Annotated in this window: 186 protein-coding genes, 7 tRNA genes and 4 pseudogenes (2 of these 197 running past the window's edge); 81 read left to right on the top strand and 116 right to left on the bottom strand. The window is 40.6% G+C overall.

The annotated features are described in order from the left end of the window. Window positions 1–1345, bottom strand: partial view of a phosphoenolpyruvate carboxylase gene (locus L0B70_RS09690; protein ID WP_235141598.1) — the 5' portion only. 1199 nt of this gene lie to the left of the window's left edge; the window shows 1345 of its 2544 coding nt (coding positions 1–1345); its start codon is at window positions 1343–1345; its stop codon lies off the left edge, out of view. 155 nt (window positions 1346–1500) lie between these two features. On the opposite strand from L0B70_RS09690, the gene L0B70_RS09685 reads away from it, so the two are divergent. Then, window positions 1501–2769 carry an aspartyl protease family protein gene (locus tag L0B70_RS09685; protein ID WP_235141597.1) on the top strand — a complete coding sequence of 423 codons (1269 nt, stop codon included), beginning with the start codon at window positions 1501–1503 and terminating at the stop codon, window positions 2767–2769. Next, window positions 2759–3325 carry a hypothetical protein gene (locus tag L0B70_RS09680; protein ID WP_235141596.1) on the top strand — a complete coding sequence of 189 codons (567 nt, stop codon included), beginning with the start codon at window positions 2759–2761 and terminating at the stop codon, window positions 3323–3325. The genes L0B70_RS09685 and L0B70_RS09680 overlap by 11 nt, the downstream gene beginning before the upstream one ends. Here L0B70_RS09680 and L0B70_RS09675 read toward each other — a convergent pair. Beyond that, window positions 3283–4260, bottom strand: coding sequence for a L,D-transpeptidase (locus tag L0B70_RS09675; RefSeq protein ID WP_235141595.1), 978 nt, complete (start codon window positions 4258–4260; stop codon window positions 3283–3285). The genes L0B70_RS09680 and L0B70_RS09675 overlap by 43 nt on opposite strands. Window positions 4261–4461: 201 nt before the next feature. On the opposite strand from L0B70_RS09675, the gene L0B70_RS09670 reads away from it, so the two are divergent. Further along, the gene (locus tag L0B70_RS09670; RefSeq protein ID WP_235141594.1) at window positions 4462–5547 is read left to right on the top strand and encodes an endonuclease/exonuclease/phosphatase family protein; all 1086 of its coding nucleotides are present in this window, start codon (window positions 4462–4464) and stop codon (window positions 5545–5547) included. Between the two features lie 28 nt (window positions 5548–5575). Here L0B70_RS09670 and L0B70_RS09665 read toward each other — a convergent pair whose 3' ends face one another. The 4 genes from L0B70_RS09665 to glgB all read right to left on the bottom strand — a co-directional run bounded on the left by L0B70_RS09665 (window position 5576) and on the right by glgB (window position 10746). Next, window positions 5576–6568 carry a DMT family transporter gene (locus L0B70_RS09665; RefSeq protein ID WP_235141593.1) on the bottom strand — a complete coding sequence of 331 codons (993 nt, stop codon included), beginning with the start codon at window positions 6566–6568 and terminating at the stop codon, window positions 5576–5578. Between the two features lie 183 nt (window positions 6569–6751). Continuing rightward, a complete protein-coding gene (locus tag L0B70_RS09660) occupies window positions 6752–7123 on the bottom strand; it encodes a potassium channel family protein (RefSeq protein ID WP_235141592.1) in 372 nt (123 codons plus the stop codon). A gap of 127 nt (window positions 7124–7250) precedes the next feature. Beyond that, window positions 7251–8657, bottom strand: coding sequence for a glycogen synthase (locus L0B70_RS09655; protein ID WP_235141591.1), 1407 nt, complete (start codon window positions 8655–8657; stop codon window positions 7251–7253). A 43-nt stretch (window positions 8658–8700) separates the two neighbouring features. Further along, complete coding sequence (gene glgB, locus L0B70_RS09650; RefSeq protein ID WP_235141590.1) at window positions 8701–10746, bottom strand: 1,4-alpha-glucan branching protein GlgB; 2046 nt, start codon at window positions 10744–10746, stop codon at window positions 8701–8703. Between the two features lie 233 nt (window positions 10747–10979). On the opposite strand from glgB, the gene L0B70_RS09645 reads away from it, so the two are divergent. Beyond that, complete coding sequence (locus L0B70_RS09645; RefSeq protein WP_235141589.1) at window positions 10980–12116, top strand: alpha/beta hydrolase-fold protein; 1137 nt, start codon at window positions 10980–10982, stop codon at window positions 12114–12116. Window positions 12117–12216: 100 nt separating this feature from the next. Here the strand turns inward: L0B70_RS09645 and L0B70_RS09640 are convergent, their stop codons facing one another. After that, window positions 12217–12687 carry a hypothetical protein gene (locus L0B70_RS09640; RefSeq protein WP_235141588.1) on the bottom strand — a complete coding sequence of 157 codons (471 nt, stop codon included), beginning with the start codon at window positions 12685–12687 and terminating at the stop codon, window positions 12217–12219. 4 nt (window positions 12688–12691) lie between these two features. Beyond that, the gene (locus tag L0B70_RS09635) at window positions 12692–13105 is read right to left on the bottom strand and encodes a hypothetical protein (RefSeq protein ID WP_235141587.1); all 414 of its coding nucleotides are present in this window, start codon (window positions 13103–13105) and stop codon (window positions 12692–12694) included. A gap of 205 nt (window positions 13106–13310) precedes the next feature. Between L0B70_RS09635 and L0B70_RS09630 the strand changes: the two genes are divergently transcribed. Next, window positions 13311–15452: a S46 family peptidase gene (locus L0B70_RS09630; RefSeq protein ID WP_235141586.1), complete on the top strand. Its 2142-nt coding sequence runs from the start codon at window positions 13311–13313 to the stop codon at window positions 15450–15452. A gap of 266 nt (window positions 15453–15718) precedes the next feature. Here the strand turns inward: L0B70_RS09630 and L0B70_RS09625 are convergent, their stop codons facing one another. The 4 genes and pseudogenes from L0B70_RS09625 to L0B70_RS09610 form a co-directional block, all read right to left on the bottom strand. After that, window positions 15719–17161 carry a hypothetical protein gene (locus L0B70_RS09625; protein ID WP_235141585.1) on the bottom strand — a complete coding sequence of 481 codons (1443 nt, stop codon included), beginning with the start codon at window positions 17159–17161 and terminating at the stop codon, window positions 15719–15721. Between the two features lie 99 nt (window positions 17162–17260). Beyond that, window positions 17261–20130, bottom strand: a pseudogene (locus L0B70_RS09620) (M16 family metallopeptidase). A 54-nt stretch (window positions 20131–20184) separates the two neighbouring features. Further along, window positions 20185–21579, bottom strand: coding sequence for an aspartate ammonia-lyase (aspA, locus tag L0B70_RS09615; protein ID WP_235141584.1), 1395 nt, complete (start codon window positions 21577–21579; stop codon window positions 20185–20187). Between the two features lie 146 nt (window positions 21580–21725). Continuing rightward, complete coding sequence (locus L0B70_RS09610; protein ID WP_235141583.1) at window positions 21726–22754, bottom strand: N-acetylmuramoyl-L-alanine amidase; 1029 nt, start codon at window positions 22752–22754, stop codon at window positions 21726–21728. 135 nt (window positions 22755–22889) lie between these two features. Between L0B70_RS09610 and L0B70_RS09605 the strand changes: the two genes are divergently transcribed. The 4 genes from L0B70_RS09605 to L0B70_RS09590 all read left to right on the top strand — a co-directional run bounded on the left by L0B70_RS09605 (window position 22890) and on the right by L0B70_RS09590 (window position 24054). Beyond that, a tRNA-Ser gene (locus L0B70_RS09605) sits at window positions 22890–22974 on the top strand. Window positions 22975–22996: 22 nt separating this feature from the next. Then, a tRNA-Pro gene (locus tag L0B70_RS09600) sits at window positions 22997–23071 on the top strand. 75 nt (window positions 23072–23146) lie between these two features. Further along, window positions 23147–23220: transfer RNA gene (locus tag L0B70_RS09595), tRNA-Arg, on the top strand. 138 nt (window positions 23221–23358) lie between these two features. Then, window positions 23359–24054, top strand: coding sequence for an ABC transporter ATP-binding protein (locus L0B70_RS09590; RefSeq protein WP_235141582.1), 696 nt, complete (start codon window positions 23359–23361; stop codon window positions 24052–24054). 55 nt (window positions 24055–24109) lie between these two features. On the opposite strand, the gene L0B70_RS09585 is transcribed toward L0B70_RS09590, so the two are convergent. After that, entirely contained in the window at window positions 24110–24496 is a 387-nt protein-coding gene (locus tag L0B70_RS09585) for an SRPBCC domain-containing protein (RefSeq protein ID WP_235141581.1), read from the bottom strand. Window positions 24497–24529: 33 nt separating this feature from the next. On the opposite strand from L0B70_RS09585, the gene L0B70_RS09580 reads away from it, so the two are divergent. Continuing rightward, on the top strand, window positions 24530–25135 hold the full coding sequence (locus L0B70_RS09580) for an NUDIX hydrolase (RefSeq protein WP_235141580.1): 606 nt from the start codon (window positions 24530–24532) through the stop codon (window positions 25133–25135). Here L0B70_RS09580 and murF read toward each other — a convergent pair. Together murF and gldJ are read right to left on the bottom strand one after the other, a co-directional pair. Next, complete coding sequence (gene murF, locus L0B70_RS09575) at window positions 25132–26406, bottom strand: UDP-N-acetylmuramoyl-tripeptide--D-alanyl-D-alanine ligase (RefSeq protein ID WP_235141579.1); 1275 nt, start codon at window positions 26404–26406, stop codon at window positions 25132–25134. The two genes, L0B70_RS09580 and murF, sit on opposite strands and share 4 nt — an antisense overlap. A gap of 64 nt (window positions 26407–26470) precedes the next feature. Further along, window positions 26471–28078, bottom strand: coding sequence for a gliding motility lipoprotein GldJ (gldJ, locus tag L0B70_RS09570; RefSeq protein ID WP_235141578.1), 1608 nt, complete (start codon window positions 28076–28078; stop codon window positions 26471–26473). A 162-nt stretch (window positions 28079–28240) separates the two neighbouring features. Between gldJ and porU the strand changes: the two genes are divergently transcribed. From porU to L0B70_RS09555, 3 genes are all read left to right on the top strand, one after another. Further along, window positions 28241–32182, top strand: a complete 3942-nt coding sequence (porU, locus tag L0B70_RS09565; RefSeq protein WP_235141577.1) for a type IX secretion system sortase PorU — start codon at window positions 28241–28243, stop codon at window positions 32180–32182. 25 nt (window positions 32183–32207) lie between these two features. Next, the gene (porV, locus tag L0B70_RS09560; RefSeq protein WP_235141576.1) at window positions 32208–33332 is read left to right on the top strand and encodes a type IX secretion system outer membrane channel protein PorV; all 1125 of its coding nucleotides are present in this window, start codon (window positions 32208–32210) and stop codon (window positions 33330–33332) included. 78 nt (window positions 33333–33410) lie between these two features. Then, complete coding sequence (locus L0B70_RS09555; protein WP_235141575.1) at window positions 33411–35672, top strand: FUSC family membrane protein; 2262 nt, start codon at window positions 33411–33413, stop codon at window positions 35670–35672. Here L0B70_RS09555 and L0B70_RS09550 read toward each other — a convergent pair. Beyond that, window positions 35648–36259, bottom strand: coding sequence for a 4'-phosphopantetheinyl transferase superfamily protein (locus L0B70_RS09550; protein WP_235141574.1), 612 nt, complete (start codon window positions 36257–36259; stop codon window positions 35648–35650). The two genes, L0B70_RS09555 and L0B70_RS09550, sit on opposite strands and share 25 nt — an antisense overlap. A 184-nt stretch (window positions 36260–36443) precedes the next feature. Between L0B70_RS09550 and ahcY the strand changes: the two genes are divergently transcribed. From ahcY to L0B70_RS09520, 6 genes are all read left to right on the top strand, one after another. Then, a complete protein-coding gene (ahcY, locus tag L0B70_RS09545) occupies window positions 36444–37757 on the top strand; it encodes an adenosylhomocysteinase (RefSeq protein WP_235141573.1) in 1314 nt (437 codons plus the stop codon). A 457-nt stretch (window positions 37758–38214) separates the two neighbouring features. Next, window positions 38215–39045: a hypothetical protein gene (locus L0B70_RS09540; protein WP_235141572.1), complete on the top strand. Its 831-nt coding sequence runs from the start codon at window positions 38215–38217 to the stop codon at window positions 39043–39045. Window positions 39046–39057: 12 nt separating this feature from the next. Beyond that, window positions 39058–39894, top strand: coding sequence for a hypothetical protein (locus tag L0B70_RS09535; protein ID WP_235141571.1), 837 nt, complete (start codon window positions 39058–39060; stop codon window positions 39892–39894). A gap of 1 nt (window position 39895) precedes the next feature. Next, entirely contained in the window at window positions 39896–40702 is an 807-nt protein-coding gene (locus L0B70_RS09530) for a hypothetical protein (protein ID WP_235141570.1), read from the top strand. A 199-nt stretch (window positions 40703–40901) separates the two neighbouring features. Continuing rightward, window positions 40902–41558 (top strand): GDSL-type esterase/lipase family protein, encoded by a 657-nt coding sequence (locus L0B70_RS09525; protein ID WP_235141569.1) that lies wholly within the window; start codon window positions 40902–40904, stop codon window positions 41556–41558. 4 nt (window positions 41559–41562) lie between these two features. Continuing rightward, a complete protein-coding gene (locus L0B70_RS09520; RefSeq protein ID WP_235141568.1) occupies window positions 41563–42009 on the top strand; it encodes a hemerythrin domain-containing protein in 447 nt (148 codons plus the stop codon). Between the two features lie 27 nt (window positions 42010–42036). Here L0B70_RS09520 and L0B70_RS09515 read toward each other — a convergent pair whose 3' ends face one another. Next, the gene (locus L0B70_RS09515) at window positions 42037–43389 is read right to left on the bottom strand and encodes a DEAD/DEAH box helicase (RefSeq protein WP_235141567.1); all 1353 of its coding nucleotides are present in this window, start codon (window positions 43387–43389) and stop codon (window positions 42037–42039) included. Window positions 43390–43441: 52 nt separating this feature from the next. Between L0B70_RS09515 and L0B70_RS09510 the strand changes: the two genes are divergently transcribed. Beyond that, window positions 43442–44074: a hypothetical protein gene (locus L0B70_RS09510; protein ID WP_235141566.1), complete on the top strand. Its 633-nt coding sequence runs from the start codon at window positions 43442–43444 to the stop codon at window positions 44072–44074. Window positions 44075–44111: 37 nt separating this feature from the next. Here the strand turns inward: L0B70_RS09510 and guaA are convergent, their stop codons facing one another. From guaA to purM, 6 genes are all read right to left on the bottom strand, one after another. After that, window positions 44112–45641, bottom strand: coding sequence for a glutamine-hydrolyzing GMP synthase (gene guaA / locus L0B70_RS09505; RefSeq protein WP_235141565.1), 1530 nt, complete (start codon window positions 45639–45641; stop codon window positions 44112–44114). Between the two features lie 179 nt (window positions 45642–45820). Next, window positions 45821–47059 (bottom strand): phosphoribosylamine--glycine ligase, encoded by a 1239-nt coding sequence (gene purD / locus L0B70_RS09500; RefSeq protein ID WP_235141564.1) that lies wholly within the window; start codon window positions 47057–47059, stop codon window positions 45821–45823. A 123-nt stretch (window positions 47060–47182) separates the two neighbouring features. After that, a complete protein-coding gene (gene purH / locus L0B70_RS09495) occupies window positions 47183–48700 on the bottom strand; it encodes a bifunctional phosphoribosylaminoimidazolecarboxamide formyltransferase/IMP cyclohydrolase (RefSeq protein ID WP_235141563.1) in 1518 nt (505 codons plus the stop codon). Between the two features lie 88 nt (window positions 48701–48788). Then, a complete protein-coding gene (locus tag L0B70_RS09490) occupies window positions 48789–49205 on the bottom strand; it encodes an endonuclease domain-containing protein (RefSeq protein ID WP_235141562.1) in 417 nt (138 codons plus the stop codon). 41 nt (window positions 49206–49246) lie between these two features. Continuing rightward, window positions 49247–49816: a phosphoribosylglycinamide formyltransferase gene (gene purN, locus L0B70_RS09485; protein WP_235141561.1), complete on the bottom strand. Its 570-nt coding sequence runs from the start codon at window positions 49814–49816 to the stop codon at window positions 49247–49249. A 64-nt stretch (window positions 49817–49880) separates the two neighbouring features. Further along, entirely contained in the window at window positions 49881–50870 is a 990-nt protein-coding gene (gene purM / locus L0B70_RS09480; protein WP_235141560.1) for a phosphoribosylformylglycinamidine cyclo-ligase, read from the bottom strand. 318 nt (window positions 50871–51188) lie between these two features. Here purM and L0B70_RS09475 point away from each other — a divergent pair, with 318 nt between their 5' ends. Then, entirely contained in the window at window positions 51189–52106 is a 918-nt protein-coding gene (locus tag L0B70_RS09475) for a DUF808 domain-containing protein (RefSeq protein WP_235143588.1), read from the top strand. Between the two features lie 10 nt (window positions 52107–52116). Here the strand turns inward: L0B70_RS09475 and L0B70_RS09470 are convergent, their stop codons facing one another. From L0B70_RS09470 to L0B70_RS13470, 10 genes are all read right to left on the bottom strand, one after another. Beyond that, window positions 52117–52836: a pirin family protein gene (locus tag L0B70_RS09470; protein WP_235141559.1), complete on the bottom strand. Its 720-nt coding sequence runs from the start codon at window positions 52834–52836 to the stop codon at window positions 52117–52119. A gap of 155 nt (window positions 52837–52991) precedes the next feature. After that, window positions 52992–54386 (bottom strand): MFS transporter, encoded by a 1395-nt coding sequence (locus L0B70_RS09465; protein WP_235141558.1) that lies wholly within the window; start codon window positions 54384–54386, stop codon window positions 52992–52994. A gap of 30 nt (window positions 54387–54416) precedes the next feature. Next, complete coding sequence (locus L0B70_RS09460) at window positions 54417–54941, bottom strand: nuclear transport factor 2 family protein (protein ID WP_235141557.1); 525 nt, start codon at window positions 54939–54941, stop codon at window positions 54417–54419. 70 nt (window positions 54942–55011) lie between these two features. After that, window positions 55012–56868, bottom strand: a complete 1857-nt coding sequence (locus L0B70_RS09455) for a glycoside hydrolase family 13 protein (RefSeq protein ID WP_235141556.1) — start codon at window positions 56866–56868, stop codon at window positions 55012–55014. 799 nt (window positions 56869–57667) lie between these two features. Continuing rightward, on the bottom strand, window positions 57668–59824 hold the full coding sequence (locus L0B70_RS09450; protein ID WP_235141555.1) for a glycoside hydrolase family 97 protein: 2157 nt from the start codon (window positions 59822–59824) through the stop codon (window positions 57668–57670). 134 nt (window positions 59825–59958) lie between these two features. Beyond that, complete coding sequence (locus L0B70_RS09445) at window positions 59959–61389, bottom strand: SusE domain-containing protein (RefSeq protein ID WP_235141554.1); 1431 nt, start codon at window positions 61387–61389, stop codon at window positions 59959–59961. A 34-nt stretch (window positions 61390–61423) separates the two neighbouring features. Then, on the bottom strand, window positions 61424–62533 hold the full coding sequence (locus L0B70_RS09440) for a SusE domain-containing protein (protein ID WP_235141553.1): 1110 nt from the start codon (window positions 62531–62533) through the stop codon (window positions 61424–61426). Between the two features lie 10 nt (window positions 62534–62543). Then, on the bottom strand, window positions 62544–64118 hold the full coding sequence (locus tag L0B70_RS09435; RefSeq protein WP_235141552.1) for a RagB/SusD family nutrient uptake outer membrane protein: 1575 nt from the start codon (window positions 64116–64118) through the stop codon (window positions 62544–62546). Window positions 64119–64130: 12 nt separating this feature from the next. Continuing rightward, window positions 64131–65585 carry a TonB-dependent receptor gene (locus tag L0B70_RS13475; protein ID WP_311195381.1) on the bottom strand — a complete coding sequence of 485 codons (1455 nt, stop codon included), beginning with the start codon at window positions 65583–65585 and terminating at the stop codon, window positions 64131–64133. Then, on the bottom strand, window positions 65543–66859 hold the full coding sequence (locus L0B70_RS13470) for a TonB-dependent receptor plug domain-containing protein (protein WP_311195380.1): 1317 nt from the start codon (window positions 66857–66859) through the stop codon (window positions 65543–65545). Before L0B70_RS13470 ends, L0B70_RS13475 begins: the two co-directional genes overlap by 43 nt. 598 nt (window positions 66860–67457) lie before the next feature. On the opposite strand from L0B70_RS13470, the gene L0B70_RS09425 reads away from it, so the two are divergent. Beyond that, window positions 67458–67823, top strand: a complete 366-nt coding sequence (locus L0B70_RS09425) for a DUF6799 domain-containing protein (protein WP_235141551.1) — start codon at window positions 67458–67460, stop codon at window positions 67821–67823. A 191-nt stretch (window positions 67824–68014) separates the two neighbouring features. Here the strand turns inward: L0B70_RS09425 and L0B70_RS09420 are convergent, their stop codons facing one another. From L0B70_RS09420 to L0B70_RS09405, 4 genes are all read right to left on the bottom strand, one after another. Then, the gene (locus L0B70_RS09420; protein WP_235141550.1) at window positions 68015–69466 is read right to left on the bottom strand and encodes a YitT family protein; all 1452 of its coding nucleotides are present in this window, start codon (window positions 69464–69466) and stop codon (window positions 68015–68017) included. 18 nt (window positions 69467–69484) lie between these two features. Continuing rightward, window positions 69485–70516: an adenylate/guanylate cyclase domain-containing protein gene (locus L0B70_RS09415; RefSeq protein ID WP_235141549.1), complete on the bottom strand. Its 1032-nt coding sequence runs from the start codon at window positions 70514–70516 to the stop codon at window positions 69485–69487. Then, window positions 70513–70704: a response regulator gene (locus tag L0B70_RS09410; protein WP_235141548.1), complete on the bottom strand. Its 192-nt coding sequence runs from the start codon at window positions 70702–70704 to the stop codon at window positions 70513–70515. Before L0B70_RS09410 ends, L0B70_RS09415 begins: the two co-directional genes overlap by 4 nt. Before the next feature lie 191 nt (window positions 70705–70895). Further along, entirely contained in the window at window positions 70896–73625 is a 2730-nt protein-coding gene (locus tag L0B70_RS09405; protein ID WP_235141547.1) for an ATP-binding protein, read from the bottom strand. A 289-nt stretch (window positions 73626–73914) separates the two neighbouring features. Here L0B70_RS09405 and metG point away from each other — a divergent pair, with 289 nt between their 5' ends. Beyond that, window positions 73915–75948 carry a methionine--tRNA ligase gene (gene metG / locus L0B70_RS09400; RefSeq protein WP_235141546.1) on the top strand — a complete coding sequence of 678 codons (2034 nt, stop codon included), beginning with the start codon at window positions 73915–73917 and terminating at the stop codon, window positions 75946–75948. Between the two features lie 133 nt (window positions 75949–76081). Here the strand turns inward: metG and L0B70_RS09395 are convergent, their stop codons facing one another. Next, window positions 76082–76786 carry a bifunctional 2-polyprenyl-6-hydroxyphenol methylase/3-demethylubiquinol 3-O-methyltransferase UbiG gene (locus tag L0B70_RS09395; RefSeq protein WP_235141545.1) on the bottom strand — a complete coding sequence of 235 codons (705 nt, stop codon included), beginning with the start codon at window positions 76784–76786 and terminating at the stop codon, window positions 76082–76084. A 139-nt stretch (window positions 76787–76925) separates the two neighbouring features. Between L0B70_RS09395 and L0B70_RS09390 the strand changes: the two genes are divergently transcribed. Beyond that, the gene (locus L0B70_RS09390) at window positions 76926–77399 is read left to right on the top strand and encodes a DUF962 domain-containing protein (RefSeq protein ID WP_235141544.1); all 474 of its coding nucleotides are present in this window, start codon (window positions 76926–76928) and stop codon (window positions 77397–77399) included. A gap of 54 nt (window positions 77400–77453) precedes the next feature. On the opposite strand, the gene L0B70_RS09385 is transcribed toward L0B70_RS09390, so the two are convergent. The 4 genes from L0B70_RS09385 to dnaA all read right to left on the bottom strand — a co-directional run bounded on the left by L0B70_RS09385 (window position 77454) and on the right by dnaA (window position 80690). After that, entirely contained in the window at window positions 77454–77831 is a 378-nt protein-coding gene (locus L0B70_RS09385; protein ID WP_235141543.1) for a hypothetical protein, read from the bottom strand. 65 nt (window positions 77832–77896) lie between these two features. Beyond that, window positions 77897–78595: an SAM-dependent methyltransferase gene (locus tag L0B70_RS09380; RefSeq protein WP_235141542.1), complete on the bottom strand. Its 699-nt coding sequence runs from the start codon at window positions 78593–78595 to the stop codon at window positions 77897–77899. Window positions 78596–78708: 113 nt separating this feature from the next. Further along, a complete protein-coding gene (locus tag L0B70_RS09375) occupies window positions 78709–79146 on the bottom strand; it encodes a low molecular weight protein-tyrosine-phosphatase (protein WP_235141541.1) in 438 nt (145 codons plus the stop codon). Between the two features lie 89 nt (window positions 79147–79235). After that, complete coding sequence (dnaA, locus tag L0B70_RS09370) at window positions 79236–80690, bottom strand: chromosomal replication initiator protein DnaA (protein ID WP_235141540.1); 1455 nt, start codon at window positions 80688–80690, stop codon at window positions 79236–79238. Between the two features lie 133 nt (window positions 80691–80823). On the opposite strand from dnaA, the gene L0B70_RS09365 reads away from it, so the two are divergent. Then, window positions 80824–81234: a thioesterase family protein gene (locus L0B70_RS09365; RefSeq protein ID WP_235141539.1), complete on the top strand. Its 411-nt coding sequence runs from the start codon at window positions 80824–80826 to the stop codon at window positions 81232–81234. Between the two features lies 1 nt (window position 81235). Here L0B70_RS09365 and pepE read toward each other — a convergent pair whose 3' ends face one another. After that, window positions 81236–81928 (bottom strand): dipeptidase PepE, encoded by a 693-nt coding sequence (pepE, locus tag L0B70_RS09360; protein WP_235141538.1) that lies wholly within the window; start codon window positions 81926–81928, stop codon window positions 81236–81238. Between the two features lie 193 nt (window positions 81929–82121). Between pepE and L0B70_RS09355 the strand changes: the two genes are divergently transcribed. Beyond that, a complete protein-coding gene (locus tag L0B70_RS09355; RefSeq protein WP_235141537.1) occupies window positions 82122–83882 on the top strand; it encodes a discoidin domain-containing protein in 1761 nt (586 codons plus the stop codon). A 45-nt stretch (window positions 83883–83927) separates the two neighbouring features. Then, window positions 83928–84464: a hypothetical protein gene (locus tag L0B70_RS09350; protein ID WP_235141536.1), complete on the top strand. Its 537-nt coding sequence runs from the start codon at window positions 83928–83930 to the stop codon at window positions 84462–84464. A 34-nt stretch (window positions 84465–84498) separates the two neighbouring features. Here L0B70_RS09350 and L0B70_RS09345 read toward each other — a convergent pair whose 3' ends face one another. Together L0B70_RS09345 and L0B70_RS09340 are read right to left on the bottom strand one after the other, a co-directional pair. Continuing rightward, entirely contained in the window at window positions 84499–86427 is a 1929-nt protein-coding gene (locus L0B70_RS09345) for a M1 family aminopeptidase (protein WP_235141535.1), read from the bottom strand. 78 nt (window positions 86428–86505) lie between these two features. Further along, a complete protein-coding gene (locus L0B70_RS09340) occupies window positions 86506–87753 on the bottom strand; it encodes a replication-associated recombination protein A (protein WP_235143587.1) in 1248 nt (415 codons plus the stop codon). Window positions 87754–87906: 153 nt separating this feature from the next. Between L0B70_RS09340 and yidD the strand changes: the two genes are divergently transcribed. After that, window positions 87907–88140: a membrane protein insertion efficiency factor YidD gene (yidD, locus tag L0B70_RS09335; protein ID WP_235141534.1), complete on the top strand. Its 234-nt coding sequence runs from the start codon at window positions 87907–87909 to the stop codon at window positions 88138–88140. 39 nt (window positions 88141–88179) lie between these two features. Next, window positions 88180–89049, top strand: a complete 870-nt coding sequence (gene lgt, locus L0B70_RS09330) for a prolipoprotein diacylglyceryl transferase (protein WP_235141533.1) — start codon at window positions 88180–88182, stop codon at window positions 89047–89049. A gap of 53 nt (window positions 89050–89102) precedes the next feature. On the opposite strand, the gene L0B70_RS09325 is transcribed toward lgt, so the two are convergent. After that, window positions 89103–90599: an NAD(P)H-hydrate dehydratase gene (locus L0B70_RS09325; RefSeq protein WP_235141532.1), complete on the bottom strand. Its 1497-nt coding sequence runs from the start codon at window positions 90597–90599 to the stop codon at window positions 89103–89105. Window positions 90600–90735: 136 nt separating this feature from the next. Between L0B70_RS09325 and mscL the strand changes: the two genes are divergently transcribed. Further along, window positions 90736–91107 (top strand): large conductance mechanosensitive channel protein MscL, encoded by a 372-nt coding sequence (gene mscL, locus L0B70_RS09320; protein WP_235141531.1) that lies wholly within the window; start codon window positions 90736–90738, stop codon window positions 91105–91107. A gap of 126 nt (window positions 91108–91233) precedes the next feature. Here the strand turns inward: mscL and L0B70_RS09315 are convergent, their stop codons facing one another. Both L0B70_RS09315 and L0B70_RS09310 read right to left on the bottom strand, forming a co-directional pair. Continuing rightward, window positions 91234–92193: a D-2-hydroxyacid dehydrogenase gene (locus L0B70_RS09315; RefSeq protein ID WP_235143586.1), complete on the bottom strand. Its 960-nt coding sequence runs from the start codon at window positions 92191–92193 to the stop codon at window positions 91234–91236. A 3-nt stretch (window positions 92194–92196) separates the two neighbouring features. Next, a complete protein-coding gene (locus L0B70_RS09310; RefSeq protein ID WP_235143585.1) occupies window positions 92197–92598 on the bottom strand; it encodes a phosphoheptose isomerase in 402 nt (133 codons plus the stop codon). Between the two features lie 269 nt (window positions 92599–92867). Here L0B70_RS09310 and idi point away from each other — a divergent pair, with 269 nt between their 5' ends. From idi to L0B70_RS09295, 3 genes are all read left to right on the top strand, one after another. Next, window positions 92868–93377 (top strand): isopentenyl-diphosphate Delta-isomerase, encoded by a 510-nt coding sequence (gene idi, locus L0B70_RS09305; protein WP_235141530.1) that lies wholly within the window; start codon window positions 92868–92870, stop codon window positions 93375–93377. Window positions 93378–93583: 206 nt separating this feature from the next. Then, window positions 93584–94663, top strand: a complete 1080-nt coding sequence (gcvT, locus tag L0B70_RS09300; protein WP_235141529.1) for a glycine cleavage system aminomethyltransferase GcvT — start codon at window positions 93584–93586, stop codon at window positions 94661–94663. Between the two features lie 105 nt (window positions 94664–94768). After that, window positions 94769–95218, top strand: coding sequence for a hypothetical protein (locus L0B70_RS09295; RefSeq protein ID WP_235141528.1), 450 nt, complete (start codon window positions 94769–94771; stop codon window positions 95216–95218). Between the two features lie 53 nt (window positions 95219–95271). Here L0B70_RS09295 and L0B70_RS09290 read toward each other — a convergent pair whose 3' ends face one another. Both L0B70_RS09290 and L0B70_RS09285 read right to left on the bottom strand, forming a co-directional pair. Continuing rightward, window positions 95272–95700 carry an Hsp20/alpha crystallin family protein gene (locus tag L0B70_RS09290; RefSeq protein ID WP_235141527.1) on the bottom strand — a complete coding sequence of 143 codons (429 nt, stop codon included), beginning with the start codon at window positions 95698–95700 and terminating at the stop codon, window positions 95272–95274. A gap of 498 nt (window positions 95701–96198) precedes the next feature. Then, window positions 96199–96549 carry an arsenate reductase family protein gene (locus L0B70_RS09285; protein ID WP_235141526.1) on the bottom strand — a complete coding sequence of 117 codons (351 nt, stop codon included), beginning with the start codon at window positions 96547–96549 and terminating at the stop codon, window positions 96199–96201. Window positions 96550–96807: 258 nt separating this feature from the next. On the opposite strand from L0B70_RS09285, the gene L0B70_RS09280 reads away from it, so the two are divergent. From L0B70_RS09280 to L0B70_RS09270, 3 genes are all read left to right on the top strand, one after another. After that, window positions 96808–97221, top strand: coding sequence for an acyl-CoA thioesterase (locus tag L0B70_RS09280; RefSeq protein WP_235141525.1), 414 nt, complete (start codon window positions 96808–96810; stop codon window positions 97219–97221). Between the two features lie 88 nt (window positions 97222–97309). Then, the gene (locus L0B70_RS09275; protein ID WP_235141524.1) at window positions 97310–98851 is read left to right on the top strand and encodes a T9SS-dependent choice-of-anchor J family protein; all 1542 of its coding nucleotides are present in this window, start codon (window positions 97310–97312) and stop codon (window positions 98849–98851) included. 200 nt (window positions 98852–99051) lie between these two features. Next, window positions 99052–106260 carry a T9SS type B sorting domain-containing protein gene (locus L0B70_RS09270; RefSeq protein WP_235141523.1) on the top strand — a complete coding sequence of 2403 codons (7209 nt, stop codon included), beginning with the start codon at window positions 99052–99054 and terminating at the stop codon, window positions 106258–106260. A gap of 259 nt (window positions 106261–106519) precedes the next feature. Here the strand turns inward: L0B70_RS09270 and rny are convergent, their stop codons facing one another. The 6 genes from rny to L0B70_RS09240 form a co-directional block, all read right to left on the bottom strand. Then, a complete protein-coding gene (gene rny / locus L0B70_RS09265) occupies window positions 106520–108091 on the bottom strand; it encodes a ribonuclease Y (RefSeq protein ID WP_235141522.1) in 1572 nt (523 codons plus the stop codon). 325 nt (window positions 108092–108416) lie between these two features. After that, window positions 108417–108704 carry a cell division protein ZapA gene (locus L0B70_RS09260; RefSeq protein ID WP_235141521.1) on the bottom strand — a complete coding sequence of 96 codons (288 nt, stop codon included), beginning with the start codon at window positions 108702–108704 and terminating at the stop codon, window positions 108417–108419. Then, entirely contained in the window at window positions 108704–109006 is a 303-nt protein-coding gene (locus tag L0B70_RS09255; RefSeq protein WP_235141520.1) for a hypothetical protein, read from the bottom strand. The genes L0B70_RS09260 and L0B70_RS09255 overlap by 1 nt, the downstream gene beginning before the upstream one ends. 151 nt (window positions 109007–109157) lie before the next feature. Further along, a complete protein-coding gene (locus tag L0B70_RS09250; protein WP_235141519.1) occupies window positions 109158–109943 on the bottom strand; it encodes a porin family protein in 786 nt (261 codons plus the stop codon). Between the two features lies 1 nt (window position 109944). Continuing rightward, window positions 109945–110607: a bifunctional demethylmenaquinone methyltransferase/2-methoxy-6-polyprenyl-1,4-benzoquinol methylase UbiE gene (gene ubiE / locus L0B70_RS09245; RefSeq protein ID WP_235143584.1), complete on the bottom strand. Its 663-nt coding sequence runs from the start codon at window positions 110605–110607 to the stop codon at window positions 109945–109947. Between the two features lie 67 nt (window positions 110608–110674). Continuing rightward, window positions 110675–111244, bottom strand: a complete 570-nt coding sequence (locus L0B70_RS09240; protein WP_235141518.1) for a hypothetical protein — start codon at window positions 111242–111244, stop codon at window positions 110675–110677. Window positions 111245–111344: 100 nt separating this feature from the next. Here L0B70_RS09240 and L0B70_RS09235 point away from each other — a divergent pair, with 100 nt between their 5' ends. The 4 genes from L0B70_RS09235 to L0B70_RS09220 all read left to right on the top strand — a co-directional run bounded on the left by L0B70_RS09235 (window position 111345) and on the right by L0B70_RS09220 (window position 114523). Then, window positions 111345–112412, top strand: a complete 1068-nt coding sequence (locus L0B70_RS09235; protein ID WP_235141517.1) for a 3-oxoacyl-ACP synthase III family protein — start codon at window positions 111345–111347, stop codon at window positions 112410–112412. 66 nt (window positions 112413–112478) lie between these two features. Beyond that, window positions 112479–113684, top strand: coding sequence for a metallophosphoesterase (locus L0B70_RS09230; RefSeq protein ID WP_235141516.1), 1206 nt, complete (start codon window positions 112479–112481; stop codon window positions 113682–113684). A 9-nt stretch (window positions 113685–113693) separates the two neighbouring features. Continuing rightward, window positions 113694–114188, top strand: a complete 495-nt coding sequence (locus L0B70_RS09225) for a GNAT family N-acetyltransferase (RefSeq protein WP_311195379.1) — start codon at window positions 113694–113696, stop codon at window positions 114186–114188. An 89-nt stretch (window positions 114189–114277) separates the two neighbouring features. Then, window positions 114278–114523, top strand: coding sequence for a hypothetical protein (locus tag L0B70_RS09220; protein ID WP_235141515.1), 246 nt, complete (start codon window positions 114278–114280; stop codon window positions 114521–114523). Window positions 114524–114603: 80 nt separating this feature from the next. Here the strand turns inward: L0B70_RS09220 and alaS are convergent, their stop codons facing one another. Continuing rightward, complete coding sequence (gene alaS / locus L0B70_RS09215) at window positions 114604–117261, bottom strand: alanine--tRNA ligase (protein WP_235141514.1); 2658 nt, start codon at window positions 117259–117261, stop codon at window positions 114604–114606. A 298-nt stretch (window positions 117262–117559) separates the two neighbouring features. Here alaS and msrA point away from each other — a divergent pair, with 298 nt between their 5' ends. Then, window positions 117560–118219 carry a peptide-methionine (S)-S-oxide reductase MsrA gene (gene msrA / locus L0B70_RS09210; RefSeq protein WP_407929690.1) on the top strand — a complete coding sequence of 220 codons (660 nt, stop codon included), beginning with the start codon at window positions 117560–117562 and terminating at the stop codon, window positions 118217–118219. Window positions 118220–118349: 130 nt separating this feature from the next. Here msrA and L0B70_RS09205 read toward each other — a convergent pair whose 3' ends face one another. Then, window positions 118350–119009, bottom strand: a complete 660-nt coding sequence (locus L0B70_RS09205) for a YceI family protein (protein ID WP_235141513.1) — start codon at window positions 119007–119009, stop codon at window positions 118350–118352. Between the two features lie 76 nt (window positions 119010–119085). Here L0B70_RS09205 and L0B70_RS09200 point away from each other — a divergent pair. After that, a pseudogene (locus tag L0B70_RS09200) lies at window positions 119086–120017 on the top strand (ABC transporter ATP-binding protein). Between the two features lie 100 nt (window positions 120018–120117). Here L0B70_RS09200 and L0B70_RS09195 read toward each other — a convergent pair. Then, window positions 120118–120450 (bottom strand): zinc ribbon domain-containing protein YjdM, encoded by a 333-nt coding sequence (locus L0B70_RS09195; protein WP_235141512.1) that lies wholly within the window; start codon window positions 120448–120450, stop codon window positions 120118–120120. Between the two features lie 270 nt (window positions 120451–120720). Between L0B70_RS09195 and L0B70_RS09190 the strand changes: the two genes are divergently transcribed. The 13 genes from L0B70_RS09190 (at window position 120721) to L0B70_RS09130 (ending at window position 137834) form a co-directional block, all read left to right on the top strand. Next, window positions 120721–121926 (top strand): RsmB/NOP family class I SAM-dependent RNA methyltransferase, encoded by a 1206-nt coding sequence (locus tag L0B70_RS09190; protein ID WP_235141511.1) that lies wholly within the window; start codon window positions 120721–120723, stop codon window positions 121924–121926. Window positions 121927–122222: 296 nt separating this feature from the next. Next, a complete protein-coding gene (locus tag L0B70_RS09185) occupies window positions 122223–123815 on the top strand; it encodes a GMC family oxidoreductase N-terminal domain-containing protein (RefSeq protein WP_235141510.1) in 1593 nt (530 codons plus the stop codon). 250 nt (window positions 123816–124065) lie between these two features. After that, window positions 124066–125736: an asparagine synthase B gene (asnB, locus tag L0B70_RS09180; RefSeq protein WP_235141509.1), complete on the top strand. Its 1671-nt coding sequence runs from the start codon at window positions 124066–124068 to the stop codon at window positions 125734–125736. Window positions 125737–126036: 300 nt separating this feature from the next. Then, window positions 126037–127431 (top strand): MFS transporter, encoded by a 1395-nt coding sequence (locus L0B70_RS09175; protein WP_235141508.1) that lies wholly within the window; start codon window positions 126037–126039, stop codon window positions 127429–127431. A 270-nt stretch (window positions 127432–127701) separates the two neighbouring features. Next, window positions 127702–129210, top strand: coding sequence for a catalase (locus L0B70_RS09170; RefSeq protein WP_235141507.1), 1509 nt, complete (start codon window positions 127702–127704; stop codon window positions 129208–129210). 187 nt (window positions 129211–129397) lie between these two features. Continuing rightward, window positions 129398–130582 carry an MFS transporter gene (locus tag L0B70_RS09165; RefSeq protein ID WP_235141506.1) on the top strand — a complete coding sequence of 395 codons (1185 nt, stop codon included), beginning with the start codon at window positions 129398–129400 and terminating at the stop codon, window positions 130580–130582. Window positions 130583–130625: 43 nt separating this feature from the next. After that, window positions 130626–131198 (top strand): TMEM175 family protein, encoded by a 573-nt coding sequence (locus L0B70_RS09160; RefSeq protein WP_235141505.1) that lies wholly within the window; start codon window positions 130626–130628, stop codon window positions 131196–131198. Window positions 131199–131302: 104 nt separating this feature from the next. Further along, the gene (locus L0B70_RS09155) at window positions 131303–131590 is read left to right on the top strand and encodes a GNAT family N-acetyltransferase (RefSeq protein ID WP_235141504.1); all 288 of its coding nucleotides are present in this window, start codon (window positions 131303–131305) and stop codon (window positions 131588–131590) included. 206 nt (window positions 131591–131796) lie between these two features. Then, window positions 131797–133368: a sodium:solute symporter gene (locus tag L0B70_RS09150; protein WP_235141503.1), complete on the top strand. Its 1572-nt coding sequence runs from the start codon at window positions 131797–131799 to the stop codon at window positions 133366–133368. Between the two features lie 357 nt (window positions 133369–133725). Continuing rightward, window positions 133726–134577, top strand: a complete 852-nt coding sequence (locus L0B70_RS09145) for a transketolase (RefSeq protein WP_235141502.1) — start codon at window positions 133726–133728, stop codon at window positions 134575–134577. A gap of 374 nt (window positions 134578–134951) precedes the next feature. Next, a complete protein-coding gene (locus tag L0B70_RS09140; protein ID WP_235141501.1) occupies window positions 134952–135899 on the top strand; it encodes a transketolase family protein in 948 nt (315 codons plus the stop codon). A 305-nt stretch (window positions 135900–136204) separates the two neighbouring features. Then, a complete protein-coding gene (locus L0B70_RS09135; protein ID WP_235141500.1) occupies window positions 136205–136969 on the top strand; it encodes a TRADD-N-associated membrane domain-containing protein in 765 nt (254 codons plus the stop codon). 196 nt (window positions 136970–137165) lie between these two features. Further along, a complete protein-coding gene (locus tag L0B70_RS09130; RefSeq protein WP_235141499.1) occupies window positions 137166–137834 on the top strand; it encodes a hypothetical protein in 669 nt (222 codons plus the stop codon). 51 nt (window positions 137835–137885) lie between these two features. Here the strand turns inward: L0B70_RS09130 and L0B70_RS09125 are convergent, their stop codons facing one another. Continuing rightward, a complete protein-coding gene (locus L0B70_RS09125) occupies window positions 137886–138518 on the bottom strand; it encodes an IS110 family transposase (RefSeq protein WP_235141498.1) in 633 nt (210 codons plus the stop codon). Between the two features lie 376 nt (window positions 138519–138894). Next, window positions 138895–139554, bottom strand: a complete 660-nt coding sequence (locus L0B70_RS09120) for a hypothetical protein (protein WP_235141497.1) — start codon at window positions 139552–139554, stop codon at window positions 138895–138897. 287 nt (window positions 139555–139841) lie between these two features. Here L0B70_RS09120 and L0B70_RS09115 point away from each other — a divergent pair, with 287 nt between their 5' ends. From L0B70_RS09115 to L0B70_RS09085, 7 genes are all read left to right on the top strand, one after another. Continuing rightward, window positions 139842–140405: a CIA30 family protein gene (locus L0B70_RS09115; RefSeq protein ID WP_235141496.1), complete on the top strand. Its 564-nt coding sequence runs from the start codon at window positions 139842–139844 to the stop codon at window positions 140403–140405. 360 nt (window positions 140406–140765) lie between these two features. After that, on the top strand, window positions 140766–141299 hold the full coding sequence (locus tag L0B70_RS09110) for a DUF488 family protein (protein ID WP_235141495.1): 534 nt from the start codon (window positions 140766–140768) through the stop codon (window positions 141297–141299). Between the two features lie 34 nt (window positions 141300–141333). After that, complete coding sequence (locus L0B70_RS09105) at window positions 141334–141525, top strand: DUF2945 domain-containing protein (RefSeq protein ID WP_235141494.1); 192 nt, start codon at window positions 141334–141336, stop codon at window positions 141523–141525. A gap of 204 nt (window positions 141526–141729) precedes the next feature. Beyond that, a complete protein-coding gene (locus tag L0B70_RS09100; protein WP_235141493.1) occupies window positions 141730–141939 on the top strand; it encodes a DUF2945 domain-containing protein in 210 nt (69 codons plus the stop codon). Window positions 141940–141961: 22 nt separating this feature from the next. Then, window positions 141962–142843 (top strand): LysR family transcriptional regulator, encoded by an 882-nt coding sequence (locus L0B70_RS09095; protein ID WP_235141492.1) that lies wholly within the window; start codon window positions 141962–141964, stop codon window positions 142841–142843. Between the two features lie 37 nt (window positions 142844–142880). Continuing rightward, window positions 142881–143858 (top strand): putative sulfate exporter family transporter, encoded by a 978-nt coding sequence (locus L0B70_RS09090; protein WP_311195378.1) that lies wholly within the window; start codon window positions 142881–142883, stop codon window positions 143856–143858. 233 nt (window positions 143859–144091) lie between these two features. Further along, complete coding sequence (locus L0B70_RS09085; RefSeq protein ID WP_235141491.1) at window positions 144092–145369, top strand: chloride channel protein; 1278 nt, start codon at window positions 144092–144094, stop codon at window positions 145367–145369. A 171-nt stretch (window positions 145370–145540) separates the two neighbouring features. On the opposite strand, the gene ric is transcribed toward L0B70_RS09085, so the two are convergent. The 5 genes from ric to L0B70_RS09060 form a co-directional block, all read right to left on the bottom strand. Then, window positions 145541–146254, bottom strand: a complete 714-nt coding sequence (gene ric, locus L0B70_RS09080) for an iron-sulfur cluster repair di-iron protein (protein ID WP_235141490.1) — start codon at window positions 146252–146254, stop codon at window positions 145541–145543. Between the two features lie 126 nt (window positions 146255–146380). Next, window positions 146381–146812, bottom strand: coding sequence for an Rrf2 family transcriptional regulator (locus tag L0B70_RS09075; RefSeq protein ID WP_235141489.1), 432 nt, complete (start codon window positions 146810–146812; stop codon window positions 146381–146383). 1 nt (window position 146813) lies between these two features. Further along, complete coding sequence (locus L0B70_RS09070; protein WP_235141488.1) at window positions 146814–147194, bottom strand: hypothetical protein; 381 nt, start codon at window positions 147192–147194, stop codon at window positions 146814–146816. A gap of 70 nt (window positions 147195–147264) precedes the next feature. Further along, a complete protein-coding gene (locus L0B70_RS09065; RefSeq protein WP_235141487.1) occupies window positions 147265–147735 on the bottom strand; it encodes an Lrp/AsnC family transcriptional regulator in 471 nt (156 codons plus the stop codon). 129 nt (window positions 147736–147864) lie between these two features. Then, the gene (locus L0B70_RS09060) at window positions 147865–152649 is read right to left on the bottom strand and encodes a translocation/assembly module TamB (RefSeq protein WP_235141486.1); all 4785 of its coding nucleotides are present in this window, start codon (window positions 152647–152649) and stop codon (window positions 147865–147867) included. 4 nt (window positions 152650–152653) lie between these two features. Between L0B70_RS09060 and tsaD the strand changes: the two genes are divergently transcribed. From tsaD to L0B70_RS09045, 3 genes are read left to right on the top strand one after another with little or no spacing between them, the layout of a single operon-like run. After that, complete coding sequence (tsaD, locus tag L0B70_RS09055) at window positions 152654–153706, top strand: tRNA (adenosine(37)-N6)-threonylcarbamoyltransferase complex transferase subunit TsaD (RefSeq protein WP_235141485.1); 1053 nt, start codon at window positions 152654–152656, stop codon at window positions 153704–153706. Window positions 153707–153723: 17 nt separating this feature from the next. Beyond that, entirely contained in the window at window positions 153724–154131 is a 408-nt protein-coding gene (locus tag L0B70_RS09050) for a hypothetical protein (protein WP_235141484.1), read from the top strand. A gap of 31 nt (window positions 154132–154162) precedes the next feature. Next, window positions 154163–154873 (top strand): 16S rRNA (uracil(1498)-N(3))-methyltransferase, encoded by a 711-nt coding sequence (locus tag L0B70_RS09045; protein WP_235141483.1) that lies wholly within the window; start codon window positions 154163–154165, stop codon window positions 154871–154873. 401 nt (window positions 154874–155274) lie between these two features. Here the strand turns inward: L0B70_RS09045 and L0B70_RS09040 are convergent, their stop codons facing one another. Continuing rightward, complete coding sequence (locus L0B70_RS09040) at window positions 155275–155934, bottom strand: TrmH family RNA methyltransferase (protein ID WP_235141482.1); 660 nt, start codon at window positions 155932–155934, stop codon at window positions 155275–155277. A 471-nt stretch (window positions 155935–156405) separates the two neighbouring features. On the opposite strand from L0B70_RS09040, the gene L0B70_RS09035 reads away from it, so the two are divergent. Then, window positions 156406–157425, top strand: coding sequence for an asparaginase (locus tag L0B70_RS09035; protein WP_235141481.1), 1020 nt, complete (start codon window positions 156406–156408; stop codon window positions 157423–157425). 69 nt (window positions 157426–157494) lie between these two features. Continuing rightward, window positions 157495–157581: transfer RNA gene (locus L0B70_RS09030), tRNA-Ser, on the top strand. Between the two features lie 64 nt (window positions 157582–157645). Here L0B70_RS09030 and L0B70_RS09025 read toward each other — a convergent pair. Genes L0B70_RS09025 through L0B70_RS09000 form a run of 6 tightly spaced genes read right to left on the bottom strand, consistent with a single transcriptional unit; the run spans window position 157646 to window position 164006 of the window. After that, window positions 157646–159133, bottom strand: a complete 1488-nt coding sequence (locus L0B70_RS09025; RefSeq protein WP_235141480.1) for a glycoside hydrolase family 28 protein — start codon at window positions 159131–159133, stop codon at window positions 157646–157648. 24 nt (window positions 159134–159157) lie between these two features. After that, on the bottom strand, window positions 159158–159919 hold the full coding sequence (locus tag L0B70_RS09020; protein ID WP_235141479.1) for a rhamnogalacturonan acetylesterase: 762 nt from the start codon (window positions 159917–159919) through the stop codon (window positions 159158–159160). Window positions 159920–159933: 14 nt separating this feature from the next. Next, window positions 159934–160905, bottom strand: coding sequence for a pectinesterase family protein (locus L0B70_RS09015; protein WP_235141478.1), 972 nt, complete (start codon window positions 160903–160905; stop codon window positions 159934–159936). Then, on the bottom strand, window positions 160906–162126 hold the full coding sequence (locus tag L0B70_RS09010) for a glycoside hydrolase family 105 protein (RefSeq protein WP_235141477.1): 1221 nt from the start codon (window positions 162124–162126) through the stop codon (window positions 160906–160908). Window positions 162127–162145: 19 nt separating this feature from the next. Beyond that, a complete protein-coding gene (locus L0B70_RS09005; protein ID WP_235141476.1) occupies window positions 162146–163114 on the bottom strand; it encodes a DUF4861 family protein in 969 nt (322 codons plus the stop codon). A gap of 49 nt (window positions 163115–163163) precedes the next feature. Beyond that, window positions 163164–164006 carry an alpha/beta hydrolase gene (locus L0B70_RS09000; RefSeq protein ID WP_235141475.1) on the bottom strand — a complete coding sequence of 281 codons (843 nt, stop codon included), beginning with the start codon at window positions 164004–164006 and terminating at the stop codon, window positions 163164–163166. Window positions 164007–164365: 359 nt separating this feature from the next. On the opposite strand from L0B70_RS09000, the gene L0B70_RS08995 reads away from it, so the two are divergent. Then, on the top strand, window positions 164366–166831 hold the full coding sequence (locus tag L0B70_RS08995) for a T9SS type A sorting domain-containing protein (protein ID WP_235141474.1): 2466 nt from the start codon (window positions 164366–164368) through the stop codon (window positions 166829–166831). A gap of 691 nt (window positions 166832–167522) precedes the next feature. On the opposite strand, the gene L0B70_RS08990 is transcribed toward L0B70_RS08995, so the two are convergent. The 5 genes from L0B70_RS08990 to L0B70_RS08970 form a co-directional block, all read right to left on the bottom strand. Beyond that, the gene (locus L0B70_RS08990; RefSeq protein ID WP_235141473.1) at window positions 167523–168296 is read right to left on the bottom strand and encodes a T9SS type A sorting domain-containing protein; all 774 of its coding nucleotides are present in this window, start codon (window positions 168294–168296) and stop codon (window positions 167523–167525) included. A gap of 123 nt (window positions 168297–168419) precedes the next feature. Beyond that, the gene (locus L0B70_RS08985) at window positions 168420–169742 is read right to left on the bottom strand and encodes a T9SS type A sorting domain-containing protein (protein ID WP_235141472.1); all 1323 of its coding nucleotides are present in this window, start codon (window positions 169740–169742) and stop codon (window positions 168420–168422) included. Window positions 169743–169905: 163 nt separating this feature from the next. Then, on the bottom strand, window positions 169906–171714 hold the full coding sequence (locus L0B70_RS08980) for a RagB/SusD family nutrient uptake outer membrane protein (RefSeq protein WP_235141471.1): 1809 nt from the start codon (window positions 171712–171714) through the stop codon (window positions 169906–169908). 19 nt (window positions 171715–171733) lie between these two features. Continuing rightward, complete coding sequence (locus L0B70_RS08975; RefSeq protein ID WP_235141470.1) at window positions 171734–174745, bottom strand: TonB-dependent receptor; 3012 nt, start codon at window positions 174743–174745, stop codon at window positions 171734–171736. Window positions 174746–174762: 17 nt separating this feature from the next. Next, window positions 174763–176091, bottom strand: coding sequence for a glycoside hydrolase family 28 protein (locus L0B70_RS08970; protein WP_311195377.1), 1329 nt, complete (start codon window positions 176089–176091; stop codon window positions 174763–174765). A gap of 338 nt (window positions 176092–176429) precedes the next feature. Between L0B70_RS08970 and L0B70_RS08965 the strand changes: the two genes are divergently transcribed. Continuing rightward, window positions 176430–177443: a LacI family DNA-binding transcriptional regulator gene (locus tag L0B70_RS08965; RefSeq protein WP_235141468.1), complete on the top strand. Its 1014-nt coding sequence runs from the start codon at window positions 176430–176432 to the stop codon at window positions 177441–177443. A gap of 39 nt (window positions 177444–177482) precedes the next feature. On the opposite strand, the gene L0B70_RS08960 is transcribed toward L0B70_RS08965, so the two are convergent. The 10 genes and pseudogenes from L0B70_RS08960 to kduI form a co-directional block, all read right to left on the bottom strand. Continuing rightward, window positions 177483–179093 carry a UxaA family hydrolase gene (locus L0B70_RS08960; protein WP_235141467.1) on the bottom strand — a complete coding sequence of 537 codons (1611 nt, stop codon included), beginning with the start codon at window positions 179091–179093 and terminating at the stop codon, window positions 177483–177485. Between the two features lie 12 nt (window positions 179094–179105). Continuing rightward, window positions 179106–180569, bottom strand: a complete 1464-nt coding sequence (locus tag L0B70_RS08955) for a tagaturonate reductase (RefSeq protein WP_235141466.1) — start codon at window positions 180567–180569, stop codon at window positions 179106–179108. A gap of 5 nt (window positions 180570–180574) precedes the next feature. Next, window positions 180575–182110: an MFS transporter gene (locus L0B70_RS08950; RefSeq protein ID WP_235141465.1), complete on the bottom strand. Its 1536-nt coding sequence runs from the start codon at window positions 182108–182110 to the stop codon at window positions 180575–180577. A gap of 27 nt (window positions 182111–182137) precedes the next feature. Then, complete coding sequence (locus L0B70_RS08945) at window positions 182138–182800, bottom strand: bifunctional 4-hydroxy-2-oxoglutarate aldolase/2-dehydro-3-deoxy-phosphogluconate aldolase (RefSeq protein WP_235141464.1); 663 nt, start codon at window positions 182798–182800, stop codon at window positions 182138–182140. A gap of 11 nt (window positions 182801–182811) precedes the next feature. Beyond that, complete coding sequence (locus L0B70_RS08940) at window positions 182812–183267, bottom strand: YhcH/YjgK/YiaL family protein (protein WP_235141463.1); 456 nt, start codon at window positions 183265–183267, stop codon at window positions 182812–182814. Window positions 183268–183384: 117 nt separating this feature from the next. Beyond that, entirely contained in the window at window positions 183385–184428 is a 1044-nt protein-coding gene (locus L0B70_RS08935; protein WP_235141462.1) for a sugar kinase, read from the bottom strand. Window positions 184429–184509: 81 nt separating this feature from the next. Beyond that, entirely contained in the window at window positions 184510–184833 is a 324-nt protein-coding gene (locus L0B70_RS08930; protein WP_235141461.1) for a cupin domain-containing protein, read from the bottom strand. A gap of 11 nt (window positions 184834–184844) precedes the next feature. Beyond that, window positions 184845–186245 carry a glucuronate isomerase gene (gene uxaC, locus L0B70_RS08925; protein WP_235141460.1) on the bottom strand — a complete coding sequence of 467 codons (1401 nt, stop codon included), beginning with the start codon at window positions 186243–186245 and terminating at the stop codon, window positions 184845–184847. Between the two features lie 177 nt (window positions 186246–186422). After that, window positions 186423–187207 (bottom strand): annotated as a pseudogene (locus L0B70_RS08920) (gluconate 5-dehydrogenase). A gap of 4 nt (window positions 187208–187211) precedes the next feature. Beyond that, window positions 187212–188048 carry a 5-dehydro-4-deoxy-D-glucuronate isomerase gene (kduI, locus tag L0B70_RS08915; protein ID WP_235141459.1) on the bottom strand — a complete coding sequence of 279 codons (837 nt, stop codon included), beginning with the start codon at window positions 188046–188048 and terminating at the stop codon, window positions 187212–187214. 626 nt (window positions 188049–188674) lie between these two features. Between kduI and L0B70_RS08910 the strand changes: the two genes are divergently transcribed. Continuing rightward, window positions 188675–189505: an aspartate dehydrogenase domain-containing protein gene (locus L0B70_RS08910; RefSeq protein WP_235141458.1), complete on the top strand. Its 831-nt coding sequence runs from the start codon at window positions 188675–188677 to the stop codon at window positions 189503–189505. Here L0B70_RS08910 and L0B70_RS08905 read toward each other — a convergent pair. From L0B70_RS08905 to L0B70_RS08865, 9 genes and pseudogenes are all read right to left on the bottom strand, one after another. Next, entirely contained in the window at window positions 189483–190406 is a 924-nt protein-coding gene (locus tag L0B70_RS08905; RefSeq protein WP_235141457.1) for an NAD(P)-dependent oxidoreductase, read from the bottom strand. The two genes, L0B70_RS08910 and L0B70_RS08905, sit on opposite strands and share 23 nt — an antisense overlap. 117 nt (window positions 190407–190523) lie before the next feature. Further along, a complete protein-coding gene (locus tag L0B70_RS08900) occupies window positions 190524–191555 on the bottom strand; it encodes an FAD-binding oxidoreductase (protein ID WP_235143581.1) in 1032 nt (343 codons plus the stop codon). A 74-nt stretch (window positions 191556–191629) separates the two neighbouring features. After that, a complete protein-coding gene (gene gldN / locus L0B70_RS08895) occupies window positions 191630–192508 on the bottom strand; it encodes a gliding motility protein GldN (protein ID WP_235143580.1) in 879 nt (292 codons plus the stop codon). Between the two features lie 255 nt (window positions 192509–192763). Continuing rightward, the gene (gene gldM / locus L0B70_RS08890) at window positions 192764–194329 is read right to left on the bottom strand and encodes a gliding motility protein GldM (protein WP_235141456.1); all 1566 of its coding nucleotides are present in this window, start codon (window positions 194327–194329) and stop codon (window positions 192764–192766) included. Window positions 194330–194381: 52 nt separating this feature from the next. Continuing rightward, the gene (gldL, locus tag L0B70_RS08885) at window positions 194382–195068 is read right to left on the bottom strand and encodes a gliding motility protein GldL (protein ID WP_235141455.1); all 687 of its coding nucleotides are present in this window, start codon (window positions 195066–195068) and stop codon (window positions 194382–194384) included. A gap of 53 nt (window positions 195069–195121) precedes the next feature. Next, window positions 195122–196537: a gliding motility lipoprotein GldK gene (gldK, locus tag L0B70_RS08880; RefSeq protein ID WP_235141454.1), complete on the bottom strand. Its 1416-nt coding sequence runs from the start codon at window positions 196535–196537 to the stop codon at window positions 195122–195124. A gap of 111 nt (window positions 196538–196648) precedes the next feature. Then, window positions 196649–198500 (bottom strand): annotated as a pseudogene (gene glmS / locus L0B70_RS08875) (glutamine--fructose-6-phosphate transaminase (isomerizing)). Between the two features lie 25 nt (window positions 198501–198525). Beyond that, window positions 198526–200100: a DUF4270 family protein gene (locus L0B70_RS08870; protein WP_235141453.1), complete on the bottom strand. Its 1575-nt coding sequence runs from the start codon at window positions 200098–200100 to the stop codon at window positions 198526–198528. A gap of 16 nt (window positions 200101–200116) precedes the next feature. Then, window positions 200117–200887 (bottom strand): glycogen/starch synthase, encoded by a 771-nt coding sequence (locus L0B70_RS08865; protein WP_235141452.1) that lies wholly within the window; start codon window positions 200885–200887, stop codon window positions 200117–200119. 195 nt (window positions 200888–201082) lie between these two features. Between L0B70_RS08865 and panC the strand changes: the two genes are divergently transcribed. Continuing rightward, window positions 201083–201931 (top strand): pantoate--beta-alanine ligase, encoded by an 849-nt coding sequence (panC, locus tag L0B70_RS08860; protein ID WP_235141451.1) that lies wholly within the window; start codon window positions 201083–201085, stop codon window positions 201929–201931. A 108-nt stretch (window positions 201932–202039) separates the two neighbouring features. Here panC and L0B70_RS08855 read toward each other — a convergent pair. The 3 genes from L0B70_RS08855 to L0B70_RS08845 all read right to left on the bottom strand — a co-directional run bounded on the left by L0B70_RS08855 (window position 202040) and on the right by L0B70_RS08845 (window position 202398). Next, window positions 202040–202112, bottom strand: a tRNA-Lys gene (locus tag L0B70_RS08855). 92 nt (window positions 202113–202204) lie between these two features. After that, window positions 202205–202287, bottom strand: a tRNA-Leu gene (locus L0B70_RS08850). Window positions 202288–202325: 38 nt separating this feature from the next. After that, window positions 202326–202398 (bottom strand) — tRNA-Lys (locus tag L0B70_RS08845). A 103-nt stretch (window positions 202399–202501) separates the two neighbouring features. Here L0B70_RS08845 and L0B70_RS08840 point away from each other — a divergent pair. Continuing rightward, window positions 202502–203011 (top strand): shikimate kinase, encoded by a 510-nt coding sequence (locus L0B70_RS08840; RefSeq protein WP_235141450.1) that lies wholly within the window; start codon window positions 202502–202504, stop codon window positions 203009–203011. Here L0B70_RS08840 and L0B70_RS08835 read toward each other — a convergent pair. After that, a complete protein-coding gene (locus L0B70_RS08835) occupies window positions 203008–203445 on the bottom strand; it encodes an RNA-binding S4 domain-containing protein (RefSeq protein ID WP_235141449.1) in 438 nt (145 codons plus the stop codon). The two genes, L0B70_RS08840 and L0B70_RS08835, sit on opposite strands and share 4 nt — an antisense overlap. Before the next feature lie 58 nt (window positions 203446–203503). On the opposite strand from L0B70_RS08835, the gene L0B70_RS08830 reads away from it, so the two are divergent. Together L0B70_RS08830 and L0B70_RS08825 are read left to right on the top strand one after the other, a co-directional pair. Beyond that, a complete protein-coding gene (locus L0B70_RS08830; RefSeq protein WP_235141448.1) occupies window positions 203504–204226 on the top strand; it encodes a hypothetical protein in 723 nt (240 codons plus the stop codon). A gap of 3 nt (window positions 204227–204229) precedes the next feature. Further along, window positions 204230–205243 carry an acyltransferase gene (locus L0B70_RS08825; protein WP_235141447.1) on the top strand — a complete coding sequence of 338 codons (1014 nt, stop codon included), beginning with the start codon at window positions 204230–204232 and terminating at the stop codon, window positions 205241–205243. On the opposite strand, the gene L0B70_RS08820 is transcribed toward L0B70_RS08825, so the two are convergent. The 5 genes from L0B70_RS08820 to L0B70_RS08800 are packed head-to-tail and all read right to left on the bottom strand — an operon-like array spanning window position 205221 to window position 209849. Beyond that, a complete protein-coding gene (locus L0B70_RS08820) occupies window positions 205221–205460 on the bottom strand; it encodes a hypothetical protein (protein ID WP_235141446.1) in 240 nt (79 codons plus the stop codon). The two genes, L0B70_RS08825 and L0B70_RS08820, sit on opposite strands and share 23 nt — an antisense overlap. Beyond that, window positions 205448–205909 carry a DNA repair protein RecO gene (locus L0B70_RS08815; protein WP_235141445.1) on the bottom strand — a complete coding sequence of 154 codons (462 nt, stop codon included), beginning with the start codon at window positions 205907–205909 and terminating at the stop codon, window positions 205448–205450. Before L0B70_RS08815 ends, L0B70_RS08820 begins: the two co-directional genes overlap by 13 nt. Next, entirely contained in the window at window positions 205909–208131 is a 2223-nt protein-coding gene (locus L0B70_RS08810) for a T9SS type A sorting domain-containing protein (RefSeq protein ID WP_235141444.1), read from the bottom strand. The genes L0B70_RS08815 and L0B70_RS08810 overlap by 1 nt, the downstream gene beginning before the upstream one ends. Window positions 208132–208135: 4 nt before the next feature. After that, window positions 208136–209086 carry a bifunctional UDP-sugar hydrolase/5'-nucleotidase gene (locus tag L0B70_RS08805; RefSeq protein ID WP_235141443.1) on the bottom strand — a complete coding sequence of 317 codons (951 nt, stop codon included), beginning with the start codon at window positions 209084–209086 and terminating at the stop codon, window positions 208136–208138. Continuing rightward, the gene (locus L0B70_RS08800) at window positions 209079–209849 is read right to left on the bottom strand and encodes a 5'-nucleotidase C-terminal domain-containing protein (protein WP_235141442.1); all 771 of its coding nucleotides are present in this window, start codon (window positions 209847–209849) and stop codon (window positions 209079–209081) included. The genes L0B70_RS08805 and L0B70_RS08800 overlap by 8 nt, the downstream gene beginning before the upstream one ends. A 110-nt stretch (window positions 209850–209959) precedes the next feature. Between L0B70_RS08800 and dapA the strand changes: the two genes are divergently transcribed. Further along, on the top strand, window positions 209960–210832 hold the full coding sequence (gene dapA / locus L0B70_RS08795; RefSeq protein ID WP_235141441.1) for a 4-hydroxy-tetrahydrodipicolinate synthase: 873 nt from the start codon (window positions 209960–209962) through the stop codon (window positions 210830–210832). A gap of 50 nt (window positions 210833–210882) precedes the next feature. Here the strand turns inward: dapA and L0B70_RS08790 are convergent, their stop codons facing one another. The 3 genes from L0B70_RS08790 to L0B70_RS08780 all read right to left on the bottom strand — a co-directional run bounded on the left by L0B70_RS08790 (window position 210883) and on the right by L0B70_RS08780 (window position 213634). Then, window positions 210883–211611 carry an ABC transporter substrate-binding protein gene (locus tag L0B70_RS08790; protein ID WP_235141440.1) on the bottom strand — a complete coding sequence of 243 codons (729 nt, stop codon included), beginning with the start codon at window positions 211609–211611 and terminating at the stop codon, window positions 210883–210885. Window positions 211612–211660: 49 nt separating this feature from the next. Then, window positions 211661–212980, bottom strand: a complete 1320-nt coding sequence (gene mgtE / locus L0B70_RS08785; protein ID WP_235141439.1) for a magnesium transporter — start codon at window positions 212978–212980, stop codon at window positions 211661–211663. 96 nt (window positions 212981–213076) lie between these two features. Then, window positions 213077–213634: a pyruvate decarboxylase gene (locus L0B70_RS08780; RefSeq protein WP_235141438.1), complete on the bottom strand. Its 558-nt coding sequence runs from the start codon at window positions 213632–213634 to the stop codon at window positions 213077–213079. Window positions 213635–213802: 168 nt separating this feature from the next. On the opposite strand from L0B70_RS08780, the gene rpsO reads away from it, so the two are divergent. Beyond that, the gene (gene rpsO, locus L0B70_RS08775) at window positions 213803–214072 is read left to right on the top strand and encodes a 30S ribosomal protein S15 (RefSeq protein ID WP_235141437.1); all 270 of its coding nucleotides are present in this window, start codon (window positions 213803–213805) and stop codon (window positions 214070–214072) included. Between the two features lie 134 nt (window positions 214073–214206). Here rpsO and L0B70_RS08770 read toward each other — a convergent pair whose 3' ends face one another. Beyond that, window positions 214207–214449, bottom strand: coding sequence for a GlsB/YeaQ/YmgE family stress response membrane protein (locus L0B70_RS08770; RefSeq protein WP_235141436.1), 243 nt, complete (start codon window positions 214447–214449; stop codon window positions 214207–214209). Between the two features lie 334 nt (window positions 214450–214783). Here L0B70_RS08770 and L0B70_RS08765 point away from each other — a divergent pair, with 334 nt between their 5' ends. Together L0B70_RS08765 and L0B70_RS08760 are read left to right on the top strand one after the other, a co-directional pair. Continuing rightward, the gene (locus tag L0B70_RS08765; protein WP_235141435.1) at window positions 214784–217129 is read left to right on the top strand and encodes a polyribonucleotide nucleotidyltransferase; all 2346 of its coding nucleotides are present in this window, start codon (window positions 214784–214786) and stop codon (window positions 217127–217129) included. Between the two features lie 127 nt (window positions 217130–217256). Continuing rightward, a complete protein-coding gene (locus tag L0B70_RS08760; RefSeq protein WP_235141434.1) occupies window positions 217257–218615 on the top strand; it encodes an acyl-CoA dehydrogenase family protein in 1359 nt (452 codons plus the stop codon). A 41-nt stretch (window positions 218616–218656) separates the two neighbouring features. Here the strand turns inward: L0B70_RS08760 and L0B70_RS08755 are convergent, their stop codons facing one another. After that, entirely contained in the window at window positions 218657–221959 is a 3303-nt protein-coding gene (locus tag L0B70_RS08755) for a reverse transcriptase domain-containing protein (protein ID WP_235141433.1), read from the bottom strand. Window positions 221960–222075: 116 nt separating this feature from the next. Here L0B70_RS08755 and L0B70_RS08750 point away from each other — a divergent pair, with 116 nt between their 5' ends. The 3 genes from L0B70_RS08750 (at window position 222076) to L0B70_RS08740 (ending at window position 224305) form a co-directional block, all read left to right on the top strand. After that, window positions 222076–223410, top strand: coding sequence for a cytochrome P450 (locus L0B70_RS08750; protein WP_235141432.1), 1335 nt, complete (start codon window positions 222076–222078; stop codon window positions 223408–223410). 11 nt (window positions 223411–223421) lie between these two features. Next, window positions 223422–223754, top strand: a complete 333-nt coding sequence (locus tag L0B70_RS08745; protein WP_235141431.1) for a HopJ type III effector protein — start codon at window positions 223422–223424, stop codon at window positions 223752–223754. 92 nt (window positions 223755–223846) lie between these two features. After that, window positions 223847–224305: a hypothetical protein gene (locus L0B70_RS08740; protein WP_235141430.1), complete on the top strand. Its 459-nt coding sequence runs from the start codon at window positions 223847–223849 to the stop codon at window positions 224303–224305. A 277-nt stretch (window positions 224306–224582) separates the two neighbouring features. Here L0B70_RS08740 and L0B70_RS08735 read toward each other — a convergent pair whose 3' ends face one another. The 5 genes from L0B70_RS08735 to L0B70_RS08715 all read right to left on the bottom strand — a co-directional run. Then, window positions 224583–225770, bottom strand: coding sequence for a DUF1501 domain-containing protein (locus L0B70_RS08735; RefSeq protein WP_235141429.1), 1188 nt, complete (start codon window positions 225768–225770; stop codon window positions 224583–224585). Between the two features lie 54 nt (window positions 225771–225824). Continuing rightward, a complete protein-coding gene (locus tag L0B70_RS08730) occupies window positions 225825–227201 on the bottom strand; it encodes a DUF1800 family protein (protein WP_235141428.1) in 1377 nt (458 codons plus the stop codon). Between the two features lie 1007 nt (window positions 227202–228208). Next, on the bottom strand, window positions 228209–229162 hold the full coding sequence (locus L0B70_RS08725) for a nitronate monooxygenase family protein (protein WP_235143579.1): 954 nt from the start codon (window positions 229160–229162) through the stop codon (window positions 228209–228211). Window positions 229163–229290: 128 nt separating this feature from the next. After that, on the bottom strand, window positions 229291–229632 hold the full coding sequence (locus L0B70_RS08720; RefSeq protein WP_235141427.1) for a hypothetical protein: 342 nt from the start codon (window positions 229630–229632) through the stop codon (window positions 229291–229293). 339 nt (window positions 229633–229971) lie between these two features. After that, window positions 229972–230686: the 3' portion of a peptidylprolyl isomerase gene (locus L0B70_RS08715; RefSeq protein WP_407929689.1), read on the bottom strand. It continues 653 nt past the right edge of the window; 715 of the gene's 1368 nt are visible here — the last part of the coding sequence; its start codon lies beyond the right edge, outside the window; it ends in the stop codon at window positions 229972–229974.

The raw sequence follows: 230686 nt of genomic DNA, 5'->3' as shown, positions 1-230686 counted from the left end.
AAACGTTCAGCACATCTTTAATATGGTCGGAGTTGGAAATAATATAGCGGCTCATCCCGCGTTCGCCATTTCTTTTCTGAATCTCTTTAATGTTGTGAATGTTCTCTAAGGTATCTTTTGTAATGCCGTCGAATTCTTCCGGCTTTAAAATAACATCCGTTTCTAACAGCCATTTCAATTTTTCTTCGGTTGAAAGATTTTCATTGGATAAACCAGATTTTTGCGAGATAATCTCATCGATGATTTCCTGATGAACGCGGCTGTCCTGGCGAACATCTAAGGTGGCAAAGTGCGTCCCGAAAATTTTTACACGGTCTTTGAAATCTTCCAGAAGATTCAGAAATAATCCGTTGTGATCCCGGGTGATGATGTTTTCCGCTTTGCTTAAATGTTCTAAAATTTGGTCGGAAGTAATCGTGTAATCTTCTTTAAATATGGAGTCGTAAAGCTGATGGCTTAAAGCTTCTAAAATTTCCGAAACACCGCGGAAACTCAATCTTCTTCTTAAATTTTTTAAATGCTCATAATACGATTTCAAAATAGAAAAATGCAGTTCGGCAGCCACTTTCTTCGTGATGTCGGCGGTAACGAAAGGATTTCCATCGCGGTCGCCGCCCGGCCAAAAACCCAGCTGAATCATATCCTGATTTGGCGTAAAAGATTTGTTTTCAAAAGAGGTCTTGAGTTTTTTATAGAGTTCGCCAATCGTATCGTAATAAACATAGCGCAAATAGAAAATAATGCTCATGGCTTCGTCCAGCGGCGTGGGTTTTTCTTTGTTGACGAACGGTGTTTTACCCAGCTGCTGCAAAAGCATATCAATTTCACTTACCGAATCTTTCATAATCGCCGACCGTAAATCGTGCAGAATCCGCTGCACCGCGTTCGGGTAAAACTGCGTGGGATGCGCGGTGAAGACGACTTTTATGGCAAAATCCTTCATTTTTTCTCTCGTCTTGTCTAAAAGATGTTCCTGCGAAGCTCTTTCGTGCAGCTGCAGTAAAGTGCCCGCATCGCTTTCGGAATGAAGTTCGGCAAACGCCGCATCTTCAATGCTGTCAAACAAAACCACCTGCCTTTCGATATACTGAATGATCTTAAAAAGAAGTTCCGTTTTCTGCTCCTCCGTTCTCAGTTCGGTGTGTTTTTGGAAAAAAGCTTCCATTATTTCTTCCGGGTTTTGACCTTTCTCATATCCCGTTTTGCTTTCTTCATATAAAAAAGGCAGGAGCATCCCAATATTACTCATTTTATCGTAGGGCAAACTCATAAAAAGGGAGTTGTAGATCTGGAATTTATTCTGCACCAGCTGGCGGAATTTTTCTGTTTTTTCTTCGTATCGCATGCAACAAATTTAGGCTTTTTAAAATTTCATCCCTCGCAATTTTGGTTAAAATTACGGGAGATTTCGCAGCAAAATTGTACCTTCATTGCATGAAATTGGTAAAAATCATATTCCTGCTCTTTTTTTCATTTTATTGGGGGCAAAATGGTTTTGAGATGACCCATCAAAAGAAAACCGTCATTCCTTTTCAGCTTATTAATAATTTAATTTTTATACCGCTGAATATTAATGGTGTGGATGTGACTTTTCTCCTGGATTCCGGCGTACGCGAAACAATTCTTTTCAGTTTAGATGATAAAGAAATTAACTTTAACGACGTGGCGAAAATTAAATTTTCGGGCCTGGGCGAAAATAAGAATATTGAAGGTTTGAGCTCCGACAACAACATCGTTAAAATTGGTAAAGATTTTACAGATCTGCAACATACGGTTTTTATAATTTTAGATGAAAGCATTAATTTTTCTTCCCATGTGGGCATTCCTGTAAATGGAATTATTGGCTATCAGTTTTTTAAAAATCACGCGGTACAAATTGATTATATATCAAAAAAAATAACGGTTTATAATGACGACGCGAGTGTTCAGAAACGGAAAAAAAGGTTTGAAGAATTCAGCATTTCCATTGAGAGCAGCAAACCTTACATCATGGCCGACGTTGAAATGACCAACCAGAAAGTTTCCTCAAAAATGCTGTTGGATCTCGGTAACAGCGACGCCGTTTGGCTCTTTCCTAAATTAATTAAAGATTTTGTTTATAACCGTCCGAATATCGAAGATTATTTGGGCCAGGGATTTAACGGTGATATTTTCGGCAAAAGAAGCCGGATTCACGGTCTTTATCTGGGAGACTATTCTTTTATAAAACCTTTAGCGGCGATGCCCGACGAATATTCTATTCAAAGTTTACGAATTGTGCCGGATCGGAAAGGTTCCATCGGAAGTGATATTTTGCGGCGGTTTACCATTATTTTCGATTATCCCGAAAATAAAATTTACCTAAAAAAAAACAAGCATTTCGACGATCCTTTTTTATTCAACAAAAGCGGTTTGGATATTCAGCACGATGGCATGACCTGGGAAAAGGATATCGTAAAAGTAGAAACGATTCGCAATGATAAAAACAGCGATACAAACGTCAATTTGGAATTAGCCAGCACTTTTAAATATAACTTTGTACTGAAACCCCAATATTCCGTCGCAGGTTGCCGAAAAGCATCACCTTGCGCAGCCTCCGGCATGATGAAGGGCGATCAGATAATCAGTATTAATAAACGAAAAGCGGGCGATCTTACACTGCAAAAAATTAACGACATGTTGCGCCAGGAGGACGGCACCCATCTTAATTTTGAAATCGAAAGAAATAAAGAAAAAATGACCTTACAGATCATATTAGTTGACCCTATTCCCTACCAAGATGCAAATTGAAGAAACCGTTTTAGACAGCATTCGGTCGCGACCGCGATTCAAAATTTTTACGGACATCAGTCGTGAAAAGTACAGCGATCTGCTTGTTAACTTTCTGAAAGCAAAATCTGCAGATTATTGCGGAAATGTAAACAACGAAGCTGCAACCATCACGGTGAAAACCGAGCATAATAATTTTTGGAAACCCTGCCTGGCGCTCATCACCAACATCGACGAAGAGGAGAAAAAGACGGTGATTCGCGGTGTCTTTGGTCCTACTTCTGCCGTGTGGACCTTCTTTATGTTCCTCTATTTTATTTTCGGAATCTTATGGATGGTTTTTATCACCATCTGGTTCGTCGAAAAACAGATTAAAAGCAACGATTTTCCCTGGGCGCTTTCAGCTTCATTTGTTACGCTTTTTTGCCTCGGCGCAACTTATGCCGCAGCACGGCTCGGGCAAATTAAGGCAAGAAAGGAAATGCAGCAACTCCGCGAATTTGCGGAGGAATCCATCAAAAGTTTTGAAAATGATTACGCGGCAGGTCGTCCCGCTTCGGATGCGGTGGCTAACTGAGTTTTCACTTCATCGGTTTTCTTTTGTTCTTCCAGAATTTTGGAAAGATCGGGTTTAATGATGCCGTTTAAATCATCAATCGAAATATCGTTAGCTTTCGGATCCTGAACAAGGTTTTTCCAGGGTTTTTTGCCGCCCCAATTATAATCGCCATAAACAATCACCGGTGTTCCGTTGGCTTTCACAGAGGCGCCGCCTTTATTTAACGTCCATTGATCTGCCCATTTGTAGAGAAATTTAGCATCATCTTCCAAAAGTCGTAAACACGAATGCGAGGCGGGAAAACCCGGTAAATCATACTGGTGCCACCCAATGCCCAAGGTATTGTGAATGTTGAAATTGTATGGCAGCTTCCAGTCGCTGTCTACGGTAGAAATGGCAAGTTCTTTCTTCCAGTTCGCAAACATTAATCCACGTTTTGTTTGTGCGTTTTTCTTTCCTAAACTCGTTGGGCCCCATTTTACAAGCTTTCCCTTTTCGTAAAGCGCGTAGGCCTGAATGGGATATGAAAACAAAACGATTTTATGAACCTCATCTAAAATATCAAGATGCGTGGGAAACGGCGAATACATCATTAATGTCGTATCTATTTTATCCGGAACCGCCAGGGTGTCTGCACGCCATTTATTTTTGGAATCCAGGCGGTTCAAGGCCAAAATGGTGTAGCGTTCTTCAGCGGAAAATTTATCGTTGAAAACCGCCATGGCCGAATCTTTCTTTTTCGCGGGAAATATAAATTCAGAATAGTTGATCTTTGGCTTCTGTGCTTCCGCTTGGGCAGAGTCTTTTTTCGCGGCCAATACAGAATCTTTTTTCGATGTACCGACATTTTCTCGTCTTGCGCCGGCATCTTTTTTACAGTGAATAATAATCGATAAAGAAAAGAAAGCAATTGATAAACTTAAAAAAGGAATTCTTTGATTCTGATGGCGCATGTTTGTTATATTTTGTCTTGCGTTTGCAAGAACGGTACCATTAACAAAGATAATCACTCTGTTCTGCATAAGACTCACCCAGGAAAAAAAGGATGAACTGCACATTTTCATTTATCCTCCGCCGATGAAAATACATTTTTGGAGGAGAATTTTGCAGTTTGGTAGAAAAAAGTATATTTTTAAATATTATTATCAAAAATTATGTGGGAAGCTTATCTGTCGGTGGTTTTGTTATTATTAATTCTTACCCTTTTGCCCAAGGTCCCAAGTACACACTGGGTTTTTCGGGTCGCCGATTTCGGTAAAATTCAATTTAATTATATAACGGTCGTCACATTTGCAGCAGGTTTTTTCCTTTATGACGCTGATTTCTGGTGGTACACGCAGGGACTTCTTCTGGCGATGATTATTTTTCATACTGCCACACTCATCAGATACACGCGCTATTATCCCGTTAAGAAGATTGTTCGGTCCGGCGAAAAAGCTTCGCAAATCATTAAAATCATCTCGGCGAACATTTATCAGTTCAACAAAAATTACGATCAATTTATTGAGCTGATCAGAAAACACGAACCGGATATTTTTTTAACGATGGAAAGCGATCATCGCTGGGAAAACGCGCTGCGTGTTTTAGAAAAAGAATATCCATATCAACACAAGGTTACGCTCGACAATACGTATGGGATGCATTTCTACTCAAAAACAAAAGTTACCAACGCAAAAACCCACTTTTTTGTCGCAGATGACATTCCGAGCATCGAAGTGGAACTGTTGACGAAGGACGGCTATAAATTCGTATTTTTTGGAATCCATCCGCCGCCGCCAAGCCCAACCGAAGAAGAAACCTCGAAAGAGCGAGACGGCGACCTGCTGAGCGTGGCAAAAAGAGTACAGGACCTCGCTCATCCTGTAATTGTAGTGGGGGATTTCAACAATGTGGCGTGGTCTAAATCATCGGTGCTGTTCCGAAAAACCAGTCATTTAATCGATCCACGCGTGGGCAATGCTTTTGTTTCTACTTTTCATGCGAAGTATCGCCTGTTGCGATTTCCAATTGATCTGATGTTTCACAGCGAAAATATTTTCATTGAAGAATTAAAAACGCTGGAGAATTTCGGGTCGGATCATCTTCCCGTTTACTGCGAATTTTTTATCGATCACCAAAATTCAGCGCAGGTAGAACGAACAGAGGAAGCCGATGCCGAAGAAAAAGCTGAAGCAGAAGAAATGATTACAGACGGACAAAAAGAAGTTTCCGACCGGGAAACGGTGGCAACGGAAGATTAATAAAGGGAAAATTTCATCAAAGTCCGGCCTATTTTTCCACCTCAACAAAACCGGGCGAGATCGCCTTTTTTTTCGCCGGCAAATTCATCAAAACAATGGCTAAGAGAATGAAGAGGATTCCCAACCACTGAATTAAAACCACTTTTTCGCCCAGTAAAATAAAGGCCATGGTAACCGAAACGGGCAGCTCCAGGGACGAAATAATGCTTCCCAAACCCAAACCTGTTCTCGGAAATCCGAGGTTAAACAACGTAGGCGGAATGATGGTTCCGAAGAGAGCCAGAATAAAACCGTACGTGTAAAGTATAGAAAAATCGAACGGTCTTATATGTTGCGTATTTTCCGTGAAATTCAGGTAAAAACTTTTTAAAGCCTCAAAATGCAAAGGCCCGATCTGCGCAAAAAATAAGAAGATAAACACGATTACGGCCCCGCCCGAAAGCATTACGAAACTTTTTCGCAACACGGGAATATGCGTTACCAAAGTGTTCGATGTAAACATGGTGGCGGTAAAAGATGCAGCGGCCATCAATCCCCAAAACAGTCCGCGCCAGTCCAGCTTCACCTCAAGATTGATGAGATTGGTAGCCAACAATGTTCCTACTAAAACGATGATTGTCGCAACTACTTTTCTGGCGTTCGGAAATTTCTTTGAGATCAAACTTTCGACCACCACACTGAACCAAACCGACTGCATTAATAAAACAATGGCGATGGAAACATTGATATACTGAACGCAGAGATAATAGAAAAGACTTGTACATCCCAAAGATGTTCCCGCGAGCATTAATATTTTGATCTCCTTTCCAGTGGGCGTTGCGAGTTCTTTTTTTGAAGTTTTGGTTTGGATCACATTTAATATGAGCAAACCCAGAAGTCCTAAAATAAATTGTGCCGTAGTGACCTCCGACGTGGTGTAGCCGTCTTTATAAGACAATTTTACAAACGTTGCCAACATTCCAAAAATACTTGCCCCGAGCGCAACGAAAATGACCCCTTTTATTATACTTTTCTTCTCCATTTTATTTTTCAGCCTGCAAACTTACGTTTTTATAAATTTCTACAGTAAAAACTGAATAAATTAATACGTACGATAATCGCTTTTTCGAGGGAGAGAATTTCTCCGGAACGAAAAACCGCAGTCTTTAGAAATCACAAAATAGAAAGGAACAATTTAGAAAAAACAGGAATTTTCAGTAAATTTTTATTCGTCGGTGCTGGTCTGGTCATCCATCTTCTTGTCGATGATTTTGCGGTGACGTTTGCGTCTTAAGATCCCAGATTGTCTGCTTTCGTGAAAATGCTGCTGCAACGTGTTCACGAAAAACAAAATAAGCAGAACACTTAAAATCATGTAAAAAACGTTGAATACTTTTCCCCACTCAGAATGTGGATATACTTCGGCATTGCCCGTGGTAACCATTATTGATACTGCGTAGTTGATACAATCGAGCCAACTCCAACCCTCGAGCAGACGATAGCCCAGAATACCGATAATTAAAACGGCCAAAGTGGTGATACTGAGATAGCGGTATCTTTTTTCTCTTAGAAAAGCGCGAAGTTCTGGTACAAGCATGGTATTTTATTAAGGCGGTAAAAGTACCATTTTTTAGGCTGAATTTTTCCTTTCAACCACAATGGGTTTAAGTTTTTAAAATCAACTTCTACAACTTTTATTGAATAAGGTTCATGTTCACATCAACTCACCTTTTATACAATTCCAGATATTTTTGCGCGGAATTTTCCCAGGAAAAATTGAAATTCATATTGGATTGCACGAGTTTCTCCATCAAACCAGGTTCATGATAAATATGCAGGGCGCGGTGCATTGCAGCTACGGTATCGTTTGCGGTGGCACTTCCGAAATTAATACCACTTCCGCCGGTAGAGATATCTTCTACCGTATCGCGCAAACCTCCGATGTAGCGCACGATAGGAACAGTTCCGTACCGCATGGCATACATTTGATTCAGTCCACACGGCTCCACTCGCGAAGGCATGAGGAGAAAATCTGAAGATGCATAAATTTTGTGGGACAAATGCTCTTTATACCCCAGATCCAAAGCGAAATTTGAAAAAGTGGAACTGAGTTCAGCCAAGTGGTTTTCGATGTATTTTTCGCCCGAGCCCAAAATTATAATATTTAGGGAACCGTTGGTTTCCTGAATGCTTTTGCGAACAATTTCGGGAAGTAAATCTGCCCCTTTCTCCCCGGCAAATCTGCCGATAAAACTGAATAAGGGCAGTTCGGGATTTAAGCCATACTCTTCACAGAGGGACTTTTTATTCTTCCGCTTTCCTTCGAAGGCATTTTCTTTCGTAAAATTAAAATCGAGAAAAGCATCGGTTTTGGGATCCCAAACTTCAGTATCGATGCCGTTAATAATTCCATAGGCTTTGGCGCCTTCCTGTTGCACAAGACTTTCCAAACCGCGGAAACTCTGAAAAAGCTCGTGCATATAACCATCTGAAACTGCGTTAAAGGCGTGACAGCATTTGATCATGGTTGCTAAAGGGTTGATGTAACCCGCCCAATCTAAAAGACCCCACTGCTCGCCATAAAACCACGGCATATAATTCGCCATATCCCAACGCATTTGTCCCTGATATTCGCCGTTGTGAATGGTACCAATCGTTTTTACGCCTTTTAAAAAATTAAATTCGGGACAGTTTTCGATCATAAAAGGAACCAAGCCCGTGTGATAATCGTGACAGTGCAAAATATCCGGACGAATTTGCATGGCGGAAAGCCAATGCAGAACGCCATGTTGAAAAGCCAGAAACTGCTGACTTTCGTCCCAGTATCCATAAGGGTTATCACGGTCCAGAAGCCCCGGAATTTTAACCAGATACAAATCAAATCCCAAAGACTGACTTTTTTCCTTCATCACCTGCACCTGGAACATATGCACACTTTGGTGAATCCGACCATCGAAAACAACCTCAAATTCGTGGTTGTGCACGAAGGGTTTATTATACCAAGGCATTATTACACTGGCTTCCACGCCTTCGATTTTATTCAGATATTTGGGTAATGCTCCCACTACATCGGCAAGTCCACCTACTTTTGCAACGGGGTAGCACTCCATGGAAAGGTTAAAGATCTTCATATAAAATTTTTCAGGGGTTCACATTCAAACAAAAACGGCAGCATTAGTATCGGGTGTTTAATTTATTACTTTTTTTCGGCGAATTTTTCTTCGGCAACTCTTTACCTTTCGATGCGGTCTTCGGTTTACTTTTCTCCAAAGGTTCTTGCACCAAATGTGATTTTTTATCTTTCGCTGTTGTGGCGTTTTTTTTCTGTCTTAAAACAACGCCCGCAAGTGGCGGCAATGTTAAAATTATGGCGTTGGCGCGGTACATCCACTCGTCATCTTCTTCATCCACAATATTTGCTTTTACGCCGCTTCCGCCGTATTTTTCGTCGTCCGAATTTAAAATTACTTCCCAGTTCGTGCCTTCATTTACACCAATTTTATAATCGAAAACTCGTGGAGTAAGATTCAGGACCGTCATTGTAACATCGTTTTCCTTTGTTCCTTTCCGCAAATAAATAAAGATCGAATTGTTATCGTCGTTGGCCTCTACCCATTCGAACCCGGCTGGTTTGAACTGGTTTTCGTAGAGGGAAGTTTCGGTGGTGTACAACTTGTTCAGATCTTTCACAAACTTCTGTAAACCTTTATGGATTGAATGCTCCAGCAAATGCCAATCGAGGCTTTGTGTAAAATTCCATTCGGCGGTTTGCCCAAATTCATCACCCATAAAAAGAAGTTTCGCGCCCGGATGCGTAAACATGTACGTGTACAACGCCCGCAGATTGGCAAACTTTTGCCATTCGTCGCCAAACATTTTATAAATTAAACTTGCTTTTCCGTGTACCACCTCATCGTGGGAAAGCGGCATCATGTAATTTTCATTAAACACGTACATAGAGGAGAACGTGATCTTGTTGTGCAGATATTTTCGGCTGATCGGATCCTCCTTGAAATACTTTAAAGTATCGTGCATCCAACCCATCATCCACTTCATGCCAAAGCCGATCCCACCGTCGTGCACCGGTTTGGTAAGCATAGGAAAGTCGGAACTTTCTTCCGCGATCGTGATGATATCGGGAAACTCTTTGTAAACAGCGGTGTTAAATTCCTGCAGAAAAAGTTTTGCTTCCAAATTCACATTTCCACCTTCGATATTGGGTTCCCACTCGCCCTCGTTTCTGGAATAATCCAGATGCAGCATGGACGTCACGGCATCTACGCGTAAACCGTCGGCATGATACCGGTCGAGCCAAAACATAGCGTTCGAAATTAGAAAAGATTTCACTTCGGGCCTGCCATAATTAAAAATATAGGATTTCCAGTCGGGATGAAAACCTTTTCGCGGATCTTCATGTTCATAAAGAAAAGTACCGTCGAAAAAGTGCAGACCATTGGCATCACCGGGAAAATGAGAGGGCACCCAATCGAGAATCACACCGATATTATTCCGGTGAAGCTCATCAATCAAAAACATTAAATCTTGTGGCGACCCAAAGCGGGAGGTTGCAGCAAAAAATCCGGTGACCTGGTAACCCCAACTCGGATCGTAAGGATATTCCATCACGGGCATCAATTCGACATGCGTGAAATTCATTTCCTTTAGATAAGGCACAAGTCTTTCGGCAATTTCGCGGTAACTGAAAAATTTTTCGGGATGATCGACGCCACGCATCCAGGAAGCTAAATGCATTTCGTATACCGAAATTGGTGCGGCGAGATTGTTTTTTTTCCAGCGGTTTGCCATCCAGTTTTCGTCGTCCCATTCGTACCAGGTTGTTGAAATTACGGAGCTTGCCTGCACGTTTTGTTCCCAACTCAGCGCAAAGGGATCTCCTTTTTCCAGCAAGATATTTTTGTTCGTACGGATTGCGTATTTGTAAATTGTTCCCCAGTCCAGGTTCGGAATAAAACCTTCCCAAATGCCGGAGCTGTCCCAGCGCGGAAAGAGTGAATGCGTTTCAGAGTGCCAATTGTTAAAATCGCCAATTACCGAGACGTTTTTTGCGAAAGGTGCCCAAACGGCGAAATAGGTACCTTTCTGTCCGTTGAGTTCAGTGGTGTGCGCGCCAAATTTATCGTAAAGTTTATAATGTTTTCCTTCTTTGAAAAGATAAATGTCGTGGTCGGTAAACAGCGAGTGCGGAAGAACATTTTCCATATTGAGAGGATTTTCAGGAGCTAAATTGTGGAATGTTTTCTACATTACCATTATGTACTTCAAATATATTTAAAATAAAAAGAAAAAACTGCCGATTTCTTATGAATGATGAAATTCTTCGCGCCAAAAAATTTAAAATTTGTGTTTTTATTTCGGTTTTCTCTCCCGTCTTACGCTAAATGCGTATGAATTAATTTGCTTAATTTTACCCCTGAAAAAACGACGATAAAGCGATGAAATTTACGATGCTATCCCATGAAGAGGACGAGAGACCGGTTTTCATCACCGGAAATTTTAATAAATGGAATCCCAAAGATTCGATTTACGAATTGAAACCCGCAGAAGAAAACCTGTACAGCATTGAAATCGACGCTAAAAAATTGCCCGAAAAGATTGAATACAAATATACGCGTGGCGGTTGGGGAAACGTGGAAATCGACCGTTTCGGAAACATCACTCCAAACCGAAAAGCGCTGAAAAGCGAGACCGAAAAAGAGGATGAAGTAGAAAGATGGCGGGTGAACTGGGGGCCTTTTAAAGAAGAATTTTTTCCGATTGTAGAAATAATTTCGGAGAAGTTTTTTATCCCGCAGCTCAACAGGACGCGAAAAATTTGGGCACTGCTACCCTACAATTATCACCAGACTACAAAAGATTATCCGGTACTTTACCTTCAGGACGCGCAAAACCTTTTCAACGAAGGATCAGCCTTTGGAAACTGGGAAATCGATAAGAAAATGTCGATCCTGGCAGAATACGGAAGAGGCGATGTGATTATCATCGCAATCGAAAACGGCAGCGAAGACCGCATTAAAGAATACGTTTTGGATTACAATTCCATCACCGAAAACGCAGAGGGAAAAAAATACATCCGTTTTTTGGCAGACACTTTAAAACCTTATGTTGATTCGGTGTACCGCACGAAACCCGAAAGAGAGTTTACCGGAATTGGCGGAAGTTCTTTAGGCGCACTCATCAGCATTTACAGTGGTTTTCTGTATCCGGAGGTTTATTCGAAACTCATGATCTTTTCGCCGTCTTTATGGGTAAATCCGGAGAATAATTATCCACAGATGAATTTTAAAAATCCTTACGACATCAAAGTTTACCTTTACGGGGGCGAACTGGAAGGCTCGCAAATGACGGAACGAATGGAACTTTTTGAAAAAACGATGGAAGGTTGGGAAAGTTCGCATTCGCTTCAATTTGAATTTAAAATCAGCACGAACGACGAAGGAAAACATCAGGAATTTTACTGGTCGCAGGAGTTTCCGCGGGCGGTAGAATGGCTTTTCTATGATACGCAGGAAGATCCGAAGGAGCTGGCGACGAAGGCGCAATTAATTCGCAACGAAACGAGCGGGATTTAAGGACTCAGAAATTGTTTCAAATTCCTGTGTAAGGGCAATATCCTTGAAAAAAAATCGGCGGCGGCTTCGCCGCCGCCGAAAAATTCAGCCTGAAAAATAATTAATCGATGTTCCTGTTCATTAACTTCACTGCGAGTTCATATACATTTCCGCGCATGAGATACTTAATTCGTTCTCTCGTCGTAACGGTATTCACTTCCCCATTTTTTACGATGATAATTCGGTCGCCTGTTGCGATATTCTGATCCGAGATCCAATCTTCCGGCGCGACGTCGTTTTCTTTTTCTTTCATGTTCTCGAGGACCGTTTCTGCCATTTCCTGAAATCTCGGATCATCGGAGTACAAAACTTCGTATTCCGGATCCAGTCCCACTCGAAAAGTTCTTCCATCCCTAATTAAATTTCCCGCCGTGTTGGACAGGGGATTATCGGCGCCATCGGTAAAACCAACTTCTACCAGTTCTCCGCCTTTTTCGGAAGCATAAACCTCAGCCTCATTAAAAGTCTCAAAATTGGTGATAATGGTGTAGTCTTCGAATTCGTATTTTTGAAGTCTTTCCGTGTTTTTCATAATATTATTTTTTATTTGTTGTTATATCTTCTTTTATCTCGTGCCATTCATTGTCTTTCAGTTTAGCTTCAATTTTTTCACTTTTCAAACTCTGCCGCAGGTAGGCGAACAGACTCATATATACATTCGCGATAAATACAAGGGCAAAGAATGATATCAAATAGCCGCGCCAATCGTCCAAGAGTAGTTTATACTTTGTAATGAGCAAAACAACCGCCGTAACATAGTGGCTGAAGCAATATTCGCAGGTAAAGAGGTAGAAAAATTTTCGCCCGATCAGGCGTTTGCAATTCTGAGATCGGTCTGTACAATAGTCTCTTGCCTCCTTAAAGATTTCTTCATGTGTAACGGTCCAGGCGATACAGGCAATGGGAATTGCTAGCACAAAAAGCCATGTTAACTGGTGAGAGAGCTCCATAGATTATTTTAAAATAAAGGTAGTCAAAAATTATACCCTCCTAAAAACTATGAGGAAATTGAAAACAAACTTTTTATAATCTGTTCTCTTTTTGATATTTAAAATCTAGACCGTTTCGCAAAAGCTTTCGCGGTAAATGACAAAATCCCACCATTATGCTTCTCCCATTGCCTAATTTTGCCTATTTTTAGGGCAAATTTTTAAAATGAAAAGAAAACATATTTTACTTTCGGCAGTTTTGTTTCCGGCGGTAATGGCTTTCGCGCAACAGTACGGCGGAATGTGGATTCCCACAGAGCTTAATGAAAAAGAAATGAAAGATTTGGGAATGAAGATTTCTGCCAAACAGATTTTCGATCCTTCAAAACCCAGCATAAAAGACGCTGTAGTGCAGTTCAACGGGGGTTGCACGGCTGAAATTATTTCGCCGCAAGGCTTATTGTTAACGAATCATCATTGCGGTTTCGGCCAAATTCAACAACATTCGACCGTGAAAAACGACTATTTAAGCGATGGTTTTTGGGCGAAAGATATGAACGGCGAACTTCCAAATCCGGGCGTAACCGTCGATTTCATAGCGGACATCAAAGAAGTTACGGCGCAGGTTTTAGCAGGTACGCAGAATTTAGATGATAAAGCTTCGCAAGAACTTATCGATAAAAATATTGAAGCGGTAAAAGCAACCTTTAAATTAGACCCCTGGCAAAAGGTGGTTGTAAAACCTATGTATTACGGCAATAAATATTACGCCTACCTTATCGAGACTTATAAAGACATCCGTTTGGTTGGCGCGCCACCACAAAGCATCGGTAAATTTGGGTCGGATACCGACAACTGGGTTTGGCCACGGCACACGGGAGATTTTTCGATGTTCAGAATTTACGCGGATAAAGACAACAAACCCGCAGAATATTCCAAAGACAATATTCCGTACAAACCAAAATACTTTTTGCCGGTTTCCATTAAAGATAAACAGGAAAACGATTTCACTTTCGTCTTTGGATTTCCGGGAAGAACAACTGAATATTTACCCGCAATCGCAGTCGAAAAGGTGATGAACGAAACAGATCCCACCATGATCGCGGTGCGCGAAGTAGCGCTGAAAACATTAGACGAAAAAATGCGTACCGACGCAGAGACGCATCTTAAGTACGCCGCAAAGTATGCCTCTGTAGCAAATTACTGGAAGAAATGGATCGGCGAAGTGGAAGGACTGAAAAAATCGGATGCGGTAGGCAAAAAGAAAGCTTACGAGCAGATGTTGATCACAAAAAACCCAAAGATCAAACCAACTCTAGAAGAACTGAACCGGCTTTACACCGAGCAAGCGCGCTTCACCCTGAATAAAGCTTTTTATTCGGAGACCGTGCGTAATGCGGAAACTCTTACACTGGCGAATTATTTCTATAACTATCTGCAAGCGGCAGAAGCGGGGAAAATGGATGCTAAAACCGCAGATAATTTCAAATCGAGACTGGCAGGAATTTATCAAAATTACGATGGCGAACTGGACGCGAAAGTGACTGCGAAACTCCTGGCTTTGTATGCAAACAAAACCCAGCAACAGTTTTTACCAGCAGGTTTCGATCAATATAAAAACGAAAACACCAATCTTTCCACGATTGAAAAATGGTCTAAAAACTCTGTGATTACAGGCCGCGGCACTTTAAATGGAGCCACAACAAATTCCGATATCGATAAGGTTTTTGCAGATCAAAATGCTTTGGTTAAAAATTTGAAAAGCGATCCTTTGATGAAACTGTTTACGGATTTCAGACAAACCTATATGAAAACCACGGACGCTCAGTTTACAGATTATCAAAATCAGATCGACGTTCTTCAGAAGAAATACATGGCGCAGCAAATGGAAACGGATAAGGACCGCGTTTTCTTTCCGGATGCCAACTCTACCCTTCGCGTAACTTATGGAAAAGTTAAAGGTTCTGAACCTCGTGACGCCGTTAGTTATGGTTACCAAACGCACGTCGCGGGAATTATGGAGAAATATGTTCCCGGAGATTATGAGTTTGATGTTCCGAAAAAATTAATTCAGCTTTATAACACGAAAGATTATGGCATTTATAAAGATAAAACGGGCGATGTTCCGGTAAATTTCACGGCAACCAACCATACGACCGGCGGAAATTCCGGAAGTCCGGCTTTGGATGCGAACGGAAATTTAATCGGGCTTAACTTCGACAGACAGTGGGAAGGAACGATGAGTGACATTAATTTCGATCCGCGTTTCAGCCGAAATATTATGGTCGACACGAAGTATATTCTTTTCATCATTGATAAATATGCCGATGCAAAATGGCTGATCAAGGAGATGAAAATTGTAAAATAACACTCTTAGTATTGTGTTTCGAAAGCTTAAACTTTAAATCCCGTGAAAATTTTTCACGGGATTTTTTAATAATGGGCACCAAAAAACTCCGGACTTATTTCCGGAGTTATGCGTCTTCATGGTTTTTAGTTTATATTTTTTAGCAGAACGTCATTCAAATGCTTTCTGTTTTGCTTTACAAATATCATCAAAACCAGCCGCGCAGGCAAGCGTAAAAACACCCAAAGTCATCTAATGTTTTTAAAATCTGCCCGAATGGCCAGCGTTTAATCGCAATTGCAGTCCGCACGGCGGTGCCTTTTCATCTCGCTGTCCCAAAAAGGATAGATTTTTACAGCAATATAAAAATCGCCGGCGTGCAACTTTTTCTGTTTGAAGAATAAAGGAAAAACATTGGAACTTCCCAAAATTAAGGGTCCGAGACGAACATAGCCACCAAACTGCAAATTTTGGTACTCATACAGCGAAACAGAGACGCCATAGCCCACGACAGGTTTATGCACCGTGTAGGAAACATTAAATATATTACTTCTTTTCAGCGAGTTTTCGAAAATCGGCATCCTCTGAATCAGATCTGCACTAAGATATTGGTGCGCGCCCACATTTCTGCTCACATTCAGATGAAGACTGGTGGGCAAACCGATTTGGAAATCTGTTCCCTGTAATGAAGCGTTTTCATCACCATAAACTTCCTTGCTTAAAACATGGAGATACTCCTGCGGACTGTCGAATTTCGTATTATCCAAATTGGGATTATTAACTATTTTAACTGAACCGCCCTGAAAAACATGTCGCTCACCCGCAAAATTCACTTTACCGACATCTAAAATATTTAGGCCGGCTTTAAAATAATAATCCTCCGAATCTTCCATGGGATCGACGACGGCAATTCCAAAATCCAAACCGAAACCTTTGCCCAGCTGCTCTAATTCGTACCGATCGTTTTCAAAATTATAGTTTGTGGCAAAATCGGCTTCAATATCGTACTTCGACGCATAAATGGTTTTCTTTTCAACGCCGGCAACCTCTTCAGTTGTTCTTTGCAAATTCAAAGCAGACCGGCTCCTGATCTGCAGCGCGTCGAAACCTATTTCGTATTTAAGATTCGCGCCAATAATCCACTGATATGTTGAGTAAGGAAAAATTTCCGTTCCAAGATTTAACCCAATTTCTCCCCAGTTCATCAGGTTAATTTGGAAGGGCTGAAGCGCATAGTTTTCCGGCTCCGTTACACGCTGGTTGCTGAATTTCAAATAATTATCAACATCCAGTGCAGAAGTTTGTGTTCGTAATCTCGAAAATAATCCGAGGCTGAAAACTTTTTCTTTGATGCTCGTTTTTAAACTGAACGAAGGTCCCAAAATATCGGAGGAAAAATGATAATTCCCGAAATCGCTGTTATAAAAATCCAAAACATTCGAAGTGTTTGTTCCATTGATATTTTTGGTATGGTTTACCGATTTAATTTCTGCGTTCCGAAGCCCTAAAAAACTCTGATCGGAGATGTAGGCATAATCATTTTGCAGAAAAACATCTTCTGAAAAGAGATTAACGTCCCATGGATTGGGATTTAAAAAAGGTTGTGTGGGAGAAATTGTGGCAGCATTAATTCCGCTGAAGCGATCATTCCTAAAAGCTAAATTTTCCTGAGCAAAGAAAAAGTCAGGAAATAATATCAGCAAAAATATGGCGGAAGAGATGGAACGCACCCTTTGTTTATTTCTTAACGAAATAATTAAAAGTAAAGTATAAAGTGATTCAATAAAAGAAATAGAGCGAAAAATTTTCGCTCTATGAACAGTCTTATTTTAATATCCGAAAATCTCCTCCAGATCAAGTTCGTGGAAGTCGCCCATTTTATTCAGGGCCTGCACATCGAGGTTTTCTTTTTTTCCGATAATGGCGGTATTGTATTGTAATGGTCGCATCTCGGTATCGTAGAAAACGGTGAGATCTGCTAAAGTTAGATTTTGAATTTCTTCGTACATATCTTTTCGGATATCGTAATCGATTCCTAATTTCTGCAGATTCAGATGATTAAAGAAGATATTGGTTCGGTTTACGCGTGCGGCGGCGATCTGTTTTAAGGCGGAATTTTTCGCGTTGTTGAACTGCGTTTGAACCTGCGGCAGGTCTGCCATCAATTCATCCATCGCATGCACGGCGAGAGCAAGTTTGTTGGCCTGCGTGCCGATGTACGTGGTTATGTAATCCGGATGGTTCAATCTCGCATTTGTTGCGTAGGAAACGTAGGCGGAATACGCCAAACTTTTGCTCTCCCGAATTTCCTGAAATACAATTGACGAAAGTCCGCGTCCGAAATATTCGTTGAAAACATTAATTTTTCCAAAATTCTTCAGATTTACGTTCTTTCCCCTCGCAATTTTGCTCATTTCCGTTTGAACCATGTCGTACGTCGTAAAATACACTTTACCCGCTGTGGCTGGTTCTGCGTATTTTTTCTTTGGTGGTACTGCAAATTTCTCCGCTTCCACGAAGCTTTTTACCTCCTCCTGGAATTTAGTGAAATCATTTCCATAAAAGAAAATTTCGTACGGCATGTAAAGAAGATCCTGAATTTTCTGCGTCATTTCCTCGGACTGAATTTCCTTTAGTCTTTGTTTGGAAACCACATCGGTAAAGCGGGATTCTTTCCCAAATTTCGCATAGCTGGAAAGCGCTGCCATAATTCGGCCCTTATCCTTTTTCGCCACTTCCCGGCCTTCAAGAATGATCTGTACATTTTTTTCGTAGACCTCCTGATCCGGCTTTGCATGCTGCATCCAGTTTTTTAAAAGCTGAATTCCTTTTGGCATATTTTCTTCTAAACCTCGCAGAGAAATCATCAGCTGGTCCGCCGTGGTTCGGAAATCATTGGAAATGCCCAATTTAAAAAACTCCTGATTAAGTTCATCGGCACTGTATTCCCCCGTTCCCAAATACTGTAAAACCTGCGTTGCCAGACCAAGTTCTTTGTCGTGATCACTTCCGAACGGAAAAATAAAGTAAACCTGCGCGATGTCGTTGTACTGATTTTCGACAAAACTCGCTTTTTTCCCCGCAATTTCCGTCGTCTCAATGGATTTTCCGTAATCAATAAATTTGGGTTCAATCTCGGGTGATTTTTCCTTTAATATATCTTTTAAAAAGTCCGACTGCGCATCCTTGTTTAGTTTAATGGGTGTAATCCCAGGGTTTTCCACACGAATCAGCTCCTCATTAATGCCTTTTTCTTTTTTGATAACGACGTAATTATCTTTGAAAAAAACGTTTGCAAATTGTACGATGTCGTCTTTCGTGATTTTTGCATATTCTTCAATTTCGTTCAGTTCGTCTGCCCACTTCTGGTCGTTGATAAATGTTCCGTAAAGCATGGTTGCTAAACCATCGGCAGTTTCGAAGGCTTTCCGCTGCTGAATTTTCATGTCGTTAATGATTGCCGGGATAAGCCATTCGGCAAAATCGCCCTTCTTTACAAGATCTATTTGCTCCAATAACAACTCTTTGGCTTCCTCCAAAGACTGATCATTTTTTGGAACGATCACCAGAGAAAAAGTACCGTAATTTTTGAAAGCCGAGGCATATGCCAAGGCACGCAAAGCTTTCTGACTTTGATTGATATTCAAATCGATAAGCCCCGATTCGCCGGAATTAGATAAAATATTGGCCACCATATCTGCCAACCTGGACTCGCGGGTTCCATAAGAATCTGTTCTCCAGGCCATCTGTAAACGTTCGGTGGAGGGACTTTTTACAGTTCTTTCCACGATCTTTTCCATCGGTTCTTCAATAATCTTTGCCTTCTTCGGGAGTTCGCGGTATTTAAACGTTCCAAAATACTGGTCAACGAGCTGAATCGTTTTGTCGAAATCCAGATCTCCTACCAAAACCATCGCATAATTATTGGGCACGTAATATTCATCAAAATATTTGTGGATCGCCACCATCGAGGGATTTTTCAAATGTTCCGATTTTCCCAGCGTGGTTTGCTGACCGTTGGGATGTGTCGGAAAAAGCGCATCCATCAGTTCGTAATTCACGAGTCGGGCATCGTTATCCTGCGCGCGGTTAAATTCTTCGTAAACGGCTTCGAGTTCCGTATGAAATAATCTCAAGGTCAGCTCAGAAAACCGCTCTTTCTCAATTTTAAGCCACTTTTCCAGCTCATTATTCGGAATGTTATTTTTATAAACCGTTTCGTCCAGCCACGTGTGCGCATTCGTCCCCGACGCGCCCAAAGAGGAAATCGCTTTGTCATACTCGTTCGCAATAGCGTATTGGCTGGCCTCCTGAGAAACCTGATCGATCTGGTGATAAAGAACTTTCTTTTTTCCGGATCCTGCTCCAATTTATGGGCTTCGTAAAGCGCGGAAATTTCATCCAAAAGCGGCTTTTCTTTCGCCCAATCTGCCGAGGCCAATTTAGACGTTCCTTTAAACATCATATGCTCCAGGTAATGCGCCAAACCAGTATTATCGGCTGGATCGTTATTACTTCCGGTTCTTACGGGAATGTAGGTTTGAATTTTCGGAGCATCGAAATTTTGGGCGAGGTAAACCTTTAAACCATTCTTCAAGGTGTAAATTCTCACCCCGTTTTTATCATCGGCAACTCTTTCGTAAGAATATCCTGCTTTATCGGTCAGTATTTGGGTTTCCTGTTCTTGGTCTTTCGTCATGAAGATTCCTGCTTTTTAATTGAATTTGGTTAAAAATAATAACTGTTTCCAGAATTAATGAGGTTTCAGCATGTTTTTTGGGTCCAGAATTTCATCCAGTTTTTCCTGAGAAAGCATGCCTTTTTCCAGGACCAAATTGTAAACACTTTGCCCTGTTTCCAAGGCTTCTTTTGCGATTTCCGTTGAATTTTTGTAGCCGATGTATGGATTTAATGCTGTTACAATGCCGATGCTGTGTTTTACCATATTAAGGCAAATTTCTTTATTGGCGGTGATTCCGGTAATGCACTTTTCACGCAGTGTATCTAAAGCGTTGCCTAAAAACATATTGCTTTCCATGATCGAATGGCAAAGAACCGGTTCCATGACGTTCAGCTGCAACTGTCCGGCTTCGGCAGCAAAAGTGACCGTTAAATCGTTGCCGATGACTTTATAGCAAACCTGATTCACCACTTCGGGAATGACTGGATTAACCTTCCCGGGCATAATGGAGGATCCGGGTTGCATTGGCGGAAGATTAATTTCGAAAAATCCTGCCCGTGGCCCGGATGAAAGCAATCGTAAATCATTACAGATTTTAGACAGCTTTACGGCAAGTCTTTTCATTGCAGAGGAATAAATCACATAAGATCCCGTGTCCGGCGTAGCTTCAACTAAATTGGGGGAAGAAATGATGGGATAACCCGTAATTTGAGCAAGGTTTTTCGCACAAAGATTAGCGTAACCAACAGGAGCGTTAAGTCCCGTCCCAATGGCGGTTGCACCCATGTTGATCTCTACAAAAAGATTCGCGTTATTGTTCAGTTTGGAAATATCTTCTTCCAAAGTTGCCGCGTAGGCTTCAAATTCCTGGCCCATCGTCATGGGAACAGCATCCTGAAGCTGTGTTCGTCCCATTTTGATGACGTCTTGAAATTCTAAACCTTTTTGGCGAAAAGCAGTGATGGTTTTCTTCAGTTTCTCCACCAGTTCCCTGTTCATGTGCAGCAGAGCCATCTTTATGGCCGTTGGGTAAGCATCATTTGTAGACTGCGATAAATTGATATGGTCGTTGGGCGAACAGTACTGATAATCGCCTTTCTCCTTGCCTAATTTTTCTAAAACAATATTGGCAATGACTTCGTTCGCGTTCATATTTACCGAAGTTCCTGCGCCACCCTGAATCATGTCTATAGGAAATTCTTCGTGGAATTTTCCCGCAAGCAGATCATCGCAGCTTTCCGCAATTTTTTTATATAAATTATCTTCCAACAGACCTAATTCGTAATTCGTTTTGGCCGCCGCTTTTTTCACCATCGCCAAAGCTTTAATGAAGTGCGGATAGGAAGAAAGATACTGACCGGATATTTTAAAATTTTCGATCGCTCTTTGGGTTTGAACGCCATAATATGCATTTGCAGGAACCTGTAGCGTGCCTAGCAAATCACTTTCATCTCTGAAATTTTCCATAAAAATAATTTGTTGAAAAGTTAAGGTTTATTTGTCGGACTGTAAAATGAGAAGTCTTTTTAATCCTATAAAAAACGGACGATCTGGATCGCCCGCTTGTAGATTTATATTAAAATAATTTTTCTATTTAAATTTTTTGAAGCAGTTTATTTCGAAGGATATTTTTGATTTAAGGCCTGTAGAATGGCCCAGGTTTCCACATCCATCATCCCGTCGTACATTTCCGGACGGAAATGATACTGAAAGGCCTCGATGGTTTTCTTTGTAGCATCATCGTAAGTGCCGGAAGGCTCGATACCGTATCCTAAATTTCTCAGCGCCGTTTGATATTTAAATATAAACTGTGGACTGGCCATCTGCATGGCAAAAACATCTGCATCCGTCATGTCCGAAAAACCCTGCTTTGTGGCGTCGTCATACCACATACCAACCTGATAGTCGTCGTAAAGCTTTTTCCAGGGAAACTTTGGTCCGGGATCCTGTTTTCTTGTGGGTGCAATATCAGAATGTCCCAAAATGTTCGTTGCGGGAATCATATAACGCGTGGCAATATCTTTTACCAAAGCGGCCACTTTTTTAATCTGCGCCTCATCAAATTCGGGAAAAATTTTCACTCCGGTCGAATCGGTAACATATCCGCCATTCACAATTTCGATTCCGATGGAAGTATCGTTTAGCATTTTATCATTTCTCCACTGGCTGATTCCGGCGTGATAGGATCTTTTGTTCTCGTCCACCAACTGGTAAATTTCGCGGTCATCAAGATTATTAACCAGATAATGCGCGCTAACGGATTGTTGCGTAAGAACAATTACCGATTTATCGTCATCTAAGGCAGTATAATGCAAAATGATGTATTTCTGGCGGAAGTTTTGTCCAATGGACGGAAAATAAGTCTTAACCACTTTATATCCCGCGGGATTTGCACTAACGATCGATCCGTAACTGATGGTATTGTCGTTTTTGGCCGCGTCGGCGATATTTACCTTATAAAATTCATTTTTACCTTCATGTTTAACTTCGGCATTGGGGCGCGTTGGAACGGGCGGTTTTGGTTTCGTAGAAACGGTTGCAGCAGGCGGTTTCGGTTTTGGTGCAACTTTCTGAATATTTTTTTGAGAACCACAGGAAATTACCAGAAAACTTAATCCTATGAGATATAACGATTTACGCATTTTTAAGTAGTTTAATTTAATTATGATCCAAAAATACAAAAAAATATAAGTAAAAACTTTTGGTTAGTAGTGAAAACTATTTTATATTTGCACTCGCAATTACAGAAAAGAAGTTCTTAAAAAAGCATTGCAAAAGGAGGGTTGCCAGAGTGGTTAATGGAGCAGTTTGCTAAACTGTCGACCTGCAAGGGTCGCGTGGGTTCGAATCCCACACCCTCCGCAACCTTCAGAACAATTTTACTCGGGGCGTAGCGTAGTCCGGTCATCGCGCCTGGTTTGGGACCAGGAGGTCGCAGGTTCGAATCCTGCCGCCCCGACTTAAAAGAAAACTCTTTCGAGAGTTTTCTTTTTTTTAAAAATCATCTTCCCAAAGGTGTATAAATCCCAACAATGGGTGCGTAGCTCAGCTGGATAGAGCATCTGCCTTCTAAGCAGACGGTCCCAGGTTCGAATCCTGGCGCGCTCACTTAAAACTTCATCATTTGGTGAAGTTTTTTTTTGTTTAAATTTTAAAAATATCGGATAGGCTTTATGTATTTTGAATTTAAAAACTGAAAGAAAGTCTCGCCAAATTCCTAAATTTGCACCCTATCAAATCAATTTCATGCCATTACAAATTATCAATTTAACGAAGAAATTTGGAGAGCAGGTTGCTTTGCGCCAAATTAATATCGACATCAACACTAACGAGATTATTGGGCTGCTGGGGCCCAACGGTGCGGGAAAATCAACGTTGATGAAATCGATTGTGGGCGTGCTGAAAATTGATGAAGGCCAAATTTTATTCGACGGAAAAGATATTCGTGAGGATGAGATCGCCACGAAGAAAAGAATGGGTTTTCTGCCCGAAAACAATCCCCTCTACGCTGAAATGTATGTAAAAGAGTATTTGAGTTTCGTGGCAGATCTGCATGAAATTTCAAAGGAGAGAATTGAGGAAGTGATCGATTTGGTAGGAATTACGCCCGAAAAATCGAAGAAAATTTCGCAGTTGTCCAAAGGATATCAGCAAAGAGTCGGGCTCGCGCAGGCAATCCTGCATTCACCGGATCTTTTAATTTTAGATGAACCGACGAATGGTCTGGATCCCAATCAGATCATCGAAATTCGAAATGTTATTAAGCAAATCGGAAAAGAGAAAACCATTATTCTTTCCACCCACATCATGCAGGAAGTAGAAGCGCTTTGTTCGCGCGTTATTTTAATCCACGAGGGAAAAATCCTTCAGGATTCTAATATTGAAGATTTTAAAGGCAGGTACGGCAGTTTGGAAGAAGCCTTCGCGGGCTATACGCAATAAAAAAGTCCTGAAATAGATTATTATTTCAGGACTTTTTAAAACTATTTGAGCAATTTTAGATCTTCTCGATATTATCGGTAAGGGAATTCATGAAATTCTGCAAGGGTTTTTCGACCATCATTTTGATGAAAGGATTAAATTTTCCTTCAAAAAGCAACTGAACTTCAGTTTGGGTTTCATTGATCGCGTTCATCGCGCCTTTCAGCGTAAAATCTAAGCTGGAACTCGCCGATTTTAAAATAACCTGACTTTCGGTTACCTCTTCAATTTTCAAGGCAATTTCGGGCATTCCTTTCAAACTGAATTTAAAACCATTGTCGCGGACTTCAAAACTTTGCAGAGATTCCGGCATCAACGATTTATAGTCTTCCGGATTTTTTAAAAGATTCACCAACTCGTCGGCTGATTTATTAACAACAATCTTGCGTCCTTCTAGATTCATTTTTATATTTTTGTATTATTTAAAACATTACAAATGTATAAAGTTTTTGTGAATGAAAAAAGGTTAACGTTAAGTAAGTATCCGGAAAACATGGAAAAAAACCTGCGCTTCGAAGGATTTGCCAGTCTGGAGATTGCTGTTGATCTTTTGGAAAACACATCGTGCCCGGAGATGAATGTTTACGGCGAAAACATCGACGAAATTTGGGAAGACTTCACGCATATGTTTAAAGTTATTGAAGCAGCCGGCGGCATCGTGAAAAACCAAAATGGTGATCTTCTCTTTATCCGCAGACTTGGGAAATGGGATTTACCGAAAGGAAAAGTAGAGGAAGGAGAATCTCTGGAGCAGGCGGCCTTGCACGAAATTGAAGAAGAAACGGGCTTGAAGGAACTTATTTTAGAGGAATTCATTAACAATACTTTTCACATTTACACCGAACGGAACGGTGAAAAAATTCTGAAAACAACGTACTGGTTCCGCATTAATTATTTAGGGGATGAAACGCCGATACCCCAGATAGAGGAAGGAATTTCGGAAGTGTCCTGGAAAAATGCCGATGCCATCTCCACCGACGTGCTGCCCATGACCTTCAACAATATTAAATTAATCCTGGATGATTACTGGGTGTTGAATTAAGGAATAAAGTTTAATATCTGTTCCAGCGCAATACCGCGCGATGCTTTCAGTAAAATATTTTTGGACGTAATTCTGTTGTTTTCTAAAACTGCAGACAGTTCTGCGGAATCTTTATACGTATGAAATGTCGTGTTCACTTTTTTAAAGTGACTTCCTACTGTGATGATCTCCTCAAAATCGAGGCTTTGAGCGAGATCCAGAATCATTTGGTGTTCGTTTTCAGATTCCTCACCCAATTCGAGCATATCGCCAATTATAACTGTTTTTGAGCCCGTAAACCGGCTGAAATTCTTCAGCGATTCGGCCATCGAACTTGGGTTGGCATTGTAGGTATCAAGGACAAAAACTTTCCCGTTTCTTTCCAGGACCTGTGATCTCATATTGGTAGGAACGTAATTTTCGATGGCATTTTTGATGTCTTCAAATTCAACATTAAAATGAAGACCTAAACTTGCGGCGGCGCAAAGGTTTGTAAAATTATAACTTCCGGTTAACTGCGATTGAGCCTTGCTTCCTTTAAAACTTAAACCCACAAAATTTTCGTGGGAAAATTCTTCAAAATAAAATTCAGAAGTTTCCTTTCCAAACGTAATTTTATTGGAATAACCTTGCGTTTTTTCTACCTGAATGGGATCGTTCTCATTCACCAAAACAGTTTCAGCATTTTCGAGAAGATAACGGTACATTTCCGATTTGCCTTCGATAACACCCTCTATCCCACCGAAACCTTCAAGGTGAGCCTTGCCGAAATTGGTAATATAACCTAAAGTTGGCCGCGTTAACCTGCATAAAAACTCGATCTCTTTTTGATGATTGGCACCCATTTCAACCACCGCCATTTGGTGCGCCGGCTTGATTGAAAGTAAAGTTAAAGGAACGCCAATGTGGTTGTTCAGGTTTCCAAAGGTATACTGAACATTATATTTTTGCGACAAAACCGCATGAATGATTTCTTTCGTCGTAGTCTTCCCGTTGCTTCCCGTTAACGCGATAATCGGAATGGTAAGATGGTTGCGGTGAAGAACAGCCAATTCCTGCAAAAAATCGAGTGTTGACGGAACATAAAAAATGTTTCTTTCTGTATTTTCAAATTCTTTCTGTTCCACAATCGCGGCAAGAGCACCTTTATCGATTGCATCTTCTGCAAAGGTTGCGGCGTTATATTTTTCGCCGGAAAAGGCAAAGAAAATATCATTTTTTTCAACCTTGCGATTGTCGATGGTTACTTTTTCTGAGTTTAAAAAAAGGGGATAAAACGAGGCTGCATTCATCTGTCAAAAATAAAAAATCCTTCTGCAAATACAGAAGGATTTAGAGAATATTTTAAAATATAAATTATCTTTTTGTTCTACCTTTTCCGGTGGATTTGGCGTCCTGGGAAACCCTGAAACCGACCCAACCATAAGCTTTTCCTTCGTCACGGAATCTTCTTTGTCCCGGATCCAGCCAGTAAGCGCCATCTAACCAGGAACCTCCTTTAATAACACGTACTTCATTCGAAATTCGGGTTGTTCTGGAAATCGGGTCTTTTTGTAAAACCACTCTTCCTCTTTCGTCCACTATAAAGCGTTTTTTCTCGGAATTGTACATGTTGTAACCTGCAGTAGTGCTGTCTTCAGCCCTACCATAACCCGCATCCAGCGAAGACTGGAAGTCACCGTCTCTAAAGTTTCTGTTGTCGGCAACTGTTTCACGTTCGTATTGTCCCGGTAGACCTTTATATACTAATCTTCCATCGGAAAGCGTGTCGTATTTCGCGGCGTCAATTTTCTTATAAGTTCCGTCAGCATTTTTCACTACTTCCTGTGGCATATTTCCCCGGTAATAATTGAAATCACTTCCTTCTTCGTCAATAATCGGTCTGTAAACATCGGCAGTCCATTCGGCTACGTTTCCAAACATTCCGTAAATCCCTAAATTATTGGACGGATATTGTTTAACATCCGCAGTGGTCGGCGAACCGTCATTTTTCCACCCCGCAACACCGGAGTAATCACCACTTCCTTGTTTGAAGTTGGCAAGATACATCCCACGGTCCCGTCCTTTGGTGCCTTTCAACTGTTGAATTTGGGGCTGTTTATTGGTGTAAAGATTATATTCTCGTTCTTTCTGCATTCCCAAGGCGGCAAATTCCCATTCTACTTCTGTTGGAAGTCGGAATTTTTCGACAACACCAGCTGCGGCGTTTCGGTTTGCTGCCACAATTCTTTGGTTTGATGTTTTAATCCCGGATTTTTGTTTAAGTCTTTCGGTATTTACATAGGCTTCCATTTCCGGATCATTAGCCTTGAATTTATCTAAGTTAAAGGAATTTGAACCTTGATTATTGGCATCATTGGTATAGAAATCTTTAGAAATAACGCCCTGCTCCATTAAGGCTTTCTCGTTCGCGCGGTCTGTTAACCAATCGCAATATCTGGAAGCCTGTAACCAAGAAACGCCTACTACAGGATAGTAATCGTATTCTGGGCGGCGGAAATAAGTTTCGGCAAAATCGTTTCTGGAAAGTTTATTGTTCCAAACTAAAGTATCGGGAAGGGCTCCTTTATAAATTTCTTTAAAGCTGGGATCGGAGGGCGGGAAAACGAACTTCAGCCATGTAACGTATTCTCTGTACTCGTAATTGGTAATTTCGGTTTCACCTATAAAGAAAGAACTCACCTGCATTCTTCTCGGTGTATTGTTCCAGTCGTGCATTACATCATCTTTCACCGCGCCCATGGTAAAGGTTCCTCCTTCAACATATACCATGCCCGGCCATCCCTTTTGTTTCTGCTGTTTTCCGGTAAAAAACCATCCTTTCTGATCATTTGGCTTCCATCCGGTTTTACTGGTGAAACGCTTGGTACCACCTCCTTTCTTACTACCACTGCCACCGCCGCAGCTCATTAGTAAAATAGTGGAACTCAGCATTATTATCGAAAACAACTTAATTTTGTTCATAGTCTATCAAGAATTTATCAAAGCACAAAGAAAAAAGAAATAATCTAATAAATCAAATTATAATATTGATTTTTTTGGAAAACGTTAACAATTAAATTTTATTGCACCATATTATTATTTATTATTTTTCGTTTAATTTGTAACCGTGAAATTACACCACAAATGAAACGCATCTTAACCCTTGTCCTCATCAGTTTATTTTCTACCTGCATTTCTTCGCAAACCATTAACATCCAATGGGAAGGCAGCAAAATTATTGATTTTGGAAACTATAAAACAACCGTCCCTTCCTTTAAAAACGACGGTTTTGCTTTTGAAGACGGATCGGTTTACTTTCGGAACACCGCAAAAAATTCGGGGACCACTCAACAAATATCAAACGTGGTTTGGGAAAGAGTTACTAACAAAGAAATTTTTGATGTTGATGCCTCCAGCATTCCCACGGAGGAAAAATCCGAGATCAGCTATTATACGAATCCTTACACGCAGGAAAAGACGACCAATATAAGGGTGTCTGCATTAAAATTTGAAAAGCAGAACATTTACAGATTGGTCTCTTTCACCATCATGAGCGCGGGAAAATCTCCGGTTTCAACGCCCATCAACGGAAAGGTCGGAAGCACGGAAAATCCCTTGAAATCAGGTACTTTTTATAAAATTAAAGTCGACAAAAGCGGCGTTTTTAAAGTTACTGCCAAATTCTTACGCGATAACGGCATTAATCCTTCGAACGTGAACCCGAAAAACTTCAGAATTTATGGCAATGGCGGCTTAATGTTACCCGAGCACAACTTAGATACGAGGTATTCTGCGCTTCAGGAGGATGCCATTCAGTTGGTGGGCGAAGACGACGGTGTTTGGAATGACGATGACTACGCTTTATTTTATGCACAGGGGCCGAACGGCTACAATCTATATAATACTGGAGGCGTAAACGGAAGCGGTAACAGAAGAATTGAGACACGAACAGAAAGATCTGCTAATTTCATCAATATATATGATGATTTTGCGTACTACTTCATCAACTTTGATGTCGGTCCGGGCAAAAGAATTCAGGAGAGTGATGAAGCAGCGAATGGTACGATCATCAATCGGTACGACGAATATCAGTTTATAAATGAAGAGAAATTCAATCTAATGAAGATTGGCAGAATTTGGACGGGCGACTCCTTTTCCGATTCGAAATCAGTTTCTTTCACTACAAAATCTCCAATTCAACCAACAGACGTAATTCGGTACCGGTCACGGGTGGTCGCTTACCAATCCAATGGAAACAAGGTCACCATTAATCTGAACAATGCCAATCCCATAACGACTTCAATCCCTTCCGATAATAAAAAGGAATATGTACCGGTAAGTTATCCCGCCAATAATAACAATAATACCGTTACGAACCTACAGGGCAATACACTGACTTTCAACTACGTGCCCATCACAAGTGGTAACCCGAACGGCAAATTTTATTTCGACTATGCCGAAGTTCAATATAAAGAGGATTTAAAGTTCAATAACGGCCAAATGAATTTCCGCAGTTACGGAATCGCGGAAGGAAGCGGAAACACGTACACCTTTAGCATGTCCGATGCCACCGCAGTGGAGCAGATTTGGGAAGTTTCGGATGTCACCAATGCTACCAGAAAAGTAAACAAATCAGGCTCAAGCTCAGTATTTGCGTTTGGGTATACGGCCAACAACAATACTTTTGTTAACGAATTTGTAGCCTTTAAAAGCAGTGAAGCCTTTGCCCCGACATTCGTGGGAAAAATTGAAAATCAGGATTTATCCGGCCTCCAAAATATTGACTATTTGATGATCACCGTTCCGCAGATGATGGGAAATGCACAGCGACTCGCCAACTTCTATAAGGACAAGTACAATGTTGCGGTTGTAGATGTAAATAAAATCTATAATGAGTTCAGCAGCGGCGGTAAAGATATTACCGCAATCCGGGATTTTGCGACCAGGCTTAACACGCCCAAGGGAAAGCTCAAATATGTTTTCATCCTTGGCGATACATCTTATGATTATAAAGGTAAAAATAATCCCGGGTCCGACATTATTCCCTCCTTTGAAAGTGAAGAAAGCGGCGACTACTCCACTTCCTTCGTGAGCGATGATTATTTTGTGATGACCGCACCACAGGCAGCAAGTGCCATCAGTCTTTCACAGACTCTTCCCGATCTGCCCATTGGCAGACTGCCTGCGGCGAATGTTTCCGAGGCAAAACTTCTTATCGATAAAGCGCTGGCCTACAATAATGCACTTCCCGGCCAATCCTCTCCTTTTGGAGAATGGCGCATGAAACTGGATTTTGTGGTTGATGATGATGCCGATAATGTATCTTTCTCTAATGGTGTCCGTGTAGGTTTTCCTTTCCACGAAACAATGAACCAGGCCATCGCGACCTCTTTTGAAATTGGAACAGAGAGGAACGAGTACAATGTTCGAAAGCTTTACCTCGATGCTTTTACCGCACAAACTTCCGCGGGGGGCCAACGTTACCCACAGGTGAACCAGGCCATCGCCAATGATGTTGGGAACAGTTTGTATTTATTTTATTTCGGGCACGGCGGTATTAACGGCTGGGCGCAGGAGCGTGTTTTAACCATCGATGAAATTCAGAATTTTAATAATTTTAATAACGTCTATTCCCGCTTTCCTCTCATTTCTACCATTACGTGCGAATTTACCCTGTGGGACGATCCTGCAACGTTTTCCGCCGGCGAACAGGTTATAAAATCGAAGCAGGGCGGTGCTGCGATGATGCTGACGTCCAGCCGGGCAATCGGGGTGGGCTACGGCGAAGATTTTACCAAAATTTTTACGCGCCACGTTTTTGATTTGGTTGACGACGACTTCATCAACTTTGGCGATGCATTTTTGAAAGCTAAAGCAGAAAAAGGTCCGTTTGCCGACCATTTAAAGGTGAACTTATTGGGAGATCCCGCGACTAAACTGAGCCGACCAAGAAGAAATCTTGTCGTCGATAATGTGGTGTCGCCTGTGCCCGGTCAGTTGCGTGCACTGGATTTTGTAGAAGTTAAAGGGCACATCAACAAGTCCGACGGTACTCTTGACGAAAATTTCAACGGAAGAGTTGCCGTTAATATTTTTGACAAACGCCTCACCAAGAAAACCCTGAATAACGATAACGAGCCCAAATTAAATCCCGTGCTTACTTATACCGAAGAAAACGGACCTATCGTAAAATCTTCCGGACAAGCCGTGAATGGGGTTTTCAACGTTGAATTTTATGTTCCAAAAGATATCAACTACGAAATAGGTGACGGCCGTATACTGGTTTATGCCGATAACAAAGTGACAGATGTTTTCAACAATCAACTTCAAAAAGTGGGCGGCATCAACCCCGATGGCATCAACGACAACACGCCACCGACCGTAAAGCTGTACATGAATAACACCAATTTTGCCGATGGCGGCATCACCGATCAAAACCCTTTGCTTTTGGCCTGTGTAACCGATGATAAGGGAATTAACTCCACAGGTTCCGGTATCGGCCATGATATTACGGTTGTTTTGGACGGTAAAATTATCGATACCACGGTTTTGAACGACTTTTACTTCTCGGGCGACGGCAACGGATGTTCAAGTGCAGGTTTAAAAGATTATCAGAAAGGAAACGTCAATTATCCCTTCCGTAACTTAGCACCGGGCGCTCACCAGCTTACCTTTAAAGTTTGGGACATCAACAATAATTCGACAACAGAAACGTTAAACTTTGTAGTTAAGGACGAAAGTGATCAAAATTTAATCGTTAATAAATTGTTAAATTGGCCCAATCCTTTTACCAATAAGACTTACGTTCAGTTTGAACATAATTGCGACGATACTTTAGACGTGAATGTTCAAATTTACACCATCACCGGGAAACTGGTAAAAACGATCAGCACAATGGTGACCGCTGAACCCTTCTTCCAGGGATTCAGAACACCAAGAACGGCAATTGAATGGGATGGAAAAGATGATTTTGGCGACGCAGTGGGCAAAGGGACCTATATTTTTAAAATATTCGCAAGAAGCCAAAATCAGGACAAGTGCAAAGGAAGCGCAACAGCAGTAGAAAAAATGGTACTATTAAAATAAAAAATAACGATAAAAAATTTACTTTATGACATTGACGAAAAAACTATTTTTAGGATTAGGATTAGGAATAAGTATGGCCGCTTATTCACAAATTCAGCCCGTTCTTACCGGTGCTCCTTTTCTAAGAATTTCCCCCGATGCCCGAGCCGGAGGAATGGGAGATCAAGGGGTCGCCACCACTACAGACGCTTTTTCTCAGTTCTGGAATGCCGCTAAATATCCCTTCAGCAAAACAACTTCGGCAATTGGAGTTAATTACACGCCATACATGGGTAAATTAACAAATGACGTGTTTTTGCTTTACGGTGCTTACCACCAATTTTTGGGCGACGAAGAAAGGGCTACCATCTCCGCAAGTATCTATTATTTCAATATGGGAGCGGTGGATCTTACCGACTATGTGGGCAATGAAGTGGTACAGTTAGGAACTGCCAAACCCAATGAATTTTCCATCGATGTTGCCTACGGTTTAAAACTTACAGATACCTATTCCATGGCGGTTACAGGTAGATTTATCCGTTCAGATTTATCCGGTGGATTTAACTCCGACAACACTTTGCAGGCTGCGAACTCTTTTGCAGTTGATGTTTCAGGATATTTCATGTCTCCAAAACACACCAGCATCAACGATTTTGAAGGACGCGCGCGAGGTGGTTTTGCCATTCAGAATTTAGGACCGAGACTCGATTATACCGGCGATGATGAATCCAGATCTTATCTTCCGACCATGGCGAGATTAGGTGCAGGTTACGATTTGTTTATCGATGATTTAAACCGTGTAGGATTAAATTTCGAAGCGTCCAAAATTTTGGTTCCGGGTCCCGATAATACGGGGAATGTTCCGAATGTTGGCGTTCTGGAAGGAATCGGAAAATCATTCAGCAATAAAAAAAGTACCATGTTAAGTGGCGCCGTTGAATACGAATACGATAATGCGTTTGCTTTAAGAGGAGGTTATTTCCACGAAAGTGAAGAGCAGGGAGCCAGACAATACGCAACGGTAGGTGTCGGTTTAAAATACCAGTCTTTCGGGTTGGATATGTCTTATCTGATTAACACCTCCAAAGTAAATAGCGCCCTTGATAACACCTTGAGATTTGGTTTAACCTGGAATATTGGCGAAGAATCTTCCAACGCACAGGATTATTAAGAATTTCTTATTTAAAATATCACAAAGTCTCAAGAAATTGAGACTTTTTTAATGCAAAATTTCTCTTAAATTTACGGAATGAACTACGCCACAGAACTTAAAAAATTTGCCACCAGCCAGTACATCTATTCTGCAGTGCGAATTACCCTGGCAATCGTAGTTCCGAGCATCATTTTAGCTCATTTTGGTTTGTTGAAGGAATATTTTCTTTTTCCCCTCGCGACAAGTTTTGTTGGGCTGACGGATCAGCCGGGCCCGTTTATACGTCGCCGAAACTCCCTGATTTTAGCCATAATTTGTTTCTTTTCCGTTGCGGTGATCGCAAGTTTTCTGAAAGATTATCCGCCTTTGGTGTATGTAGAAATCATTTTCTTTGGTCTTTTTTTCTCCATGATGGGCGTTTACGGTCAGCGGTTAGCTGCAGTTGGTTCGCTCTCGCTCGTGGTTATGGCTATTTTTATCGACGGTCATTTAACCGGGACGAATATAATTAAAAGTTCCCTTATTTTCTTGGCAGGATCCGTCGGTTATCTGCTCGTCTTTCTTGTCGTTTCAAAGATTCAGCCGTACAAATTGGCGGGGCAAATGATTGGAGAAAATTATTTAATGCTTGCGGATTATTTGACCATTAAGTCTAAATTCTATTTAAATAATCCAGATTTTACCGAATTGTACTCGCAGATTATCGCCGAACAGATTAAAATTAAAAATCTACAGGAAGAAACGCGCGAAACCGTTTTTAAAACCCGGAAAATCGTCAACGAATCCACCACCACAAGCCGTTTATTGATGTTGATGTTTCTAAACTCCATCGATCTGCACGAAAAACTAATGACGTCGGACAGTGACTACAAAAAAATTCAGGAAAGTTTCAGCGAAACAGGCTTTTTAAAATCGATCAGCGAATATCTCGAAAAGATCGCGGACGAACTCAGCAATATTGGAATTGCCCTGCAAAGTGGCTCCAAAGCAAAACCGCTGCGAAATATCGATGTAGCACTACAAAAATTATTTGAAGAATATTTCGATTTGCGGACCAAAAACCTAACGCCCGAAAATCTGGAAAACTTCATGGTTATGAGATTAATCCTGGTGCGGATAACTGATATCACGGACGAGATCAGAACTATTTACAAAGTTTTTGTTCAGGATCAAAAGCTTGCGAAAAGTCTGTCAACGGGCTTAGATCTGGAAAAATTTCTACCGAGTACTCAAAAACTAAACATCAAAGTTTATTGGAGTAACTTTTCTCTGGAATCTTCGCAGTTCCGGCATTCCATACGGATTGTTCTTGCGCTGCTTATCGGTTATTTATTCTCTAAATTCGATTTCATCGGCATTGGGCATGCGTACTGGATTTTAATTACCGTGCTTGCCATTATGCGGCCCGCCTACTCCACTACCAAACACCGAAACCTCCTGCGGCTTTACGGCACGGTTGCGGGTGCGGTGATCGCCTATATTTTTCTGTTCGGGATTACTAGCCCAGCGGTCCTTTTCGCAATATTGTTGCTGAGTATGATTTTGTGTTTCAGTTTTTTAAAGGCGAATTACTTTTGGGCAGTTTTATTTATGACAATCTATATCTTCCTGACTTTTAATTTTTTGAAGCCGGGGAACGTGAATTTAATTTTTAAAGACCGAATTTTAGATACCGTTATCGGCGGAATTGTGGCGTTCGGCGTTTCTTATTTTATTTTACCGGTTTGGGAACATACTCAGAACCTGGAGTTGATGAAAAAAGCCGCGAAAAGCAACCTGGAATATTTCAAAGCTGTGATGGATTTTTTTAAGAATCACAACAGAATTTTAGAGGAATACAAACTCAAACGAAAAAATGCAGTTATCAATTTGGCAAACCTTTCCGACAATTTTCAACGCATGATCTCCGACCCGAAAAATCAGCAGAAAAAAATGGAACACATTCACCAGTTTGTGAATACTTCGCATCTGATTACCGCATATATCGCCTCATTCTCCCAATATTCGAGATCTGCTGCCGATTATCCCGAAATTGATTTTAAAAGCTGGAACCGCAAAATTTTTGCGGAATTAACGAGAACGAGTTTAATTTTGGACCAGAAAGAATTTAACCAACAAATAGCGGACGAAAGCGCCCTGCATCCGGAAGATTCTGTAGAAAAACTCCTAGAGATCCGCAGAAACGAGCTTGTGGAAAACGAAATATCAAACCGGCGCGATCCGAACAGGGTTACGCATTTAACGGAATTGATGAATCTTCAGGAAATTTTGGAATTGATTTACGATGCGGCCAAAGAACAGCGAAAAGTGGTCGAAAAATTAGCACCCGAAATTCAGTCGACAATCGTGATGCAGTAATTTTCAAAAAAGGCTACTCGGGCGCTGAATAAATCTGAAACTTTTTCATCGTGAACCCTGCATTTAATATCGAAGGGAAAATCCAAACGAAAAGGCTTAACCTCATAATGTTTTTTCAGCGACCAGTAATTCGAGTGATGAATTTTATAGAGACTTTCCTTCAGCGACCAAATAATCGTTAGATAAGCAACTTCATGCTCTTTCTCAATAAAAGCACTTTCCTTTTCGTCTAAAAATTTATGTTGAATTCTTACAATTTTATCATTAAAAGGTTCTATATCTATACCAATTTTATTTTTTGAGATCGCCAGTGCCGCGTACGGAAACGAATGCGTTACCGAAATTTCGAAATCCTGCGGAGAAAGATACGGCTCCCTCTCTTTGTACAGAATTTGGTGATGGGGCAAAACAGATTTTAAAATTTTTCGGACCAAAAGCAATTCTTTCACTTTTGTGGGATGATAGTCTTTAATTTTGTCGAAGTTTTCTTTTTCCAGGAGTTTTGAAGGGTCAAGTTCTTCCTGCTCATCATATTTCCAAAGAAGAATAGTGGCGGTGTCATTAGAAAAATCTCTGTAAAGTGGCATCAAAAATTATTAAAGAGTAAAATTAAGCAATCTGCATATAATGAAGTAAATACTGAGACTAAATTTCTTTTCAAATTTAACTCAAAAAAAATCCTCATAGACCAGCTGCATAACACATATTTCCAAACGCAGATCAACTTAAAAAAGAGATTTTGTATATTTGCAAAAATTATTATTCATATAAATGGAAACAACTACACAATACGTTCCTTATAAAGTTAAGGATATTTCTCTGGCAGAATGGGGAAGAAAAGAAATTACTTTAGCAGAAGCAGAAATGCCGGGTTTAATATCGATTCGGGAAGAATACGGTCCGTCTCAACCTTTGAAAGGAGCGAGAATTGCGGGTTGTCTTCACATGACGATTCAGACTGCCGTTCTCATTGAAACTTTGGTGGCTTTGGGTGCCGATGTTACGTGGTCTTCCTGTAATATTTTCTCTACACAAGACCATGCCGCAGCAGCAATTGCAGCTGCAGGAATTCCTGTCTACGCGTGGAAAGGAATGAATGAAGATGAATTTGAATGGTGTATTGAACAGACTGTATTTTTTGGCGAAGACAGAAAACCGTTGAACCTCATCCTGGATGATGGTGGCGATTTAACCAATCTCGTTTTCGATAAATATCCGGAATTGACTAAAGACATTAAGGGTCTTTCGGAAGAAACGACGACAGGCGTTCACCGTCTCTATGAAAGAATGGCAAACGGAACCTTGGTAATGCCGGCAATCAATGTAAATGATTCGGTAACAAAATCAAAATTCGACAACAAATATGGTTGTAGAGAGTCTGCAGTAGATGCAGTGCGTCGGGCAACAGATCTAATGTTGGCCGGTAAAAGAGTTGTAGTTTGTGGCTACGGTGATGTAGGTAAAGGAACTGCAGCTTCTTTCAAAGGAGCCGGATCTATTGTAACGGTAACCGAAATCGACCCGATTTGTGCATTGCAGGCCGCAATGGACGGTTTTGAAGTTAAAAAATTAAGTACGGTAGTGGAAAATGCAGATATTATTATTACCACAACCGGAAACTTCAATATCGTTAAAGGTGAAGATTTCAAAAGAATGAAAGATAAAGCTGTTGTCTGTAACATAGGTCACTTCGATAATGAACTCGATATGGCGTGGTTAAACGAAAATTACGGCGCTACCAAATATGAGGTGAAACCGCAGGTTGACGTTTATAATATCGATGGAAAAGAAATCATCATTTTGGCAGAAGGCCGTTTGGTAAATTTAGGTTGTGCAACAGGACACCCAAGTTTTGTAATGAGTAATTCATTTACCAACCAAACGCTTGCGCAGATTGAATTGTGGACGAATTCCGCAGCTTACGGAAATGAAGTTTATATGTTGCCAAAACATTTAGATGAAAAAGTAGCTTATTTGCACCTTGCAAAGTTAGGGGTAGAATTAGAAACTTTATCAGAAGAACAAGCTAAATATATTGGTGTTGAAGTTCAAGGACCTTACAAACCGGAATATTACAGATATTAAGATTTTCAATTATTATTGAATGAATTATATAAACGCTCTGAAAATTTCAGAGCGTTTTTTGTTGATTGGATTAAGCATTGAAACAAAAGAACATTTCAGTTCTCAACTTTCTGTCGGGGCATTGCTTCAATCTTGCACGACCTGAGCTGAAGATGTATATCGCCTACTTTAAAGACTTTCCTTCGCAGGGAAAATAAAAGTGACGGCATTTTTTCAGTGCGGTTTCGCGAGTTGAATTTGTCGTCAAATGTCGCGTTACAACTGCTCTCTTTTTGAAGAAAGTTTACCTGGAGCGCGACAGAAACTGATCTCCTCTTTTTCAGAAAAAAAAATGCAACTTCCTCAAAATAAGGCAGAAATAAGGCTGCAGGAAATCGGATGAAATTCGAGAAAGGTGAAAACACCCTTAAAAAAAGGTGTTAATACCCTTGGTGCGAGGTCATTAATAAAACTAAATTTGACCAACACAAAACACGACATGATGAAAAAAAATCTATTCCTAGGATTCCTAGTGTCTTTTGGTATATCCTATGCTCAGGTAGGAATTGGTAATAATGTTACCACCTTCGACAACTCGGAAATATTAAAGATAGTTTCTTCCAACAAAGGCGTCTTGCTACCCAATATATCGATCCCTGACCTGAATAATGCCGCACCTGTAACAAATCCGGCAAATTCACTGATCGCTTATAACACCAACATTACCACAGGGAAAGGTTTTTATTATTGGCTGAATAATAAATGGAACCCTTTTCTAAATACAAGTAATATTTACAAATACCTCCGTATCCTTCGTGCAGAAACAACCGTTTCTACAGGCGGCGTTAACGATGCGTCACCCATTACCGGAGTCTCGTATAATTTAGGTGAAGCACCCTCGGCGCATGACTGGCAGTTAATCCCAGGACTTTCCAAGCAGATCAACGTTTTTTCTCCCGTCAATACAGTTTCTATCACAGGCAGTGGTGTGGCACAGGTAAACTCTACATCCTCAGATAACACTTTTATGTCGTACTCCATTGGTTTATTTGTAGATTCAAAATTAGCGGGGGTGCGTAACTTTATCATCACGGGGAATGATCCATGTTTATACAACGACTTCAATGTGTTTTTCAATGTGAAAAATATTACAACGGGCACCAATCATTTGATCGAACTGCGGGAAACATTACGTGTTACCGAAGTTGGAACGCAAAGCATCACTTTTGGCGCAAAACATTCGGCGTGCTCCAACTTAAGTCCTTTAATGGACAAATCGCTCATGAACATCCAAATTTCAGAACAATAAAAGACATAACCGATGAAAAATTTTTATATCTTCTTCCTGTTTCTACTCACTCTTTCACTCCCCGCACAGGTGGGAATTAACACACGAACGCCGGATCCTTCGGCTGCGCTGGACATTTTTTCCGCAGGAAAGGGAACAACCTTTCCAATCGTGTCGCTTTTAAGCAAAACCGACGTTACCACGATTCCTAATCCGAAAGAATCCATGATTGTGTACAATACTAACAGTACAATTCTCGGCCGTACCGGCTACTATTTTTGGGACGGCGCGAAATGGGATTATTTTTTCAGCGACATCAACCAGACCAATTTGCTGAATCAGGTGCAGTATTATTCCGGCTCCTCAAGTACGCCTTTAACTTTTACGCGTGCTGCCGGACAATTTCTAGGCTACAGTCCGCACGCTGCCGGAGAAGCTTTAGACCCTGCGCAATGGACCGTTATCCCTGCGCTCACAAAAACCGTAACCGTAGATCGCCCACTGAATGACGTTTTAATGAGTACTACCGGTATGTTTCAGGCCAATAACAGCTCCAGTGCGAATACAAGTGGCATCAGCACCAGCATTGGATTTTTTGTTGATGATAAATTAGTGGATGTTAAGCCACTTTTTCTGGACTTTCAGGTTCCCTGTTCTTATCGCCAATATCTGATTTATGGCAATACAAAAAACCTAACAAAAGGATCTCACGTTGTAAAATTCGCCATTCGGAACATTTCCTCGCCCAACATCTCCGGCCTTACGGTAACTTATGGTGGACCGAACAGCGCTTGCTCCCCGGCAACGCTCTCCGCTTTTGAAGCCGCCATAAGTGGAACTGTATTTATTAACCAACCTTATGTATTTTAATATGAAAACCAAAACATATTCTCTATTAGTGCTGTTATTATTTTTGAGTTTGCCGAAAGCTCAACTCCTAATTACAGCGAATGGTTCGCCAACCACCGTCCCGGATGCGAGTGCGGTACTTCAGGTGGTAGATGATAAACGTGGTGTATTATTCCCGCGGGTTCCCTTGCTAAGTGATACGGATGCTGTAACAGTTCCGACGCCTGTTCAGGGTTTAATGGTGTTTAATACCAATACAAACAAATTAAACTTTTGGGAAGCCGGAAAATGGAACAGAAACTTCGGAGTAGCAGATGGAACAGCGATCATTAAAATTACCGAAAACTTTTCCGGTGCTTCCACGGCAAGCACGGCTAATACCGTTTTTCCGGCGACGATGCCTTTGTTTGCATTAAACGATTCTACAACCGGATGGACGAGTTTAGGAGCTTCAACAACAATTACTATTTCAAAAACCACAAATACCAATTACATCATTACCGAAGGGATGGTACAAATTAATAATGATTCCGGTACGGACCAGGAATTCCAGTTTGCGATCGGTGTTTTTGTAAATGGCCAGTTGAAGATCGCCAGGAAATTTAGCGAAGTTGGTAAAAATTACGTCTGTAACTGGAAAAAATTTAACCTTGCCGGCGTATTTGATGATTTACCCATAGGAAATTATACGGTAAGCGTATATGGCAGAAATTTGCCCAAGCTTACTTCGGGCTACAGTTCTGTAACCTATGGCGGAAATACGTCGAACTGCAGCAATATTAATAACGATATGGCGCGAATATTTGTTACGGCACAGGTTACTCAATAAAAAAATAGCTCAATATAAACACAAATGATTTTTTTCTCCTCAAGCTTTTTAGCTTGAGGAGTTTTTATTTAAAGTTATTTTGATAGATAAAACTCTTAAATTTCAACTTTAAAAGTTTAATCGTAAATTTGAGAGGATAAGATATATGTTCACTCCTAAGCCAAACAGTTTCTTTAATTTTAGCGCTAATAAAATCATTATGAAAAAAATATTTTCGCTTTTCCTGCTTCTTGTGGTTAGCTATTCGGCTCTGGCCCAAGAGCGCCCCGTGTTCTGGGACGACATCCAAAACTTCAAAAAAAGCGATGCAGATCATCCGCCTCCAAAATCTGCTACACTTTTAATTGGCAGTTCCTCTTTTACAAAATGGACCGACGTTGGAACGTATTTTCCGAATAAAACATTTATCAACCGGGGCTTTGGAGGTTCGACTTTAAAGGATTTGAATTTTTATTCAGATGATCTTCTAAAACCTTATTCGCCAAAGCAGATTATTATTTATTGTGGCGAAAATGATTTCGCCGAAGATCAGAATGTAGCGCCAAAAGAAGTTTTTAACCGTTTTAAAAAATTCTATGCGGCGATACGAAAGTATTATCCAAAGATCCCGGTGGATTATATTTCAATAAAATTTTCTCCAAGTCGTAAGAACCTTTGGCCAAAAATGGCAGCGACCAATCAACTGATCGAAAATTTTATGAAGCGAAAGCCAAACGCCGACTACATCGACATTACCAAAAGTATGGAAACTCCCGACGGCAAAATTCGAAAAGATCTGTTTTTGGAAGATATGCTTCACATGAAACCCGAAGGTTACGAACTGTGGAAAAAAGAAATGGAACCCTACCTAAAATAAAATTATGAAAAGACACGACGCATTGGTACAGTTAAGCCGCGACCATCATTTTGGTCTTCTGCTCTGCTGGAAATTAAAAGAAGGCTTAAAACGGAATATTTCACCGGAAAGAATTTCGCGGTATATTCAGCTGTTTTACGAAAAAAATCTGAAACCTCACTTTGCGGAGGAAGAAGAAACATTATTTCCTCTTTTAGGAAATCATCATCCCTTGATTGACGAAGCGATTTCGCAGCACCGCGCCTTTGAAAAAATGATTGGTGAAGGATTTGATAATCCGGAAAAGATTCAAACCTTTCGGGATCTTTTGGAACTGCACATCCGGACGGAAGAACGACAGATATTTCCTGAAATTGAAGCGAAAGCAAGCGAGGAAGAACTGAATAACCTTCTAAAACTGGATTTTCCCGAATTAAAGGAACCGGAATACGAAGATATATTTTGGAAGTGAACAAAAGTAAACCCCAGGTTTTGGGGTTTATTTTTTTCTTTTGGCCTTCGATTTCGCTTTTTCCTGCGCGCGGTTGGCCCCGATTTTTTTCGGAAGTTTTCTGGCGTGAGGACCACCCCAATTTTCCTTTTTGTTTTTATCTTTTTTCTCGTGAAAAGCACCACCACCTTCTTCCAACTTAATGACGTTGGCATTTTTCATCACGATTTCATCTTTTTCAGAAGCAATTTTCGTCGGATTAATTTTAATCTCTGTGGGGAAATCTACAAACGTAACCTCCTTATTCATCAAAACTTCGATTTCCAGCAAAAGAACTTCCTCTTTTTTCGTAACAAACGACACGGCAACTCCTTCTTTATCTGCGCGACCAGTTCTACCAATTCTGTGAATGTACTGTTCAGGAACGTCCGGAATTTCGAAATTAATTACGTGGGTAATGTCTGAAATATCCAAACCTCTCGCCATAATATCGGTGGTAATCAAACCGCGGACTTCCTGCTTTTCAAAACTTCGCATCGCGTTCAAACGGTAGTTCTGCGATTTATTGGAGTGAATTACATCAAACTCGTCCGGAAAAAGTTCTTCAATTTTAGTGTAAAGCTGGTCGGCATGCCTTTTATTATTGCAAAAGATCAATACTTTCGAAAAATCCTGGTCTTTCTTCAGCAGATGTTCTAAAAGGTTGATTTTGGTATTAAAGTTCTGTACTTTATAAGCAACCTGCTCAATTTTTTCCAGCGGTGTCCCAGATTTCGCCAGAGATATTTCCAGAGGTCCGGAAAAATATTCGTAGAGCAAAGCATCGACCGCTTCTGTCATGGTTGCAGAAAAAAGAATGTTCTGTCTTTTCTCCTTCATCATCTGGAAAATGTGCGTCAACTGTGCTTTGAAACCTAAATTCAGCATCTCATCAAATTCATCAATGATGAGTTTTTGCACTTCTTTCAGGGAGATGGCATTATCGATGGCCAAATCCATGGTTCTGCCGGGCGTTCCTACCAAAATATCGCAGCCGTCGTTAAACAGAAGCTTTTGAGTTTTAATATTTTTTCCACCATAAATTCCGATAACGCGTGCGGTCATGTTCTGCGTTAAATTTGTAACGATTTCCGCCACCTGAACTACCAATTCCCGCGTAGGAACCAAAATAAGAATGGTGGGATTTCCGCTTTTATTGTACTTCCAATTTTTCAAAACGGGCAGCAAATACGCCAGCGTTTTCCCGGTCCCGGTTTGCGCAATACCCATGACATCCCGACCCGAAAGAATGGGCCCTAAACTTTTTTCCTGAATAGGCGTCGGTTCAAATAAATTGGAGTCTGCTAAAACATCGAGTATTTTTTCCGGCAAATCGAAATCCGCAAAAGTGGTTTTTTCCATTTTGCAAAGATAGGTTTTTTGGCAGGATTAGAATATTTTGTACTTTCGATGAATGAAAGATTATGCTTTTCTCCTTTTAGCGCTTCTGTTTTCATGTGATCAAAAGCCGAAACCGCCCGCGAATGTAAATACAAGCAAATCAAAGTCTGCCCAAATCACCAAACAAAAGGACTCTTCTTTAAATAAATGGTTACAGTATTATCAAAGTGAAAATCCGGATTTCAAACTCGATAATTTTAAATTAAAAGAAACTTCAAAAATTTCTTTTCGCGAAACTTCTGTACCAATTTTGAATAAAGAAGGCTTCAATGAAACGTATAAGCCATTTTTAGTTTTTAATAAAAGTAAAGATCACTATTTGGATTTCGACAGTTACAACTGGTTTTTGGAAGCTGACGGGACAGCGGGATTTGAAGCGGATCAGCAAGTGGTACTTGTCGACTTAAAGCAGAAAAAAGCAAGGCAAATTGCTTTTTTCGGCCCGTCGTTTTGGGTGGAGGAAGCGTACTGGAAAGGCGATTCCGTAGCGGTTTTACTCGGAAATTCTTACGATAAAATTCCGTTTAAAACCGAATATAACTTTCTACAAAACACCGTAAAATACTATCAATCTGCTGACACTTTAAAATTCGAAACGCCTTATTTCAAAATGAGACTGAAAAAAAGAGGAATCAAAATAGATTAAAAGCGAACCCAGAAGTTTCATTTCACCTTTTCCAAAGCTATTCCCACTCTATTGTTGCGGGTGGTTTACTCGAAATATCATAAGCAACACGGTTAATACCGCGAACTTCGTTGATGATCCGGTTGGAAATGTTCTCTAAAAATTCCCACGGAAATTTGCTGAAAGTGGCCGTCATAAAGTCGGTGGTATTTGCAGACCGAACAACTGCCGTGTACTCATATGTTCTTTCATCGCCCATTACGCCGACCGATTTTACCGGAAGCAACACGACGAAAGCCTGCGAAACTGTTTCGTACAATTTATTTTTGTAGAGTTCCTCGATAAAAATATCATCGGCTTCCTGCAATATTTTCACTTTTTCTTCATCAACTTCTCCCAAAATTCTGATGCCCAAACCCGGGCCCGGAAAGGGATGACGGTGAACCAAATGATGCGGAATGCCAAGTTCCTCTCCTACTTTTCGAACTTCGTCTTTGAAGAGTTCACGCAACGGCTCTAACAAATCGAAACCTAATTCTTCCGGCAGTCCGCCCACATTGTGGTGAGATTTAATGACGGATGAAGGCCCTTTTACAGACTGACTTTCAATAACATCAGGATAAATTGTGCCTTGCGCTAAAAACTTTGCGCCTTCGATTTTATGAGATTCTTCGTCGAAAACAGCCACAAATTCGTTCCCTATAATTTTTCTTTTCTGTTCAGGATCTGAAATGCCTTTTAGTTTGGTCATAAATCTTTCAGAAGCGTCGATCAATTTGATGTTGAGGTGAAAATGATCACCGTAATTTTTCATCACTTTCTCTGCTTCGTCTTTGCGCATCAAACCTGTATCAACAAAAATGCAGGTTAGCTGGTCGCCAATGGCTTTATGAATTAAAACAGCGGCCACAGAGGAATCGACGCCGCCGGAAAGACCAAGAATGACTCTTTGATCACCGACTTTTGCGCGGATCTCGGCAATAGTTTCGTCTATATAATTTGTCAGTTTCCAGTCTTTTGGGGCTTTGCAGATGTTGAAAATGAAATTTTCGATCATTCTTGCACCTTCTTCGGTATGCGAAACTTCCGGATGAAACTGAACGCAATATATCTTTTTGGATTCGTTGGAAATGGCAGAAATAACATCGGTCACTGCATTAATATTGAAACCGGCGGGCACAGATTCGACCTCATCAAAATGACTCATCCAAACCGTGGAAAATCGGCTAACGCCAGCCAGCAAGGCATTTGACTTTTCGATCTGCAGTTTGGCCTTACCATATTCTCCTTTGATGCCTTTTTTTACTTTTCCGCCTAATAAATGCGTGATAAGCTGCATGCCGTAGCAAATACCGAGAACAGGAATGTTTTTTTCGAGCAGTTCTTTTTCTATTAAATGAGCGTTTTCGACATTCACAGAACTGGGACCGCCGGAAAGAATGATCCCGGAGGGATTTTTCGAAATAATTTCTGCAAGTGGAGTATTGAAAGGAATTACTTCGGAATAAACGCCGTGCTCGCGAATTCGGCGGGCGATTAATTGGTTGTATTGGGAACCGAAATCTAAAATAATGATACCGTTGTTCATGTAAGGTTTTCTATTTAGGGTTGAATTGTGCTGAACCGTTATTTTAAGGTCTGAGGAAGATGAAAATGGAGTCGTAACTAGCCCCGATTGCAACGGAAATCCTTTTTTGAAAAAAAGATTGCAGCGGAAAGCGGGAAATAGCTTCAAAAAAAGACGTGAAAAATCACGCCTTTTGCTTTTTAAAACTTCCCGATGTCTTCTCTGTAAAATCCGTAATCGAATTTAATACTTAAAGCATCTTCGTATACTTTTTTGCGCGCTTCTTCGTAAGAGTCGCCTGTTGCAACCACACTCAGAACGCGGCCACCAGTCGTTAGAACTTTGTCGCCGACGTTTTTGGCGCCTGCGAACAGGACCTGGCTGTGTTTTACCTGATTTAAATTTCGAACTTCAAAGCCCGTTTCGATGCGGTGCGGATAGCCACCAGAACACATTACAAGACAAACTGCTTTTTCGTCTTTAAATTTGAGTTCGATGTCGCGACCTTCCAGACAGTCCATAATAACGTCGAAAAGTTCGTTTTCCAGCAACGCCAGCAACACCTGAGTTTCCGGATCGCCTAATCGCATATTGTATTCGAGCAGATAAGTGCCCTCGTTGGTCACCATTAAGCCAAAGAAGATAAATCCCTTGAAGTGGATATTGGCAGCGTTAAGTCCGGCTAAAGTTGGGGCCAAAATATGATCTTCGAAATCTTTGTAATGTGCGTCGGTAAATTCCGGGCTCGGCGCTACACTTCCCATTCCACCTGTGTTTGGACCTTTGTCGCCCGTTCCGGCTTTTTTATAGTCTTTAACGGGAATGCACGGAAACAGTTTTTTGCCGTTGGCAAAGGCGATAATGGAAGCTTCAAATCCTCGCAAGTATTCCTCGATTACCAACTGAATTCCGGCGTCGCCGTAAATTCTTTCGATCATAAAACGGTGGATGGTGGATTCTGCTTCGGTAAGATCATCGGCAATTACAACGCCTTTTCCGCCCGCAAGACCGCTGGCTTTAATAACGATGGGAAATTTTTGGGTTTTCACATAATCCATCGCTTCCTGATAAGCATCGAAAACTACGGCTTTTGCTGTTTTGATATTGTTCGTCTGCATGAACTTTTTGGAAAAAGCTTTGCTGCCTTCCAGTTCTGCCGTTCTTTTTCTCGGACCGAATATTTTTAGGTTATGTGCTTTAAATTCGTCGACAATTCCTTCTACTAAAGGTGCTTCCGGCCCGACAATCGTAAGATCTATTCTTTCGTTGATCGCAAAATCCCGCAGACCTGCCACGCTGTCTTCGTATACATTTTGTCCCAGTTTTGCGGTGGTCGCGTTGCCTTTTGCGAAATACATTTTAGAAATTCTGTGATCGGCACTTAATTTCAGAGCAATTGCAGATTCTCTGGCTCCGTTTCCTACGATTAATATTTTCATTATTTTTTTGCTTATTTAGAATTTTACAAAATTACTCATTTGTAAATGGATTTCAAATTTAGTTGAAAGAAAATTTTCTTAATTTACGTTAAAACTACTACTCCGCTTGCACTGGCTGAGGAATCAATGGAGGAAATGACGCATGCCGGTAAACATCATGGGAATACCGTGTTCGTTTGCAGCCTCAATGCTTTCCTCGTCGCGCATGCTTCCGCCGGGTTGAATAATTGCTTTAATGCCCTGCTCTGCACAGAAATCTACGACATCGCGGAAAGGGAAAAATGCGTCAGAAGCCAGAACCATATCGCCGGAGAATTTCTCTTTTGCCCGTTCGATCGCATGCTGCGTGGCCCAAATTCTGTTTACCTGTCCACCGCCAATTCCTAACGCCTGAAAACCGTTAGAAACGACAATCGCATTGGATTTTACGTATTTTACGACTCTTTGCGCAAACAGCAGTGCTTTCTCCTGCTCTTCGGAAGGTTTGAAAACGGTAACGGTTTCAATTTGATCGGAAAACTGATTGTCATTGTCCTGAACTAAAATTCCGCCATCTACCTTCACCCAGGTTTGAGCGTCGGAGACGGGATTTTTAATTTTGATGATTCTTAAATTTTTCTTTTTTCTTAAGATTTCGAGCGCGTCTTGGGTAAAGTCCGGCGCCATCACGATTTCTAAAAATGTTTTGTTGAGTTCTTCGGCCGTGGCGCCATCAACTGTAAAGTTCATCCCGATAATTCCGCCAAAAATAGAAACGGGATCGCATTCAAATGTTTTCTTGTAGGTTTCCAACGCGGAAGTTCCCACCGCAACACCGCACGGCGTAGAATGTTTCACCGCACAACAGGCCAGTTCTTCTTTGAATTCGTTGACGACCTTCCAACACAGATCCATGTCGCGAAGATTGTTGAAGGACAATTCTTTTCCGCCCAAAATTTCGAAATCCTTCATCGCGCCGTTATCCGTCGTGGAAACGTAATATGCTGCAGTTTGATGCGGATTTTCGCCGTAACGTAAGTCTGAAAATTTTTTATACGAGGCATTTAAATACTGCGGATATTCTTCCTCCAGAAGCATCTTTGAAATCGCACCATCATACGCGGAAGTCAGATTGAAAACTTTTCCCGCCAATTTTTTCCGTGTTTCCAAAGTCGTATCGCCCGTTTCGGCAATCTCCTGCTGAACTTTTGCGTAATCTGCAACATCAGTGAGCACCGTAACCGAATTGTAATTTTTTGCGCCCGAACGCAACATTGACGGGCCGCCAATATCGATAAATTCTACTTTTTCGTCCAAAGATATATCGGAATTGGCATTTTCGAAAAACGGATACAAATTAACGATGACCATATCGATTAAACCTATTTCGTGTTCCTGAACGGTTTTCATGTGCTCTTTATTCGTCCGCACAGCCAGCAAACCGCCATGAACTTTTGGATGCAACGTTTTTACGCGTCCGTCTAACATTTCGGGGAAATCGGTGACCTCATCAATTTGAATGGGATGCAAACCTGCTGCTGAAAGATGCTTGAAGGTGCCGCCAGTGGAAACCAGTTCGTAGTTATTTGCTTCTAAAAATGTTGCTAAGTCTGTGAGTCCGGATTTATCGGAAACCGAGATGAGCGCTCTTCTTTTTGACATTTTATTTCTGTTTACTTTTTATTAGATTTTTGGTTTTTGGCTTCCCCTCTTTTGAAAGAGGGGTGCCGAAGGCGGGGTGTTAGGACTGTTAAGAAAAATTTTTGATAATGAAATCTTCCAGTTCTTTCATGACATTTGCTAAATCATTTTTTATTCTGAAATCCGAAATCCTGTAAATTTTCAAATTCAGTGATTCTAAGAATTGCTGCTGGATTCTATCCAACTCTTCTTTATTACCGTGCGGCGACCCGTCAATTTCGATGACTAGACCAAGAGATTTAATGTAGAAATCGACAATATAATTTCCAATTATTCTTTGTCTGTCAAAATCGATCTGGTGAAATTCTTTATTTCGAACCTGCTTCCAAAAGATCACTTCGGACAAGACATAACCTTTTCTTAAACTTCTTGAACGGGCAAGAAGATCCTTATTTTTCGGAAGAACTTCGATTTTTCTTCTAAAGATTTCTACGCCATCGCTATGTGTTAGCGTTTTCTTTTCCATTTTATTTCTGTACACACCCCGTCCTTCGGACACCCCTCTTTTTAGAGGGGAAAATTCAGCACTTTATTAATCGCTTTCGGAAAAATCTCAAATTCGGTCTCATAATTTTTTTTCTGCAGACTTTCTAAACTTTCGCCCTCTGAAATTTCAAATGATTTTTGAAGGATGATTTCCCCTTCATCGATGCTGGAAGTTACATAGTGTACCGTGGCACCGCTTTCTTTTTCGGCTGCCGCTAAAACCGCTTCGTGAACATGATGTCCCCACATTCCTTTTCCGCCGAACTTGGGCAACAAAGCCGGATGAATATTGATTATTTTCCCCGGAAAAGATTCGCAAAATTCTTTATTTAAAATTGATAAAAAACCTGCCAGTATAATTAAATCTGTATTTTCGGGGAGAATTTCTTTGAGTTCTTCTGAAAAAGTTTTACCGCGTGGAATTACTTGCGTCGGAATTCCGTGCTTTTTTGCACGCTCGAGACCAAAACACTCGCGGTCTGCAATCACCTTTGAGATGTTTGCGTCCGGAATTTCTCCCGTGTCGACACAGTTTATAATCCTCTGTAAGTTAGTTCCGCTGCCCGAAACTAAGACCACGATATTTTTCATTTTATTTAATGACCAATTTCTCAGTATACCAGTGAAAAGTCTGAGTTTATTAGATTCGTAAATTTTAGATCAATTTTATCTTTTCGGAACCTTCCGTAATTTCACCGATTTCGTAAGCATCGTCGATTAAGTTCAAGACTTTTTCGGCATGTTCGGCATCAGTTACAACAACCATTCCGACACCCATATTGAAAGTTCCGTACATTTCCAGGCGATCAATATTTCCGCGCTTTTCTAATTCGAGCATCACACTCGGAATTTTAATTTTTGCCGTATCAATACTAGCACACAGGTCTTCCGGAATGATGCGTGGAATATTCTCCATAATTCCACCACCGGTGATGTGGGCAATACCGCAGACGCTAAATTCTTCGAGAACCTTATGAATGGGCTGGTAATACAGTCTTGTGGGCACCAAAAGGGTCTCGTATAAAGGCTTGCCTTCAAATTCTTCATTAAAATCCGGAAAAATCTTTCGTACGAGAGAAAAACCGTTGGAGTGAAAACCAGAACTCGGCAAGGCAATAATTTTGCAGCCTTTTTTAATTTTAGAACCGTCGATGATCTGGTCTTTTTCGACAATACCGACGCAGAAACCTGCGACATCATAATCGCCGGGCTTATACATGCCGGGCATTTCCGCAGTTTCCCCGCCAATCAAGGCACAGTCGTTATCTTTACAGGCCTTCACCATTCCCATCACAATTTCTGCAGCAATATCGGCGTCCAATTTTCCGCAGGCCAGATAATCGAGAAAAAATAAGGGTTTTGCACCATGGCAGATAATATCGTTGGCACACATCGCAAAACAATCCACGCCAATAGAATCGTATCTTTTGGAATCCAGCGCGACTTTTAATTTTGTTCCCACGCCATCGGTTCCGCTCACCAAAACAGGATTTTTGTACCCTGCAATCTGATAAAATGCGCCGAAACTTCCTAGATTGTTCAGCACATTAGAATTATGGGTTTCGGAGACGGCGGCCTTTATTTTGTCGACGGTTTTGTATCCTTCTTCTTTATCGACGCCGGCGGATTTGTAAGTGTTGCTCATTTTTCTTTAAAAATTACGATCTGAATTATTTCTTTTTAATTGCGATAAAATTTATTTCTATAAATAAAAAAGCCGACAATCATTCTGATGGTCGGCTTTTTCTTTATTTTACAGCGGAAATTATACTTCCATATTTTTGGAATTTTTCTGTGGGTGAATTTAATTTTCGCATTTTCACTTTAAAAAATTTTGTTCTGCGAAAGTAAGATTTTAAATGAAATTTCCCAAATGTTTTTTTTAATAATTAAACTTTTAATAACATCCGATGGTTTAAATATAGACGAAAAGCATATTTTTGTGCAACTTAAAAAATTAAATATGGCGTCAGGATTTTTTGCAATTTTAGATGATATTGCTGCGTTGATGGATGATGTTGCTGTAGCCTCAAAAGTGGCGACGAAGCAAACAGCGGGAATTTTGGGCGATGACCTGGCTGTAAATGCAGAAAAAGCGACCGGATTTTTATCCTCGCGGGAAATTCCGGTTCTGTGGTCCATTACGAAAGGTTCGTTTCTGAATAAATTAATTATTGTTCCCATTGTTTTCCTGCTGCAGTTTTTTTTGCCCGCGGTAATAAAAATTGTACTGATTATTGGTGGGCTTTATTTAGCCTACGAAGGCATGGAAAAAATCGTCGAATATTTCTTTCATAAAAAGGAAAAGCAAGAACAAACGATTTCAGATGTGCAGGATGAAGGTGCGGAAAAAACAAAAGTAAAATCTGCTATTACAACGGATTTTATTTTGTCTTTAGAAATTGTAATTATTGCTTTAGGTTCTGTACTGGACAAAAGTTTACCCATACAAATTATGACGGTTTGTGTGGTCGCAATTTTAGCAACCATCGGCGTTTATGGAATTGTAGCCTTGATCGTAAGGATGGATGATGCGGGTTTTAAACTCATCAAAAAATCAAATAATCAAGGTTTTCTTACCACTTTGGGAAATTTACTGGTTAAAGCATTACCCCTCATCATTAAAGCTTTGGCCGTTATTGGAACGATTGCTTTGTTGCTGGTTTCAGGTGGAATTTTCGACCACAACATTAAAGAAGTACATGATTTTTTACCGCAGGTGCCGGAAATGCCGAAACAATTTTTATATGGAATTATTGCAGGTTCGATAATGGTTGCAGTAGTAACATTTGGAAAAAAATCTATGCGCTTGCCAAAAAGTAAGATTTTAAATAAAACGAAAAGGGTTGCAAAAAAATGCAACCCTTTTTTTAGGAACTGAAGTTAAAACCTTATTGAGGTAATTCCATCGGAACTTCCATTAAAAGGATTTCGGAATCATCTGTGGCTTCCAAAGTAAATCCTTCAGTTTCCCAAATCCCGAATCCATCTCTGGTTTCTAAATGTTGGTCGCCCACTTTTGCAGAACCTTTTAAAACAAAAATGTAAACGCCGTTATTGGGATCGTGCATCTGATATTTTTTAGCGTTTCCTTTATCGAACTTCGCCAGATTGAACCAGGCATTTTGGTGAATCCAAACTCCTTCATCATCTTGGTTAGGAGAAAGAATTTGTTGAAAATCGTTTCGTTTTTCGCCTTCTTTAATGCTTATCTGATCGTAACGCGGTTCAACATTCATCTTATTTGGGATGATCCATATCTGCAGAAATTTTACAATTTCATCCTTATTTTTATTGTACTCGCTGTGTTGAACTCCGGTTCCGGCACTCATTACCTGAATTTCACCTTTTTTAATTACCGCAGTTGTTCCTATGGAATCCTGATGTTCCAGATCGCCTTCCAAAGGAATCGAAACAATTTCCATATCGCGATGCGGATGTTTACCGAATCCCATCCCCGAAGCGACCTGATCGTCATTTAAAACTCTTAAAACCCCGAAATTCATGCGTTCCGGATTGTAATAATTGGCGAAACTGAAAGTATGATGCGATTTTAACCAGCCGTGATCGGCGTAACCTCTGGAATCTGCTTTGTGATAAACTGTTTTCATCTTTTTTTTATTTATTTATTATCAATTTTCTACCACAAAAGTAACATCTAACCAATCGAAAAACATTGATTTAGGGTAAGAAGTGAATGTTTAAATAATCTTCAACACAAATGTTCGCTCAAAAGACTGCTTAACTTTCTTTAAATAATTTGTTGTTAAAAGTGAACCTGCTGAATTTCTTCTTCTAATTCCTTCGGACTTTCATTTTCATCATTTTTGATGAGAAACATCGTCACCGCCGCGGCGATCAGCATGCAAATTCCCCCAACTACAACATAATCGATGGCCATTTTCCCAAAAACATTAGAGACAATTAAGCCGCCGAAAAGTCCATTTACAATTTGTGGAATCACTATAAAAAAATTGAAAATTCCCATGTAAACGCCCATTTTTCGTTGCGGAATTACATCGATCAACATGGCGTATGGCATGGCCAAAATACTTGCCCAGGCAAATCCAAGCCCGATCATGGAGATCCAAAGCATGTCGATATCTTTAATAAAAAACATAGAAACTAAGCCTAAACCGCCACACAAAAGTGCTAGAGCATGCGTTTGCTTTTTACCGATATACGTTGCAATTGGCGTTAATAAAAAAGCAAACGGTATGGCCCAAAAATTATACATCCCAAAGAGCTTCCCGGTTAAATCTCCGGCTTTGCTGAATTCAGCCGCATATTCCAAGGAATGGTCATTTTCCGGCGACAAACCGAAATGATGCGTCGCTAAAGCACTGGTGGTAAAAACCCACATCGTAAATAATGCAAACCAGGAAAAAAACTGAACGATCCCTAACTTCTTCATTTTCGCCGGAATTTTGGCAAAATCGGTAAAAATGTCGGAGAACTTCGAATGTTCGACCACGCTTTCATCATCAGAAAAATCTGCAAACTCCTGTGGCGAATATTCTCTTGTTGTAAAAATTGTGTAGAGAATGGAGAGTATTAAAATTCCAGCACCTACATAAAAGGAATAAATCACGTTATCTGCTACAAAACCTTCGGGCGCAACGTTCGAAATTCCGAGATTCGTAAGCATACTTGGCAAATAAGATCCAACGACGGCACCAATTCCGATTAAAATGGTTTGGATGGAAAATCCTAGAGTTCCCTGATGTTTCGGCAACATATCGCCCACCAAAGCGCGGAAGGGCTCCATCGCGATATTGACGGATCCATCCATCATCGCCATAAAAATTACTGCTAAAATCAGTGCATTTCCGGCGAGAAGATGCGACATTGAGGGTGCGTTTGGCAGTAAGACCAAGCCAATTGCGCATAAAACCGCCCCAATCAAAAAATAAGGTTTTCTTCTTCCAAGCGGACTCCAGGTATTGTCGCCCAGATGTCCGATAATTGGCTGAATAATCAAACCCATCACCGGTGCAACCAACCAAAAAAGGGAGAGACTTTCCACATTTGCGCCCAAATTCGCGAAAATTCTACTCGCGTTTCCATTTTGTAATCCGAAAGCCAGTTGGATTCCCAGAAAACCCATACTCATGTTGATGATCTGAGGAATGGAGAGGTTTGGTTTTATTTTTTTTGCCATATTTTTTATGTTGGATGAAAAAGAACTAAATTAATTTTTTTTTAAGTCAGAAATTATTGCGTCTTCGATTGATGATTTTATTTTGATAACATCGTCGTTAACGTCGTTGGGAATAGTTTGGGACAGAACATATTGCTTAATTTTCCATTGAGTGCCGGTTTTTTCCAGAACGCCACTGCCGCGACAAAGTTTCATCTGCGTATCAAGCAGTTCATCGAACCAGGCATATTTTCCATCGGCGCTGAAGGTGATATTTCTTTTTAAGGAAGTGAAATTCCAGGTTTTTTTTCCCTCGAAAAAAGGTTTAGACCACTCCATGAATTCTTGTTTAGTCCAGACTTCGGTCGCATCCGTTCCAATATAACTGGATTCGGCGGCGAAGAGATCGAAATAGCTTTTATAATCTGCCAAGGCTGCAAACTTATTTAAATCATCTAAAACTTTGGACACATTTTTTTTCTGAACGTTTTCGTAGAAACCTTTTTTCTGAGAAAAAAGAGCGCTGGAGAAAATCAGGAGAAAGGTGATTAATGTAAATGTTATATTTTTTCTCATTACTTATATTTTTTAAAATTGAAAATATTTAGTGAACTCCGGATGACACGGCAATTGCTTGCAAGATATTTTATTGAAGTTCTAAAATTAAGGAAGATTTTCCTGAAACGGTGATTTTATTTTGGGGCGACACAGAAAATTCCTTTCCCGAAATGACGTCTTTTCCTTTTGAAACGCCATTTAAAGATTCTGCGAAACGGTCTAAACTAAATGTTTGGTCTTTTTCATTATTGTTGATGACGACCATTACAGTTTCCTTGTCATTGTATCTAAAGTATGCATAAACCTTTTCCTTCGGCATGTAATGTTTGGTTTTGCCGGTGTGGATGACGTCTTTTCCTTTTCGCCAGTTCAGTAATTTTTGGGTGAAATTGTAAAACTCTTTCTGTTCGGCAGTTTGGGTTTTTGGATCAAAAGCATTTTGAGAATCGCCTTTCCAGCCACCCGGAAAATCACGGCGGATATCGGCATCGCCGCCTTTATTTTTATCGCCCTGCATGCCGATTTCGGAACCGTAATAAATCTGGGGAATTCCGCGAACGGTTGCGATTAAAGACATCGCCATTTTGTAGTAGCGCACATCTCCTTTAAAAATTTCATTAAATCTTTCCGTATCGTGGTTCTCAAAGAAGACCAAAATATTATTGATGTTTGGATAGAGGAAATCGTTGCCAAAAGAATTGTAAATCTTAATCATTCCCTTGTCCCAACTTTCTTCTTCTTTCAAAGCGCTTGGTAAGTCCGTGTACAGCGTAAAATCCATAACGGACGGAAGATTTGAATTATAATGATCGATTTCGGCAATCTTGGAATCTTTTTGCCAGAAAGAAACATGTGCGGGATTGTACATCCAGGCTTCGCCGACAATATTGAAGTTTGGATATTCATCGGTAATGGCTTTTGCCCATTTTGCCATGGCAACTTTATCGTTGTATGGATAGGTATCAACTCTTAAACCGCCGAGTTCCGCGTATTCAATCCACCAAATTGCGTTTTGTGTGAGGTATTTCAAAACCAAAGGATTGCTTTGGTTGAGATCCGGCATTGTAGTATCGAACCACCCGTTTAAAGCTTCCTCTTTATCGATTTCCGCAACATTGGTATCGAACTGGGAAGTTGTTCTGTAGTTAGATCGTTTGAAACCGTATTTTCCTTCACCGTCTTTAAACTGATGAATCCAGTCTTTGGTCGGTAAATCCTGAATGAGCCAGTGCGAAATTCCCCAGTGATTGGTTACATAATCCTGGATCAGCATCATTCCACGCTTTTGAAGTTTTTGGGAAAGTTCGAGATATTCCTCATTTGTTCCGTACCGCCCATCGATTTTATATAAATCGGTTTGCGCGTAACCGTGATAAGAAGTTTGCTTTTCATTGTCTTCATTCGCTGGTGTAAGCCAAAGAGCAGTAACGCCGAGATTTTGTAAGTAATCTAAATTGTTGATGATGCCGCGCAGATCGCCGCCGTGTCTGCCGCTTGGTAAACTGCGGTTTGCTTTTTCAGTGAGATTGGGTTGAGAATCATCTGAAATATCGCCGTTGGCAAAGCGGTCGGGCATGATGAGATAAATGGCATCTTTCGAAGTGAAGGAATTTCTGTCGGCGGAACCGGATTTTCGGTTTTTAAGTTCGTAGGTATAAGAATCGATGGTTTTTTTGCCGTTTTTAAAATTTATTTTGAAAGAAGAATTTTTGACCTCACCGGCATTCACGGTGATAAAAACGTAGTTTGGATTCTCTGTTTTTGTGAGATCCTTTATTTTGATTTTGTCGGAAAGTTCAACTTCATATTTTGAAATATCTTTTCCGTAAACCAAGATCTGAAGTTCGGGATTTTTCATTCCGTGCCACCAGAAAGCGGGTTCGACTTTTTGGATTTGGGCGAAAGAAAATATGGAGAGGAGTAAAAAGACGAAAGTTTTTCTCATGAAAGTTATTTTTAAAAGAATGTTGCCATTATATGGCGCTCTAATGATGATTATTTTTTCTATTAATAGGTCGCTCCTCCGGAGCTTTCAGATATTGCGATTTCGGGTGCTACCAACAGGTCGCTCCTCTGGAGCTTCCAAATATTGCGATTTCGGGTGCTACCAATAGGTCGCTCCTCCGGAGCTTCCAGATATTGCGATTTCTGATGCTATTAAGAGGTCGCTCCTCCGGAGCTTCCAAATATTGCGATTTCTGATGCTATTAAGAGGTCGCTCCTCCGGAGCTTACAAGTATTGCGATTTCTAATGCTACCAACAGGTCGCTCCTCCGAAGCTCACAAATATTGCAATTTTTAGTTCTACCAACAGGTCGCTCCTCCGGAGCTTCCAGACATTGCGGTCTTTAGGGTTACCAACAGATCGCTCCTCCGGAGCTTCCAGATATTGCGATTTCGGGTGCTACCAAAAGGTCGCTCCTCCGGAGCTTCCACCGCACCCATCTTTAAGCTACCAATTGATCGCTCCTCCGGAGCTTCCCAATACTGCAATTTTTAGTGCTACCTAAAGGTCGCTCCGCCGGAGCTTTCAAGAGATCGCGATTTTCGGTGCTACCAACAAGTCGCTTCTCTGGAGCTTCTAAATATTGCGAATTGGGTTGATTCCCGTCGGCCGCTAGCCCCGATCGCAGCGGCATCCTTTTTTGTTATTGCGAGGCGAAAACCGCAAAAAAGATTGCTGCACTTTTTTCGCAATAACAAAAAAGATATAGTGGAGAGCGGGAATAAGCTCCTAAAAAAAATTACTTCACGGGCTCTACAGAAATTGCGTAACCACCGCTCCGCGCCAGTTTCATGGGAAGTTTGGATTTGCTGGTCACGGTTTTTTTGTAAATTTTATAAGACTGCGGATTTTTGATGTAATCGGCATCGTCGCCGTCCGCGTAGACCGTAGCTTCATACTTTTTACCTTTTGGCAGGAAGGAAAAATCTACAGTATAATTTCTGGCATTTTCATCGGTGATTCCGCCTACAAACCATTCGTCTTTTCCTTTGGTTTTTCGCGCAGTGTGAATATAATCCCCGGGTTCTGCAGACAAAATTTTGGTATCATCCCAATCGAGCGCCACATCTTTGATGAACTGAAAAGCATCCATGTGTCTGGCGTAATTTTCGGGTAAATCGGCCGCCATTTGAAGCGGAGAATACATCACAACATACAACGCCAATTGTTTCGCCAACGTGGTTTTTACGAATCTGGTATCGCCCGGAAAATAATAGTTGAGTTGCGTCTGGAAAATTCCCGGCGTGTAATCCATCGGGCCGCCCATAAATCTTGTGAAAGGTAAAATGGTTTGATGATCGGGATTATTGCCGCCGAAAGCTTCGAATTCTGTTCCACGCGCGGCTTCAGCGCCGATCCAGTTAGGATAAGTTCGGCTTAAACCGGTAGGACGAATGGATTCGTGGGAATTGACCATAATTTTGTAATCGTTGGCTTTTTCAACAATGCGTTGATAATGATTAATCGTCCACTGAGAAAAATGATGTTCGCCGCGTGGAATAATATTGCCGACATAACCCGTTTTCACCGAAGGATAATCGTATTTGTTCATCAGTTTGAAAGCATCATCTGCCCATCTTTCGTAGTTCGTTGCAGAACCGGAAGTTTCGTGATGCATCATGAGTTTCATATTTTTGGAATGCGCATAATCATTCAGCATTTTAATGTCGAAATCCGGATACGGCGTTACGAAATCGAAAACGAATTCTTTACCGTGACCGAACCAGTCTTCCCAACCCGTGTTCCATCCTTCGATCAATAAAGCATCAAAACCGTTTGCCGAAGCGAAATCGATGTATTCTTTCACTTTTGTATTGTTAGCGGCATGCTTTCCGTTCGGTGTGAGTTTGGAGAAATCGGTTTTTCCGAGATGAACATTAGTGGCTGTGGAATAGGCCCACTGGGATTTTCCGATAATCATTTCCCACCAAACGCCCATATATTTTGTTGGTTTGATGTAGGAAGTATCTTTGTATTGTGTAGGTTCGTTCAGATTAAAGATCATCTTAGAAGCGAGAACTTCTTCCGCTTTTGGAGAAACAATGATGGTTCGCCAGGGCGAAACTGCCGGAGTTTGGATGTATCCTTTTGCGCCCTGACCGTCGGGAGTTAGATGGGTTTTAAATTTAAAATTGGTGGCATCGAGTTCCAGATTTGCGGCGGCGTAATTAATCACCGCGGCTTCCGAAATATTCATATACATTTGATCTTTACCTTCTTTTTTCAGCATTAAAGGCATTTGCACAGCATTTTTAATTAAAGACTGCGAAGCATTTCCATCGTAAGAAGTGGGCCATTTTGCGGGTACTTCGGAAAGATTTGTTGTCTGCGTCTGATATTCTTCCGAATCGTAATCACCTGCAAGCCACCAGGCTTTCATATCAGTGGGCAGATCAATCTCGGAATCTTCTTCTTTAATAACGAAATAATTGAGATTTTTCTGTTCCGGAAATTCGTACCGGAAACCTAAACCATCATCAAACAAACGAAATTTAATGATGATATGCCGGTCATTTGCGTCTTGATTTAAGGTAACCGCCAACTCATTATAATGATTGAGATAAGATTTTTTCTCTCCCATAACCGGGTTCCAACTTTCGTTTTTAGAATCAAATTTTTCGGCAGTTTTGGTAAAACCGTTATCTAAATTTTTGCCTTGCTGATTTTTATTTTCGATTTCGGAGGCGAACTGAATATCGCCGTCTTTCAACAATCTTAATCCCAACCTGGAATCTTCGACGACGGTTTTTCCTTCATATTTCAGATCATAAAATGGAACTCCGGCTTTTAAATGGAAATTCATTTCGAATTTGCCGTTGGGCGATTTTATAGACTGTGCATTAAGCGCGAAACTTCCCAATAGAAGGAAAGCTGCAGATATTTTTATATTTTTCATAGTGATTTTTCGAATCATTAAATTTAAAGAAAATGGCTTTAATAAGCAATTATTTAGGATACGTTCTGTCTTTAAAAACAAAAAACTGCTGCTATAAAGCAGCAGTTTCTCAAGCTATGGATTATAATTTTTGATTATAGCGGTGTAATCATATAAGTTCCAAGTTTTACGTTTGCCGTAATTTTATACATTGTATTGCCGCCGCTAAACTGAATATTGTTATTGTCGCCATTAGGACCTAAAAATCCAGTGTTGCCAGCATTGTGGATGTTACCCCACTCCAGACCGGACCAATCCTGCTGACCTAAAAACTTGAATTCAGCACCATCCGGAATTGCAATCTCATACTCGTACACGCCGTCATTAATCTGCGTCATTTTGAGCGCTGTTGACGCATTCCATCCCTGTAAAGATCCTACTAAATAAACATCTGTAGGCAAAGTTGGAGAAGATGAAGGTGTTACCGTTATGTCCCGGGAATTTTGATCAATATTGATTTTGTACATTCCTGAATTTCCTGTAAATTTCATATTGTCTGTACCGGAAGGTACAAGGTTGGCGGACCAGGTATTGAAATATTTGTACCCTTCCTGTATTCCGTCAGCATTCAGGCTGTAGTTTAGGGGATTCCAGTCCTGCTGCCCAAGAAATCTAAATTCACCATCATTTTGAAGATAGGTATAGATCTCAGAAATTTCATTGTTGTTGTGTAAAATTTGAGCTTTTGAGGCATCCCAACCAACAGCGGTTCCGCTGCCTACTAAATAAAAGGACACAAACGCCGGCTGGTAAGGAGTAACGGAAAAGGTAACGACTTTTGAAGTTTTTGTAATCGTTCCGCCCGTAGATTCTGTGCTTGCAGTAACTCTCACATCGATGTCTGAGGGAACTCCAACGGGAGCGCCCAACTTAAGAGCAGCGTCATTTAACTGGAAGTTTGTCCAGGTCAACATTTTGTCATTTAATGTTGTACCACCGGTTACAAAAGCTGTAGAACCATGCGGTGCAATCTCGACGGTATAGTTAACATCTACTCCATAAGCATAATCTTTCCAGGTAACTGTGGCTGCAACGGCATTTGGGTTTCCTGCGTCCAACGCAATTGTCTGACCGGCGGTCGGGCTTGTAATAACCGGAACTGCCGCTGGGTAAGGTGTTACAGAAAATCTAATGGTATTGGAAACTTCAGTTCCTTTTTCAACCCTTACATAAGCAGTTTGCGCCGTGTACGGACTTAAACCCGCCTGCAACATCGCCATGTTCAACTCTCCGATAGTCGTTTTGAGTGTATTTGTAGTTGAAGTGCCAATTTCTGCTTTTGTTGCAAAATCTTCAGTGGCAGATACAATAACCGAATAATCACCGGCGGCCTCCGTTTTATCCCAAGTAAGAATAAAAGGATTATCCGCCATGGTCGGGTACAAAACTGCCGCTCCCAAAGTGGTGTCGTAAAGTTTGAAGGACGCTTCCGGATTGGTCCAATCCCGGTCTGCCTCATCGCGACACGCCTGAATTAAGAGCAATGGTAGAATAATTACCACCAAAATTTTAAAAATATTTTTCATTTTATTTTAATTAATTATTAAGGGATGATCCTGATTATTTAACAGGAATGATCGTGTAAGCGCCTGTAGCATCATTGAAATAGATATCATAATCCCACTCTGCAGCTAATGGAATATTGTCACCACCTTGCGTTGCAGTCCCAAAATATTCGGAGTTTCCTCCCCAATTGGTGTCCCAGGAATTATTTGCTCTGAATTTAAATTCACCTCCAGATAAAGTTTCGCCCATCAAAACCCAAACATGCGGATCAAACGTCGACTGCGTCATTTGGGTATCGTTATCGAAGTTACCGTTTACAGTACCGATAATTGATATTGAAGTGTAGGTAGTTGGTGAAACAGAAACAGGTTCCAGCGTATATGTAAGCGCCGCAGTATCTACCGTTAATTTATAATAGCCGTCCGCCGGAACGGAAAGATTACCTGAACCCCCATCGGTACTAAGTTGTCCCTCTGCTGCGCCTTTCCCAAACTGTGCGTCCCAGGAGCCTTTAACCTTGATCATTTTGAATCCCGCAGCGTCCACACCACTTTTTGCTTTAAAAAAGCCGGTGTAGGTATATTGGCTTGCCACGCTCGTTTTCAGCAGGGGCAACAAAAAGTCGTTATCCGCCAAATTGTCCCAACCGCCCGGCGTTGCGTTACCGATTATAAAGAGGTCTTCGTATTCGTAAGTTGGGCTTGCCAAATAAGGCGTGATGGATAAACGTGTTACGTTCGAAACTGCAGGTAAATCGTCTGCACCAACGTACGCGGTAACTCTGAAATACATGTTTTGAACGACGTTCGGCACCAATCCGATTTTCTTGGCTGCTTCGTTCATTTGTTTTGTAGTGAAAGTGATGTTTCTCATCGACTCGGTAACAATACCTATTTCGGCAGGCGTGCTGAAAGCTTCGTCGGCCGACATTTCAACGCTGTAATTTACTGCCACAGGAATGGAATATTCTGCTGCCGTCCAGGTGATTGTTAAGGCTGCATTATTAGGAAAATTTTGGTCCAAAAATAAATGGTCGGTCGATAAGTCCATTACCATTGGTGCACCAGTGTTGTTAGCGGTGACCAACTCTCTATCGCTACAGGCGATTAAACCGATTATAGCAATAAAAGCAAAAATTATTTTATTTAAAATATTTGTTTTCATTTGTATGGTATTAATATCCAGGATTTTGGATTAAGTTAGGATTTGCTACAATATCTTTAGCAGGTATCGGAAATAGGTTTCTGTATTCTCCTACAGCTGCTCCGTCTTTTACGTTACCCTTCCAAGGCCAAAGGTACGCCGCAGTAGTAAATTTACCATAACGCACAAGATCTGATCTTCTGGTCATTTCCCAGCCTAATTCTCTTCCACGTTCATCGAGTATAAAATCTAAATTAAGAGATCCTACAGATGAAGCTCCTGCTCTGGTTCTTAGTGAATTAACATAACCTAAGGCCGTTGAGATATTTCCGTTTCCGCCTCTTAAAGTCGCTTCTGCGTACATTAAGTAAATATCTGCTAATCTAAAAATTGGAATATCGGCGTCGCAGAAGTTCTTCGCATTGTCGCTGCCAAAGTTACCTGCGCTCGTCAAATTTTTGTATTTCACAAATGCATAACCGTCGTTAAAATTGCCCAAATCGTTGATTTCCAGAGTCTGTCCGTCTTTGTAGAAGTTTCCTCTTTTATCGTTCGAGTTGAATAAACCTACGAAAGCAGAGGTTGTTCGTAAACCACCCCAACCACCAGCGATTCCAAACATAGATTCGGCCGGCATTGTGCCTCCAACTGCAGCGTGAACCATGTAAGTAGAGCCACCGGATGTTTGAATATGTACCCCATCAAAAGCAATAGGGAAGATTACTTCGGGATTATTCTGATCGTTATCCGCGAGGAATAGATCTTCATACTTCCCTTTTAAAGAATATCCTGCCCCGATTACTTTGTTACAGTAAGTGATAACATCGTTATTGCGCTCTGTGCCGGTATATACTTTGGAGTTTAAATAAAGTCTGGCAAGCAGAGACCATGCTGCTGCCTGATCTGCTCTTGCATACGCATTTGTTCGCGGAGCTTTTAGCTCTTCGGAGATTGCCAGCAACTCCGTTTCTACAAATTTAAATAAATCTGCGCGGGCAATTCTGGCAGGCGGCGTTACAGATCCTGGCAAGTAAGTTTCATCAACGAAGGGAACGTTTCCATATAAATCTAACGCGTAGAAATAGGAAAGGGCACGTAAATACCGTGCTTCCGCGCGCATGTATTTCGCTTCGGTAAGATTGTCTCCGGTGATGTTGTTCGCGGCCAATTTTTCGTCAGTAACATTTCTTAAGAACTCGTTGGACGTCGCAATTTGTGTGAAGATTCTGTAGTATAATCCGGAGATAAATTCGTTGGAAGAATCCCAGGTCATTTTATGAATGGTATGAAGATTACCGTCATTCCAGGCAATTACTGCCTCATCCGTAGGTATTTCCTGCATGGTGAATAACATCCTGGTGTACTGGGAGAAATTTCCATCAATTCCATTCACATCGGAATTACCTCCGTTGGATTCCTGACCACCATTCGCAAAACCGCCATAAACTTTTGCTAAAGCGTTTGGATAATTGGCGTAATCGGCAAATATGCTGGCAGAAGTCATGCCTATGCGTGGCTCCTGTTCCAAATCGCTCACGCAAGATGTTATAGAACCCAGGGCCAAAAACCCGATAACTGTTAGTATTTTAAAATTTTTACGTATCATCTTTTTTTCTTATTAAAAATTAAAATTAAGGCCCAAAGAGTAGACTCTAGGTGACTGATAATACCCATTATCAATCCCGCCAAAAACCTCCGGATCTACGCCCGTGTAATCTGTAATCACGAATACATTTTGCGCCATTGCATATACCCGTAAAGCACTTCCACTGGAAAATATATTTTTAAAGTTATAACCCAGATTCACATTGTCTAACCGAAGGAAGGATGCGTTTTCTACAAATATATCTGAAAAATACTGCGGGGTATTAAATCGATAATCTGCCGCGGTATAATATATATTCTGAAGGTAGTTATTGGTGGCTGCAGACTGCAGGGAACTGTTGGATGCTGCATTGTTGTAAAGATAATTGCCTAATACTGCTCGTGCACTCAAACTTGCATCCCAGTTTCTATAGGCAACTTTTGTGTTAAAGCCAAGTGTGACATCTGGCTGACTGGATTTATAATAATACAGATCACTTGAATTAATTAAACCATCGCCATTTCGATCGACGTATACACCGTCCAATGGTTTACCGTTATCCCCATAAACCTGCTGGTATACTCGGAAGGAATACGGGTTATAACCCACAACATGTGCCTGAATTGTGTTGCCTACTCCGCCGGTAATATTTCCAACAGGTAGATTAAAGGAGTCATCTGCACCCTGAACGAGATTGGTCACTTTCGAATTATAATGGGTTGCATTAAAAGATACTTCCCAGTTTGTATTTTCCGTTTTTACCGGTACAAATGTAATTGATCCTTCGATTCCTTTGGTATCCATATCACCAGCATTAAGAATATTATGGTTGCTTAAATCTCCAGCTGCAATGGTGGCATCCACCAATAAGTCTTCCGCCTTTTTCTGATAAATATCAATGGAACCGAAAATTCGGTTCTTGGCAAAACCATAGTCTAAACCTACGTTCTTTGTACTTGTAGTTTCCCATGTAAGTAACGGATTATAAATATCGGGTCTCAACATATAATAGTACTGGCTTCCAAACTGATATTCTGCACCCTGAACACTGGGCGAATAATTTGCGAAGGCCGGGTAATAATTATTGTCACCCAATTCCTGATTTCCCGTTTTCCCCCAACCCGCTCTAAGTTTCAAGGTATTGATGCTGGTGTCTTTTAAGAAATTTTCTTCATTAATTTTCCAGGCCAAAGATACCCCGGGGAAGTTGCCCCAAACATTATCTCTCGTTCCATTGTAAAATCTGGAAGAGCCATCTCTTCTGATCGAAGCAGAAACAATATATTTATTCGCAATAGTAAAAATTCCTCTACCGTAAAATGACAGCAATACTGCCTTACGATCGATCGGATTTGTAATTCCACCAGGTTGTCCGTTTCCTTGAACTGTTTGGATTAAAGGTGCCGTTGTTTGGAAATCCTGATACGAGTAACCCGCCGTTAGATCTACATTGGTGTCGATCGCTGTAATGGTTTTCGTATAAGCCAAATAGGTCTCGAGTAATTTATTTTTTTCTCGATGGTATATTCTCTGTTAGAGCCCAAAATATTAAATCCAGATTTATAGATGGGGCTAATTCTTGTGAAACCTTCTCCTTTTGCATAATCGTACCCAGCATTTACATTAAAATGCAAATCCGGTAGAAAGTGCAGTTTATAATCAAGCTGAATATTCCCTAATCCTCTATACACAGAAGAAATATCTTTAACGGCATCCAGTTGAGCCAAAGGATTGGCATTAGAGTTTACGTTAAGACCACCATTTAACAGCCATTCGTAATATCCGCCATAGTTGCTGTTTCCAGAATAAACAGATTGCGAGGGATCAAAGTAGGTTGCGCTTCCAATAACGCCGCCCGCAGGAAAACGGTTATCAGTATAAGTTCCTTTTGCGTTGACATTCACGGTTAAGTGATTGTCAAAAAACTTCGGATTCAAATTTAAACCAACCGATGTTCTTTTGAAAGAATTGGTTTTTACAATTCCATTCTGGTCGTTATAACCGATTGATAGTCTGTAAGGCAAACCTTTAACACCGCCGGACAATGCAAGATTATTATCTGTTCCCCATGCTTCCTGATAAATAAGATCCTGCCAATTCGTATTTGAAGTTCCCAATTGGGCTTTGTACCCGGTATTTGCAAAACTGTTTACAAAATCTCGATATTGATCTCCGTTTAAAACCGGAACATTTCCCATTTTTGTGGAGACGGACATCATGGTAGAAAAATTAATTTTAAATCTTCCTGCAGATCCTTGTTTGGTTGTAATCAAGATTACACCGTTTGAGGCTCTGTTCCCATAAATTGCGGTGGCAGAGGCATCTTTTAAAATATCAAAACTTTGAATGTCATTCGGATTGATCAGCGAAAGCGGATCTGCAGCACCACTAATGCCGCTAAAATCCTGGGGCACGCCATCAATAACGATCAAGGGAGCCTGCGACCCATTAAGCGATCCAATACCTCGGATTCTTATAGATGCTCCCGCGCCAGGAGCCCCATTGTTGCTCACGATTGTAACCCCCGGCGTCTTACCCTGAATCAACTGAGCCGGGCTGTTGGCTCCGCCGTTGAAATCTTTCTCGGTTACAGACGTAATGGAGCCCGTAAGATCCGATTTCTTCTGTTTACCGTAACCAATTAAAACAACCTGCTCAATCTCGGCGGTCTTCACTGAGTCTGTTGTTTGTGCGTGTAACATTGTGCCTGCAAAAAGTAAAAAAGCCGGCGCAACTTTCAAAACTGTCGTATAGTTTCTCACAAAAATAAATTTAAGGAATTAATATTCAATACATAACTACTCCTTTGAGGGAAGTATCGCAATTTAATCAAAAAAACAATTATTAATAATTTAATCCCAAAAATGTTAATTTATATTCCTAAAAACCATATATTAAAATGGCCTCTTTGCGTTATCTTATTGATTTACAATTTATTAAAAATATATTTCCTCATTTTGAGACTTTAAAAATTTAACATTTAGTTAAACAAACGTTTAGCATTTTACGTGTCAAAATACCAAATAATGCTACAAAAGGCGGATTTCGACCGTTCTTTTTCTCAAATCATGGCGTTAATTTCAACATTTTACTCTGATGAAATGGCATTTATCAACAGTGAAAATTTCGGTGCAGGATCAAGATAGAATAATACCGTTCTTGTGATGAAAATCTCTTTCTAATCCGCAGATTTTATCATATGCCCGCTGTTTCGTCCGCGATGGGCATGACTAAAAATTTTTAAAGGCGTCTGAATATAATCTATCAATAGATACATTTCTACTGAAAATAATTTACTAAAACCTATATATTATGTGAAGCATTCAGTAATTTAGCATTATTAATTAAAAAATAAAAACAATGAAAAAATTAATTTTTGCAGTGTTTGCTTTTTTTTCAATCATTGCATGCAAAACACAGCCCTCTCAATCCACACCACCTCCTCCTCCACCAAAAGAGGTTAATGAAATAACCACGGATGCTAATATTGCTGCGGGTACAGAACGGGGCGTCCTTATGAAAAACGGTGTGATGATGACGATGCAGAATGGGGAATCCGTGCCGATGACATCGGATATGACATTGGAAAATGGGGACAAAGTACTGATGAACGGCGAGATCATTCATAAAGACGGATCTAAAACCAAGATGCAGGAAGGGATGATAATCAATAACTCCGGAACCAGGATGGATCAAAATGGAAAAATGATGGAACCTAATCGGTGAAATCAGTAATTAATTAAACACAAATCGCGGTCTGCTGAAAATAAATTCTAATTTTTAGCAGACAGTTTTAATTTAAGCTACAAACCTACGGACTAAAAAAGTCCAGATCAAAACGCTGTCTCACTCGATTGCACTAATAAAAATTCAACGCCGCCGCACCATTATTAAGCAGAGAAATTGAGCGCATTTTTTTAATGCTTCGCTCTTGTCTTGATGATTCCACCTGAGGCTTCTTTAATGGTATTTGCGAAAACAAACGCTTCGGGATCAATTTCAGAAATTAAATTCTTTAATTTTCGCATTTCCAGACGCGTAATTACGGTAAAGATAATATCGCAATCGGAGCTCACATCGTATCTACCGGGCAGAAAACCGCGTTCACCTTTATATACCGTTATACCTCTTCCTAAGCTGTTCACCAACTGATGTTTTATTTCTTCACTTTTCGCAGAGATGATGGTGACTCCGGTGTAGGCGCGAATTCCCTCAACCACATAATCGATCGTTCTTGTTGCGCAAAAATAAGTCAGAACGGAGTACAAAGATGTTTCGATTCCAAATTGTAACGCCGCAATACTGAAAATAATGATGTTGATTCCTAAAATTATTTCGGTAATGGTAAACGAGGTTCTTTTTAAAGTATACAGCGCCAAAACTTCAATACCGTCCAAGGCGGCACCTGCTCTCATCACCATCCCAACGCCAATGCCGAGAAAAGTACCGCCAAAAACGGCCACAATTAATTTATCGTGCGTAATATGAAAAGAGGGCAACTGCCATAAATAGATTCCTAAAAACAGCACGCTCAAAAAAGTCTTTTTCGCAAAGTTGCTCCCGATCGTAAAGTAACTGATAATAATTAAAGGCAGATTGAATAAAATAATAACCAGCGCCAAGTTAAGATGGTATAGTTCGTGAACCAGAAGCGACAAACCGGTGATTCCGCCATCGAAAAAATGATTCGGGACCAGAAACGAATTCAGGGCAAAAGCTGCAATAATAATCCCGCACACCGCCGAAAAAATCTCTTGAAAGTTTTCAGCTGTTCTCAAATTTTTCGGCAACTGCTTAATCTTTTCTTCTAAAATGGTGGTATTTTCATTCTTTTTGCGATTTCTTTCTTCCTGAACGCTTTTTGTGAAATAACGGTGCTCTTTCATGAAGTCGATCTGTCTTCTTTGCCAGGCGTCCCGGGTTTTTAAGATGCCTGTGTTTTTAAATTCTTCAAATAGCTGATTGGCATATAACTCATATTCCTCGCCGCCGAGATAATACAGATCTGCATCGCAGAGAATTTCGCTCATTTTATTTTTTGGAGTCTGAGGCAGTTTTGTCGCCATAATCATTTCACAGATCAGCACAATTTCTTTTGCAGAATAATCAAAATCGGGCAGGTGAGTTTTTGCAAATTCGCAGCTTAGCATTTCGTGGTTTAAATGATTTTTTATAAAACCAACATCATGCAGTAAAGCAGCCGTTTTCAGGAGGATCTTTTCATCTTCCGTCATGTTTTCTTTTTCCGCGATCGCCACTGCATTTTCCAAAACGGTTAAAGTGTGCTGAAAATTATGATAGGTAATGTGCCCCGGAATTTCCTGCTCTAATTTGGAAATAACATACGAATATAAGCGAATGTACTGCATAAAACAGAAGATTTAGATTTAACTCAACACTTCGTAAACCGTTGTTTTTTCCGATTTATTTCTCAGATTCACGTTCCCAATTTTTTTACAGATAAAAGAGCTTTTTACCCTCTCAAAGCAATGTTCTGAAATTAAGATCTGTCCGCCACACGCTGCACTCTGTAAGCGTTGCGCGGTATTTACCGTGTCGCCAATTACCGTAAAATCCAGGCGCCGTAATGTTGCAGAACCGATATTGCCCGAAATCATTTCCCCACTGTTAATTCCAATGGAAACACTCGGCGAAAAATTATTTTGGGTGGGTAAGTTTTGAATTTGATCTCTAATCGCAAGACTTGCATCAATTGCACGATCCAGGTGATAATCTCCTTTAAAAACTGCCATAACACAATCTCCAATAAACTTATCAATAACGCCGTTTTGCGCAATAATTTCTTTTACCATCACATCAAAATAGTCGTTCAGCAGTTTGACGACAAGATCCGGCGTTTCGGTTTCGCTAATCGATGTAAATCCACAAATATCTATAAAAACCACCGTTGCTTCAATGGTTTCGTTATCGGTTAACGAGGATTCATACTCGCGGCTTTCCATAAAGCTGAGCACGTTTTTATCCACATACATTTTTAGGATATTATTTTCTTTAATGGCTTTTAGCGTATTTTTTATCTGCAAAACCTGGTGAATCGTTTTCTCGATCGTGGTTTCCAAATCGCCGAAATTAACGGGTTTTGTAACGAAATCGAACGCGCCGGAATTCATGGCAGTTCTAATATTTTCCATATCGCCGTAGGCCGAAACCATTACCGTTTTCATCAGGGGATGTCCTTCCCCGATTTTTGAAAGTAAGGTTAAGCCGTCCATTACAGGCATATTAATATCACTTAAAACAATATCGATATTAGAAACGGTGCGTATTGCGTCCAACGCCTCTTTACCATTTGTCGCGAAAACAAATTCGTAAACCTGCTCTCTGATTTTCTGCCGGAATTTTTGTCGGATCAGCGTTTCCAAATCGGGTTCATCATCAACAACTAATATTTTTGTCATGGTAAAATGGCTTTTAGTTTTTCTTTTAAAACGGCAAAGTCCAACGGCTTGGTCAGGAAATCGTCCGCGCCGAGCTTCATGGCTTCTTTAAAATTGTGGTCGTCGTCGTAGGCAGTGATCATCATTACCTTTGGCGCTGGTTTTTCGTAGTTTTCCTTGATGTTTTTTAATAAAGCCAAACCGCTCATTCCGGGGCATATTTATGTCAGAAAGAATGAGAACGGCCTCATGTTCGTGCGCGCTCATGTAAGTAAGCGCCTCTTCGCCGGAAAATGCAAACCCGAACTGGACTTCCTTATTTTTAATTTCTTTGCGGAAACGCTGTTCAAACAAAGTTTATATATCCGTCTCATCGTCAACTACTAAGATTTTCATGGCATTAATTGTTTTCTAAAATGATGTCGAAGGTCGTTCCTGTATTTTCTGCCGAATCTACTTTCAGTTCGCCATTGTGGCCTTTAACAATAATATCATAACTCATCGATAAGCCCAAACCGGTGCCTTTCCCCGCAGGTTTTGTCGTAAAAAAAGGTTGAAAAATTTTATCTTTAACTTCCGGCGGCATTCCGTTTCCGTTATCCGAAACACTGATTATGACTGTATCATTTTCATTTTTGGTTGCAATGGAAACCGTGGGTTCGTAATCTTCAATCCCGGATTTTTTCTTCTCGTCCACCGCGTAAAAGGCGTTCGTTAATAAATTTAAAATTACTCTGCCAAAATCCTGCGGAATAATATTGATTCGCCTAATCGACGTATCAAAATCGGTTTTGATGGCAGCGTTAAAAGTTTTGTCCTTTGCGCGCAAACCGTGATAAGACAACCGTAAATATTCGTCGCAAAGGGCGTTCAGATTTGTTAATTCTTTGATTCCTTTTGAACTTCGACTGTGTTGAAGCATTCCTTTCACGATGGTATCGGCGCGTTTTCCGTGGTATTTTATTTTTTCTAAATTTTGAATAACATCTGCAGCAAGTGCCTTGGCGTCTTCTTTATTTCCCTTTTCCAACTCCGTTTTCATTTCATCCAGTAATTCTGCGCTGACTTCCGAAAAATTATTCACAAAATTGAGCGGGTTTTGAATTTCGTGTGCAATTCCCGCGGTTAATTCGCCCAAACTCGCCATTTTTTCGGAATGAATTAATTGTTTCTGAGTTTCTTTTAATGTGGATAAAGTAAGGTTCAGTTCTTCGTACGATTCTGCATTATCGATGGCGATGGCGGCATAAATAGCGATATTCCGAAGCATAAACACCTGATATTCCGAATAGGCATTTTCTTTAAAACTTTGAACGGTGATGACGCCAAGTTTCTTTTCTTTTACAATCAAAGGCAGAAAAACAGCAGCTGCCACGGGCTGTTGAGCATCCGAGGCGTTGATTTTCTGTACCTCCTTTCCTTTCACATTGTTGAGAATGATTTCTTTTCCGTCTTTAAAGCATTTCGAACCAAAAAGGTTTTCATCGTCCACGGAAATTGCATAAAATGGAAGCGCTTTACCCTTTTCGTAAGTCGAGGGAAACTCAATGGATTTCACCTGGTGATTATAAATACCAATACCAAACACGCTGGCATCCATCAAAATATTAACATTTTCGTAAACTGTTCCGATTACTTTTTCTATGGACAAAGAAGAAGTGACTTTGCGGCCAATGGTGTTGAGCAGTTCTACATTATCTTTCTGGTCCGAAAGCGCCTGGGCTTTTTCGTCGATTTCCTGTTTTTGAACTTCGAGTAATTTATTTGCTTTCTGTTTCTGGCGGTTATTTTTAAGAAGCAAAGCGGCAACTGCAAAAATTAATAGCAATAATCCCAAAGCGCCGATCAGTAAATTCCGTTGCCCTTTCTTCTGCTCGTTCAATACATTGATCTGGGCTTCTTTCTTGTCGATATTATACGTGTACTGCTCAACCGCTGTTCGGTTTCGCACTTCCTCATTCAGGATGCTGTCCCGATATTTGATGTACAAAAGTCGGTTTTCATAAGCATTTTTGAAATCGTTTTTTTTCGCGTAGGCTTCAGAAAGTGCGAGCGCATTGTCGCGCAGATTTTCTGTTCCGCCGGATTTTTCGGCCGATGAATACCCCAAATTGGCGTAATAAACAGCACGATCCACGTTGTTATTCTTCAAATAAGCCCGCGAAAGAATTCCGTAAATCCACTCTTCGCCCCCGACATCTTTAATTTCTTTCGCTCCTTTTAAGGCACGAAACGCATATTGAAAAGCGAGCGGCAAATTATTCATTCGCGAATACACATCTGCCAGATTGCTTTCATTAAGAGAACTGTTCATTCCCAAAATTTTTCCGACTTCCAGGCCTTTATTATAGGCTTTAATCGCGTCGGGATATTTGCCGGAAAGTCGGTAGCGTTCTCCCAAGGCATTCTGAAGCAGATATTCAATTCCCATATCATTAAAAGTCTTGTTGGCATTTTCGGCTTTATTCAAATAAAGAAGCGCATTTGTTTGGTCGCCGATTTGCGCATAAATATTTCCTAAACCCGTCCAGCAAATAATGAGACTTTTCTGATCGTTTGCCAGTTCTGCCAGATGAAGCGCCTTAAAATTGTGATCGATCGCTTTGCCATAATTGCTGAAGGCCGTCACATAAGTATTGGCCAAAACATAATTTGCGCGCGACTGCAGGATGTGATCCGAAGATTTTGCAGCGGCCGAATCCGCCTTCAGGAGCAGCTTTAGTTTTTGTTGCAGATTATCGTTAACCATTCCTTCCACCATGAAAATGCTGGCGACGAGTTCAGTATTCTTCGTTTCTCCTGCGATGCTCTTTGCTTCCTCTATCAATTTTGAAAACTCCTCGCTTCGTCCGTCCCTCCCTTTTACCAACGCAAGCGAAACCAAAGCGTTTCCCTTTCCTGCCGCGTAATTAATTTTAGTCGCGATTTTTTTTGCTTCTTCCGCGAATTTCGCCCTGTCTTCGGATTTTAAAGAGAGATCAAAAGCCAGTTCGTTCAGTCTGTTCACGCGAAAGGTATCCTGCTTTGGGTGGGCCGCCAGTTCTTTTTTGAGCTGATCGATCTGCAGACTCTGCGCCTTCACCGATGCAGCGAGTGCGAAAAATGGAAGGAGGAATAAATAGCTTTTCATTTTTAAAGTTTTAAAAAAACAAAAACACTAATGACCAGAAAAAATTGGAATCGCCGACATTTCATTCATTTAAAACAATTTTCGCCGGTTTTCCAATATAAAAGTACAATAAAAATAAAACACCTGATTACGCTTTATAAAAATCTTAATTTCTTTTAAACAAAAAATTATTCAAAACAAAAAATACACTGACGGTCTTAAAGATATTATAACTGCTTAAAAGCTTTAAATCGTAAACATTGATTTTTAATTAACTCGCATAACGCCTATATTTGCAAAAATTAGATTAATGTCAGATAGAAAGATGATAACGGCAGCATTGCCGTACGCAAATGGTCCTGTGCATATTGGTCATTTAGCCGGTGTTTATATTCCGGCCGATGTTTACGCACGCTTTCAGAGAAGATTGCGAAAAGACGTCGCCTTTATTTGCGGGTCCGATGAACATGGAATTCCCATTACCATTCGTGCGAAAAAAGAAGGGGTTTCGCCCCAGGATATCGTCGACAAATATCACGGCATTATTAAAAAATCATTTCAGGATCTGGGAATTTCTTTTGACGAATATTCCCGAACCACTTCGCCTAAACATACGCAGGTAAGTCAGGACTTTTTTACGACGCTTTACAATAAAGATAAGTTCATCGAAGAAATTTCCGAGCAGTATTTCGATGAGCAGGCGAACGAATTTCTGGCGGACCGTTATATTGTGGGAACCTGCCCGAACTGCGGCAACGAAAATGCCTACGGCGACCAGTGCGAGAAATGCGGCACTACCCTTTCTCCCTCAGAACTGATCAATCCCAGATCTATGCTGAGTGGAAATGTTCCCATTTTGAAGGAAACCAAAAACTGGTATCTTCCGTTGAATGATTACGAAGATTTCCTGAACGGATGGATTATCGAAGGACATAAAGAGGACTGGAAGCCCAACGTTTACGGACAGGTAAAATCCTGGCTGACCGATGGTTTGAAAGCCAGAGCGATGACGCGAGATCTGAATTGGGGCGTCCCCGTTCCACTTCCCGGCGCGGACGGAAAAGTTTTGTATGTTTGGTTCGATGCGCCAATCGGTTATATTTCTTTCACTCAGGAATGGGCGGAAAAAAACGGGAAAAACTGGAAAGATTACTGGCAGAACGAAAATTCAGACCTCATTCATTTTATCGGTAAGGATAATATTGTCTTTCACTGTATCATTTTTCCGGCGATGATGAAAGCCCATGGCGATTACAAAATGCCGACGAATGTCCCGGCTTTTGAATTTTTAAATTTAGAAAACGATAAAATCTCGACTTCCCGGAACTGGGCCGTTTGGGCTCACGAATATGTGGAAGAATTTCCGGGACAACAGGATGTTTTGCGGTACACGCTGCTTTCTTCCGCCCCCGAAACGAAAGACAATAATTTTACGTGGAAAGATTTCCAGACCAAAAACAACTCAGAATTGGTCGGGATTTTCGGAAATTTCATTAACAGAGTCGCCGTTTTGATTCACAAATATTACGCCGGAGTTGTTCCTGCGGGCAATGAAAACGCCGAAGAACTCCACGAAATTACGAAAGCAGCCACCGAGGTTGAAAATTTTCTGGAACATTATGAATTTAGAAATGCTTTAACGGCGATGATGAATTTGGCGCGTTTCGGAAATCAGTTTCTCCAAATTGAGGAACCCTGGAAAACCATCAAAGACAATCCGGAAAAAGCGGCAAATTCTCTTTTCGTCGCCGCACAAATTGCAGTTGGTTTAGCACAAATTTGTGAGCCATTTTTACCTTTCAGTGCAGAAAAATTACAGAAAATGTTTAATATTCAGCAACTGACCTGGAAAGAAATTGAGACCAACAAAATCCTCATTAAAACCGGACATCAGATCAATGCCGCCGAACTGTTGTTTTCGAAAATTGAAGATGAAACCATCGAATTTCAGATTCAGAAATTAGAAAACACGAAAGAATCCAACAAAAAAACAAATCCAAAAGCCAACCCGATGAAAGAAGAAATTCAGTTTGATGATTTTACCAAAATAGATCTTAGAACAGCTACTATATTGACCGCCGAAAAAGTGGAGAAAGCAGATAAACTTTTGAAATTCTCCGTAGATACCGGCGTTGATGTAAGAACGGTCGTTTCCGGCGTTGCCGAAAGTTTCACCCCCGAAGAATGTGTTGGCAAGCAGGTCATGATTTTACTTAACCTTGCGCCCCGAAAAATCCGCGGAATCGAATCGCAGGGAATGTTGCTTTTAACCAATAACGCAGAAGGAAAATTGGTATTTGTAACGCCGACTGAAACCGTGGAAAATGGTATTGAAATCGGATAAACAGAACCACTTCCCAAATTCCCCTTCTTTGAAGGGGTGGCAAAATTTTTGGTAAAAAAAATTTTGACGGGGTAGTTTAAAAAGTAGAAGAAAGATTTTGGATTTTCCAAAACCTTTTCTTTTCCACGCAAAATTACTTTTTGCTTAATCTCGCCAAAAAAGCATCTTCGTCCTGCAGAATCTTTTCGATCTTAAAACCATTATTTTCAGCAGCTCTTTTAAACGTCTCGAAATCCAGATAAAGCCATTTGATGGGTTTTTCGGTGTCTAATTTGTAATGGACAAAATAATCGACTTCGCCATAATACCGATCGGCCGGAACCATTACGCCTCCATCTTCGTCCCGGTCGTACATGTAAATGATGTCGGTACTGTCAATTAAAATCTGCCCGTCTTCATTTAATAGTGAATGCAGTTTTTCCAGATACAAATCGATCTTATCCAACGATTGAAAAACGCCGGTGCCATTCATCAATAAAAGAATCGTATCGAAAGTTTTCCCCGAGTATCCTAAAATATCTGAACATAAAGTCTTCTTCACGCCGCGCAATCCGCAAACTTCAATTGCTTTGGGCGATATATCCAGAGCCAGCACGTCTAAATTCTTTTCGTTTTGAAGATGTAAACTGTGGGAACCCGCGCCAGCGCCAATATCCAGAACATTTCCGGTAGACAGTTCCAGCGCTTTTTTCTCCACCAAATTCATCTCCTCAAAACCGCGGAAGAGATACTCCACGGGAAGTTCATCAATTTCTGAAATGGAAGTTTCCGTAAGCAGATCTTCTGTGCTTTTATGGTGATAAAAATCCCAGATCGCCTGGCCCATTAAGTCTTTCATTCCTTTAAATTTCTACAAAAATACGATTATTACGACACTATTTCAAATTCATAATCCTCTCTCAAACGACTAAATATTTTGAGCGCTTTAAAATAATGTTACGTGAAAATTCAATAAATTAGTTGCAAAATAAAGGACCATGAGAAAAATAAATTTGCTCTTTTCAGAATATGCCGAAAGCCATCAGGACCTCACGAACAAAGCAATCCACTGGATTTGTGTGCCCTTGATTTTTTGGTCGATGCTGGGCTTCGTATCACTTATTCCCTCGCCGCATTTTGGGATCAGATATTTCGGTGCTATAAGTCTCGTTTCTCTGATTGTGCTGCTGTTGGTCACGGCTTTTTACATCAGATTATCCTGGCGCATTGGGTTGATGATGATGGTGATCATGCTGGTGCTGGAGTATTTTGTTTATCTCATCAACATCACATCGGAACACCGCTCGTGGACCGTTTTTCTGGGCGTTTTTATTTTATCCTGGGTCGGACAGTTCTACGGGCACAAAATCGAAGGCAAAAAGCCGAGTTTTCTGAAAGATTTGCAGTTCCTCCTCGTCGGTCCGATTTGGCTTCTACATTTTATTCTGAAAAAATATGGCCTAAAATATTAAATAAAAAAAACCGAAAATTGAATTTTCGGTCTTGAATTTTTATAGAAAAAAAGCTTATGCGTTGAAGTGCGATTTTACTTCTTCTAAAAACTGCTCTTCGCTCATTTTTTGGTCTGTTCCCAACGTAACTTTCAAATTTTTGAACTGTGCTGTTTCGGATAAATGATTTTTAAACTGCTCCTGAATCGTTCCTGTTCCGGTTAAATAAAGTTCCTGCGTGTTGATGATCAAATGTTCCAAATCTTTGAAAAACTTCGCGGTATTGGTTTGTTCTACGTTATTCGCGTTTTTCTCGCTGGAATTTCCGTGTTGTACATCTCTTTTCACAGGATCGCAAACAAAAAATTTATAAGCGCTTTCAATATCATGATTTTTAACGACGATTGCATTTTCTGAATCCATCCAGATTCCTGCTAATTTCTTTTCAGACATAATAATTTATTTAGCCCTATACTAATCAACAATGGTGCAAAAGCGCTGTTAATGGTTGTTAAAGTTTACTTTCCTATCACAAAGACGGCGGGGACTTTATGCAGCTCGGGTTTGTTTTTCTGCCACTCTTTAATGCTTAAAGTTTTGATAAATTCGCTTACGGGATCGTTGATATTCGCCGCAACGCACAACTTCATATTCGGCGATAAAAATTTACAAAGATCCTCAAACAGCGGATTATTGCGGTACGGCGTCTCCATAAAAATCTGAGAGTAACCTGTAGAATTCACTTGGTTCTCAAGCCACTGGATTTTCGATTTTTTCGCTGACCGGTCGATTGGCAGATAGCCATGAAACGTAAATTCCTGACCATTCAGTCCGCTGGAAATCAAGGCCAAAATGATTGACGAAGGTCCGTTAATTGGAATCACTTTCACCGCATTTTCATGGCACCATCTCACCATCACATTTCCCGGGTCTGCAATGCACGGCAAACCGGCTTCCGATAACAAACCGAAATCCTGACCGTTTTTCATGAGCATCTGCGCTTCCTGCAGATCCTTTCGCTCCGAATATTTGTCTAAAAGAAAAAGTTTAAGGTCGGACTGCTTTTTTTCGGGAGCAAAAAATTTGATGACTTTCCGCGCCGTCTTTTCGTTTTCCACGAAAAAATAATCGGTTTTCAGAATGTATTCCTTTACCGAAGGTGCAAAATAATCGGTCGGCGAATTTTCGGAAATGTAAGCAGGAATGAGGAAAAGCATGTTCTTTGGTTTTGTGATTTTATGTTCTTAAATACTTGAATGTTTCGGCGTAAAGTTTTTTATCCAGATTTAATCATTATAAAAATTTAAACCTGGCTCTTGTATATCGCTCTTTAAACTTTCTTTTTCAATTCGTCGGCGATCTTGTCCGAAGCTTTATCGAGCATTTGATACACCTTTTCGAAACCATCCATTTCGCTCCAGAAAGGATCCGGAACTTCCTGATCTTCCAGAATCAATGAAACTTTGCGGCGGTCATTTTCATCCTTTGCTAAAGACAAAACATCTTTCAAATTGCTGCGGTCCATCACGTAGATCCGATCGTATTCCTTAAAATCCTCAGCCGTAAACCAGCGGGATTTCTGCGACGAAATATCGATATTATATTTTTTTGCGATTTCCAACGAGCGGCGGTCCGGACTTTTTCCCGCATTATTTTCCAGCGTCCCCGCGGAATCAACCACAAAATCGTCTGGCAGTTTGGATTTTAAAATTCCTTCTGCCAGCGGGCTTCTGCATATATTTCCGAGACAAACCATTAAAATTTTCATATCATTATTTTTAGAAGGACCGTAAAATACAAATAAAAAAAGAGATTTAAAAAAATCCCTTTGTGTTTAATTTTTATTGAACGCGCCAATTATTGTTTAATCTTTTCGCCTAATTCCTTAACGTATTTTTTCAGTTCCTTATCGATTTTCGAAACGTCTTTAATGGTATCGCACGCATACATCACGGTCGAGTGATCTTTTCCGCCCATTTCTTCGCCAATTTTGGTAAAGGTAGCGTTGGTTAACTCTTTTGCAAAATACATTGCGAGTTGTCGCGGCAAAGCAATTTCTCTTTTTCGGGTTTTGGATAAAAGCTGTTCCCTTTCAATGCCAAAATATTCGCACACAACCTCCTGAATATAAGGAATATTGATTACTTTTTTCTGATTCGCGGCAATCTTACTGATGGTTTCTTTGAGCAATTCCAATGACAGATCAGACTTATAAATGGTCGAATACGCAATCACCGAATTAATTACGCCAATCAATTCCCGAACGTTGGTTTTTACTTCTGAGGCGAGGTAATCCAGCATGTCTTCCGTTAAAACAATACCGTCGCGGCTTAACTTATCAACGATAATTCTTCGTCTGGTATCGAAATCCGGCGATTTAATTTCTGCGGAAAGTCCCCATTTGAATCGCGAAACAATTCGTTCCTGAATATCTAAAATATCGACAGGTGCTTTATCTGAAGTTAGAATGATCTGCTTGCCGTTTTGGTGCAGATAATCGAAAATATGGAAGAAACTGTCCTGCGTGGATTTTTTTCCGGACAGAAACTGAATATCATCAATAATAAGAACGTCCACCATTTGATAGAAATTCGCAAATTCGGTCTGTTTATGCGCTTTCGCGGCGGAGACAAACTGCTGAATGAATTTCTCGGAAGAAAGATAAAGAACCACTTTGTCCGGAAAAGCATTTTTCACTTCCAAGCCGATGGCGTGGCCTAAGTGCGTTTTTCCAACGCCATAACCGCCGTGTAAAAATAAAGGATTAAAGGCAGTTGCACCGGGTCTTTTCGCGATGGATTTCGCCACCGTCGATGCAAACTTGTTGCTTTCACCTTCAACATAATTATCAAAAGAAAAATCGGCTTTCAAATTGGAATCGATGTTCACTTTCTTCATCCCCGGAACCACAAACGGATTGATCAGATTCTGAGAAAATGCAGGCGGCAAAGTTTCCTGAACTTTCGGCGTTGCAATGCTTTTGCCTTTGAAGTTAACAGTGATGGGCTGTTCCTGTCCGCTTGGTCGGTTTTCCATCACAGAATACCAAAGTTTCACGCCTTTCCCGATGTTTTTTTTGAGGGCCGCGGAGAGTAAAGAGAGATAATTATCTTCAATATATTCTTTGTAAAAATCGCTGGGAACCAGGAGCGTAAGATTGTTACTTATAAGGGATACCGGCTGTACATTATCAAACAGCAAATCGAAAGAGTTTTCTAGTTTTTTCAGGTCGGTGTTGTCTTCGGCAGCGTTAAGGTTATCCCTCATAAACTGAAGACATTTTTCCCAAATAAGTGTTAAATTTTCGTTCATTTTCTTTCAGCAATTTTTCCTTCAATGTTAGATTTTGGAGGAAAGACAAAGATGTAATTTTTAAATTTCTAAAAAAAATTTTTGCCCTATTGGTTTTTTAAAAATATATTTGTATGACCAATTCCATACTTAAATGATACACACAACTACCTCAATTAGAGTGCGTTACGCCGAAACAGACCCGATGAAATACGTCTACTACGGCCATTACGCCACCTACTTTGAAGTTGCCCGGGTAGAACTTTTTCGCACGCTCGGAATGTCTTACGACGAGATTGAAAACGGGGGAACTTGGCTCCCAGTTTCTGAGTACAGCATTAAATATTTAAAACCTGCACTTTACGACGAAATTCTCGAAATTCATACATTCATCAAAAAAATTCCCGGCGCGCGGATCGAATTTGAATATGAAATTTATAACAGTTCCAAACAAAAGATCACCGAAGCCAAAACCACTCTTTTTTTCCTCGATGCAAAAACCAATAAAGTGGTAAAATGCCCGGAATTTTTAATGCAGATTATCGAAAAAAACTGGCAGCACTAACTCAAAGTTCTGTTCCGGGTTTAATTTCGTAGGGTTCTTTGTCTTTTTCAAAAATACGCGTCAGTTCATTTCCTTCAACCGTTGTTTTATTTCCTTTTTTTCGAATCCAGTTGCCTTCGCGCAGACCGACGACTTTGTTGTCATTTTGCGTTAGAAATTCTTTGATGCGCGTTTCACGCGTTTCGCCGTTATGTTTTAAATCCGGATTGGGATCCAAATAGTGCGGATTTAAGTTGAAAGGCACCAAGCCCATCGTATCAAAACTCGGCGGATAAACGATCGGCATATCGTTCGTCGTTTTCATATTGAGGCCGCCAATATTGGAGCCGGCACTCGTTCCCATGTAAGGTTTTCTCTCTTCCACGTTTTCTTTTAAAACGTTCATTAAACCAAAATCGTGTAAAGTTTTCACCAAAAGGAAAGTATTTCCGCCACCTGTAAAAAAGCCCTTTCCGGAATTTACCGCAGAGACTTTGTCTTCAAATTCGTGGAGGCCTTTTACTTTAATATTTAGTTTTGAAAAAAAATCGCGTGCTTTTGCCGTATAATCCGCGTGAGAAATTCCACCCGGTCTTGCAAATGGAATAAAAATAATTTCCTCAATGCCAGCGAAGAGTTCTGCTACTTCAGCGGCTAAATATTCGAGATAGTTCCCACCGTAAAGGGTGGAAGTAGAAGCGAGAAGGAGGTTCATAAGGTTATTGGTTTTCGGACTCAAAGTTATCAATATTTAAACGGAGTTACAAAAATTGTTGCCTCTTATCTTTCATCGTGAACTGATTTTTTTATTAACTGAAAAGTACGGAAGTCCCGCCATTTTTTTGTTTTCTGCCGGCTTTATCTCGCAGTAACTTCTTATCTTTACTTTTACCTCAACAAATACGCTTATGAAAACTTCTCTTTCCTTTTCGGTATTTTTTCTTTTCCTGTTCGCCATTTCCTATTCTCAACAGAAAACGTATTGCAACCCCATCAATATCGATTACGGTTATACGCCTTTCGAAAGTTTTTCTTCGCAGGGAAAACACCGTGCCACGGCAGATCCCGTGATCGTTAATTTTCAGAATAAACTGTTCCTCTTTTCTACCAATCAGGAAGGATATTGGTACAGCGACGATATGCTGGACTGGAAGTTCGTTTCCCGGAAATTTCTGCGCGAGAAGAAATACATCCATGATTTAAATGCGCCGGCCGTTTGGGCCATTAAAGACACCCTGTACGTTTACGGCTCCACGTGGGAATCCGATTTTCCCATCTGGAAATCCACCAACCCGACAAAAGATGACTGGAAGATTGCGGTGGACACCTTAAAAGTCGGCGCCTGGGATCCGGCGTTTCATTACGATGAAGACAAAAATAAACTTTATCTCTATTGGGGTTCCAGCAACGAATGGCCTCTGTTGGGCACCGAAATCAACACCAAAACAATGCAGTCCGAAGGTTATGTAAAACCGATTATCAAATTAAAACCCGAAGATCACGGCTGGGAAAGATTCGGTGAGTATAATGACAATGTTTTCCTACAACCATTTGTAGAAGGCGCCTGGGTTACCAAACACAATGGCAAATATTATATGCAGTATGGCGCGCCGGCCACGGAATTCAGCGGTTATGCAGATGGCGTTTATGTTTCCAAAAATCCTTTGGAAGGGTACGAATATCAGCAACACAATCCTTTTTCCTACAAGCCCGGCGGTTTTGCGCGTGGCGCGGGCCACGGTTCGACTTTTCAGGATAATTTCGGGACCTGGTGGCACGTTTCCACAATTTTTATCTCCGTAAAAAATAATTTTGAAAGACGTCTTGGCATTTGGCCCGCCGGTTTCGACAAAGATGATGTTATGTACAGCAACACGTCTTACGGCGACTATCCTACCCTGCTTCCAAAATTTGCGAAGGACAAAGATTTCACAAAAGGACTTTTTACAGGATGGATGCTTTTAAATTATGAAAAACCCGTGACGGCATCTTCTACTTTAGGTGGCTATCACCCGAATTTTGCCGTCGATGAAGACATCAAAACCTATTGGTCCGCCAAATCCGGAAATTCCGGTGAGTGGTTTCAAACCGATCTCGGCGAAATGTCAACAATCCATGCCATTCAAATTAATTACGCGGATCAGGATGTGGAATTTATGGGTAAAACTTTGGGCAAAATGCATCAGTATAAAATTTACAGCTCCAACGACGGAAAAAACTGGAAAGTTCTTGTCGACAAAAGCAGAAACACGAAAGATGTGCCGCACGATTATATTGAACTGGAGAAGCCGGCAAAAACACGATATCTCAAAATGGAAAATCTGAAAATGCCCACGGGTAAATTTGCCTTGAGCGGTTTTCGTGTTTTTGGCAAAGGCTCCGGCGAGAAACCGGGAAAAGTGCAAAACTTTGTACCGCTGCGCGCAGATCCGAAAAAGTTTGGCGAAAGAAGAAGCATCTGGATGAAATGGCAGCAGAACGAAAAAGCCGATGGTTACGTTATCTATTTCGGGAAAACGCCGGACAAACTCTATGGCAGCATCATGGTTTACGGCAAAAACGAATACTTTTTTACGGGCGCCGACCGAACCGATGCATATTATTTTCAGATCGAAGCCTTTAACAACAACGGCATCTCCGAACGCTCGGAAATTTTTAAATCAGAATAATTAAAAGCGCGAAAAACCGTTCTAAACTCCTAATATCCGATGTGCATGAAAAACTTTATCTTACTTTTTACTTTATTTGCCGCGTTCTGTTTTGGGCAGCAGACTTCCCTGAAAGAAAAAAGCGACCGCTATCCTTTGTACATTATTGATGGGTTGATCTCCAACGAAACGCAAATGAAACTAATAAGTTCTAAAGAAATAGCGGCGATCAGTGTTTATAAATCCGACAGCCTGCCCGATAAATTGAGTGCTTTTTCCAATTTTGCCATGGAAGGTATTATCGAAATCACTTTAAAAGAGAAAAACGAGGTGGTGGCGGTTTCGCTGGAGCATCTCAACATCAAAAATAATTTAAACGACATCAATTCTGTTTACGTAAACGGAATTTTGGTGAAAGATACCACGGTGAAAATAGTGGACGATGCCATCATCGAAACCGAAATCATCGAAAATAACGGTCAGAAATTTCTGAATATCTGGACCGTTACGGAAGATCAACGAAAAGGCATTACGAAAAGAACGGATGACATCAAACTGAATCCGGACGCGCAGAAAACACTAAAACACGTCGTTTTAAAATAAGTTCCGCGCATTAATTCTACACCTTTAAATTTTTCTAGTTTTTCGTAAACTTCATGTTTCTGCCGGCTATTTTAATGATATAAATTCCGGGTGAAAGCGCAGCAACGTTGATCGGTTGAGAAGGCGTATATTTTCCTTTTTTGATGAGTTTTCCGTCCAGAGAAAAGATTTCGTAATTCGTCGTTTTGGAAATTCCTTTAAAATTCAATTCCTCTTTCACGGGATTCGGATATAAAATAAGTTCCTCCTTAACGGCGCTATTTGTAGCTAAAGCCGGATCGAAAATTACCGTGGAATTTTTTTCAATGATTTCATAATCTTTATTAAACGCCACACTCGCCACCTGAAAATTGATGGATTTCGAAAAACTTTGGTTGTTGGCCGTATTGTTTAAAACCAACTCGGCCATTTCACCGTTTGTTCCCGTAACACTGATCTGCAAAGGCAATTCAAAAAAATTAACGGACGGATCGCTTTGCGTTTGCGATACTAAAAATTCGACATTTTGACTTCCGACCAACTGATTCCATTTTATAGTATAAGTCGGGTATCCTTCGCCGTAAATCCAGTCGTTGAAAAATCCCGTAAAATCTTTTCCTGTGGAAAGCATAATTTGATTTTTGAAATCTTCCGTTTTCGCGTACTGATACGCAAATGCAGGATTTGATGTATAGTCTTTCAGCATTTGGTAAAAAGCCTCCTCGCCCAAAATCCATTTGATCATGCGCACCGCAAAACCGCCTTTAACGTACGTTAAACGACCACTAAAAACAGTTGCCACGTTGGGCAGATCGCTGTCGTTCACATAAATTTTTCCATTCGGAAGACTCGTTATCGTGTTGATTTGATTAGCCAGATGCGCCCTGAATTCGTCCGGTGTCATTAGGTTTTTCTCGTAAATAAGCTGTTCGCCAAACGTTGCAAAACCTTCGTTAAGCCAGATATCGTTCCACGCGCCGCACGTAATTTTGTCGCCAAACCATTGATGGGCAAGCTCATGCGCGATCGTCGATTTTGCAAAGGAATTCATTGACGACATGGTTTGATGCTCCATCGCCGCGCCACCCACGGCAAATTCCATGTGGCCGTACTTTTCGCTGGAAAAGGGATAACTTCCAAAATAAGTTTCAAAAATAGTCATGCACGTTTTCGTCCATTCTAAATTGTCCTGCACCGCCGGATTCGCGCTCGTGTCGGGATAAATATAATTAACAAAGGGAAAAGACGCATTTCCGATCACATCGTTTGTTTTGATGAAATCGCCGATGGATAAAGCGACCAAGTACGCTGCCGTCGGATATTGCGTGCGCCAGAAAGTAACTTTTTTGCTCCCTGCCACCAAAGATTCCGACATGAATTTGCCGTTCGCAGCGACGCTGTACTGATCGGGCGCTGTAATTTTAAAATCTACACGATCGATCTTGTCGTTCATGCTTTGTTTCGTAGCAAACCAGTTTTGCGCGCCGTAAGGTTCAGACAAAGTGGCTAAAACGGGGCTTCCATTGTGCGTTTGGGCGTAAAAGGAAGTTCTGCCGGAATTATCCGGAACGCCGGCATATTTCACCGTTAAAGAATCTAAAGTATTCGCCGGCAGCGTCGTGGGAAAATCGATTTTGAGTTCTTTCGTCGCGAGCTGCTGAAAAGCCAGATTCGTTCCGTGATACAAAACTTCAGACACAGGAATCTGGTCGGTAAAATCAAAATAAATACTGGACATATTTTGATTGGGCAAAAAATGAGAAGTTACGGAACCCGAAATATATAAAACCGCCGGATCCAAATTCAAATCCATTCTTTGGTATTTGATATTGTAATTTAAGGTGTTGGGATTCACATTAAAGTTGATCATTTTCGCATAGTTCTTCAGTTCATGCTCCACCAAACCTTTGTTTTCGATTTTGACCTGAGAAAAAAGAAGAAGCGGAAAAAGACTGAGCACCAAAAAGAAAGAGATTTTTTTCATCACGTGAAATTTAAATTAAAGGTAAAAAAAACACCTGACAATCAGCCAGATGTTGAATTATTTTTAAATGTGTTGGTCTTAATATTTCCCTTTCCACTTTTTCTTCAGTTCCTCCGCAATTTTATTTTCGGTGGTGTTTTTTCCGGGCTCGTAAAATCTTGTTCCTTTAATTTCGTCGGGTAAAAATTCCAGATCGACGAAATTTCCCGCGTGCGAATGCGCATAGCCGTAATCTTTGCCGTAATCCAAATCCTTCATTAATTTCGTGGGCGCATTTCTCAGGTGCAGCGGAACGGGCAGATTTCCGGTTTTTTTCACAAAAGACATCGCTTCATTGATCGCCATATACGTGGAATTGCTTTTCGGCGAAACCGCCAGATAAACCGCTGTCTCACTCAAAATAATGCGCGCTTCTGGATTTCCGATGATGTTGATTGCCTGGAAACAGTTGTTCGCCATGATCAGCGCGTTCGGGTTGGCCAGCCCAATATCTTCTGAAGCCAGGATCAGCATGCGTCTCGCTATGAACTTAATGTCTTCGCCACCAACCAACATTCGCGCAAGCCAATAAACGGCACCGTTCGGATCCGAACCCCGCATCGATTTGATGAACGCGGAAATAATATCGTAATGCTGCTCCCCGTTTTTATCGTATAGCGCCATCGTTTCCTGCAGAACATCGAGCACATCTTGATTCTCAATTTCTTTTTTATCGGAATTTTTGAACTGATTTAAAACAATTTCTATAGAATTGATGAGCTTTCTCGCGTCGCCACCGGAATATTGAATGAACGCCTGTTTGTCTTTAATCTTAAATTGCGTTTGTTCCGCTTCATTGTAATTCTTTAACGTTATTTCAGCCAGTTCTTCCAGTTTTTTGAAGCTCAATGATTTCAAAACATAAACCTGACTCCGCGATAAAAGAGCCGAAACGACCTCGAAGCTGGGGTTTTCCGTCGTCGCACCAATCAGCACGATCCAGCCTTTTTCTACGGCGTGAAGCAAGGAATCCTGCTGCGATTTGTTGAAACGGTGAATTTCGTCGATAAATAAAATGGGTGATTTTCCGGAAAAAAGATTTTGCTTTTTGGCATCTTCAATCACTTCGCGCACGTCTTTCACCCCACTCGAAACGGCAGAAAGTTTAAAAAATTTCCGTCCGGATTTCTCCGAAATAATTTCCGCCAACGTCGTTTTTCCCGTTCCGGGCGGTCCCCACAGAATGAGAGAATTTAAGGTGTCGTTCTCCAGCATCTTCCGGATAGTACCGGTTTTGCCCGTTAAGTGTTCCTGGCCGAGAACCTCATCGAGATTTCGGGGTCGCATTTTTTCGGCAAGTGGGATATTATTGGTGTTATTCAAGTTCTAAATTTTAGGGGTGGTAAATTGTTTTCCGCAGCGAAAGTAAAGTTGGCGGAAAAGTAAGTTTAAAGAGAAAGGTAGAACAAATTTAAACTATTTAGTTATTTTTGCAACTGCATGTTCAACAAAATCATCACATTTCCTTTGGTTGTTCTGATAAAAATTTATCAGTGGTTCATCTCGCCTCTGCTCCCGAAAAATTGCCGATATGAACCTACCTGCTCTCATTATATGGTGCAAGCGCTGAAGATTCATGGTCCGGTAAAAGGTTTGTGGCTGGGCGCGAAAAGGATCGCAAGATGCCACCCCTGGGGCGGCGAAGGTTATGATCCGGTGCCACCGAAATATTAAACACGCAAATTTTATTTTTTAATTTTTGAATTCAATTATATGCTGACATTATTATACACGACCTGGGATCCGTCCACCGGAATACATTTAGGACCCATCACCCTGCATTATTACAGTTTGATGTTTATTTTCGCCTTCGGCCTGGGCTATTTTTTAATGACAAAAATTTACAAAATTGATGGCGTTAACGAAAAATATGTTGAACCGCTTTTCACCTGGACTTTGGTCGGAACCATTTTGGGTGCGCGCTTAGGCCACGTCATTTTTTATCAGCCCGAATTGTTCAAAGAAGATTTCTGGTCCGTATTTTTACCGATCCGCACAAAGCCAACTTTCGAGTTCACCGGCTTTTCCGGCCTGGCGAGTCACGGCGCGACCATCGCGTTGATTTTTACGACGCTTTATTACGCTTATAAAATCATCCGCAAAAATCCTTTTTGGGTGTACGACAGAATCGGGATTCCGGTTGCCCTGGGCGGTGCGTTTGTTAGAATCGGGAATTTTTTCAATTCAGAAATCATCGGAAAAGCCGCGCCGGAAAATTCACCGTTCGCCGTTTTGTTTCCGCAGCAAAGTTCAGAATACGGACCGATCGTTCCGCGCTATCCAACCCAGCTATTTGAAGCGGCGGGTTATTTTTTACTCTTCGTTTTGCTTTGGATCCTGTACCGATACACAAAAAAGAAATACCAACAGGGCTGGCTTTTCGGCTTGTTCTTTATTATTCTTTGGGCCGTGAGATTCTTTGTCGAATTTTTAAAGGAACCGCAGGGCGACGAATTCATTCACTTCGCCGGCTTAAATACAGGCCAGGTCCTCTCCATTCCTTTCATGCTTGCCGGGTTTGTAATTATGTGGACATCGAAAAACCGTATGATCACGGAAGAAGAAAACGAAAAACCGGACTAATTTCACTTTAAAAAAAGAAAATCAATTCCTCTCCGAAATCTGAGAGGATTTTCTTATGCTAAAATTTTGAAAACATTTCCGAGTTCACCGATCAGATCACCCGGCAACATGGCTTCTTTGGAATATTTTTCGGCGGCAAAATCGCCTGATTTCCCGTGGAGCCAAACGCCGAATATCGCAGCATTTTTGGGAGAATAATTTTGCGCTAGAAGCGATGTAATGATACCCAAAAGCACATCGCCGCTTCCGCCTTTTGCCATACCGGAATTTCCGGTGAGATTATAATAAACCTCGTTCGCGGGCGTGATGACCTGCGTGTGATGATCTTTTAAAACAATAAAAATCTGGAGTTCAGCCGCTTTTTTTCGACCTAATTCCAGGCGTTCAAATGAATCTGCAGTTTTACCGAAAAGCCGTTCAAATTCTTTCGGATGCGGCGTGATGATGGAGTTTTTCGGAATCAATTTTATGTTTTCCGTGTTTTCCGCCAGCATGTTTAAAGCATCAGCATCCAAAACCAGTGGTCTGGAATAATCTTTCAAAAATCTTAAAAGTGCTTTTTTCGTTTTCTCCCCGGTGCCCAAACCCGGACCGATTCCCGCCACGAAATCATCTTCGAGGAAAATTTCCGCGACAAAATCATCACCACCCGGGAGAAACATGGCTTCGGAGCAAGTCGTTTGTAAAATCTCATAGCCACATCTTGGCGCACGCGTCACCGTAATTCCGCTTCCTGTTCGTAAGGCAGCTTTTGTGGCTAAGACCGCGGCACCCGTTTTTCCGAAACTACCGGCCACGATTGTGGTTTTCCCGAAGTTCCCCTTGTGGGAAAAATCATTTCGAGGTCTATAGATTTTAGGGATTAAGGTTTCATCAATCACAAAATCATCCGAAGGTTCATTTTTGATAAAATCGCGACTCAATCCTATATCTAAAATATGAACATTACCACAGTATTTGCCGGTTTCGGGATGCAGGAACGATATCTTCCAGAACTGAAAACTTAAGGTGTCATCGGCTTTAAAGATAACCGCATTTTCCGCCGCCATTTTATCGGCAAACAAGCCGGAAGGAATATCGATGGCAATCTTCGGGATAGCAATTTCATTTAAAACCTGAATAATTTCTGCGTAAACACCTTCAACTTTTCGGTTGAGCCCCGTACCGAAAAGTGCATCGATGATGACTGAATTTTCTTTGACCTGACTGTTTTTAATATCTCTAAAATCCCGACAAACAATCTCGGCAAGGGCTTTTACTTTTTTAAAATTAACTTCGGTCTGCCCGGACATCTTTGCGTTTTGATCCTCCGAAAAAACATTGACGTTAAATCCATTTTCATAAAGCAGACGCGCTATCGCAAAACCATCGCCGCCATTATTTCCGTTGCCACAAAAAATATAGAAAGTCCCTGCGTCGCGGTATTGCTCGGAAATCCATGCGACACTGGCTTTTGCCGCGCGCTCCATGAGATTTAAAGAAGTAACTGGTTCGTGCGTGATCGTAAAATCATCACACCTACTGATCTGCGCCGCGGAAAATATTTTCATTGTTTTTTATTTAAGTTCAATTTAGCAAAAATTTATTTTATGCGCTTCGCTTCCGCGCTCATGAATTAGAGGCTTTCGGCGCGGTATATCTAAAATAAAATCTTATTTTTGAATATTAACATTAAAAATATAAATTATGGGATTAGTAAAGGAATTTAAAGATTTTGCATTCAAAGGAAATGTAATGGATCTCGCCGTTGCGGTGATCATCGGTGCTGCGTTCGGTAAAATTGTAACTTCACTCGTCGAAGATGTGATCACGCCCTTGTTGTTGAACCCCGCCTTGAAAGCTGCGGGTGCAGAAAATATTGCAAAACTAACCTGGAACGGTGTTGCCTACGGAAATTTCCTTTCTGCGGTCATCAGTTTCCTGTGTATTGCCCTGGTTTTATTTTGGGTCATCAAAGCGGCCAACCGCATAAACAAACCGGCAGAAGTTGCTCCGGCAGGACCTACAAAGGAAGAGGTTTTGTTAACAGAGATCAGAGATTTGCTGAAAACTAAATAGCCAATTTATAAAAAAATAGACCCGGAATTTTTTTCGGGTTTTTTGTTGCGTAAAATTCCAGCTTAATAATTAAAAAAGAACGCATCTCCCGACGCGTTCTTCAATATATTAAAGGAAATTTTTTGTTTAGTGCACCTGCAAAATACTGCAAATCTGTTCTGCAAGAGAAAGTCCGATTCTGTCCTGTGCTTCGAGCGTGGACGCGCCTGTATGCGGCGTCAGCGAGATTTTCGGATGGCTTAAAATTTCTTTTGAAGGCGTAGGTTCGTTCATGAAAACATCCAGCCCGGCGAAAGCCACTTTGCCCGAATTTAAAGCCGAAACCAAAGCTTCTTCATCTATCACACCGCCACGCGAGCAGTTTACAATGGCCACTCCGTCTTTCATCTGTGCAAATTCCGGTGCCGAAATAATGTAGCCGTTTTTCTGACCCGGCACGTGAAGCGTAATAAAATCTGCATGTTTCAAAACTCCTTCGATCGGTTCTGTCTCGATATCGACGTTGATGAACTGATTGTTGTAAAACTTCACTTTGATGCTGGCTCTGCCAACATTGCTGTCGGCCGCCACAACGCGCATCCCCAAACCCAAAGCCATCCGCGCCACCTCCTGGCCAATTCTTCCCATGCCGATAATGCCGATGGTTTTACCCCGAAGTTCGATACCTTTTTCGTAAGATTTTTTCAGTTTTGCAAATTCAGAGTCGCCTAAGAGAGGCATTTTACGGTTTGAGTCCTGCAAAAACCGCGCTCCCGAAAACAAGTGTGCAAAAACCAGTTCGGCCACAGATTCCGAAGATGCGGAGGGCGTGTTGATGACATGAATATTCTTCGACCGTGCATAATCCACATCAATATTATCCATTCCCACACCGCCTCTGCCGATGATTTCGAGGGTTGGACACGCGTCGATCAGGTCTTTACGAACCTGCGTCGCACTGCGAACCAAAACCGTTCTAATTTTATTTTCATTGATGTAATCGATCAAAAATTCCTGCGGAACTTTTTTTGTGAGCACTTCAAAACCTTTTTCTGTTAACGCGTCAATCCCGGATTGATCTAACCCGTCGTTTGCTAATACCTTCATCATTTAATCTTTAAAAACTTCAATAGTTACCTGTTTCTCTACCATGTCGGTGAATTTACCTTTGTATCTTGTGGCTTTTACGAGGTGATTATCGATCCAGTGATAATTTCCGCCGCGCGGTTTTCCACAGAGCACCGTGTGATATTTAAAGCCGTGTTTATCGAGCCAGTCGATCGTAATCTGTTTCAGGTTTTCGGTTCTTGAGGTGAAAAAACAAATAATATGACCCTGCTCGTACCACCGGTTTATCGTTTCGAGTGCATCGGGATACGGCACACAATCGACCATTCTTTCCGGCTCTTCATTGGGTACATCATCGGTAATCGTGCCGTCGATATCAATCAGATAATTCTTAATATCGCCTTTCAGCATGGGACTTAAATGGTCTTTATATTCTAATTCCATCATCAAAATTTTAAGGGGCAAAAGTACGAATTTTCCTTGATGCACAGATGATTATCAATTATTTCTGCAATTTTAGGGGCAATCCCGCGCCCACGCTGAATGCCGGGGCTTGCGGGTCGGGCTTTCCGCTGCAATTCCTCGCGCCCCAGCTTTCCCCTTTCCTGCTGCGGGATTTCCGCTGCAATCCCTTTTGCAAAAGCCGTATTTGAAATTATAAATTTTTCACAAAAATTTTATTACCTAACTTTTAAAACTTAATTTTGTGAGTTATGGAAGAACAGGTAGTTTTAGTCTCAGAAAACGACGAAATCCTCGGCTTGATGGAAAAAATGCAGGCGCACGAAAACGGAATGCTTCACCGCGCTTTCTCGGTTTTCCTGTTTAATGAAAAGGGCGAAATGCTTTTGCAGAAACGCGCCGCCACCAAATACCATTCTCCCAATCAATGGACGAACGCCGTTTGTTCACACCCAAGAAGCAACGAAACCTATCTGGAAGGCGCAAAACGCCGCATGAAAGAAGAACTCGGCATCGAAGCGGAATTAAGCCCGAAATTTCATTTTATTTATAAAGCAGACGTGGGACAAAACTTGTGGGAACACGAGCTGGATCACGTATTTACGGGAGATTTCGACGGCGAGTTTGAGATGAACCCGGAGGAAGTTTCCGACGTGCGGTATATTACGATGGAAAATCTGGAAAAAGAAATGCTGGAAAATCCGGAACATTTTACAGAATGGTTTAAGATAATTTTGAAGGAATATAAGGAGCATTTGTGATATTTAATGTTGGATGGTTGATGGTTGATGGTTGTTTTTAGGAAAATATAACGAAATTGGATTTTAGCCCCGATTGCAGCGGCATCCTTTTTTTGGAAGGGTTTCGGCGCGGCAAAAAAAAGATAGAGCGGAAAGCGGGACGAACCTTCGCACGAGAAACCCACTTTGATGCTTCTAAAAAAGAAATAAATTAATAAAAATAAAAGATGAATAAGACGGCTTTGTACGATAAACACGTGTCTTTGGGCGCGAAAATGGTGCCTTTTGCAGGTTTTGAAATGCCTGTGCAATACACTGGCGTAACCGAGGAGCATTTTGCGGTGCGCGAAAAAGTAGGAATTTTTGATGTTTCGCACATGGGTCAGTTTTTTGTGGACGGTCCTGCTGCAAAGGATCTGCTGCAATTTATAGGCACAAATAATGTGGACGCGCTGGAAAACGGAAAGGCGCAGTACACGTGTTTGCCGAATGGAAAAGGCGGGATTGTGGACGACCTTATTGTTTATAAAATGACCGACGAAAAATATTTTGTGGTGGTAAACGCCTCGAACATTGAGAAAGACTGGAATCACATTTCGAAATACAACGAAAAATTTGGCGCAAAACTGACGAACGCGTCTGAGGAAATGTCGCTGATCGCCATTCAGGGGCCAAAAGCTACAGAAACGCTGCAAAAACTAACCGATATTAACCTCTCCGAACTTGCGTACTATCATTTTACGGTGGGGAAAATCGCGGGCGTGGACGATGTGATTATTTCGAACACCGGGTATACGGGAAGTGGCGGTTTTGAGATCTATTTTAAAAACGAAAACGCCGTAAAAATCTGGGAAGCCTTAACGGAAGCCGGCGAAGAATTTGGCTTGATTCCCTGCGGATTAGCGTCCAGAGACACTTTGCGTTTGGAAAAAGGCTTCTGCCTGTACGGAAACGACATTGACGATACGACTTCGCCACTCGAAGCTGGTTTGGGTTGGATCACGAAATTCGAGAAGGATTTTGTGGACAAAGAAACGCTAGCGAAACAAAAAGAAGAAGGCATTACGCGAAAATTAGTCGGTTTCGAAATGCAGGAAAAAGCCATCCCGCGCCACGATTACCTTGTCGTCGATGCAGACGGCAACGCAATTGGGAAAGTTACTTCGGGAACGATGAGTCCGATGAAAAAGATCGGGATCGGTTTGGCGTATGTTGCAAAAGACCATTTCAAAGTGGGTTCGGATATTTTTATCCAGATCCGAAACAAAAATATTCCGGCAAAAATCGTGAAGTTGCCGTTTGTTTAAAAAGGAATAAGTTTGAAAACTTAAAAGCAGATGAAAAAATTTATCTGCTTTTTTTGTGTGGCATTATTTTCGCACACGGTTTCAGACATTAAAAAAAATTACATTATGTCGAATATTAACAGAAGTATCGCAGGTTTAGCAGGGTCTTTGGCGTTGACGGGAGTTCATCAGCTTTTCAAAAAATATATTGTGGGCGCGCCCAATCTCGATCAGGTGGGTGAAGAAGCGGTGAAAACCTCGCTGGACAAAATAGATGTGGATCTTCCGCACGAAGATCAGGTTTTTGCTGCGGCAATGGGCGGAAATATTTTATCGAACGCCGTCTTATTCTCCACTTTGGCCACGTCTACCACTTCGTCGGAAATGCTGGCGAAAACATTGGGAACGGGACTTCTCGGTGCGGCAGGTACGATAGGTTTGGCAGATCAGGTTTTGGATCATAATAAAGCGACGAACACGAGCCAGAAAAAATGGATGACCACAGGTTATTATTTATTCGGGGCGCTTGTGAGCATCGGCGTTTATAACTGGCTGGAAGAAAGAAGACACAAATAAAAAACGGTCTCCTCAAATTTTTGAGGAGACCGTTTTCATTGAACCAAACTTTGTTATTTCACTTCGATGGTCTTTAAAACCTGTGTGCTTTCTTCTTTTTTCGGCACGGTGACGTTTAAGATACCGTCCTCGTATGTGGCTTCAATTTTTTCGGATTCCACCGTTTCGGGCAAAGTGAAGGACCGGCTGAAAGAATTATAATTAAATTCTCTTCGCGTAAAGGTTCCGTTTTCGTCAACTTCTTCATTTTCCGTTTTGTTTTCGCTGGAAATGGTGAGAATGTTTTTTTCTAAATTGATGTTGAAATTTTCTTTTTTAATGCCGGGCGCCGCTACCATAATCTGGAAACGATCTGCGTCCTCTTTCACATTCACTGAAGGCGACGTTAAACCTGTTTCGGGGAAACCTGCGCGCTTGAAATCCAGCAGTTCGTTCGTAAAGAAATCATCAAAGAAATTCGTTCTTCTGCTTAAATTATTCATAACATTTAATTTTTAAGGTTAAACAATTTTGAGTAATCGTACCAGTTGAATCACAAAAAAAATACCACGTCTCATTTTCGGACAAAATTTCGCACCGAACTGATTAGATGGAAAATAAGTCATTTTAAAAGTGCAAAAACGTTTCGATTTCTGAAATTTTGACACTCCTAATTCGGCAGCTGCTGAAACAGAAGTTGTTGCTGATCTTTGTTTTTCTTTTACACCGCAATCCCTTTTGGGTTCGTCCGAAACATTGGTTTTCCGAATTTGTTCCCGCTACCTTTCTCGGTTTCGAATTACCAGTACTGCCGTAGATTGGCAGTCTGCAGAATTTGCACCGCGTTAATCCACTTTAAACGGCTTTCTTGAGTGATAAGGAAGCAGAAACATTTTTCACCATTCTGCAGTCTGCCAGATGATATTTGGCGCCGGACGGTGTTTTGTACACTGTCTGCGCAGAAAGCGTCACCGAAAAAAAGATGAGAAATACTAATTATATCATGGTGCGAAAAAATTTTCCAGGTTTTCTAGATTCTGTTTTTCGTTTCCAATAAAAATTTGTTTATCGGCAAGGAAAACCGGCCTTTTTAAAAACGAATAATGATTTAAAAGTAGTTTTTTAAAATCATTTTCTTTTAAAGATTTCACGTCAATATCTTGAGCCTTAATCTGCGTAGATCTTCTGCTGAAAAGAACCTCGTAAGAATTTGTGAGTGCATACATTTCCGTGAGTTCGTCCGGCGTGACCGGTTGCGATTTTATTTCCCGCAGCGTCCAGTCGGAAAGATCGAAACGGTTAAGAATTTTGGTACAGGTTCCGCAGGTTTTGAGGTAAAATACTTTTTGCATATTCAAATTTAGCCAATAAATATAGAATCGGAAGCGGGTATTGAGCGGTATTCCATTATAAAAGGGATTCTAAAAATCCTTCGTAAGATATTTTAAAAGTGTTTTTGAAGTTCAAAACATGAAACTTCACAGAAAGTATTAAGTTTTTAAGAGCTATTATTTGGTGGCGAAAACCTTAATTATAAATCCATTTGCGGAAGAAAAGAGGATTTTGTTCCTCAAGGAAAAAATTTATGGATATTTGTAAAGTAAAAAATTATGATGCAAAATAAAACAACTTTTCAGTTTATATCGGAACCCAGCGACGTTAATTACGGCGGAAATGTTCATGGCGGAAGTGTAATGAAATGGATCGACCAGGCCGGTTACGCGTGTGCAAGTTCCTGGAGTTCGAGTTACTGCGTGACGGTTTATGTGGGTGGAATCCGGTTTTATTCGCCCATCAAAATTGGCCACATCGTGAAGGTGGAAGCGCAGGTAATCTACACGGGAAGAACGAGCATGCATATCGCCATCAACGTTTTTTCGCGAAACATCAAGCGGAAGGAATTCGAAAAAAAACGCACTGCATTATTGTATTTGTCGCGGTGGATGACGAAGGCAATTCCGTGGAAGTCCCGAAATTTGTTCCAACAACGGAGCAGGATCTCCAAATGGAACAATATGCCGTGAAACTGATGGATCTGCGCAAACAGATAGAGAACGAAATGAAACCTTTCATAAAATAATCACTCAATTTTTATTTTTAAATAATTTCTCAATGAAACGAAAAATTCTATCTCTTGCGGCTTTGGCGCTGATGATTCAGTTCCAGGCCCAGATTTTCAGCAGCGGTTTTGAAAACAATAACGGAACTCCGCTTTCCGCTTACACCACCATCAATGCGGACGGAAACACGGTTGCAGAATGGGCGCCCGTTCAGGAGTTCAACACCGAAGCCTGGATTCAGTTTTATGATGGTTACGACAATAAAATCGCTTTCAGCACCTCTTCGTACGATCCGGCCGGAACGTCGAACGACTGGCTCATCACGCCGTCGATTACGGTACCAAGCGACGGCACTCCGACTTTATACTGGAAGGCAAAGTCTTATGATTTTGATTTTACAGATTCTTATGACATCAAAGTTTCCGAAACCAACAACCAGGTGGGAAGCTTCACTACCACGGTGTTGAGCGTTGACGGAGAACAGGCTTACGAGTATAATTCGCGAAGTCTGGATTTGTCTGCATATAAAGGAAAAACCATCTATCTGGCATTTGTTAACAATACAACGGACGGTTATTTTTTGGCGCTGGATGATCTCTACCTGAGCAACTCCGCGAACTGCATAATGCCCGATCTTTCAGGTTTCACTGCGACCAATTTAACGGATAAAAGTTTTACGGCCGCCTGGACTTCGACCGCCGGAATCACAAATTACGATTTGGGACTGACGGATTTTGTGACGCCGGTTTCTTCGAATGGCATTCAGACTGCGACGACGAAAAACTTTGATAACCTCCAGCCCGGCACGCGCTATCAGTTTTTTCTGAAAAATGCAGACTGTGGCTCGGGTTGGGCAGGCCCGAAATCTGTTTTTACGGCGGCAATTCTTCCCTATTCTTATGATTTTGAATACACGGCCGAAAACTATGGCGAATACGATTCGGATGGCTGGACTTCCGGCACGTGGATTAACGGAAGCGGCGCGGCGCAGAACGGCGACGGTTATGTTTTTAACAACACGAGCAAAACCTACGCAAAAAACGACTGGATTTTCTCCTATCCCATTAAATTGTTGGCGAACGAAACGGTAGAAATTAAATATTTTGCCGAAATGAGCAGCGCAAGCGCCTCGCCCGCAACCCTGAAAGTGAGTGTGGCCGATGCGCCGGAAAAAGATGCCATCACGCAGGAGTTAAGTTCAAACCAAATCAGTGGCAACACGTATACCGAATATACTTCGACCTTTACGGCCTCGGCGGAAGGTGTTTATTATTTTGGTTTCGGAAATGTGACGCCTCCGGTGGAAAATAATTCGGCATTAAGAATCGATAATATTCGTTTTTCTAAAACCGGTTTGGCGGTTTCTGATGTGTCAAAAAATCAGATCAAAGTCTATCCGAATCCGGTGAAAGATCTATTGAAAATCAGCTCTGCCGAAAAAGTAGAAAAATTAGAAGTGTACAGCATGGAGGGAAAATTGTTGAAATCTGTGGTGAACACGAACAGCATCGATTTCTCTCAAAATGCAAAAGGCGTTTATCTTTTAAAAATTCAAACAAAATCCGGAGTTTCGACGCAGAAAATTATTAAATAATTTGCTTATTTCTCAACTTAAAAAAAATCCTCTTCAATTCGTTCGAAGGGGAATTTTTTTGGCCAAAAAAGCCCAGAAATCTGCAATCACTTACTCAAAACGAAAAAATTTCCTGTACCGCTTTTTTATTTATATTTGTTAAGTTTTTTTTAAGAAACTTTTAAGATATGCTTAACATTTCAAATTTTAATTTTTAGTTGATGAAGAAATTTTACCTGTTCGTTTTTCTGTCTTTATTTCAAATTACATTCTCCCAGACGAAACCGTCGGATACAACAAATTATCTTCGAAACGGCATTTTCGAAAACGCTTCGGGAAAAATCATCAAAAACAATACTGAAAAATTAAAATTTTTAGCAGAAAGAAAGCGCAAAACCGAAAATGAAAGGCTCGGGATGATGAAAGCCACGCAAATCCCCGTCGAACTTTGCACCAACGGTGGTTTCGAACAGACCCAAACGGTGGGCGGTGCCAAGTTTATTAAAGATTTTCTCTACAATATTGGCGATCCGCCCGGTCCCACCCAATGTAAATCGATTTCGAATACTGCAGATAGTTTTATCCCGCAATACAATCCGTCGGATACGAATTTGATGGCGAGCTCCGTTCCTTCGAATCTTATTGACCGTTTTATGGGCGACATCAAAGCGTTTGACCAGTATGCCCTAAAACTTAATTTCGAAAATTCGGGTACGTATGGCGCTATTGCGCAGGGAAAAAGATTTAAAACAAACAACGAAAACTTTTTAAAATTCAATTATAAAGCGGTTTTACAATCTGTTTACGATACCAGTCACACGGACAATCAAGCTTATTTTAAAGCGCGGATCCTCAATAAGAACAATCAGGTTGTCAGTGAGTTCTGTCTGGTTGGCGACGAAAAAAACTGTATTTTCACAAAAGTTCCGGAAGGCAGCTATGGATATGTTACTTTGTACACGGCCAACTGGCAATCGGGTATTTTGGATATTTCTTCCATCCCCAACAATGAGGAGTTTACCGTAGAATTTTTGGCTTCGCGCTGTGGTTTGGGCGGTCATTTTGGGTACGCTTATATTGATGACCTTTGTTTTCTGCATTCTAACGAAAATTTTGTCGGCTCCGTAACTTTAGATCCGCTTTATGCCGTATGCCCCACTCTTCCCCTCAGTGTTTGCGGTAACTATACGTTACCCAATTCCGGCGGCATAAGTGCAACGCTGAAAAATCTTACGTTAAAAGTGTACGATTCCAATGGAACAGTTGTTTATACGACATCTACCACGTCTTCATTAGATACGGTGAATAAGAAATTTTGCTTCTCGCTCCTGGCGCAAAACTTTCCCGATATTACAACAGGCAATTATAATGTAGGCGTAACGGCAGATTTCGACGTTTCCGGTGCTCCGGGCGGTTGCGGAAGCAGCAGCACAACAACCATCTTTGCTTCGGCCAATGATCCGGATGCCAACGACGGCTGGGATATCAGCTTTCTGAACTGTTCGTCCGGGTGTAACTTAAAAGTTAATACGGCGAAAATTTCGAAATGTGATGCGAATCATGATGGTTTTGAAGATTTTAACCTCACCGATTTCGATGCGCAAGTGGTGAGTTCGACGGCGGGACTTACTTTTACTTATTTTAAAGATTACAACAACGCTTTTAATAATACCAATGCGATCTCGAATTTTTCAAGCTATAATTCTGCCTCCACCAACATTTACATCCGGGTTTCGCGGGATCAGAACTGTTATAAGATTATTCCCGTTAATTTAGAAGTTAAAAATCCGACCGCCAATATTTCCGGGATCCTGAATGTGTGTTCCGGAAGCACCGTCCTGACGGCATCCAGCGGCGCAACCTACCTCTGGAGCACGGGAGAAACCACTTCAAGCATCACAGTAACAGACGTCGGTGTGTACAGCGTAACCGTAACGGACAGCTACGGGTGTGTCAGCACGGCAAACGTTTCGATTGAACCCAGTCAGACTGCAGTTACACCAACGGTAGAAGTTACGCAGCCTTCGTGTTTTGTTTCTTCAGGCAGCATTAAAGTAATTTCGCCGGCGTCGGAATACAGTTTTAATAATGGCGTAACGTGGGGAACCAATCCCATAAAAACCGGCTTATATCCGGGGACTTATGAAGTGCTCATCAAAACGGCAAAAGGGTGTACTTCCTACGCACAAACAGTCGATATTATCCCGGCGCTCACCTCTTATCCCAATTATTCGGCGGAGCAACCCAAATTTTGTGGAGATACGGGATCCATCACCATCAGCACGAACGCGGCTTTTTATAGTTATGATAACGGATCAACGTGGGTAACGAATTCTACCCTCAACCTTTTACAACCCGGTACTTACAGCATCCGAACAAAAGATATTGCAGGCTGTATTTCGAATCCGGCAGTAGTTTTGATTTCGAGCAATACTTTAGGAAATCCGGACATCACCGTTAAAAATCCTGCCTGTAATGTAACGGGAAGCATCACCATCAATACGCCCGCGGATTTTTACACTTTTGATGGGGGACAAACGTGGGTAACAACGAATGTTGAATCAAATATTCTCTCCGGAAATTTTTCTGTAGGCATTAAAAGCAGTTTAGGCTGTACCTCTTATTTTCAGACGATTTACATGCAAACCTTTCAGAATTCTTACCCAGAGTATGAACTGATTCAGCCTACCTGTGGACTTGATGGTACGGTGTATATAAAAACTGAAGCCGATTTTTACAGTTTTGATAACGGAGCAACGTGGACGACGAGTAATATGAAAGATCTGCCCGCCGGCACCTACAGAGTTAAATTGAAAAATGCTGCCGGTTGCCAATCGCAGTCTGCCACGGTTTATCTTTATCCGCCGACGCTGGATATGCCTTTTGTCTCTATTGTGCAGCCTACGTGTGGCAACAATGGAAGCGTCACCATTAACACCCTTGCAGATTTTTACAGCTTCGATAATGGCGCCACCTGGGTAACATATAACAGCAAAAGTTTACCTGCCGGCACTTATCAGGTGATGATCAAAAACAGTTTGGGCTGCAAATCCAGCGCACGCTACGCCTATCTTTCTGAAATAAAACTTGCTGCGCCTTCCGTTAGTTTAATACAGCCAGACTGCACTACAAAAGGAACCATCACCATCAATACTCCCGCAAGCTTTTACAGTATAAATAATGGAGCTACATGGGTTACTACCAATGTTTTCAGCAATTTAAATTCATCGTCCTACTCGGTGATGATTAAAAACAGTCAGAACTGCGTTTCTGAAGTAACTACCGTGTATTTTAATCAGATTGCGTTGGATCAACCCACTAACACGGCCGTAAGCCCAAGTTGTGGCAATATTGGCAACATCACGTTTACTTCTGCCGCCGATTTTTACAGCATTGATGGTGGCTCTACGTGGTCTGTGAATCCGGTTTTTAATAATTTGGCGGCAGGATCTTATTATCTTATTGTGAAAAATACCGCGAACTGCAAATCCAGCAGTATCCCGGTTTACATGAATACCACGGACCTCGCCAGTCCAACGGTAACTGTGGTACAGCCAACATGTGGAACGAAAGGAACGATTACCGTAAAAAGCCCCGCAACTTCGTACAGTTTTGATTATGGAAACACCTGGAGCTCTTCGCCGGTTTTAACCAATGCGGCGTCGGGCTACTATTATGTTATGACAAAAAACGGAAGCTGTATCTCCTCGTACACGTCGGTTTCCATCGTGGATTTTTATCTTCCCTCTCCCACGTATACTGCCACGCAGCCTACTTGCGGTGTGGGTGGCAGCATCACTGTAACGACTGCGGCGTCCCAGTACAGCATCAATAATGGGCAGACCTGGAGTGCTTCCCCGACCTTTACCAATCTTCCTGAGGGTTATTATAATGTTATGGTTAAAAATGCCTTGGGTTGCAAATCGAATTCCTATGGATCGTCTTTAAATTTAGCTAAATTTTACCTTCCTAACCCAGATGTTTCAATCGTGCAGCCAACCTGCGGGACAAAAGGAAGTATCAAAATAATGACGCCAGCGTCTGCTTATAGTTTTGATGGGGGCCAGACCTGGAGTACCGTTAATGAGAAAACCAACTTAACATCCGGCTCCTATAATATTGCCATTAAAAATGTGTTGGGTTGCACGTCGAACCCGTATGATATGAATATTTACATTACTACTTTTTATCTGCCACGCCCTTTAATGAAAATCGTTCAACCCACATGTGGCAATAATGGAAGCATCACCGTTGTTTCGCAGGCGGCACAATATTCTTTTGACAATGGGGCAACTTGGGGAACAAATCCTGTATTGCTGAATCCGACACCGGGATCGTATAATATTTTGATTAAAAATTCCGCCGGATGTTCTTCTCAGGCAGCGTATGCATACATTAATAAATTCTACCTCAACCAGCCCAGTGTAACTACCATTCAACCTACCTGCGCTAATCCGAAGGGAAGTATTTTTATTAATACCATCGCAGATTTATACAGTTTCGATAATGGAGCGACCTGGACTTCTAATCCTGTAAAAAACAACTTAAATTCCGGAAATTACAATGTTCTCGTTAAAAATTCTTTTGGCTGTGTGTCCCAAACTGCGTATGTTTACATCTACACTGCACCTACTGTTCCCACAACACCTGCGGTAACCATCAAACAGCCAACAACCTGCGATTCTACCGACGGAAGCATCACCATTAATACTCCGGCGGCAAGTTATACCTTTAATAACGGTGCGACCTGGACCACCAATCCTGTAAAAACAAATATTGGTGCCGGAACCTATATTGTGAGAATTAAGAGCAACAGTGCAAGTTGCGAATCTGCCTCGGTCGCCGTGACTTTAAATTCGGGCATTAATATTGCCGCTCCCGCAGTATCAGTAGCTCAACCAACCTGCAGTGTTTCTACGGGATCTATTACGGTAACAACACCTGCGGCCACCTACAGCTTCGATGACGGTTTAACTTTCATTTATGCGGATACGAAAAGCGGACTAACGCCGGGGACTTATAAAATAAAAATAAAAAATGCTGCGGGCTGCATATCAGACGTGACTGCAGCCACTGTAACTTTACCGGCGCCCTTACCCGCTCCGACTTTCAGTATTACTCAACCCAGCTGCAGTAATGCATTGGGCTCCATTAAAATAACAACGTCCGCAGCGGAGTACAGTTTCGATAATGGCATTACTTATGGTCTTGCCAATACTAAATCTAACCTAGGCCCCGGCACGTATAATTTAATGATTAAAGACAGTGCCGGATGTATTTCCGTCGCCGGTATTGCAACAGTTGATGTGCAGCCGACAACGCCAAATGCACCACAGATTGTAGTCACACAACCTTCTGGTTGTGCAGCTTCCAACGGAAATGTGGCGGTAATTTCGGCGGCAGGTTATTATAGTTTTGATGACGGAGTGACGTGGGTAAATTCTGCTTCCATAAATCTGGCTCCCGGAACTTATCATATCCGAATTAAATTATCTGTGACGGGCTGCCTCTCTCCTGCTACTGTAGCGACCATAGATCCGCCTGCAAATGCACCTTCGCTCCCATCGTTTACGGTCACCCAGCCCGCGTCGTGCATTAATCCATACGGAAGTATTACGATTACATCCACCGAATATCAGTATAGTTTCGACAATGGGGTAACCTATTCTTCCAGCGCCAATTCGGGACAGATGTCGCCCGGAATTTATAAACTGAAAGTTAAAAACAGCGCGGGATGTGAGTCTGGAGCGGTGGTGGTCACCATTAATGTTCCGCCAGATACTCCAGCTATACCTACCGCGACCATTCAACAAATTGATTGTTCTCATCCGTTTGCGCGAATTACGATTAATGAAACTGCTTCGCAGTACAGCATAGATGATGGCGTAACCTGGCAAAACTCCAATGTATTCCCGGACTTATTACCGAAGACATATTCCATCAAGATTAAAAATGCGTTGGGTTGCCAATCGGTAGCGTCGTCGGCGGTAGTAAATATTTTTACCAATCCGACTCCAAAACCCATAGTTAATGCCACGCAGGATTTCTGTGTGCAGCAAAATGCAACTCTTGCAAATATTTTGTCGACGGGAACAAATATTTTATGGTATCAGACCATGGTGGGTGGCAGTGCGATTCCCCAGACGACTCCCTTGGTTAGTGGAACCACTTATTACGTATCGCAAACAATCAACGCCTGCGAAAGCGAAAGAGTACCCGTGGCAGTTGGTATTATTGCCACGCCGCCACCAACCGGAAATTCCGCCCAAACTTTCTGTATCAGTCAAAATGCTACGGTTTCCAGTCTGGCGGCTGTGGGGACGGCGATTAAGTGGTACAGCAGCAGTTCTGCTACAACCTCACTTCCCGCTAATACGCTTCTACAAAGCGGTGTCACTTACTATGCAACCCAAACAGCTCAGGGCTGCGAAAGTGTGCAAAGATTGCCAGTTACCGTTACTTTAGTCACCACCAATATACCCGCTTTAGATTTTGTTGTACCCGCACTATGTTCCGAAGAAAACGGAACGAAAAAGGTTGATTTAACACAGTATCAAAGTGTTATCGTTCCCAATTCCGCCAGCTACACGTACCTTTATTACACACAGAGCAACCAGCTGATTACAGATGCTGCGAACCATACTTTGCAAACCGGACAAAACATAATTTTCGTGCTGGTGAATTCGCCGTCGGGCTGTTCGGCAAGAGCTCAGCTCACTTTTAAAATTAATGCTGCTCCAGTAGTAAATTTGCCTTCAAACGCAGAATATTGCCCGGAAAATTTTGTGAAGCTTGACGCAGGACCTCAGCCAGGTACTAGTTCCTACACCTGGACTTATAACGGAAGTGCATTCAGTACGCAGCAAAGTATTAATGTTAATCAAGATGGAACGTATCAAATTGTGGTATCAAACATGGATGGATGCAGCACGACCAAATCAATCGTGGTGAAAAAAGTGGATTCTCCTGTTATCACTGAAATTAAAATAGAAAACAGTACGGTTCAGATTATTGCGACCGGAAGCTGCACGCTGGAATATTCCATTGATGGCTTTCAGTGGCAGTCTTCAAATATTTTCTATGAAGTCCCAAATGGCCATCATACGGCTTTTGTAAGAAGTGTATCTCAACCCTGTGCAGTGACGGAAAAAGACTTTACCCTTTTCAAAATTGTTAATGTATTCTCTCCAAACAGCGATGGCGTGAATGACTACTGGAAAATTGAAGGCATCGAAGAGTATCCCGGTACTAAAATAAAAGTGATGGACCGCTTTGGAACCTTGGTTTTAGACCAAACGGTGCAGGGACCTTTCTCCTGGAACGGCGAATACCTCAGCAGAAAATTGCCGACCGGAAATTACTGGTATTATATTGTGGTTTCGGACGGCAGAATTTTATCCGGATACGTAACGATTAAGAATAGAAATTAAGGCTAAAGAGGTTAACCGGGAATTCAAATAGAACGGATAGGTGCGCTTTCAGAATTCCCGAAAATACGTTGCCTCTGCGCAGAAGCTAAATTATTTGTAAAGAAACTATTAAAATCATCAAAATAAAGTAGAAATGATAGCAGTAAGTTTTAAATAAGCATCAATTTTTCCAAATAGGACGGCGCAATAACCCACAAAAAAATCCCTTCATTGAAGGGATTTTTCGTATTATTTAAGACTGCGTTGACGCAGACTTCATTTATCTTGCAATATTCACCGAACGGGTTTCGCGGATCACGGTCACACGAACCTGCCCCGGATACGTTAATTCGTTCTGAATTTTTTCGGAGATATCATAGGAAAGTTGCGCCGATTGATTGTCGCTTACTTTTCCGCTTTCCACCATCACACGCAGTTCTCTACCTGCCTGAATGGCGTAGGCACTGGACACGCCGTCGAAACTTAAGGCGGCAGCTTCCAGATCTTTTAAACGCTGGATATAAGATTCTAAAACCTGTCTTCTTGCGCCGGGTCTGGCTCCGGAAATCGCATCGGCAACCTGAATAATCGGAGAAAGCAAACCGGTCATTTCCACTTCATCGTGGTGAGCGCCAATCGCATTGATCACTTCGGGGCTTTCGCCGTATTTTTCGGCCCACTGCATTCCTAAAAGCGCATGGGGAAGTTCGGATTCCTGCTCCGGAACTTTACCGATATCGTGCAGTAAACCGGCTCTTTTCGCCAGTTTCACATTCAACCCTAATTCCGCGGCCATCGTTGCGGCGATGTTGGCAACCTCCCGGGAGTGCTGCAATAAATTCTGACCATAAGAGGAACGGAATTTCATTCGGCCCACGATTTTCACCAATTCCGGGTGAAGTCCGTGAACGCCTAAATCGATAACGGTTCTTTTGCCGACTTCGATGATTTCTTCCTCGATCTGTTTTTTCGTTTTATCAACAACCTCTTCGATTCTTGCCGGGTGAATACGGCCGTCGGTTACCAAACGGTGAAGTGAAAGTCTTGCGATTTCTCTTCTTACCGGATCGAAACACGAAAGCAAAATAGCTTCCGGCGTATCATCAACAATAATTTCAACACCGGTTGCAGCTTCTAAAGCACGGATATTTCTACCTTCACGACCGATAATTCGGCCTTTTACCTCATCAGATTCAATATTGAAAACCGACACCGAATTTTCGATGGCCTGCTCTGTACCGATTCGCTGAATGGTTTGAATGACGATTTTCTTCGCCTCCTGCTTAGCGTTCAAGTGCGCCTCTTCCATAATGCTCTGAACGTGCGCCTGAGCGCGCGTTTTTGCTTCTGCTTTCAGGGCTTCTACCAATTCGGTTTTGGCATCTTCGGCGGAATAGCCGGATATTTTCTCCAGAATTTCAACTTTCTGTGCAGTAACTGCATCTAATTCCTGTTGTTTTCTTTCTAAAATTTCGTGCTTTTTACCGTAATCTGTAATTTGGCGATCCAACTCTTTTTCTAATTTTCCGGCTTTGCTAAGATCATCATTAAGCTTTTGCTCTTTGTCTTTTATTCGTTTTTCCGAATCCTGCATTTTCTTTTCTCTGGCCTGAATATCTGAGTCGTGCTGAGATTTCAGTTCCATAAATTTTTCTTTCGCCTGAAGGTGTTTGTCCTTTTTGATGGATTCGGCTTGTACAGTCGCTTTCTCTAGAAGATTTTCGGCATTTTTTTTCGCGTCTTCCACGATGAATTTTGCTTTGGCGTTAAGGCCGCTTTTGGAAAACAAGATTCCAATAACCGCTCCTAAAACCAGGCAAACAATACCGACGATAATCGCTGTTGTTGTCATATATTTTCAGTTTTAATGTTCATAATTTTTGTATTTATTGTTAAAGGAAGGTTATTCTAAGCAAAACCTACAAACTTTTTATTTAATGTTTTTTAAAGGAAAATTCCTTAAAAAACTGTTGAATATTCGACAAAAAAAAGCCCACAACAGTTCAAGATATAGAGTAAACTCCTTATCAACACGATTTGAACTGATTTTCACTTTTTGTAATCCGAGCAAGTCGGCGCGCCATTAAGTGAACTTTCGTTCGGCAATTGTATAGCGTTGAGTTTACCTGTAATGTGTTAGAACTATTGTAGGCAGTTGTTTCCCGGAAAAGAAAAATCTACTTTTCCAGCGCTTCCAGCAATTGGTTAATTTTTGTTAACCGCTCGTTGGAAGCATTTATATTTTTTTCGTTACTGAGTTGCGAAACTTCGGCGTTGGTACCTAATTTTAAGGCGCACATTGCTAAAGCATCCTGTTTATCTCTAACGTCAAAATTCTGTTCAAAATCTTTAATCATGGCTTCAATACTTTTACCGACTTTCCGAAGGGTTTCTTCTTCGGCGGCGGGTACATTCAGCGGGTAGTTTCTTCCGGCAATGTTGATGGTAATTCTTCTTACTTCCATTACAAACCGCTGTTTTGAAGTTCTGCAATACAGTGGTCCACTTCTTTTATCAACCTGTTGATGTGGTTTTTCATCAACCGGTTATGGTCTGGATTTCCTGATAATGCGGAATAAAGTTTTATATTTTTTTGTTCTTCTGCTAACGCCTGATTGCTTTTTCTTCCCTCTTCGTATTTCTTTTTCAGTTCTTCGTGTTCGCGGGATAATTCTAAATATTGCTCTGTGAGATTTTGATAATTTTTGGTGATATTCAAAATCTTTTTCTCTAAAACCGAAAAATTATTATCTAAATCTTGGAGCATTTTCAGGCTTAATTAATTCTAACTATTTAGCAAAAATATAAAATTTAAATGTCAATCAACGGATTATTAGGGACTAATTTGCGAATTTATCGAAATAACAAAAAGAGAAGGCAATATTTACCTTCTCTTTTTAAATATATTTACAAAATAGTTATTCAAATTTAAGAACAAACATAAAAGCGCGGCTTTTTGCACTCGAAATTGCGGCGGACCAGTACGGTGGCGTGCTCGGATTATCAGACACCATTTCGTCGTTCATCATGAAAGTACCGCGAAAGCCCGGTGTTAATTTGAATCTGCTGAAATAAAACTGTATGCCAAGTTCTGCAGACCACGCAAAATTGCTGGTGGTAGTTCGGAAAAGTCCTTGGGAATTATCGTCTGCGGCTTTGTTGTTGGACTGTAAATTCATCATCCAGTTTACACCGGCTGCCGCGTACGGACGCGAGTTATACCAGCGGTCACCGTGAATTTCAATAAGCAAAGGAAGATCGATATAGGTTGATTTTACTGTTCTTAATTTATCGGCATCCGTCAGCGTAATGGGTGTAAAGGGCGCATTTGCGGGGGTTCCGCCTGCAAACTGATCATTCGATTGCGTATCGAAAAAAACCTCTCTTTCCACAAACTGTAAACCCGGTTCGAATCGAAGATCGAAATTTTCGTTCAAACGAAATTTACCGATTAATCCGGCGCCGAAACTGTACGCACCTTTGGTCTGCACCAAACTTTTCTGTCCGTCCATTCCAAACTTAGGATCTAAAACCAATTTATAATCGAAATTATTGGCGGCTAGATAAAAGCCGTAGCTGAATTTTTGATTGTCGAACCCTTCCAAATTATCCATTCGGTCTTTGGTTCGAAAGAGTTGCGCATTAAAGAACGACGCCGCAAAAATTGCCGTAATTAAATTAATTTTCAAAACTTTTTTCCCCATACTATTTGGTTGCCTTATAAATGGTTGCGATGCCTAAACTTTGTTTTTTGTATTCTACGGTTTTGAAACCGGTGTTTAAAAGGATCTGCTTCATTTTCTCCCCAAAAGGAAACGCATTTACGGAATCCGGAAGATACGTATATGCTCTGCTGTCCTTGGAAATTAACTTACCAATTCGGGGCAAAACATTTTTAAAATAAAACATATAAAAAGGCCCTAAAAACCCTTCAACTTTAGAAAACTCCAGAATGTAAACACTTTTATTTTCTTTTACTACTCTTTTTAATTCGGCCAAACCTTTCTCCAGATTTTCGAAATTACGAACTCCAAATGCAACGGAAACTGCGTCGAATTTATTGCTTTCGTAGGGTAGATTTTCGGCGTCGCCTTTTTCCATGGAAATTTCACCGTCTAAATTAAGTTTTTGAATTTTATCGATTCCCACATTTAACATTTGCTGCGAGAGATCCAGCCCCACTACTTTCGCCGCGGTTCCTTTTTGTACGGCAATGGCAAGATCGCCCGTGCCGGTGGCAACATCCAAAACGATTTTTGGTGCGTCCTTATTCATCCATTTCACCAAAGTATTTCGCCAAAGCACATCAATTTTCATGGAAAGGACGTGGTTCAGCAAATCATATTTCGGTGCAATATTGTCGAACATGTCTTCGACTTCTTTTTTCTTTCCGGCTTCTGTATTATAAGGCGTAACTGGCTTCAAAGTGCTTTTTTTAAAATTGATAATATGCGTCGTAGTATTTCAAAAAATCCTGCTTGCGGAAGATTTTGCGGCGGGATTCGGTTTTCTGAACATTTTTCACCACTTTATCGTATTCTTCATTAACATTAAAATAAAAATCGTCGGTATACAACTTGTTGAAATGTTCCGGCGCATTGAGGTAATTTTTGCCATCAATCACGGTGGCTTTTCTTACGGCAATTAGCGAATCTTTGTTCAGGCCATAGCCGTAAAACTGCTCATTAATATAATAATCCTGGTGTGCAATATTCAGCAGACCGCGTACTTTTTTTACAACAAAGGCAGAATCGTACAAGAGTTTTTTTTGGGCATCGAAAACCTTGATTTGATTTTTGCCCTTTTCAAGATCAACTTTTACATTTTGGTTGGCTGCAATAATATTTTCCGCACCGTTGTTAATTTTAAAATAGTACGTATTTTCCGTCGGATTATCAACCAAAAATTCATTTTTCTTGGCCAGAAAAAGAAAGTAAATTCCGAACGCAATAACTACGGTAAGAAGCGATATTATTAATCCTTTGGTCGAAGCACTCATTTTCATAAAGTTGTTCTAAAAAAACTTGTGCAAATTTAATAATAATTTTGTTTTAAGCTGGTACAATATAAATTGTTAACTTTGCCGTAAATTTTCAAGTTAAAACATGCCCAATACAATCATTATAGGTTCAGGAAGTTACCTTCCCACCAAAGTCATCGGCAGAGACCATTTTAAAGATTCTGTCTTCTATACGGATGAAGGCGAAAAAATCGATAAGCCCAATGACGAGATCATTCAGAAATTTGTAGAGATCACCGAAATTGAAACCCGCAGATATCTGGAAGATGATGAATTTAATTCGGATTTGGGTTTTCGTGCGGCAAAAGAAGCAATTGCTGATGCTAAAATCGATCAGGAAAATTTAGATTATATTATTTATGCCAGCAATTTCGGCGAAGTGAACACTGATGGAATGACTAACTTCATGCCTTCAATGTCTGCACGTTTGAAAAACAAACTCGGCGTAAAAAACAGAAGATGTGTTAATTACGACATGATTTTCGGTTGCCCCGGTTGGGTGGAAGCCATGATTCTGGCAGATACGCTCATCAAATCCAAAAAAGCAAAACTTATTCTTGTGGTAGGATCTGAAACACTCAGCAGAGTGGTAGACAAGTTCGACCGCAACAAAATGATCTTTGCCGATGGCGCCGGCGCGGTTGTAGTACGTGCAACAGACGACGAAACCGTTGGAATCATCGCGGATTCAACAATTTGCGACAATGATGTAGAACTGAATTTTCTGGAAAATTCGCCTTCCTTAAAACTGGATGAAGACCGACGACCGCTTTATATTAGGATGCACGGCCGAAAAATCTACGAATATGCCCTAAAGCATGTTCCCGATGCTATTAAAGAAACCATTGATAAAGCCGGATTAACGCTGGACGACATCGATAAAATTCTAATTCACCAGGCCAATGCCAAAATGGATTATGCGATGATCTCCCGACTTCACAAACTCTACGGAAAAACGGATTACGATCATGCGATCGCTCCGATGACGATTCAGAATTTTGGAAATTCGTCCGTAGCAACAATCCCTACCATGTTTGATCTTATTATCAAGGGAAAACTGGACGGTCATACGTTTAAAGATCAGGGCAATGTTGTTTTTGCCTCTGTGGGTGCAGGAATGAACATCAATGCAATCGTTTATAAATTCCCTTAATCATCCGATTTAAAAATAATAAAAAGCACAAATCGATTTTTGTGCTTTTTTGTTGACATTAAAAACATGCAGAAAACTTTTTTAATACTTACCGGCGTTCTTTTTATTTTAGAATTCTATGTTTATCAGGCGCTGAAAACCATCACCTCGAACAACTGGGTAAGAATTGCGTATGGGGTAATTACGCTTATCGGTTACGGTGTTTTTATTTACGAACTGATTAATTTTAAAAGAACTGACCGCGATCATCATCGCGTGCAGATTGTGGCCTCTATTCTTTTAATTTTTCTTCTCCCAAAATTGTTTGTCGTTTTTTTTCTTATTTTGGAGGATATAGGCAGGCTTTTCAATTACCTGCTCAGTTTTTTCACGCAAACGGAATCAACCTATCCCGGCCGCCGGAAGTTTCTAAGTTTAATCGGTTGGGGAATTGCAGGCGTTTTTTCAGCTTTGATTATTGACGGGATTATTTTTGGAAAATACCGCCACCGCGTAAGAAAAGTGAAAATGAAAATCGCCGGCTTACCTGCAAGTTTTAAAGGTTATAAAATTGTTCAGATCTCCGATGTTCACAGCGGAAGTTTTTTTCATCCGGAAAAACTGCAGAAAGCCATCGATTTAATTAATGCGCAGAATGCAGATCTCGTCTTGTTTACCGGCGATATGGTTAATAATTTCGCAAGCGAATTCAAACCGTTTGTACCCTTATTTTCCACCATAAAATCAACAGACGGAAAACTTTCAGTTCTTGGAAACCACGATTACGGCGATTATGCGGAGTGGAATTCTGCCGCAGAAAAAGCCCAAAACATTCCTAATCTTATCGCTTTGCAAAAAGAAGCCGGTTTTGAAATGCTGCGGAATGAACATCGCATCATCGAGAAAAACGGCGAGAAACTTTATATTCTTGGCGTCGAAAACTGGGGCGAAAAACCGTTTCCGCAGTTCGGCGACTTAGATAAAGCATCTGCAGGAGTTCCGCCGGAAGCCGCAAAAATATTGATGAGTCATGATCCGACGCATTTCGATGCGATCGTAAAAAATCACCCCGCAAATGTGCAGCTCACACTTTCCGGCCATACACACGGCATGCAGTTTGGCATCGATTTGAAAAATGTCCGCTGGTCGCCGGTGCAGTACCGCTACAAAAAGTGGGCAGACCTTTACGAGAGTCAGGGGAAATCGCTCTATGTGAACCGCGGTTTCGGCGTAATCGGTTATCCGGGCAGGGTTGGCATCGAGCCGGAAATTACCCTTATCGAACTAAGTTAATTTAAAGAGATGATTTTATTTGAAAAAGCTTCGGAGAAAGACATTCCCTTAATTCGCGATCTTGCTGAGAAGTCCTGGAATACGGCGTACGTCGATATTCTTTCGCGAAAGCAGATCGATTACATGCTGTTCGAAATGTATTCCGCAGAAGTTATTGGTGCGCAGATGAAAAATTCAAACTACCAATATTACGTGATTTTGATGGAGAAAAAACCCGTGGGTTTTATAGGTTTTGAATTTCATTATGAAGAAAATACGACAAAACTCCACCGAATTTATCTGCTTCCGGAAGCCACAGGAAAAAGCCTTGGTAAAAAAGGACTGGATTTTCTAAAACAGAAAGTAGCGGAAACTTCCGATACGCGAATTATTTTAAACGTTAATAAAAATAACAACGCCCGGAGATTTTATGAATTTCAGGGTTTCACTGTGTACGACGAAGGCGTCTTCGATATTGGAAACGGTTTTGTGATGGATGATTATCTGATGGAATTTAAATTTTAAAAGCGATCCAACAGATATTGAAATTTGAGAAAATTTATTTGTGGTACGATTTTAGGTTATTAGTTTTTATAACATTAAAAAATAAAATTATGACCCGTACTAATTTACTTTCAAAAATTCAGTTTTTCGCCTTGGCGGTAGTAGCAAACCTTGCCGTAGTCTTGGTAAAAGCGCAGGACGCAGCGCCAGATTTAAAAGTTGATGTAGACGTTGATAAAGGCGGAAGCGCAATGGGTGCCGACTGGATGAGCAATCCTTTGGTTTGGGTGATCGGCGCGCTCGTTTTAATTGTAATCATTGCTTTAGTAGCAAGAGGCGGCGGGAACAAATCATAATTACTATCAATGATATACAATAAGAACCCGGAAAAACTTCCGGGTTCTTCTTTTGGTGGAAAGTTCGAAATGCTATTTTTTTAAAGCGCCAGCGCTTTTTGATAGGCGCTTTCAATGCCCTCTAAATTTTTTCCACCGGCAGTTGCAAATCCCGGATTGCCGCCGCCACCGCCCTGGATTTCTTTTGCAAGATCTTTAATGATATTACCCGCATGATACTGAGATTCCAGATCTTTAGCAACTCCAACTGTAATCAAGGGTTTTGCATCGGCGTCAGAAATGATAACAATAACAGAATTTGGCGTCTCTTTTTTCAGCTGAAAAACGACGTCTTTTACGCTTCCCGCATCCATAGATACCTTTTTCACCAGTAATTTTTTACCACCGCGGTCTGTGAAATCGTTTTTCCAGGTTGCGGTTTCACTTTTTGCCTTGTCTTTTTTGAGCGAGTCGACTTCCGCTTTCAGTTGCGTGTTTTCGTCCAGAAGCTTTTGAACGGATTTTGCCAGGTCTTTCGATTTTAATAAAACAGAAATTTCCTTCATCTGGCTTTCCAGATTATTAAAATATTCAGCAGACTGGTCCCCGGAAATCGCTTCAATACGGCGAATTCCCGCGGCGGTAGAACTTTCATTCTGGATTTTAAAGTGCCCGATTTCTCCTGTGGATTTCACATGCGTTCCACCACATAATTCTTTGGAAGAACCAAACTGAATCATCCGGACTTTATCGCCATATTTTTCCCCGAAAAGTGCCATAGCGCCCTTCTCGATCGCTTCGTTCATCGGTATTTCCCGGAATTCCTGCAGTGCAATATTTTCTTTAATTTTCTTATTGACTTTATCTTCCACGAGTTTCAGATCGTCTTCATTAATTTTTGAAAAGTGCGAAAAATCAAAACGTAGATATTCCGGACTTACAAAAGAACCTTTCTGCTCCACGTGCGTTCCTAAAACTTCGCGCAAAGCTTCGTGCAGCAAATGCGTCACGGAGTGATTTGCCTGTGTGTTTCTTCGTTGCGTATCATTTACTTTCGCATAAAAAACAGCTCCGGCATCTTTCGGTAAATCTTTAATTGAGGAAACGATCAAATTATTTTCTTTTCGCGTTTCTAAAACTTCGATGATTTCTTTGCAGTCTTTAATATCGAAAACACTTGGTTTTGAAATATCAAAACCTTCCGCATAACTTGGGATTAAAACTCCCTGATCGCCTACCTGTCCGCCACCTTCCGGATAAAAAGGCGATTTGGACAGAACGATCTGATAAAATTCGCCGTCTTTATTTTCTACTTTTCGGTAACGTGTAATGTAGGTTTCGGTTTCGGTTTGATCGTAACCCACGAAAGTTTCGGCTTTTTCTTCCAAAACAACCCAGTCATAAACCTTTTGCGCAGAAGATTTTTTGGAGCGCTGTTTTTGCTTTTCCATTTCGTCGTCAAATCCTTTTTCATCGACGGTTAAATTCTTTTCTTCGGCGATAATGCGGGATAAATCGGCGGGAAAACCGTAGGTATCGTACAATTCAAAAACTGCGGCTCCCGGAAGGGTTCCTTCGTTTTTTGCAAGGGTTTCATTGATGATAAGATCGATTCTTTTTAAACCATGTTCGATGGTTTTCAGGAATGATGTTTCTTCCTCTTTGATGACTTCCGTTACGAGTTTTTGCTGCTTCACGAGTTCCGGGAAAAAGTCGCCCATTTCATTTCTTAAAACGGCCACCAATTCAAAAAGAAAAGGTTCTTTCATGCCTAAAAAACGGTAAGAATAAGAAATCGCACGACGTAAAATACGGCGGATCACATAACCGGCACCACCGTTGGACGGCAACTGCCCATCGGCGATCGCAAAGGCCACGGCACGAATATGATCAACAAGAACGCGGATTGCGATATCTTTTTCGTCCTCTAAAATTCCCGTGTATTTTTTGCCCGAAATTTCTTCTACTTTCGCAATTAGAGGCGTAAAAACATCGGTATCGTAATTGGAAGTTTTTCCCTGCAGCGCCATACACAGACGCTCAAATCCCATTCCGGTATCAACATGTCTGGAGGGTAGTTTTTCTAAACTTCCGTCGGCTTTTCTGTTGAATTCCATAAAAACCAGATTCCAGACTTCCACGACTTGCGGATGATCGTTATTCACAAGATCCAAACCAGGAACTCGGGCTTTTTCTTCCGCCGTGCGGATATCGATATGAATTTCCGAACAGGGTCCGCAGGGTCCGCTCTCGCCCATTTCCCAGAAATTATCTTTTTTATTTCCGTTGATAATTCGGTCCTCGGAAATATGAGCTTTCCAATAATTATAGGCTTCGTTATCACGCTCTAAATTCTCAGACGCATCACCTTCAAAAATTGTAACGTACAGACTTTCTTTCGGAATCTTATATACTTCGGTCAACAGTTCCCACGCAAAATCGATGGCTTCTTTTTTAAAATAATCGCCAAAGGACCAGTTGCCCAGCATTTCGAACATGGTGTGATGATAGGTATCGCGGCCCACATCATCCAAATCATTATGTTTACCCGAAACCCTTAAGCATTTTTGAGTATCTGCAATTCGCGGCGATCTGGGTTGTTTATAGCCCAAAAAATAATCTTTAAACTGCGTCATTCCGGAATTGGAAAACATCAAAGTTGGATCATCTTTTAACACGATGGGTGCGGACGGAACGATTAAATGTTCTTTTTCCCGAAAGAAATCTAAAAACTGCTGTCTTATTTGTTGTGATGTCATGGTTTCTGTTTGCTTTTACGAAGTGCTTTTGGCGTATTACAAGTTCGCAAATTTAATGATTTTGAAATGATTGTGAAATAAGGACCGACACTATTCTCAAACCAGCCTATATCCATAAATTTTAAATATAAAAAACCTGCATTCTGATTTTATCGTATATCCAGGTAATCGCGATCTACTTCATACCAAAAATGATGGCGATAGAAAATTCCTTACCGGAATTTTATCATTCTGCCTGATATTTGCAAAGAAAGAAATAAGAAAAATTAAAAAAATGAATAAACATAATAAGAAAAAAATGAAAAGTATATTAACACTCTTCGCCTTTATTTTTGGCGTCGGTATTTTTGCAGCGACTAATTTTTCCTGCACGAAAGCCAAATTGCAGGTTAACAAAGAAAATAAACAAAATGAAACTGATATGGAAGGAAAAAATGTAAAAGAAGTGTATTTCGCCGGAGGATGTTTTTGGGGAACTGAACATTTATTTCAACTCGTGCGCGGCGTTGTAGGCACAGAGGTTGGTTACGCCAACGGAAAGGTTAAAAACCCTACGTACGAGCAGGTAATTAGCCATACAACTGGTTTTACAGAAACCGTGAAAGTAAAATATGACGCTGATCAGGTTGATTTGCCGCTGTTGATTAAGCTTTTCTTTAAATCTATCGATCCAACGACGATCGACAGACAGGGAAATGATATTGGCGACAATTACCGCAGCGGAATCTACAGCACGGATGCCGCCACCGAGGCAATCATCAAAACCGAAGTTGCGAAACTGGCAAAAAACTACGATAAACCTGTGGTTGTAGAAACGATCCCTTTGAAAAACTTCTACAAAGCTGAAGATTATCATCAGGATTATTTGGTTAAGAATCCGGGTGGTTACTGTCATATTCCGCTTTTTGTGTTTGAAGAAGCGAAAAATGCAAATCCGCTGCCGAAAGCGAAATCATAAAACTTAAGGTTGTCGATAGGCAACCTTTTTTTATTAAATGATGATCAGTCCTCAGTAAAATTGAAACAAAAAATCCGTCTCGCAAAACGAAACGGATTTAATCACTTATTACACTTAAATAAATAAAAATTTATTTCTTTTCCAGGGCTTTTACCAAAATCTGAAGATTCACTTCGTCTTTGATAACGCCATTTGCGAGCGGCATTTGGAATTTTACTCCAAAATCTTCCCGCATCACATCTTTTGGTTCTGTGGCAATGCTCACTTCACCGTCTTTTACAGAAACGTTGGCGTTAAACTGCACGGGTTTCGTAATTCCTTTTATCGTTAAATTGCCGTCGAGCAATGTATTGTAATCGCCGGAAGCATTGTCTGAAACCTTGGTGATCTCATAAGAAGCGGTGGGAAACTTTTCGGTTTCGAAAAAATCGCCACTTTTTAAATGACTGTTGAGCTTGTTGAGTTGTTCTGTATCGTCTTTTAAATCTACAGAGGTTAACGTAGTCATATCCGCAACAAACTTTCCGCTTTCAAGTTTTCCGTCTTTCACTGTTACATCTCCGCTTTCGAACTGAATGGTACCAAAATGACTCGTATTCTCCGATTTTACCACTTTGAATCCTTTCCATTCGATCCTGCTGTTCAGCGTATCGAGTTCATAAACATTGCCCTCTTTTGTAATCGAACTTTCGTTACTTTCGCTGATTAAAGGTTTATCTTTACCGCAAGAAACTAGAGAAACTGCTGCAATAATTGCAGAAATAACGGACATTGTTATTACTTTTTTCATTAAAAACTGAATTTAAATTATATCGCTAAAATAGTAAAATTATTCCTATTACAGCCAAAAATATTACTTTTGCCACATGCTTTTAGAAATCAGTCATTTATTTTTTTCGCATTCTCCACAAAAGAAACTGTTTCAAAACTTTAACCTGAACGTGAAAGAAGGTCAAATAATCGCTTTGGCGGGCGAAAGCGGGTGCGGAAAATCGACCCTTTTGAACCTTATTTACGGTTTGCTCGATTGGGAAGCAGGAGATATTATTTTCGACGGAAAGCCGATTCTGGGCCCGAAAAAGAATTTGGTTCCCGGCGAAAGCGACATGAAACTTGTAGCGCAGAATTACGATTTAATGCCCTATTCTACCGTGGCTGAAAATGTAGGTAAATTTATTTCCAATATTAATTTAGTACAAAAAAAGGCACGCGTTGAGGAACTTTTACAAGTGGTCGGTCTGGAAGATTATGCCGGAATTTTACCCAAATATCTAAGCGGTGGCCAGCAGCAGCGTGTTTCGATCGCCCGTGCCCTTTCGGTAATGCCAAAATTACTTTTGCTCGACGAACCTTTCAGTAACATCGATTTTTCCCGGAAAATTGAACTTCGGGAACGACTTTTTAATTATGTTCGCGAAAAAAATATTTCACTGCTGATCTCAACGCACGAGATTCAGGAAGTAATGCCCTGGCTGGACCAGATTGTTGTTTTGCAGGATGGAAGGTTAATACAGAACGACAGCGCAGAAGAAACGTACACGAAGCCGTATAACAAGTACGTGGCAGAACTTTTTGGGGAAGTGAATGCATTTTCGGCGGCAGAAAAAAAGACTTCCAGCTTTCTAAAAGTCTTTGGTATCCGCACGAAATAAAAATCGCCGACAGCGGCCTGGACGCCGAAGTCCTGGAAAGCCGCTTTGCCGGAAGTTATTACTGGAACAAAGTTTCGCTGAAGGATTGCCGGATCATTATCTATACACCAGACCAAATTTCAGGTGCAGTGAAAATCCGGTTTTAAGCGGGTTTTTTATCGGTTAAGCACGAATTGCATAAATTTTTACGCGACTGTCAGAAATTTCTTATGCCAGGTAAAAAATATTGATGCTATAGTTTTTCACTTAGGCTTTCTTCACAAACTCAGACTTTAAAGCCATGGAGCCGAAACCGTCAATTTTACAGTCGATGTTATGATCGGAATCCGGGCGCAGTCTGATGTTTTTCACTTTCGTTCCGGCTTTTACGGGTTTCGGCGCACCTTTCACAGGCAAATCTTTTACCACGACTACGGTATCGCCGTTTTGCAGCTCATTTCCGTTCGCATCCAGAATTCTATCTTCTTCGGAAGTTTCTCCGGGCGTCCATTCGTGGAAGCATTGGGAACATACCATTTTGCCGTCCTGTTCGTAGGTAAATTCTGATTCGCATTTTGGGCAAACGATCGTATCACTCATAATTTTTAATTTTTGCAAAGATATTATTATTAAAGAAACTCCGAAGAATGATAAATGGTTTGGAATAAAAACAATCCTGCTTCTAAACACGGCGTGCGCCCCGACCTGAGTGGAGCTCTTTTTATTCGGGGGCTGCGCGCAGCCGCCAAATAAAAAAGCGGGAACGGAGGGCGGAAATGTGCGCCCAAATTATTACGTTTAAAAACCTTATTTTTGCAAAAATTATGGCCCGGAGATTCGAGGCTGAATTGAACCTTTAAAAAATCCTAAATGGAACTCATACACAGAAACTTACTTATCGGAATTCACGACGCATTGCAGGAAACTTTTTTCGAAGACCGAAAATACGCCGACAAAGTGATCGAAAGGCTTTTGAAAGGCCACAAACAATGGGGCAGCGAAGACCGGAAAGTAGTGGCACAAATTTTTTACGACATCATTCGCTGGAAAAAACGCCTCGAATATTACATGGGCGAAGGCGTAAAACCGCACAATATCTACAAATTAATTTTGGCGTACTGCCTCTGGACGAAAACGCATTACAAAAAATTTGAGGAATTCGACGGCGTGAAAACCGCCGATATCATTAACAAATTAAAGAAAAACACGGTTCCCACGAAAGCCGTGGAATATTCCATCCCCGAATGGCTGGCAGAAACCATGGAAAAAGAACTCGGTCCGGGCTGGGAGAAAGAAATGATCGCGTTGAATGAGCAGGCGCCGACGGTTCTTCGCGTTAATACGCTGAAAACCACGGCGAAAGAGCTTATTTCGGACTTAAAAGTGGAAGGTGTGGAAAGTTTCCAGATCAAAAACTATCCTGATGCAGTGCAGCTTGACGTGAGAAAAAACGTTTTTATTACGACCGCCTTTAAGGACGGCCTGTTCGAAGTTCAGGACGCTTCTTCCCAAAAAATCGGCGAATTGCTCGACGTACAGGAAGGCATGCGCGTGGTCGACGTTTGTGCCGGAGCTGGCGGAAAAACGCTTCACCTCGCGGCCTTAATGAAAAACAAAGGCCAGATTATCGCCCTCGATATTTACGAGTGGAAACTGGCAGAACTGAAACGCCGCGCGAAAAGAGCCGGTGCGCACAACATCGAAACCCGCATGATCGACGATAACAAAGTCATCAAAAGACTCCACGAAACGGCCGACCGTTTGCTCATCGATTCGCCGTGCTCGGGCTTGGGTGTGCTCAAAAGAAATCCGGATTCCAAGTGGAAAATTGATCAGGATTTTATCGACCGCATTAAAAAAGAACAGGAAAAAATCCTGCAGGACTATGCAAAAATCCTGAAAAAAGGCGGAAAAATGATCTACGCCACGTGTTCCATTTTGCCAAGCGAAAATAACGAGCAGGTGGAAACTTTCCTGAAAAATAACGAAGGTTATACTTTGATCAAAGAAGAGAAAATAATGCCGAGCGACGGGTTCGACGGCTTCTACATGGCTTTGATCGAGCGAAAAGCTTAACCTAAATTTCTCCGCATATCAGCCACTTCCCAGTCGAAGTGGCTGTTTTTTTGGAGGAGCCCGAAGATTTCGCTTCTTCCGAAATCCCGTCGCGCTCTTCACTATATCTTTTTCTCGTCGTTCCTCCTCAAAAAAGGATGCCGTTGCGATCGCGGCTAGAATAAAATTTCCTTTTTTTTACCAAATTCATTGAAGGTTTTCCACCAATTTTAAATTGTAATCTGTTTTAGAACGCGTTACATATCAAAACTCAATAATCAGCGCATTGTAGTACGGTTCTTGTTAAGCCTTGCACCATGAATCGTAGAGAATTTATACAGACCGGCGGTTTGGGAGTTGCTGCCCTGTTCTTTTTGGGAGCGGGCAGTTTGTACGGACAATCGCCACTTTCACCGCGGGAAAACCTCAATCAACCCACAGAAATCAGTGATAAAGAAGTTGTTATCATCGGTTCCGGCTACGGCGGATCGGTGGCTGCTCTGCGGCTATGTGAAAAAAATATTCCTGTCACGCTTCTGGAAATGGGTTTAAACTGGGAAAAATCCGGCGAAAAATTCTCGACGATGATCAATCCCGGACATTCTGCCGCCTGGCTGAAAACCAAAACCATCGCTCCTTTTTTCAACCTCTTTAATTTGGAAAAATTTACGGGCGCTTTGGATCGCCTGGATTTTGAGAATATTAAAATTTGGCTCGGACGTGGTGTTGGCGGTGGTTCCCTCGTGAATGGCGGAATGGCCGTTACGCCGAAAAAAGAATATTTCAAAGAAATCTTCCCGAATTTAGATGCGGATAAATTTTATGCGAAATATTTTCCATTGGCCAATCAGGAATTGAAATCGAATGTTGCGTCCGAAGAATTTTTAGCGGATTGCGAGTTTTATAAATTCAACCGCGTGGGGGAACAAGAAGCCAAAAAAGCCGGCTTCCAAACCGTTCGCGTGCCGAATGTCTACGATTTCGAATACATGGAAAAGGAATACAAAAACGAAGTCCCGCGCTCCGCTTTGGCGGGCGAAGTGATTTACGGCAATAATCACGGTAAAAATTCTTTGGACAAAACCTACCTGAAAAAAGCTTCTGCCACGGGAAAACTGAATATTTTGGAGCTGCATCAGGTAAATCATATCACCCAAAATCCCGATGAAAGTTATGCGCTGGATATTTCCGTCCTGAATACGAAAGGCGAAGAGATTCAGCATAAAATCATCAACACGAAAAAATTAATCCTTTCCGCCGGAACGATGGGTTCGCTGGAACTCTTATTAAAATCAAAATCCCTCAACCACTTGCCAATGGACGAAAACATTGGAAAAGAATGGGGCAACAACGGAAATTTCATGACGGGCAGAAACTGGGTGAAAGCTTTTTCCGGTGGCACCGGCTTTCGGCAATCCACGATTCCTGTGGGCGGCATCGACCATTGGGAAGATGAAAAGCGTCCCTTCTTTGTGGAAATTGCACCCTTACCTATGGGAATGAACGTGGCCACGTCCCTTTATTTAATGGTGAACAAGCTGAAGAAATATGGCGAAGTTAATTACGATCCCGCTACGCAGAAACTGGCTTTAGACTGGAACGAATCTCACACGGCGCATATGAAAGATAATGCGAAATATTTTCTGCGCACCATGAACAAAGCCAATGGCGGAACGCGATCGCACCTTTTATTCCACAATGGTTTCGGTGCCGATGTTTGCTATCATCCGTTGGGCGGAATTGTTTTGGGAAAAGCAACCGATGACTTTGGCCGACTAAACGGTCACAAAAATCTTTACGTGGTGGACGGCTCTTTAATTCCGGGAACGATTGGTGTAAATCCTTTTGTCACCATCACCGCAATCGCGGAATACTGCCTGGAGGAAATCATTCGCCGCGATTTTGCGTAGTCCTCAAAAATTTTAAACAGAAAAAACACTTCTTTAAGGGAAGTGTTTTTCAGTTTTGAAAGTCAGCAGCGGAATTTTTTTAATAAAAATCTATATTTCTACGGATCAAACTTAAATTTGTTCTGTTTTAAAACTTATTTTAGTATATTTTTCTTACTTAGCTGTTTTTTGTTTCATTTTGTAAAGATTTATAATATGTTTGCAGTAGAATTTTAATTAAAAGTTACCAAACGATAAAAATACAGAAGTTATGTGTGGAATTGTATGCCTTTTCGATGCGAAACAGAAAACCGAAATCTTGCGACCTCAGGTTCTGGAAATGTCTAAAAAAATCCGTCACCGCGGCCCGGACTGGAGCGGCATTTTTCAGGATGAAAAAGTAATTTTTTCTCATGAAAGATTGGCGATCGTCGATCCCACTTCCGGCAAGCAACCCCTGTTTACAAAAGATAAAAAAGTAGTCCTGGCCGTTAATGGCGAAATTTATAACCATCAGGAACTTCGAAAAGAATTTCCCGATTACGAATTTCAAACCCACTCGGATTGTGAAGTGATCTTAGCTTTATACCGAAGAGACGGAAAAGATTTTCTGGAAAAATTAAACGGAATTTTCGCCTTTGCACTTTATGATATCGAAAACGACATTTATCTCGTGGGTCGCGACCACATGGGCATTTGCCCGCTTTACCAAGGTTGGGACAAAAATGGAAATTATTATGTAGCGTCCGAATTAAAAGCTTTGGAAGGCATCTGCAAAACGATCGAAAACTTTCTGCCCGGGCATTTTCTCTACAGCAAAGACGGCTATGAAATGCAGCAGTGGTACAAAAGAGACTGGACCGATTACAACAACGTAAAAGATAATGCTACCGACATTTCCCGCATCAGAAAAGCTTTGGAAGACGCGGTCCACCGCCAGTTGATGAGCGATGTTCCGTATGGCGTTCTGCTTTCCGGCGGTTTAGATTCTTCCATTATTGCGGCGGTGACGGCAAAATATTCCCGCAACAGAATCGAAAGTGGCGACACGCAGGAAGCCTGGTATCCGCGTCTGCACAGTTTTGCCGTGGGCCTGGAAGGAAGCCCCGATTTGCTCGCTGCCCAAAAAGCGGCGGATCATATCGGCTCCATTCACCACGAAGTTCACTTCACCGTTCAGGAAGGCCTCGATGCGGTACGCGACGTGATTTACCATCTCGAAACGTACGATGTAACAACTATTCGCGCCTCCACGCCGATGTATTTATTGGCAAGAGTCATCAAATCCATGGGAATCAAAATGGTGCTTTCCGGCGAAGGCAGCGACGAGCTTTTTGGGGGATATCTCTATTTCCACAAGGCGCCGAATGCCAAAGAATTCCACGAAGAAACCGTGCGAAAGCTTGGAAAACTTCACCTTTACGACTGTTTAAGAGCCAACAAATCGCTGATGAGTTGGGGAATAGAAGGAAGGGTTCCGTTTCTCGACAAAGAATTTATGGATGTGGCGATGACGATGAATCCGAAAGATAAAATGATAAGCAAAGCCGACGGCAAAATGGAAAAATGGGTTTTGCGCAAAGCCTTTGAAGATTTATTACCAGAAAGTATTGCATGGCGCCAGAAAGAACAGTTTTCCGACGGCGTGGGCTATTCCTGGATCGATTCTTTAAAAGAAGTTGCGGAAAAAGAAGTCACCAACGAAATGATGACGAACTCGAAATTCCGCTTCCCCTTAAATACACCCCAAAATAAAGAAGAATACCGCTATCGAACGATTTTTGAAGAGCATTTCCCAAGTGAAACCGCGGCGGCGACAGTTCCGTCTGTGCCTTCCGTCGCGTGCTCCACGCCAATCGCGCTGGAATGGGACGAAGCCTTTAAAAACGCCAACGACCCCAGCGGCAGAGCGGTGAAATCGGTGCACGAAGATTCCTACTAGAAGAGCCAGGGAAAAAGTAAAAAGAGCCAAGGGAAAACACTGGGAAATTATTCTTGAGATTAGAAACGGGCGTATCTTCCGAATTTGTCGGAGAAAGCCCGTTTTCTATCTACGATGATTCAGGTTTTAACAAAAACTGTCAAGGTAGCTCCTCAAAACATTTCGTTGGTAGATTTCACCTTCAGAAGAAGTCCGCAGAGTCTCTTGGTTTGATCTTGTAAAGATATTGTCGATGAGCCTTTTTTATAAAGACTTATGCGGATGGCAAATCGTTTGCTGTGCTTCGTTTAAATTTGCCGAATGCCCAATTCACAAAGTTCCGTAAAAAAATTCCTTCCTCTTATTTTAGCGACGTCCATTTTCATGCAAATGTTGGACTCCACCATTCTTAACACGTCTTTGCCTTCGATTGCCAAAGATCTGCAGGAATCTCCGCTGAATATGCAGAACGCCATCATCAGTTACGTCCTTACACTCGCACTCTTCATGCCGGTGAGCGGTTTTCTGGCCGACAAGTTCGGAACACGGAAAATTTTTATTTTTTCCCTCGTCATTTTTATGTTGGGTTCCTTATTTTGCGCCCTGTCCCAGGATTTAACGCAACTCGTCATTTCGCGGGTGATTCAGGGGTTGGGTGGTAGTTTAATGACGCCCGTAGGCAGGTTGGCTTTAATTAAGACGTTCGAGAAAAACGAGCTCATGAAAGCCATGAATTACGCTATTATTCCCGCGCTGATCGGACCAATTCTCGGACCTTTAGTCGGCGGTTATATGGTCGATTATTTTTCCTGGCACTGGATTTTTCTAATTAACATTCCCATCGGTTTATTGGGTTTATTGTTGAGTTTAAAATACATGCCCGATTACCGATCCGACCAGATTACGTTTGATTTAAAAGGTTTTTTGATCTTCGCCTCCGCCTCACTTCTTCTTTCTGTATCGCTGGAAATGTTCGGCTCGTCTCAACACACGACTTTAATTTTACTCATTTTTACATTCGGGTTTTTAATGATCTACTATTATTACATCCATGCAAAAAAGACGAAAAATCCCATTTTCCCTTTAAATTTATTTCAGGTTCGCACGTTTCGGGTAGGAATTGTCGGGAATTTAGCCACGCGCTTAGGAATCAGCTCCATTCCTCTCTTGTTGCCGTTGATGATTCAGATTGCCTACGGGGAAAGCGCTGTAGTTTCGGGCTGGATTGTCGCGCCGATGGCTTTAACCGCGATGTTGGGAAAATCTTCAGTCATTAAAATTTTAGACTATTTCGGTTACCGCCGAACGTTGATGACGAATACTTTCATCATCGGCATCTTGATTTCCTGCCTCGGAATTCCGGGCATGAACACGTCCATTTATTGGTTTATTCCAATCATTGCCATTTTGGGATTTTTCAATTCCATTCAGTTCACGTCGATGAACACGATTGCGATTGCCGATCTGCGTACGTCGCACACGAGCAGCGGAAATTCCTTACTTGCGGTTAATCAGCAACTCGCCGTTGGCTTCGGGATTGCTTTTGGACTAATTGCGCTGAAAATTTTTGAAAACAACACTTCCGTAACCGGCGGCAGCACGCATCTCGCGTTTCGCTACACTTTTTATATCGTCGGTTTTCTAACGGTTCTATCGGGATTTGTTTTTAGACGGCTTCATTCATCAGATGGAGAAAATATGAAATCGCACGTATAATCTGGTTCCAATTTGCATTTTTTTAAGAAAAAGATTTCGATTGATATCGAATCTTTCTCATTCAACAAAGAAATGATCATCAGAAAGCTCAAAATAATAGTCTATAAATTACGCATTCGATCTTTAGCATTTCCTGCATCATCAAATAGTTTCAGTTAGAAATCATCAGCCGAAATTCCTTTTTAATTTGGAATAAATGAACGTTTTAGACAAAAGCGATCATTTTGATAATTTATAATGCCTAACTTTCATCAACTAAAAATTATTAAAATGGAAGACAAGAAAAAACTGACGAGGCAAACCGGAGCACCAGTTCCCGATAATCAAAATACGCAAACCGCCGGACCGAGAGGACCACTGTTAATGCAGGATTTTTGGTTTTTGGAAAAAATGGCCAACTTCGACCGGGAAGTGATCCCCGAACGGAGAATGCACGCGAAAGGCTCTGGCGCCTTCGGAACTTTCACCGTTACGCACGATATTTCGGCTTATTCGAAAGCAAATATTTTTAATGAGATCGGCAAGCAAACCGAAATGTTCGCCCGGTTTTCCACTGTTGCCGGTGAGCGAGGCGCCGCCGATGCAGAGAGGGATATTAGAGGATTTGCTTTAAAATTTTACACAGAAGAGGGAATTTGGGATATGGTTGGCAATAACACGCCCGTTTTCTTTTTCCGCGATCCAATGAAATTTCCGGACCTGAATCATGCCGTAAAACGCGACCCGAAAACCAACCTCCGCGATGCGAATAATAACTGGGATTTCTGGACTTTACTACCCGAAGCTCTGCATCAGGTGACCATCATCATGAGCGACCGCGGCATCCCGAACGGCTACCGGCATATGCACGGTTTCGGAAGCCACACGTACAGCTTTCTCAATAAAGATAATGTTCGCCATTGGGTGAAATTTCATTTTAGAACACAGCAGGGCATCGACAATTTAACGGATGAAGAAGCCGGAAAACTCATCGGAATGGACCGCGAATCCGCACAACGGGATCTCTTCGACAACATCGAAAAAGGCAATTTCCCGAAATGGAAAATGTTCGTTCAGATTATGACGGAAGAAGAAGCCAAAACCTACCGTTTCCATCCGTTTGATCTCACAAAAGTCTGGTCCAAAAAAGATTTCCCTTTAATTGAAGTCGGCGAATTTGAACTGAACAAAAATGCGGAAAATTATTTTGCCGATGTGGAGCAAGCCGCCTTTAACCCGACGAATATCGTTCCCGGTATCGGTTTTTCTCCGGACAAAATGCTGCAGGGACGTCTCTTTTCCTACGGCGATGCGCAGCGCTACCGGTTAGGCGTGAATCACTATCAGATTCCCGTGAATAAACCGAGATGTCCATATAACGCGTTTCACCGCGATGGCCAGATGCGCGTGGACGGTAACTACGGCGGTACGAAACATTACGAACCCAACAGTTACGGCGAATGGCAGGAACAGCCTTCGTCCAAGGAGCCGCCGCTGGAGCTTTCGGGCGATGCTTACGCGCACAACTTCCGGGACGATGATGAAGATTACTTCACGCAGCCGGGAAATCTTTTCCGAATTATAAAGGCGGACGGCAAAGAGCAGATGCTTTTCGATAATACTGCCGCAAATGTTGGTGGCGCCGAGAAATTCATCCAGATCCGCCACATCAGAAACTGTTATAAAGCCGACTCGGAATACGGAACCGGCGTTGCAAATGCTTTGGGACTGACGATGGAAGAAGTTAATAGTTTCGACATGACGCCTTATGATCAATGGGCGCCGAAACCAAGTCATTAGGAATAAAAATTAATAAAGTTAAAGGTGAAAGGATTATATTCGTTTCACCTTTTTTATTTTACAAACTGAGCCTTCCATCGATTCTGTCGATCTTCAATTTTATTTATTTTCCACGGCTAGTTTCTGCAAAAAGACCGAATTTTGCGCAACTTTTAAAAATAAGTGACGCTGAAATTTCCCTTAAAGAATGCTTAAAGAAAAAAATAAATTTATTGCAACCTTGCTTGCGTTTGCAGTAATTCCAATGTCGGGCCTGGCGACCGATATTTATTTGCCCTCCATGCCGAGTATGGCGGTGGAACTGCAACAGCCGGAAAGCCGGATCCAACTAACGCTTTCCATATTTTTGATCAGTTACGGCATCACCCAGTTTTTTGCGGGAAGCGTGGTCGATTCTTTCGGTCGCTATCGTGTTGCGTTGATTTCCCTGGCGTTGTTTATCGTAAGTTTTTTGATTACCGCCACCACGAAAGATATTATGGTTATCTATGCCATGCGCGTGGTACAGGGCGCTTTATCGGGTTTCGCTGTAGTTTCAAAACGTGCATTTTTTGTTGATGTGTATGAAGGCGAAAAACGGAAACATTATTTAAGTATCATGACGATTGTATGGTCGGTAGGACCTATTATTGCGCCTTTTCTGGGCGGATATTTACAGAAATTATTCGGTTGGCAATCTAACTTTTATGTTTTGGCGGGTTACAGTTTGCTGCTGTTGATTTTTGAACTTCTGTTCTCGGGTGAAACTTTAAAAATTAAAAAACCTTTTTTTTTACGAACCGTGTTGAAAGAATACGACATGATGTTCCGCACGAAAGATTTTTTCTACGGCATGCTCATGTGTGGCGTCAGTTACGCGATGGTTATTTTCTTTAATTTATGCGGTGCATTTATCATCGAACATAAGATGGGCTATTCGGAGGTGGTGGCCGGATATGTTTCGTTAATGCTTGGTTTTGCCTGGATGATGGGCGGATTTTTAGGCAAAGCCTTAATCGAAAAAGCATTTCTGCCGAAAATCCGGTACGCTAATTTTATACAGTTATTTTTAATCGTTTTGATGATTTTTTCGTCTTTATTTTTAAATACCATTTACAGTTTGGTCGCGTTTGCCTTCGTGATTCACGTTACTGCCGGCTTTATTTTTAATAATTATTTTGCGTACTGTTTGGGAAGATTTCCTAATTCGGCGGGTGTTGCCGGGGGATTAACGGGCGGTTTTGCCTTCATCATAACGTCTGCCATCAGTTACGGAATTGTGGCGATCCTGAAACCGCAGGTTCAGCTGCACGTGGCGGAAGGCTATTTTATTTTAGGTATTTTAGGACTGCTTATTTTAACGATGACGCAATTTAGAAAAGCGCACCTGTAAGTTAATCTGGATTTTCTTTATCTTTAGTTTGTAAAAAAGCAAAATGACGAAAGGCAGATTAGAAGCATTCAGCGACGGCGTTCTCGCCATAATTATCACCATTATGGTCCTGGAACTGAGAATCCCGGAAGGTGAAAATTTTTCGGATTTAAAACCGCTTGCTTTTAAATTTCTCTCCTATCTTTTCAGTTTTATTTATATCGGAATTTACTGGAACAACCATCACCACTTATTTCAGGCGGTAAAACATGTGAACGGAAAAGTGCTTTGGGCTAATCTGCATCTTTTATTTTGGCTCTCCATTTTACCTTTTGCCACCTCCTGGCTGGGCGAAAATCACTTCACCAAAAATCCCGCGGCATTGTATGGATTTATTTTGTTGATGTGCGCGCTGGCTTTTAATATCCTGCAGAAATTTTGTCTGGACCTGGAGGGCAAAGATTCGGTGATTGCGAAAGCACTGCAATCTACGTTGAAAGAAAAACTGTCGGCTCTTATTTATGTTTCGGGCATCGTTCTTTCTTTTTTCCTGCCCTTAATTGCTGTGGGAATGTATTATGTTGCCGCAATATTTTGGGTGATTCCGGATCTGAGAATCGAAAAAAATCTGAAGTAATGGTTTATGAAGGTTTATTTAAATTTTGCCGCAGTGCTGGTTGGCATTATTCTTTCTTTGCCTTAAACAACATCGATAAAATTTAACAAAAAAAATAAATTAAAATGGCAGAAATTACGCAAAATAACGGAGAAAAGTTTGGAGAGTTCAGTGCAAGATACGAGGGTGAAAGAGCCGGCGTTCTACAGTACGAATGGTTGGACGAAAATACTTTTAACATCGCACACACGGAAGTTGAGGATCATTTTGAAGGAAAAGGAATCGGAAAAGATCTGGTTACTTCAGCCGTGGAATTCGCGAGAAAGGACGGAAAAAAAATCCGTGCAACCTGCCCGTTCGCAAAATCTGTTTTGGAAAAAGATGCGTCGACGCACGATGTTTTCTCCGCTTAAACGACATTATAATTAAGAAAAATAATTAACCTTTCCCGCCGGAAAGGTTTTTTTGTGTGACAACTGGGCAAAAAGACGAATCTGCGCCCCGACTTGAACGGAGCTCTTTTTTGCGCAACGCAGTGAAGCAAAAAAAGCGGGAGTGGAAGGCGGATAAAGGCGCCCAAATCCTAAAAAAAACTATATTTGCTCATAAATTTTTTAAAATGAACACATCCACGATTTTGTTATTATTTGTTTTCGTCTATTTTGTTGGCTTACTGGTGATTTCCTATTTTACGAGTAGAAATGCCGACAATCAGTCCTTTTTTATCGGAAACAGAAAAAGCAAATGGTGGCTGGTGGCGTTCGGAATGATCGGAACCTCGCTTTCCGGCGTCACGTTTATTTCAGTGCCCGGCACCGTGGGAAAAATGACGGACGGAGCGTATGCTTTTGGCGGATTTGAGTATTACATGCTCGTCATCGGCTTTTTTATCGGGTATTTTATCGTGGCGTCCGTACTTTTACCGCTTTACTACAAAATGAACCTGACGTCTATCTACACATATCTGGGCCGAAGATTTAATGTGGAAGCGCATAAAATTGGGTCGATATTTTTTATTATTTCGCGCTCCATCGGTGCCACGGCGCGTTTATTTTTGGTGGTGAATGTGCTGCAGATCTTTCTTCTGTCCGATCTGGGTGTTCCGTTCTGGCTGACTTCGGCCATCATTTTATTAATGGTCTTGCTGTACACCTACGAAGGCGGCGTGAAAACGATTGTGATTACGGATACATTGCAAACTTCTTTTATGATTTTAAGTTTAGTGGGGTGTATTGTTTACATTCTTTCCAATTTGAATTTGTCTGCGGGCGAGGCTTACACGGTTTTGGCGTCGAAAGATTACACGCATGTGCTGAACACCGATTTCCATTCGAAAACATTTTTCCTGAAAACGATTTTGGGTGGCATGTTCATTACGATTGCGATGACGGGACTGGATCAGGAAATGATGCAGAAAAACATTTCTGTGGACAATCTGCACAACTCCAAAAAAAACATGCTCACGTTTGCGGGAACTTTACTTTTGGTGAATTTCGCGTTCCTCTTTTTGGGCGGTTTGCTTTATCTTTTTGCCCAAAGCAACGGCGCAGAATACGGCCAGATCGTAGATATAGTGAGCGGAAAAACAAGCAATGCGTTTGGTTTTAAAGACACGGCGGGCAACATTACGAACATGATGGGCGATGATCTTTTCCCCGCACTGTCGCTACAGGGATATTTCCCGCTCTTTATTTCGGTCATTTTTATAATCGGTTTGATTTCTGCGCTTTTCCCTTCTGCGGACGGGGCTTTAACCGCGGTGACGAGTTCTTACTGCGTAGACCTTTTAAATCTGAACGAAGACAAAATCCGGACAGAAAAACAGAAGAAAAAACTCCGAATGAAAATCCATTTGATTTTCACGGTGATCTTTTTTATCCTGATTATGATCTTTAAAGCCATCAACGATAAGTCCATCGTTTACCTTATCATGGAAGTCGCGGGCTACACCTACGGTCCTCTGCTGGGACTTTTTGCTTTCGGCATTTTGACCAGATTCCAGATTCACAAAAAATACGCGATTCTCGCAGTTACTCTAATTTCCCCTGTTTTAACTTATCTGCTCAACTTTTTTGTCACCAATAACAGCACCTACAAAATTGGGGTTGAACTTATTATTATCAATGGATTGATCACATTTTTGGGGTTGTGGCTGATTAGAAGTAAAGGGTTGAAAGGAGAAACTATTTAACCGAGCGAAATCAATTTTGTCAAGGTTTTACATGTTTTTAAATTGCGTTGGTGAGACTTTAGGTTACGAAGAGAGAACTACTTAAGCGAGCGAAATCAACCTTGTCAAGGTTCAACAAATTCTAAAAAAAACCAAAATCCAAACTACCTTCACCCTCCCTTAAAAAAAAACATCCAACTACCACCTTCCGCCACTTAGCACCATTTCTCAAAACTTAGAGAAAATGCCAAAAAATCGCCCAGAATTTCAGTCCAATCCCACGAAACGTACTATCATTTCCAACGCTAAAAACCACCCTTCTTCCATTTTCCCACGCCATCAAAAATTCGTAAATTCGCCTCCAAATAAATCTACATAATGAGTAAATCTACTGAAGAGCTGAAATCTCTTACCACACAGATTAGAAGAGACATTTTACGAATGGTGCACGCCGTAAATTCCGGCCATCCCGGCGGCAGTTTGGGCTGTACAGAATACTTTACCGCGCTTTACGGCAGAGTGCTGAATTACAAATTGCCCTTCACCATGGCCGGAAAAAACGAAGACCTTTTCTTCCTTTCCAACGGCCACATTTCTCCCGTCTTCTACTCCACTTTGGCGCGCTTCGGATTTTTTCCCGTTTCCGAACTCGCAACCTTCCGGAAATTAGGCACTAGACTGCAAGGTCACCCCACAACGCACGAAGGACTTCCCGGCGTTCGCGTGGCTTCCGGCTCTTTAGGTCAGGGTTTGTCCGTAGGCATTGGCGCGGCTTTAGGTAAAAAATTAGACGGCGACAGCAGCCTCGTTTACACTTTGCAGGGCGACGGCGAACTGCAGGAAGGCCAAAACTGGGAAGCCTTTATGTACGCTGCGGCCAAAAAAGTCGATAACATTATCGCAACCATCGACTATAATGGCAGACAGATCGACGGCGATACCGACGATGTTTTGGATTTAGGCGATCTGCACGCAAAACTCGAAGCTTTTGGCTGGAAAGTCCTTAACGAAAAAAATGGCAACGATCTCGAGGCCGTTATCGCGATTTTAGAACGCGCCAAAGCCGAAACCGGTCAGGGAAAACCCGTCGTCATTCTCCTCAATACCGAGATGGGATTTGGCGTCGATTACATGGTGGGAACCCACGCGTGGCACGGAAAAGCACCGAGCGACGAGCAACTGGAAACCGCCTTTAAGCAACTCTATATCGAAGCTCCGGCAGACTATTAAAATTTTTTGGGCAAGACATTTTTCTTCGTCAAAGGCTCATTTTATTTTTTATGTCAGACATTTCCGTCCTCCGTTCCCGCTTTTTTAACTGGTAGCTTCGGCTACGCTCAGCCACCAATTAAAAAGAGCTCCACTCAGGCCGGGCTGCAGATGAGTTATCATTAAAAAACCCCTTACTAAAAATATAGATTGTCCGTGAACAGTAATAGATTGGAATTCTTTGCGGACCTTCCTGAGTGAAACGCCTTTGTGAACGTAATTAAAAGCGTATTTATAAAAAAAACTTTGCGCCCTTTGCGCTAAATTTTTATTCTTTTAAATAAGACATACCTATTAAAATTCGAAGAAATTCGAGAAATCAAAACATCAAAAACATGAAATATACTTATACAGAACAAAAAGATACAAGAAGCGGCTTCGGTGCCGGTTTGGCCGAGTTGGCAGATAAAAATCCGAACGTCGTTGCCCTTTGTGCAGACCTCATCGGCTCTTTGAAAATGGAGAAATTCATTGAAAAAGCGCCCGAAAGATTTTTCCAGGTCGGCATCGCAGAAGCCAACATGATGGGAATTGCCGCGGGCCTAACCATCAGCGGAAAAATTCCGTTCACCGGAACTTTCGCAAACTTTTCAACGTCGCGGGTTTATGACCAGATTCGCCAGTCCATCGCGTATTCCAATAAAAATGTAAAGATCTGCGCCTCCCACGCCGGACTCACTTTGGGTGAAGACGGTGCCACACACCAGGTTCTGGAAGATATCGGAATGATGAAAATGCTTCCCGGCATGACCGTCATCAACACTTGTGATTACAACCAAACCAAGGCAGCTACTTTGGCCATCGCAGATTTCGAAGGCCCGGTTTATTTACGTTTCGGACGACCGGTTGTTCCTGTATTTATTCCGGAAGATATGCCGTTTGAGATCGGAAAAGGAATTCTGCTTCAGGAAGGAACCGACGTGACCATCGTCGCGACCGGACATTTAGTTTGGGAATCTTTATTGGCGGCCGATGCTTTAGAGAAAGAAGGAATTTCCTGTGAGGTTATTAACATTCACACCATCAAACCATTGGACGAAGACATCATCCTGAAATCCGTAGAGAAAACAGGAAAAATCGTCACTGCCGAAGAGCACAATTACATCGGAGGTTTAGGTGAATCCGTTGCCGGAATGTTGTCCCGAAAAAGGCCAACCATTCAGGAATATGTTGCGGTAAACGATACTTTCGGAGAATCTGCCACCCCAGCAGAACTCATGAAAAAATATGGTATCGATTCTGATGCGGTGATTGCAGCGGTGAAGAGAATTATGGAGAGATAATTTCAAAAAGACGAAAAGATTTTAGATCGCTTCGCTTTTAGAAAAAAGTTTAATCCACTGCTATATTGCAGTGGATTTTTTGTCGATAATTGATATTCTAGCAAAATCAATAAAACTTCATGTCTGTATAAGCCTATACGTTAGGAAATACAAAAGATCGATTTGCAATTTATGAGGAATAAATTCTATATTAGTGACTAGAAGTAAAACTTACGACTGTCAGACAAATCCCTATCAAATACGTTGTATTTGTTTGATGAAGTAATACATATGAATAAGTTAGGCGAAATTTTAAAACCAAAATCATGGAAATCCAGTCTTCAGAAGATATTGTTAATGAAATCGCTGTCTTAAAACAGCGTAAAGAACACGTTTCAAAGCAATTAGAAACATTTAGATTTACTTGGTGGGGCTGGCTGATTTGTTCAATTGTTGGTTCAATATGTTACTATGTATTTCGAGTAGAAGCATTCACTGATCAAATTACCAGATCGAGTTTGATTGCCCAATTACTTTTTGGCTGTATTATTGGCTCTATAATTTATGCCTATTGTCTCGGAGCAATGAGACTTATGCTAACAGGGAGATTGAATAGAGTTGAGATGGAATTGGCGAAAGCTGGTGTGATAGAATTACAAGAAAATATCGACCAGAACTTTTTCACTAAACTGGTTCAAATAAATTTTAAGTATTTGGACCAGTATTATTTACAGACGCAAGAACAGGCTAATAAAAGTTTTAGACTTGCGTCCTTTGCTGCAATTTCCGGTTTAATAATTATAATAACAGGTATAGTTATGATGTATAATGGAAAGTTAGAGCCTGCCTATGTTACAACCGCATCAGGAGTTCTAAGCGAATTTATTGCCGCAATTTTCTTTTATTTATACAATAAAACTATATTGAAGATGTCTCAGTATCATCAAAAATTAGTTCTAACTCAAAATATAAGTTTGGCGCTAAAAATAACCGATGAAATGGAAACTGAACAAAAAAATAAAGCCTATGAAATGTTGATCGATAGACTTACAGTTGATGTAAATAAATATCTAACAACCACGAAAGAGTAGAAAAACTTCGCCCAACATCGTTTATGACGAAATTGCTGGTTTTCAGGTAAAAGAATGTCTTTTTTTACTAAGTTTGTTTCCGGTGGCAGAAAATACTCTGCTCCTTTTTCCGCAACTTCGCATACACGCGAAACGTTAGCGGAAATTCCAGGAAAAAATCGCTATTTTAAGAAAATAAACACTAAATATGAAAAGAATGTTAATTATCGAAGCTTGTGGAATGCAAGGCGAGAAAAATGAATGCCAAAATATTAAATCGCAAGCTGAACTTTATAAAATCAATGTAACTTCTGTCGCACCAAAAGATAACGCTGAACTTATAACCATTCTAAATAAGGGTATAAAATATGATTTCATATATCTTAGTTCGCATGGAAGCGATGAATGCTTTGGAAATGAGGCGGGAACAATTATTTTCAGTTGGTTTGACTTTGGAGTTGAATTGTGCAGTTCAGACTGTATGAATGAAGATTGTTTAGTAATGCTTTCTTGCTGTCGTGGTGGATTGAATCAAGTTGCATACGACTTATTTTATTGTTGCAATAAAATATCATATGTGATTGGACCTCGTCAAAGTTTAACACCTCAAGATATGTTAATTAGTTTCAATATTTTGTTGTATAATGTTGAAATAAGAAAAATTGATCCAATATTATCTTGCGAAAAAATCAAACTAGGTTCCGACATTAGATTCGTCTGTTTTGACAGATTAGAGATTGAAACTGATGTTGCTTATATTTTAAAATGTCAAAGCCATTCAGAACAAGATGTTGACGAATTGAATGAAGCAAAGGAAAAAGTAAATGACCCAAAAGTTGATTTCATTCCGCCAGAAGTGTTGGATTTGAACAATGCTGTTAATTAGGAACTTCCGCTAACATATTCTATGACAAAAACCAAACAAAATCCCAATAATTTACGCTGCAAATTTGTGCAGATTCACAAAATTGGACTTGCGCTGGATTACAGCAAATATTCTGTATACAACTTTACATTTGATGTTGTTTAAATCCAACATCGTGTGTTTTCCTTCTGCCTTTTTTCGGGTGTAATATTCCTTCAGTTCCGGATCGTATTTGATGGCCGTGAGCGAAACCATGTGCAGCAGCGTTTTCATCTTTTTATCTGCCAAATGACTGACTCTTGTCTTGCCTTTGATGCTGGTTCCAGAAGTGTGCTCAAAGGGTGCGACACCCGAATAACAGGCGAATTTCCGTGCATTTGCAAAGGTGGTAAAACCTTTTGTCGCCATTAAAAGATAAACCGACGTAACCTCTCCAATACCCGGAATACTTTTCAAAAGCTGCTGTTGTTCGAACAGATTTTCATCTTCGCGAATTAATTTTTTGATCTTCTGGTCCAGCAGAGCAAGCTGTTTTTTCAGGTGGTTGACGGTTTGTTTATTAATGGATTTTACGCTACCAAAAACTTCTTTGCTGAGGAAAATTTCATTTTCCCGCGTTCTTTCGAAAGTTTTAATGGCAGCCACGGTTTTTTCCCGTTCCGAAAAAACGATTTTGAGTTGCTGCAGACTCAGTTCCGGAAGCACAGAAAGTGTAATTTTGTCGGTGTTGCGTTGGCGTAATATGCGATTTCTTTGGCATCTACCTTGTAATTACTTTGCTAATAACTAAACTTTCGTTTTGTCTGAAATTACTAGAAATTAAAGCCGACTGAACAAAAGTCGATTTTACTACATTATTGAAACATAAACCATATCTAGCTACATAAAAAATCTCAAAATTATAAACACAATATATAAAATAACTGCTCATATTGTCTCGAACTAATCTATTATTTAATTGAGTTAATCCTGTTTACTTTAGATGTATAGTAATATAATGAACTGATCATTATTTCATTCATTACAGTACAATATAGTGAGCAAAAAAAATAATATTTTTACAACTGTAATATGGAAGGAATTATTTTTTCTTTGAAAAGAACTTAAAGAAATTTAGTAAGGATTTTGCACCTTCCCTTTGTAAGGATTTGTTCGAAAAACCATTTTCTCTCTGTTTTTCATCTTTGATATCTAATTCCTGATAAATTAGTTGTCCCGTCTGGTCTCTAACTCCACGAAAGCCAAATACACAGATACACCCAATACCAGAACAAGTACAATCTTTATGTGGAAGTACGTCATGTGTGAAAAATTCTGTTTCACTTAAAACCCTACCATCGTCTATCAGACACGTAGGACAACTATTTTTATGAGCAGAAATAACAGCCTCCATCATAAAACCATTTATTGCAAAAGTATTTTGGTGAGACATTTTGAAGGCATCATTTGCGAGTTTTTTAATGTGATAGTTATCCGTTTTATTTTCAAAAACCACTTTAAACTTGATCATCGCTAAATATGTGTGATATTGTACTTCAAAGTTATTGGAATGTCTTTCTATATTCTTTTGGAACTGAAGCCATATAAAATCCTTAAGTTGATTTATGTTACCAAATGTAACAGGAAAATTTACATAATCTTCTTCAAGTTCTTTTAGCGGCACTTTCAACTGAATAAAAGAATCAAAATTTTCATTCTTAATATAAAGAAATCTTTCTTCTTCCTTATTTTTTGAATTCATACCAATAATTTTTAATGATTACAAATATACATTTTATAACAATTTTGCATTATAAATTGATATTCATTTTTTTCTTATAATTTGGTCAACTTTTTTACAATAAACCCCTTGCTGCCGCACGAATCCCTTCGTGTGGTCGTTCTTAAAAAAATTATTAAATTCAAATAATCTCAATTTCCAAATCCGCCATACAACGGCAACGCATTTGGATTTTATTTTTTGTAATTTTAGGTCCAACATTTAAAATGCGACTCCTCATCATTCTATCACTTTTAATATTTTCCTGTATGCCAAATTCAAATAAAAACCCAAAAACTGATCATACAACAAATGATCGCATCGCAACTCAATCCAACAGCCAAATGCTTTACAATTTTTCCGACCAGGGAAAAGGCAAATGGCGCATCCAGAATGATGTCGTAATGGGTGGCCGGTCTGAGAGCCAACTCAAAATGACTGAAGACAGCCTCGCGCATTTCTCCGGTCGTGTTTCCCTGGAAAATGATGGCGGTTTTTGCTCAATCCATCAAACCGTAGAAAAAGAACCTTTTATCATTTCCAAAGATTCAAAATCATTTTTAATAACATTACAAGGCGATGGCAAAGATTATAACTTTCGCATCAGAACGCCCAACGGCAGACATTCTTATGCTTATACCTTTCCTACAAAGGGCGGTGAAAATTGGGAGACGGTTACCATTCCGTTTAATTTGATGGAAGCAACTTACAGAGGAGAAGAGGTAGATGTGCCCAATTATGCCGGGGAAAATGTGGTGGAAATGCAGTTATTAATTGGCAATAAAAAGGCAGAAACTTTTGAAATTTTCGTCAAATCTATTGCGGTTGATTAGCAATAAATCGATTGGAAGCCGGCGCACAGATTTATAATCACTGACGAGGAGGAGTTTCAGCGGCAGAAATTACAACACACTTTATTAACCTATAAAATGGCTGAACTGAAAATCCGGTCTGGTTATTTACTTCGCCTTATCCAATCCAATCCATTCCGTCCTCAGCTCCCGCGCGAATCCTTTCTTGCTGACTTTAAATTAAAAACTTTTAGTCTTATTGAGGTCACACCAAAGAATTCGTACAACATCGAAGATTAACCTATTGAATGAATTGAAAATCCATAACGACAAAGACTTCAAATTAATATTTATTTTAAAATCAGTAAATTTAAAATTATTCTTTCCTAAAAATTTCGTCAAATGTCATCTTTGCAAAGCCCCACCCTTTTCACCATCGGTCATTCTACGCGAAGCATCGAAGAGTTTCTGGACCTGCTGAATTCATTTCACATTAAAACCCTCGCCGACATCCGCCGCCTGCCCGGTTCCCGGAAATATCCGCAGTTCGACCAGGAGCAGCTGAAAAAATCGCTCGAAGAAAACGGCATCGAATATGTTTATATCGAAAATCTGGGCGGACGAAGAAAAGCGGCTGCCCATTCCAAAAACACGACGTGGCGCAACAAATCCTTCCAGGCCTACGCCGATTACATGGAAACGGAATCTTTCGAAGACGGTGCAAAAATGCTGGAAAAAGCCGCATTAGAAAAACCCACGGCAATGATGTGTTCCGAAGCAGTGTGGTGGCGCTGTCATCGCTCCATGGTTTCGGATTATTTTAAAGCAAAAGGCTGGGAAGTTCTGCACATTATGGGTGCGGGAAAAGCAACCGAACATCCTTACACGTCGCCGGCGAGAGTTGTGGGTGACAAAGTTTTTTACACTGAAAAATAAAAGATATGGAAGTAGAATTGAAAATTGGTGATGAGTGACCTGGAATTCTCAGTTTGGTCTGGTGAACGGTAAAATTATTAAAAAACATACCGAAGATTTCGAATTTATGGGTCGGAAACGCCGTGCGTCCGAAGAAAATCCGCAGTATGAGGTTCAAAGTTTCAAAACGGGCAAAACAGCAGCACACAAACCCTCAGCATTGAAGAAGTCCCGTGGTACTGCTTAATGTGACCTTTCTCTTCTGTATTACCGGGAGCATTCTTTCGGACAAATTATTAATTGTTTCTAAAATTTTTAACTGATTTCAATTAAAGATATTTAGCACTTATTTTTTGAAGTGAAATATTTGCGAGCATCAGGAAATGATATAAACAATGTCTTCGGACCTTCTCAATTCCTTTAAAAAAAGTAAAAATTAAATAAAAACAACATGGATAAAAAATTTAAGATCGGCGATAAATTAAGCTGGAAATCCGAAGCGGGAAAAGTTTCCGGAACCATCATCAAAGTTCATACGAAAGACTTCGATTACAAAGGTTACACGCATCACGCAAAAGAAGACGACCCGCAGTACGAGATCAAAAGCAGCAAAACAGATCATATCGCCGCGCACAAAGGTTCTGCCTTAACCAAAGAATAAATTTCATAATTCCACATTGATCATGTTCGATTACCGCCTAAAAGTTTTTTACACCGTGGCCAGCCGCCTAAGTTTTACGAAAGCGGCCAATGAACTCAGCATTTCGCAACCCGCCGTTACGAAGCATATTAAGGAAATTGAAAATCACCTCAACACCAAACTTTTCAGCAGAAACGGTACCACCATTCAGCTGACCGAAAGCGGCAAAACTTTACTGAAGTACGCCGAGAAAATCCGCAATCTTTACCGCGATCTGGAGTTTGATATTTCCCAACTCAACAAAGAACAGAAAGGAAAACTGAAAATCGGTGCAAGTACAACGATCGCGCAGTATATTTTACCGGAAATTCTGGCTAAATTCAATGCTTACTACAAAGAAATCGCCATCGAACTTGTGACGCATAACACCGAAGACATTTCCAACTTACTCAAAAACGGACAGATCGATTTGGGCATTGTAGAAGGCGAATCGCGGTCTTCGTACTTCGATTACGAAATTTTCAAACCGGACGAAATCGTGTTGGTGTGCAAAGCCGATCATCCGTGGGCGAACAAAACGCTGAAACTGAAAGATCTCTACACGATCGATCTGGTGTCTCGCGAACAGGGTTCCGGCACACAGGAATTCATTGAGAATCAACTGAAAAAAAATAAGATCGACCTGAAATCTTTAAATATCGTCATGAATCTGGGCAGCAGCGAAAGCATTAAAAATTACCTGCTCCACTCTGAGGCCATGGCGTTCGTTTCGGTAAGTACCGTTTTGCAGGAACTAAAAAATAACCAACTCAGCGTCATCGATATTAAAAATTTCAGTATCGAACGGAATTTCCATTTTATAACTTTGAAAGGGGAACAGTCGGAGCTGATTCATCTTTTCCTCAAATTCGTCCGTTATAACTAAACGTTATATTTAAGAACTATTTATGATGAAATTTTGAATGACAAATGACCGAAATTTGTGCTTCAAAATTAAAATCATCATGCAAACTTCCGCGTCGAAAGACCTGTTCCAAAAAATTCTCTTTTTCTTTCTGGTTATTTTCTGTCTTTCTCCTCTCGCTTCGTCGCCTGTCGCACTGGCGTTCGGAATCGCTTTCACCATCATCGTCGGAAATCCTTATGAACAAAGGCTTCATAAATATATTAATCTACTTTTGCAGGTTTCTATCGTAGGTTTGGGTTTCGGTCTGAAACTCGACGAAGCGCTGCACGCCGGAAAAGAAGGCATTACTTTAACCCTTCTGAGCATCACAACGGTGATGGTTTTAGGATATTCACTGGGCAGATTATTAAAATTAGAAAAACCTTTGTCGTACCTGATCTCCGTGGGAACCGCGATTTGCGGCGGCAGTGCCATTGCCGCCGTTTCTCCCATCATCAAACCCTCCACGAAACAAATATCTTTGGCTTTGGCCATCGTATTTACGTTGAATTCAATTGCCCTGTTCGTTTATCCGGCGCTCGGTCATTTATTGAACATGACGCAGGAGGAGTTCGGATTGTGGTGCGCCATCGGCATTCACGACACGAGTTCAGTGGTGGGCGCGGCGAGTAAATACGGGGACGTCGCCTTAAAAATTGCAACCACCGTGAAACTTTCCCGTGCTTTGTGGATTATTCCGATGTCGCTCTTAACGATGGTATTTTTTAAGACGAAAGGAGCGAAAGTGAGAATCCCGTGGTTTATCGGGTATTTTATTATTGCAATTCTTTTGAATACGTATTTCCCAATTTTTGATGCTTTCAGTAACGCAGCGACCACCGCCGCAAAATCCGGCCTGAACCTGACTTTATTTTTGATCGGCTCCACCATTTCGCTCCAAACCTTAAAAACGATCAGCTGGAAACCGCTCTTTTTGGCAGTCGTACTCTGGATTGTAGTAAGTGCCGGAAGCCTGTTGATGATTGTAAAATAAAGCATTTCGGTTCGCTGTTGCTTTTTTGAAATATTCCGAACCTAACCTTGACCAGGTTTGAAACGTTGACAAGGTTCAAACCAGATTTCGACAGCACCCAAAAAATTCTTAAAATTCATTCCATTTATTAAAGTTCCCGTAAATTTGCGGCACGAAACTTTTAAGCTTCAAATTTCTTCGGTATTAAAGATCTTCAGTTTTAAATTTCATTCTACTCATCTTAAAGCAAACTCTTGGAAAGACAAAAAATCGTAACCCAACATTATTTCCGCCTCATCGTTGCCTCAGCGTTGGTCGGTTTAACGAGTGCTTTGCTCGCGTTTTCTCTAAAACATCTTACGGAATATTTCGAACATCATCTGTTCAATACCGTAGTCGGAAAATATTCCGCACTCTTTATAATTCTGCCCACGATCGGGATTACGGCCATCTTTTTTCTGCGGAAATATCTTTTTCGAAACCGAAAAAATAAGGGAATTACTGAAATTTACAAAACGCTGGATCAGCGCAAAGATCATTTGCCACTTTTTAAAATTCCGTCTCACTTTTTTAATGGTTTCCTGACGGTTATTTTCGGCGGATCCACAGGCGTGGAAGTTTCTACCGTTGTCGCGACAGCAACAATCGGAAATTATGCCTACGAAAAAGAATTTTCCGCGCGCATGTACAAGCGTGAACTCATCTGTGCGGGCGTGGTCGCGGGCGTCGCAATCTTGTTTACGAGTCCGCTGGCCGGATTTTTATTTGCTTTGGAAGTTATTGCGCGCAAGATGCGGAAATCACTCGTCATCGCGTGCACGGCCTCGGCTTTGGTAAGCTGGATTTTTATTGAACTTTTCGATTCCGAAAAAATCCTCACGCATCCGGTTAAAGAATGGACGTATGCTGCGATTCCCTTTTTCGTTGTTTTGAGCATTTTGGGCGGCGTTCTTTCCGTTTATTTTACGCTTTTGGTGACGAGGATGAAAAAGCTTTTCGGAAATATTTCGAATAATTTTCTGCGCGTGAATTTAGGCGCCATCGCCGTCGGAACGATGATTTTCTTTTACCCGACTTTGTACGGAGACAGCTATCACGGTCTGCGCGAAATTTTGCATGAGCCGTTAAATGCGCCAACCATTACATTATTTCTTCTCGTCATCCTGGCGGTTTTAAAACCTTTGGCAGCTTCTTTAACTTTAGGCGCGGGCGGCGACGGCGGCGTTTTCGCACCCAGTATTGTTGCGGGCGCTTTTTTAGGATTGATGGTGGCTTTCGTGGGAAATACCTATTTCGGCATGAATCTCATTCCAATTAATTTTGCACTGATCGGCGCCGCAGCAACTTTGTCGGCATCACTTTACGCTCCCTTCACGTCCGTTGTCTTGATCTGTAATCTGCTGCCGGACGGTTACATTCTGTTTGTTCCGATTTTGATCTGCTGTTTTATTTCGTATGGAATTTCAAAGCTAATCCTGCCTTACAATGTTTACACGTACGACTTCTACTTAAATTCAAAAACCGCTTCGTAAAAACCATAAAAAAGGAGGCTGAAAATTTAAATGTAAAAGCTGCTTTCAGTCCAGCTATACAGTTATAATTTTACTGAATTATCGTTAGCGTTAAACTCTACATGTTCTTAAAATAGAAATCCACCTCAAAAAGGTGAGATGGACTTCCGTAAAAAAAACAGAAAATTCAGTCTAAAATGTTTTTTCCATTTCTATAGCTTTCGGGAACAGAATGTTATTTTCTAAGTGAATGTGTTTGTGCAGATCATTTTCGAAATCTTCCAACATCTTAAAAGTGACCTGATACGTTCCGCACGCATCTTCCGGAAACTGATAATTATTGGTTAATTCTGCAATTTTCACAAAACGCTCGCCTTCCACGGTATGCTCGTGTTTCATCATCGCCACCGGACTTTCAACAGATCCAAATGCAGGTGTTGGTAAACTTTCTCCTTTTTGTTTCGCCGCAACCATTTTTTTGATGAAAGGGAACAAAATTAACTCTTCCTTTTTCATGTGGGCGGCCAGGTCCTGTGCGCTTTCGCTGAAAAGCTCATTAATTTCGAACAGTTCAGGATGGCGGTCGCCATGAACTTTGCAGAGTTTATTTAGATATTGAAGAAGCACCGCGGTTTTTTCTTCCACGTAGCGGTGGTGCGTTTTTTCGACATAATCTGCCAACAGATCTAAAGGCCATGAATTGAAATCGATGTCGGTGGCTTTTTGGTTTGAGACTTTTTCCAAATCGTTATAAACTTCGGAGACGTCGAACTTTTTGTTTTCGCAGGCTTCTTCGATGGTTCGGTTTCCTTTGCAGCAGAAATCGATTTTATATTTTCGGAACACTTCTGCCGCGCGGAAATCTTCCGCTACCATTTCGCCTATTGTTTTTTCTTGTGTTAACATGATTCGTGATTTAATATTTATAGGACAAATGTAAAACATATTTTTAATTCGGACAAATTTATCCGATATAAATTCATTCAAACATTTATCAGGTGTTTTTAATTAATTTTTTGAATTTGGAAAAGATTATTTTAACCAGGCCAAACCGTTTTCGGTTTTGATGGCGAGATCGTAGAAGGAATATTTCTGCGTCATGAAGATAAGATTTTCGCGTACCTTTTTAAAATCATCGTGTACGGGACAGGGATTTAGTTCGGAGCATTTGTGCAGACCCAAACCGCAATTCGTAAAAATGGAATCGCCATCCATAATGCGGACCACATCGTAAATCCTTATTTGCTTTTGCTTTTCAATTTCGAAAATAAAACCGCCCTGCTTTCCGCGATTGGATTCCAAAATATTTTCCCGACAAAGCTGCTGCAGGATTTTTGCCGTAAACGCGATTGGCGCATCCACGGAGTTTGCCACATCTTTCACGTTCACGCGTTTTTGCTGCAAACTTTGTTGGGCGATATAAATGGTAGCTTTTAAAGCATATTCGCAGGCTTTGGAAAACATTTTAAATGATTTTAAAAAATTTCCATTTCGGAATAAAGGCGAGCAGACCCACAGAAACGAAGAGAAACATATTGGTGACGTCCGTATACAAAAACGTGGAAAGGTAGTAATTGTGCAGTATGTAATGCAGCAGCACCGCCGCAGGAAAAAGAAATATGCCGACTTTGCGGTAGAAAAAGATTAAAATTAATCCGATGATCATCAAGAGATCGACGCCAAAGATCAGGAGGAAGTAGTTGCCGGGAATATGAAGTTCCACGCGCTGCAGATATTCGTCGGTATCAATGCCGATTCCCATTAACGTAAATAAAAGTAACGCCCCAAGCGATAAAATAAATCCCATATCTTTTTTGGGACTTTCGTTCTTAAATTCTTCCTTCATAGTAGTAAAATTAAAAAAACTTTTGAAAATGAATTCAAAAGTTTTAGTGTTTATTGAAAATCGGCTGCGTTTAAATTGAGACGGCGTCGATTAATCTGTTTTTGTCGGAAATATATTCTTCCATGGAGATCATACTTTCCGTTCTCATCACATCCTGAATGTCGTCGATCTGGTAGATAATTCTCTTCGCGTCTTCGGTATTTTTAGCTCTGATTTTACAGAAGATATTGTATTTTCCGGAGATCACACTGGCTTCGATAACATTTGGAATTGTAGTTAATTCCTTTAAAACTTCCTGCGTTCTGTTGGATTTGGTTAATAAAATTCCGATAAAAGCCGTGAAATGATAATCTAATTTACCATAATCAATGCTTAAAGAAGAACCTAAAATAATGCCGGCATCTTCCATTTTTTTCACCCGAACGTGAATTGTACCTGCGGAAACATCCATTTGCTTAGCGATCTCTGTAAAAGGCATACGGGTGTTTTGTACTAAAAAATCGAGGATTTTTTTATCTATGTCGTCTAATTGATAGTTCATTTTCTATTTTATAAATTTGATAATATAACGTGAATATTTTTGCAAATTTACAATAAAATATTAAAACTAAAAAGTTTAGCTTAGTATTAACTATTTTTAACGTATTAGTTATGTTTTGCATTAAAATCTTTATTTTAATGTATCATTTTTAACGGAATCTCTTTTAATTAAGTTTTTTGCTTTCGGACTCTTTTTGCCTTTTTTATTTCTTTTAAAGATTGTACTGAAACTTTTACTATACACAACTCCAATGCCATAGCTCTGGTTCGCGTTTGCATTTCCCGCACCGGCGCCGTTGAGTCCGATATTTGACGGCTTGGAATAGGCGCGAAGCAAACGCGTGCCGTCATTCTTTTTAGACCAGTCGTACTCTACAATTCCTTCGCCGGAAAGATAATCGGCACTGGTGTTTTCAGATTTAGAGATTGGAATACCCAAACCGGTTTTTACTTTAACGCGTGGAGAAAGCGCGAAACTCACACTGGCATTCGCGCGGTCGCCCGTATTCGACGCATTATCGCCGTTCAGATAATTTAAATCGACCTGAAATTCATTACTGATGGTATTTAATACCGATCCCAACTGCTTAAAAAGCATATTGTATCCGGAATTTTCCAGCGTACTTCCCAGCGTAATATCGAACGCGGAATTGCCTACATTGAAAGTGTTCATCACCAGCACAGAGCCGAACTGTATGATTTTTTCGTCTTCATTGCTCATTTTTTCCGCTAAAATATCGCGCAGATTACTCGAAACATCCTGAGCCGAAACACCGAGTTCAATTTTTGGATTGTTCAGCGTCTGCGTAATTTTTGTGGAAAGCAAGACATTAATTGGCTGTAGCGAACTTCCTAACCCTAAATATTGCCCGGCGTTCGTTACGGTTCTCAAATAGGTTGCATCCATATTAAGCTCCGGCGAAATAGGATCGCCATCCCAGCGGATACTGCTTCCCTTCGTAATCTGGAAGGTTCGGTTCAGGATCGCCTTTGAAACAAATGTTCCGTTTTCGACGAAATAATCGCCGTTCATGGAGATGGAACCCGTTCGGCTCATTAAGAATCGTAGTTTATCCGAATTTCCGCGAACGGTAATATCTCCAATATCGTCGCCTACCAAAACATTCACCGTTGTTCCTTTGTCGACGGAAATGGTAAAATCAACGTTGATATTGGCGCTGGAGCGTTTTTGCTCTTCCACACTCACCAGGCCGGCATCGTCCTTTTTCAGAAAACGCAACATCTTAAATTCTTCCACATTGGAGGTTGAATTTGAATTAAAAGTAAAGACACTGTTGTTTAAAGCTTTCATTTCCGGCGTGGCAATATTTAAGGCCGAAACCGGTCCGTCTACATAAAGCGTTCCGGTGCCGTAAACGCGGCCCCAAAAGAGATCGAGATCTTTCTGAGTGGTGTTCAACAGCATCAAATTGTCCGCTCTTAAAACTAAGTTGACGCCCATGGAAGCCAAAGTTTCAAACTGAATCGCCCCCGAAATGGACCCCCGGGAATTGGTTCTTCCGTCTTTCACGCCAATGTCATTCAGGATAGCCAACCCTTTGGAAAGGGAAACCACGGTATCATCCAAGGCATAATCAACGCCTGTAAAATTAAGTTTCAGGCCAAATTCTTTCAAGGCAATGTCGCCACTGTAATCAATATCGCTGAGTTTGCCGGAAATTTTCAACTCCCCGGAAGCTTTTCCGCGAACATTTCCAAACACGCCCTTTACAAATTCCTGTGTAAAGGCCAGATCGAACTCCTTCATATCCGCCACCAAATCCAGGGTTGGGGACGATGTATTATTGTTGATAGTCCCCGATAATAAAAGATTGTTATCCCCTATAATTCCTGCAGAAACAACACGCGCCTCCACATCGAAAACGTTGGGAACTTCGCTTTTCTTCGCAGAAATAACCACATTTCCCATATCCTTGCCGTTCATCAAAATATCGGTAACATTAAGATCGATCAAAGGTTCCAGATTGTTCTGGTCCATTTTTATATTGAAAGTTCCGTTTGCGACACCTTGAATATCCATGCTGTTTTCGCCTTTTGCCAAAGCAAAAATTTTCGCGATATTCAGATTTTTAACTTCGCCATCAGCGGAAAAATCTTTAGCTGATTTAAATACCGATTCTTTCAAAAACAGTTCGCTGGCATCCGAATAAAGACGCAGATTCTGTATTAAAAAATCCGCCGTCTTCTTGCGGTAGGTAATGGAATGATTTAAAGCCGGATCGGTATCAACACTCCACGCAACATCACTGATCTTTACCGTGGTCGGCTCGAATCTGAAGACATAATCTCCCGCCGCATTGGCTGTCTGATTTAGATTAACCGCATATTCTTTCAGCGTTTCTTTTACTTCGTCTTCGGGCGTACCATGCTTGAAGTTTGCAGCGATGTGCAAAATACTGTTATTTTCGTTTCTGCCACTCAGCGTTATATCTTTAAGAATGTTTTGATTGTATTCAACACGGTTGATCTTTGCAAAAATCTGTTCATCAAGATTCGCCGTATTAATCCGGACCATTATACTGTCGACCATTGCGCTGTCCCGCGAAATTTTGTCGCGCTGGGTGAGGGTGTAAGCGGGATTTGCGCGTGCTAGTGCCTGATCCGCCTCGGTAATCTCTTCTTTCTTCGTCATGAGATATTTTAGGGAACGCGCATCAACATTTAAAATAAGATTGTTCGCATTTCCGTCGTAGGCACCGGTTACAGATGCGCCGCCGGGAACCTGAAGATTCGGTTCGATATAGTTGACCAAGACTTGCTGCACCTCAAAATTCATTGCGAAATTTTGACCGCGATACAATTTTCGGGGTGGCGGACCGACGAGGATTTTTTCAACACCGTTTTGGATCATTCCGGCGAGATCTGCCAGATTAAATTTACCCGAGATGTGCCCGTTTACGGCGCCGGGCGCATCAACGCTTACCACGCGGTTTCCGTTTTCGAAAAAGGCTTTTACTTTTGCATTTGGAATCAGGAATTTCTGCGTTGCGTTGGCAAAAGTTACATTTTGCAGATCTGCGTCCAGATTAAGATCGTTCAGATTGGTCATGGAAACTTTTCCGTTCACCAAGCCGGTTACAACCTGACTTCCTTTTCCACCGGTAAAATAATTGATATTCAGGTACTGCACGTCGGCCACAACATCGGCTGCGAGACGGCTGGTACGGAAATCGATAAATCCTTTCACCTGCGCTTTTGCCTCTTCGTCATTCACATTAACGATTCCGTTGTAGGTTTTATGGTCCAGAAATCCATCCAGATAAATATTATTAATTTCTTTGTTGAGGATTTCAATTTTGGAAATCTGCGATTTGGTTTTCAGTCTCATCGTATTCACATCGAAACTTTCGCCGCGTACATCGAAGCGGCCAGAGATTAAACCGACCTGGTTGTTCTTTGTAATAACCGACGTATTGAGATCGTTCACTTCGGCAAAACCTCGGTATTTTGGCAAGGCGGAGCTGTAATCATTTAAATAAAAATTAGTGATTTTCGCCTGTCCGATGCCTGTAATTAAATTGGCTTTGGGCACAAAAACTTCTTTTGGCGTCACGCGAACGGCACCATTATATTTTAAGCGGCCAAAATCATCGGCAAAATTTTTCATTTTGGAAGAGATGAAGGTTGGCATCATGTCTTTCAGATCACGATAGGTAAAATCGGTGGAAAGATGGTTGGTTTCAATCCGGAAATCGCCTTTTAGAATATTAGAAACCTTCATGGTCTGTGTGCGGATGTTTACTTTTGAATTGCGAACAAGAAAATCATCCAGATAAAATTTATTTAAAGGTCCCGTCATTGTGCCCGAAATGTTGATGGGTTTATAATTATCCCAGTTCGTCACAAAATAGCTGATATCGTAACCGCTGATCTGACTTCCCTGCTGCATGGCCATATCCCAGCGCACGCGGTCGGCAAAATCTGCCCAGGAACCGTTGTTCAGATTGAATTTTACATCGCCCTGTAGTAAAGAATGATCCGTATTAATAGTTAGATCTTTTAAGGAAAGAAACTGTTTGGTGAGCGCCAAATCCGCGGAAAACGTGTCGACAATATGTTTTTTACCCCACCGTTCCGTGATGAAGCGCATGTTATTGATCTGCGCAAAAACATTGGAGCCGTTCACTTTCAGTTCTGGAACCACCACATTAACGTTCGTCGCTGTAAGCCATTTGCCGGCCTCACCTTCACTGTTTTGATTGATGATGGAAACCCTGGAATCGGTGATGAAAATACGCGATTTCAACTGAAAAGGTTCTTTTTTAACCGTGGGCGAAGGCGTGTTGAAGAGATCTACGAAACGTACGAAATTGGAAATGCTGTCGCCTTTATAGGTGATAACTTTTAAATCCAGGTTTTTTAACGATAAGGACTGAAACTGCATGTTGCGCGAATTGCTGATGATGGAGAACCAGTTCGAATCCGCATAAAGTTCATTTGCTTTTAAAAACTGAAAGTTCTTATAATCTTTTATGGCAACTTTGTGAATATGAATATCCCCAAAATAGTTGACTTCCACGCTTTCAAAAGACATTTGGGATTTTAAATCTTTATTCAGTTTTTCGATGACCTTTTGGGCAGCCCAGTTTTTGGTGGCCGGAAGACTTACGATCACGAAAAAGGAAGCCACCAGAAAAAGCGCAATCCAAAAAACAGCGAGCAGCAATTTTGCCCACCATTTGTAGCTGGTGACGTCTTTTGCGGCCTGTTCGCCAAATTCTTTCGCGGTATCGACAGGATGACGAATTGCATCGGAAGCAAGTTGTCCCGCATCTTTTACCGTTTCCTGCACCTTACCGCTCACGTTCTCGGCGGTATGCTGAATCTGATCGCCAATATTCTCCGCGACAGATCTTTTATTTTCGTTATCGTTATTATTCTCTAAATTTGCCATTGTTATGAGCGACTCAATAATTTTAGGTATAGAATCGTCCTGCGACGATACTTCAGCAGCAATTCTTCAGGGAAATAAAATCCTTTCCAACATTGCAGCCAACCAGGAGATCCACAACGAATATGGTGGTGTTGTTCCCGAGCTGGCTTCTCGTGCCCATCAGCAAAATATTATCCCGGTGGTACAAAAATCTGTGAGCAAAGCAAATATACAACAAAAAGATATTTCTGCCATTGGTTTTACGCGCGGTCCCGGACTTTTGGGGTCTTTGCTCGTAGGAACTTCTTTCGCGAAATCTTTGTCGATGAGTTTGAAGGTTCCTTTGATTGAGGTTAACCATTTGCAGGCACACATTTTGGCGCATTTTATCGAAGATGCCAATCCCAATCCGCCTAAATTTCCCTTTTTGTGTTTAACGGTGTCCGGCGGCCATACGATGATCGTTTTGGTGAAAGATTATTTTGATATGGAAATCATGGGTAAAACCATCGATGATGCCGCGGGCGAAGCCTTTGACAAGATCGGAAAAATTTTCGGTCTCGATTATCCGGCCGGTCCTATTGTCGATCGTTTGGCAAAAAACGGAAACGCAGAAGCTATTCAGTTCAACAAACCACGCATCGACAATTATAATTATTCATTTAGCGGCATCAAAACTTCTGTGCTGTATTTTATTCAGAAAGAAATGAAGAAAAATCCAGATTTCATCAAAGAAAATCTGGAAGATCTTTGCTCTTCCGTTCAAAAAACCCTCGTCGAAATATTGATGAATAAACTGGAAAAAGCCGCGAAGGACCTTAACATCAATGAAGTTGCCATTGCTGGCGGCGTTTCTGCAAATTCCGGCCTACGAGAGGCCATGCAGAAAAATACAGCGAAATTGGGTTGGAACATTTACATTCCGAAGTTTGAATATACCACAGACAACGCTGCAATGATCGCGATGGTGGCGAAATTAAAATATGACCGCGGTGAATTTGCCGATCTGTCCGTTTCGGCCACTTCACGATATGATATTGAGGAGAGCTTTAAAAAAGATGTTCAGGCAAAAGATTAACAGATTACAACTTTCACATGAAAATATTATTAGAAGAAAAAGTCCTCGTATCGCACTCCAAAAAAAGTTCCCGGTATTACTGGATCTTAGAAACGGTCGTCGGAAAAACTGAAGCACCGACGGAAGAATCGGATTTTCTGAATGAAAGTTCCGAAATCGGGTACCTGCACGACATTAAAGAGGAGTTTCTCGAAAAAATAAATACTGAAAACGTTTTTAGTTTTGCTTTCACCCCAAAAGAAGGCGATTACCTCTCCCTCAAAAATAATCTCAGAAAAACGGAATATTTAAATTTAATTTTCAGTAATGAAAAATGGATCGAAGAAATTTACCCTTGCAGTTACCGGCAATGCGACACTGATGTTTACACGACCATCAAAACCGGCGTGGCCTTTTTAAGTGAGAATAATTATCTGAAACCGTGATATAGTATTCAATTAAAAAAAGAAACTTTAAATGAAATTATTTTACGGAGAAATAACGGGAGATCGCGTCCATATCGACAATGAAGAACAAACGCATATTGTAAAAGTTTTGCGCATGCGCTCCGGCGAAGAAATTTTCGTCACCGACGGCAAAGGAAATTTAGCAAAAGGGAATCTGGTGTTTGAAGGGAAAAAAGTTTCGCTTGAAGTTCAGGAAATCACCAAAAATTTGCCGGATTTCTCCCGACAACTTCACATTGCAATCGCTCCCACGAAAAATATCGACCGAATTGAATTTTTTGTGGAAAAAGCCACGGAAATGGGTATTTCGGAAATTACGTTACTGCAAACCGAGCAAACGGAACGAAAGAATGTCAACATTGAAAAGATCCGCAAGCAAAGTGTAGGAGCGTCGAAACAGAGTTTGCGGACTCATTTTCCCATCATCAACGAATTAACAAAATTCTCCGATTTCATTAAAGAAATCAATCCAAAAACCACTTTTGTCGCCCACTGCAACGAAAATCTGGAGCGGATTGATTTAAACTTGCTCAGCCAGACTAAGCAGGATCAACAGCAAAAAATAACTTTTTTGATAGGTCCGGAAGGTGATTTTTCGGATAAAGAAATTCAAATCTTGGCAGAAAAAGGCGTAAAAGCTGTTTCGCTCGGAAAGCAAAGATTGCGTACGGAAACCGCGGGCGTTTTTGTGGCGGCGTGGAATTACGGATTGATGCGTTGATTATTTGATGTGATGATTTATTAATTCGTACATTTTTAGTTTTTGAATTTTGCTTTAATCGCCCATTCAACTCTTACTAAAAGAATAATTACAAGCAGGATCATCAAAAATAAACCGATGACTAAATTGATGGAATTGTTAAAATTGGTACCGATCGCTACTAAAGACGACAACGATAACAAAAAGCCCAATTTTATCAATTCTTTCGCGGAAAATTTTTGGGCAAAATCCCATTTCCTGAGATTTCATGGAGGAAACACTTCGATATCCTTACAGTGAATTAATTTTCGTCGGCGGAAATTTTAGTTGTACCAATCCGGCCAGAATAAATACAGTTCCGCCAAAAAAAGTGATATTAAATAAAGGATTTTCTAAAAGTTCAATACCCATGATGGTACTTTTTAGGAATTGTCTCTCAGATATTTTGCTAAAATCTGTTCGCCGCTTTTAATCGAATTCGCGGCCCAGCGAACTTTCAGCTGCCAGAGTTTGTCTTCCGAAAGCTTATAGTTGATATCTGACCGCAATAATTTTTGCTTGAGCTCATAAACGCAAATCGCCGCGGCCACTGAAACATTATAACTTCGCGTAAAGCCGTACATCGGAATGGCCAAAGTTTCGTCGGCGAAGTCTAAAATCTCCGGCGTTACACCTTCTTTTTCGGTGCCGAAAACCAAAGCTACAGGTTGCGTTATTTGGTAATCCGGCAAGAGCGTGGCATTTTTTTCCGGAGAAACCGCGAGAATTTGATACCCTCTGTCTTTTATCTGACTTAAAGATTCGATGCTGTGCGGGAGCCGCTCCACCTCTACCCAGGTTTCGGCGCCCTTCGTGACGCGAAGATTGGGATTGAACTCATTTTTACTTTCCATCGCCACGATTTTATGAAATCCACAGGCTTCGACCGACCGAACGATGGCCGCTGCGTTGCGGAACTGATAAACGTCTTCGATCACCGGCAAAACAAAATCGGAACTTTCGGGCGCGAAATGATTGATCTTCTGCAAGCGTTCTGGCGTAAGGAATTGCTGGAGGTATTCGAAGGTTTGGAGGTCTTTCATGGGTTCAAAAGTAGGGATTTTTTGGGGAGCGTTGTTAGCGCTTGAAGCGCTAACAACGCTTGTGAAAGTTTTGTGGCGCGAGCGAAGCGAGCGCCAAAAGGGTAATTTTTTTGCCACGAATGCACTAATGGAGGCGCACGGATTTTACTGTTGATTATAAACCAGGACGATTCGTGTAATAGTGGCAAACTTAAAAAAATTTGGTGGCGCGAGCGAAGCGAGCGCCAAAAGAGTAATGATAACGCGTAGCAAGCGCTGTTAGAGCTCAAAGCTCTAACAGCGCTCCTTCCTTGCAGTCCGCTAAGCGCAATAGGGATCGCAGTGGAAATCCCGGACCCTCCGCGGCGGGGAGGAATTGAAACGAAGAGCCCGGTTTTTTAGATTTTTGCAGGGCAATGGCAGGGAAAAATCTAAAAAAATTGCCCAAATCTTCATTTTTCTTATTCTGCGAAATACCGTATTTTTGAGCCTATGAAAAGAAAAGTGCTTCTAATTTATACGGGCGGAACGATCGGGATGGAAAAAGATTACGAAACGGGCAGCCTGCAGGCTTTCGATTTTGGAAATATTTTTAAAAAAATTCCGGAAATGAAACTTTTGGAATGCGAAGTTTCGGTTCATCCCTTTAAAAAGCCGCTGGATTCCTCGGATATGGGACCGGAAGAGTGGAAAATCATCGCCAATTACATCGGCAAAAATTACGATAACTACGACGGCTTTCTGATTTTGCACGGAACGGATACAATGTCGTACACCGCGTCGGCACTGAGTTTTATGCTGAAAAACTTAACCAAACCTGTCATCTTAACGGGTTCGCAGCTGCCCATCGGCGATTTGCGTACGGATGCGAAAGAAAATCTTTTGACCGGACTTTATTATGCAAGTTTGTATGAAAATGACGAGGCGGTGATTCAGGAAGTTGCGGTTTATTTTGAGTATAAACTGCTGCGCGGCAACCGCACTCTGAAATATTCTGCCGAATTTTTTGATGCGTACCAAACGCCGAACTATCCGGTTTTAGGACAGTCGGGCGTGCATTTGAACGTGTCTAAAGATTGTTTATGGCGCAACAAAACGTCGGAACCTTTTCGCGTGGACAATCATATTTCGCAGGATGTTTTGTTCTGGCGCATCTTCCCGGGAATGCATCTGAATCACTTTAACGAAATCCCGAACGTCAAAGTCTTGGTGCTGCAGGTTTTCGGCTCCGGAACCATTTTTAATACGGAAAAAACGCAGCGTACTTTGCAAAGTCTGCGCGACCAGGACACAGAGATCGTCGTGATTTCGCAATGCGTGTCGGGCGGAATAAGATTCGGAAAATATACGAACTCGAATATTTTTAAGAAGATCGGCGCCATTAGCGGAAACGATATTACGTCGGAAAGTGCTATTACAAAAGCAATGCATCTTCTGGACAATCCCAATTACACCGGAACTTTCGCGGAAAATTTCTCTAAAAACCTGTGTGGCGAGGTCTCGGAAAATTAAATTTTCACATTTTTGAATATTCGATTTTTAGAATTCAAATAATTACCCTATTTTTGCAGTCTTCAATTCAGAGAGGTGTCCGAGTGGTTGAAGGAGCTAGCCTGGAAAGCTAGTGTACGGGCAACTGTACCGAGGGTTCGAATCCCTTCCTCTCTACAAAAAAATCAGGAAAACTTTCCTGATTTTTTTTGTGCTGAATGTAAAATCTTGCGGTAAGTCTCTACTTCTTTATTATCGCACTTTTCAACGCGCTGTCAATTTCGAAATCGCTGCTGTTGTTGATTTTTACATTTTCGAAAACAAGATTTGCTGCATTTTTTCCGACAATATCATGTTTTGCGTTAATGTTGACATTTTTAAAATACAGATTTTCAATTAATTTATTAGGAAGCCCCGTAAAACTGAAGGCAGTTTCTGCACTTTCACAGTTGATGTTGCTGATGTAAAAATCGTGCAGATAAGGAATTTTATCCCCTGTAAATTGCGCGTCCTGACTTTCTTTGCTGCTTCCTGCCGGAGCATCTGCGTAAAAAGTATCAAACAAAACTGCTTCTTCCACAATGTTTTTCATCTCAATATTTTGAATGTAAATTTTACTTACATCTCCACCTCGACCGGAATTACTTTTCACCCGAATACCTATATCTGTTCCGTCAAAAAGACAGTTGGAAACGAAAATATTTTTCATTCCGCCATCCGTATTACTTCCAATTACAAAACCACCATGACCTTCATAAACCGTGCATTCTGCAATAATAATATTTTGAAGATTCGCTTCGCCGTTTTTCGGTTCACCACTGGATTTCATGCAGATTCCGTCGTCTCCTGCATTTACTTTCGTGTTGTAAATAATCACATTTTTCGAGGCACTGATGTCGATTCCATCGCCATTTTGCGCCCATTTCGGGTTGTAAACTGTCGTATTTCTAATGACCAAATTGGTTATATTTTTAGGATTAATAACAAATTTCGGGGAATTTCTGAAAGTCGGTCCGTCGATTAGCAGATTGGTCACTTTGGATAAAGTGAACATCATCGGACGTAAATAATGATGAAGAATTTCGTAGTCTGCGATCGTCGCATTTTTATTAGCAGAAATTATTTTTGATAATTTTTCGCCGTTCAAAGCATTTACACTTGGCCACCAAATTTTACCGTCTTCGCTCAGAACTCCGCCTTTCACAATTAATTTCGCCCAATCTTCTTTGCTCAATTTAAATTTTTTCACCGGTCTCCAGGCTTCTCCTGCTCCATCGAAAATTCCGTCACCGGTGAACGCAACATCTTTTAAATTATTTCCCCAAATCGGTGGTGTCACATCAAATTTTCCTTTGGAATATTCACGCATCGGAAATTGATTGATGTCGCTTGAAAACTGCACAATTGCGCCTTTTTCTACATGAAAATTGATCTTACTTTTCAGTTCGATCGGTCCCGTTAACCAAATTCCGGCTGGAACGATTAATTTTCCCCCGCCTTTTTCACTAATGGTGGAAATTGCTTTTTCAAACGCTTTTGTATTTAAAGTAGTTCCGTTTCCAACACCGCCGAAATCCTTAATATTATAGGAAGTTTCCGGGATTGTGGGCAAAACCATTTCACCAAATTCGAAAGGTGCGTTTTTAATGTAGTATTCGATGGGATTTGTTTGCGCTTTGCAACTGATCATGGAGAAAATGACGATGAAGAGAACTGATATTTTTTTCATGCTTAGAAAATTAAAGGAGAATTTTTATTTTAAATATTTTGCCAAAGGTATATTTTGTCTTTTCAGATCTTCCACGAAAAGTTTAGCAACTTCTGTGGCACCCAAAATCGATAAATGCGTGTTGTCATCAATTCCGTCCGGATAATAGGGATCTTCACCTTTTGCATAATGCAAATGTAATTTTGCCGAACCTTCAGGTCCGTATTTCATTTCCAGATTTTCGGTAAGATACTGCATATCGATGAAGGGAACATTCATTTCCTGAGCAACTAATCTTGCCACCAAAGTATAATTTCCGTGCGCATCTAAAAGTACTCCTTCCTTATTAAATTTTCTGCGTGCAATGGACGATAACATGATTGGAATTGCGCCTTTTGCACGTGCTTCTTCAATATAATTGATTAGATTATAGCGGTAAGAAGTTTGCGGATTGGTATATCTTGCCGGATCGGTTTCTTTGCCATCATTATGTCCAAACTGGATCAAAAGATAATTTCCCGGTTTTATAGAATCTATCACGTTTTTCCAATGTCCCAGTTCGCGAAAACTTTTGGTACTTCTGCCATTTACTGCATGATTTCTGATCGTCACATTGTCATTAAAAAACGGTGCTAAAACCTGAACCCAACCTCTTTCAGGGTTTTCATCGGGTTTTACTTTATTGGCCATCGTGGAATCTCCAATGGTGAACATGGTGATATTTTTGGCGTTTTTATTCATGGATTCTGAACTTTTGCAACCTGTTAAAAGCAGAATCGCACCTGTGATAAAGGAATAAACTTTCATATTCAAAAAAAAATTTAGTTAATATTTTCGGCATTTTTAAACCAGAAAGGATGCTTTGAATCTTTCAGAACATTTTCTTTCGTGTACATTTTCGCCTCCTTTTTAGTTAATTGATGCGACCATTTTACGCGATTTTTGAGATCTGAACCCTTTCCGGAATTATTGAATTCAGCATAGAAAGAAGTTTTTTCTGCCTCTTTTTTAGCCCAGTTTTCCCAAGCAACAGGAAGAATGTGATTTTCTAAAGTTGAATTTAGAATAGCTGTTTTCGCATAAATCCGCCACGGCCGTCCTAAAAGAACTTTCGAAATATCTTTCGCCGCGGTAAATCTACACTGCTGAAAAACAAAACCAAATTCCGTATTTTTTGGCGTGGAAGCGGCCGTAATGTAGGAATCTTTTTTGCTCAAAATTTCGCAGTTTTCGAAAAAGGCAGTCGCGCTCCCAAAGATAAAATCGGTTGTTCCTTCGATAAAACAATTTTTAAAATACTGTTTTCCTTCGCCAGTCAGGTAAAGCGTGTCTTGATTTCCCAAAAGCTTACAATTAATGATGGCAACCCGATTTGCGTTAATCGTTAGAGCGATTGCCTGTCCAATATCTCCCGCAGAATTTTCGATGGTTAAATTTTTCAAAATCGCGTCATTTCCTTCTACCAAGAGCGTCGGAGTGAAAAACGTGCTGTTTCTTCCCAAACCAATTTTTTTAAAATGATCATCATAGGTGATGATTGTAGAATCTTTGCTTTCGCCAATTAAACTAAGCGTAGAATTCCATTCGTGAAGCTTAACTTTCGCTTTGTAAATGCCGTTTTTAATGAAGATCGTAATTCTTTCGCCTGGAAAAGCTTTCGTATTATTGATAGCATCCTGAATGGTTACAAAATCTCCGCTCCCGTCTTTCGAAACGGTGTAGAAGCTTTTATCCTGCGCAAAATTAAGCACAGAAATTAAGAGCGAAAATGCAACGAGAAAAGTTTTCATCATCTACTTATTCAGTTCCAAAGCGCCCAAAATAAATGGTCCGGTCGCTTTTGGATCATTATCCTGTTTTCTTTCATTCACATAATATTCGAACGAACCGTCACGATAAGGATTTCCGCCTAGACCCGCAACAGCGCAAACGTTGGTAATAACAACTTCGCCATTTGGAGAAACTTTAACCAGGTTTTTAATCATTCCATCAAAACCTTTGGTAGCAATTGATTTGTATTTTTTCGGCAAATAACCTTTGTTCGCGCCTTTTGCAAAAGCATAAACGAACATCGCAGAACCGGAACCTTCCAAATAATTTCCGCCGACATTTCCTTTGTCAGTTACTTGATACCATAACCCGCTTGGATCCTGAAATTTTGCGATTGCGGCAGAACTTGAATTCAGATAAGAAATCAATTCAGCTCTTTTCGGATGATCTTCCGGGAAATAATCGAGCACATCAACTAAAGCCATGACGTACCAACCGAGAGATCTGGACCAAAAATTCGGCGAAGTTCCCGTAGTTTTATTCGCCCAATCCATTTTTTTACTTTCGTCCCAACCGTGATAAAGTAAGCCCGTTTTCGGATCTACCAAATGTTTTTGAATGGTTTCAAACTGAAGAGCGACATCATCTAAATTTTTTCCGTTTTCAAATTTCGTGGTATAATGCGCGTAAAATGGAGCGCCCATAAACAATCCATCCAGCCACATTTGATTGGGATAAATTTTCTTGTGCCAAAATCCGCCTTCCGAAGTTCTGGGATGGGTTTCTAACTGACTTCTTAATTTTTGCATCGCGGTAAGATATCTTTCATCTTTGGTTTTATCATAAAGATCGAACAAAATATTTCCGGCTTCAAGCATATCGATGTTGTAATTTTCGAATTTGTAAGAAGGAATTTTTCCCTTTTCATCGATGGTAGAATCCGCGTAACCTTTTACATAGTCGAAATATTTTTGATTTTTGGTTTCTTTGTACAACTGTTCAAAACCTGTCATCACCAAACCGTGAACATAATCCCATTTTGGCTCCGTTTTTCCGTCGATCTGATAAGCTTCCGGGTGATTTTTCATTAAAGTTAACGCCATTCTTTCCGACCATTTTTTGGTGGTTGGAATTACATTTTCACCCGATTTTTCAGAATTTTTCACAGCAGAACAACTCACCGCAAAAAATATTGAAAGTGTGGAAAACAAGAAAAAAAACTGTCTAAAACTGGTATTCTGCATGCTTAATTTTTTAGATGATTTACAATTTACTTTTAGAATTCAATTCCGCCAATTTTGTGTCGATGTAATTCTGGAATTCCGCTTTCGTTTTTATTGCGTTTTGCTCCTTTTCCCAAGCTGCTAAAAAATAATAAGTAACCGCTTTTGTAGTAGGTTTGAAAACGACCAAATGATCGAAAGGACCATCTTTCACTTCCGAAACGGTAGAAGTTTCATAGAAAAGCGCCATTCCTAAACCGTCATCAAACATCGATTGATTACCGTAAGTTGCGATATATCCCCATTTTCCGTTTGCACTGTTTTTCTGGATCACGTCCAAATTTTTAAGTTTCACAATTCCGGTTGCAATTCCTTCAATTTCTGCGGATGGTGTGAAGGTATATTCTGTAAATCTTTCATCCGGAAAAATGGAAAGTTTTGCGTTGAGATCAATTTTATCATCAAGCGTTTTCCAACCTTTGTAATGAATGTTTACTGAGGAACTTTTGGAAGTATTTTCTACCGCTGCAGTTGTTTTTTCCACCGTTTCGAAATGATACATTTTACCATCCACAATTCTGGCGATGGAACCTAAACCTTGACCTTTTCCCACTTTTAAAATATCGGAACCCCACTCCTGCTTTAGATGATAAGATTCAAAACCGTCTAATCCAACCTGTGGAAGAACTATTTTTTCAGAAGTTTTCCCGAAAATATCGATTGCATTTCTCCAGTCTAAATACAAGCGATACGCAATTTTATTACTTTCCCAACCCGGCCCTTCATACCGGATATCAAAGGAATGATCGGTGTGCAACGGATTTAAAGTGTGCGACTGAACACTTTTCCAGGTTCCGCCCTCATATTTTCTACCGTTCCATTTTCCACCTTCTTTGATGGAAATTTCGGCGTGCGTTTTTTGTACCTCTGAAGAAACCGATTTTTGAGCGGTACAACTGGTAATCTGGGTAAATATTATAGCAATAAATGCTGCTGAATAAATTTTCATAGGTAAATTTTTAAATTTTAATGATCAGGATTTGAAAACCTCATTCTCATCAATTATTATTTTTGAATTGTAGATTTAAAAACTGCGTAATATAACCAATCGTCGGCTGAAACCAGGGATCAAACAGCCAAAAAGGGTGCGGACTGTTTTCAATTTTTCGCACCTCAGAGTAAATGCCAAATTCATTCAGTTTCAGTATAAAATCATTCTGTCCCGCACTGAATCTTTTGAATTGACTGTTGATGAATAAAAACGGAGGTGTTTTTTCTGAAACATGAGTTAGAGCCGACGCATCGTTCCAAATCTGAGGAATTTCTTCATAAGATCCGCCCAACCATAATGCAGCCATTTTTGCCTCTTCGGAATCGGGATGATGAAACGCTAAAATACCGTCTACGTCGATAACGGCATTTACTTTCGCTGAATATTTTGCACCAATTAAGGCGGCCATTTGTCCACCGGAAGAGCAACCCAAGATGGCAATCTTCGCTGCGTTAATTTTAAATTTTTCTGAATTTTCTTTGATGAAATTAATAGCGTCGCGTACATCATCAATTGCTGCGGGATATTTCGCTTCGTCGGAAAGTCGATATTCTAAAGTAAATGTTTGATAGCCGGCGACAGCGATTTTCTGTGCCAATGGATTCTGCATTTCTTTCGAACCTGATTTCCAGCCACCGCCGTGAATTATGATTACCGCGGGTAACATTTCCTGTGTTTCATTAATAAAAGCGCCGAAATGGAGCGGTCTCCCGGCAGCCGTGCTGTAAACGACATCCCGTAAATGTTGTAGGTGCGGACTAAGCTGAAGTCTTACTTTCTTTATTGACGGATAATTTTTGATGTTTTTTTCGTACGCTGAATTAACAGAGAAGGCAGTATCTTTTATCATTTGAGAAAAGACCGTCTTCACTGGAACAAAGCAGAAGAGGAAAAAGAAATATCTGAACATCAAAATTTTTATGATTTTTAGCAATCGATTACACAAATCTAAAAAATTTTGGCGACGAGGGCAAAAAAAGCACTTTTATTTAAGCCTTCTAAGGCAAAAATTAACATAATCCGAAAAATCGATGGTGAAAGGAGCGGAATATTACTGACTTTGCAACGTTTTTAATATTTTTTTACAAAAATAATTTAATGTTTCAATTTTTTTTCTAGATTTGTGTAATCCATTACATTAATGTAACGAACTCTAATTTAACCAATTCAAAAATGAAAAAATTACTATTTTTTTTGGCATTCCTAATAATGTCATTTACCTTACAGGCGCAGTCTGTAACCATCACACAAGAAACGGGCTGGCTTGAATCGGCCTATATCAAATGGGAGCCGGTGGAAAATGCCGACAGTTATAACGTTTATTATTCCGGCGGTGGTTTCACCGACAAAAAGATTGATACGCAGTTGATCCGAAGCTATGGTTCTTATTTTCGTGCAGATGTTCTGGGCTTGGCTGCGGGTGTTTATACCCTTAAAGTTGCAGCAGTAACCGACGGCGTAGAGGGAGCAAGAACAGCATCTTCGCCTATCAACGTGGTTGCACATGACCGAACCGGTTTTGCCTACCGTGGCGGAAGATTGCCGGGTGGGTATAATTTCGACGGAACTCTAAAAAATAACGCTCTGGTTATTTACATTACCCAAAACACAAAAAACACGGTTTCTTTAAACGTCACGGGTGCCACTTCAAATCCATGCATCGGTTTACAGAATATTCTGGACGGCTTTAAAAAAGGAGGCGATTCCAGACCTTTGGTCGTGCGAATGATCGGAAATATTACGGACCTCAGCAATATGTTGGCAGGAGACATCGTAGTTGAAAATAAAAACAATGCAAATGGCTCCATCACCATCGAAGGAGTTGGATCCGATGCTGTGGCAAACGGTTGGGGAATTCGCGTGAAGAATGCTTCTAATATTGAGATTAGAAATATCGGTTTCATGTTAACTGATGCCAACGAAGGTGACAATGTAGGATTACAGCAGGGAAATGATCACATTTGGGTTCATAACTGCGATATGTTTTACGGCGCTGCCGGCGGCGACGCTGATCAGGTGAAAGGCGATGGCGCGCTGGACTGTAAAAAATCTACAGACGTTACTTTTTCTTATAACCATTTTTGGGACAGTGGTAAAAGCAATCTTTTAGGTTTAAGTGAAGGTACCATGGCAGACCTTTATATCACCTATCACCATAATTGGTATGATCATTCCGATTCCCGCCATCCACGGGTAAGATATTATTCTGCTCACGTTTACAACAATTATTACGATGGAAATTCAAAATACGGTGCGGGGTCAACCTTAGGTTCTTCTGTATTTATGGAAGGAAATTATTTTAGAAATGCGAAATATCCTATGTTGACCTCGCAGCAGGGAACGGATACTTTTAACGGCGCCGAAGGAACCTTTTCCGGTGAAGCAGGCGGAACCATCAAAGCTTTCAATAATATGATGAGCGGGCAGCAACGTTTTGCGGCATACGATGCGGTGAACAATCCTATCGAATTTGATGCGGTAGTTACGAGCACCAGAGGCGAAGTAATCCCAGCCAGCATCAAATCTAAAAAAGGCGGAAATACTTATAATAATTTTGATACGAATCCGGCGCTTTACATCAACACTCTTGTTGTTCAGGAGCCGGAGGCAGCCAGAGATCAGGTAATGCAGTATGCGGGCCGTGTTTCCGGAGGCGATATTTCCTTTGCCTTTAACAACGCGGTAGATGATACTTCTTACGCCATTAATTCGGCGTTAAAAGCGTTACTTGTTAACTACCAGTCGGGATTGGTTTATGTGCAGGGCGAAACTCCAGTTGTGGTAAGTACTCAAACGCTACTGGTACCCGATAATAACGATCAAACGGTAGCCAGCGGAAGTGCAATCGCCAATATGGTTTATACCTGGGGCGGAACTGCAGATGATGCCACGGTGAGCGGTTTGCCTGCGAATGGAATTACTTTTGTAAAGGATATCACTGCGAAAACGATCACGGTTTCCGGAACACCAACAGCAAATGTCAGCTTTACAGTTACCACGTCCGGTTCGGCAGGAACACCGGTGGAAGGAACAGGAAATATTTCGGTTGATGACAATCCACCTTCATCGGGAGATTTAATTCATAATTTCACTGCCACTGGTTTAAACAGCACCTTCTATACCTTCACGGCAGCCAACATTAATTCGACGCCGGGATCTACTACGTATGATGGCCTAATTTTAACGGCAAGATTAAAAATAGAAACGCCCACCCAAATTTCATACAATACGACCGCAGTTTCGACTTTGACTTTGGTTTTCGATCCGGGTTTTGCGAAAAAAATAAAGCTGGACGGCGTAAGTTATACCGCAGTTGACGGTGTGGTAAAAATTCCTGCGGTTGCAGCAGGAGCGCACGTTATTTCAAAAGGTGACACGGCGAACCTTTACTACATTAAAACGGAATATTCCGGAACGTTGGCGACCGAAAACGCCACTCAAAACAATGAAAAATTGCAGTTATATCCGAATCCCGTGCGCGAGGTTTTGAATTTTGTTCTTCCATCCAGTGTGAATATTGAAAACATTTCGGTTTACAATGCAGCGGGACAACTCGTAAAAACGGTGGCGGGAAAAGCCCAAAACATCAATTTGAGCGCCTTGAAAACAGGCTTGTACTTTGTTCATGTAAAAACGAATCAGGGAATTCAATATCATAAGGTTCTTAAAAAATAGAAACCGGACTTTAATTTAACAGGAAAGGATAGCGTAATGGCTATCCTTTTTTTTGTGATCGATCCGTATAATCTACGGTGAAAAAACTTCAATTAATAGACAGCGATTGATTTAGCGAAGTCTGGAAATCAGTGCCGACAAACTGCGAACGTTTCTAAGAAGCGAAGGTGCACGGTAAGACCATCCTTATACGTCGAAGTGTTTTAATAATCACGTTCTAAACCTATAAATTGTTGCATCGAATGAATTTAGGGTAAGCAAATTTTTAATGTTTCTCGTACGCTTTACCCTTTCAAATACATTTTATCTAAGCCAAATTCGTCTTCTTTGAGCATGAAGGATTAGGAGAACATTTTACCTTTTTCATACTGTTCACCCCTCTATTAAAAATTCTTTAGGAAAGTCATCTTTTCTGAACGCGGATGACGTAATCTTATAGATAAGTGCCTGAACGGCGGTTCGAATAGGAAAATAATCAAACGAATGAACTGCGTGAAACTCAATTTAATTAAATTTGCCGCTTTCCTGCAAATTGACAAAAGCTGATAACATCACTTAGCTGCCAACGGAAATATGGTCTTATGAGAAATCGTAATCTTCTCCTGAGTACAATTTTCAGTTGAGACAGTCGCCCACAAAAAAAACGGCAATAATAAATTGCCGCTCCCTGAAAAATTGGATATGAAAATTATTATTTGATCATCACTTTCGTAGAAACTGAACCGTTGTCAGATTTCACATTTACAATGTAAACTCCTTTGTTAGATAATTGAAAGCTTGTGTCAGATTTTGCATTCAGCGTTTTTACCAAAGCACCATTCATGGTGTAAACCTCAACTTGAGTATTACCTGCTGTTTTAGCAATATTTACCTGATTTCCAACCGCGTATACCTGCGTGGTATTTTTAGTAACGTTGGAAGCGCCTAATGTTGCGGTAGTTCCAACATTTGTAGCAGTAATCTGATAAACATTCATCGCCTGATCTGCAGCAATGTAAATTCTCCCTGCACCGCCGGTGTAGTTTACAGAAGCAACCTGACCTACAGTGGAATCTGTGTAAAGGAATGAGCTGATGACGGACGTACCGTTCGTGACGTAGAGTGTACGGTTACCACCACCACCGTTTTTGTACCAAATTTTGATGCTTGAATTTCCGGTCACATCAAAATACATGGCTCGCTGTGTAGGCATGGCAAAATTAGTGGTACCTGAGGCATAACTTCCACCGTTAAATTTTAAGCGCTGCGTAAAAGAAATTCCGTCTATCGTGGCAGAGTTTGCTTCGATCGCGCCCATAGTTGTAGTTGTTCCTGTGATGAACCCTAAGTTATTGACAACTGTTGGTGCGGCATAACCGGAGCTTACCGGCCAGATAGCATCGCTAAAATTCCAGGTTGTAGTTTGTGCTGTAGAGAAGGCTGAAATAAGAAGCGCTCCTACCAAAGAAAGTAATTTTTTTTTCATGACAATGAATTTTAAGTTGTTGATTTTTATTTAATTATATCGATCGTAATCGATTACACAAATGTAAAATATTTTTAGAAAGTGTGCAAGAATTCTTTTTTATTTTTTTTGTTTCGAAGCTTATCAGTTCCGGTAAAACTTACACTGCAGCGAATCCTGCTCATTCCGGCCAGAAAGCACATAAATTCCTGACTGTAATTGGTTTACATCGAGTGTCGACAAAGTGGACTTAAGAATTTTGTTTTTGGTAAGAAGCAGTTGTCCGGTGGGAGAAAAAACCTGAAATGTGGTATTTCCGAAGTTCGCGGCCGGAATCTTAATTTGTAATTCGTGGTTTGCGGTCGGTGTACAATCTAATTTCCGACCCGCAGTACCGAAAGCATTCTTAACTCCCAAACCGGTACAAATACTCGGTGTAATAAGTCCCGAAGCCGAAACCTGTAAAGTAGCGCCGGCGCCACACGTAGCATCTGTCAGAATCCCCTCCACGTCTTCCACCGGAATGGGTGTTGTAACATAAGTTGGAGCCAAAACGGTCCCAAGATTAGATGGACTTCTAAGGGAATTTACATAATTGATGGCAACTGTACCACCGTCCCCGGGAGCCGGGCTGAAAACCGTAGCCACTTTTTTAAAGTTCGTATTTTGAACGTAGCACGTCGAATTATTGGCGCCGCCACCCAAACCAATTCCTGTGGCTCCGGCAACGGATGTATTATAAAAACAACTTATTATATGAAGTTCTGCATTTCTGGCTCTGGGCATTCTGCCTTTCACGCCTTCGCCCCAATAATTATTTTGAAACGTGATGCTGTACTTTCCATCTTCCGGAAAATCGGTGGCGCTGCTGCCGACCAGATTAGAAAACCGATGGTCATTGGACCCTCCCGACCCGCCTGCGACAGGTGGCTTTAGATACGTGAATTTGCACCAGGAGACGGACACGTTATCCGATTTTCCTTTAATATCGAAATTTCCATCCTGCCCATCCTGAAATTCGCAGTGGTCAACCCAAAGATTAAGCGCGCCATCGGCCGTTAAATTATCTTTTCCATCAATATCATAAGCGCCGGGACCTTTGAATATCAAATTACGGATGATCACATTATTAGATCCCGGTTTCAAATAGAGAATCCCGGCACCGGAAGTTTGATTGTCGTTAATAAGCGTCGCACCGGGCAAACCAATAAGAGATTTGTTCGTCACCACCGCGCTGATCGCCTGTCCCGATGGAATTGTGATCGTACCGGAAACCAGGATTACTTTTGCACCGGCCGCAGTTAAATTTGATTTTAATTCCGCAAACGTGGTAACAGTAACAGCGCTTGCATTTCCGCCGCCCGTCGTATTTGCACCGTAGCCCTGTGGCGTTGGCAGGTAATAGTTCTGGGTGTAATTGTAAGTGAAAATAAGGTTCAATAGCAGACAGAAAATGTATTTTTTCATTGCATTAATTTTTTAAAGAGTGAATTTTATCAGAATGACAACACTTCAATTCATGAGATGTTCATGAGCGTTTACCGAGAAATTAAACAGAAAAAAAACCTGCCCGACTTTTAAAAATTATTTTAAAAAAGAAGGCAGGTTGTAAGGATTATTTTAGGAATTACTAGTAGCCATAATCATTGACCAACAGACCATTACTGGAGTCTAAAAAGACCTGCCAGATGGGCCAAAACTGTTTCGCATCCGGATTATTTCTGTAAAGGGAATTAATTTTAGAATCTGACAAAGCGGTCCAGTTAAACGAAGTGTAGCCTGCTCCCGGATTTGTAAATTCGCCTCTGTTTAAACCATAGATAACAAGAGATTCGTTATCAGCGGCATACTTGTAATAAAGCGTTGACGGAACGTCGGCGTAAGCTCCCGTGCGGTTTTTCAAGTCGGTCATATCTAATTTTGCCTGTGCCATTTTAGATCCGAGGAGATTCCAGCGGATGAGCGCCTGTTTTCTTTCCATTTCACCGGTAAATTCAAACTTCTGTTCTTCAACAATAGCATTAAACATAGCCGTTTTACTGCCTAAAGCATTCACGTATGCCTCTACTTTTTGCGCCTGATCTGCAGCAGAAAAGGCTCTTTTACGAAGCATTTTCAAATAAACTGCAGCTGCAGCAGGACCTTCCAGCTCGTTTGCCGTTTCAGCCGCCATTAATAAGATTTCTCCGTAGCGCATATACATTTTATTTACGCCATCGTCATTGGTAGAAGTAACTCTTCTGCTCATCCATTCATATCTGTATTTTCCGAAAAACCAGCGGTTCAGTACGCTTAATTCCTGTTTTGCGGTCGGAAAATTATTCGTCAATACTGTGGAGTTGGGCGTACCCCATTTGTAAGGCACACACGTAACATCTCTTCGCAAATCCTTCGTGTCATAATCATAAAAAACGGTGGGCAAAGGGCCGCCCTGGCCACCTCTGTTTGCACCATTCCCCTGATACTGGTCCACACCAGTATGTGTAACCGCAAAAGTAAAGAGCATTCTGCCTCTACCCGCGCCAAACGGTATTTCCCAAAGCGATTCGCCGCCCGCGGAAGTATTTTCCTGATTGTATTTTTTCCATAGGCCTTCGAACGATGTTTCAAGTTTTGCTGTCCCGCTTGCGATAATTTCGCGGGTTTCGGCGAGTGCAAGCGGATACATTTTCGAAACGGCTAATTCCGGATCGTTACTTCGTCTCACACCGTCCGGATATTGCTGGTAGCCAGATGCTGCCAGGGCCAACCTTGCGCGGAGACCTTTTACAAATGCTTTATTCACTCTTTCGACGGAGGTGGTGGCAGCATTTCCGTTGGGCCACGGAACCAAAGTTGCCGCTTCCCCAAGATTTGCAATTATCTGTTTGTAAATAAGGTCTCTCGATTTTGCGAGATATACAGTTTCCGGTGTAATCGGCTCAAACCTGGCGGGCACATCGCCCCAGGCTTTCAGCAAATCTGCGTAATAAACCGCACGCAAGGTTAAAGCTTCGCCCAATAAATAGCCAAGATCGGATCCTGGCGTGGGATTTCCATATGCCCTTAAACCACGAATACAAATGTTTGCTCTCTCAATACCTGCGTACATTCCTGTTGCCCAGACATTGGTTACCTTATTCATTTCGCTGTTATTGGGTTTGGCGTCGTATGTGGCCAAATCTGCTTTATCACTGGAGGTGGATTCCGAGGCGTTGTACCAATCGGTATCGGTATTCATCCCGTACCAGGGCAAAAACCGACCGCGATAAGACTCGGTATCGCCGAAGGGAATTTTAATTCCATTTACTGCACCTTCAGCTAAACTTGCCGTAGAGAAGATTTTGGCTTCGTCTAAAGAAGAGGCAGAATCCGTTGTCAGGAAATCATCAGCAAAATCTGAACAAGATGCAAAAATAGAAACAAGTGCGAGTCCTGATATTATTAAATAATTTTTCATTTTAAATTAAATTTAGTAGTTAGAAATTAACATTTAATCCCAAAACATACATTCTGCTTTTAGGATAAGGCGAATAATCGACGCCCGGTGTTAAAGCGGTTTTTCTTCTTGTAGAAACCTCCGGATCCAAGCCCGAATATTTGGTTAAAACAAAAACATTATTCGCTGTGGCATACACTCTAATTTTAGAAAGTCCAATTTGGGACGTGAAAGATCTTGGCAAACTGTATCCTAAAGTTACATTATTAAGTCTTAAAAAAGAGCCGTCTTCGATGGCATAATCACTTAAAACAAAACGCGACATAAATGGAGACCACATGGTGGTGTTCGCATTTAAAGCAGCCAGGGCTGTAGGATCTGTAACGGTTGCACCGGTATTTGGATCGATATTCGTCCATCGTACACCATCCATTTGTTCCGTTGTTAAATTACGGTACTGTCCGTTTGGAGCGGAAGGCGTTCCGGTGGTATTTTCAATTTTATTTGCATTATAAATGTCGTTTCCAACAGTAAAGTTGAAAGCAGCGGAGAAATCGAAGTTTTTAAACGTCGTGTTCAAATTAAAACCTCCTGTATATTTCGGGCTGGTGTCGCCGATAATCGTTCGGTCATTGGCATCAACTTTTCCGTCTCCTGTTATATCTTTCAGTTTCATGGTACCCGGTTTAACTGTGCCTACAATGGTAGAAGCGTTGGTTACTCCTTCTTTCAGCGTGTAAACGCCGGAGGTTTCATTGTAATCAAAATCAGATACTTCATAGCGGCCATCGTTTAAATAACCAAAGATTTGCCCGATGGGTTCGCCAACTTTTAACTGAAACTCTGCAGCAATAGCAGGATTCCAGGTACTTGAGAAATACTGCGACACCAAGGGCCCAAGATCATTAATACGGTTTTTATTAAACCCAATATTGAAAGAGAAATTAACACTCGCTTCTTCTTTTCGTAAGACATCCACACTTACAGAAGCTTCGAGTCCTTTGTTTTGGTTTTCTCCAATATTTTGGTACTGGCCATCATAACCTGAACCTGGGAGGGGGAAGAGAATTAGTAAATCTTTCGTCAGGTTTTTGTAAAGTTCTACCGAACCGCTTACTCTGCCTTTAAAAAAGTCGAAGTCCAAACCAACATTTTGGGTAACTGTAGTTTCCCACTTCAAGTTTGAATTAAATAAAATCTTTTCCGTAGCCCAGTAGTTGCTCACATTATTAATCCAGCTACTGGGTAAATTGGTAAAGGTTTGAATCTGTTGTCCGGCAGGAATATTATTGTTTCCCGCTTGACCATAGCTCAACCTAACTTTTAAGAGATCTATCCAAGACACGTCTTTTAAGAAGTTTTCTTCATTGGCCTTCCATGCAACGGCCGCAGAAGGAAAATATCCCCACTTGTTGCCGCTGGAAAATTTACTGGATCCATCTGCTCTCATGGTCGCAGTAAATAAATACCGGTTTTTAAAATCATAGTTTACACGCCCAAAAAATGACAATAATTTATCATCCGGATCGGTAACATTCCCTACAGATTGTGGCTTGCCCACCGTAGAAATATTTAGGGCATCTTCGAAAGTAAAATCCGACGGAAATCCGTGAACAACATTTGTTACGGTATTTCGCTGGCTGATAATCATTTCCTGGCCCAACAATAATTTCAGGCTGTGATCCTCGCCCATTAATGCCTTGAAATCGTAATTTAAAGTGTTTGAATTTCTAAACCGGCGGTCTTCCCTGTTAAAAGTCACTACAGCAGGCTTTCCCTGAAAATCTGCCAACGGCACATTCTTCACATAATAGGTTCCTTTGCCATAGAAACGCGCATCTTTGTACCGGTAAAAATCGACGCCGATATCAGATTTGAACTGCAAGTTTTTAATGATCTTGTATCCTACGCTTCCCTGAATATTATAATTTCTTCTCTCCTGAGTACGGTCATTATCTGTAACAGAAGTATACGGATTGATTAAAGTATCGTCTTCAGTAGCATCCGCATCTTCTACCGTTAATCCAGGAACATAGAAAGGCGTGTAAAGGACGGCATTTTTCAGTCGGGAATCGGCGGACGAAACTTCGTTCTGCTCATTGGTTCCGCCGCCGTTAATAACAGTGTTGGAATGTCTGAAAGTGACCGAAAGGTTCAACTTATCCGTGGGTTTGCTTTTCAAATTAACAGACAGATTTTCCCGCTTCAAATCAGAACCCAACATAATTGCTTTTTCGTCGTAACGCGCCAAATTAATATTGTAGGTTGTTTTTTCGCTCCCGCCCCGGATGGAGATATCGTTGCTTAAAACCGTTCCCGTTCGTCCGAAAATTTCTTTTTGCCAATCGATTGGGGTTGCATTTGCAAAATTTCCCATCTGGTTATAATCTCCGAAATACTTGGTATATTTTTCCAAAGAACCGTCGAGGGTGGCATATTCGTACTGCCATTTTAAGTAATCCAGCGGCGAAAGTACATCCAGTGAATTTGCTTTCTGTTTAAATCCGCTGTATGTATTAAAACTCACCTGCAATTTGCCGGATCTGCCGCTTTTTGTGGTGATTAATATTACGCCATACGCACCTCTGGAACCATATATTGCCGTGGAAGAAGCATCTTTCAAAATGGTTAAGTTTTCAATATCCGAAGGTGAAACGTCGGACATGCTGTTGACCGGAAATCCATCAACGATAATCAAAGGAGAACTGTCTTGGGTGATGGAACCGCCACCCCGAATTCTGATACTGACTTCCGAATCGGGTGATCCTTCGGTGGTATTAATTTTTACACCGGCAATTTTTCCGGTTAATGCTTCTGCCACGTTAGAAACGGGTACCTGTACAAGATCCGAGCCTTTCAAACTCGACACCGAACCGGTAAGATCTCCTTTTTTGGCCGTTCCGTAGCCGATCATCACTACTTCTTCGATATTTTTCTGACGTGTTACTGTATCGTTAGCTTTTTGTTGGGCATAGAAACCAGGTGCAGACAGTAAAGCACATACTGCAACAGTAAGCTTTAATGTGGGCGTTAGTAAACTTTTGTTTTTCATAATTTACAATAATTTGGTTATGGCTTTTCGATTTTTTGGTTATTAATGGTGGTATTGATGAGTTTTAGATTCTCCACATTTTTAAGTTTGAAGTTTTCTGCAACCTTATCGATCGTCACATTTTTAAAAGTAATATTCTGTATTTTAGACTGGTCCAGTCCTTCCGCGAAAATGGCGTATTTGCCACCATTTTTAACTTTAACGTCTTCCAGAAAGATATTTTTGATGGTTGGGATGTTGTTTCCTTTTTGATCGCCATAAATTGCATAGTTCATGGTAATATGCAGAACAGCTTCTTTCACCTGGCCCACCGTAAGGTTTTTCACGTAAAATCCGTCAACCGTTCCGCCTCTTCTCGTATTCGTTTTTAAACGGATGGCGCGATCCAGTAAAGGACTGTCCATAAAACAGTTGTACACAAAAACATTTTTCACTCCTGCAGACATTTCGCTCCCAATGACCACGCCACCGTGCCCGTCGATCATCTTGCAGTCTCTTACGATCACATTTTCCGTCATAATCCCCACTCTTCTTCCTTCCGCATCCCGACCCGCTTTTATGGCGATACAATCATCTCCAGTATTGAAGGTGGTATTTTTGATGAGCACATTCTGAGAATATTCCGGGTCGCACCCATCATTATTCGGGCCGTGACTTTTAATATTTACACCGTCAACAATTACGTTTTTCGATTTTAAAGGATGAATAATCCAGAAAGGCGCATTGATGATATTGACGTCTTTAATTAATACATTTTCACACTCAAAAGGCTCGATGAAATTAGGCCGTAAATAATGCCCGTTTCCAAAAATGCGTTGCTCCAGCGGCACATTGTTTTCTGCCATATCCATCAAAACAGGCAAATTTCCTTTGTCCAACTGACTCGGGTCGCCGGGATTCCAGCCGTAAATAGAACCTTCCGAAGTTTTACCTTTCCAGGGCCACCAGTTTGCGCTGCTCGCCTGTCCGTTTAAAGTTCCTTTTCCGGTGATTGCAATATTCTTTTTATTTTTTCCGTAGATTAAAGGTGAGTAGTTCATTAATTCCATTCCTTCAAAGGAAGTATGCACCAAAGGATAAAAATCCTGCGGGTTTGTGCTGAACAAAATTTCCGCACCTTCGGAAACATGAAGATTCACATTGCTTTCCAGATGAATTGGGCCGCTTAAAAATTTGCCCGCCGGAACCAAAACCATTCCGCCTCCATTTTTTGAGCAGGTTTCAATTGCTTTTTTAATACTCGCCGTAGCCATTGTTTTGCCATCAGCCACAGCACCAAAATCTAAAATATTATATACTTTATTTTTGAAAACAGGCTCTTTAATACTTTTTTCAATTTTCAGCATTTGCTCGAGAGGAAAATTTTCCCCGAAATCAGTTGCTGTGACTTTTTTTGGGCTGCAGGCGGTAAGTAAAAGGACACCCAGAACTAAAGTCAAAAAGCGCGATAAACGCTCTGCCAGACAGGTGTTGTTTAAAAATAAGTTTCTCATAGTGCAATAATGTAATCGATTACAAATATAAACAAATTGGTTAAACACACAAATATTTTTAATTAATTTATGATTAATTCCACCTGTTTCGAATAATTCGATTTTTTACCGCCATAATCCTTGCGAAAATATTAGATTTGCATTATATTCTGTGATTTATTTACAATTCACTAAAAAATACTGATTAAATTATGGTCAAAAAAATAACGATATACGATATCGCTAAAGTATTGAATGTGACTGCGGCAACGGTTTCCAGAGCATTAAACGGAAACAAGAACATCAGCGAAGCCACCAAAAAGCTCGTCCTGGAAACCGCAAAAAAAATGAATTACGAACCTAATAAACTGGCACTTGCTTTAAAAAGCGGTAAAAGCAACAATATCGGCGTCATTGTTCCCAGAATTAACACCAATTTTTTCAGTTCCGTTATTCGGGGAATAGAAGATGAACTCAATCCCAGTGGCTATCACATCATTATTTGCCAAAGTCATAATGATGAAACGAAAGAAATTAATAACATTGAGTCACTGATTAATTCTCAGGTGGATGCCATATTTTTATCAACTTCCAGCAAACAGAGCGAGCAGTTCGAAAAAATACTAAAAAAGAACATTCCTCTAATTTTCTTTGACCGAAAAAAAACCATGGATGGCGTGAGTTCCGTGACCATTGACGATTTTTCTGGCGGGTACATGGCGACAAAGCACCTCATAGAGCAAGGTTGCCGGAAGATTGCGCATTTAGCCTCGGGCGATTTTGCGATTGAAATATTTCGCGACAGGCACGCGGGCTACCAACAAGCCTTGGCAGACCATGGAATCGATTACAGAGAAGATTTGGTGATGAGAACTAACAGCAAAATTGAAGAAGGAAAACTTGCCATCGAGCAGCTTTTTTCTTTGGCAGACAAGCCCGACGCTATTTTTTCTTCAAGTGATTTTGTAGCGCTCGGTGCCATTCAGGAATTGAAAGCACGCAAAATCAAGATTCCGCAGGAGGTTGCTGTGATTGGTTTTGCCAACGAACCCTTCACGGATTACGAAGAACTTTCCATCAGCAGCATCGATCAGTTCCCGGAAGATATGGGCAAAATGACGGCGAAGGTATTTCTGGAGCAGGTGAACAGTCCTGATATGGTGAAAATAGAAAAGAAAGTGGTTATGGAACCAAAATTAGTCATTCGGAAATCATCCAAAAAATAAGATAAAAAAAAGAGGAATTATTTAATTCCTCTTTTCATTTTATAACGAAACCCCTCTTTTCCAGGGAATAAACACGTCCTGTTTCAGTTGGTCTGCTTTTGTTTCTACGTTTCCACTTGCCAGTTCGATGATGTAATCTACAATTTCTTCGCCCACTTCCTGAATGGTTTTTTCGCCTGTAATGACGGTTCCTGCATTCACATCGATGATATCATGCATTCTTTCGATCAAAGCAGAATTGGAAGAAATTTTCACAACCGGCGCAATTGGATTTCCCATCGGATTTCCTAAACCGGTAGTAAATAAAACCACGGTCGCTCCTGCTCCAACCAATCCGGTAGTACATTCTGCATCATTTCCAGGCGTATTCAATAGGTTTAAACCCGGTTTTGAAATATATTCACCGTAATCCAAAACATCTACAATAGGCGCAGTTCCACCTTTTTTAGAAGCTCCGGCAGATTTCATGGCATCAGTAATTAATCCGTCTTTAATATTTCCGGGAGATGGATTCATGTCGAAACCTGAACCCGCATCAACAACGGATTTTTCAAAAGCTTTCATTAAAGTTAAAAACTTATCTGCTTTTTCTTCATCCACACAACGGTTCATTAATTCCTGTTCTACGCCGCATAATTCGGGAAATTCTGCTAAAATCGTTTTTCCACCCAGAGCAGCGAAAATATCAGAAACAACTCCTAAAGCGGGGTTTGCAGAAATTCCGGAAAATCCATCGGAACCGCCACATTCCAAACCAATACTTAATTTTGATAAAGGCGCCGGTTTTCTTTGAATTTGATTGGCTCTTTTAATGGCTTCAAAAGAATCTTTGATCACCATTTGAAACATTTTATCCGTCGTTCCAATTTGCTGTTGTTCGTAGATCAAAATTTCTTTATCGCTGTTTGGACTCATTTCCTTCAATGCATCCTGAAAGATATTCACCTGCAAATTCTGGCAACCCAAACTCAAAACTGTTGCTCCTGCAACATTAGGATTATTCACATAACCTGCTAATAATTTTGCCAGGAGTTCAGAATCCTGACGAATTCCGCCACATCCACCTTGATGATTGATGAATTTCACTTCGATATTATCTAAAAGATTTTCATTTCGAGATTGATCTTCAACTTCAGCAATATTTTTTTCTTCAATTAAAGAACGGAGGAAATTTTTGTAAGAAACTTCTTTTTTAGGCAACAATTCATTCTCGAAAATCTCTTTCAGTTTCTCGATATTTTTATTTTCACAGAAAACTAAAGGAAAAAACAACCATACATTTTTAGTTCCAACCTGTCCATCTGCACGATGAAATCCGTTGAATGTTTTATCTTTCCACCGATCAACATTGGGAACATTCCACCCTAAATTTCCGTTTTTCCCGAAAACTTTTTCACTTTGATGTTTTACATTTTCGGTGGTAATTACTTCGCCTCTTTTTATTGGTTGACTCGCCTTACCCACCAAAACGCCATACATAATAATATGATCACCAACTTCGAAATCTTTTTCGGCAATTTTATGTTTAGCTTTTACGGCAGTTTCGGTAACAATTTCTTGATTTTCAAAAGTTACGTTTTCGCCCTGTTCCAGGTTTTGCAAAGCAACAATAACGTTGTCTAAAGCATTCACCTTCATTAATTTTTTCATTTTCTATCAATTTTAAGAAAACTGTTCTATGTAATTTTGGTACCCTTTTTCAATACCGTTTTTATCGATTTCTGAAATTGCAACCGTAATTGCGTTTTGTAAACCTTCTATTTTATTCAGATCCTGATCCCAGAATTCCAAATTTCCCAATGTCTCTGAAACTGTTTTCTCCAGATCATTTCCGCTCCAATATTGATTCATTGTTTCCACAATTTCCGGAGAATCTTTTACGGGAAGTGCTTCATTTTGCCAACTTCCCTGATAAAATCTGATGGTTGCAGCCAATCCGAAAACCAGATTTAAAGGAAGTTTTCCCTGTTCTTTTTCATATTCCAAAATCGTAGGTAAAACGCGAACTTTAAATTTTGGAATTGAGTTTAAAGCAATATCTGAAAGTTGATGCTTGATGAACGGATTTCTGAAACGATCCATCACCTCATCTGCGAAATTTTTCAGATCTTCTTTGTCCATATCCAAAGTCGGAACAATTTCTTCGTAAGTCAATTTCTCGATAAAATTTCCTGTAAAATCATTATCCATCGATTGTTGCACGGTTTTATTTCCATACATAATGGAAAAAGGAACCATTGCGGTATGAATTCCGTTCAGAATTCGCACTTTTCTCGTGCGGTACGGTTGCATATCTTCTACAATTTTCACGTCCAGATTGGTTTTGTGAAAAGGTAATTTAGCTTTTAAATCTTCGCCACCTTCAATTACCCAAAGAAAAAATGGTTCTGCGGTAACCAAAATATCATCGTGATATTCCAGTTTGTCGTTATACTGATCGATTTCATTTCTTGGATAACCTGGAACAATGCGATCTACCAAAGTATTGTGGAAAGAACAGGCGTCGGAAATCCAGTTTTTAAATTCAATTTCCAGGTTCCATAAATCACAATATTGCATCAAAACTTTTTTCAAAGTATCAGCATTAAAGTTGATCAGTTCACATGGAATTATGGTTAAACCTTTCGTCTGATCACCTTTAAAATGCATAAATCTTTGATAAAGGAAAACGGCTAATTTTGCGGGAAATGATTGTGGACTTTGGTTAGAAATAACGTCAGTATCCACGAATTCTATTCCGGCTTCGGTGGTATTTGATATGACAAATTCGAGAGAATCAATTTTGGCAAGATCAAGATAATCCTGAAAATCCTTGTACGGATCAACACACTTCACCACGTTATCGATGAGATAAATTTCCTGAATTTCTTTTTTGCTTTTAATTCCGTTTAAAAATAAAGTATATAACCCATCCTGCTTTTCGATAAGATCGACCATGCCGCCTGGTAGCGGCTGAACCAAGGCAATTCCGGCATCAAATCCGAGTTCTTTATTGAGTTTGTAAAAAGCATAATCTACAAAAGCACGAAGGAAATTTCCCTCTCCAAACTGGAGGACTTTTATTGGAAGAATATTTTTTGAACCGTAATTTTCGCGGCTTAATTTAGTTTTTGTCTGACTTTCCATAGTGATCAATCTATTATAACTTTATATTTCGGGACTAATGATTTCATAATAAACCAGGCGATTAAATAGGCGACCGCACAAACGGAGAAAATAATCATGTATCCTGTATCAATTCCGTCGGAAAGTACAGCTCCGGAAGCTTTTATTGTTTTAAATAAATCTTCAGGAATCCGTTCTGTAGCGTATTGCGGATATTTTTCTAGAAAGGGTACGCCATCGATAGTAGTCCATGTTTTATGCGAATAATCGAATAATACGCCCGAGCCTTTATTGATTAAAAAAGATCCTAATCCTCCTGCCATTCCGCCAATACCGGTAATTGTTGCGATGGCTCTTCTCGGGAACATGTCTCCAACAACGGAGAAAATATTTGCGGACCAGGCCTGATGTGCGGCCCCTGCAATCCCAATGATGATGACCGGGAACCAAAAGGAAATACTTCCGGCAGGCTGCGCAATCAGGGCTAGAAGCGGAAAAAAGGCAAAAATCAACATCGCTTTCATTCGGCCGGAGTAAGGATTCATACCCTTTTTATCGACAAAATATCTTGGCAACCATCCGCCGATGATCGAAAGTAAAGTAATGGCATAAAGGATAAATAAGGGGATTGCACTCTGCTTGCTGTCCATTCCGTACACGGAACTCAGATAAGCCGGCGTCCAGAAAAGATAGAACCACCAAACTCCATCGGTTAAAAATTTCCCGAAAATAAATGACCACGTTTGTCTGTGTTTAAAAGCCTGTGCAAAGGTGAAACCTTTCGTTTTTTCGCCGGAATTTGTTTTTGCACATTCTTCTTCCGTATCATCCTGCTGAATATAGGTGAGTTCCTCTTTATTGAGTTTTTTACACCTGTGCGGTTTTTGATAATAAAATTGCCAAAGTCCCATCCATAAAAATCCTAAAGCTCCAATTACAATGAACGCCATTTCCCAACCATAAGCGGCTGCAATAAATGGAATCGTTAAAGGTGCGGCTAAGGCTCCAACAGTTGCTCCGGCATTAAAAATACTCGTCGCAAAAGCGCGGTCTTTTTTCGGGAAAAATTCTGCTGTTGTTTTGATGGCCGCCGGGAAATTTCCAGCTTCACCAACTGCTAAAATTAATCTCGCGAAAATAAATAAGGTAACACTTGTACTGATGATCAAAGCGGTGTTATCAACTTTTGCTAAAGCTTCTTTGGACCCTTCAAAACTCATGATCCAGTCGCCTGTTATAAAACCGGAGGTTGCAATTCCGCAAAATGCGTGTAAACAAGCGCCGACAGACCAAATTCCGATTGCCCACAAGAACCCTTTTTTCGTATCTAACCAATCCACAAATTTGCCGGCGAAGAACATACTTACTGCATAAAAAATTGAAAACAGAGCCGTAATATTCCCGTAATCATTATTATTCCAGTGAAACTCGGGTTCTATAAAATCCTTCCAGGTAAGGGACAAAACCTGTCTGTCCATATAATTAATAGTGGTTGCCAAAAAAAGCAAGGTGCAAATGGTCCACCTGAAGCTGGTTTGTTTTGTAGAAATTTTCTGTTCCATAGGAGTAATCTTTAAATAAATGAAGAACTATTTGATGGTTTGGAGCAAGTCCAGAACTTTTTTGGTTTCGGCTTGAATCGTTGCGTAATCTTTTGCTTCCATTAAAGGTTTGCTGATGAGTTTACTTCCCATTCCTACGGCCGAAACGCCGGCTTTGAACCAACCCGAAATGTTATTTTCCGTAGTATCAACTCCGCCAGTTGGCATAAATAAAAGATTCGGGAAAATATCTTTAATTCCACTCAAAAAATCCGGACCGAGCATATTTCCGGGGAATAATTTGATGAATTTTACACCGGCATTTTCTGCGGCAATAATTTCAGTTGGCGTCATACAACCCGGGCTGTAAAACAAATCTTTGGCAATTAAAAATTCTGCAACTTCCGGCACATATCCCGGACTGATGAAAAAATCAGCTTTTGCGTCTAAAAATTGTTTCGCCTGATCTAAGTTTTTGATGGTTCCAATTCCGAGCAACAAATCAGGCATTTCTGCATCGCGGATTTCTACCATTTTCTTGAAATTTTCTAAAGCTGCAGCTCCACGATTGGTATATTCTACGGCACGAACTCCGGCTCTGTAGATGCTTTTTAAAATCTCAAGGGTTACTTCTTCGCTTGGATTAAAATATAATGGAAGCATTCCCTGTTTTACAATGGCATCGGAAACTGTCTGTGTATTATTTGTCATTGGATTTGAACTTAAATTTTAACTTTAAAAACTATTTTTTTGATCAGATCGTCGTCTTTACCGATCATTGGTGCATGCACATCTTCCGGATAAAAAATGGCAAACTGACCGCTGTGCAACTGAAAAAATGTTTCCGGCTCATCCAGAAAAAACTGTACGTCTTTATTAGCATCATAATTGGTTTTTTTGGATTTACAATTTTCTAAAGGTTTCCAGCCGATGATTTCTTTTCCTTTTACACAAACCTGAATATCTATATTCTGCTGATGGCATTCAAATTTTTCTAAACTAAATTCTTTTGTTTTACCGGGTTTATTGCTGATGATGGCTTTTAAACCTTCTGCAATTTCTACGGTTCCGTCCGGTAATTTTGCTAAGTTATTTTGCTTTAAATAATCAAAAGCTTTTGCAAATAAAGGATGCAAACTGGTGTATTTATCGGCGTTTTTTAAAGTATCGATGATCATATTTAGTTATCAGTTGTTAGTTGTCAGTTGAGGGTTTTTGGAATTATATTTTTGGATTAAGCTGATAATTGCTTATTAATAACTGACAACTATCAACTGTAAACCATCAACTACATTCTATCTCGCAACTCTACCGGAAGCGTCGCCGCCCATTAATTTATTTACCTCATCGACGGTTACCAAGTTCGCGTCACCTTTGATGGTGTGTTTCAAACAAGAAGCTGCAACTGCGAAATCTAAAGCGTTTTGATCGTTATCCGGATAAGTTAACAAGCCATAAATTAATCCGCCCATGAAAGAATCGCCACCACCAACGCGATCCACGATATCTGTAATTTGATATTGACGGGTTTGCAACATTTGTTTTCCATCATATAAAACTCCGGCCCAAGTATTATGGGAAGCTGAAATTGAACCTCTTAAAGTGGTGATCACTTTTTTCGCTTTCGGGAATTTTGCCATCATTTGCTCGCAAACATTTAAAAATGCTTCCGCTTTTACGTCGTGACCATGAGTTTGAACAGCGTGTCCATCCGGTTTGATACCGAAATGCATTTCAGCATCTTCTTCATTTCCTAAAATTACGTCGCAGTGAGAAGTCAGTTCTGTCATAATTGCTTCTCTATCGCCGCCGTATTTCCATAATTTTGCGCGGTAATTAAGGTCGGTAGAAATGGTAATTCCCATTCTACTGGCAACTTTCACGGCTTCTAAACAAACATCTGCAGAACTTTGAGAAATCGCAGGTGTAATTCCGGTCCAGTGGAACCATTCCACGCCTTCGAAAACTTTTTCCCAGTCGATCATTCCCGGCTGAATTTCGGACATTGAGGAATGAGCACGGTCATAAACCACTTTGCTTCCGCGGGAAACAGCGCCGGTTTCCAGGAAATAAATTCCCAGACGATCACCGCCCCAAACAATTTTATCAACGCCAACTCCTCTTTTACGCATTTCCATCATGGCACATTCTCCGATATCATTTTTCGGCAAACGAGTTACAAAATCTACAGGAATACCGTAATTTGCTAAGGATACAGCCACATTTGATTCTCCACCACCATAAACCACATCGAAGTTATCGGCCTGTGAAAATCTTAAAAATCCTTGAGGAGCCAATCTCAACATGATCTCTCCAAATGTTACTACTTTTTTTGACATTGTATGATTTGTTTTTTTGTTAATTTTTTAATGAGAAATTTTACTTTTCTGTGCTAAATTTCTACCTGAACTTCTTATTTTTTATTTCACGAAATCTTCGCGCATCGGGCTGAAAGATTCAATTAAAACGCCATCTTCCAGACAAACCACTCCGTGCATCAAATTGGTTTTCAGAAAAAATGAATCGCCCTTTTTTAATATTTTTTTCTCGTCTTCGATCTGAACTTCAAAAGATCCTGAAGCGATGTAAGCAACCTGTGAATGGATATGTTGATGCAATTTTCCAATTCCGCCTTTTTTGAAACGCACAATTGTAAGCATCAAAGAATCATCGTAACCTGCCACTGCTCTGTCCAGATTTTCATCTATTTTTTCCCAATTGTAATCGCTTTGTTCTAAAAACATTTTGGTTTATTTTAAAAATTAAAATATTCTTTCGCATTGTTGTAACTGATGTCGGAAACCATTTTCCCGATCCATTCCATCTCATTTGGAAGTTCACCACTTTCGATTTCTTTTCCTAAAAGATTACATAAAACTCTACGGAAATATTCGTGTCTTGGGAATGATAAGAAGCTTCTGGAATCGGTTAACATTCCGATAAAACAGGAAATTAATCCCATGTTGGAAAGCGCGTTCATTTGTTTCGTCATGCCGTCTTTTTGGTCGAGAAACCACCATCCGGAACCGAACTGTACTTTTCCTTTCACGCTTCCGTCATTAAAATTCCCGATCATTGTTGCCAAAACTTCATTGTCAGCAGGATTTAAGTTATAAAGGATCGTTTTTGCCAATTTATCTTTGGAATCAAGCGCATTTAAAAATTTTGATAATTTTTCCGCCTGAGAAAAATCGCCGATCGAATCCCAACCGGTGTCCGGACCTAAAACCTTCAACATTCTTGCATTATTATTTCGCAAAGCACCTAAATGAAATTGCTGAACCCAACCAAATTCGTGGTAAGTTTCTGCGAGAAAAATTAAAATGGCACTTTGAAATTTCAATGCGTCCTGATGAGAAATGGATTTATTTTCTCTTTTATTTTTAAAGATTTCGGTGATTTCACTTTCTGTAAAGTTTTCGAAATATATTTGATCTAAACCGTGATCGCAAAGCTTGCAACCATTATCATTAAAGAAAACAATTCTTTTACGGAGTGCATCTTTTAGATCCTGATAATTGTGAATCATTACGTCTGCAACTTTTCCTAGAGTATCTATATAATCGTTGTAACCGTCGTTTTCAATCAAAATTGCTTTGTCCGGACGAAAAGCAGTGCTCATTTTTACACCAGCATTTTGCGTTTTATATTGTTGATGATATTCTAAATTATCAATTGGATCTTCAGTCGTACAAACGAGTTCTGCTTTGACTTTTTTCAATAAATTCTGAGTAGAAAATTCCGGCGTTTGTAATTTCGCGGAAGTTTCTTCATAGATTTTTTCGGCAGATCTTTCATTCAACAATACATTAATGTCGAAATAACGCGCTAATTCTAAGTGAGTCCAATGGTACAAAGGATTTCTCATGGTATAAGGAACGGTTTTTCCCCATTGTAGAAATTTATCTTTGTCGGAAGCATTTCCGGTGATAAAATTTTCATTAATTCCTAAAGTCCGCATCGCTCTCCATTTGTAATGATCTCCTTTGATCCAGACATCGGTAATATTATCGAAGATATTGTTTTCCGCAATTAATTTCGGGGAAAGATGATTATGATAATCGATAATAGGTTGATTTTTAGAATAATTGTGGTACAATTCTTCGGCAAATTTGTTTTCTAAAAGGAAATTATCGTGGATGAAATTCTTGCTCATTTTATTTTGTTTCTATAACTTATTTTGTTCTTGCGATACTTGCGCAGCCCGACCTGAGTGTATCCCGATATAAAATCGAGCGGGAACGAAGGGCATAAACGAGATAAAAGCGAAGGCTTTTATCAAAGTTTACGAACGAAGTTCTTAGCTGCCCAAAAAAATATTCCGCTTTACTAATTAACCTTCATTCGAAGGTTTGCCGATGGTTGCAAGGATTCCGCCATCTACATAAATAATCTGTCCATTTACAAAATCGCTCGCTTTGGAGGCTAAAAAAATTGCAGCGCCGCCTAAATCTTCCGGATTTCCCCATCTTGCGGCGGGAGTACGGCTGATAATAAATTCGTTGAAGGGATGTCCATCTACACGAATCGGCTCCGTTTGCGTGGTCGCGAAATATCCGGGACCAATTCCATTAACCTGGATATTGTGTTTTGCCCATTCTGTGGCGAGATTTTTTGTGAGCATTTTTAGACCACCTTTTGCTGCAGCATACGCAGAAACTGTGCTTCTGCCGAGTTCGCTCATCATGGAACAGATATTAATAATTTTGCCTTCCTTACGCGCTATCATTTGCTTTGCAACCAATTGAGACATGATAAAAGGACCAACCAAATCCACATCAATCACTTTTCTGAATTCTGAAACTTCCATGGAAATTGCAGGTTCTCTTTTGATAATTCCGGCGTTATTGACTAAAATATGAATATCGCCAACTTCATGGGAAATTAATTCTACATTTTTTTTGCCTGGATTTCATCCGTCACATCGAACAAATATCCTTTCGCAGAATATCCTTTGGAGTGATAATGTTCGAGCGCATTTTTCATTTTTTCCGGCGTATTTCCGGTGATGATAATCTGCGCGCCGGCTTCTGCCAAAGCTTCTGCCATTGCCATTCCCAAACCGTGACTTCCGCCTGTGATGAGTGCGTTTTTGCCTTTTAAGTCAAATAAATTCATCTGCTTATTTTAGTTCGTTTGCTGCAACAATATCCATATCTCCGTAATCTAAATTTTCTCCGGCCATTCCCCAGATAAAGGAATAATTTGATGTTCCGGCTCCTGAATGAATTGACCATTCCGGGGAAAAAACCGCCTCATTGTTTTGCATAAAAATATGTCTGGTTTCCTGGGGCTGTCCCATAAAATGAGAAACCGTTTGACCTTCTTCAAGATCGAAATAAAAATAAGCTTCCATCCTCCTTTCGTGCGTATGAGAAGGCATTGTATTCCAGATGTTACCCGGTAAAAGTTCTGTAAGACCCATTTGCAACTGGCAGGTTTCGACAATGCTGTTAACAATGAGTTTATTTAATATCCTTTTATTAGCCGTATTATCATCCCCCAGATGCACAATCTCTGCATTTTCTTTCGTAATTTTTTTATTTGGGAAATTTTTGTGCGCGGGGGCAGAATTCAGATAGAATAATGCCGGTTCGCCCGTCGTACTTTTGAAAGTAACTTCCTTGATCCCCATGCCAACATATAAAGCTTCTTTTTTATTAAGCCTAAATTTTTCGCCGTCAACAGAAACTTCACCTTCACCACCAACATTGATAATCCCCAGTTCTCTCCGGTCCAGAAAATTTTCGGATTTCAGGTAGGGAATTGTTTCAAGTTTCAGTTCACTTTCCACAGGCCTCGCTCCACCCACAATGAGGCGATCGTACATGGAATACACCAAATTGATCTCATCTGCGGAAAATAAATTGTCGATTAGAAACTCCTTTCTTATTCTGGCCGTGTCGTAATTTTTAGCATCATCCGGATGAGAGGCGTATCTAAAGCTATACTTTGTCATAATTAAATCTTTAAATGTAATCGATTACACAAATGTAATATTTTTTTTCAATTGGCGAAAATTATTTTGAAGTATTTTGAGAAACCTGTGTTTTTGTAAAACCAAAAACTTATTTTGGGAAAGGAGAAAGATAAATTGTCAGGAGACAACCCAACATCAACACCCTAAAGGATAGCTGCGAGCTCGGTTCTTTCATTTAGTGCCCAACGTTTGAGGATTTCTAAGTAATATGGAGTCGCAAAATGCGGGCGCAAAAAACCATAAATTTTTTATTGCAATTGAGATATATTAATACTTCGAAAATATTTAGTAATCGATTGCATTTTAGATTAAATATGCGGATTATTTCTTATTGTATTACGGAGGTAAAAATATATTATAAGGTTGTTTAGTTAAGACGGTCACTACAAAAACTGACATCCATTTTGATTTATTGAAAAAAATTTATTTGGTATTTGTAGAAGGTGATGATCAAATAAATCTGTTCGAATTTTAATCGTGTAGAAAAAAAAATTTTATATCCTGGAAACTGTCTTAACAGGAGACTATTTTTAGTGTCCACCGACGCAGAAATTAATTTAACAATAACGCCAGTCAGCAAGAAGTTGATACCTCCATTTTTTGCGATGGTAAAATATAAGTATTATGTTCGCAGAATGGAAACTAAAACTTTGGCAATAGTAGGTTGTGGAAAACTTGCGAATATTGTGTTAGACGCTTTTATAAAAGGATTATTACCGGATTACCGGTTAATCGGCACTTATTCCAGAACGTTCGAAAAGGCGGAAAATATCGCAAAAAAAATCCAAAGTTTAAATTTTGGTTACGATTGTACGCCCTGTCATTCATTAAATGAACTTCTTCATCTTCAACCCGATTACATTGTGGAAACCGCCTCACCATCTTCTTTAAAGGAGTTGGCAGTTCCCGCCCTGAAAAACGGTTCTTCAATTGTAACACTGTCTATCGGTGCATTTGCGGACGAAGAATTTTATAAACTCGTGGCGAAAACCGCAGCAGAAAACGAAACGCGCGTGCATTTAGCTTCCGGTGCGATTGGTGGTTTTGATGTCTTGAGAACGGTATCTTTAATGGAAAAAAGTGAAGTTAGCTTTGAAACGAAAAAAGGCCCGAATTCTTTGAAAAACACAGAAATTTATGAGGAAGGGTTGCAAACAGAAGCGCGCCAGGTTTTTGAAGGCAACGCGGCAGAAGCCATTGCTCTTTTTCCGACCCGCGTTAATGTGGCGGTTGCGGCAGCTTTAGCGTCGACAGGTCCGGAAAACATTAAGGTTTCAATTAACTCGGTGCCAAACTTTGTAGGTGATAATCACCGTATTGAGCTCAAAAGTGAGCAGATTAACGCCGTTATCGAAGTTTACAGCCAAACCGCCCAAATTGCGGGGTGGAGCGTAGTGAACACGCTGCGCAATATTACGTCGCCAATTGTTTTTTAAGATGATGGGTAATATTGGCCAAAACTTTTTCACTCAACCGGATAAATGCCTGCTGCGTCCTGCCTGAAGAGACTTCCATGCAAACCACATTTGGATGATCCACTAATTTTTCAGAACCTAGCGCACCTACAGTATCACAGTAAACAAGGTTATCTTTCAACAGCCATTTTACAAACGGTTCCTCCTCCCACGCGGGCGATAAACCCGTGTTGAAAAGTATTTTGCGAATACCCAAATGTTTAAACTCTGCTTCATGCAGGAGAACCGTATTTTTATTTAAACAGGTAACAAGGACTTCATTCTGTTCAAGCAGTACATTCAAAGGCAAAAACTTAAATCCCTTTTTTTCCTGTTCTGCCTTTCTGGTGCGGGAAAAATAAGAGATTTCTGCGCCGAAAAACTGAAGCGCATCGGCGATCATGCCGCCCGATTTGCCGAGACCTATAATCCCAACTTTTAATCCTGTGATTTCGCGTGGAATTTCACGCCAGGGTTTTCTGGACGTCCCGTCCTTATTGTTTCCGAAACCGTGCAGACATCTGATCAGTTCGCTGACGACATATTCTACCACGCCTTCATCGCCATAATCCCGAATACCGGTAACCGTGATGCCACGCGAATTTGCAAAAGGGATATCAACGTTGGCACTTTCCGGGCTGTAGAGCGAGCAGCACATTCCGATGTATTTGAGGAGCGAACACTGTTCCAGAGATTCACGCCCCAGGGTCGTCGTATAACTCACCAGAACTGCATCAGCATCACCAATCCGCGCAACGATCTCTTCTACATTCGCAGGTCGATCATTGTAGATTATCACATTTTCAGCAAAAGAGTGCAGACTTTTTTCCGCGGAAGGAATTAAATTTAGCGGCTCAAGCGCAACGAGTTTTTTAAATTTCATAGTTTATAGTGTGCGTTTTTAAGGAATTAAAATTAATAATCAACTATTGAAAGTCCAACAGAGAGAATATCTAACTTATTTCGAAGACTAGGACTTCACTGGAACATTTTGGATGATCTATTTAATGAAACGTTTGATATCTACCTCGGACATTAGATCTTTTCCGTTTTCGATGTGCTGAAAAAGTTCCTGCGAAAAATAGCATCCGTTTAAAATCCCACGCGCGCCCAAACCGTTAAAAATATAAAAATTCGAATGGTCCGGATGATTTCCTAAAATCGGCCGGCGGTCCTTTACCGTAGGACGAAAACCATAGTTAATTTCGACGGTTTCAAAATCGTGTGGGTAAAAGGCTTGCAATCCTTCGATCAGTTCCACCACTTTAAAATCATCGATCTCGTTTTCTCGTTCATTGGGATCGTATGTTCCGCCGTAATAATAAAGGTCGTCTTTCAAGGGAAAAAGAAAATGTTTTTTCTTTAAAGTGTGTTGGTGGCTCAAAGGTCTTGATAGTTTAACTTTCAAATGATGTCCTTTGTTTGGAATAACGGGAATTTCCTTAAAAAACGGATTTTTTCTCACCCCCATTCCTTCACAGAAAACAATATTTTTAAAATTAAGGTTTTTGTACGTATTGGCCTGCACCACGGAATAATCGAACTGCTCCCGAATCAGCTGGCCTTTATTTTCAAAATAATTTAAAAAATCCGTGAAAAATTCTTCTACATTTAAGCGCGCAGATTTCTTTACAGCACCGGTTCCAAAAGGGTTTTTAATACTATCTAAAGTTTGAAATTCGGGATCCAGAAAAGGTTCCAATTCCTCGGTTTGGGTTTTACTGAGCCACAGATCTTTTTCATTTTCATCGTGAAAAATTCGGTGAATCTGCGCGGGAATCAAATAATTTTTACCCATATATTCTTCCATTTCGGCAAGGGTTGCGTTTAAGAAAACGATTTGTTCTTCTGCGAGCCAAAAAGTGGTAAATTTCTTTAAAACGACGGGATTGATAACGCCGGCGGAAACCTTGGAAGCGCCTTTTCCCGCTCCCGAAAAGACGACAAAAGATTTGTTATTTGTTATGAGCTGGTGTGCAAGAAAAACTGCCGCGTAACCATCGCCGACAATTATATAATCAACATTTTTCATTTTCATCGTTATAAAAATTCAATAAAAAAAACCTGAGTAAAAATACTCAGGTTTTGGGATATTTTCAAGTGAAATTAATAATTCCACATATCATTTTCCATTTGAAGGATCTGTCCTTTGATTCTTTCGCTTTCTTCCAGCTGTGCATCGGCGTCGCGTGGAATATAATCTTTAATAACGCCGTTTCCTAAACCGTTATCGGATTTGTAGATAATAGTAGAAAATCTTCTCGCGTTCAGCAAATCATCAAAAGAAATATCGGACGAAAGATTTTTGTTGTTGAAAACGATTGAGTTTGCAAGAACTTCGCGCGCATCCGGATAATATACCCAGAAAAGATCGATCAATTCATCTTTCGACGCTAAAGGTTGACCATCCGGCCCATACTGGCCCATTGTTGACGGATCCTGACCCATTGCCGCAATGCCTAACAATCTGTATTTCATCTGGCTGTCGCGACGGTCGATATACCACATTCCTTTGATTTTCAAAACTTTTACATTTTCGGTCTTAGTTTCGTACACGTTGGTATATTCTTTCTTTTCTTCTTCCGTCAGCGCGCCGTTTTCGTTCATTTTATCGATACCCGCGTCGCTCATCACCGCATTTTTAATCCGCGCCTGAATGGCATCCGGGTCTAACCGAACAGAGAACAATTCGTCGTCATAAACTTCTTTGATTCTGCCGTCGTTAATAGCATCGAACAAAATTTGATACAGCGATTTGTTTTGCGAAACCAAACCATCTTCATTATGATAAAAAGGCTGATTTAATTTGTCGTTCATATCGATGATCTCCCAAACAACCATGCTTTTCAAAATATCTTTATCCTCGATAAAACCATATTTCAAAGGCGTAATCCTGGTAGAAACCATAGAATCTCCCTGCTTAATCATCCCGGTCTCCCGAAATTTACGGAAAGATTCGGGCGATTTGGCATTTAAAATAGACATCGAATTGATCGGCTCTTCCGGAACCGCCGGCGTAGCATAAGCATTTACCAGGGAATCGATATTGCCCATATCGGCACCTTGGTCCTCTTTCGCAGCGACCACCGCTGCAGCTTTAGGCTTGGCTTTTCTTTTCGTTTTTTTCTTGGTTTGAGCTCCAGCACCGCTGAAAGTTAAAGCAAGAAGTAGTAATATGACCTTTTTCATTCTAAATTTTTTGTACGGATGACCCTCTTAAATATTAAATCACTAACGATTTTACTGTACGTTTATTATGACGTTGCCTACGTTTTTTAACTGTTGATTACCCAAACCTGTTGCTGTTGCCTGAATATTAAAGACGTAAGCGATATCGCCATTTCTTAATCCTTTTGTAAGATTTCCGACAGCACTTAAAGAACTTCCGTTGATGAGCATTGCTGCTTTACCGGGCACTTTAAACATAAAACTGTTTACGGTAAAACTTACCGGGAAATCGAAATCCGGCATGTCTGCAGATACTCTTTGGTTCGGGATAGAACTGGCTGGCATGGATACTATGTTTTTACCCTGAATTAAACCAATTGGTGGCGGCACATTTTTAATGCGGAAAGGAAAGGCTTTTGAAATCGTTTCGCCTTTTGGTCCCTTACCAGAAATCGTTAATGTTGTGGAACTTCCTCCTCCTGGCGTTACTACCCAAGTTCCGCCGCCTGTTTTCGAAACAGATGCGCCGGAGGCAGATAACGTAGTCTGCGCGTTATTTGCGCCAAGTATTGAACCTGAAATGGGATTTGGCAATCCTCTGTATAAAACCTGCATTTTGTCTGCAGATAATAAAGCACCACTTTCGAAGGCCACTTCCTTTGCTCCAGGAACAACGGTGTAGGTATGACTGTAATTCAAAGGAATTTCTTTACCATTAACATCTTTGAAAGAGATAGTTCCCGCAAAACTTTTATCGCCTAAAGATCCTGTATCGAGGTTTCTTACGCCCTGACCGTTGGTCACGGTTAAACCTGGCATTGATAATCCCGGAACGTTGCTGGAATAATTACCAATAGCAACTTTACCTTGTGCAGTTTCACCCTGAAGCACGATAGTTGGTGCAGAGACGATCGCCTGGTAAGCATCAAATTTAATATCTGCGTCTACTTTTTCCTGAAGCATTACTGATAAAGCATCACCTTGAATACCTCTGGCGGAAGACTGTATAACTTCCAGATTAGAAAGAGCAGCGATCAAGGGCTGGTTGTAAAATTTGTACTGAACCCAATTTTTACCGTTTCTTAATTCTTTATATTCGGTTACCATCTGCTTGTTCGTTCTGTCAACAACCGCTTTCATCAAATTATTGGAGCCGAAAGTCTGGTTGATATACGATTTAAAAGCTTCAATTTTAAGTTTAAGATCGTTAGCTTTTTTTGATGGTTTATTTTCGTCACCCGCTGCGAAAAAAATATTAGTTGAAGGTTCTGTATTGTTCAGTGAGGCAAAACTCTCCTGAATATCCAGCTCATTTTTATTATATTCTGCTTCCTTGCTAAGTTCAATTTTAAGTCCTTCGATGCTTTGAACCAGATCATCCGCTTTGGCTTCCAAACCTTTATACCGCTCCAACGGGGCGGAAAAAGTATCTGGCGTATTGGCAGCTTTCGCTTCCAAGGTTTTCTTAAAGATGGTATTGTTGTTCTCGGTAAGTGTTCTGGTTTCCTCCAAAGAACCCGTAGTATCTTTGTATGATCTGATGATTTCCTGATCGATCTGCATTGCTAACATTGCAATGAAAACAAGATACATCAAGTTGATCATCTTCTGACGAGGCGTCTGTTTTCCCTGTGCCATTTTTAGTAAATTTTGTTAATAGTTTAAATTTTAAATATAAATGGAGAGGAAATTATGATTTCATTGCGCTTAGCATTCCGCCGTAAACTCTGTTTAGACTGTTTAAGTTTGAGGTTAATCCGGATAATTCTTCATTGAATTTCTCGGAATGAGCTGCAGATCGCTGCATGTCTTCAACATATTTTTTGCTGTATTCGGTCTGCGTTCTACCGTGTTCCAACTGAAGGGCGTACAGTGCGTTCATGCTTTCAAGATGGCTTGCTGCAAGCATTAACTGATCATTGTATTTTTGAGTAGAACCGCTAACATCCACCGTTTGGTTAATTTGATCCACGGAGGAGGAGAATTTATCGATTCCAGTTCTTAAACGGTCAAAAAGGCTAACGTCCAGTTTGGCATCAGCCAGCATTTTATCTAATTTATCAGACAGGGAGGTTTCCAATTCTTTTACTTCTGCGGATTGTAGCGCCAGCGAGGAGTGTTTTGGGTTTGGTTCTGCATGCGAGTCTAATAATTCAGGGTAAACATTTTCCCACGCGTAGGATTCTTCAGATTTAGGAATATCGAAGGCAAAGATGGTAAAGATGATCGCTTCGGTTATCAAACCAATAGCAAGGGTTACATTTCCGGTAAGAGGTCCGATACTCCAGTGAGTCATTTTGAAAAGGGCCCCTAAAATTACGATTGCAGCGCCAATGGAATAGATAAAGTTGTATGTGGCTTCCTTAGTTTTAAACATGAGTTGGTAATTTGTTGGTTAGTAATTTATTATTTGTTTTGTTTTTTCAAAGTCTATTTTGTTCTTTTTTTGAATTTAGCCGTTCCTTCCGGAATATCCTGTACCGTTCGGAAACCGATATAACTTCTGGCAGAATCTTTCCGTTCATAATCGCGGGCCCCATTCATCAAAAGGTAACCTACATCTTTCCAAGAACCACCCCTAACCGATTTTTTCTCTTCTCTGTAAGCCTGATTGGATAAATATGGATTTAAAGTAGATGCAAATTCATAGGTTGAGTTGCTGTAAGGAGACTCGGTCCATTCCGCTACATTTCCCGCCATATCAAACAATCCAAAACCATTTTTTTCAAATTGTTTCACAGGTGCGGTATAGGTGTACGTTCCTTTCTTCTCATCCTCGATGTAATTACCACGTTTCGGTTTAAAATTCGCTAAATAACATCCTCTGTCATCCTGCAAGTAAGGACCGCCCCAAGGATAGGTTGCATTCTCTCTACCGCCTCTGGCCGCATATTCCCACTCTGCTTCCGTTGGAAGACGGAAAGACATCGGTTTTTGTTTTTTCTTTTTCAAGGCTTCATTGTAATCGGACTTTAACTTCGATTTAAAATTACAGTAAGCTCTTGCCTGATCCCAGGTTACCCCCACTACTGGATAGTTTTTGTAGGCACTGTGCCAAAAATACCCATCATAAAGAGGTTCGTTGTAGGCATAATTAAAATCTTTGATCCAAACTGTTGTATCGGGATAAACCGCAATACTTTCTTTTTTCAAATATTTTGAACCGCGCGATTTCTCTTTAACTGCCGATTCGATATCTTCCCAATTGTAAGCGTAAAGCAATTTACGGGTATCGATAATTCTTTCGTTGTTGATTCTTTCTGCGGGTGGAATATAAACAGACTCTAAAATTTCCGCGTACTGCGCATCCGGATATTCCGAAGTTTTCCAGCGCAGTGGAACATTCCAGTCTAATTTCTTAGATTCATTATAGCCATCTCTACCACCTTGAGACTCCATAAATTCCTGATAAGCCGTTTTATCTTCGCCGGCTTTTTTAGACAGGTAAGCAAAATCTCCAATGGCACTTCCGTCTCCGTCTGTACCACCATCTCCAGCTGCTTCAGCCAACAAAGAACGAACAACGGAATCCCGCACATAATTAATAAAAACACGATATTCCGCATTGGTAATTTCGGTTTCATCCATAAAAAAGGAAGAAACGGTAACGGTTTTAAGATTGGCTTTTTCTGGCGTGTTGGTAAAATCCTGATCAGCAAGACCCATAACATAAGAGCCCGCTGGAATTGCAACCATTCCGTAAGGTCTTTCTGCTACAAAAGATTTGGATTTTCCTTTTGGCACCAATTCCCCTTTAACTCCAGGCTTTCCGGCGCTGGAACTGCCGCGTTTGGAACAGGAAATAATAAGAGTGGCGGATAGTAATACAAGAAATATTTTGTTCATGCTATTTTTGGAAATTAAGCGGTAAATATATAATTTTTTGGAAAAACAATTATGATTTTTTTTCCAAAACGAAAAATTGTTTGGATTATTTCATAAAAATTAACATTTATTTTACTCCACAGTTACGGATTTAGCCAGGTTTCTAGGCTGATCTACATTTGCGCCTCTGTAAACCGCAATATAATAGGCTAATAGCTGTAAGGGATATCGAAGCGATAATCGGAGAGAAACATTCAGAAGTTTCGGGGAACTCAATTACATAATCTGCAACAGAGGCAACCTGTGTATCGCCTTTGTTGACCAATGCGATTACTTTGCCTTTTCGTGCTTTAATTTCCTGAACATTGCTCACAATTTTGTCGTAGTGACCTTGTTTCGGTGCAATAATTACAATGGGCATATTTTCGTCAATCAGCGCAATCGGGCCATGCTTCATTTCTGCTGCCGGGTACCCTTCTGCGTGAATGTAGGAAATTTCTTTCAACTTTAAGGCTCCTTCCAAGGCGGCAGGGAAGTTATAACCACGACCTAAATACAAAAAGTTTTGAGCGTCGACAAAGTTCTTCGCGATTTCTTTCGTGATTTCGTGCGTAGTCTCTAAAACTTCTTCCACTTTTTTAGGCAACGCATCCAGTTCCGTAATCAATTTCATAAACTCCTGGTTGCTTAGCTGACCATTGTGTTTTCCTAATTTCAATGCAATTAGAGAAAGAACGGTTAACTGAGCGGTAAAAGCTTTTGTAGACGCTACGCCTATTTCCGGACCCGCATGCGTATAAGAACCTGCATCAGTAACGCGGGAAATTGAAGAATCGACGACATTACAAATTCCATAAACGAATGCGCCTTTTTCTTTTGCCATTTTAATGGCGGCCATTGTATCTGCGGTTTCTCCGGACTGGCTAATCGCAATTACGATATCTTTTTCTGTAATGATCGGGTTTCGATATCTAAATTCGGAAGCATATTCTACTTCTACCGGAATTCTTGCAAATTCTTCGATGAGATATTCGCCAATCAATCCCGCATGCCAGGAAGTTCCGCACGCAATGATGGTTATTTTCTGTGCCTTATTTAATCTCTCCAGATTATCCCAGATTCCCGCCATTTTAATAATGCCCTCTTCTACCAGTAATCTTCCACGTAAAGTATCGTGAATGGACTTTGGCTGCTCGAAAATTTCTTTTAACATAAAATGCTCGTAGCCTCCCTTCTCAATCTGCTCCAAACTTAATTTCAGCTGCTGAACTTCGGGAATGATCTTCACATTGTCGTTGATATTACGAATATCAACGCCATTTTCTAAGGAAATAGTGGCCATGTGACCTTCTTCCAAGTAAACGGCTTCTTTCGTAAATTCAACAAAAGGCGAAGCATCGGACGCGATAAAATATTCATCCGTTCCCAAACCAATCGCCAAAGGCGAACCTAGACGAGCTACCACCAGCACACCCGGAAAATCGTCGTGCATTACGGTAATGGCGTATGCGCCGTACACTTCATTTAAAGCATACCTCACGGCCGTTGGAAAATCAATGTCTGAATTGATATCCATAAAATACTGAATAAGGTTGACCAAAATCTCGGTATCGGTTTCGGAATGGAACGTAAAGCCTTTTTCGGTAAGCATTATTTTAATCGTATCATAATTTTCGATGATACCATTGTGTACTAAAGCTATTTTATTATTGTTGGAAAGATGTGGGTGCGAGTTACGGTCGCTGGGAACACCATGGGTGGCCCATCTTGTATGGCCCATTCCGACATGCGATTTACCGACCAAATTTTTCGAAATGTTTACCAAATCTTCAACTTTCCCTTTGGTCTTGGCAACATCGAAAGTTGTATCGCTGTCCAAAACAATCCCCGCACTGTCGTATCCTCTGTATTCTAATCTTCGTAGACCGTTTATTACTACGTCATATGCATCCTGAAAACCAGTATAACCTACAATACCACACATATATTTATTCTTTAATTTATTATTGTTATTTTTTACCGTACGTCAGAATTAGCTGGGCAGCATTTTCATTTCCAGCATCAGTTCCTACAAATACAGCACGATACGGCGTGAAGGACCTTGAATTAAAATTCTGCTGACCGAGTGCCGAATATTGAAACCCTAATAAATTGCCCGCCGGATCCGTGGTGTAATTACCCACGTTCAAAACAAGATCATTGTTTTTGGCTTCTTTCTCAATAATATCTTTAAAAGTCTGCGTGATTCCAATGTCGTAGTGCGCCGGATTTTTATCCAGGTCGTAGGCTTTTACCAAATTGTAAAGTCCGGTATACGCCAAGGTGCTCATATCGGTAAGAAAATCATTCAAATATACCGGCTCGCCTGTTTCCGGAGTCAGATCTCTTTGTCTCACAACGAAGTTATCCGGTTTTTTATAAGAATTGTCCCAGTTGTCTTTAGCGGTGTAAATTCGAATTTTCGCAGAAATAATACCCGCTTTATCATTTTTGTATAAATCTTTGATCGTGTTGACCGTTTGCAAAGGAACGCGAATTCCAATTCCCGGTCCTCCCATACCCTGGGCAAATATTCTTGCATCACCGGTTTGCAGATTAGCGGAAGCCAACGCAGCAGCAGAAGGAGTAGACGCTCGGTCGAACGTAATTTGACTGAAATGGGCATTTGCGGAACCCAGATCCAGCGCATATATTGCAGATTCTCTCGTGGTTGTTGTACCATCCACTTTATCTTTTTTATAATACAAATTCACCTGTATTGAGTTCGGATCGATATTGAAAATATAGCCGTCGTTTTCATCAACTGAAATTTTAAGGCCTTTAAAATATCTGATAAAAGTTGCAGCATCACTCAAATTATTTGCGGCAGCATTAACAATCTTATTTTGAAAAAACGTTGAATCCAATGGAATTCTTAGAGATGCCGCTCTTTCGAAAAGAGTACTGTTATCGGAATCTTTGGTAATAGTTATGGAAGTGATATCGCCGTTAAAAACTTTCGACCCAATTACCTCTCCTGTTGTTACGATTTTATTCGATCTAACCTGGTCTGCACTGGAACCTAAAAACTCGTTTACCTCGTTGACCTTAATATTAAAAATCGTTCTATTATTCAATTTGGTATTTCCGTATTTCGTCACGGGATAACTCACGACCACTTTTTTTGCAGGTACCGCACCATCCGGATAAATATAATCTTCTACGGTTGTTGTGGTTAAAGAGTCTGCTGCGTAAACGGGTTTAATTACCATCACTGCAGAGTCGATAACCGGATTGGTTCCAAAATTCGGAGCGTAAGAACTTAATCTTACCTGTGTAACATACGCGGCTTTCTGCAAACCGAACTGAGGCTCGCTAAAAGCACCAAGTGCCGCACTGTTCAGGCGCACCGCATCTGTTCGGATGGAGTCGCCATTATTTACATTATACGCAATAACGGGAAAAAGCGCTTCCGTACCCTGCGCACCGTTCTGAAAAAATTGCGATCCAAGTTGATCTGCATCCGGCTCACAACTCCATAACATTACACTCCCAATTACCAAAGCAGCGGTAATTTTGAATAATCTTTGAATATTATTTATCATTAAAATTTAAAATTGATTAGTATAACTTGTCGATTGAATCCGCGTTCACGTATTCGGATTTTGTAGTTTTTGTTTTATCAAAAGCTTCGCTGAGTTCATCCTGTAAGAACTCGTCGCCTTTAATCACTACATCTACCAAATCCATACTTTCCATGACGAATTGCTGAAAACTTGGTTTTTTAAACGCTTTTAAAGCGGTAATATTGTCGAATTTCATTTTTTCTTCTACCTTTTCAGAGAGCGCAAAGTCTTCTTCATTATAAACAGAAAGAACAAGTTTCGAATCATTAAAATAAGAGTCGTTTTTGTAAAAAGTTTTTAGGTATACAGGGATAAATGAAGCCATCCAGCCGTTCAGGTGAATAACATCCGGAACCCAGTTCAATTTTTTGATGGTTTCAATTACTCCTCTGGCGAAGAAAATTGCCCGCTCATCGTTGTCGTCGAAGGGTTTTCCTTCATCATCAACATAAAACTGCTTTCTTTTGAAGTACTCGTCATTATCAATAAAATACACCTGAAGCCTTTCTCCCGGCAGGGAAGCTACTTTAATAATAAGGGGTTGATCCAGATCATTGATGATGATATTCATCCCGGAAAGACGAATTACTTCGTGAAGCTGAAACTTGCGTTCGCTAATCTGTCCAAATCTTGGCATAAACACTCTAACATCGTTTGAGTCCTGGTGCATTTTGAGTGCCATCTTACTCACCATGGTTGCGATATTGCTATCTTCCTGGTATGGAAACATCTCCGTGGTGACGTATAATATTTTTTGGTTCGGCATAAATTCTATCGTTCTTCGTATTTTTAGGCAGAAAATTCTACTGTGCAAAATTACAAAATTTTAAACGAATAATTTTTAATTAACATATTTTAATAATTATAATTTGAAACCCTTCATTTTTCGGCAAAATATTTTTTTTTGAAGTACTGAATTTTTTGCGGGAAATCCCTATTTTTACATTGATATAAATAAACTATGAAAATCTTTCGATCAAAAAAGACCTTGCACGATTATGTGGAGAGGCAAAAGGAAATGGGCAAAAAAATCGGTTTCGCGCCAACAATGGGTGCGCTTCATCGGGGTCATATTTCCCTTTATGAGGCCGCCGCAAAAGAAAACGACCTGGTGTTCTCCTCTATTTTTGTAAATCCTACCCAATTTAATAATGCCGGCGATCTGGAAAAATATCCGCGCAATATCGAAAATGACCTTAAAATGCTGGAAGAATCTGCCTTTGTGGACGCGGTTTATATTCCGGAAGTTTCAGATTTATATCCCGACGGGCTAAAAAGTAAAACTTACGATTTTGAGGGCCTGGAAAATGAAATGGAAGGAAAATTCCGCCCGGGACATTTCGACGGCGTGGGTACCGTGGTTGAAGAATTATTACGTCAGGTAAAGCCCGACAATGCCTATTTCGGTGAAAAGGATTTTCAGCAGCTTGCCATCATCAAAAAATTAGTACAAAAATTACAGCTGCCCGTGAAAATTCACGGTGTTAAGATTTATCGCGAAGAAAACGGTTTGGCAATGAGTTCGCGCAATGAGCGGCTTAGCCCCGACCAAAGAAAAGCGGCAAAAGTCATCCATGAAACGCTGTTGAAAGTAAACGACTGGTTTCGAGTCCTTACGCTGCCGGAAATTAATCTTCGGGTAAAAGATATTTTCGAAGACCAGCGCGGGATGGTTCTGGAATATTTTCAAATTGCGGACGAAAACACCTTAAAAGAAACCGACTTTTTCTACAGAGGACACGACTACCGGGCCTTTATCGTGGTTTTTGTGAATGACGTGCGACTGATTGATAATATTCATTTGGATTAAAAACAACTTCTCCTAAAGCCAAAAGTCTTCCCGCTGGGAAGACTTTTAACACCAAATCACAAAATATTAATATGAAAAAAAAATTACCCTGTTAAGAGTAATTCTTTGTGACCCGGCTGGGATTCGAACCCAGGACCCATACATTAAAAGTGTATTGCTCTACCAGCTGAGCTACCGAGTCGGATATTTTTTTTTATCAATGATGATTGATGGGAGATAAATAATTAAAAATATAATCATTTACCGATGATCATTCACCGCTGATTTTTGTAGTGCCTGCGACTGGACTCGAACCAGCACATCCATAGGAAACCACCCCCTCAAGATGGCGTGTCTACCAATTTCACCACGCAGGCAAAAAAAATCCGTAAAAATTACGGAATTTTTTCGCTTGTGACCCGGCTGGGATTCGAACCCAGGACCCATACATTAAAAGTGTATTGCTCTACCAGCTGAGCTACCGAGTCGGTCACATTTAAATTAGAATTGCTTCCCTTTTTAAAGTGGTGCAAAGATAGGTCTTTTTTTAAAATCTCAAAATTTTTCTGGTACTTTGTGCAAAATAAAAACATGAAAATTTCGCTGATAGGATACATGGGAAGTGGCAAATCACACGTTTCCAAAGTTTTGAGCCAGGATTTGGACCTAAAATTAATTGACCTGGATCACTACATTTCTTTGAAAAATAATTTAACGATCCCGCAAATATTCGAAAAAAGGGGTGAAATCTACTTTCGGAAGGAGGAACGCCGACTTTTAGAGGAAATTTTGGTCCACGAAACCGACCTCATTTTGAGTGTGGGCGGCGGAACACCGGCTTATTACAACAACATCGAGATGATTAACCATCATTCGGAAAGTATTTTTCTACGAACCTCCGTCACTACTCTTTCTCAGAGACTTTTAAAACAGAAAAGCAAACGACCTTTAATCGCTGATATTCCTGATGGAGATTTACCCGAATTTATCGCAAAACATCTTTTTGAAAGAAATCATTATTACGCTCAGGCAAAATTCACGGTGGATACAGACGGCAAAGAAGTCGACCAAATCGTGGCAGAGATCAAAGCACTGCTTTAATCGGCCGATCCATCTTCAACGTCACTAAAAAACAAATCCCACTCGCCACCTTCCATTTCAGCGGTGCCGTCGTTTTCCACAAATTCGTCCATCGCGCGGCGGTCTCTTTTGGTGGGTCTGCCTTCGCCTTTGATGCGGTAATAATCCTGGGTTAGTTTTCGCTGTTTCAGAACTTCATACTGTTCTTTCTCGGTTTTATCAACAATATACAATGGCACCAGTTTCGCGCTCATTCTGCTCTTCGGTATCTGTAAAATTTTAATCTGATAGTCGATCTGGTTTTTTCTGATTTTGATGAGATCTCCCTCTTTCACTTCCTTTGAACTTTTTACGGGCTGATTTCCGAGGGACACCCGGTTCTTTTTTATTTCGTCGGCCGCAATGCTTCGGGTTTTGTAAAAACGCACGCACCATAAAAATTTATCTATTCTCATAATTTATTTATACTTTTGCTGGATTAAAAATTTTAGCAATTTAACGATAATTATAAAAATGAAAAAAAGATTCTTATATCTGGCTTTAGCTTCAATCGCCATTATTTCCTGTCGAAAAGATGACAATGTAGACGCCATTGAAGAAGTAAGCATCGAGACGCAAAACACTTACGACGACCAGGCCGCACAAAGCTTTTTGCAAACCCACTATCTCGACGCCAAAGGAATTATAAAAAATTACGTTGAAACTGATACCGTGAACGTTAAGTTGGCTGATCTGGAACCTGTAACTTTACCTTCAGGCGTTATTTACATCATGAGAGAGGGCGCACAGCCGGAACCTGGCACCGTAATTGGCTCCAGCGATATTATTAAAATTATGCAGATTGCCAATTCTTATGTCGCCACGAATACTGATGGAAAAGTTGGTTATTCCTCAGGTTTTTCCTTTAGAAACAATGTAGCCGGAAGTGGCGTACCGGAAGTGGATCCGGCTTATTTTTACGTAAAACAAAGTGTTTTGCAGAATGGAACCACAGCAGAGGCAAAACAGCGCAGTTACTACGAGATTGAAGGTTTTAAGGAAGCGCTTCTCAAGTTCAAAGCTTTCGACATTTCCGACGAAAGTAATTATAATATGCAGGGCGTGATCATTGTTCCGTCCAGAGCGGCGTTTGCCAGAGATCCCTACTTTAATTATTCCGATATTTCGCTTAGAAACAGAAGTTTTGTTTTTAACTTTCAGGTGTATAAAAGTACAACCGCACCCGACCCGAGATAACCTATGAAACATGCCAATAACTTCGATTTTTTGCGATTTGTTTTCGCATTTTTAGTTGTTATTGGCCATACGATCATTTTAAGTGCGCGACCAGAATTTAACAACGAATTCTTCGCCGCGATGCCCAACTACAGCGTATTTTGCTTTTTTATCATCAGTGGCTTTTTAATCTATTCGAGCTACGATAAGTTTCGGGATCTAAAAAAATATGCCATCAATAGGGCGAGGAGAATTTTTCCCGCCTATTTTTTTGTGGTGCTCTTTTTTTCAGTGTTTCTGTTTCTTTTTTCCGATAAAAATTTTCTGGATTACTTTTCAACGGACTGGCTCAAATATCTGGGCGTGAATTTATTCTTTATGAATTTCCTGCAGCCGTGTATCGACGGGGTTTTTGGTAACAATTACATTTGCGCCGTCAATGGCTCGCTTTGGACGATTAAGGTAGAGTTAATGTTTTATATTTTCATTCCGTTTCTGTTTTACGCGCTGCAAAACAAAAGTAAAGGTCGAAAAAATATTATTTTAACAGCGATCTACATTTTTTCCATTCTTTATTCCTCTCTTTTAGCGCATAATGGCAAAGATGAACTTTCGCGGCAACTTCCGGGAGTTCTTTCCTATTTCGCTACCGGAATTCTCCTGTTTTTAAACCTTGCATTTTTCAAAAAACAAATCAATTTGCTCTTGCCTTTTGCGGTGGGAATTGTAATACTGGAGAAAGGAATATTTTCGGTGAATCTGGTCACACCTTTCGCTTTAGGAATCGGTATTTTTTGGGCGGCCTACCTGAAGCTCCCTTTGAAGAAATTTGCTAAATACGGGGACTTTTCTTACGGGGTATATCTTGTACATTTTCCCATTATACAAATTTTCGTTCAGGAGAAATTATTCGAAAGGTATTCCTTTTACGCCTTCTTTTCGTGTTTAGCGTTAGTCGTCATCTTCTCAGTGTTTGTCTGGAACTTTATTGAAAAACCTGTTCTGAAAAGAAAATTTAATCATAAATCTGTTGTATAACGCTCAGGGAAACGGGTTCACGAAAACCATCGATGTGAAGGCTGTAGTAATACATTAAAGACTGTATCATTTTTTTACGGAGATTTCTGGGCAATTTAATTCCGTAAATGTTTTCGGAGGTAATGAAGTTCTTCCAAACGCCGGTTATTTCTTCATCAAATAACTGTACGGACTGCTGATCGGTAAAATTTCCGCTTTCGGGATTTACGTAGCGCAAATCTGCAAATAAGGGGAAATCCCCTGGCGAAGGAGAATGCGAAAGATCAATCCAATGTGGGCGTCGTAATTTTTTAAATTGAGTTCTCCCAAAAACATCTTAATTTCGTCATACATCTTTTCGGAATGCTGTTCTTCCTTTAAAATCTGATTCAATAAATCTGCAATAAAAAAAAGAATAGAGTTTACATTCACATTATTAACCTCTTCGGTATTTTCTGCCTTTTCAATTTTCAAAACATTTTGCAGGCTGTCTCCTCTCTTTTTCGCGGCGAATGTAATTTGAATTTCCTGAAGCGGAAACAAGTAAGACTTCTGCCTGTTTCTGGGAGCATAAATATTGGGCGCAAAAAAGCTTTCGTAGCCGTTATTTCTGGAGAAGCAGTTTAAAACCGCACCCTTGTCGCCATATTTAACATAAGAGAGCAGAAAACATGTTTGGCTCAGCATTAATTTACAACTGCAATTTTCGCCGTGGCAGTGTCGGTTCCGTCTGCGTTGGTCATCAGAACAAAATAAATTCCGGATGCCACGCGCACTCCACGATGATTGTTAAGATTCCACTCGTAATAGCCACCTCTGGAGACTGCCTGATGAACAAGGTTTCCGGCCGCATCGGTAATTCTGATATTTGTTTTTTCCGCAAGGCCGCGAATGGTTACATTTCCTTTGTATCTGGAATAAACAACCGGATTCGGGTAAACCAAAACATTCCCAAAGTTCTCTGTTACCTCCAGAATATCGCCCTGATAAACCATAATCCCTTCCAACGTGGCAAAATATACTTTTCCTGTAAGATTATCAACCTTAATATCGGTTATGTTATCGCTGGGCAGCGGCGAATTGGACCGCGTAAAATGTTTCAGGGTTTGCTCTCCGTTCGAACTGAGATAGAAAACGCCGCCGCCATCAATAGAAATCCATTTTTGATTTCCGGCGTCCACTTCAATCTGCAAAACATTACTGTCGCGGAAAAGCTCTTCGCCAAGACCATTTTCTTCGATGATAATCGGTTCGGCCTGTGGATTATTTTCCGTAATAATGTTGGCGGGATTTCCTATTATTCTTAAACCAATCCGGGTTCCGATCCAAATATCGTCGTTTTTATCGATCGCTGCAGACACCACCCCATCCGCCGGCAGATTATTTACTTTTTTTAACATTTTAAAACGGTCATCACTAAGGGAAGAGGGCGTGTTATTGTAATCATAAATCAAAAGGCCACCGCCAGTAAAAACAGGATCCGGAATAAATAGAATTCCATCTTTCGTAAAAGGTTTCTGGGCGCGCCCTGCCGTAACTACATTAACTAAAGTAAAATTATCTGAAGTTGCATTGTAGTAATAAAATCCTATCTTGTCGTTGTTGAGTACTTCTGATACGAAAAGCTGATTGTTTTCATCGAAGGTCATCCCAACCGTCAGATTATTGAAGCCACCCGTGCTTGCGTAAATTTTAGCAAACTGGTCATTATCCATTTTGTAAATGCCTTTCGTACCATCAAACGGCGTGTAATTTGTAAAGAAAATCTCTCCCGGTTTCGACGGGTTGATGACGGCATCCAGAATATTAAATTGGGTTGACGTATTTTTAAATAGATCCGGATAAATCCACTTGGTCCCGTCATAATGATAATAGCCCAAACCTCTGTAAATAGGCTCATTAAACGCATCTCTTCCGCCGGAAGAAACTACGATTTGGTTTCCTACAATATCTAATTTATAAGATGCATTGTTATACGGTCCATCAGGTTTCAGCGATTCTCCCGACTCCGCAAGCATTCCCGCTAGTTTCGAGCCTGCATAGATTTTCGAAGAAGAAAAATATCCCGTATTTAAGGACTCACTCGCGGTATAAGATCTTATAAAAGTTCCGGTATTATCAAAAACAGAAACTGCATTAAGATCTGCCACGATAATATTTTGATCGGTAACCATTACATCCTGTATATTCGAAAAAGTTTGCGCCAAGGTCGAGAATGTACCTCCATTTCCAAACTGTACCGTACTGGAATTAGAAAAGGCCAGGACACTGCCACCCGCCATTTGGCTGAAACTTCCGGCCGCGATGGTATTCCAACTGGAATAAATTGGAAAGGTAACATCCATTTCATGTGATTTCAGGCCTGTTGCGGTAACTACAAACACTACGTTGTCTTGAATGGTTGCTTCTTTCGCTGCTTCGTAAGTGCCGCCGCTGGTAAAAAAGGAAGAGTCGCCGAATTCTTTTTTATCCAATTTAAAAATTGAAACGCCGTAACCGACGGAAATAACGGCCTTGTCTCCCGTAATTGAAATATGATTGATTTTTTTATTGCCATTATACCCTTGAGCAATCGGAATATCAACCACATAAGTTATTCCTTCCGGTGTAATTACATCCATCGACCCGTTCTGGTAGCCCACCAAACCGATCTTTGTAACAGGATTGTAATCAAATGCAGAGATCTTCACCTCGTGCAAACCGTTTGCTTTGGAAAGTTTTGTAATTTCGCCCGTTGCAGGCGTGTAAAAAAATATACCGTTTTCCGTCGCTGCAATCAGTTTTCCGTTGTCTTCGCGGATGGCCAAAACGTTGTTGTAAGAAAATAAATCCGTCCATTTGTTCGACGAAATAATCTGCGCGGAAATGCTTACTGAAAGAAGAAATAAAAAGGGTAGTAATTTTTTCATCGTTTTAAACTAGAATGGTATCATCTATAACTTGATTATTCCATGAAATATTTTTCACACTTTTACTTTTATCGAAATAAAAATCCAGTTTTCCTAAAAGCAGTCCGGCCCAGCCTACCTGATTTACCAATACCGTCTTTCCTTTTCTGTTGCTGAACTTTTGCGGTTCCGGCAAGAAAGTATGCGTGTGACCGCCTAAGATCAAATCGATTCCATCGGTTTTTGCCGCCAAAATTTTATCTGAAATTTTGTCCGTATTGTCTTTGTAGTCATATCCAATGTGCGAAAGACAAATAACGAGATCGCATTTTTTATCGTTTCTTAAAAACTCCGAGTAATGTTGGGCGATTTCTACAGGATCTTTGTAAACCGTTTCACCATAATCTTTCTTTCCAACCAGACCCGCCAGTTCAATTCCTACACCAAAAATTCCGACTTTAATTCCGTTTTTATTAAAAACTTTATAGGGAAGGGTTTGTCCGTCGAGTATGGTATTTGTGAAATCGTAATTGGAACAGATAAACGGAAATTTCGCACTGGGCTGCACTTTTTTGAAGCCGGCCAAACCGTTATCAAAATCATGGTTTCCCATTGTAGAAGCATCGTAACCCATCATCGACATGAGTTTGAATTCGAGTTCGCCGCCAAAAAAATTGAAGTATGGCGTTCCCTGAAAAGTATCGCCCGAATCCAGCAGCAACACATTTTTGTTTTCGCTCCGGATCTTTTCGATTAAAGCGGCGCGTCTTGCAAAACCGCCCTGGTTTGGATTTCTCGTATAACTCGCCTCAAACGGTTCAATTCTGCTGTGCTGATCGTTGGTATGAAGAATCGTCAGTTTATATTCGGATTTAAGATTTAGGAGTTTAAAGTTTTCTGCCATCAACAAATTTGGCGCTAAAGTCATGGCTAAAGTCCCGCCACCAATTGTTTTTAAAAACTGCTTTCTATTCATTGGTCGTGTTTTTTCTGTTTTTAAAATTTAAACGGATATCGATTGGTGCCACAACTTGTGGATTGTTTTGAAATTTCTCAAGAAAAAGATCGCGCAGCTTAATGCCCGTCGAAATTAACTCGCCTTTCCCGAAGAAAGCCATATTATCACCACCCATTGCCAGATAGTCGGATGTCGCGATGTAATACTCTTTCGTAGCTTCCACTTCTTTTCCGTTTACGAGCTCTTTTACCGTCATTCCGTTTTCAGTTTCAATGTATAAATGGGATACGGGATTGTTTTTCTGCGTAGTCAAGTAGTAATCGAAAAGGCCTTTTAGATCAGCTCCTTTCATCTTCACAATAAGAACTTCGTTTTCGAACGGCATCACTTCGTAAATACTTTTCGTCAAAATATCACCAGCGCCTATCGTCGACCGAATTCCGCCCACATTAATTACGGCAGCATCTACTCCACCCGGAATGCCGTTTTTTTTCGCCCATTCGTCCGCACCTTCAAACGTATAATCGGCGAGGAGATTTCCCAGATTACTGTTGTCGCCCTGTTTATTTAGATCAACTGCGGTGTAAGAAATTTTTTTGTTCATCTTGCCTTCCAGTTCTTCTTTGTAAGGTTCGATAACTGTATTAAAATTTTGATCTTCCGGCAAATCTTTCGCGATGGAAATGTTTTTTTCGGTTTGAACCTGTGCAATATTGAGCGGTGCTTTACACGCAGAAAGAGACAGCGCGGCCAGACCGAATACGAGAAATTTTATTTTCATTGAGGTAAAATGTAGTGTTGCAAATATAAAGATATGAATATAAACTTCGCTTTTTTTTTCACAAATTCTCGCATTAAATTTTGTATTTTTGAAACATTAATTTTATAAGAATGAGCAATTTAAAAGGAGTTGGTGTGGCTTTGGTGACGCCGTTTAACGAACATTTATCCCTAGATTTTGAGGCCTTAACGAAACTGGTTGACTACAATATTGAGAACGGCACTAATTATCTGGTGGTTCTGGGAACCACCGCAGAAGCGGCAACCCTTTCAACAGAAGAAAAATTACAGGTAATTAATCACATTGTAAAGGCGAACAAGGGTCGCGTTCCGTTGGTTCTCGGGATTGGCGGCAATAACACGATGGAGGTGAAAAAGCAAATCGAAGAAGCTGATCTTTCCGCGTTCGAAGCCGTACTTTCCGTTTCCCCGTATTACAACAAACCGAGTCAGGAAGGGCTTTATCAGCATTACAAAATGTTGGCCGGCACCGGAAAAAAGATTATCATTTACAATGTTCCCTCAAGAACCGGACAAAATATCGAAGCCGCGACGACCTTAAGATTGGCGAAAGAGTTTCCGAATTTAATGATGATTAAAGAAGCCGCGCCGAACATTCTTCAATATTTCGATATTTTGAGACAAAAACCGGAAAACTTCACCTTGGTTTCGGGCGACGATGAATTTACGCTTCCTGTCACTTTAGCGGGCGGAAATGGGGTGATCTCTGTGATCGGACAGGGCTATCCGAAAGAATTTTCAACGATGGTTCAGCTGGCTTTCGACGGAAAAGTGAAAGAAGCCTACGAAATTCACAACAAACTCGTGGAGATTACACGCCTGATTTTCGCCGAAGGAAATCCTGCGGGAATTAAAATGGTGTTAGCCGAGAAAGGAATTATAAAAAATTATTTGCGTCTGCCTTTGGTAAGGGCGAGCGATGGTTTACAGGATAAAATTAAAGCGGAGATGAAAAATATCTAATTTTAAACCCCAAAAAATTATAGAGAAGACTTTCGAAAGGGAGTCTTTTTTTATATAAAATTTTCTGTTTGAAAAGTCCGGTAATAGTCTGCGCATTTCGCCAAATGCGTTCCGTACCAGGAAAAAGCTTCGCCATCGACCAAAATAATTTTCTGGGTTGGTAATTCTTTTTGGAGTTCCTCAATATGTTTTTGTTGAAACGGAAAAGGCTCCGTGGATAAAAAGATAAAGTCCGCATTTTTCATTTCCTCAATCGAAATTTCCGGATATCTCTTGTGGTTTTCAAATAGATTTTTGAAACCTAATTCTTGAATGATTTCGTGAATAAATGTATCCGAACCCACCGTCATATAAGGATTTTTCCAGATTAAATACGCCACCTTTTTAGGTTCAGCGGTTTTATTCAAACTAAACACCGCATTGATTTGCGCGTTAAATTTCCTGGCTGATTCTTCCTTTTTTAAGATCGTTCCGAGTTCGGTGAGGAATTGTTTGTTGTCTTCCAGCGTTTCGATATCGGTGACCCAAACGTTAAAATCTTTCATCAGTTCTTCCACCTGAATTTTGTCGTTCTCTTCTTTGTTGGCGATAATCAAGTCAGGTTTCAGCGCCCTAATTTTATCGATATTAAGATTTTTTGTCCCACCAATAACGGCGACATTTTTCACCAGGTCTTTCGGATGAATGCAGAATTTTGTTCTCCCGATTACTTCCTTATCGGTCAGACCAAAGTCGAAAAGTGTTTCTGTAAGGCTGGGAACAAGGGAAATTATCTTCATGATTTTGTGAAAATTTGAATGGGAAAGCCCAGAAAATTTCGAAAGAATTTTAAAGCATCCTACCGCTGAGAAAAAATCCGGCGATCGTAAAATAGATGATCAAGCCCGTAACATCCACCAACGTAGCAACAAACGGTGCGGAAGACGTGGCCGGATCGAGTTTCAGCCTTTTCAAAACAAACGGAATCATGGAACCGGATAGCGTACCCCAAAGCACGATTAAAACCAACGAGCAGGAAATGCTGAGGGCTACAAACATCCAGTATTCGCCGTAATCAAACAAACCCATTTTTTGCCACGCCATAATCCTAAAAAAGCCGATAAAGCCCAGAATTCCGCCCAAACAAACGCCCGAAACAATCTCTTTGCGCATGACATACCACCAGTCTTTCAGCGTGATTTCCTGCAAAGCCATCGCCCGGATGATCAAAGTTGCGGCTTGAGACCCGGAATTACCGCCACTGGAAATAATTAAAGGAACAAAAAGGGCAAGAACCACGGCTTTTTGAATTTCATGCTCAAAATAACCCATGGCCGAAGCGGTTAGCATTTCGGAAAAAAATAAAATAACGAGCCACGTTGCGCGTTTCTTGATCATTTCCGTCCAGGATGTCTGAATATACGGCAAATCGAGCGCATCTAAACCCCCGAATTTCTGAATGTCTTCCGTATTCTGGGATTCGATTTGATCTAAAATATCATCAATCGTCACAATTCCCACCAAAACTCCGGCTTCGGTGACAATCGGCAGCGCAGTGCGGTCATATTTCTCGAAGTATTGTACAGCGTCTTCTTTGGAAGTCGTTGTTGTAATGGCAACAAAATGGTTATCGGTAAGGTCGGAAATTAAAGTATCTTCTTCTGCCAAGAGCAAAGATCCGATGGCTATATCGTCGATAAGCTGGTTTCGTTCATCCACCACATAAAGATGGTTCATGGTTTCCATCTTTTTACCCACCTTTTTTATCTGCTGCAGACATTTCTGAACGGTCCATTCTTTTCGAATCTGAATGTAGTACGGCGTCATCAAACGCGCGATGGAATCCGAATCATATCCCAAAAGCTTCAGTGCAATGCGGCGTTCTTTCGGATTTAAAAGGTTGATGGAGGACTTAATGAGTTCATCCGGAAAATCCTCGAACAGGGCCGTTCTGTCATCGGGCGTCATGGCATTCAGGATCTCCGAAACCTCTTCGCTGCCGATGCTTCGAATGGTTTCTTCCTGAAAATCGGGATCTAGATGTGAAAAAACGTCGGCTTTGTACTGCTTCGGAACTTTCAGGAAAGCCAAAAGACGCTCATCAGCGTGAAGTTCGCTGAGCGTTTCTGCGATATCTGCGGGGTTAAAAACCAGTTCTTTACTTTGCACAATTTCTTTTTATAGAATTGCAAAATTAACCCAAAAACTTCCAAACAGACGAATAAAGAGGAGAAATTTAGATATAGGATTGGATTGGTGAGCGCTTTAGAAAAATCTTTTGCTTTTTGAAAAGTCTTTTGCCATGTTATTCATGGCGCCTTCGGTACCGATTTTAATAGAATTTTCGGCAGAACCCAGTATGCGCGCATTTTTTTTGAAAGTATCATAATCAGTCTGTGCCACCATCTTTCCAGCCGAATCGAACATTTTCAAACTGACGATTACCTGATTGGAAAAAATATATTTACCGAAACCTACTTTAAAATATTTCACCTTGGGTACAATGGCAAACTGCGCGTTATTATTCCGGCAAAATTCCATGATGGATTCGGCATCCACAGAATCAAAGGGAATATAAGAATCTACACGAAGCATTTTGTAATTGCGAAAATGATGGTTTTTCTCCGAAACGGCAGCATAAAAAGCCGAATACGTGGGATCTTTAATTTCTTCGATGTCCGGAAAAACTTCGGGGTTAAAATATAAAATATTGATACCCTTTAAATCTTTAAGTGTTTTGGCATTTTGCGCATAAGCTGACTGACAGGCAGTTAAAGAAATAATGGTCAGAAGAGAAAAGGTCAGGAGATAGAAATTTTTCATTATTGGGTGTTGTTGCAAAAATACTGCCATTCAGCGGATTAACAATAAAAATTTTAAGAAATTATTAACGTTTGAAAACCAAAATTTTATAAACCAATTATAGATTCGGTTTCAAATAATAATTGTACTTTTGCACCCATTACATAATAATCATTAAATAATATTGGAATGTACCTAACAACTGACACGAAGAAAGAGATCTTCGCAAAACATGGAAAGTCTGACGCAGACACAGGAAGCGCAGAAGGACAAGTTGCCCTTTTTACTTTCAGAATTAACCACCTTTCAGGTCACCTTAAAAAAAACCATAAAGATTACGCAACCGAGCGCTCTTTGGTCCTTTTGGTAGGTAAAAGAAAAGCGCTATTAGATTATCTTAAAAAGAAAGATATTAATCGATACAGAGCTATTATTGCAGAATTGGGATTAAGAAAATAATCGTTCTTCGCAACAAAAAAGAAAAGCAACTTCAATTTGAAGTTGCTTTTTTTACTTTTAAAATCCGCTTTAACATAAAAAGTTAGCAACCTATTTCTAAGTTGCTAATTGATTTTTTCGAAGTAAATTTATTCTTACACCCTTCCTCTGGTAAAGAGATTTACAATCGCCAGCAATACAATGGCACCAATTGTACCTGTTAAAATTTCGCCTACTACGCCCTCGCCCAGTCTGCCGCCTAATAACCAGTACCCAATAAAACCACCGATAATACCTACAATAATATTCCCGATTAATCCAAGGCTTCCACCTTTAAAAATTTGTGATCCTAACCAGCCTGCAATGGCTCCGATAATTAATGTCCAAAGAATTCCCATAATGTTTATTTTTAATGTTATAAATATGTTATGCGTAATTCGGTAACCAAATTTGTGCCGAAAAGCCTGCAATAATTGTTTTTTCTTAAATTTAAATCACGAAGTTATTTTGAGGTTTTAAAATCCTTTTGTTTAATCAGTTCGTGTTCAGCGGAATGACGTTCTTTTCTCTACTCTCTTTGGTAGCAGGCATACAGCGCAGAAAAACTTCCGTTTTACCCTCACAATCGGCGCTCCTGCAAAATCGCCAAATTTCCGTATATTTGCCCTCGAAAATTTAAATACATTAAATAATAACGCACTCAATACGGAGTGCCAAAGACGAACAAATTTTATGAATGCTCCACAAGCAATTATTGAAAAAATTCAATTAAGCGATGGCAGAGAAATCACCATCGAAACAGGAAAATTAGCAAAACAGGCTAATGGCGCTGTAGTAGTAACAATGGGAGGCACCATGCTTCTTGCAACGGTGGTCGCCAGCAAAGATGCGAAACCGGGTGTTGATTTCTTACCATTAACAGTAGATTACAGAGAGAAATTTTATTCCGCAGGAAAAATTCCGGGAAACTTTTTCAGAAGAGAAGCAAGACCCTCCGACGAAGAAATTTTAACAATGAGATTGGTTGACCGCGTTTTGCGTCCACTTTTTCCCTCCGATTTTCATGCAGAAGTTCAGGTGATGATTTCCCTGATTTCTTATGATAAAGAATGTATGCCGGAATCTTTGGCTGGATTAGCCGCTTCTGCTGCCATCGCAATTACCGATATTCCTTTCAACGGACCAATGTCTGAAGTAACTGTCGCCAGAATCGACGGTAAATTAGTAGTGAACCCAAGTATGGAAAATTTAGCGAAAGCTGATTTAAATATTATGGTGGGCGCCACGAAAGATTCTATCGTCATGGTAGAAGGCGAAATGGACGAAATCTCTGAACAGGAAATGATCGAAGCCATCAAATTCGCACACGAAGAAATTAAAGTTCAGGTTGCCGCGCAAGAAAGATTAGCTGAAAGAGTTGGCAAATCTCTTCCAAAAAGAGAATACACGCACGAAGACCACAACGAAGAAATTCGCGAAAAAGTTTGGGCAGCCACTTACGATAAGGTATATGAAGTTGCAAAAACTCCTTCTGCTAAAGAAGAAAGACATGAAAATTTCCAAGCGGTTTTAGAAGAATTCTTAACTCAGTATTCAGAGGAAGAATTAGAAACCGTAACTCCATACGCAAAAATCTATTTCCACGATGTAGAAAAAGAAGCAATGCGTCAAATGATCCTTAACGAAAAAATCCGTTTGGATGGAAGAACGCCGGAAACGATCCGTCCGATCTGGTCAGAAGTTGATTATTTACCCGGAGCACACGGTTCCGCCATTTTTACCAGAGGAGAAACTCAGTCCCTGACTGCAGTAACTTTAGGCTCTGTAAAAGATGCAAACATGGTCGACACGGTGGCCATCAACTACGATCAAAAATTCTTCTTACATTATAACTTCCCGCCGTTTTCAACGGGTGAAGCAAGACCTTTAAGAGGAACATCCAGAAGAGAAGTCGGTCACGGAAACCTGGCTCAAAGAGCTTTGGCGAAAATGATCCCGACAGAAAATCCTTACACCATCCGTATCGTTTCTGATATTTTAGAATCCAACGGTTCATCATCTATGGCAACGGTTTGTGCCGGAACTTTAGCGTTGATGGATGCCGGTGTTCAAATTTCAAAACCGGTTTCCGGGATTGCAATGGGTCTTGTAACTGATCCAAAATCAGGGAAATTCACGGTGCTTTCCGATATCTTAGGCGACGAAGATCACTTAGGAGACATGGACTTTAAAGTAACCGGAACGGCAGACGGAATCACCGCTTGTCAAATGGACATCAAAGTAGAAGGCTTAACCATGGACATTATGGAAAAAGCCCTGATCCAAGCGAAAGACGGAAGACTCCACATCCTGAACGAATTACTAAAAACCCTCGACGCACCAAGAGAAGATGTGAAACCACACGCTCCGAAAATGGAAGTACTGGAAATCTCCAAAGATTTCATCGGTGCCATCATCGGACCTGGAGGAAAAATCATTCAGCAGATGCAGAAAGATTTCGACACGGTTATCGCGATTGAAGAAATCGGCGAAATCGGAAGAATTGAAATCTCCGGGGTGAACAGACAAAACATCGACGCGACCATTGCAGCCATCAACGAAATCTGTTTCGTACCGGTTGTCGGCAGCGTATACAACGGTAAAGTTGTGAAAGTAATGGATTTTGGCGCCTTTGTAGCGATTGCAAAAGGAACCGAAGGTTTACTGCACATCTCCGAGATCGAATGGAGACGTCTGGACAAAGTTCCGTACAACGAAGGCGACGAAGTAGAAGTGAAATTCATGGGTTATGATGACCGTAAGAAAATGAAACTTTCGCGTAAGGTTTTGTTGGAAAGACCTCCGCGTGAAGAACGTCCACAAGGTGACAGACCGCAGAACAACGACCGCCCGAGAGAAGACCGTCCGCAAGGCGACAGACCTCAGCGCAGAGACGACCGCAGAGAAGGAAACTACAACGGCGGAAATAACCGACCGCAGCAAGGTTCTCAAAACAACAATCAATCAAACGAAGGAGAGAGTTTCAAACCTTTGAACGAAGGTGAGAATCCGACTGATGCGAAGCCGGAAGGTTTCTAATTAGAAAACCTCAGCGATATTAACTGAAGCCATCCTGACATCAAGTCGGGATGGCTTTTTTAGGTAAAAAATATAAGGCTGATCCCTTCAAAACTTTTTCCGTATCTTTTTTTTTAAATTATAAAAGATGCCTAACCTTTTTTCCAAAGTCAGAAACGCCATTGAAATCTTCAAATCAATTGATCTGGATGAACTTTCCAAAATATCCGGCAAAGTAGATCTCCCCAAAATGATGGAAGGTTTTTCGAAAATGAATGATAAGCAGATCAAGATGCTCATGCGCGCCATCGATCCCGACAAAAAGAAAAAGGAATTGCCGCCCGTAGATGGCGATTTCTACGACGTTTTCGAAACTTTGACACCCGAACAAAAAGAAATTCAGCTCAAAGTTCGCAATTTTATGGAAAACGAAGTCAAACCTTTGGTCAATGATCACTGGCTGCACGATTCTTTTCCTTTTGAAATCATCGAAAAGTTTAAAAAACTCAATGTCTGCGGCGTCACTTACGAAGGCTACGGCTGTCCCGGTTTGCCTTTTTTAATGGAGGGCGTTCTCGCTATGGAAATGGCGCGGGTTGATGCCTCAGTCGCGACTTTCTTTGGCGTGCAGTCCGGACTTTCCATGGGTTCCATTTACCTCTGCGGCTCCGAAGCTCAGAAAGAAAAATGGTTGCCGCAAATGCAGCAGTTCGAAAAGATCGGCGCCTTTGGTTTGACGGAGCCCGACGTCGGTTCCGGCGCCGCGGGCGGTTTAACCACGACCTGTAAAAAAACGCCCGAAGGTTATATCTTAAACGGCCAGAAAAAATGGATCGGCAACGCCACTTTTGCAGATGTCATTATCATTTGGGCCAGAAGTCTGGATGACGGCGAAGTGAAAGGTTTCATCCTGGAAAAAGACAATCCCGGCTTCAAAGTCGAAAAGATTAAAGGCAAGATGGCGCTCCGAATTGTGCAAAACGGCTTGATCACTTTGACCAACTGTTTGATCACCGAGGAAAATAAACTGGAACACGCCAATTCTTTCAAAGATACCGGAAATGTCCTGCGCATGACGCGCGCCGGCGTGGCGTGGATGGCGACCGGTTGCGCTCGCGGCGCGTACGAAAGTGCTCTCGCCTACACCAAAACGCGCGAACAGTTTGGCAAACCCATCGCCTCTTTCCAGATGATCCAGGGACATTTGGTAGAAATGCTTTCCAATCTGACGGCCATGCAAACCATGGTTTTCCGCCTGTCTGAAATGCAGGACGAAGGCATTTTAAAAGATGAGCACGCCTCTTTGGCGAAAGTGTTCTGTACTTTAAGAACCCGCGATATCGTTTCCCGCGCGCGCGAAGTGCTCGGTGGAAACGGCATTTTACTGGAATACGACGTTGCCAGATTTGTCGCCGATGCCGAAGCCATTTATTCCTACGAAGGCACGAAGGAAATTAATTCTTTGATCGTGGGGCGGAGTATTACGGGGTTTAGTGCGTTTGTTTAAGATTGATGCTGTTTTATTTTTGATTATTATTTAGAAAGAATCTACACGTCATTAATTCTATCTAATACATTTTTTAGATCAAAATTAGGAGGTAGAGGTTTAAATTCTTTACTATCATTTATTGATGTTTTTATTCTTTGAAAATCGCGCAATTTTTTGGTGTTTATTTCTCCAGTTATTATCAAATCATTTGTTCCGCCTTTTAACTTTAAAATATCTTTAACGGCAGACTCTGTTGGTTGTGAAAGTCTGGTATCTCCGAAATTACTTGTATTTACTTGAGCGACATAACAATGTAAATCTCTTGTAGAGGCCTCAACAATATTTGAAAAATATGGAGTGTCTTTATTCCATTCAATCCCAATTAATAAATCTATTTTTCCTTTCAATTTTTCTCGTTGAGTAATATTTGCCATTTCAAAACAATAACAAACGGAAAAGTATAAATTACGCCAGTTTATGATTTGAGCAAGTTCCGTTTTTGGTTTTGGAACAATTAAGTGATTTTTATTTATTAAATTTTCTTCACCTGGAGAGTAATTATTTTTTAATCTTAAAATTATAGTTGCATCCTTAATTCCATTTACTTCCACTGGTAAAATTGTTGCAACAAAATTGAAAGATGTTTTATTTAAAGTTATATGTTCTAATCCCGTAACTATTAAAGTTCCATTGTCAACCGAATATCTAGAAAGCGTTGACAGTAAGTTTATTGGAATAAAGCATTCAGGAAATAAGAGTAAATCTGTATGTTCTTCTCTCGCTTTTTTCAGAATATTCGCTAACTTATTATATCTTTCTGAAGTTAAATTTGGAGATTTTAAAATGCTATTGAGAATATTATCCTCTTCTATTTTTGTATTTGCAAAGGCAATTTTAGGTTTTGTGATTTTATTCTCGTTATTAACTACAAAATTATTCACATTTTTAATATAAAACTTCTTTTTTATATCTTCATTTGTTTCATAGTTATTGTCATGATTAGTGTTTCCTAATAAATATATATTAAATGCATCATCTAGATAACTTTGTTCTAAACGTTTTTCAGATTTTTTAAAATCTTGAGCTACCTCATCATATATATCTTCTTCTATAATAATAGGTTCAAAATCATATAAAATATCTGTTTTTAAATATCCATCATTATCTATTTGTAAATCTTTTATTTTGGAAAATTTGTTTAATTGCTTAAAGGACGATGCTATGCAACATTCCCAGAACTTAATTGGTCTTGGAGAATCTTTCAGCAAATCTTCATCCAGATTAAATGATTCGATATGCGTTTTTCTATCTACTAAATTTAAAGATTTTTTAGTACTTGCTTTTGTATAATTTAATAATGGAATAACAACATAATGATGTCTGATCATATTCGAATTTCTATATCTAACAGCTTGATAACTCTTAGGATCAAGAAAATCTAGTGAAGAAGTGAAAAGTATATAATTTTTATTTTTTTGTCTATTTGCACCAAATTCATAATATCTTTTAATATCCGAACTTTTAAAAAAATTCAGGTTTAATGAAATTGATATTTCGTGCGAACAGAACAGATGAGTAACAAGTGAATTTTGCAAATTAATTATTACTTCTTTGTCATATTTTTTATTAGTTGAGATTTTATCAATTTGTTCAAGACAATGGAAAAGAAAATCGACATAATTATGTGGAAGGTTATTTACTAAAAATAAGGTCAGTATTTTTTCCCACAATCTATAAAATGTTAAAACGTTTTCTCCTTTAAAAAAATTAATAATCTTTTTTTGCTCTTTATCTGATAAAATATTTTGATTTCTCAATGCCAAATTTATTTTATGAGATAAATATACTGATAGACCAAATTTATTCTCTTTGTAATCTTTTAAGGTTTTTATTTTTCCTTCTGAGCCATCATAGTTCAAGTAATATGCGCTGTCTTCAAAAATAGTATCATCTTCATTATCATTTGGCATATCTCTGAACTCACTTGATTTTTCTTCTAATTCTTTTTTTAATTTATCTATAACGATACTTGATTCGTCCTTATCAAAAAAATGTAAAATAGTTTTTTCACTTTGGAAAAAAAGTGAGGGATATGCATTCAGTTTAAAAATTCTTGATTCCATTGAAGTAGAATCTGAATTACTGTAGAATGGGTTGTTAACTAAACTGACTATATTATGAAAATTATAAAGAATATAATTTTCAACTTCTGATAAATCGCTTTCAGTGAAATCAGCTTGGTGAAAATTATCATTTTTTGTTGCTAATTTTTCTTTATATTTTTCAAAAGAAAAAAAATAATCTAAATGCTTATCATTTTCATTTACTAGGTTTGGTTCTGATAGTACAATAAGAATATCATCGACATATCTCCCATAATATGCAGGCTTGTATTTTTCTAAAATAATTTTATCAAAATCTTTCAAATAATCATTTGCTAAAATGTAGGAAGAAAGGAGACCTATAGGTAATATAAACCTATTTAAGTTTCCATCTTTGTCTAAAATTTCATTTTTAAAATCATAAGGAATTTTATAAGATTCAAGAATTAATAGAGTATAATTTTTATGAATTTTGTGTAATATATTACCCAAATTAAAGTAAGTTTGTGAAGGTCTTAGGACTTTCTTTTCTGGAAAAATTTCTTTGTCTATTCTTACAGAATAAAAATAGTCTTTTATGTCAAGATTTAAAAATAACACATTTTTGTCTTTATCAAGTAATTCTTTTGCGGAATTAACAGCTCCATCTCTCCATTTTTGATATTGTTTAAAGTAAGGTTTAAACAAAGAGCTACCTTGAAGCACATTTTCATTATTTTTATTCAGAAATAACCTATTCCCAATACATTCATCTAATAATTTTGCGTCTATTTTTACCCCTTCTATCATCAACCACAAAACAGATAAAATGTGAATTTCAATTGGAGCTTCAATAAATGCGGTAACTTTATCAAGAAAATATTTATCTTTTATTCTTCTGTTAGATACAATTGAACCTATTTTTTCTTCATTTTTTATTTTTTTCGGTAAAATTGTAATGTCAATTTCCTTAATTAAAGTTTCGTAAAATTCTGGATTTTCGTGAAATTTATTAAGTTGTTCTGTAATTATTTCTAATTTTTGATCTACTGTTATATCAGTAGAACCAAAAGAAAATTTTTTGTTATCCTTATTTACATATTTATTATAACGATTATTAAAAATAGATAAGTAAAATAGATCGTCAGGACCTTTAATATTTGTTTCAAATTCTACAATCTTTTCTCTAAGCAATAATTCTCCAGAATCATAGTATACATAGGATTTCAATTTAAAATATGCTGTTTTTAATTGTTCTTTAGTAAAAAAGTAGTTTGTCATAAAGTTTTAATTTCATTAAATTTAAGAATAATAATCAAAGAATATTACGGTTTCCCATAATCACTAGTGTCCCAAAAAATTTTCTCGTAATTTTCCCACAATTTCAAAACATACCCGTGTACAACTATCCCCCAAAGGTCAGCGAGAAAAATATCTGGAAAACCCTGCTGAAGTTGAACAGCAATCCGATCGCTATTATTTCGAAGAATTTTCAGGACTTGGGAGAAACGTATACCTTGAATTCTTTTTTGGTGAAAAAGCGTTTTGTCTTTAGCCGCGATCCCGACCTGTTTGATTATGTGTTGCGGAAGAACCAAAAGAATTATGAGAAATCTGCCATTCAAACCCATGTTTTAGGGAAATATCTGGGCAAAGGTTTACTGACGAATACGGGCAAAAGCTGGCTGAAACAACGCCGCCTCGTGCAGCCCAATTTCAGCACCAAAAATATTGAACTGCTGCGTCAAACCATGATCGATGAGATCAACGCCATCCTGGAAAGTCAGCTAAAAGACGAAACCATCGATCTTTATAGGATGACCAACAGTCTCACTTTTAATATCATCGCCAAAACTTTATTTGGTAATTCCATCGACTATACGCAGATCCTGAGGATTTCAGATTCTATCACGGAAATTCAGAAAATGTTCATCAAAGAAGTGCGAAAACCATTCTTGATGTCCTGGTATAAAATTTCGGGACAGCTGAAAAAACACCTCCAACTGTCCGAGGAAATGCGCGCGGTTTTCCGCGAAATTATTCTGAAAAGACAAAATGAAACGGGTGAATTTAATGACATCCTGCAAAATCTTTTGAACAGCAGATACGAAGACAGCAGCGAACCCATGGCGATGGAACAGTTGATCGACGAGATCATTATCCTTTTCGTGGCCGGACATGAAACTTCGGCGAATGCGTTGGCTTTCACCCTCTTTTTAATCGAAAATGATGAGCACGAAAAGCACTTGCTCATAAAGGAAATCGATAATCTCGGCGAAGATTTTTTAGCCTTAAAAACTTTGTTTGGAAATTCAAAAACAATGACCATCATCAAAGAATCTTTGCGTTTGTATCCGCCCGCGTGGATCATTGACCGCGTGGCTTTGGAAGATGATTCTTTCAAAGACTTCTCCTGGGAAAAAGGCACGATCGTAGAATTTTTGATGTATGATATGCACAGAAACTCTGCTTATTGGGAGCAACCCGACTCTTTTCTGCCCGAAAGATTTTTGGAGGAAGATATTAAGAATAAACCTTACTTTCCCTTTGGTAATGGCGCAAGATACTGCATCGGCGAACATTTTGCCTACATGGAGATGATTCTTTTCCTGAGGTTATTTTATAAAAAATACGATCTGGAACTGGAGACGAAAGAAATGAAAACCATCGCGCTGATTACTTTACGACCAGTTGAACTCCGCGGGAAAATCATCACCAACCTGCACCATTAAACATAAACAATATGCTGCTCACCAAAATAAAAACCTCCCCCAAAACCATCGATTTCAAAGAAGTCATTTCCTATATCGATGAACATTACGATTTCACGCCCACTAAATTCACCAATGGAAATACGGTAAATGAAGCCAATGAAAATAATGGTTCCTGCAAAATTTTCAGTTTCGCACAGTTGAATAAGCTCTCAGCAGAGGAGACTTTATCTCTGTTTGGCGATTTCTACAGAACTGATGTTTTGCAAAACCCGGCCGGAAAGGACCACCAAAATATCCGAAATTTCATGCAGTCCGGCTGGGAGGGGATTTTATTTGAAGGCGAGGCGCTGCGGAAAAAATAAGGATTTATTCTGGGTTCAGACTTGATAACCACGACTTTGGCAGGATTTTAAGTGCGCTACTCTCCCTACAATAACACCTTCAAAACAATCACATGGTTTTAAAAAATTATTTCATCCTTGCGGCATTTGCTTTAACATTCCAAAATTGCCAAAGCACATTCAGTTCAAAAAATGCCGGCGACACCCTAACAAAGGTCGAATGGTCCAATTACGGCGGTATGCGGGGTTACGTTGAAAAAGTAATCGTTACGAAAGGCAATGTTTATCAGACGACTTATACCACGATGAACGATAATGAAACCACGAAAAACACCTACGAAATTTCAGCAGAAAGATGGAATAATCTGGTGGAGGCCTTTAATCTTGCAGATTTTAAAAAGGTAAAAGATGGGCCAAGTCAACTGCCATTTGACGGTGCCGATCAAAAAATTATTGTTCATACGGCAGTCGGCTCAGACTCCATCATCAATGGGTTTGAGGATCAGGCGAACTACTCCAGGATTTCTAAATTCAAGAATCTTCTGGAGCAGTTCAGGTTGGAAAAGAAATAATTGCTAATCAGATAAAAGATTTATTGTCAGATTCGTTGAAATTAAACGCACGTCAGTAGAATTTAGATTTACAATTTAAAAGCATTTGGCCAACTTATTGCAATTTCAGTTTCAAATAAATTATTATGAAAAAGACAATATTTAGAAGGCTGCTGATGTTGGTAGCGCCGCTGGCGATTGGGTACGTAATGAAAAAGCTGCAAAGTAAAAAACGAACCAGCGTCCCAACACGATAAGCTGAAAAACCAAACCTCATTTGAAAATGAGGTTTTTTTATTTAGATGAAATCGTAAAGTCCGTTCTTCCAGCCCAGAATTTTGGTCGAATCTGCGCCCAGCCAGTTTTTCAGCACCGTCGCATAGACTTTCCGGAAATCTTCGGTATAAATAAGATCGCCGTCGCTGAGTATACTTAAATCAGGCAAGGCGTTCAGAATTCCTTTCTTTTTTAAACCTCCCGAAGCAAAAAACATTTGGTTCGCCGTGCCGTGATCGGTTCCTCTGCTGGCATTTTGGGAAACCCTGCGCCCAAATTCAGAGAAGGTCATCAACAAAACATCGTCAAACCGACCGTTGGCTTTCAAATCTTTTACAAAGGCTTTCACCGCGTCATTGATTTCCGTGAAAAGCTGCGTCTGACGCTGATTTTGACTCACGTGCGTATCAAAACTTCCGACGGAAAGATAATAGACCTTCGTGTTGATATCGGAATTGATGAGCGAGGCAATATTCCTGAAGTCCTTTCCCAAAGCCGTATCCGGGTAATTGCCGCTAGTCTGTTTACTTTTGCTTTTTTCCAGAATATAGCCGGCGTTATTGAGGGTCGACCCCATCGTTTGGTAGAGATATTCTACGGTTTCGTCGGCATGATCGTGCGACTCATACAACGATTTGAAATATTTTTCCTGAGAGGTCTGGTACATTCGCTGCGGATCTTTGAAGGCAAATGCTTTTTTCTCTTTCCCTTTTAAAGCCAAACTCAACATATCGTCAATTTCTAATGCTTGTGTTGGATGATCACACTTATAACACGCTTCGTCCAAATATCTTCCGACCCAGCCCGTCTCTAAAAACTCGTCACTTCTGCTCGCAGATTGCCAAATATCCATACTTCGAAAATGTGATTTATCCGGATTTGGATAGCCGACATTGTTCAGAACCGCCAGTTCGCCACCGTCGAAAAGTTCTTTAAAATAACTTAATCCGGGATTTATTCCAGCTTCATCGGTTAGTTTAAGCGCATCTTTAATGGCGATATTCTCGCGCTCCCGAAAATAAATGTCGTTGCGCGTCGGAACGATCGTATTCAGGCCATCGTTGCCGCCGCTGAACTGCAGCACGACAAGAATGCGATTTTCCTTCGCCAAAGCCTCCGGCAAAGTCATTGACTTCAGAAAATTCGGCATCATCAGTGAAGCGGTTGCGAGGGAAGAAACTTTTAAAAAGTCGCGTCTTATAAGCAGCATTGTAAGCGTATTTGAGTGATTGAAAAACTGAGTTATGGAGGGGGTTTCTTAAGACTACATCATTTGATATTCCGGCGTCGACATGGTATTAATGACTTTCGATTTGACTGATGATCCCGAATACTGCGCCAGACTTTTATCTAAACATACCGGCTTTTTCTGGAGGAGATAGTCGGAAATATTTTTCGATTTAAAGGTGCCCTCCACCAAATTCCAGTCGATAACGATCCCGGGATTTTTGAGACCTTTCGCATAATTCTGCGGTTTTTTCAAACCCATATCCACGTCGTCATCGGCTTTGGGCTGCACTTCGAGCGGTTTTAATCCGGACCAGATCTGCGGAAGCTGCAATCTTAACATTAGGGTTGAACTGTCGATCCAGGATTTTCCGGAGGGCCAGCCCGCAACATTCGGCGGGTAAAGAAGCATTTGTCCGAGGAGTTTTTGATAGATAATCAGATTTTCCGGCTTGGCGATTTCCATGGGAAGGGTGCGCATGATGCCCGCCATGAGTTCGATGGGCGATTTAATTTTACTGCCGATATTCTCTTCGCTGTAAAACCATTTCGCCGTGAAAATTTCCGTCATTAAATCTTTGATATCATATTTCGAGGCGTGAAACTGCTCACTTAAATGCTGAACGATTTTCGGATTTACCTTTTCATTCACGAAGAATTTATAGATTTTAGTAACGATGAAGGTAGACGTGGCTTTTTGACCCAGAATAATCTGCAGAACATCATTACCGTCGAAGTTCCCCGATTTTCCCAGAAATGTTTTCGTATCGAAGTCGTGTTGCTTGGGTCTTTCGAAAAAATTTCCGTTGGGCAGATAACTCCAGCCCGTAAAGGCTCGTGCTCCTTCCTGAACATCTTTTTCGGTATAATTTCCACGGCCCAGCGTAAAAAGCTCCATGACTTCGCGTGCAAAATTTTCGTTGGGATGGCCTTTTTTGTTTTGTTGATTATTAAGGAACTGCAACATGGCCGGACTTTGAGAAACGGCTTTTAATAAATCGCCGAAATTGCCGAGCGATTTTTCGCGGATCGTATTTAAAAGCTGCAGGTTAAACCTGGAATTCACCACGCGCGTGGCAAAATGACCATTCCAGAAAAACGCCATTTTTTCCCGCAACTGATCCTCCGAATGCACCATTTGATCAAGAAACTTCCAATTGATTTCGAGATTGTTTTTGCGGTTTTTTCGTTGAATTTCTTTCTTTTCTTCGGCGTTCAGCTTTGCAACTTTTTGGTAATCGAATTCTTCAACGGCGCCGTCCAAAACAATGGGTTGGAAGGGATGAATTTTGATTAAATTTTTCCAGATGCTGTCGAGGGAAGTTTGGGTCAGTGTTTCGAGCTGAGTGAGATCCGGCCCGAAACCGGCGCGTAAAAGCAGATGTTTATTTTTTTGGAACTGGGGAATGGTCATCGGAACGATTTGCACGTTGGATGGGGAGAAATAAGATAGGTTAAAGTGGGGAGCGGAAAAAAGGTTATTCCAGAAAATTTTTAAGCTTTTGTGACTTTTGTGGTTGAAAAAAACTTTAACCATTAAGTTTTTGGAAGGAATTAAGGGAATTGAGATTTCCTTCGGAAATTGAATGCATTAACTTAAAGTGACCGAAGCTAATGTGATCTTTTAAAACTTTAGAAAGCAAAAACTTCTGTGACTAATGTGGTTAAACAGTTTGTAATTGAACCATTAAGATATTAAGGTGATTAAGATTTTTGTTGAAACATTTCTAACGCGAAGTTTCATGGTCTTTCAGAAAAATTTTGTGACTTTTGTGGTTGAAAAAAACTTTAACCATTAAGTTTTTGATAAAGGAGTTAAGGGAATTAAGATTTCCTTCGGAAATTATATGCTTTACACAAAAAGCTGAGAATTATTTGTAATCTTTTAAAATTTTAGAAAGCGAAAACTTCTGTGATTAATGTGGTTAAACAGTTTGTAATTGAACCATTAAGATATTAAGGTGATAAGATTTTTGCTGAAACATTTCTGACGCGAAGTTTCATCGTCTTTCAGAAAACTTTTGTGACTTTTGTGGTTGAAAAAAACTTTAACCATTAAGTTTTTGGTGAAGGAGTTAAGGTAATTAAGATTTCGTTCGGAAATTGAATGCATTAACTTAAAGTGACCATAGCTAATGTGATCTTTTAAAACTTAGAAAGCGAAAACTTCTGTGACTAATGTGGTTAAACTATTTGTGATTAAACCATTAAGATATTAAGGTGATTAAGATTTTTGCTGAACATCTTGACCGGAAATGTTCGAGATTTGCCGCAACTTTAATGATTAAGACTTTTGTGACTTTGTGGTTGAAAAAAACTTAAACCATTAAGTTTTTGATGAAGAAATTAAGGGAATTAAGATTTCCTTCGGAAATTGAATGCATTACACTAAAAATTCAGAAAGCTTTTGTGACTTTGTGGTTAAATTTCCAGCACGGAAGCCGCACGATATTCTCTCAGTAAATTTTCGAAGACCTTTTCTACAGGTAAAATTTCGTCGATTAAAGCCGAAACCTGGCCGATCTCCAGTTCACCTTCTTCCAAATCACCTTCGAACATGCCTTTTTTCGACCGCGCTCTGCCGAGGGTTTCTTTCAAAGCTTCTACATTTCTGCCGGTTTCGTAAAGATTTTCTAAATCGTGGTAAAATTTATTTTTCACCATGCGCACGGGCGCAAGTTCTTTCAAGGTTAAATGCGTGTCGCCTTCCCCAAGGGAAATGATTTTGTTTTTCCAGTTCTCGTGAGAACTTGCTTCCAGGGTTGCCGCAAAGCGGGACCCGATCTGAACGCCGTCTGCACCGAGAATCATGGCGGCTTTCATCTGCGAACCCAAGGCGATTCCACCCGCAGCGATTAAGGGTTTTGAAATATGTTTCTTAACGTTTGGAATCAGGCAAAAAGTTGTGGTTTCATCACGACCGTTATGCCCGCCGGCTTCGAAACCTTCCGCAACGATGGCATCAACGCCGGCATCTTCACATTTCACCGCAAATTTGGTGGAGGAAACCACGTGAGCTACTTTCAGGCCTTCTTTCTGTAAAATTTCGGTGTAGGTTTTTGGACTTCCGGCGGAGGTGAAAACAATCTTTACTTTTTCCTCCAGGATGATCTGAATAATTTCTTCCAAATTCGGGTACAGTAAAGCAATATTGACACCAAAAGGTTTATCTGTAGCCTGTTTGCATTTCTGAATATTTTCGCGCAGAATATCGGGATACATGCTTGCAGAACCAATTAATCCCAACCCGCCGTTATTGGAAACCGCAGAAGCCAGGCGCCACCCGGAATGCCAAATCATTCCGCCCTGAATAATGGGATATTTAATGCCAAACAAACCGGTGATACTGGTTTTTTGATCTTCTACTTCTTTCATTTTTTTGGCGACCCCAAAATCTAAAAAATTGCTCATTGCGTAAATTTAATTATTTCGGGGAAAAGGAAAAAATAACGGTGCGCATTTTCCGAAAGAAAGGCACTTTTCGCACTCTGTCTTCAGAAAGTTTACGTTTTGACAATTTTATAAGAACCGGCTTTTCCGTTCCAGGTTTCGCCGTACGTTACGAATTCCAGGTAAGAAATTTTACCGTCGGTGATATCGATCACATAGCCTAAACCTTGCTTCAAACCTTTCATTTCAATGTTTTCGCCAGCGCTAAAAAGGGCATTAATATCTTCGAAAGTGATTGCTTCATCAAAATTTAGGTATTCGAAATCTACAGTCAGTCCGGTTTTCGTAACCGTACGATCTTTAACCTGCAGATATGGAAGATGCGATTTTAAGGAGGGATATTTTAGAAGCAAACCCTGCAAAAGTTCAAATTCGAGATCGTTCAGTTGTTCCATATCTATTTCGGCGTCATTAATTGTTAAGCGGGATAAATTTAAACAATTTTGAAATGAATGATGCCAAAAAACCCCGGAAAATATTTTGTAGCAATTTCCGCAACTGGTTATTAGGGGAAGAAAAACTACCTGAAATTCCAGCCCCGATTGAAGGGAAAATCCTTTTTCTTTTTCTCAAAAAAAGAAAAAGATTGGAATGAAAGCGGGTACGGTTTTTCGGAGAATTGAGAATTTCGTTGCTCCTAAAAAACAGCACTTGCATTTTGGTATTTTTTCTTGCAAAAGCTTTTTTACTCGTTGGAGACAAAAAAAATCTCTGCGCGGGGCAGAGATTTTAATTTATTTGGTTTCGGTGCTTTTTCGCCAGTCGGTTTTGAAAACACAGTCTTTATAGCGGTCGTTGATGGAGATAAAAGTGTTTGGCAACTTTTCTTTCACAAATTTTTCGACCATTTCGTTTTTCTTTTTGTTGAGCGCCATTTGCTTGATGCGGTCGTAATCCGTCGCGATATCCAATTGGTGCGCCGCAATAACGCCATCGACTTTGATGATGGAAACAATTTTTCGGTCCTGTGGCACGGTGTCCGTAAAAACATCGGTGGTGTCGCCCACATTTAAACCAGCAATCTGATAAGCAATGGTTGGCGGAAGGTTCAGTTTTTCAAGTCTGTCGCTGCCGTCTTCTGCGGTTAGAACACCGGCGTTGAATTTGGTTTTTTTATCATCGGAGAAACGGAAGGCCGCTTCTTTAAAGGTCATTTTACCGTCGATAATTAAAGTTCTGATGCTGTCGAGTTCTTTTTTCGCCGTGGCGATTTCCGCTTCGTTGGGTTCTGCTTTCAACAGAATGTGGCGCGCATCGTAATTTTTACCGCTCTTTTTCACGAGCTGAATAAGGTGATAGCCGAAATCGGATTCTACAGGATCGGACATTTCGCCTTCCTGCAGATTGAGTGCGGCTGCCTCGAAAGGTTTTACCATTTTTCCTTTGGAAATATTGGTATATAACCCGCCGTTGGAGGCAGAACCCGGATCTTCGGAGTAAATTCTGGCC

Source organism: Kaistella sp. 97-N-M2 (genome assembly GCF_021513235.1).
GTDB lineage: Bacteria > Bacteroidota > Bacteroidia > Flavobacteriales > Weeksellaceae > Kaistella.
The sequence above is the reverse complement of the archived record's forward strand: the minus strand, read 5'-3'. Positions and strand labels throughout refer to the sequence as shown.

What these genes read in the sequence shown, in the direction of transcription:
- ubiE (WP_235143584.1), bottom strand. Translation starts at nt 110,607, where the DNA reads ATGTTCGACAATATTGCACCGAAATATGATTTGCTGAACCACGTCCTT.
- L0B70_RS09270 (WP_235141523.1), top strand. Translation starts at nt 99,052, where the DNA reads ATGAAGAAATTTTACCTGTTCGTTTTTCTGTCTTTATTTCAAATTACA.
- L0B70_RS08805 (WP_235141443.1), bottom strand. Translation starts at nt 209,086, where the DNA reads ATGAATAGAAAGCAGTTTTTAAAAACAATTGGTGGCGGGACTTTAGCC.
- idi (WP_235141530.1), top strand. Translation starts at nt 92,868, where the DNA reads ATGGAAGAACAGGTAGTTTTAGTCTCAGAAAACGACGAAATCCTCGGC.
- L0B70_RS09010 (WP_235141477.1), bottom strand. Translation starts at nt 162,126, where the DNA reads ATGCAGAATACCAGTTTTAGACAGTTTTTTTTCTTGTTTTCCACACTT.
- purN (WP_235141561.1), bottom strand. Translation starts at nt 49,816, where the DNA reads ATGAAAAATATCGTGGTCTTAGTTTCGGGCAGCGGAACTAACTTACAG.
- L0B70_RS09240 (WP_235141518.1), bottom strand. Translation starts at nt 111,244, where the DNA reads ATGAAAATGAGTGCTTCGACCAAAGGATTAATAATATCGCTTCTTACC.
- L0B70_RS08770 (WP_235141436.1), bottom strand. Translation starts at nt 214,449, where the DNA reads ATGGGAATTCTTTGGACATTAATTATCGGAGCCATTGCAGGCTGGTTA.
- L0B70_RS09420 (WP_235141550.1), bottom strand. Translation starts at nt 69,466, where the DNA reads ATGCAGTACATTCGCTTATATTCGTATGTTATTTCCAAATTAGAGCAG.
- purH (WP_235141563.1), bottom strand. Translation starts at nt 48,700, where the DNA reads ATGTCAAAAAGAAGAGCGCTCATCTCGGTTTCCGATAAATCCGGACTC.
- L0B70_RS09440 (WP_235141553.1), bottom strand. Translation starts at nt 62,533, where the DNA reads ATGAAAACAAATATTTTAAATAAAATAATTTTTGCTTTTATTGCTATA.
- L0B70_RS08930 (WP_235141461.1), bottom strand. Translation starts at nt 184,833, where the DNA reads ATGTTTTTAGAACAAAGCGATTACAATTGGGAAAAAATAGATGAAAAT.
- L0B70_RS09090 (WP_311195378.1), top strand. Translation starts at nt 142,881, where the DNA reads ATGACAAATGACCGAAATTTGTGCTTCAAAATTAAAATCATCATGCAA.
- L0B70_RS09455 (WP_235141556.1), bottom strand. Translation starts at nt 56,868, where the DNA reads ATGAGAAAAACTTTCGTCTTTTTACTCCTCTCCATATTTTCTTTCGCC.
- L0B70_RS09025 (WP_235141480.1), bottom strand. Translation starts at nt 159,133, where the DNA reads ATGAAAAAAATATCAGTTCTCTTCATCGTCATTTTCTCCATGATCAGT.
- L0B70_RS09520 (WP_235141568.1), top strand. Translation starts at nt 41,563, where the DNA reads ATGAAAAGACACGACGCATTGGTACAGTTAAGCCGCGACCATCATTTT.
- L0B70_RS09340 (WP_235143587.1), bottom strand. Translation starts at nt 87,753, where the DNA reads ATGCGACCCCGAAATCTCGATGAGGTTCTCGGCCAGGAACACTTAACG.
- dapA (WP_235141441.1), top strand. Translation starts at nt 209,960, where the DNA reads ATGAGCAATTTAAAAGGAGTTGGTGTGGCTTTGGTGACGCCGTTTAAC.
- L0B70_RS08745 (WP_235141431.1), top strand. Translation starts at nt 223,422, where the DNA reads ATGCTGCTCACCAAAATAAAAACCTCCCCCAAAACCATCGATTTCAAA.
- L0B70_RS09660 (WP_235141592.1), bottom strand. Translation starts at nt 7,123, where the DNA reads ATGCTTGTACCAGAACTTCGCGCTTTTCTAAGAGAAAAAAGATACCGC.
- L0B70_RS09130 (WP_235141499.1), top strand. Translation starts at nt 137,166, where the DNA reads ATGTTAATTATCGAAGCTTGTGGAATGCAAGGCGAGAAAAATGAATGC.
- L0B70_RS09195 (WP_235141512.1), bottom strand. Translation starts at nt 120,450, where the DNA reads ATGAGTGATACGATCGTTTGCCCAAAATGCGAATCAGAATTTACCTAC.
- L0B70_RS09630 (WP_235141586.1), top strand. Translation starts at nt 13,311, where the DNA reads ATGAAAAGAAAACATATTTTACTTTCGGCAGTTTTGTTTCCGGCGGTA.
- L0B70_RS08975 (WP_235141470.1), bottom strand. Translation starts at nt 174,745, where the DNA reads ATGAAAAACAAAAGTTTACTAACGCCCACATTAAAGCTTACTGTTGCA.
- L0B70_RS09550 (WP_235141574.1), bottom strand. Translation starts at nt 36,259, where the DNA reads ATGCCACTTTACAGAGATTTTTCTAATGACACCGCCACTATTCTTCTT.
- L0B70_RS08955 (WP_235141466.1), bottom strand. Translation starts at nt 180,569, where the DNA reads ATGGAAAGTCAGACAAAAACTAAATTAAGCCGCGAAAATTACGGTTCA.
- L0B70_RS09425 (WP_235141551.1), top strand. Translation starts at nt 67,458, where the DNA reads ATGAAAAAATTAATTTTTGCAGTGTTTGCTTTTTTTTCAATCATTGCA.
- L0B70_RS09005 (WP_235141476.1), bottom strand. Translation starts at nt 163,114, where the DNA reads ATGAAAATTTATTCAGCAGCATTTATTGCTATAATATTTACCCAGATT.
- L0B70_RS09115 (WP_235141496.1), top strand. Translation starts at nt 139,842, where the DNA reads ATGCCAAATTCAAATAAAAACCCAAAAACTGATCATACAACAAATGAT.
- L0B70_RS08765 (WP_235141435.1), top strand. Translation starts at nt 214,784, where the DNA reads ATGAATGCTCCACAAGCAATTATTGAAAAAATTCAATTAAGCGATGGC.
- L0B70_RS09390 (WP_235141544.1), top strand. Translation starts at nt 76,926, where the DNA reads ATGAGAAAAATAAATTTGCTCTTTTCAGAATATGCCGAAAGCCATCAG.
- L0B70_RS08990 (WP_235141473.1), bottom strand. Translation starts at nt 168,296, where the DNA reads ATGAAAAAAAAATTACTTTCTTTGGTAGGAGCGCTTCTTATTTCAGCC.
- L0B70_RS09450 (WP_235141555.1), bottom strand. Translation starts at nt 59,824, where the DNA reads ATGAAAAATATAAAAATATCTGCAGCTTTCCTTCTATTGGGAAGTTTC.
- L0B70_RS09230 (WP_235141516.1), top strand. Translation starts at nt 112,479, where the DNA reads ATGCAGAAAACTTTTTTAATACTTACCGGCGTTCTTTTTATTTTAGAA.
- L0B70_RS09510 (WP_235141566.1), top strand. Translation starts at nt 43,442, where the DNA reads ATGAAAGATTATGCTTTTCTCCTTTTAGCGCTTCTGTTTTCATGTGAT.
- L0B70_RS09255 (WP_235141520.1), bottom strand. Translation starts at nt 109,006, where the DNA reads ATGCTCCAAGATTTAGATAATAATTTTTCGGTTTTAGAGAAAAAGATT.
- L0B70_RS09385 (WP_235141543.1), bottom strand. Translation starts at nt 77,831, where the DNA reads ATGTCTGAAAAGAAATTAGCAGGAATCTGGATGGATTCAGAAAATGCA.
- L0B70_RS09160 (WP_235141505.1), top strand. Translation starts at nt 130,626, where the DNA reads ATGACGAAAGGCAGATTAGAAGCATTCAGCGACGGCGTTCTCGCCATA.
- L0B70_RS09280 (WP_235141525.1), top strand. Translation starts at nt 96,808, where the DNA reads ATGATGCAAAATAAAACAACTTTTCAGTTTATATCGGAACCCAGCGAC.
- L0B70_RS09395 (WP_235141545.1), bottom strand. Translation starts at nt 76,786, where the DNA reads ATGAAAGACTTAATGGGCCAGGCGATCTGGGATTTTTATCACCATAAA.
- L0B70_RS09155 (WP_235141504.1), top strand. Translation starts at nt 131,303, where the DNA reads ATGGCAGAAATTACGCAAAATAACGGAGAAAAGTTTGGAGAGTTCAGT.
- dnaA (WP_235141540.1), bottom strand. Translation starts at nt 80,690, where the DNA reads ATGAACGAAAATTTAACACTTATTTGGGAAAAATGTCTTCAGTTTATG.
- L0B70_RS09655 (WP_235141591.1), bottom strand. Translation starts at nt 8,657, where the DNA reads ATGAAGATCTTTAACCTTTCCATGGAGTGCTACCCCGTTGCAAAAGTA.
- L0B70_RS08835 (WP_235141449.1), bottom strand. Translation starts at nt 203,445, where the DNA reads ATGAGAATAGATAAATTTTTATGGTGCGTGCGTTTTTACAAAACCCGA.
- msrA (WP_407929690.1), top strand. Translation starts at nt 117,560, where the DNA reads ATGAAAAGTATATTAACACTCTTCGCCTTTATTTTTGGCGTCGGTATT.
- L0B70_RS09590 (WP_235141582.1), top strand. Translation starts at nt 23,359, where the DNA reads ATGCCATTACAAATTATCAATTTAACGAAGAAATTTGGAGAGCAGGTT.
- gcvT (WP_235141529.1), top strand. Translation starts at nt 93,584, where the DNA reads ATGAATAAGACGGCTTTGTACGATAAACACGTGTCTTTGGGCGCGAAA.
- L0B70_RS09465 (WP_235141558.1), bottom strand. Translation starts at nt 54,386, where the DNA reads ATGGCAAAAAAAATAAAACCAAACCTCTCCATTCCTCAGATCATCAAC.
- L0B70_RS09525 (WP_235141569.1), top strand. Translation starts at nt 40,902, where the DNA reads ATGAAAAAAATATTTTCGCTTTTCCTGCTTCTTGTGGTTAGCTATTCG.
- L0B70_RS09445 (WP_235141554.1), bottom strand. Translation starts at nt 61,389, where the DNA reads ATGAAAAATATTTTTAAAATTTTGGTGGTAATTATTCTACCATTGCTC.
- alaS (WP_235141514.1), bottom strand. Translation starts at nt 117,261, where the DNA reads ATGACATCACAACAAATAAGACAGCAGTTTTTAGATTTCTTTCGGGAA.
- gldL (WP_235141455.1), bottom strand. Translation starts at nt 195,068, where the DNA reads ATGTTTAAAACTAAGGAAGCCACATACAACTTTATCTATTCCATTGGC.
- L0B70_RS09610 (WP_235141583.1), bottom strand. Translation starts at nt 22,754, where the DNA reads ATGCGTAAATCGTTATATCTCATAGGATTAAGTTTTCTGGTAATTTCC.
- L0B70_RS08760 (WP_235141434.1), top strand. Translation starts at nt 217,257, where the DNA reads ATGCCTAACCTTTTTTCCAAAGTCAGAAACGCCATTGAAATCTTCAAA.
- L0B70_RS09350 (WP_235141536.1), top strand. Translation starts at nt 83,928, where the DNA reads ATGAAAAACTTTATCTTACTTTTTACTTTATTTGCCGCGTTCTGTTTT.
- L0B70_RS09680 (WP_235141596.1), top strand. Translation starts at nt 2,759, where the DNA reads ATGCAAATTGAAGAAACCGTTTTAGACAGCATTCGGTCGCGACCGCGA.
- L0B70_RS09275 (WP_235141524.1), top strand. Translation starts at nt 97,310, where the DNA reads ATGAAACGAAAAATTCTATCTCTTGCGGCTTTGGCGCTGATGATTCAG.
- L0B70_RS09665 (WP_235141593.1), bottom strand. Translation starts at nt 6,568, where the DNA reads ATGGAGAAGAAAAGTATAATAAAAGGGGTCATTTTCGTTGCGCTCGGG.
- pepE (WP_235141538.1), bottom strand. Translation starts at nt 81,928, where the DNA reads ATGAACCTCCTTCTCGCTTCTACTTCCACCCTTTACGGTGGGAACTAT.
- L0B70_RS08815 (WP_235141445.1), bottom strand. Translation starts at nt 205,909, where the DNA reads ATGCTGAGCCAAACATGTTTTCTGCTCTCTTATGTTAAATATGGCGAC.
- L0B70_RS08995 (WP_235141474.1), top strand. Translation starts at nt 164,366, where the DNA reads ATGTCATTTACCTTACAGGCGCAGTCTGTAACCATCACACAAGAAACG.
- L0B70_RS08730 (WP_235141428.1), bottom strand. Translation starts at nt 227,201, where the DNA reads ATGACCATTCCCCAGTTCCAAAAAAATAAACATCTGCTTTTACGCGCC.
- L0B70_RS09000 (WP_235141475.1), bottom strand. Translation starts at nt 164,006, where the DNA reads ATGATAAAAGATACTGCCTTCTCTGTTAATTCAGCGTACGAAAAAAAC.
- L0B70_RS09250 (WP_235141519.1), bottom strand. Translation starts at nt 109,943, where the DNA reads ATGGGGAAAAAAGTTTTGAAAATTAATTTAATTACGGCAATTTTTGCG.
- L0B70_RS09015 (WP_235141478.1), bottom strand. Translation starts at nt 160,905, where the DNA reads ATGATGAAAACTTTTCTCGTTGCATTTTCGCTCTTAATTTCTGTGCTT.
- L0B70_RS09530 (WP_235141570.1), top strand. Translation starts at nt 39,896, where the DNA reads ATGAAAACCAAAACATATTCTCTATTAGTGCTGTTATTATTTTTGAGT.
- rny (WP_235141522.1), bottom strand. Translation starts at nt 108,091, where the DNA reads ATGACAACAACAGCGATTATCGTCGGTATTGTTTGCCTGGTTTTAGGA.
- L0B70_RS09260 (WP_235141521.1), bottom strand. Translation starts at nt 108,704, where the DNA reads ATGGAAGTAAGAAGAATTACCATCAACATTGCCGGAAGAAACTACCCG.
- L0B70_RS09050 (WP_235141484.1), top strand. Translation starts at nt 153,724, where the DNA reads ATGAAAATATTATTAGAAGAAAAAGTCCTCGTATCGCACTCCAAAAAA.
- L0B70_RS09585 (WP_235141581.1), bottom strand. Translation starts at nt 24,496, where the DNA reads ATGAATCTAGAAGGACGCAAGATTGTTGTTAATAAATCAGCCGACGAG.
- L0B70_RS09490 (WP_235141562.1), bottom strand. Translation starts at nt 49,205, where the DNA reads ATGGAAAAGAAAACGCTAACACATAGCGATGGCGTAGAAATCTTTAGA.
- L0B70_RS08945 (WP_235141464.1), bottom strand. Translation starts at nt 182,800, where the DNA reads ATGACAAATAATACACAGACAGTTTCCGATGCCATTGTAAAACAGGGA.
- L0B70_RS09355 (WP_235141537.1), top strand. Translation starts at nt 82,122, where the DNA reads ATGAAAACTTCTCTTTCCTTTTCGGTATTTTTTCTTTTCCTGTTCGCC.
- mscL (WP_235141531.1), top strand. Translation starts at nt 90,736, where the DNA reads ATGGGATTAGTAAAGGAATTTAAAGATTTTGCATTCAAAGGAAATGTA.
- L0B70_RS08800 (WP_235141442.1), bottom strand. Translation starts at nt 209,849, where the DNA reads ATGAAAATAAAATTTCTCGTATTCGGTCTGGCCGCGCTGTCTCTTTCT.
- L0B70_RS09185 (WP_235141510.1), top strand. Translation starts at nt 122,223, where the DNA reads ATGAATCGTAGAGAATTTATACAGACCGGCGGTTTGGGAGTTGCTGCC.
- L0B70_RS09635 (WP_235141587.1), bottom strand. Translation starts at nt 13,105, where the DNA reads ATGGAGCTCTCTCACCAGTTAACATGGCTTTTTGTGCTAGCAATTCCC.
- L0B70_RS08935 (WP_235141462.1), bottom strand. Translation starts at nt 184,428, where the DNA reads ATGTCAAAAAAAGTAGTAACATTTGGAGAGATCATGTTGAGATTGGCT.
- porU (WP_235141577.1), top strand. Translation starts at nt 28,241, where the DNA reads ATGAAACGCATCTTAACCCTTGTCCTCATCAGTTTATTTTCTACCTGC.
- kduI (WP_235141459.1), bottom strand. Translation starts at nt 188,048, where the DNA reads ATGACAAAGTATAGCTTTAGATACGCCTCTCATCCGGATGATGCTAAA.
- L0B70_RS08735 (WP_235141429.1), bottom strand. Translation starts at nt 225,770, where the DNA reads ATGCTGCTTATAAGACGCGACTTTTTAAAAGTTTCTTCCCTCGCAACC.
- L0B70_RS08725 (WP_235143579.1), bottom strand. Translation starts at nt 229,162, where the DNA reads ATGAAAGAAGTAGAAGATCAAAAAACCAGTATCACCGGTTTGTTTGGC.
- L0B70_RS09290 (WP_235141527.1), bottom strand. Translation starts at nt 95,700, where the DNA reads ATGAATAATTTAAGCAGAAGAACGAATTTCTTTGATGATTTCTTTACG.
- L0B70_RS08910 (WP_235141458.1), top strand. Translation starts at nt 188,675, where the DNA reads ATGGTAAAATATAAGTATTATGTTCGCAGAATGGAAACTAAAACTTTG.
- tsaD (WP_235141485.1), top strand. Translation starts at nt 152,654, where the DNA reads ATGAGCGACTCAATAATTTTAGGTATAGAATCGTCCTGCGACGATACT.
- panC (WP_235141451.1), top strand. Translation starts at nt 201,083, where the DNA reads ATGAAAATCTTTCGATCAAAAAAGACCTTGCACGATTATGTGGAGAGG.
- L0B70_RS08720 (WP_235141427.1), bottom strand. Translation starts at nt 229,632, where the DNA reads ATGGAACAACTGAACGATCTCGAATTTGAACTTTTGCAGGGTTTGCTT.
- L0B70_RS09555 (WP_235141575.1), top strand. Translation starts at nt 33,411, where the DNA reads ATGAACTACGCCACAGAACTTAAAAAATTTGCCACCAGCCAGTACATC.
- L0B70_RS09150 (WP_235141503.1), top strand. Translation starts at nt 131,797, where the DNA reads ATGAACACATCCACGATTTTGTTATTATTTGTTTTCGTCTATTTTGTT.
- L0B70_RS09365 (WP_235141539.1), top strand. Translation starts at nt 80,824, where the DNA reads ATGATACACACAACTACCTCAATTAGAGTGCGTTACGCCGAAACAGAC.
- L0B70_RS09310 (WP_235143585.1), bottom strand. Translation starts at nt 92,598, where the DNA reads ATGGAATTAGAATATAAAGACCATTTAAGTCCCATGCTGAAAGGCGAT.
- L0B70_RS09410 (WP_235141548.1), bottom strand. Translation starts at nt 70,704, where the DNA reads ATGAGCGGTTTGGCTTTATTAAAAAACATCAAGGAAAACTACGAAAAA.
- rpsO (WP_235141437.1), top strand. Translation starts at nt 213,803, where the DNA reads ATGTACCTAACAACTGACACGAAGAAAGAGATCTTCGCAAAACATGGA.
- L0B70_RS09035 (WP_235141481.1), top strand. Translation starts at nt 156,406, where the DNA reads ATGAAAAGAAAAGTGCTTCTAATTTATACGGGCGGAACGATCGGGATG.
- L0B70_RS08980 (WP_235141471.1), bottom strand. Translation starts at nt 171,714, where the DNA reads ATGAAAAATTATTTAATAATATCAGGACTCGCACTTGTTTCTATTTTT.
- glgB (WP_235141590.1), bottom strand. Translation starts at nt 10,746, where the DNA reads ATGGAAAATGTTCTTCCGCACTCGCTGTTTACCGACCACGACATTTAT.
- L0B70_RS09095 (WP_235141492.1), top strand. Translation starts at nt 141,962, where the DNA reads ATGTTCGATTACCGCCTAAAAGTTTTTTACACCGTGGCCAGCCGCCTA.
- porV (WP_235141576.1), top strand. Translation starts at nt 32,208, where the DNA reads ATGACATTGACGAAAAAACTATTTTTAGGATTAGGATTAGGAATAAGT.
- L0B70_RS09220 (WP_235141515.1), top strand. Translation starts at nt 114,278, where the DNA reads ATGACCCGTACTAATTTACTTTCAAAAATTCAGTTTTTCGCCTTGGCG.
- yidD (WP_235141534.1), top strand. Translation starts at nt 87,907, where the DNA reads ATGTTCAACAAAATCATCACATTTCCTTTGGTTGTTCTGATAAAAATT.
- L0B70_RS09470 (WP_235141559.1), bottom strand. Translation starts at nt 52,836, where the DNA reads ATGAAAACAGTTTATCACAAAGCAGATTCCAGAGGTTACGCCGATCAC.
- L0B70_RS09285 (WP_235141526.1), bottom strand. Translation starts at nt 96,549, where the DNA reads ATGCAAAAAGTATTTTACCTCAAAACCTGCGGAACCTGTACCAAAATT.
- L0B70_RS09515 (WP_235141567.1), bottom strand. Translation starts at nt 43,389, where the DNA reads ATGGAAAAAACCACTTTTGCGGATTTCGATTTGCCGGAAAAAATACTC.
- L0B70_RS08840 (WP_235141450.1), top strand. Translation starts at nt 202,502, where the DNA reads ATGAAAATTTCGCTGATAGGATACATGGGAAGTGGCAAATCACACGTT.
- lgt (WP_235141533.1), top strand. Translation starts at nt 88,180, where the DNA reads ATGCTGACATTATTATACACGACCTGGGATCCGTCCACCGGAATACAT.
- L0B70_RS09235 (WP_235141517.1), top strand. Translation starts at nt 111,345, where the DNA reads ATGCCCAATACAATCATTATAGGTTCAGGAAGTTACCTTCCCACCAAA.
- L0B70_RS09165 (WP_235141506.1), top strand. Translation starts at nt 129,398, where the DNA reads ATGCTTAAAGAAAAAAATAAATTTATTGCAACCTTGCTTGCGTTTGCA.
- L0B70_RS09685 (WP_235141597.1), top strand. Translation starts at nt 1,501, where the DNA reads ATGACCCATCAAAAGAAAACCGTCATTCCTTTTCAGCTTATTAATAAT.
- L0B70_RS08970 (WP_311195377.1), bottom strand. Translation starts at nt 176,091, where the DNA reads ATGCTGAAAATTGAAAAAAGTATTAAAGAGCCTGTTTTCAAAAATAAA.
- purD (WP_235141564.1), bottom strand. Translation starts at nt 47,059, where the DNA reads ATGAAAATATTAATCGTAGGAAACGGAGCCAGAGAATCTGCAATTGCT.
- gldM (WP_235141456.1), bottom strand. Translation starts at nt 194,329, where the DNA reads ATGGCACAGGGAAAACAGACGCCTCGTCAGAAGATGATCAACTTGATG.
- L0B70_RS08960 (WP_235141467.1), bottom strand. Translation starts at nt 179,093, where the DNA reads ATGAAAAAATTAATGAAGGTGAATGCTTTAGACAACGTTATTGTTGCT.
- murF (WP_235141579.1), bottom strand. Translation starts at nt 26,406, where the DNA reads ATGAATGCAGCCTCGTTTTATCCCCTTTTTTTAAACTCAGAAAAAGTA.
- L0B70_RS09170 (WP_235141507.1), top strand. Translation starts at nt 127,702, where the DNA reads ATGGAAGACAAGAAAAAACTGACGAGGCAAACCGGAGCACCAGTTCCC.
- L0B70_RS09345 (WP_235141535.1), bottom strand. Translation starts at nt 86,427, where the DNA reads ATGAAAAAAATCTCTTTCTTTTTGGTGCTCAGTCTTTTTCCGCTTCTT.
- L0B70_RS08780 (WP_235141438.1), bottom strand. Translation starts at nt 213,634, where the DNA reads ATGAAAAATTTCTATCTCCTGACCTTTTCTCTTCTGACCATTATTTCT.
- L0B70_RS08740 (WP_235141430.1), top strand. Translation starts at nt 223,847, where the DNA reads ATGGTTTTAAAAAATTATTTCATCCTTGCGGCATTTGCTTTAACATTC.
- L0B70_RS09075 (WP_235141489.1), bottom strand. Translation starts at nt 146,812, where the DNA reads ATGTTTTCCAAAGCCTGCGAATATGCTTTAAAAGCTACCATTTATATC.
- aspA (WP_235141584.1), bottom strand. Translation starts at nt 21,579, where the DNA reads ATGGAAAATTTCAGAGATGAAAGTGATTTGCTAGGCACGCTACAGGTT.
- asnB (WP_235141509.1), top strand. Translation starts at nt 124,066, where the DNA reads ATGTGTGGAATTGTATGCCTTTTCGATGCGAAACAGAAAACCGAAATC.
- L0B70_RS09205 (WP_235141513.1), bottom strand. Translation starts at nt 119,009, where the DNA reads ATGAAAAAAGTAATAACAATGTCCGTTATTTCTGCAATTATTGCAGCA.
- L0B70_RS09460 (WP_235141557.1), bottom strand. Translation starts at nt 54,941, where the DNA reads ATGAGAAAAAATATAACATTTACATTAATCACCTTTCTCCTGATTTTC.
- L0B70_RS09405 (WP_235141547.1), bottom strand. Translation starts at nt 73,625, where the DNA reads ATGAAAAGCTATTTATTCCTCCTTCCATTTTTCGCACTCGCTGCATCG.
- gldJ (WP_235141578.1), bottom strand. Translation starts at nt 28,078, where the DNA reads ATGAACAAAATTAAGTTGTTTTCGATAATAATGCTGAGTTCCACTATT.
- L0B70_RS09640 (WP_235141588.1), bottom strand. Translation starts at nt 12,687, where the DNA reads ATGAAAAACACGGAAAGACTTCAAAAATACGAATTCGAAGACTACACC.
- L0B70_RS08870 (WP_235141453.1), bottom strand. Translation starts at nt 200,100, where the DNA reads ATGATAAATAATATTCAAAGATTATTCAAAATTACCGCTGCTTTGGTA.
- guaA (WP_235141565.1), bottom strand. Translation starts at nt 45,641, where the DNA reads ATGAACAACGGTATCATTATTTTAGATTTCGGTTCCCAATACAACCAA.
- L0B70_RS09295 (WP_235141528.1), top strand. Translation starts at nt 94,769, where the DNA reads ATGTCGAATATTAACAGAAGTATCGCAGGTTTAGCAGGGTCTTTGGCG.
- L0B70_RS09065 (WP_235141487.1), bottom strand. Translation starts at nt 147,735, where the DNA reads ATGAACTATCAATTAGACGACATAGATAAAAAAATCCTCGATTTTTTA.
- L0B70_RS09675 (WP_235141595.1), bottom strand. Translation starts at nt 4,260, where the DNA reads ATGCGCCATCAGAATCAAAGAATTCCTTTTTTAAGTTTATCAATTGCT.
- L0B70_RS09100 (WP_235141493.1), top strand. Translation starts at nt 141,730, where the DNA reads ATGGATAAAAAATTTAAGATCGGCGATAAATTAAGCTGGAAATCCGAA.
- L0B70_RS09145 (WP_235141502.1), top strand. Translation starts at nt 133,726, where the DNA reads ATGAGTAAATCTACTGAAGAGCTGAAATCTCTTACCACACAGATTAGA.
- L0B70_RS09375 (WP_235141541.1), bottom strand. Translation starts at nt 79,146, where the DNA reads ATGAAAATTTTAATGGTTTGTCTCGGAAATATATGCAGAAGCCCGCTG.
- L0B70_RS09535 (WP_235141571.1), top strand. Translation starts at nt 39,058, where the DNA reads ATGAAAAATTTTTATATCTTCTTCCTGTTTCTACTCACTCTTTCACTC.
- L0B70_RS09670 (WP_235141594.1), top strand. Translation starts at nt 4,462, where the DNA reads ATGTGGGAAGCTTATCTGTCGGTGGTTTTGTTATTATTAATTCTTACC.
- L0B70_RS08905 (WP_235141457.1), bottom strand. Translation starts at nt 190,406, where the DNA reads ATGAAATTTAAAAAACTCGTTGCGCTTGAGCCGCTAAATTTAATTCCT.
- L0B70_RS09045 (WP_235141483.1), top strand. Translation starts at nt 154,163, where the DNA reads ATGAAATTATTTTACGGAGAAATAACGGGAGATCGCGTCCATATCGAC.
- L0B70_RS09225 (WP_311195379.1), top strand. Translation starts at nt 113,694, where the DNA reads ATGATTTTATTTGAAAAAGCTTCGGAGAAAGACATTCCCTTAATTCGC.
- L0B70_RS08830 (WP_235141448.1), top strand. Translation starts at nt 203,504, where the DNA reads ATGAAAAAAAGATTCTTATATCTGGCTTTAGCTTCAATCGCCATTATT.
- L0B70_RS09140 (WP_235141501.1), top strand. Translation starts at nt 134,952, where the DNA reads ATGAAATATACTTATACAGAACAAAAAGATACAAGAAGCGGCTTCGGT.
- L0B70_RS09475 (WP_235143588.1), top strand. Translation starts at nt 51,189, where the DNA reads ATGGCGTCAGGATTTTTTGCAATTTTAGATGATATTGCTGCGTTGATG.
- L0B70_RS08825 (WP_235141447.1), top strand. Translation starts at nt 204,230, where the DNA reads ATGAAACATGCCAATAACTTCGATTTTTTGCGATTTGTTTTCGCATTT.
- ric (WP_235141490.1), bottom strand. Translation starts at nt 146,254, where the DNA reads ATGTTAACACAAGAAAAAACAATAGGCGAAATGGTAGCGGAAGATTTC.
- L0B70_RS09580 (WP_235141580.1), top strand. Translation starts at nt 24,530, where the DNA reads ATGTATAAAGTTTTTGTGAATGAAAAAAGGTTAACGTTAAGTAAGTAT.
- L0B70_RS08755 (WP_235141433.1), bottom strand. Translation starts at nt 221,959, where the DNA reads ATGACAAACTACTTTTTTACTAAAGAACAATTAAAAACAGCATATTTT.
- L0B70_RS09110 (WP_235141495.1), top strand. Translation starts at nt 140,766, where the DNA reads ATGTCATCTTTGCAAAGCCCCACCCTTTTCACCATCGGTCATTCTACG.
- L0B70_RS08810 (WP_235141444.1), bottom strand. Translation starts at nt 208,131, where the DNA reads ATGAAAAAATTACTACCCTTTTTATTTCTTCTTTCAGTAAGCATTTCC.
- L0B70_RS08790 (WP_235141440.1), bottom strand. Translation starts at nt 211,611, where the DNA reads ATGAAGATAATTTCCCTTGTTCCCAGCCTTACAGAAACACTTTTCGAC.
- gldN (WP_235143580.1), bottom strand. Translation starts at nt 192,508, where the DNA reads ATGTCTATTTTAAATGCCAAATCGCCCGAATCTTTCCGTAAATTTCGG.
- L0B70_RS08950 (WP_235141465.1), bottom strand. Translation starts at nt 182,110, where the DNA reads ATGGAACAGAAAATTTCTACAAAACAAACCAGCTTCAGGTGGACCATT.
- L0B70_RS09070 (WP_235141488.1), bottom strand. Translation starts at nt 147,194, where the DNA reads ATGAAGGAAGAATTTAAGAACGAAAGTCCCAAAAAAGATATGGGATTT.
- L0B70_RS09415 (WP_235141549.1), bottom strand. Translation starts at nt 70,516, where the DNA reads ATGACAAAAATATTAGTTGTTGATGATGAACCCGATTTGGAAACGCTG.
- L0B70_RS09325 (WP_235141532.1), bottom strand. Translation starts at nt 90,599, where the DNA reads ATGAAAATATTTTCCGCGGCGCAGATCAGTAGGTGTGATGATTTTACG.
- L0B70_RS09645 (WP_235141589.1), top strand. Translation starts at nt 10,980, where the DNA reads ATGAAATTTACGATGCTATCCCATGAAGAGGACGAGAGACCGGTTTTC.
- L0B70_RS08900 (WP_235143581.1), bottom strand. Translation starts at nt 191,555, where the DNA reads ATGAAAAATGTTGATTATATAATTGTCGGCGATGGTTACGCGGCAGTT.
- uxaC (WP_235141460.1), bottom strand. Translation starts at nt 186,245, where the DNA reads ATGAGCAAGAATTTCATCCACGATAATTTCCTTTTAGAAAACAAATTT.
- L0B70_RS09020 (WP_235141479.1), bottom strand. Translation starts at nt 159,919, where the DNA reads ATGAAAGTTTATTCCTTTATCACAGGTGCGATTCTGCTTTTAACAGGT.
- L0B70_RS08985 (WP_235141472.1), bottom strand. Translation starts at nt 169,742, where the DNA reads ATGAAAAAATACATTTTCTGTCTGCTATTGAACCTTATTTTCACTTAC.
- L0B70_RS09190 (WP_235141511.1), top strand. Translation starts at nt 120,721, where the DNA reads ATGGAACTCATACACAGAAACTTACTTATCGGAATTCACGACGCATTG.
- L0B70_RS09175 (WP_235141508.1), top strand. Translation starts at nt 126,037, where the DNA reads ATGCCCAATTCACAAAGTTCCGTAAAAAAATTCCTTCCTCTTATTTTA.
- gldK (WP_235141454.1), bottom strand. Translation starts at nt 196,537, where the DNA reads ATGAACAAAATATTTCTTGTATTACTATCCGCCACTCTTATTATTTCC.
- L0B70_RS08865 (WP_235141452.1), bottom strand. Translation starts at nt 200,887, where the DNA reads ATGCCGAACCAAAAAATATTATACGTCACCACGGAGATGTTTCCATAC.
- ahcY (WP_235141573.1), top strand. Translation starts at nt 36,444, where the DNA reads ATGGAAACAACTACACAATACGTTCCTTATAAAGTTAAGGATATTTCT.
- L0B70_RS09315 (WP_235143586.1), bottom strand. Translation starts at nt 92,193, where the DNA reads ATGAAGGTATTAGCAAACGACGGGTTAGATCAATCCGGGATTGACGCG.
- L0B70_RS08965 (WP_235141468.1), top strand. Translation starts at nt 176,430, where the DNA reads ATGGTCAAAAAAATAACGATATACGATATCGCTAAAGTATTGAATGTG.
- L0B70_RS08940 (WP_235141463.1), bottom strand. Translation starts at nt 183,267, where the DNA reads ATGATCATCGATACTTTAAAAAACGCCGATAAATACACCAGTTTGCAT.
- L0B70_RS09040 (WP_235141482.1), bottom strand. Translation starts at nt 155,934, where the DNA reads ATGAAAGACCTCCAAACCTTCGAATACCTCCAGCAATTCCTTACGCCA.
- L0B70_RS09135 (WP_235141500.1), top strand. Translation starts at nt 136,205, where the DNA reads ATGGAAATCCAGTCTTCAGAAGATATTGTTAATGAAATCGCTGTCTTA.
- L0B70_RS09435 (WP_235141552.1), bottom strand. Translation starts at nt 64,118, where the DNA reads ATGATACGTAAAAATTTTAAAATACTAACAGTTATCGGGTTTTTGGCC.
- metG (WP_235141546.1), top strand. Translation starts at nt 73,915, where the DNA reads ATGTCAGATAGAAAGATGATAACGGCAGCATTGCCGTACGCAAATGGT.
- L0B70_RS09120 (WP_235141497.1), bottom strand. Translation starts at nt 139,554, where the DNA reads ATGAATTCAAAAAATAAGGAAGAAGAAAGATTTCTTTATATTAAGAAT.
- L0B70_RS09380 (WP_235141542.1), bottom strand. Translation starts at nt 78,595, where the DNA reads ATGCTTTTCCTCATTCCTGCTTACATTTCCGAAAATTCGCCGACCGAT.
- L0B70_RS09060 (WP_235141486.1), bottom strand. Translation starts at nt 152,649, where the DNA reads ATGGCAAATTTAGAGAATAATAACGATAACGAAAATAAAAGATCTGTC.
- purM (WP_235141560.1), bottom strand. Translation starts at nt 50,870, where the DNA reads ATGAGCAACACTTACAAATCCGCCGGCGTCGATAAAGAAGAAGGATAC.